Source organism: Crocinitomix catalasitica ATCC 23190, from assembly GCF_000621625.1.
Classification (GTDB): domain Bacteria; phylum Bacteroidota; class Bacteroidia; order Flavobacteriales_D; family Crocinitomicaceae; genus Crocinitomix; species Crocinitomix catalasitica.
This window is the reverse complement of sequence record NZ_JHXV01000007.1, coordinates 1-221,081: the sequence shown is the minus strand read 5'-3', so window position 1 is coordinate 221,081 and position 221,081 is coordinate 1. Positions and strand designations below refer to the sequence as shown.

Genomic DNA, 221,081 nt, shown 5'->3' with positions numbered 1-221,081 from the left:
TGTGCCTGTTGCACAACTAATCTGTTGATAAATATAATTAATTAGATTTTAAGTAAAAGCCTGAATTTCGTATTTTTAGGTATGCAGGGTAAAAAAACATATCAAGAGAAGTTATTTACTCAGTTTTTGCTGAGTGAACGTGTACCTGAACATAACTTTTATAGACAATTGAAGTCGGTTTTAGACTTAAATTACTTGTATAAGTTAACCAAGCCTTTTTATGGTGAAAGTGGGCAAAAAAGTATTGATCCCGTTGTATTTTTTAAGTTGTGTTTGGTGGGGTATTTAGAGAATATTATCAGCGATAGGAAGCTTATTCAGCATTGTAGTATGCGGTTAGATATTCTATTTTTTATTGATTACGATCTAGAAGATGAACTTCCTTGGCACTCTACTATTAGTCGCACACGACAGTTATTTCCAGAGGAAGTATTCGAAGAAGTATTTACCAATGTGCTTAAAATGTGTATCAATAAAGGCATGGTTAGTGGGCATACACAAGCTATAGACTCGGCTCCGGTTAAAGCCAACGCTTCTATGGATAGTTTAGAACTCAAAGTACCGGAAGAAGATTTAGAAACACATTTACTTAAAATAAGAAATATTAGCGCGAGTGACAAAGAAACCTCAAAACGAAAAGCAAAAGAAAATAAAGCCACACAAGAACAGCAAACCATCAGCGCTAATAAACAGGAGTTAGCGGCAATAAAAAGTAGAAACAAGAAGTGGTCAAAAGATCAGGATCAACGCCCTGGAGCAGGTAATAAAGGGAGTAAATATACAAGTAATAAGACCCATTACAGTCCAACAGACCCTGATGCAAGAATTAGTGTAAAACCGGGTAAGGCCAGAAAACTAAATTATATGAGTCAACTTAGTGTAGATACTGGTCATCATGTTATTACAGATATATGGGCTTACCATGCTGACAAAAAAGATAATCAATACCTACAAGATATTGTTGAACGTTTGAAACCACGTCTGAATAATGCTGGTTTGTTATGGCGTAATTGTGTTGCGGACACAGGCTATAGTAGTGGAGAAAATTATGCCTTCTTGGAGCAGATTAAACTGCAAAGTTTTATTCCGCCACACGGAATGTACAAAGGTGGACCAGAGGGCTTTGTTTATGATAAAGAAAAAGATAATTATACTTGTATAAAGGGCGAAATAATACCTTTTAAAAGAGTTTTTAGAGACTCAAGAACTCAAACTTTAAAGAAAGAATACCGAGGATCAACACATCAATGCCGAAACTGCGCAATTAAAACACAGTGTTTAGGTAAATCTGCTAAAGAGAAGAAATTTGCTATCACCTATTTTAAAGAAGAATATCAGCGAAATATTGCTAGGGTAAATAGCCCACAAGGTAAGTACTTGAAAGGAAAAAGACAAAGCACAGTTGAACCAGTTTTTGGCACACTTACTCAGTTCATGGGCTTAAGAAAAGTGAATACAATAGGTATTAAACAAGCAAATAAAGTTATGCACCTCGCCGCCATGGCTTACAACCTCAAAAAATATCTGAAATTCACTCAAAAACTAGCTAAAAGTGAGGCAAAAGCACTTGCCAACTTTTTTCTTGAAATAAAGGGCCTGCTAAACGCGAAAAGCCTTGATATAATACCACTTATTTTAAACTAAAATTAGAAGTTCCCAAAAGTAAACTGCCCTTAAAACGGCTAAAATGAAGTCAGTTTTTAATGGAATTGTGGGGTTGTGCAACGGTTACTTTTGTTAGTTGCTGTTATTCATGATAATTATCGAATCTTATTTCATTTTCAAGTGGGAATTCGTATCCTACAGTACTTGATTTTTCAATGATTTCAGGTTGAAGTTGGACTAATAAACTTCCGCTGTCATCAAAATCCTCTGAAACTAGTTGCCATTTTATTTCAACATCTTGAACTCCATCAATATTTGGGCGGATACAGAAATCATCTGTCCTTACAGTGTCTTTTTGAACTAATATCTCTTGCTGTGGTTCAAAGACAGCTCCGTTCTTACCTTCGTTAATAAAAGTGTTGTATGTGTACTTATACATATCAAGAAAACTATCTTGTTTAGTGACTGTGTCAATTGTGAAGTTTTCCCCAATAAATTGGAAGTAAACTTTAAAGTTTTTTATTGCTGTATTTCCAGTATTTGTGAAAACAAGAGAGAAAACGGAAGCACTTTTATTGAACGTACAGTCATTAATAAAATACCTGATGGGTTGAGGTTCAGCTGCAATTTCAAGTCCTATTCTTCTATTGTCCTCTGGCGAATATTGGTGTAAACCAAAACTAACTTCTTCGCGTTGTTTTAATTTATAAGTAATATTATTTTTATAAAGTTTTGGTAAGAAAACTAACTTATCGGAATCATCTTGAAATCTGACTGAAACAGAATAATGAGTTTTAAAGTCTATATTTTTCACGTACCAGTCATATGTTTTTTTATTCTCTTCAATCAAGTCAACAATATCTTCCCAACAGAATAAATGAATTTCGAATAGACCTATTCTTCTTGACTCAATATCTTTTAGTCTAACGTACTCTTCAATTGAAGAGTCTTTATTGGCTGATGTAGCAAAATAAAATTTCTTTAGTTCTGGTTGAAATTTTTCAGCTTTTTCAATTTCGGCGTCGATTTCTTTTTTAGAGATAGAAGCGTTTGTGTAATCATCCTTACCCTTACATTGAATCCCAAAATACTGTTCTTCCTCTTTTGGAATTCCATAAACATCAACTCCATGTTGCTTCTGCCCAGATCTTCCATTTTTTTTGATCTCAGAGCATTCCCAAATTTCACCCCATAATTTTTTACAGAGACTTTCAAAATCTTGCCAGTTTTCAGGTTTTCTAAGAGTTTTTTTCATGTTTTATTAATTATCGTTTTAAGGCTAGAAATAAGTTGAAGAAAAGTGTCACGACATTTTGACTTAGGCACAAAAACTACAATTTCGTTTAATCACACTTAACTTTAGAAGTCAACTTTGATTTGCTCAATAGTAATAATTTTACTAAAAATAATATTTTTTTCGATTCTGCTAAAATTCATTTTTTCAATTTCTGCTATAAATTCTAATAAATCCTTTTTGTTTTCAACAAACAAGTATTCAATATCTTCAAAATTTATATCTATTTCTGTATCAATTTCATTGTTTAATTCTTTTTTAATTTCTTCAATTTCAATTTCAGTTTTCTTTGTTACATCAACGGGTTTACCATGCACATATCTCCATTCTCTCTCTTCGTAGTAGTAAACAGAATTGTCAGACGAATGCATATACTTAAAGAAGGGAATCAGATTTATAAAATCATCTGTATGCTCAAAAGTCACTGTCATCAGAGCGAAAACTGGATGAGATGCCTTATGAAAATACTGAACTGGGCTAATATAGTTTTTGTGCGCAAATTTTTTTGATAATCCTATTCCATATTTACCATAAGTATTTGTATGACTAGCAATATTGCTTAATGGGATATCACAAAAACATTTCATTAATATTAAATATTTCTCTTTAAATGAAGGATAATCTTCGAGTACATATCTCGGCGCCATTTTCATTTCTTTTAAAGTCTTTACTAGCCATTCTTTTTTTTGCATAAAATGGAAAAGAGTGGTACTACTTATTTTACTCATAGTGGTTTGGTTTATTGCTACTAACAACCGAATAATACACACTCCTATTTGTTAAACATTTGTAAACACTTATTATCCGTTTGTAAACATTTACAGCTGCTAAAAGAGAATTTCAAGTTAGGTGTTCGGGTTGTTATTTTCTCAAATATAGCATTCCTTGTTAAATATTGGTAATCTACTGAGCATTAATAGGGAAAAGGCTTTGCAGATATTAATATTTAGTGTTAAGTTAGAAATCACGAGAGGCTCCCGATAGAAATTTGGATGTGCCGTAGCGGGTATGCGACTGGCTTTTGGGGATTAGATGTTCTCCTTTTGTATAGGTTGAGCCGCAGCAGAGGAGTTATTGAGGAGTGGCGAACGTATCTAAGGTATGCACTGTAGCTTGGCAAAGGTATTTATTTTCAAATACCAGTGTGCTGGCTTTGCGGGGCTATGGTGTATCACCTGTTGTTAGAACTCGTTTAATATTAATTTTTAGTTGGATAAAAAATTAGGTCGGTCAATTCAATTTCCACACCGTAACCTTCTTTCAGTTCCAAATCTTCTTTTAGAGATTCTTCAATTAAAATAAAGTCCGCACAAGTTCGCAGATATATATCAATTAAGAATTCTTTTTCAGTTTTTATTATGTTAATGACTCTTCCTTTAATTAAAAAATGATCATTTATTTTTTTAATTAAAGAGTCATCATCATTGAAATTTTGAATTAAAGTGGTTTTTAGTAATTTATTATAATCTAGTTCAACAATCAGATCCTCAACACTTATTAGATCTTTAATATCATTTTCCTTGCCATGGACTTTTGCTTCTAGTCTATTCTCACCATGAGTCAAATCAACTAAACAATATTCATTAATTTGTTCTAATATCTTATTTATTCTTATTCCCATGTTCGCAATGAGTTCTAACAACCGAATAATACACACTCCTATTTGTTAAACATTTGTAAACACTTATTATCCGTTTGTAAACATTTACAGCTGCTAAAAGAGAATTTCAAGTTAGGTGTTCGGGTTGTGATTTTCTCAAATATAGCATTTCTTGTTAAATATTGGTAATCTACTGAGCATTAATAGGAAAAAGGGGTTGTAGATATTAATATTTAGGGTTAAGTTAGAAAATCACGTCAAAGGATTGACATTGTCGAATTTCATTTTGCGCGATAGCGGGCGGCTATATGCCGTGCAGTGGCTTATAGCACGTGTTAAGTTACTTTATAAATTTCATCTCACCCGTGAGCACATCTTTTAATATTGCTTTTGTGGTATGTTCTGCATCTAAAACCCAACGCTGACTACAAATCGAAGTGTTAAATTTAACGTTTACACCAATTATTTTAATGAATCCACAATTTTCACTTTTCACAAACATATTATCATACTTGTAAAAATGGGAATTGTCATTCAGTTTTTTATTGTCTACAGGCAGTTCATCTTGCAGCTGTAAAAAATTTTTGAATGGTTTATTGTTTTCATCATAAATCCACATTTGATTATTTAACCCTGACAACTTAACATCAATAGAATCCATTTGATTTTGAGTTAAATTTCCCTTACACCAATTTAAGTCTAATTGAACAAAATATTCTTTGGCTTCATGAGTAATTATACTAACGTTAGTTTGAATTGATTTTATTCGACCTTTCCAATCTTCAGGTTTCGGAATGCGCAATACTTTTAAGTTAATACCATGGTGTTCAGCATAATCTTTGGCTCCCTTTTGATAACCAACGGTCGTGACGATGACTCCATTAATGTTTCCTATATCAGATAAAACTCCATAAAAATCACGTACTATTCCAACGCTTATTTTTCTGGAATAGTTTTTACATTCAATAGCAACTTTGTGATTAACTCCCGCAAAGGTATATTCCCAATAAACATCAATTTGATGTTTAGTTGACTTTCCCTGTAATTTTACGTCATGTTTGATTTCAGTTGTTATTCCATCTTCTGACAAGAATTCTTGATAAATTTCTTGCGCAAATTTTTCATATTTAGTGTTTTCATTCATACCTGAAATAACTCACCTTTAACTTAATGTACTGCACAGCTGAGTAGTGTAGTACAAATATTGTTTTTAATCCTTCTTTTTGTCCGAATCTTTTTTACTAGTTTGGTCAGCAAAGTTTTCCTTTACCATTCTTGGCGCAACACGAATAGTTTCATCTGCACTCGAATCATTTGACTGTCCAGAGTTTGAATTATCACTTCCAGAATTTTCTGAACTAGTATTAGATTCATTTTTGTTTTTGTTGTTCATAGTTTTGAGTTATTTGTTCGACATTTTCTATTTTTATTTTTTGTACATCATCCTCATTACCAATATAGAAACTAACCGAAATGATGAAAGGAATTAATGCGAAAACCGCATTAATTAGAGCAGAATAAAAAAGCACACTTTTGTTCTCAAATGCTTTTCTATTATGCCGTAAAGACTCTTCTTGTTGCAATAAATAAGAAGATTTTATTTTACCATTTAAATCTTCCTTTTTAACTCCATTCTTCTTATAATCCGCAAAACAATCTTTGTAAAAGACTTCGGGTAATTCCATGTATGCAATTTCAATTGGGATTAAAAATCTGGCAGTGTGATAAATTGAGCGGGAAAGAAAAAACAGAAAAACTACTAATGATGCAACATAGAATAGAATGACAAACTCAGATATCTTACCATTTATACAGTCTCCAATAAAAAAAAACAATTGCGCAATATAAACTGCGAATACAGAATAGAAAACCATAATTAATGTGAATTTCGCTTGAGTTTTCTGATAACTCGTATTATAAAAATCTAGCCTCTTTTCATTTAAATCAATTTGATAATCTATATGGGTAAAGTCTTTTGTTACTGAAGTTGACATTTTATAGTTGTAGTGAAAGTTTGCATAACTCTAAGGTACAAAATCGATTATATAAAAAAAATTTATTCTACCTAAAAGGTTTAAACAAGATATTAAAACTTTATTTATACTGCGACACTACGTTTGTACATGGTGTCGCAGCTATGCACTATACTTTTTGTTGGCTAATGTTTTAATTTACTCAATTAATTTTGCAAATAGAACTGCCCATTTCTCTTCTAAGTCTTCAAGTACAGCGCCACTAATCCGTTCAAACCTATTTAAACATTCCCTTGCAACTTCAACTTTCCAGCCACTGACAAGTTCAATTCTATTCGATTCCTTTTTTATGAATTCTACATTGTCTTTTGGAAATAATTCAATCATTAAATGGTCATCTTCCCACATATGTAATACATCAGCAAACTCGTATGGCTTTTTCTGTTTTGGTTTAATCCCGAATAGTTTTCTTAAGTTTATTATCAAATAGTTCTCATAACGTTCCGTGTATGGTGTCGAAGCTATCCCGCAGGGTAGCAATGCTCTGTACACCTTGTTAGATGCTGGCAGTATTATAATATGTATTTTTCCATTTCATATCTATTCAAATCATTTAAAGTTGCAAGGTATTCTCGAAAAGCATCATTAGCTATAAGGTTGTTAAATGAATCAAACTCAACATTAGTCATTTGATTATCACCTTCTAATTTACCAATTAGACTTATCGTTAAACCACTACGTGTTAATGCAATTTTCTTTTCATCTGTAGTTCCGTAAATGAAACTATGATATTCATCTGAAGATATTAGCTCATAATCAAAAAGCATTACAACAAATCGATTCAATTTAAAACTTAGAAAATCATCTTCCATTTTTAATTTAACAATTGCCAGATTAACTACTTCTTCATGTGATTTAGATGTTAGATTTACGTAATTTTTGTAAGGACTATTAACATCATTTTCATAAGAAGTTTCTCCATAAGATTTACCTACATAAAGTAGTCTTTGCTGAGCATTTTCATTATTTGCTAGTTCCTTAAAATAGTTAACATGAGATATCACACGTTGATTGAAAGCTTCTTTTCTAGAATACGTAATATAGTTATGGTAATAATTCCTAGCTGCTTTATTTCTTAATCTATTAAATTCATAATCAGAAACCTCATGGGGTTCTATGAAAACCATATTGACTTTTTCAACTGTGTTTAAAGAGTCCCATGCTGTATTCTCTCCATTCTTAACTGTTTCATAAATGGTTAAAAAAGTATTAATAAACGAATCTATATCTATATAATAATTGATTATTCCAGATTCAATTAGATATTGCTTTAGTTTCTCCTGAGTTGTAGATTGTATTTCTAATAGCATAGATTCATTTTCTAATAGACTATCTATGTTCTCCTTTTCTGAAGGGCTTAAATTAGAATCATCAAATGCTTCAAGTGTTGGATTATCAATTTTGTCTTCAAAAATTCTACTTCTCAATAATTGAATTTTACTGTTGTGACCATCAGCATATTCTTTCTTGTTTATAAAATGTACTTTAGGCAGTAATTTGCTCAGTTCTAAATTTTCAGAATTAAATATTTCGTTAAGCCTATTTATTCTACCAATTAGATTAATTAGTTCTTTACCTGAAAGGCGGTAAGTATTTAATATAAATAGGGAATCAATAGGTAAGTTAATCCCTTCAAGAATTACAGAATTAGCAACCAAAAATTTGATAGAGGATATTTCCTTGAACTTACTTTCTAAGTATTCCTTAATTATATCGGGAAGCTTTCCATGCAAATAAATAATGCCATTTTTCAAATATTTGATTCCGAAAAAATCTTTATGAACTTCTTGTTTCAGTACATCTAATAAATTGTTTATTGCATTGTCATTTTCTATAATCGGAAGGTGTTCAGAAAGTGATTTGGCTTCTGATTCAATATTCCTTGGAGAATTTTCATAAATGAAGTTCTTAAATAAAGAATTACTCAAAATATAATTGTACTTGTTCGGAACATTAGACTCTAAATGATAAAACTGATTTACAAAGCGATTGTATTGAAATTTATCAAAGTTTACTGTTAGCTCAAAAATCTCTGGTTCTTTTATATTGAAATGTATTTGATGCGGAGTTATGTTTTGATTATTGGATATACGAATGTTTGAAATGTCATTGATTAATGGAGACAAGTATGCGACTTTTTGAGTTGGATTATTATTTAAGTTACGAGCAATAAGTCTTGAAAGTAAAATTTGTCTATTATCATTACCCCCTTTCAAAATATTATGAGCTTCATCTATTATCAAAGAATCGAAAATTACATTCCTTCTATTCGAAAGTCTTAAAGCTCGTTCTTGTGTGAAAATAGCTACAAAGTTTTTTTCTGAATTATACATTTCATCATGTATAATAATTCTTCTATTCAAATTTGCATTTCTTATCATTTGATAAGTCTGCATTAAGAGTGACTTAGTAGGAACAACAATGACAACGTTGGAATCCTTACTGAGATTATTCTTTATATAATCAATTATTATTGAACTTTTACCAAAAGAGGTAGGCGCCAAGTATGCTTTTTCATTTGCATTGTCCTCCAAAAAGTTGTTGCTCTGTATATTTTGCTCTAGAGTTTCTATGTAATTATTGGAATTTTTGAATTCACTTAATCTATAATTAACAATTAGTTCTAGTAGTTTACCTTCTTCATGCAACTCTTCATTTAAAAGAGCTTGGACAATAGGGAAGAATCCAAAGTTTATGGAAAAATCGTAGAGGGGCTCGTAGTCTTTGTATTTATGAGAATATTTGAGAATAATATAGTATGCAATATCAGCATAGGTTTTATAGTTCCTGTTTTTTTCGTAGTGACGAATAAACAATATTGCGGTTGCTAAGACATAAGATTTCTCATCATAAGTAAGCTCATTGTTAGTTGTAAGTTTTTGAAAAACTGATTGAAATTTCTCTGTTTTCCCGATTCTTGTCAGTTTTGCTTTTACTTGCTTATTCATGATTAAGTAGTCAGAAAATTTTCTAAAAGTTCAAGAGACTTATTATGTATGCATAAAATATTTATACCCTTAAATTTTTTTGTAGTGAGAGCTGTTTTAATGTCAGTTAACAAAGCTATTTGGTCTATATTATTCCAATTTCCCTCAAGAAATATTGTTGTTGCAGGCAACAAGTTTAAATTTTCGATTTTTTTGTAAACACCACTATCAAAATCTTCTGCAAGCGTTTTTAAATTCTTGATAATATCTTCGGCACTTTCAACTGGGCGATGGCAAGCATGATTGTATGCATTTCTCCATGGATTATTTCCTTCAGAATCTTTGACTTTTTTTTCTAAATCTGAGTAAGCTTCAAGGAGTTTGGATTTATGGCTTATTCCTGATGTAGAAATAGTACCTGACTTACTTTCAAGAATCCATTCTTCATCATTAATCGTATAATAACCATCAAATCCTTTCTTAATTGACCTTTCTTCTAAATTAAAGAAAACGAATTCCTGCTTAAAACCATTTTCATTCATATACAAGTGAACCATGAATTCCGCTACTGCTCCCATTTCAATAGTAGTCCCTTTTTTACGTTGTAAAAATTCACACAACCTCTTTTTAATCTTAGGGATTTCAGTATCTGTAGAACCTTCAGTAATTAGTCTTATTTTTTCATTTATAAAGTTACCAAAGTCTTGGTCAATGGTTTGAATTTCAATCACATGTATGAAATTATTATTTCCTAAACAGATTGGCGGTATTTTAAATATTTTGGTCAATTATATCTTGTTTTTAGCTTGCATCTAACATCCAAATAAAACCTACCCAGACAAAGCCGAGACAAGTTTGTTTTTATCCCAATTATATAAACTTCATTTATTCGTTTGTAAACATGTACAAAATGCTAAAAAGAGAATTTCAAGTTAGGTGTTCGGGTTGTAATTTTCTCAAATATAGCATTCCTTGTTAAATATTGGTAATCTACTGAGCATTAATAGGAAAAATCCCTGAAAACAGGTAGGGAAAACCCCTTTTTTTTGGAGAAGGTTGGGTTTTGGGGGCTAAGTTATTAGTGGCCTTGCTCTGCCTAGCGGATACGCGAAGGCAATGCATGAAGATTGGCGCGGCACGTGTCCGTCTCAGACGGGAATTCTTAGTTATTAGGTATACGTTATTTTATTTTTAATAATCCGTTTTGACTTCATTATTGTAGATGTTTTCAGTTAAGAAATATCCACCTTCAACATACCTTTCGCCCTCATTAATCTGCTTACCTGAATCAAAATTAACTATGAATTGATAAGTTCCTTCTCCGGCATGTTCAATTGTCACGGTTCGTCGTTCACCTACTTTAATATTTTCAACTTTAGCGGTACTGGGGAATAATGAAATGGACTTAATATTTTCATTAGATTTATTTACAAAATCAATTCTTACTTGTCCATTTGGAACGCTAAAAAGTGGGATTTTATAATAAGTTAGAGCATATTGCTTATTAAGAACTAGAAATCCAATGGTTCCTATTGTCAATAGAATTAATATTAATACAATCTTCTTCATTCAATAATTGCTACCCCCCAAATAATAAACAGATGTGTATTATTTCTTTTATCTGTTAGTGTTGCACTAAAGTTAATAAAATAGATGAATCACAAACTTGCATTAAGCATTTGACTAAAAGGGATTCAGTCCCAAAAAGAACGTTGTTTATAACATTCAAAGCAGAACACGATTCACTACAAACCTTAACCGATTATTTTAACGAATACCAATGGTTTGCGTTAAGGATTGCAGCGGATATCCTTTTTTGTTTGGCGGAACCCCTTCGTAACTATCGGCTAGCCGAGACCTCACTTCGCCGCCAAACAAAAAAGATTAGAGCGTAAAGCCTGCCCCCGCGCCTGCGGGTAACGCCCAAGTTCAATACAACCATCTTTCAAAAAGAAAAATCCTCTCCACTATTAACTATCATCTATCCCCTCTTTTTTTACTACTTTTGAAGACTAAACCATTGGCATGACGATAGACGAAATTAAACAAGACATAATTCAAGGAATTCCAGCTAATCTTCCACCGAAAAAGGTGTACGAAAAGGACATTAATCATGCGCCTAATCGTAAAGACATCCTTTCTGCAGAGGAGAAGCAATTGGCTTTGCGCAATGCTTTGCGTTATTTTCCGAAAGATCAACATGCCGAATTGGCGCCGGAATTTGCACAAGAATTAAAGGATTACGGTCGAATTTATATGTACCGCCTACGTCCTGATTATAAAATGTATGCACGACCAATTGACGAGTACCCTGGCAAATGTTTGCAGGCGAAATCAATTATGGCAATGATTCAAAATAATTTGGATTATGCTGTGGCGCAACACCCGCACGAATTAATTACCTACGGTGGCAATGGTGCTGTATTTCAGAACTGGGCGCAATACCGTTTATGCATGGCTTATTTGGCTGAAATGACGGACGAACAAACTTTAACCATGTACTCTGGTCACCCAATGGGGCTTTACCCATCACATAAAGATGCGCCAAGAGTTGTGGTAACAAACGGAATGGTTATTCCGAATTATTCGCAACCTGACGATTGGGAGAAAATGAATGCTTTAGGGGTGAGTCAATATGGACAAATGACGGCTGGATCGTATATGTATATCGGTCCTCAAGGGATTGTTCACGGCACAACAATAACGGTTTTAAATGCTTGTAGAAAATTAGCTGGTGACGGCACAACTGCGGGTAAATTATTCGTTACTGCCGGCTTAGGCGGAATGAGTGGTGCGCAACCTAAAGCAGGGAATATTGCAGGTGTGGTTTCTGTTACGGCAGAGGTGAATCCGAAAGCTACTCAAACCAGACATTCGCAAGGATGGGTGGACGAAGTGATTAGTGATTTGGATGAATTGTGTACAAGAGTCCGCAAGGCAAAGGCGAATAAAGAGGTTGTTTCTATCGCTTACCAAGGGAATATCGTTGATGTTTGGGAAAAGTTTGATGCTGAGGATATTTTTATTGAATTGGGATCGGATCAAACTTCGTTACACAACCCTTGGGCTGGTGGATATTATCCGGTGGACATGAGTTTTGATGAGGCGAATGAAATGATGGCGAATCAGCCTGATTTGTTTAAAGAGAAAATTCAAGCAACCTTAAGAAGACACGCAGCAGCGGTCAATAAACATACAGCCAAAGGAACTTATTTCTTTGATTATGGCAATGCATTTCTTTTGGAAGCTAGTCGTGCTGGAGCAGATATCATGGCGAAAAATGGGATTGATTTTAGATACCCTTCGTACGTACAAGACATTATGGGACCGATGTGTTTTGATTATGGTTTTGGACCATTTAGATGGGTTTGTGCTTCTGAAAAACCAGAAGATTTAGCCATTACTGATCAAATCGCTTGTGAGGTATTGGAAGAAATTCGTAAAAATTCGCCAGTTGAAATTCAACAACAAATGGCGGACAATATTACTTGGATAAAAGGGGCGCAAGCCAATAAATTAGTGGTTGGTTCACAAGCCCGAATTTTATACGCTGATGCTGAAGGTAGAATTAAAATAGCCAGTGCATTTAATGATGCGATTAAGGCTGGCAAGATTGGACCGGTTGTTTTAGGTCGAGATCATCACGATGTTTCTGGAACGGATTCGCCTTATAGAGAGACTTCGAATATTTACGACGGATCAAAATTCACGGCTGATATGGCCATTCACAATGTTATTGGTGACGGCTTTAGAGGTGCCACTTGGATCTCTATTCACAATGGCGGTGGCGTTGGCTGGGGAGAAGTGATTAATGGTGGTTTTGGCATGTTATTGGATGGATCGGCAGATGCTGACCGGCGTTTAAAAATGATGTTACATTGGGATGTGAACAATGGTATTTCAAGAAGAAGTTGGGCGAGAAATGAAGGTGCTATTTTCGCGATAAAACGTGAAATGGAGCGCACACCAACCTTGAAAGTAACGATCCCTAATTTGGTAGATGATCAATTAATCTCAAAATTATTTAATTGAAAACATGAAAGGGACAAAACTTCGCAATTTCATTGGGAATAATAAATGGATTTTTTCTATTTACCTTGTCCTTGCATTAATCACCAGTTTTCAAGCTATTATTTCTGAGAGAAACTCCGAAGAAGAGGGCACATTGGAATACAATAATTATACGATATTTAAATCGTCTTACTATCATTTAAAACAACAACAAGACTTGTATCAAGCCTATCCTCAAGAGTATTGGGATTTATACAAGTACACCCCTACTTTTGCTGCTGTTTTTTCTGTTTTTGCCGTCTTTCCTGATTGGATTGGATTGACTTTATGGTTAATCTTAAACACTGTCATCTTAGTTTTTGCCATTTATTCTTTACCCTCAATTGACAATTATAAGAAGGGATTAATTCTCGTCATTGTGATTATTGAACTGGTGACTTCTATTCAAAACGAACAGTCAAACCCTTTAATCGCTGGATTGATCATTCTCGCCTTTTCCTTCCTAGAAAAACGGAATTATTTATGGGCCTCATTGTTTATCATGAGCACGGTTTTTATAAAACTTTTTGGCATAGTTGCGCTTGTTCTTTTTCTATTTTATCCTCAAAAATGGAAATTGGCACTGTACTCAATCATGTGGTTTATTGTTTTGTCATTGCTTCCATTTTTATTTGTTGATTGGGTACAGTATGCTTTTCTTTTAGAGAGTTTTTGGCACATGCTTTCTAACGATTTCAGCACTTCGTACGGGTATTCAGTTATGGGCTGGTTAAACACTTGGTTCAATTTAGATGTCAATAAAAATATCATTGTTCTGTTTGGAGCTTTGTTCTTTATGGTGCCATTTGCTTCGGTTAAAGTTCGCAATTCAATGCACGGAAAATTACTCATCCTGTCTTCGCTGTTAATCTGGTTGGTTATTTTCAATCATAAAGCCGAATCACCAACTTTTATTATTGCGATGTTAGGGGTAGCTATTTGGTTTGTGATTTCACCTAAAAACATACTCAACACTTCTTTATTTTTGCTCGCAGTATTGTTCACCATGCTCTCCCCTACCGACATATTTCCACGTGAATTTCGTGAAACCATTATAAAGCCCTTTGTTTTAAAAGGTGTACCCTGCATCCTCATCTGGATTAAAATTCAATTCGATCTATTTTATCCCAACAAGGATTTACCTGATATTTTAGCTCTCGACAAAGAAAAGAAACTCGCTATACCAGCGGTAAAGTAGTCCCGACTTGCAAATTCAGCTTGAATGAATGAGCAAGCGCTACTGATATTTTGTTTTATGGTTATAGACTAGCAATCAAGGCTTCAAAATCTTCTAAATCTGTAATCTTGTGATATTCCGTGAATTTAAAGTCGTAATTCGGTTCGTTCCTTGCCTTGTTAAATTCAGCAAGATGACAAAGTGCGATTTCGTTTTTCGGTAGAATGAATAACAACGTATTTTTTTCATCCACTTTAAAAATCATTTGCTCCCATTTTGAGTCATGTCTTGACACCATTGTTTTTTCATTCCCACTTATTAGAATAACCTTACCCGGTTCTTGCATGATTTGATTTTTGATATTAAAACGGGCATTTGTTGCAAAATATTCTTCACTTTCAAGCAGACGCCTTACTTTATCAATATTGCAAATCCCAAAACTTGAAACACTAAATTTTCGGATCATACTTGCTTGCATTAAGATGTTTAATTCTTCTTCTTTTCTGGCCTGCACCACTTCATTCTGTGCCAATATCCCTGCGTCAAGAGCGCTTAAAAAAGCAGTTTCATCACCTTGAACATAAGGAGAAACAACAAGGTCTAATTTCTTTTTACGGCTTTTTAAATGCATATTATACAGTCCTTTTTCCGCATCAATCTTGGACAATTTAATATCCCTCCATTTTTCTTCAAATATCCATGGATTCATATTGGGGTCGTCTTCAGGATTATCACCACTAAAAACCCAACTTAATTGATCAAAAACCTTGAGTTCTGGATTATTGCGATAATCGATATCCAGCTCAATAATAAACGCATCTTTGAAATCTTGAACTTGTGTTGTTCTTCTTTCATTCTCCACAGCTTTGCTCGGCTCCACAAAAGACCAATCACCTGTGGTTTCATTTAGCGTATAAAAGCTAAATCCTGCCGCGTCATTATAAGTAGCAAATTCCATATCAATTGATCCGCCCTCTTTTACAAAAACTTCCTCTCCCTTCACCTCTGCTGTTAATTCAAACATACCAGCTGAAATAAAGTCATAATTGAGACCTAAAGAATCATAAGACATCGGAATGCCACTCGTGATAATTTCTGCAGAACTATGTAGCGGTCGATAATTAATTGTGACCGATTCTCTTACCAATTCACCTTCCCCATCAACAATTATATTGGCAGGTATGGTAATCAATGTCCCTCTTTCCGTATGCAGTATCGTTTCTTCCGTCGGATTAATTTGATAAGATTTAAATGGAATATCAAAACCTTCAAACGGCGGCTTGACCATTGATGTAGACGTTTCTAAGTTAGTTTTGCAACTTACAAAAAGGATGGCAAGTAATGAAATAAGGATGTATCGTTTCATAGTTTAAGGTTTTAATTAAGTTCGTAAGTATGCAAGTAAATTTCTTTCTCATTCAATAAACTGAACCAATGAAAAGCATTCATTTGATCGTTATACACCAAATAGAATCCTGTTGAAATGAGCTCTCCATTTATCCAAATGGTATTGCCTGCACGTTTACATTCAGCATAATTTTCTTGATCATCAGCAATAACGGTTTGGCTATATTGCTCAACGGGGCCTAATAAGTTTTTGCTTTGCTTAGGTCGAATGAAAAATTCATCATCTCGTTTGGCGATAACAAATCGCTTATCTGCCGTCGGAAATTTATCCCAATATTTCGGCATGGTACTGAATGAATTATTTCGAATACCATTTTTATAAGGCTGAGCGATATCACCATCTTTCCTCATCATCCACCAATTTTTAGGATAGTCGTTAAAATCAACCGCAATGACATCGCTATACAATTGATCTTTGTAAATCAACGAGTCAGCCGTCCTATAATACAAGGCATATCCATCATCTAATAAATAGAGTTGAACGCCTGCAACTTCTTGTATAACTTCTGTTAATCCCTTCGTCGGGCTATAATAAACAAAGCCGTTAATATAATCTTCACTGTCCGCAGAATCTACAGGAATCATAGGCATCCCAAAATAATCAGACTGATCAGTTTGAAACAAATAAATAGATTTATTCCGCAAATAGAATTCACCAACCAATTCATCCTTAAAAGTGACAGTATATTTAATCCTTTCCCTTCTTGTACTATCATCTATTGCTTTAAAATTCAAGGACTCTCCTTTTTTATTCAACATGCTAAAAAAGTCATAGGTCTCTTCTGTTATATTCCCTTCGTTTAACACAACAAAATATTTATTCCCTTTCTCAATAATCTTAAGTTTTAGTGCAAATCCATTCCTCGTCCGTTCAACCCGTGGCTTTTCACTAAAAGTAAATTCCTTGAACATTTCTTCGTCAATTTTCCACACAACACCTTCTCGATAAGCAAATAAATCTTTGTCAATTAAAGCCCCATTCGATCTGACTTTATATTTAATATAATCCAGTTCTGAATACGGCCCGTAAGTCTTATCATTCTTCACTAAAAAGCTTTCGCCATTTGCTATATAAGAATAAATGAATTCATTTTTTGACGCCTGTCTTAGCATTATCATTTGGTAAGGCCCTTTAGGTTTTTGACCAGGTTGAACAATATAGCGCTCCCAAGAATTTGTAGTTGGGTTACGTTCTGAATAAGTAAAACCAAACAAGTCACTTTTTGTACTTGCGTATCTACCTGAGGGATCGACATCCATCTTGCGGTCATAATACAATTCAGGTCTATTTATTGGTCCGTATTCTTTACCAGAATGTCTAAGCGTGATGAGGAATTTTTCTCCAGACTCCTTAACGCGCCAATTCTTAAAAGTCATTGGTATAAATCGTTGCCCAATCAGTTTCTTAACCCCAGCCCGTGTATGCCGATAATAAACATCGCCTTGAGTGGTCATAAACGAATAATCAGCACCCTTTAAATGCAGCATTAAATTCGATTCATTTCTGCCCAATCGCTCATCATCCTTAAAAGAATAGAGGTGTTCTTTTTGATGTTGTGGTCGAACGCGAATTGTGTTTTGTGAATGAACAGCTGTGCCGAGCAAGACCAAAACAACAAGTGTAATTAATTTATTCATGGCCTTTAATTTTTAAGTAATAATCCAACGCTACATTCGAGTACGATACCGCATTGCCAAATTCATCTATTCCGAATTGTGATTTGGATTCCCAATTGCGAATCACTTTCTCAGTACTTAAAAAGCCGTAATTATAAGCCGCTGCATAGAAGGATAGTCGTTCTTGGTTGTTCTGCCATATTATTTCAGGAAAACGATGATCCATCACCTTATAAAAAAGACATAGGTAATGAATTTGCCAGGTAATATCACTTAATCGTGCCACCCTTTCTGCTCTCTTTTCTTTAGTCGTTTTCGCAAGAAAATTAAATTGATTTTTTTGAGTTTCAGTGAAATCTAAACTTGGAATATATTGCTCTAAATCTTCAATAAAACTCGGTTTCATTTGGAAATTTCCTATTGAAAAATCCGCACCATCCGATCCATAATTCACATAAAAATATTCCAAGGCTGTAGTTTCCATTTGATCTGAAAACTCATTTATTCTTGTACATTCCGGAAAAATAATTGGTATTATATTCCTGTAATCCAAATCGTAAGTCGATGCAATTTCATCAAATTCACCTTGAATACTTAGACAATAAATTTCTGCTTTTTCATAAGATTCAACCCGATTAGTGGCCAGACTTAAGAACGAGAGAATACATACGACAAAAGTCGTTAAACTCATGGTTTTCATAGGCTAATATTATTTTTTTGAGGTGTTGCTATTATAATATTAGCACCATGAATTGGTTACGAGAAATTTAAAAAAGAATTGAAATTTTAGTTTTCCAGCACTTTATTTCGCCAACTTAAAAACGGCTTCTAATTCGTAAATCTCAGTCGACTTGGCAGAATCATTAACAGCGTTTATCATGGCCTTGGCAACCGTTTTATCTTTAATTGGGCGGTATTTACGAATACCTGGAATCCATGAAAAAGCATACATAATGGGTGTGAAAATTTTCTCACTCCATCTGAACTCTTTTCGGTCGCCTGCCAACATTGAAGGTCGAATAATTCCAACACGGTCGAATCCTAATTTCTCAACAGCTTCATCTAACTCCCCTTTCATGCGGGAATAAAAAACAGACGATTTTGCATTGGCACCTGCAGAGGATAAAAGCACCATATTTTCAACGCCATTTTCTTTTGCAATTTTAGTGGTATTAAATTGCATATCGAAATCAATTTTATATTGCGCTTCTTTGCTCCCAGCAGTTTTTAAAGTTGTTCCCAAACAAGAAAAAAGCACATCCCCAACCAAGTCGGCTTTAGCGTTTTCAATGGCATTAAAATCAACAATAAATTCACGTAATTTCGGATGATTTTCACCCGTTTTTCGTCTGGTAAACACCCGCACCTCATCATATTCTGCTGAGTCGAGTAATTGCGTCAATAATGCCTTTCCAATCAAACCAGTTGCACCTATTAAAATTGCCTTTTTCATACGTTTTTGTTGATTTTACTAAATAAATCCCAAACAATAACCCCTGTACATACAGAAATATTCAATGAGTGCTTTGTCCCAATTTGAGGAATCTCAATTACGCCATCACAAGCCAAAATTACGTCCTGTTGCACGCCTTCTACTTCATTCCCCATCACAACCGCAATTTTTCTATTGGGCACCGGTTTAAAATCGTCCAAAAAAATCGAATTTTCCGTTTGTTCAACAGCATAAGTTAAAACGCCATCTTCTTTTAATCGCAATACTAAATCAACCGTATCCTCGTCATATTCCCACGTCACAGAATCCGTTGCACCTAATGCCGTTTTCTGAATATCACGATGAGGAGGTTGCGCCGTAATTCCGCATAAATAAATTTTCTCAATTCGAAAAGCATCACCCGTTCGGAAAACCGAACCGATATTATTCAAACTTCTAATATTGTCTAAAACAATAATGATAGGCGTTTTCTCAGACTCTTTAAAAGTCGCAACGTCTATTCGTTCCAATTCATCCAGCTTTAATTTTTTACGACTTGCCATAGTGCAACAAATTTAGGAAAAGACTTGATACCAATTTTATTTTTTTGGGCATTCCGCCAGTAAAAAACTGTCGGCGCGCTTTCTGCACTCGCTTTTTACCAAAAAAAAAGCAAAAGAGCTCAAACCTGATTTTGATTATAACAAACGCTCACAGTTGATTTCAATTTTCTTAGACAAGGCATGGTTTTGAAGGAGTATTCACTACGAAAAACTATAACGCAGTATAAATAAAATGAAATCAACTCGCCATAAGCGAGAAGCAATGAAAATAGTAGTTTATGAACAAAAAAAGTGCTAACCTACCCCATTAGTTTCGCTATTTTCAAATCAAAACCTTACTATTTTCATTGCTTCTGTGGAAATTTGTTATGGTCAAACTCAGGTTTATACAATTGCGTCAATCGCTAATGCGGTTAACCAATACATAATCACTATCAATTCAACACAAATCCCGCAAGGCTTCGTCCATCGTATTAAATTTAAATTCAAATCCTGCATCCAATAAACGCTCTGGATACACATTTCTACTCTTGAGTAATAATTCCGTTTCTGTTCCAATTAGCATTGCCCCAAATTCAAGCAACCATTTAGGCTGGCTGAGACCAAAAGGTCGTTTTAAATAGGTTCGCATTTTCACCATTAACTGTCCATTCGTTACTGTTTTTGGAGCAACGATATTTACAGCACCAACCAATTGCGGTTTTTCTATAATAAAATCAACTGCGCGACAAAAATCAACCTCATGCACCCAACTTACATACTGCTGACCATTGCCTTGTTGACCGCCCATGAATAATTTTGTTAAGGCTTTTAATTTCGGAAAAGCTCCATGACCATTCCCAAATACAATTGAGGTTCGCAAGGCTACGCGTTTTGTCTTTTGCATATCAACCTCATAAAAAGCTGCTTCCCACGATTTGCAAATATTCATGGAGAAATCATCCCCTATCACACCTTCATCTTCAGTCATTTTTAAACTATCAGCATGCGTATAAATGGTTGCACTACTAGCGTTCAACCATACACTTGGGGCGTTTTCAGCTTCTAGAATTGCTTGCGTCAATATTTTTGTACTGTTAATTCTAGAATTCAAAATCTCCTGCTTATTGCGATCATTGTATCGACAATCAACAGATTTGCCTGCTAGATTGATCAGTACATCAGCCCAATTAAGTGCTGACATCCATTCGCCTTTAGATTTTCCATCCCAAAATATTTCATCTTCATTCTTCGGGTTCCTCGTTAAGACTTTAATTTGACATCCTTGTTTACCAAAATAATCTTTTAATAAACCACCCAAATAACCGGCACCACCTGCAATCAATATGTTTTTAGTTTTCATAATTTTAAATTAAAGAGAGAATAATTAATAGCGCAACCGACCGAAAGGCTACCCAAGAAATAGACATCGTAAAAGGTAATCCAAGTGCTTTGCATCGTTTTACATGTAGGACAAACATCGTCCCAACAACAAGTAAAAAATAAAGCCCCAATACAATTAAAGGAAGACCAATCCAATTCGCCAGAACAATAAGTGGCAACAGCAATAATCCTCCGATGAATGACACAGTTGACATATTCCCAAGATAATCCATTCGTTTTAAAGGATTAATCATACTGATAGCAACCAATTGCCATAAAACTTGACCGAAACAAATAATGAATTCGCGACTGTGATGATGCTCCAATCCTAAAGCATGATCTAAATGAATGGAAAATTGATTCACAATAAAACCTGTACCTATTGCCACGAGCAGAATATACAACCAACGATAAGCCAAATGAACAGGTGGATGACAATCACGTTTAACAATTGCCTTTCTTTCACCAGAGATCACATGTCGATTAAACGAAATAAAACGATAGAGTTTCACCACGAGAAAATGAATCATGGGCAGGTGAAAAAAACGTAAAATAGTTGGCCAATTCTGAAACAACACCATCATAAAAGCATCCACGCCGTATACCGTCATTCCTTTCTCCGCATCAATCAACGCAACTTCCGACTTAGCTCTTTCGGCATCAACCTTTTCAAAAACCGCATCATCTACATCCTGATAATAAACCAATTCATTAGGTTGAAGCAAATCAAAATAGATAAAACATTTACCATACATACTGCACATGGGGCAGTTTTTGTCGATTAATAATTGATTTGAACTTATCATACATTTTGAAGTTTTAGAAAAAATTGAAAGTTTGATTTAAAAAAAATATTAACTCATGGTTTTTATCATCTTTTTAAAGAAATAATTGTCTTTTAATTTCAGCCATATTTCTGATAATTGATCTAATTGTTGAATAAAATCATCTAGCTCTTGCATCAAGTTTTGAAAATGTTCAATCTCTGCATTATCCCCTTCCAATGTTTCGCTTCTCAACTGTCGCAACAACTCTTGCACAGGTTGTAATTCACGTCTTTTTCTTTCTTCAACAATATTTTTAGCCATCGCCATTATATCGTGCTGCGCTGTAAAAAACTCCTTACGCTCCCCTAGTTTTGATTGCTTGTGAACCAATTTCCAATTGATCAATTCTCGCATATTAATATTGACATTGCCGCGTGATAATTGTATGGTCTCCATCACCTCTTCTGTACTTAACGATTCTTTATTCGCTAAAAGCAATGCATGAATCTGCGCCATCGAACGTGGAATACCCCAAGCACTGCCTATTGTTCCCCAAGTTTGTACGAATTCCATTTTTGCTTCTTCCAATGTCATGGTACAAATATAAATGTATTTTTCGAACTTTCAATAATTATTGAAAGTTTATTTTCTCAACTTTAATTCCTGTAACCAATTCAATACATCCTCGTATATATTTGTCCATAGTTAGATAAACGTATGCTCCAACGAATAGAACAACTTCACCGAATCTTACTCACCGCATGTTTTGTATTGGCTTATACCAATATCAGTCTTGCAACAATCTGGAATGTAGACCCTTCAGGAATTTACACTTCGCCGAACGCGCTTTATATGGCCGATCTTTCAGGGGATATTGTTATCAATGATTTTGACACGATTTATATCATCGCCGGCGATTATGTTGGCACAGATGCATTAGCTGCTTGGCAACAAAACAACCTTTATATTAAAGGCATTGAAGGACAACCTCAAATGATTGCAGATGGAGAAAATATTTTAGGTAAAGGAATATGGGTTTGTGTAGGAAACAATATCACGATTGAGAACATTGAGTTTTCTGGTGCAACTGTTCCAGATGAAAATGGAGCTGGTATTCGACTTGATGGAATTGGTTTAACCGTTCGTTATTGTTATTTCCACGAGAATGAAAACGGCATTCTAACCAGTAATCCATACGATGGTGACATCATCATTGAATATAGCGAATTTGCTTATAATGGATTTGGAGACGGTTATACACACAATATTTATGTTGGTCATGTCAATTCTTTAATCATGCGTTTCTGCTATTCTCACCATACTTTTGTGGGGCATAATTTAAAATCAAGAGCCAATTATAATACCATCGTTTACAATCGAATAATGGATGAAGAAACGGGGAACTCAAGTCGGTTAATTGATTTGCCTAACGGAGGAACAAGTCTACTTAAAGGCAATACATTGATGCAAGGAGTAAACGCCATCAATAACAATGTAATTGGTTATGGCTTGGAAGGTTTGACCAATACAAGTCCACATCATTTTAGCTTTGTGAATAATACCATAGTGAATAAAAGAGAAGCTTCTTGTAAATATTTACATATCGCTGAAGGCAGTGCAGATGTGTATGTAGTGAACAATATATTTGCAGGCACAGGCAATGTTATTGACGGAGAAGCAACGACTTTAACCAATAATTATCACAATGTTGAGATTGATCATTTCTACTTTCAAAACGAACCTGAATACGATTATCAATTAACCATTCTATCGCCAGTAATAGATTCAGGCTTTACAGTAATTCCAGAATTAAATCCTGACTTCCATTATATTCATCCGCTTACTGCGCAAGAACGCCTATTGGAAGCTGATAAAATTGATATTGGCGCTTACGAATATGCAGCACCTCTTGCCATTTATGATATCTCTAACTTACCATTCAAAATTCATCCAAATCCGGCAAATAAAGTATTAAACATTTCTTTGCCTAATGATGTAATCGATGAAAAACTAGCGGTTCAAGTTATCAGTTTGTCTGGCAAAATAATTTTCAACTCTCAACTATTGTATTCTCCTTTTTCAATTGATGTACACGAATTAGCACCTGGAACTTATATTGTTCGTGTATTTGACGAGCATGAAAGCTCCGAACAGAAGTTAATTGTACACTAGGCGTCGTTTAGATGTTAACAAGTATTGATAAGTCCGATTGCTCAAATTTCTAAAAGCAGGAACAATGCCTTAAATTCGTTATTCCAAATTTTCTTAAGGCGTGACGAAAAAAAAATCAAGTGCAAAAGCAACGGTAACCCCGTTAATGAAACAATACAACCAAATTAAGGCGAAGTATCCCGATGCTATGCTTTTATTTCGTGTTGGGGATTTTTATGAAACTTTCGGACAAGATGCCGTTAAAGCGTCTAACGTTTTAAATATCATTCTAACCAAAAGAGGAAAAGACAGTCCGTCTGAAATAGAATTGGCAGGTTTCCCTCATCATTCCTTAGATACTTATCTTCCAAAATTGGTTCGAGCCGGCATTCGCGTTGCGATTTGTGATCAATTAGAGGATCCTAAAATGACTAAAACCATTGTAAAAAGAGGTGTAACAGAATTGGTTACTCCAGGTCTTTCTTACAATGACAAAGTTTTAAACGGGAATGAAAACAACTTCTTAGCAGCCGTTCATTTTGACGGCAATCGCGCAGGTGTTGCATTCATTGACATTTCAACTGGAGAATTTTTGGTCGCTGAAGGTGGATTTGAATACATCGACAAACTGATTCAAAGTTTTGCTCCAAAAGAAATTCTCTATCAAAAAGGAAAACAAAAAATTTATCACGAGCATTTTAGCGATAAATTCTACACTTATAATTTAGAGGATTGGGTATTTACTTTAGACTTTGCACAAGAGAATTTAGAGAAACATTTTGAAGTTAAATCGTTAAAAGGATTTGGTATAGACACCCTTCCATTGGCGATAATTTCTGCTAGTGCGGCCTTACATTATATCGCACAAACACAACATGATAAATTAGGTCATATCAAACAATTATCTCGATTAGAAGAGGATAGGTATGTTTGGTTGGACCGTTTTACTATACGAAATCTTGAATTGCTTTATTCACAAAACGAAGGAGCAACAACGCTGATTGATATTATTGACAAAACATTAACACCTCCTGGCTCTCGAATGATGCGCCGATGGATGGTTTTGCCACTAAAGGATCTCGCACCGATTCAAGAAAGACACCATATCGTTAAGCATTATCTCGAGCACAACGATTTTAAATCGACGATTGAGACGCAACTGAAAGAGGTTGGCGATTTGGAAAGAATTATTGCCAAAGTCGCAACAACACGCATTAATCCGAAAGAGATTATTCAACTGAAAAGGGCTTTGGTTGCTATCGATCCTATAAAAACGGCTTGTGCAGAAGCTAAATCTAAAGTCTTGCCGCTATTAGGTGATCAACTGAATTTATGTGTGGCTTTGCGTTCTCGAATTGAGAATGAAATTCTAGACGAACCTGCAATTTCAGTTGGTAAAGGCCCAATCATCGCTGAAGGCATCAGTCCTGAATTAGATGATCTACGAGAAATTCTTGCCAATGGTAAACAATACCTCGAAGATATGCGTTTACGGGAAGTTGAACGAACAGGTATTTCCTCGATCAAGATTGCATTTAACAATGTATTTGGCTATTATATTGAGGTTAGAAATTCACATAAAGACAAGGTTCCTGAAGATTGGATTAGAAAACAAACTTTGGTGAATGCAGAAAGATATATCACGGAGGAATTAAAAGAATACGAAAGTAAAATTCTAGGTGCCGAAGAGAAGATTCATGTGCTAGAAAGTAATTTATTGGCAGACCTTGTTTATTCAATGGCTGACTTTATTACCCCAATACAACACAATGCTGTTATTCTAGCTAAACTAGATTGTTTACATGCATTTGCAGAGGTAGCGACTAAAAATAATTATTCAGCACCAGAGATAAATGATTCTTTAATTATTGACATTAAAGAAGGTCGACATCCTGTGATTGAAAATCAATTACCAATTGGCGAACCTTTTATCGCGAATGATGTCATGCTGGACAATGATTCGCAACAAATCATCATGATTACTGGTCCAAACATGTCTGGTAAATCGGCTTTATTAAGACAAACGGCGCTGATCTGTTTAATGGCTCAAATTGGAAGTTATGTTCCTGCTAAATCCGCTAAACTAGGATTGATTGACAAGATCTTTACACGCGTTGGTGCTTCTGATAATATCTCATCTGGTGAATCGACTTTTATGGTTGAGATGAATGAGACGGCGAGTATCTTGAATAACCTATCTGAAAGAAGTTTGATTATTCTGGATGAAATCGGTCGTGGAACAAGTACTTATGACGGGATCTCAATTGCATGGTCAATTACCGAATATTTGCACGAAAATAAAATTGCGCGACCTAAAACATTATTCGCTACGCATTACCACGAACTCAACGAAATGAGTGGCACGTTTAACCGCATCAAGAACCACAACGTTTCCATTAAAGAGGTGGGAAATAAGATCATCTTTATGCGTAAACTCGTTCCTGGCGGAAGTGCGCATAGTTTTGGTATTCATGTTGCAAAAATGGCTGGTATGCCAGCACAAGTATTAAAACGTGCCGATCAAATCTTATTGCAATTAGAGAAGAGTCATTCGGGTGATTTAAAAGAAGAGGTAAAAGCAATCGCAGCCGATGCCAATATGCAATTGAGTTTCTTCCAATTGGACGATCCTGTTTTAATGCAGATCAAAGAAGAGATTGAAAATATCGATATCAATACGTTAACACCAGTTGAGGCTTTAATGAAATTGAATGAGATTAAGAAGTATATGGGGGTGAAGTAGTTGTCCAAAAAACCTTGTTTTTTTTGGACAGATTAAAGATTAAAGACAAAAGATTAAAGATTAATGTATGTCCCTGATATAGGTTGACCGCTTTTAACAAAGCACCAACATATGAAAGCGAACATCAAACTTAATTCGCGAAACCCAAATCAAAACGATAGGTATCAACTGGCTGCGGAGGAGGATATTCATCAACCTGCTCAGTGTGTGTTCTTATTTAGGCATTTGCAATGCCCAATCTAAAATTCATTTTATATATATTTACTAGCTTATCCACGAGACCTCGATTTAACGAATGAAGGTACTCATAAAGAAATTTATTTAAAATAGCTTAAATGGACTTTTTTAGACTTTTCGCATTAAAAATGCAAGCAAAAGACACACACGTTCGGCAAAAGCTCAGTGCAACGCTCATTACGCCAAGGCTATCCCGAAAGTGGTCGGGAGAGCGCGAGATTTAAGACTGGCTGCGGAGGATATTCATCCTTCGCTAAACCCAAATCAAAACGATATGTATCGCCGAATAAGAAACTACCGAATAGTCCCCAATTTCTTCACCTCTTCAATAAAAGGCATCAATTTAGGGTGCGCGTTATACCCATCGAATGTTGCGGAAAAATAAACACTATCAGCTGTTGTGACAACAATCAAACCATAAGGTGATGCATCAGTTTGACGCTCGTTTGTTGGCCCTTTTAAAGAATCTAAATCATCTAGCTTAACTGATTTTATACTTTTATTCACAGCTTCCCATTCTTCTGGAGTAATCGCTCTCGCTACTCTATTCGAATTTGATCTACCTGTATAATCAGATATCACAGAGTCTTGCGTGATATACAATGCGCGTTTGCCCATCATAGTCGTCGAACGATATTCGTATTGAATAACCTTACTTGTACTACAAGCTACTGCCGCAAAGGCAATTCCTAAAATGATAATACTTTTTTTAACGCTCATCTTTAAATTTTTTCTCTGAATTACTCAACAATTAATAAGTAATTATCTTTTTTGCCTTTTCCTAAAAGTACGAATTTATTACAGATCAAATCAGCTGCTGATAAGGTGTAATCTTCTTTTACTTTGACTTTATTCACTGCAACAGCGTTTTGTTGTAACGCTCTTCTCGCCTCTCCATTCGATTCTAAAAAACCTGATTTTGCTGATAATGCATCAATTATACCTAAACCGGCGTTTAATTCGGCTGTTGAAATAGTCGCTTGAGGAACACCTGCAAATCCGTCTAAAATTTCTTGCTCAGTCAATTGATTTAAATCCTCAATTGTTGCTTTTTTATTGAACAAAATTGAAGTTGTTTTTATTGCACTATCCAATGCATCTTGACCATGAACCATTGTGGTAATTTCATTCGCCAATTTGTTTTGTAAGATTCTTAAATGTGGCTCAACAGCATGCTCTTTTTCCAAGGCTTCAATTTCTTCTTTTGGTAAGAAAGTAAATGTTCTGATGTATTTAGAAACATCCTCATCACTTGCATTTAACCAGAATTGGTAGAACGCATAAGGCGATGTTTTTTCAGGATCTAACCAAACAGCACCACCAGCAGTTTTACCGAATTTAGTCCCGTCTGCTTTTGTCATCAAAGGACAAGTAAAAGCAAAACCTTCACCACCAGTCATTCTTCTGATTAATTCCGTTCCTGTTGTGATATTTCCCCATTGGTCACTTCCTCCCATTTGAATTTGGCAACCGTAATTCTGGTTTAAATGAACAAAGTCATACCCTTGAATTAATTGGTAAGAGAATTCTGTAAATGAGATACCGGTTTGAATTCTGGTCTTCACCGAATCTTTGGCACTCATATAATTTACTGTTAAGTGCTTGCCAACGTCACGAATGAATGAGATGAACGAAAATTCTTTCATCCAATCAAAATTATTGACCATGATCGCACCCGTTTCGCTGTCGTTAAAATCTAAGAATCGTTCTAATGTCTTCTTAACACCAGCTATATTTCTTGCTAAAGTTGCTTCGTCTTGAAGGTTTCTTTCGTCCGACTTACCTGAAGGATCGCCAACCATACCTGTTGCTCCACCTACCAAAGCAATTGGTCTATGACCCGCTCTTTGTAAATGCTTTAACATCATAATTGGAATTAAATTCCCGGCATGTAAAGCATCAGCAGTAGGATCAAAGCCACAATAACCTGTAATTACACCGCTTAAAAGTAATTCTTCCGTTCCGGGCATGATGTCTTGCAACATTCCACGCCATTGTAATTCTTCAACTAAATTGATTGACATTTTATTGTGTTTTTGAAATATTTGGCAAAGATAAAAGAAAAAGAGAGTTAGAACAATGACAAAAGATTAAAGACAAAGGATTATTAATCGTAAAGCTATAAGGTGGTGCGTAAAAGGAAATGCTAGCGTTAAATTTGCAAGAACCGATACTAACTAATGCATCTATTAATAGGAATAGGAAATAAAAAAGCGAAGACTTTTACATCCTCGCTTTTATGCTAAATAGTGTAATTAAAATTTACAATAATTCATTGGCTAAATTTGCCAACTCTGATCGCTCTCCTTTTTCTAATCGAATATGCGCAAATAAAGCGTTTCCTTTTAAACGGTCAATTAAATAAGTCAATCCATTACTTTCTTCGTCCATATAAGGGGTGTCAATTTGTTTGATATCTCCTGTAAACACAACTTTTGTTCCTTCGCCTGCACGGGTAATGATCGTTTTCACTTCGTGCGGACTTAAATTCTGTGCTTCATCAATAATAAACATCACATTCGATAAACTTCGCCCGCGAATGAATGCCAAGGCGGTGATAGATAATTCGCCAGACTCCTCCATTTCATCTAAAACTTTGTATTTTTTCTCGCCTGGGCGGAATTGACTTTTAATGAATTTGAGGTTGTCCCAAAGTGGCTGCATATAAGGTGAAATTTTATCCTCTGCCGTTCCGGGTAAAAAACCAATATCTCTATTACTCAAAGGAATAATCGGTCGTGCTAGAATAATATTATTGTAAATATGTTTTTGCTCTAAAGCAGACGCCAAAGCCAACAACGTTTTCCCCGTTCCTGCAACACCTTGTAATGCCACCAATTTTATATCAGGATTCAATAATGCATTCACTGCAAATGCTTGTTCGGCATTCCTAGGTTTAATACTGTAAACATATTCCTTGTCCACCCTTTCTACCCGATCTAAAGCTTGGTTATACCGACTGAGTACAGTTTCACTCGTTCCATTTTTTAGGATATAATATCTATTGGCTGATTTCAAATCACCGAGCATTCCTTTTTCTGGAATGAATCCTTTTTTATAGAGTGCACTAATTTTTTTAGAATCGACATTTTCTAGCGTTGGAAAACCTAATGAAACATCGTCTACATCTTTTACTTTGCCTGTTTCATAATCTTCAGATAAAAGTCCAATGGCTTTCGCTTTTAAACGCAGGTTGATATCCTTGGTGACCAGAATAACTGGTCGCGTTTTATTGGTATCCGCCATTGTGATGGCAGAATTGATTATACGGTGATCATTTTTACCTGCGCCATATATTTTTTCTGCATCTCTCCCATTAATTAGGTTCGACATCACAATTTTTAAACTGCCCCTTTTTGGTCCTAAGCTTACCCATTCGTTTAAGCCTGATCCTGCAGAAAGTTTATCCAAAAATCGAATAACCTCTCTTGCTTGAAAATTTTTAGTGTCGTTTCCGACTTTAAAATTGTCTAATTCTTCTAAAACCGTAATTGGAATTGCAACGTCATTGTTTTCGAAATTTCTAATCGAATTGTGATCGAATAATAAAACGGATGTATCCAATACAAAGATTTTTTTTACTGCTCGCTTCGCCATATCGTGTAATTAGTTTTTTTATTAAGTTAAGATTTATTGAAGAGAATCTCAGTTCATTACAATAGAAGTTATTAACTGAAAATTCTTGATGTCGTTGATAAATAATTCAAATTACGCTTCCTTTTGATCGTATAATACAAGACTGTCAGATCGTTTCAACTTTTACCAACAAAAAAAAAAAAGAAGCCTATGTCTTTTGAGACAATCCCCAGTAAAATGAGATTTAATTTTGCCCTAACGTTACCTTAATGTCGCATGTGATTTGTAATGCCACAATTGAACGGCAGAATGGCTTTGAATAGTCGCAATACTTTTGAATCTCATCCTTTTTCGTCTTGACTCAAAAAAGGGACTGCCGTTTCCGGACAATCCCTAATAGTTTTAATACTTACTTAATTTTGGTCAAATTAGTCTTTGATTAATTGTACTGTTTTTTGAAATACTCAAATTAATTCCGTCTATCCAGTCCCCACATCATTTTATTTCGAATGGTATTATTTGTGCCTAGATCGCAACTAATGAAATTTAAAATCAATCCTTTCAATTCTATTTTTATTTATTCCTCGTCGTCTGATGCGATGCATCTCCTATAGGAATAAATAAAACTATTTCTTGAAATTTATCGATTTATAAAGATTCCATAATTACCATCCAGACACAATAAGGAAGTTTTGGTTCTCGGTTTGAATGACATTGATTTGGAATTCAGCTCTTTCGATTGTCAGCTCTCTAGAAGAATAATTTGAAACTGTAAAAGGAAATCTGTATCAATTCCGTCTATCCAATCCCCACATCATTTTATTTCTGATTGTATTTAGAAAATTCTGATTTTCCGTTTGAATTACGTTGATTTGGAATTCGGCTCTTTTGATTGTCAACTCTATAGAAGAATCAATTGTTACTGATCTAGAATCTAACGAACATAAATACTCTCGTCCGCGGCCTTCAATTTTTAAACGAATGGTACGATCGTCCGGAACAACTACCGGTCGCACATTTAAATTGTGTGGAGCAATGGGTGTAATTACATAATCTTTAGCACCAGGAACCATAATTGGTCCGCCGCAACTTAACGAGTACGCTGTAGAACCTGTTGGTGTCGCAATGATCAACCCATCTGCCCAATAACTATTTAAATATAAATCACCAATATAAGTATGAATGGTGATCATGGATGAACTCTCCTTTTTATGAACAGTTAATTCGTTTAGTGCAAAATTGTCTTCACCGAATAAACCGTCGTCGGTAATCAACTGAATAAGTGACCTTGTTTGCAATCTATATTTTCCCTCGCGAATTGAATTTAAAACATCTACTATATCTTCTTTATATGTAGACGCCAAGAAACCCAATCTGCCTGTATTCACACCAAGAATTGGAATGCCACTATCACGAACGATATTGATTGTCTCTAGAAAAGTACCATCACCTCCAATACAAATTAAAACATCAATCTTACCTTTAATATCAATATGCTTATTGTATACATCCGTGGCATGCTCAATTTTAATCCGAGGATTCAAATATGATTTATAGGGTTGATAAATCGTAATATCCCATTCAAATAAAGCCAATGTATTGAACAATTCCTGAATATTAGGAATGAAACTATCATTAAACGACCTTCCATATATTCCGACTCTCATAGACTACATATTTAAATAGTTCATTAATTCGTCGTACCGTCTTTTTAAATCATTCTGATAATCACCTTTGGCATAAGTAGCCTTGATAACATAATCATAGCGATTAAATGTTCGAATAATAGAATCTAAATCAACTGTATTTATTTTTATTGTGACTTCAATCTCCGTAGAATCGACTGCTGAAGTAATATATGAACTTAGTATTTTCGCATTGTTCTCCTCGACAATTCTAGCAATTTCTGACAAAGAATAATCGTGATTATTCATTACCAATACCAAAATTCCACCCGGCTCTTTAATTGAAACAACTGCTGTAATTTGCGACATTAAAAAAAGTAAATCAGCACAGCCGATATACTCATTATTTTCATCTAGAATTGGAACGACAGTGATCTTTAAATCAGCAATCATTTTCATGACTTCATAAGCATGTCGATTGCTATAAATAAATGGATTGGGTAAGTTGTGGAAATATTTTTCGATCGACACAGAAGGATCTGGCATATCGTAAACATCGTTTTCTGAGATCAAGCCAATATATTCATTGCCTCTAACCACAGGTAAATGACTCACCCTAAATTCGTTCATCCAGTCAAGTGCTTTATTGCCACTTTCTGTCGATTTAAGCGGTGGAATAATTTCAGAGATTAATTTTTCTGCGTTCATGCAAAACTTAACTTATAAAGTGTGTAATTATTTCAATTCAATTCAAGAATAATAAGCTAATGTAATTAATTATTGGGCGATACTTTATAAATTTGACGAGAAATAATTTAACCTTTCTTCGATGGCGACTAAATTAAGTGTGAATGTAAATAAAATAGCAACCCTTAGAAACGCTCGAGGTGGTAATCTTCCAAACCTTGTGCAAGTTGCTATAGATTGTGAACTGTTTGGTGCTGATGGAATTACTGTACATCCGCGACCTGATGAAAGACATATCACAACGCAAGACACTTTTGATTTAGCGAAAGTTGTAAAAACGGAGTACAATATTGAAGGATATCCTGATGAGCGCTTTTTAGATTTGATCGATAAAATTCGACCAGCGCAAGCAACTTTAGTTCCTGATCCACCAAATGTTTTGACTTCGGATGCTGGATGGGACACAGTTAAACACGCCGATTGGTTAAAGGATCTGATTAAAACCATTCAAAGTATGGGTGTTAGAACCTCTATTTTTATTGAAACTGATCGTGCTTTAATTGAAGGTGCTGCCTCTATTGGAACAGATAGAATTGAATTTTATACTGGAACATATGCCGCAAATTTTCATGCTGATAAAGCAAAAGCAATTGCTCCTTATAAAGCAGCTGCAGAAATTGCACTAAAAAATGGTCTGGCCTTAAATGCTGGTCATGATTTAAATTTAGATAATCTTAATTATTTTATATCAGAAATTCCTGCAATTGACGAAGTTTCAATTGGACATGCATTGGTGGCAGATGCGCTATACTTAGGTTTAGAAAATACAGTGCGCATGTACAAGCAGGCTTTAATAATACAATAAATGAAATTACACTACCGAAAAATAGGAGAAGGTGAACCGTTAATTATTCTACATGGTCTTTTTGGTTCTGCCGACAATTGGCAAACATTAGGCAAAAAATTTGCAGAACATTTCACGGTTTATTTTGTTGACCAAAGAAATCACGGACATTCACCGCATAGCGATTCGTTTAGTTATGATTTAATGGTTGCTGATTTAAAGGAATTGGTAGATGATTTAGGATTGGATAAATTCAATTTATTGGGCCATTCGATGGGTGGAAAAACAGCTATTGGTTTTGCAGCTTTGTATCCCGAACGCATTGACAGAATGGTTGTCGCTGATATCGGTCATAAAAAATATCCTTTACATCATGATGCCATTTTAGGCGGCTTAAATTCGATTGACCTTTCTGTTGTTAAATCAAGAGGTGCGGCGGATAAAATATTGGCGGATTCCATTCCAGAAATCGGTGTACGACAATTTTTATTGAAGAATTTATATTGGGTTGAAAAAGGCCAATTGGGGTGGCGTATTAATATCCCTGTATTAACAAGGGAGATAGAATCTATTGTTGACGCGATTGAATTCGATAGAATTGTGACCAATACACTATTTATGCGTGGTGGAAAATCGAATTATATTGTTGCATCGGATTTTGAGGATATTAAAACGAAATTTCCGAATTCTACTATTTATACAATCGAAGAATCTGGCCATTGGATTCATGCCGAAGCGCCTGAAGAGTTTTATAATACGGTGTTAGAGTTTTTGTTGTAGTCGGTTAGTGGTTAGTTCCTCCTACGCTATGGCTTCGAAGGACGAGGGGTTAGGGGTTAGTTGTAAAGTTTCACAAGGTTGTTAACGGAAGTCAATGATTTAAACTATTTTAATCACAATTATGAAAAACTATAACCTAACAACTACAACCCAATAATAGCGCGTATTGTTTTAATATTCCCCGCTTTATTTTGATAGTTTGAAATGAATCTTGCACGACCTTCAGAACTTAAATAAACCTCAGCAATTAAATCTGCTGATTTCGTCTCAACAAAAAAGCTAATCTCAGACAAATCACCAAGACTACCGTTTCGATAAATTAGTTTATGCGTACTATTTTCTAAGTCCACTAATTTAATATTCGCACCGTTCTCTAAAGTTGTTTCTTTCAATTGACTTACACTAAATTCTGGTGCTGCACCTCTTGTTAAATCATGTGCAGCTGCATTCAATTTTAAAATCAAGTCATCCCCTAAATCGAATTGATTTATTTCGAAATCTACTTCTTCAACTAATGCCTCAGCATTATTTGCAACCGCCTGCACATCATTATCTACAGTGCTTACAGGGACAGGTATGCTATTCGTTTCAACAGTTGTGTTTAATTCAGACGGTATTTCTGCGGCCTGATGATCGAAGTTAATCGGCTCATCCATCTCAATAAATGTGCGCTCAATCTCTTGTCGAATGGTAGACTCATTGTCTGTATTCAACTTGAAAGCAATATTAAAAGCACCACCCAATTTCTCAACAGCATTGACAGAGAAAATCGACTTATTTTTGAATTTTAGTCCAAAATCCACCACTTTTTCCTCGGCTAAAATCTCCCCATAAAAATCAATTGTATAATCGTTTTCACTGGCTGTAAATCGGAATATTTTATTGTCATCACTCACCAAAGGTACGTTCGCCAATCCAGGTGCATCAACCACCGAAATCAATTGAACAATTCCATTCAGTTCGTTCAGAAAAGTATTAAAATCTTTTATCGTTTCTTTTGAAACATTGTACAGTATAAAATCCATCTTAAATATTAAATATTACCAATATGATAAAGGGCATCTCCCTTATTTACAACGGGGTTATTATTGTGTCCAAAAATATAACCTGCAGCTTTAGCAGTGACTTTACTTTGATAAGAATTATTAGGATCTGTAATTGCGCCTAATTCATCTCCCTTCTCTACATAGTCTCCTGATAGCTTTTTTGCGATAAAAATTCCAGATTTATTAGCCCTAACCCACGATTTTTCATGTATTTCTTTGGACTCGCCTTTAACAATCTCCTTTTCTATCATTCCTTTTTCAACCAATACTCTTTCAATTCCTTTTAATGCTTCGCTAATTGAGTACTCATCTATTCGAGAAGATTCACCACCTTCAAAAACAATCATCGGAATATTTTTAGAAAAAGCAGTTTTACGCAACGAATTCGATATATGAGATGATTCAATTAAATAAGGCATCTCGAATGTTTGCGCCAATTCTTTACTCAATAAATCTTTTTTATCGAATCGTACTTGCGGATAATTATAGATACTCCTTCCACCAGTATGAAAATCCATACAATAGTCGGCATGTGGAAGAATTTTATTCGTAAACGTATATGCTATTCGCGATGCCAATGATCCATTCTTTGTTCCCGGAAAACTTCTATTTACATCTTTCCCGTCAGGAAAAGCACGTGAAAAATTTATAAATCCATAAACATTCACCAGTGGAATGGCAATAATAGTTCCTCTTTTAAGGTTTCTAACTTTAGGTGATTTAATAGCACGTCGAACAATTTCGATGCCATTAATTTCGTCACCATGAACGCCGCCAGTTAATAAAATTGTTTGCCCAGGCTCTTTACTATTAAAGACATGTGCATGTAAATTAATCTCCGTTCCAGATGGTAAATTGGCAACAGGAATCTGTACCACACATCTTTCTCCAGGATTAATTATTCGACCATTTAATTCCATAATTTATTTAAATATGTTCTTCTATATATGTTATTATTTTATCTGCCACCGCTATTTCTGTAACTGCTTCAATTCCTTCTAATCCAGGCGACGAATTCACCTCAATCACCATCGATCCTTTTTTAGATCTTAAAATATCAACACCACCTATTTTTAATCCCAATGCTTTTACAGAGCGAACGGCCATTTCTTTTTCCTCTTCAGACAATACAATTTTCTCCCCCCTACCACCTCGGTGTAAATTCGACCGAAATTCATCTCCTTCAGCGATCCTCATCATTGCTGCGACTACTTTTCCGCCAATAACAAAAGCACGAATGTCTTTCCCTTTAAATTCGGCAATAAATTCTTGCAACAACACTTTAGTATTATCAGAAATAAACTTGTTAAAAGCATTATTTGCTTCAATTTGATTGTTCAATAAATAAACACCTGCTCCCTGCGTTCCTTCAATCAATTTTGCGATTACAGGGTAATTAAATTTTTGAGCAATGATGCGTTCTGCTTGATGTAAATCGTACGAAAAGTAAGTCTTTGGAATTCTTATTTTACTCGCTGCCAGAATTTGCATCGACCTGAACTTATCTCTGGATGCTAAAATTCCTTTTGAAGTATTATAAACGGGGACTTTCATCTCCTCAAAATGCTTTACAACAGTGGTTCCATAATAAGTATTCGAACTTCCAATTCTCGCTATTACTGCGTCTGGACGAATGAGTACTTCTCCGTTAAAAATCACTTTATAAATCCCGTCTTCTATTAAAAGATCACAATGCATATGATCGATAATCCGCACATTATGCTTTTTGGCAAAAGCCGCTTGATACAATCGAGTAGTCGAATATAAATTGGCACCTCGAGACAAAATGTAGATGAGCATAAATGACTTTACAAAAACAAGAACTAAATTAATCTAAAAATTAGACTCAAGGTAGAATTTCGTTTGTTTCTATGATATTACTAATATTTAGTGCTTTATCGATAAAAGAAATCTGGTACTTTATCGTGTCAGAATCGTCAGATAATTTATTATAAAACTCGTTAATATAAACCTCTGTTGTTCCTTTTATTCCACGTGCCTTCCCTTTAACAATTATCGGTTTTATGCGGTATTTAAACGAAATAGAATCGCCTAAAAAATCTAAGCCCCTCACCCATCCATCTTCATCGTCTTTCTCAAAATAATCAATATAAAGATTATAGTAGAAATATGAATCTGCGTCAAAAGGTGAATCTAGTTCATCCGGATCCAATCCAATATCACCATCACCATCAGTAAAGTCGAATGTTAATTTCAAACTATCTCCCGAGAAAAACACTTGAGGATTCGAAATAATTGGCTCGTTCGGATATTCTTCATTCTTAAAACAAGAAGAAAGAATTGATATCGTAGCGATAAAGGAAAAAATAAAAACTAATTTTGTTCTCATCAATAGCAATTTGCGATAATAAAGTTACCAATAAAATTTGAACGAAAATAATTCATATAAATTACCTTGGCATCCAAATAAAATTTTTGAGATCGATTCTGATGCTAGCTTCAATAAAATGGCTTTGGATTTATTCCACTTCCAATATGCTAACAATGCTGTATATCATGATTATTGCGATTTGATCAAAATAGAAAAGAATAACATTGATCATTATTCTAAAATTCCTTTTCTTCCCATTTCTTTTTTCAAAACACACGATGTAAAATGCTTTGAAGGAGAACCAGAAATTGTTTTTACTAGTAGCGGTACAGGTGGCATTAATAGCCGACATGAGATATTCGATCTGAAGTTATATGAAATCTCTTTTATGCAATACTTTACAGCATATTTTGGAGATCCTAAAGATTATATTTTTCTAGGATTATTACCTTCATATTTAGAACGGACAGGTTCATCATTGATTTATATGGTTGATCATTTAATTCAAGCATCTCAATATAGTGAGAGTGGCTTTTTTTTAAATGAAGATGAAAAATTATTGCAAATCATAGCAGATAATAAGGATAAAAAAATAATACTCTTCGGCGTTACTTATGCCTTACTTGATCTTTTAGAGGAATATCATCCAGATCTTTCCGGATGTATCATATTAGAGACAGGGGGAATGAAAGGCAAAAGAAAAGAATTGACGAAGGATGTTTTGCATGAAACCTTAAAAGCGGGATTCAATGTCAAAGAAATTTATTCGGAATATGGAATGACCGAATTATTATCTCAGGCTTATAGCACAGGCACACAATTTTCTTGCCCACCTTGGATGAAGTTTTTCACGCGCGAATACAATGATCCTTTTAACTATACCCAACGGAAATCAGGCGGGATTAATATTATAGACCTTGCTAATATTCATTCTTGTGCTTTTATAGAAACACAAGACTTAGGTAAGATAACTGGAGACCATATTGAAATCCTTGGACGTTACGACAATGCTGATTTACGTGGTTGTAATTTTTTAGTGCAGTAAGCATCAGTCGCAAACGTACTGTTTTGGTCGAATAACATCAGAAAACAAAAATATAACTGTAAAATAATCTCAATAAATTTGGTTAATAAGTTTTTTACTTTAACTTTGAATATGTTTTTTCATGGAAACATAGTTTTTTGAGGTGAAAACACCAGCTAATTTGTTAGCTGGTGTTTTTATTTTATAAAAGATCGTTTTTAAAATAAGTTAAATTTATCGCTATTAATTAAATGAAGTTATTCAATCGTGAATTAAGCTGGCTATCCTTCAATGAAAGAGTTTTGCAGGAGTCGTTAGACCCATCCAATCCAATTGTTGAGCGCATCAGGTTTTTAGGAATTTACTCGAACAACATGGATGAATTTTATCGCGTTCGCGCTGCATCCGTTCGAAGATTAATTTTGATTGGTAAGAAAACCGTTGAAGGATTTAATGGTACCCCAACAGAATTACTTGCAGCAATTAAGAATGTTGTAATTGATCAACAGCGGACTTTTGCTTTAGCATATGAAAAGATTCTAAAGGAATTAAAGCAGCTTCACATCTTGCAAACGGATGAAAATCATTTAAACGATGAGGAGCAATTATTTACACAATCCTTTTTTAGAGAACGTGTTCGACCATTGATTGTACCGATTATGCTTTCTGATAAGATCGCCTTTCCTCAATTAAAAGATGGCGGAAATTATTTGGCTGTGCGCATGACCAATTTTGCCAAGTCAAAAACTAAATATGCCTTAATTGAAATTCCTGCTAGTTGCAGTCGTTTCATTATTATCCCAACACAGGAAGGGGCACCAAAAAAATTAATCTTAGTAGACGATATCATCCGATTTAACTTAAAAGAAATATTTTCCATTTTTAGCTATGATGAAATAAAGGCCAATGCATTTAAGATCACTAGAGATGCAGAATTAGAGGTCGACGAAGACATTTCTAAAAGTTATGTCGAGAAGATGCAGGACAGTATTGAAATGCGAAAAGAAGGTGATACCGTTCGTTTTGTTTTCGATGCTGCAATGCCTATTGATGTACTGCAATATTTGATGGACGCATTAAAATTGAAAGCCGGAGGAAACATTATTCCTGGGGGTAAATATCATAATTTCAAGGATTTTATGGAATTCCCAAGCTTTGGCGAAAAGCAATTTACGTTTAAACCAACCAAACCACTTTCACATCCTCAATTAAAAGACCTAGATACATCTTTATTAAAACACATCCTTTCTGAGGATGTTATGTTGACATTCCCTTTCCAATCGTTCCAATACATAATTGATGTTTTACGTGAAGCAGCGATTGATCCTAAAGTGGTTTCTATCAAAATAAACCTATACAGGGTCGCTTCAAATTCACATATTATTAATGCATTAATAAGTGCTGCGCAGAACGGTGTGAAGGTGACGGCTATTATCGAATTAAAAGCCCGATTTGATGAAACGAATAATATTTATTGGTCGAACGTACTAGAAGACAATGGCGTAAATGTATTATTTGGTATTCCAAATATGAAAGTACATTCCAAACTTTTCATTATCAAACGCAAGACAGGGAATAAAACACAGAGCATTGCACATATTGGTACGGGGAATTTTCATGAAAAAACTGCCAAAATTTATACCGACTGTTCGTTATTGACTGCGAATCCTTCCATCACAAGAGAAGTAGAAAAGATTTTCAAAATATTCAAGAACAATATAGATCGAAGTGTTTTCAGGGAATTATTGGTATCACCATTTAATATTCGCAGGAAGTTAAATGCGATGATTGATCGCGAAATAGAATTCGCTAAGAAAGGAGAAGAAGCGCATATCATCATCAAATTGAACAATTTGGTAGACAGTAAAATCATAAAAAAACTTTACGAGGCTTCTAATGCCGGCGTTAAAATTGACGGTATTATAAGAGGAATCTGTGCTTTAGTTCCAGGTATCCCCAAGCAAAGTGAAAATATCAAAATACGCAGTATTGTTGGACAATATTTAGAACATACAAGAATCATTTATTTTAAAAACGGAGCCGATAATAAGTATTATATATCCTCTGCAGATTGGATGACAAGGAATTTAGATCGCAGAATTGAAGTTACTGTGCCCATTTACGATCCAAAAGTCCAAAAAGATCTTAAATTTATGCTTGATGCTTGTCTAATGGACAATCAGAAAGCGCGTGAGATTGATGTTACCCAATCGAACAAAAACGTAAAATCAGTTGTTAAAACTAAATACAGCGCACAAGTAGAGATTTATAAATATTTTAAAGAAAAGCTTAAATAAATGCATTTTGGAGCGATAGATATAGGTACCAATGCCGCACGATTATTAATTGGAGAAGTTACAAATGACAGAGGTTTTGCCTTCGTGAAAAAAATATCATATACACGTATTCCTTTAAGATTGGGGATGGATGTATTTGAAAATGGTAAAATTTCCAAAAATAAAGCCGAAGAATTTAAAAAATCAATGTTGGCTTTTAAGTTAATTTCTGAAGTCTTTCATGTGAAAGATCTGCGTGCATGTGCGACTTCTGCTATGCGTGAAGCATCGAATGGAAAAGCTATTCAGAAAATGATCGCTCAAGAAACCGGCGTTAATATTGAAATAATTGATGGAGAAGAAGAAGGAGATATCATCTTCACGTCTTTTCTTTTGCTTGATTTTAATATGAATAAGCCTTTTATTGTCATAGATGTTGGCGGAGGTAGTACTGAGATTTCTATTTTCTATAAGGGCGAAAAAATTTGCTCAAAATCATTCCAAATAGGCACCATTCGAATTTTAAAAGATAAAGTTCCAACGGAAACATGGGAGGACATGTCAGATTGGTTAAGCAAAAATATTAAGCCGAATAAAAAATATAATGTATTTGCCACCGGTGGAAATATTAATAAAATTCATAAAATTTTAGGTAAAAAAGGTAGTTTACCAATCGGTATTAAAGAGTTCAACACACTTTATGACGACTTAAAATCGTTGAGTTTTGATGAGAGAATTATTAAATACCAATTAAAACCCGATAGAGCAGATGTGATTGTTCCAGCGGCTCAAATATTTTTAACAATTTTAAATCAAATGGAAGTCAAACGATTGTTTGTGCCAAAGATCGGATTATCAGATGGTATGATTCATCAATTACATGCAAAACATTTGAAATAAAAATATTCTTCATTTTTTTTTGAAAATGTGTTTTGTAATTAAACAATTACTACTATATTTGTCGCCCGAAAGAAAAACGATTCTTTCAGTTTAGTTGAAACTTGATCACGGTCAAAAAAGACGAAACAGAAAAATTATAAGCGAGAGTAGCTCTCCCGATAGCTGTCGGGATGATAGAGCGAATTTTGTTGAAAATTATAAGCGAGAGTAGCTCAGTTGATAGAGCGCCACCTTGCCAAGGTGGAGGTCGCGGGTTTGAGCCCCGTCTCCCGCTCACAGTGGAGGTTATCCCGGTTTAACCGGGATCTACCCGATCAAAATTCAACTTAAATTAATGTTATTAAAACATTGCATTAAGTCGAAAAAAGAGTATTTTTGCAAAGTGTTATCCTGAGAACGTTTGGGAGATTAAACACAAAGAAAGAGTATTGTTGCTCGAGTGTGGTCCCGATAGCTAACGGGATGGTAGACACACAAGAGATAAAAAGAGTATTGTTGCTCGAGTGTGGTCCCGATAGCTATCGGGATGGTAGACACACAAGAGATAAAAAGAGTATTGTTGCTCGAGTGGTGGAATTGGTAGACACGCAAGACTTAAAATCTTGTGTCCATTAGGACGTGCGGGTTCAAGTCCCGCCTCGAGTACTAAAAGCCTGACTGCGGTCAGGCTTATTTATTATTAAAAATACCTTGGATGAGCTTCCAATTCAGACAAGTAGAAAAACCTCAGCCCTTAGAAGCTGAGGTTTTTTGTTTTTAAAAGAATTGCTTATTTTGTCAGAATGGCCATTGTGTATATTCTCTATTCTAAATCAATCGATAAGTTCTATATTGGTAGTTTTATTAATATAGAAGTTCGCCTTAATGATCATCTATTAAATAAATATAATTCAGCTTTTACTAATAGAGCAAATGATTGGGAGGTGTATTATAAAATTCAACAATTAGAATTTATTCCGGCTCGAAATTCACTCACTCCGACTTGTCAATTTTAATACCTGTTATGGAGGCGAATATCTGACTGATTAACTCCATAAATAGATCATTCTTTTCTTTAACACAACTTGTTAATTCGATATAAGCTTTATTGTGTTCAGGATAAGTATGCACTGCTAAATGACTTTCTCCTAACAGCCACAAACAAGTATAACCTTGCGGTTGAAAATAATGTTCAACGAATCCTAATTTTTCGAATGTACAACGATCCAACAACGACCCTAAACCATTTTTTAATAATTCTGCATCGCTCTCCTTTACCCAACATCTCAAACTATATAATTCTGCTTTCACAATTCGTTTGCTTTATTTTTAGTTATATTATTTAAAATTTTCTCTCCTGCTTGTAATCCTGAATCACATGCTTCGAAGAATAATGGTAAACGTCCTGTATCTACCCCCGCATAAACAATACGATCTGAAAATGAAGGCACATCATTAAAACTTAAATAACCAGGCTTAGCGATCGGCATAGCATGCCCTAATACATTCACATTTACATAAGCAACAAAATCACTTAAAGCTGTTCCTGTTTCTTCTTCTATTAGCGCAATCGTTCCTGCTACAAACTCATCAGGATTCTTTTCAATTTCAACAAGTTTACCTCGATCCTCTTCCTTAAAACAATAATAAGCCGTAAAGACATCAAATTCAGAAGGTCTTGCATGTTGTTTTGACGAGTTTATAAAACCTAAGAACTGTAATTCAGGTGTAATAATATCATTCTGCCATTTTTCAAAATCAACGCCTTTACGACAAACGATATTTAAAACGAGCCATGGGGCATACGAATTTTGAAACCGCGACTCTTCTTGCGCCAAAATATATTTTAAGGCATGTTTCTGACCCGCATATATCAAGCCCTTAGCTTTTACGAGTTGAATTGATCCATTTTTATTCAAGACCTCTGCTTCTACTCCATCTGCTGTCTCTCGAACGCTTCTCACAAACGTGTTTGTGACAAAAGCTTCTGGATTGGACAACAGTCCAATCATCTTTTCTGTAAAATATGCATTTCCGTTTGGAGCAGAGAATAATTCCACATCCTTAGTATTGTATGGTCGACATGTATAATAATGTATTCCCGCTAATGCCGAAACCTCATCTATTTGAGCACCCCAATCATCTAACATCTGGTAACTAATTCGTTGGGATAAGTCTGCTGACAAATCGAATTGGCCTTCTAAAAAATCCTTAAAACTTAATGCATTCAGATACTGATATTCCTCCCCTATTAAACGCGTTGGTAGATGCATTTGACCGATAAATGGTTTTAAAGCTTTGTTAAAATCTTGAATTCCTTCTGCAGCTTCCATTACCTCACTTAATAGAAGTTCTCCATTGAAACACTGCTCCATTTCATCTCCAGAAATTATATATGCCTTATCATTAAACTCGTAAAGCGCGGTCTCCGAATTAAACGAAATAATATCTAATTCCCGAAGTAATGCAATAACTTCTTGACCAAATGTTTCAGGATAAGCCAATTCGTAATGTGCTCCGGTTGCAAATTCTGTTGTTTTCCATGAAGCGCTTGCTGACGAACCTCCTAACCTATCATCCCCTTCGAACAATAAAAAATCTTGATCTCTTAAAACCGTTGCAGCAGCAATACCTGCAACACCGCCACCGACAATAATAAAGTCTGTACTTAAGGTTGAGGTAGGCTTTACATTTGCTTTTTCACGCAGTAAATGACCGAATGATCGATTTGAACGGACATTAATTTTATACGGTACTTGCTTGCCTTTATTCCTTGGAAAAATTCCAAGTAAGATTGGCAAAGCAGCAACACTCGATATCTGAATAAAACCTCTACGATTCATCTTTCGATTTAAAAATTGGTTTTAGATATTGATTCTTACCATTCATTTTCCATATAAAACCATCAATAATATAATGTACTTGTTGAGGCAATGCTAGAATTGCGACACCTACAATAATACCCCATTCATTCGCCAGCTGATCCCAACGATACGGATGAATATTCTCAAAAAAAGCGATGTGTTCTCTGTAAATAAACATATCCCAAAAATACTCTTCGATTAAGGCTGCTATTAGAATTGTAACCAATAAGGCAATGACCCATTTTATTTTCCGCTTTAAACTTGATGATTGTTTTGTTATTATCTCCTCTTTTTTGAGGTTATAATAATAAATAAGAGCGATATACGGAATACCATGCGCAACGACATTTGAGACACTAAAAATTACATCCGAATTATAATAAACAATGCCAAACCACCAGTTTAGTGCTGTTGTTAGCACCCATAAAATCTTACCCAACGACACTTTCTCCTTCTTTACGAATGCTTTTATTTCAAAGACTAACCAAAATGCGATTACCCCCCAATATAAGACATTCATCACTTGAAAAAATTGTAACATCATATCTTGACTAGGAAACAATTTATATAAAGGAATAAAATCGTTTCGAACAAACCAATTGAACTTTGCAGTGGAATTAAAATGCCAATATAGCACTGGATAAACCGTCGCTAAATAAATGATTTTTTTGTCGGATATTATTTGTTTTCGAACTTCACCGACTTTCAATTTATACAGAGCCACAAACCCAAATTGTTGTTTGATGAAATGAAAAACTGCAACATAAGCCATTACACGCCAAAACCAATCCATTGCAAAACTCAGTAATAAGACACTTGCAATCAGTGCAAGAATTGGCGTAAGCAATAATAATTTACGGTGTTGTTGAAAATCTTCTTTTACCAAATATGTTCTGAATAACGAACTCCATACGTGACTTACATCAATACCCAACACGAATACAACCCAAGCCCAAACCGGCAATTCCACTGACTGAAAATAGCTTGCATTCGAGAAGAAAATGACCCATAAAAGCCAAACAGGAACAAAAAGAATGAAGACATCAGCCCAAGAAGACATCAGCCAATTCGTTTGTTTAAAACTCGAATGACCAATCTCCTTTTTCATAATATTTATAAGCTACTGGATTGTGTATTGTATTGAATTCTATTTTTGATGTATCCACTTCAATTAAGTCCTTACCAAAAGATGTGATAAGTAACAAAGACTCTTTGGTCATCCATTTTAACTTGTCAATTTTAGATATATCAGCTTTCTGAATCGTCGTTTTAATTTGGTTCGAACTCAAGTTTTTAGACCCAATAATCCAACTCCATTCACCAAACGAATATACATGATTGTGAATAGGCAATGTATTAAAACCAGCCTTTTGGAGTGTTTTATTTATACAACGAAATGTATGTGTTGTATAATATGGACTTGTAGATTGCGTAATAAATGCACCATTTGGCCTTAAGCGATGTCCACAAAGCTTATAAAATTCATAACTATATAACTTATTCAATTCTACTGTCCGTGGATCAGGAAAATCGGCAATTATTACATCAAAAAATATAGGACTTGACTCTAAATAATGGAAGGCATCAGTATTAATTACTTTCACTTTTTTAGAGAAGAAGGCATCTTGATTGAGTTTTCTAAATATAGGGTGTTCTCTCCCTAAATTCGTCATAGCCGAATCTAAATCGACAAGTGTAATTGACTTCACACGATCGTGCTTTAATAGCTCTCGAATGGCACAACCATCACCTGCGCCCATTATCAAAACATCAACCTCGCCCTTCACCAAAGACATAACAGGATGCACTAGCGGTTCATGATATAACCATTCGTCAAAAGTACTCAACTGCTTTCCTTGGTTTAAATAAAGTTGATAATCATCTTTCCATTGTGTAATGGTAATTTGCTGATAGGGTGTTTGCTCCGTAAAGACTACCTTTTCACCAAATCGACTTTGATTTCCATACTCAACGATTGGATTTGAAAATACAATTCCAAGTATAAATATTGTTGTGATCACCCCTCCTAATATCCTTAATTTCTTTGCATTAATTTTAGAAATAAATTTGGTAAATGAGAACAATAGAATGATTGCAACCATCAAATTAACACCACCTACAACGAAAGGTGTATAGGTCAAACCTAAAAAACGGATGCCTATAAAAGCAAAAAATAAACCTCCAACTAAACTCCCATAATAGTCGTTCTCCATCATACCAGAGATATTGGTTTTTAGCCCCTCGTATTCGCTATTAATTCGTGTTACAAGGGGGATTTCAATTCCAATTAAGAATCCTACCAACATACTCAAACCATAAATAACAACATCTAAACTAGAAATGACAGGCATTAATCCGTATAGAAATATAACAGAGAAAGAAGTAATGAGTGACAATAAAAACTCTAGTAAAATATACGATTCGATAAGATTTGATTCAATTTTTTTACTGAACCGACTACCCAACCCCATAGAGAAAAGCATGAGAGATAAAATAATGGTCCATTGAAAAACAGAGTCACCAAGGAAGTATGAAGCTGTAGTTGCCAATACATATTCAGCAACAATACCAGAAAGGCCTGTTGCAAAAATGGAAACTTTGAGTAACCTAGAATAATCGATTTTCTTCACAACTAATCAATTACAAATTCCAACACCATATGAAAAGTAGAGCCCCTCCAATATAGGCTCCTGCTTCAAACATACCTAACCCCACATTCGGTACATCTTGATTAATCATTTCATCCGTTATTTTTCTGTGCTTAGAAATAAACGCCTTTTCTACAATCAAACGAATCAATGGAAGGATGATAATTCCACCCAATACATCAATACCAATACTGATTAAAGAATCGACCCAAGAAGTATGTTCAATTTGAAAACCTGCATAAATCAATATAGCAAATGCCACCTGAGCACCAGCTGCACTGATTGCAACCGCTATATTTCCTTTATAAATTTCGGTTTTAGCATTAAAAGGTGTCGTCAAATTATAATACACAAAACCTATTGACGCGATCACCAAAGCAAAAACTAAAAATACCGCCGCTTGTATCGGTCTATCCACTTCGGTTAACATTACACCGCTAATAATAATCCCCGCACTTAGATAATTCCCTCCTTTTAGAACACCGATTGCAATATTCGTTTTTTCTATTACTTCATCCCATAATTTAAGAGACGTATGCACGAATCTATCCATGATGATAGTGATGATGTTTAATAAAAAAACACCAACTAATCCATAAGCCAAGGTATAGGTTATTTCTTGCAAAAAATGCCCACTACTTTCACTGTTCATTATTCCACCAACAATCAATAAAAACCCTAAGAAGTAGCAAATGTAAACAATGTAAAATGCTGTATTGTCTTTGTCTACTAGTTCTGATCCTAAGTTAATTTTAGGGTTAAACATCTTAAATATCAGCTTTGCAATAAAAAATAATCCAAGACAGATAATTAAAAACAAACCCGATTGCCAAGCAAACGCTAATTCTTTTTCCATAATATTTTATTTACCGAATCCTCCACCACCTCTTGTACTCGACGAGTATGATCCACGGTATGGTTTATCAAAATTCTTTTTAGTTAATCTTCTCGTATAAAACATAGGTCGCATTAAAAACCAATGTCTACTACTTGTTCCGTATTTTGTCGAATCTTTTGCGATTTGGTCCCCGTAAAACGGTCGGTTTAACTGGTATTTATCAAGAAAACGGTCGTATTCCCCTTTGGTGATATTTAATCCTGCCAAACCAAGTTCTCTTTCTAAAACTGATTCGCCATTTGATTCATGAAAACGCCAAACACGAGAACTATCCGTACTCTGAGTAGTTGATAACGATGACCATTGGCCATATTTATCATGCCCAACAAAATGGCTAAACCCTGGAGGAGTAACCAAATTATTGTATAAACCATCTCGGTTCTTTGAAAAAATTTCCATCCCTAAATTATCGACATGTAGTAAGAAAAAATCATCGTCTACAGTTGTCCAATCTGTTGTTTCTATATTGACTTTCGAACCTTCTTTTGGTTCAAATATTTTATATCTATGAACATAGTTTCCTTCGCGTAAATCCATGTCATAAAGTGTAATAGTATAAGCTTCTTTCTCTTTGAATTTATCCTTCATTATTTTGATGGGATTCACCGGTAAAACCTTTCCGCCACATGCAATCATCAAGATTGATAAGACTATAAACAATATGATTTTTCGTATTTGCATTATCGCGGAAGTATATTACTTATTTCGTGTAGCTTGAGTTTTTTACCAACGTAAACTTCCATCGAGTTATCCTCATATTTATTTATTGAAACTAGCGAATCATCTGAATCCGTTTGAAATAACCAATTCTGCATATGAAAGGTTTCTGTAGATGAACTTACTTTTGCAGAACCTTCTCCAGCGAAATAATAGGTATTACCTTTATACTTGAATTCGCGCTCTGAAATATCTACCTTTTTGCGAATATTATTCCTTGCCTCTGCCCAAACATCATTTAATTTTGCTTCCCAAAAAATACTCACTTGACTGCCCACCTTTTCGTAATTAAGGTACATTTTATCTTTACCATTAAAAATATTGAATTCTAAGTCCTTTACCCCATTATCCCAGGTATACACAACGACATCTTCAACTTCCCAACTACTCATATCATAATCAAATATGTACCCCTTCTTTAAATCAGGAATATCAAAGTCAATTTTTGTATCAGTTGTATCTTTGTTTGCATTACGAATTCCAAATAATCTTTTTATTAATGATATCATCCTAAATATGTTACTGCGTTATTACGAAAAAAATAAGTGGGCAATACTGTTTCATCTCCACCAGAAGCAAAACCATAATTATTAAATGCGGCAACCCAACAGCCAATGAATAAAACTAAAGCCACACCTAATGCATAATGAAATGCTCTATTCTGTTTCCAACTTCTCAACTTAGGCAAGACTGCCAACATATCCGAAAGAGATCCCAAATTTGGTGACGCAAAAAAAAGTAGAACAGACAATACCCCAAAGAGTATACTGTAGAATGGAAAATACATACCTCCAAAAACCATTTTACTTACTTTCGCTGTAAACAAACCATAGTTATTATTATGACTTATCGTTCGAATGTGATAAATACCTGCTTTTTGCAGCTCTAACTTAAATTCAACATTCAAATCACTATATAATTTAGTTCTATAATTTTCATCTTGATGTAATTCTTGCCATAAATCTTTATAAACAGAATAAACATGATCAAAATTTTCGTCTAAAATTTCAATTTCCAATTCGGAATATAAAGGAGCTTTATCTGTTGGTAAATTCTGTTTAATATTAAACTTATAAAGACCATTATCTGCTGGTATTTCTACTTCTCCGATTCCATTAAAATGAAAATTACTGACTTCATAAGACCGTGCACTAATAAACCATGACAGCAAAAACAGAATTGTTAATGAATGAATTAATAAGGCAAATGGAGCCAACCTTCTCATACGCCATTCGGAGTATTCAAAGAAAAAATATGTATCATCATTATTTTTCTTCTTCCCTTTTTTATTCGCAGCTTTTTCCCGTTGACGCTCATAAAATAGTCGTTGACGTCTTTGTTGCTCTAATCTAGCTTTCTGTGAACCTGAGTATTGGGCCATAATTCCCCGCAAGATAATGCAATTTCTTAAAACTCAAATTGAACTTTTCAGAAATTACTGTGCTACTCCAACGTTCTCTCTCCATCTTCTCTTTTGACTTCGATCTGATAATTCGTAAAAAATTATTTTTAAATTCAATTTATAACCTATCGATTTTGTACTTTCGAATCATACAATAAATAAACTATCGATGGCTGAAACAATCAAAGACTTACTAGTAGGAAATGTGAATTGGGCTGCAAATACAGCAAAAGAACGACCAGAATTTTTTTCAAAATTATCTGCAGGACAAACCCCCAAATTTTTATGGATTGGTTGCTCTGATAGTCGAGTGCCAGCTACTGAAATAACCAATGCGATGCCAGGCTCTATTTTTGTACAACGGAACATTGCGAATATGGTTGTACACACCGACTCTAACCTATTGAGCGTTGTTAATTACGCAGTAAAAGTATTAAAAGTAAAACACATTATTGTTTGTGGACATTATGGTTGCGGAGGAGTTAAAGCGGCAATGACAAATGACAAATTTGGATTTTTAGACAACTGGCTTTTGCACATTAAAGATGTTTATCGTTTGCACCAAAACGAACTTGACAAAATTGAAAAGGTTGAAGATAGAGAAAATAGATTCGTTGAATTAAATGTACTTGAACAAGTCAGTAACTTGGCCAAAGTATCATTCGTTCAAGAAGAATGGGACGCGGGTGAATTTCCTTATATCCACGGTTGGGTTTATAGCTTAAAAGATGGCTTAGTAAAAAACTTAAAGATGTCTATTAATAGTGCAAATGACCTAGAAAAAGTCTACCAATACCAGAATAAATAATTAATTATTACTCCTATTGTTCGAATAAAAACTGTAAGAATTTAAAACATAAAAAAAGCCGAAACGTATTGTTTCGGCTTTTTTTATGTTTGCTTATTTTAGAATGCTGCCGCTAATCCACCAAATAATCCGACTAGAAAAATCAATGCATAAAACCCTAGCATTATCACCATCAAAATGCCAATAAATTTATAATGAGATTTTAAAAATTCTAATGCATCTTCTAATACTTGATTATTCTTTGAAAGAATGGCGTGTTGAATTTTCACAGAAAAATTATACAGATAATAAATTGGGAAAAAATAAAGTGCTGTTACTCCCAAATAGATCAGACCTACAATTGTGGCATCCATATTCATTCCGCCGAAATTCCGACCAAGTGCTGAACCTGCCATCATCATGACCAACGAAGCAATTATCATAAACCCAACAACTATAAAACCAAGAATAGAAATAAATTTAGCCCATTTACCTGTTTCTTTTAAAAAGCCTAATGCTGTAGTAGACAACGCTAAATCATTACCATTTTCGTAATCATCAATTATCATTTCTCCGTTTTCCATTGTTATTATTTTTTTGTGAATTACTAAACTATAAAAATAAAAACACGAATGATAATTTCTATTACCAATAAATTAACAATAAGTGATGTAAATCAGGTTGAAAATTTCGTAAATTTGTAACCTTCAAATATTTATACTGACTCCCGTAATAATAGCTTATATTACTTAATAGTGAAAAAAACAAAAATAGCAATCATAGGATTAGGGTGGTTCGGACTGCCGCTAGCAAAGAATCTATATGATAAAAATTATGAAGTAATCGGGAGTACCACTTCTACAGAAAAATTTGCTGACCTCGTTAACCAGCCTTTCAAAGTACGGCGATTAATCATTAAATCGAACGGTATTGTTGGTAATCTAGGCCAATTTATTGAAAATGTAGATGTATTGGTGCTTAATATTCCACCGGATAGAAATAAAAGTCATGATGCTTATGGGCAACAAATCCAAACAATTTTAAATGTATTGGAAACTAAAACCAAAGTAATCTTTATTAGTTCTACTTCTGTTTATGGAAATTCGAATGCGTCAGTGAATGAATCTACTTTACCTGCTCCAATTAGAGCAGGCGGTAAAGCAGTATTGAACGCCGAAAACCGTATATCAGAATCATTAGGTAACCGCGCTACAATTGTTCGGTTTGCAGGATTAGTTGGACCTGACAGGCATCCTGGTCGTTTTTTATCGAAGGTAGATGATATCGACAATCCAAATGGGTATGTTAACTTAATCCACTTGGATGATTGTATACAAATTGTCCGTTCTATTATTGAACAAAGTGTATGGGGTGAAATAATTAATGGTTGCGCTGATGAACATCCTAAACGCGATGATTTTTACAATGCTGCAGCTTATAATTTAAGTCTTACTCCTCCTCAATTTAACGCGACAGGGAACAGTAGTTATAAAATTGTAGACAATTCAAAATCTAAATCATTGCTTTCAATGACATACCAAATGTCAAATCCTCTTGAATTTTTCTTTTCATAAACTAACCTTTATGACTTTTAAAACGTATTTAGATTAGATTTAACAATAAAATGCTACAAAAAACATATATATTCATCCTTTTCATTTTCAGCTTAAATGCTGGTTTTTCACAAACAACGATTATTAGTGGATTCGAAATGGATGGGCTAGAACGGACTTATCGTATTTATATTCCTGAAATTTATACTGACGGTTATGCCGTACCTCTAGTACTTAATCTTCACGGATACGGATCTAACGGGTTTGAACAAGAACTTTACGGTGATTTTAGACCAATAGCTGATACAGCTAACTTCATTATTGTTAGTCCGGACGGTGCCTTAGATGGCTTCGGTGCAACGCACTGGAATACTTTTGGTACTTCAAGTGTAGATGATGTGAATTTCTTATCCGCATTAATTGATACGGTTGCTTCGCGATATTCCATCGACCATTCTAGAGTTTATTCAACAGGAATGAGTAATGGCGGATTTATGAGTTATAAATTAGCCTGCCAATTAAGCGGTCGAATTGCTGCTGTTGCATCGGTAACTGGAACAATGACTGTGGCAGAATTTGATGATTGCATGACCAACCATCCAATGCCTGTAATGCAGATTCATGGTACGGACGACCCTACAGTCGCTTACGAAGGTTCTGCCTTTTTTAAATCTGTAGATCAAACTATTGAACATTGGGTAGATTTTAATGAATGTAATCCAGAACCAACTATTACTGAGGTTCCTGATACTGACGAATATGACAGTTCTACTGTTACTCATTTTCTTTATGAAGGAGGATTGTTAGGTAGTACAATTGAACTATATAGAATTAATAACGGTGAGCATACTTGGCCAGGTGCTGTGGATTATGGAATGGGAATTACGAATCAAGATATAGATGCTTCTAAAGAAATATGGCGATTTTTTAGCCAGTATACACTTGGCTATTTAACAAGTGCTGTCGAGGAAATTGAAAATTCTTCATCTGGTTTTACTTGTTTTCCAAATCCTTCGAATTCTGGACAAATCAATCTAAAATTCGATGAAAATACGGATCGAACTCTTAAAGTTTTTAATGGGCTCGGTGAATTAGTTCAAACTATTCAAACTGCATATTCTACTGTTGTTTTAACATTGCCAGAAAGCGGCATATACATGGTTCAAAGTACAGTTGGTAATTCTGTAATCACCAAAAAGGTTGTTCGAAATTAGGTTACTTTATTACATTTACAACATTAATGGTTGTATTTTGACGTAAACCTAATGAATAAGATATTTTTTCTATCCTTCTGCCTTTTTTTAACAAACCTTCAAGCACAATCCTTAAAGGATCTAACCCCAATATTTGGGAATAACTTGATTCAACTGAGTTCTTCGCACATTTCAAATAATAGCGTAGGAGCATTCAAACAATATCCTTCATCAACAGTAAAGGGCGAGATTACCGGAATTAGCAATGACCTTGAATACCTATCCTCTATTGATGAATCAATGGGTACATTGACTTCTGTAAGTTGGAAGTTTTTACGCACAGATTGGGTAACAAATAAAGAGTATGATGAATTCTGTGAATGGGTAGTTGACTCAATTTTTCGTGAAGCTATTTATAGAAATATTGATCCAGCAGGCACTAGGTCAATTGGAGATTGGCAAATAGAACGATTGTTATTACGTGAGAAATACTATACAAATGTTCAAGGAGAAGATTCTGCTTATTTTGATCCTAGGCTAAATGAATATAATAGACAACGATATTCGTTTGATTATAATTTTAATTGGCGAAAAAGAATAGATTATAGAGAAACAATTCCAATTTTATCAACCTTCTATACGAGTAATCAATTTGGCATCTACTTTTTCGAAGGTAAATTATCTGATGAAAGGATGTGGTTTTTTAAGCGTAACCGATTTGATCAAAACCCCATTCTTATTTCAAGAGATCGACAAAATTGGGCGCAAAATTCTAATCATCCTTTTGATTATCATTATAATCTAGCAAACCATTATTATAAGGATGAGCAATATGAAAATTACCCAGTACAGGGCGTTTTAGGGATTCAAGCAGAAGCTTATTTGGCTTATTTAGAAGATAAACTGCAAAAAGAGATTGACGCTAGAGAATTAGATTATAAAGTTCGTCTTACACTACCTCACAATTCAGAATTATATGAATCTTACCCGAACTATATAGACCAAAAACTAGAATTTAACATTGCAGAAAAAGATATGACTTCTCACTGGAGAATAACGAACAAAGAATACAAAATGTTTTTGAATGCTGTTAGCGACTCAATAATTCGCGAGATTTTATATCACAATACAACTTCAACGAATAATAAGCCCGTAGATGAAGAAAAGATCGCAAGTTTATTAAAACATCCTGATGTTTATTATGACCAAGCCAATCTTGAATGGAGAGAATTTGATCCTTCAGAACTATTACCAAATAGAGTATTATTTCCTTTTGATTATAATTTTAAATGGCATAAAAAGATCAACCCTGAAGCGTATTTACCTTTGCTTAGTCCGCTCTACAATAATAATGGTTCAGTATCAGATTTAAATACCATAATTAAGACCAAATATCGATACACCTATCATTGGCAAGATTTAAAGAGAATGGCTTTCATAGGCTATTTTGAGTGGAATGAAAACAATAAAGTTTATGAAGTAAATGATAGCACAAATTGGCATTGGAATGTACGCGAAAAAGATATGGGACATGGAATGAGAAGAACTATGAATTATGAAAAATTCGCAATTACAGAAAGCATAAATGTTTACCCTCAAATTAATTGTGTGAGCTGTAATGAGATCTGTAAACACAATCATAAAAGCACCTTTGAATCAACTCAACATTCAATTCAACTTTGCCCTGACTCCTTAATAAATGTAGCGGATTATGATTTCAAATCGAACCCGAATGACTTAGTTGAAGGCCTAACATATCCGCAAGCATTGGCTTTTTATAATTGGAAATTCTTGACCTCAAATCGACAAATCGATTTCGACGAAATTATTTACAATGAACGTCTGCCAAACGAGTCTGAATTTATAAAAATTCTGGCTGGTGAAAGGGTTGTGATTCCCTCTGAAGTTGTCCCTTATCCAAGTCCAATGTTCAGATATGTAATTCACCTTTACCAAAAATAACCCCTCTACTCACTTTAATTACCAATTTCTTCCTACCTTCAAGTATGAAAAATATTTGGATAATATTAACCCTCTTACCCATATTTGGACTCTACAATTGTGCGCCTTCTCGGTTTGTCGAACCGCTCGACAAGGGCGAAGTTTCAGTCGGTGCGCATTTAGGTGGACCGGTTATTGACTTCGGCGCACCTATTCCAATGCCGATCACTGCAATCGAATTGGGCTACGGCTTGGATTCAAATTTAACGCTACATGGCGCCTGGCATACAACAGCTGCAATATTTGGAAATTTTCAAATAGATGCAGGTGTCACTTTTAAACTACTCAATCAAAATAAATACCGGCCAAATATCTCGGTGAATCCTGGTTTTAATTTCATCTACGACTTCAATGATAAAGCGGCTAAGTTTTGGCCAACTGTCGATCTTAACGCTTATTGGAATTACGGGCAAAGGAGAAGTTATTTCTATATAGGGTTTAATAATTATTTCGAATTGTCTAAAACCAAAGCGAACGACCAAACGCAAACGGATCATTGGATTTTTAATCCTCAAATTGGACATATATGGAAAACCAAGTCTGATAAATGGGAGATCATCACAGAATTAAAATTCTTGGCTCCTTATAAAGATAATTCGTATGCTTTCATTCCTTATACCTCATTAACTGGTAAAAATGGAGCGAATGGTTTCTATTTAGGTGTACGTTATAAACTCGGAAAAAACTAGGTCATGAAAAAGAACTTTATCATTGCCATCAGTATTGCTTTACTTTTTATAGGTTGTAAAAAAGCCAATTTGGATGCCTTAGGCTTCCCCAGTGAAAAGTTAACCGAATACCAATTCGAGGCTGCAACGGACTACGAATTAGAAATTCCAGACGAATATAAATTAACTGCTGCTGATAGGAATTTAATACAACTAACATCGATTGACGAAGCAACTGGCGAATCCTTTGCTATTTATGCTGTTTATATTGGTGATTTGAGTAAGATTGCCGCTGACACTGTTATTTTATATGCGCATGGTCAATCTGCTCATATGGATAATTATTATTCGCGCGCTACTTTGTTAGCGAATGTATCTGGTCATATGAATTATGGGGTTTTAATGATGGATTACAGAGGTTATGGAATGTCTGAAGGGAATTCGAGCGAAGCTGGTTTATCTGAAGATGTGGATGCTTGTATTGATTGGTTAATAGGACAAGGTGTTTCTGCTGAAAAAACTTATTATTACGGGTATAGCTTAGGTTGTATTCCTCTGATCGAACGATCTGTCAATCGTACGGATTTTAAACCGCGTAAATTAATACTCGAATCGCCTTTGGCATCTGTTGCCAACCTCATTGAAAGTTCTTTATTCCTCGAGGTTAAACCTTCTTTCTTATCATCTTTAAAATTCGATAATGCCGAGCAAATAAAAAAGGTGGATGCACCTCTCATGTGGCTTCATGGTAAAATCGATGATTATGTAGCCATTCAAAATGGGGAATTGGTATTCGAAAATCATCCAGGACCTAAAGTGCCTTACCGCGTTGAAGGAGCGAATCATTCAAATATTCCAGAAATTATGGGCTTTGAAACTTATATTACTAACGTTACTTCTTTTATTCAAGATTTTTAACCCAAGAATAAGTTCCTTTATTTCATACTAAAAAATGTAGAAATGGCTATCTTTGTACAGCACACTTCAAACAGATTTAAGTTGGTGCAGCAAGATCATGAGCGAGGAAAATAAAAACGAAAAATCAACTAATAAATGGTTCCAAAATCCTTGGTTAAAAAAAATTGGTTGGATAGGTTTCACGTTTTTCTTAGTAAAAGGATTGATTTGGCTAGCGCTCGGATTCGGTCTTCTAAAATGGATGGATTAATCACTTCATTAAAGACTAAAAATTTTCCTTTCATTTCCTACAGCAATGGTCTTTTACATTGTCCAACGAACAGACCGTGTCGTAATTATCGTGCAATCGTTTTTCACGTATTTTACTAAAATCTATTAATATACCGTTTCAATCAACTAAAAATAAGAGGTTTCAGCATTTTGTAGTTTAATTGAATTGCTGGTTGATTATAACCTTTCGTGTGATTGACAACCGCAGCAGCACAAATACATGCGGAGCAAATCTTTTGTCTTTCTTCTTTTTCCTTGCCCACCATAGTTTTGATGAAGGTGGGTCTAACCTAAAACCACACTTTATACCCGATCAATGGAATCATTCCATAATCGCGAATAATTTTAATGTCCTGCGCATTGTCATCCCATTCTTCATTAATCACTGTACGATTGTACAATAAGTTTTTAATTCGAATAGAGAATTCACCGGTCATATTTGGTCGAATATTTTTAAAACGAATGCTTGCATCGATTAAGAAACTGTTCGGCTGCTTGTTGGTATAAGGATTATCAAAATCGTAACGTGTCCAACCATATAATTTAGATTGATCGATGTCAACAGGTGTTCTCCATGTTCCTCCACTGTGTTTCATATTCACATTCCAGCTAAAAAAACGTTGTTTATTTCCTTTGCTCTCTCTGTCGTATTCTTTGCCAACCAATACATTATACGAAAACAATTGGTTGAATTCTGTATTCCTCCAAACGTCATCTCCTCCTGCATATTCTGCACTGAACAATGCACCAGTAATCAAAAAGTAATAGCCCTTTTTAGTTGATCTTTCTAAACTCATTTCGATCCCATAATTCCGTCCTTGCCCAACGTTTTCTAAAGCTATTGTAGGGAATTCCCAAAGTAGATTCATTGTTGAGAATGCGCCATTTGGTGCCGCTGGAGCATTGTACATATATTGCATATAAACTTCAGTGGTCCACTTTAATTTCGGTCGAATAAAGTACATGTATCGCAATACACCATGGTGAGCCTTCATTAAGTCAAGATTCTTATTCGGCTGATAAATTGTACCATCCTCTAGTTCCTTTTGATAAAAATAAATGCTTAAATCTTCAACTTTGCTATGCAAACCATAACCTCCAGACAATAACGACCGGTCATTGATACGGTAAATGAATCCTAATCTAGGTTCTAATGATTGTTTTTGATTCAACGCAAAAAGCAAATAATGTAAGCCCGCATTAATTGTTAATCTCCCACCTAAATTGAATTGAGATTGTGTATAAGCTTGAACGGTTTGACTGCCACCTGTTGAAACACCTAAGGTATCCATTCCATAGACTTGTTTATTGAATCGCGCTGATACAAAATCATGATTCAATTGGGTTAAAATCACACCTGTTTTGTTCGAATGACGACGCCCAAATTTATGGTTATAATCACTGGTGAATGTTATTCTTGAATCTTGATAATCCGACCAATCTCTTGTATATAGTTTTAAATCATTTTCAAGATAAGCAGCATTGTCAAAATATTTACCGATCGATCCCGCAACAACGGAATGCCAATAACCCTTGTCGGAAGTTCGTAAATAATGAACCAATCCTATTGCTCCCGAATTACTGCCTAAATTCCTTTGTGTTTTATTGGTTTCCGCATCCCAAGTAGACGAATCACGCGATGGTGCAATGGTTAATTCGCTTAATCCTCCAATTCCGAAAATATTAAAATTACCCATCTTTTTTGTTGGGAAATTCAAGTTGAAAGAAAGATCTTGGTATGCTGGAACAATCGATTCGAATCTGAAAGTTTTAGCCAATAAACCTAATGATGAGTATCTATAATTAATAAGATAAGAGGCTTTCCCACCCTTTTTAAACGGACCTTCTGTTGCAACATCAACTCCAAACACATTCACTTGAATGGCATGTTCTCTTTTTTCACTGTTCCCTTTTCTGAATTTAAAATCAAATACAGCTGAATTTGCATTCCCGAATTCTGCAGGAAACGCACCAGAAAAGAATTCGCTCGTTGTTAATAATTGTGTACTGAACTGCGTCACAAATCCACCAGTTGAACCTATTTCTGCGAAATGATTTGGATTGTGAATTGGAATTCCTTCCAATCGATATAACATACCTATCGGCGCATTACCACGTACGGTGAAATTATTGAATCCAGAACTTTGTTGAATGACACCTGCGTAGTTGGTAACCAATCGCATTGGATCATCTAAACTTCCAGCATATTTTTCAACCTCTTCTATTTTTAAAACATGATTACTGACTGTAGCCATTCTGTTTTGACCAATCCCACTATTCTGACGAATGCCTATTTCTACCGACTTCAATTCACGAACATAATGTTTCATTTCAACTGAAACCTCAACTTCTTTCCCTGAGGTAACGAAGATGTTTTCGATATTCACGTCCTGGTATTTACCCACACCGAATGCTAAATTAATACGGCCGAATGGAACAGATTCAAAACGGAAATTTCCAGAAGAATCAGACTTCGTTTCTAAATTTAATTCACCCTCTAAATGAACCAATACGCCAAAAAGTGGCATTCTTGTTTCCTCATCTATAATCGTACCTTTAACAACCTGACCAAGAACAAGCTGATTGCCAAAGACAAATAGCAGTAAAAAGAAAATAATTTGACCTTTCATAGCGCAAAATTATTTAATCCATTGCTCTGAATTGTCACACTTCTGTCAAACAGCGAAAAGAAGCGAATGAGTTTAAATTTTTAGGGCGTTCCCTTTCCTTTATCCACCTCGACAAGCTATCACCGCAGCCACTCAATACTATGGCTCAGTGAGTAAAGAAAAGGTCAGGCTATACGTTCTTATCTTTTTTATCCGCCTGAGGCGGACGGATAAAAAAGGATATCCACTCTATCCTTAACGCAAAAGTCAAAAAAAACAAAGATCAAAGTATAATCTACATCGGAATTTAAGTATATACGTAAAAAAGGCACCTCCAATAATTTAGAGATGCCTTTAGTTAACTAATTTTGTAAAGAAATATATAATTAATCGTAGATAATTAATTTACCATTTTGTACACGAATTCCGTCAACTACATAACTATAAATATAAGTCCCTGACTCTATAGTTGACAAATTTACATTTTCATTATGTGATCCTTCTGCACACTTAATCTGGTGAATTTTTTTACCTTCTATACTATGGATCACCAAATATCCAGTTGAATTTTTTGGCATGTAATATTGCACATTAAAGAATCCCGAATTTGGATTAGGAAAAATATTAAATGCAGTATTTTCATTTAGCGTTGCAAAGGTTGAATCTTTAATAGAATGTCGATCACCATTATCAATCATATTACTATTTCTACTAAATGCATTATCTTGCAATTTCATATTACTTCCTCCAGAACAACTTGAAAAATATACACTATTAAGACTCATAATCATTGAACCAAAATCACCAAAATTTTTGTTTACTGGTATCAAATAGTTCGTTGTATCAGTCCAAACTGAATCTATAAATTCAGCTCTATAACCAAAACCAATTTTATTATTTTCTTCTTCAAATTGACGTTTCCAATAATTTAAATGTGCTTGTTCTGACGAATCAACTCCACAACTTTCCATGTTGTATAATATTGATAATGCCATGGAGTGCTTACCAAATGTATGAAATAAATGTGCTTTATCCATTTCCCAATAAAACTGTTGTTTATAATTGGTTTGTGTTAAGGGGACAGATGTTAACGCATTTAATACATTTACATAATCTTGCACACCTTGGTCAAAACTTGTTTGATTATTTGATCTAGTAATTTCAGATGTAAATAATGCGTGACCAAGCGTGTTTTTCATATACTGAGCTCCTAAATTAACTAAACCCTGAGTTGTTAAGTTAGTATCACTTAATGTAGGATAAGTCGTTAATACCTCTTCAAATAAAGCGAGAGCAGTTACGTCACTTTTTGTATCATCAAACATTTTTGTCATTTCTAAGCAAGCATCTAAAGCATCTGATAAAGTTGTATTGTAAAAACTAGTCGTTGAAATGGATTCCAATCCATGGGTTGTTGACGGAATTAAGGAGAAAAAGCTACCTTCAAAATCACCTTCTGTTACCGGGCATGTGGCTGAGCCACGATCAGTTGTTAGAAATGAGATTGATGGACATCCATCATAAACACTACCAACGTCAATATCCGCAGCTGACGGAGCAGAATTAGCAAGATTCCATTGATTTGACCTTGCTAACCCCATCAATAATACTCCAGGCATACAACGGTATTGTATCTCCCCCCCAATAATAGCATTTGTAGATGCATCATCAAAATAATTATAACCCCTATCGATTAAGAACCCTTGAGCACCCCATAAAGCAATATTATTAGCATTACTAGTGCCAGTGATATCAAAAACATTATATCCTCCAGCTGAACTGCCAGACATGTCAAGTAAACTGTTACCATCTGCCACTGCCGCCGCGCGATAAAAATTATTAAAATCATTACATTTCAAATTTAGCTTTCCATTCAATTTATGTACGGCTGCGTACGATGTATTAAAATCAGATTTAGAAATTGACAACTCAGCATTTGAATTATCAATTACACTAACCATTGATATATCTCCATTAAATGTTGAACTTGAAATTTGAGATTGTTGCGTAGTGTTTTTCGCATCAAACATATATGAAGCTGTTCCATTAAACTCTGTATTATTAACAACGTACCCCATCCCCTCTATTCTCACCATAGGACGGTCTGAATTATTATTAAATTCAGAGAAATACATGTTAAAATCACCTGACCTTTTATAATATAGAGGAGCTACTATTGGCACTTCATTAAATTCACAGTCAATTATAGTTGATTCATCAAAAAGTGCCAATCCGTTATTCGTTGCTTTACCTTCAAAAAATACATCATTCGCTGTAAATACTTGTGGTATCACAAGTATTGAACTCGTATCAAACAATACCCGTCCTTCTATTAAAGTAACCTCATTTAAGCTGTCAGAATCACACCAAAAATTTGCATTTTTATCCAAAACTAAAATTGGATCGGATTTACCATTACCTTCTAGTATTATTTCAGAATTTAATCCTGCAAAAATATGGTCACCCCACATTGAAAAACGTAAATGACCACTTTGTGAAGCACTTTTTTCGAATGTAAAAACAGCACCTTCCCCAATTTCAAGATCACCACCATCAAAATGGATTTCGGCTAAATCATCTTGCATTTTTATTGTTGCACCTTCTTCATAAATTAATTTCGCACCTGTTTTAAGTTGTATATATCCAGAGTTTTCAAGAATACCACCATCTTTTATTACTATTTCACCGCCATCTTCAACTATAATTTTGGTATTATATTGGACGTTAACTAATCCTTCAATTATTAGTTTTGCATCAGGTTTTATTAAAATTTCACCTTTTTGAAGATTTATTTCTCCTCCATCTTCAATTGTCATTGTTTTATCCTCGCAAATTATTAGTCTGCTTCTAATATTAATTCCACCATTATCTTCAACCGTATGTTCACTAGTTTGAAATTTATTTAGTAGAATACCTATGTCATGATAACTGTCAAAAAGTTGATCCAAAGTATCATTCGTTATCGTCACCACGGAATCGAAAGCATTGTTACTACAAAATTCTAATATCTCCAGTTGTTTTTTCATATTTGGGTTTATGTTTACATCTAGACTTAACATTGAAGATAATTCTTGACTATATCCACCTGGATCTTCTACGACCGTTAAATCGTTAATATCATTCCATGTAACAGATCCGCAAAAACAATCGTAATTATCTGTATATTCTTGCTCAATTTCTCCTCCATATACTAAGTAGTATAAATTATGTAAGTACATATAGTCTAAAGCGTTGAACTGACCTGTATGTCCAGTTTCGGAATGAGATTCTAATGGATCGTTCCATTTATATTCACCTCCCCATCCTTTTGTCCAAACCGTTTGTTTCGGCCCAACACTATCTTCAAGTACATAATACTTTTCGCTATGAAATTTAAACCCACCATATTCAGGCATAGAATCAAGCAAGGATTTAAAATATGTTTTTGTGCCAGTTACTGGTGTAGTTTCATCTAAAATTGCATCAACTAAAATTAATTGATAATTTTGTGTTGCACCACCCCATGCTAAAACTTGATCTGAACTAAAAATACCGCTAGCAACCCCCAAATTAAACATAATAGTTGCGTTATAATCTTTTATTAATGGTTTGTCTATAAATAAACCTGCAATCGCTAAAAGATAATCATAATCATAATCCCCAGCAGAACCATCATACTTATTATTATCTTCCCAATCTAAAATCATCTCATCAATATTCTCTGGTAAAAAAGAATTCCATAAATTGTCTGAAAAATCAGTTGAAATCGATGCTGGTATACCTGAAAGATTGTAGGTTTCAAAATTACTTAGTCCTGTGCCATCAAGCCAAGGGTTTATAGCTGAAAACCTACCTATTTGGTTCATTTCTGACATTGTCAAAGTATCAAGTATACTTACTTTTCTATCGAGGTCTAGCGTACTATAATACTTCTGAGCCGCACCATATCGCCAAATTTTTCTTTTCATTGTCAATGAATAATCATTCCCTAATAAATTATTTCCAATCACTGAGATGGGATATGCGGTCGCAATTAATTCTCCACCTCCATTACCAACTGGCCAACCCCATTCATCTAATAGAAAATAATTATGTGAACGAGCATAGCTTATTAACCGATTAGCAATTTGTAGTGCCATATTTTTTATATCCATAATCGAATCACTTGGTGTTGGCTGAACATACACACCATCTTCAATCAGTTTATCAATAACTGTAATACCAACTAAAAGTGATGTCATTTGGTCTAAACTTGGAGTTGAATGATCGTTTGTTTCTGCAATTGATTTCCAATCACCTGAATTCGTACCATTCATATTATTGCTGAAAAATGCTGACCCTTGCGAACATTTGCATTCTATTTTTGCGTTTTCCCAATTTAGGTAGGAAAATTGATCGGCATCATCCCGTAAATAAAAACCGTTTAAAGATTCTGGTTTCTCAATGGGCAAACCATTATCATCTATTCCTGTAATAATTGGTTCAGCCAACTTATCAGCACGATTAATCGCATTGAGCGCATAATACAATTCATTCAGTGTGGCTTCCACATCTTGCCCTCTATCCTTGAGTAACCGGTATTCTGTTGCCAAAAAGCCAATATAATGGCCCTGAAAAATCATCCCATCTGCCCATCTTACCATACCTTGTGCTTCTCCTGAAATTAAATTTGTACAACCTGTTGGCAGTCTTGATGCTATAGGTATACCTTCGCCTCTTTCAGGCCCTATTTTCACAAAGTCTTGCCGAAAACTATTTCTAAACTTCCAGTATTTTTTTGCATTTAATGCATCCGTTTGGGCATACAAGCTCCCTACGAGACAAATTAATGTCCCGACAATTAGTCTTTTAATCATGATATTAAGTTTTAGGTTCCGTCAGTAGACGAACAAGTTATTTAACGATATGATAATCAACCAAATTCCAAATCTGGTTACTATCCAATAATTCTTTTTTAATTAAACCCACATTGGGGCAGTAATAATGAATGGTGGGTTGAGATTCTTCAATTGCCGTATGTTCTTCTGTTACTTTAACAACTTTTTGGAAATTTTCCTCAATTACCATATAGTCAGCAAAAACATCTTCTATTTCTAGTATATTGTCAAAACCAATATACCCCCCCCCATAAGAATAAGTCCACAAACCGGGTACTGGATAGAACATAAAACACTCTCCTTCCGCCACATAGTCTCCTGGTTTGCCTTTTGACCGATAGACTGTAGTTAATTTTTCTGATTTCTTCGCCATATTATTTTTGACCTCAGGTCTAACTCCAGTTGTGAAATAAATGTAAAAATATCCATCATAAGTACTATAAAACCATGTCTCAAAAAGAACAGATGATTTATCCGTAAAGGTTTCCGTTATATACACCGAATCTCTTAACCCCGAATTTTCCTCTTCATACACCCACCACGAACCATAATTGAAATAGAAATAATCTTTTACTTCTCTTACGTCCACACATTCGTCAGGAAACTCTTCACAAAAAGATATAGAAGGAATAGGAGGGTCTTTTTTACAAGAAAGTAGGAGCAATAAAAATGAGAAAATAAGGAGTAACTTTTTCACAATTAAAAGATTAGGTTTTGGGTTTAATGTTGAAAATATATTAAAAACATTATTACCAAGCAAATAAAATTTAGTTTATTTTTAAATTAGTCAACTGGTAATTAGTTTGATAGTAAGTAAGTTTAGACCTTCAAGAGGATTTAAAAATGGAAAAGAGCGACTGTAAAAACATAGGGTTAATCTTACTTTTAGTGCTAGCGCTGAATTTTTCGGATATCACTAGTGGTTAATGAAAGGAGCTTTTGGATATGCTATTTTTAAAAAGTATGCCCCAATAAAAGGAACAGATATTGCTACCCTAGAACTTATAGAGGTCAATATTTACTTTTGCCGCTTTCAGCGAAGGCTTAACATTCCTTCGGTCGCAATACGATTACCAAAGATGCGACGCATGAAGTTTTCATCAACGGCCGAAGACCATGCTCCGCAGTAGCTGTGGTATTTATTTAATCCATTGTTCTGAATTGTCAAACTGATAAATGTCTTATTTATAATTGCTGAATCTCAATACTTGGATATCCTTTTAAACCGGATTCATTATAAAAACCAACGAAATGTAATTTATAATAAAGTCCATCTGCCGTCTTAATGATATAAACCTTGTCTGGATCGATTAAATAAACACCTTCGTCATATGCGTAGAATTTCCATTCATACCCAATTGCATCTAGCTCTCCACTCAATTCCAAATCGATAATATCACTTAAGTTAACGCTGTTATAATCCGTTTCTTTCAATTCAATTGCCAATGTGTTTTGGCGATTTAATAGAACCCCTGATACTAAATAAGGCATCTCTGGTTCTGTAAATAAATAGGTATACTGCGTGAAAACAATATCGTATAATTCATCTTTTGGAGCGATTTCAATAGTCCCTGTTTCTAAATGGTAGTACGTTAAATGTCGACTGGCATCTTTCATAACCACTTTTTCAACACCTGTACTTGATGAAATATCACCAACCAATATCGTATAAGAAGTGGCATCGAATGCATTCACTTTTAGTTTATAATACCCTAAATGGGTGCCTGTATGATCATATCCTCTGTCAATTACATAAAGTTGATCTGACAATTGCCAATTCCCTATTGCAGTTGAATCAATATTCCCTGAATGTGCGTCCCATTTCCAAACTAAATCATCAGCACTCGTAATCGCATCGAATGATAAATCACTGCGGTGAATAGCCATTCCTTTTGCAGAATTTAAAAAGATGTGAAATCCATCTTCAGCACTTTCGAATGATAAATCCCAAGCCGATTTTAAATTAGATGCCACTACAGTATTCGTTCCCAAATCAAAAAATAATTGATTCTCATAATATTGACCCAATTCTATTGTATTGGTCTCTCCATCTCCTGGAATATGCGCTGGAACTGGAATCTCTTCCTTTTCACAAGCAACTAAAACCGCCAATATTAATAGTACACCGATACTATTTATTACCATTCTTGTTTTCATAATCTAATGTATATTTTAAGGATATAAATCCTGAAATTCCTCGCCCTGCATTTAAACTTCCACCACTCGAATGGACTCCCCCACTCGTTCCTGTAATATTGATTGATTGTACATTCAGTATATTTTTTGCACCAATATTTAAATTTAATTTCTTCTTTAATAAACGGAATCCGACATTAAAGTCGAGTATATGATAACCCGATTGATTGCTTGTATAAACATTTTCGTCTGCATCTAAATTGAAAGTATTAATCGGGCCATTGAATTTATAGAAAAGGTTAAAACTCATTCTACCTTTTAGAATTTTATAGGTAATATTCGAACTTACCTCTGGCGAAAAAGCATAAGGATCAACACTTTCATCTTCTTCTGACAAATAATTATATCTACCTGTATAATGTCCATTAATTTGTGCCGTTATAGTTCCCGACTGCAATGAGAATCCTAATTGATTCCCTATTGTTTTATAGGTTCCAATATTGATATAGGTATAAGAATTATCGGCTAATGTTCCGAGGGTGATTAAGTTTTGAATATCATTATAAAAAGCACCATATTCTATTTTAAATAAGCTCTTTTTAAAGATTGGTTTCCGCCAATTTAAATGCAAAGAATAGTTCATTGATTTTTCTGACTGCAAATCGGGATTGCCCTGAATGTCATGATTGATATCGACGAAGTCGAAATACAATTCCTTTAATGAAGGGGATCTAAATCCACTTGCAACAGAGAATCTTGCCGCCCATTTTTTATTCCCCCATTTTAAATTTAACGAAGGTATGATAGGTGCTTTATAAACCGTATTGTAGGCATATCTCAATCCTGGTTTGATGATGATTTGATCGTATAAAGTCCAATCTACAGTGGCAAAAACGGCATAATCTCCAATTACTTGCTCTTTATCTGCTATTCTTCTCCCATAAGAGGACTCTAAATTTAAATCTGTTCCAACTCCAAAACGAAGTTTAGGGCTCAAACCAAAATTATAATTGGCTCTTAAATTAATTAGATTGAATCGTGAAGTATCTTGAGATCCGTCCGTTTCTGATAATACTTCTGTAAGGTCAGTTAGGTCTTTATAATAAGTGTTTTTAATGCGTTTGAATTGGTTATAAGCCAATACCGCTTTGAAATTGCTGCCTTTAAAGTCTTTGGTTACATTTAAACCAACATCTGTTCTATTGGTTGCATAATAATCGTCCAAAGCATTGATGAAATAGGGTTTATTGGGATATCCTCTATTGGTAATGACTTCTTCAAAATATCTGAAATATGGTTTGGTATTCCATCCGTTTAAACTTCTTTGTACGGATACATCTGCGAAGTATTGCTCTTTTGGTTTCCAGGTTTTAAAACGACTCGTATCTGCTAATCGGGATTTAGGAAATTGAATAAAAGGATCGGTAGCTGACCAACCATCAAAATAATTCCGACCAGCTGATAAATAAAGGGTTGTTTTATTCAATTTTGTTGAAGCACTTAGGTTCAGATTATAATTCCCGATCGTTTCATAATAAGATTGTAAAGACACGGAAACAGTTTTCCCACTTGCTTTTTTTGTAATCAAATTAATCGTTCCTCCCAGTGCATTTGTTCCAAAATTGACAGACAATGGACCTTCAACTAATTCGATCCGTTCAATATTATTTAAATTGATTTGACTGAGATCTAGATTTCCGTCTTGACGACCAATAATTGGAACACCGTCTATTAATATTTTCACATTTTGTCCGGACATTCCGCCCATTTGCAATGAGCTTCCCAGAATATTATCCTGTGTCATCCGAATGCCTGATTGATAAGCCAAGATATCACTCAAATTATTCGACCCGGAATTTTCAATTTGTTCTTGGTTGATTATCGTAATTTTTTGAACAGCTTTGTTTTGACTGATGGGGTGATATTGCGCTGTAACAACCACCTCATTAAATAAATTATCTGCGTTTAATTTGAAAGTAGCCGAAGATGTAATTGCAATTGTATCGATCATGGCTTCAAAACCAACCGCACTTATTTTTACATAACACTGCTCACAAGCATTGATGTTTAGAATTTCGCCTGTTTCATCGCTATAATACGTCTTTGCTTCCCCGGTGTTAATATTCTTGGTCTGCATTAAAACCGAAGGAATTACTGTGTTTTCATGCGCATCTTTAATTGTAAAATTGATCTGTGACCACGAACAATTGACAATTATAGAAGTGATGATTAATATTAAGATTCTCATGCGATAGAATTGATATAGGTCTGTGCAACCATTATATGTTTAGCAATACCAAATAATTCAACTAATTCTAGAAACTCATTAGGTGTTAATTTCAAGAATAAATTCCCTGCATTTAAACAGATATATAAAGGCTTTATAGAATTTTCATCGAATGTATAATGTGCTATACGTTCAGTAAAGTCCAAATGAATAGCATCGAACGAATTGGGAGAAATTAAAGCCATCATATTGCCTATCTCAATCTTCAATGTATCACATTTACTGCAAGCCAATACAGCACCAATTGCTGCTGAGTGGATTTCAATATATTTACAATTATTTGACATTTAATAGGATTAAAAAACGGGCCTTTATCCTCCTATGACAAGCATAAAGACCCGGATTTATTTTACGAAAGAAAATTTATTAATGTACTACACTAATCTTTTTAGTAATGACTTGGTTTGCATTGTCCGTGATTTGAACAATATAAAATCCTTCAGGTAATTCGTTTACATCTACATGTACTTGATGCTGCCCGTTAATTTGCGCATCCGTATATACCATTTGACCATTTACATTGTAAATTTTAACGCCTTGAATGCCTTGAACAGGTGCATCAATAGTAATTTTATGGTTCGCTGGATTAGGATAAATATTGGCAATAAAAACTTCCTCTTCTACCAAGCTAGCAAATGTCACTTTTGTTTTTGTGAAGTATGATTTACCATCACTTGATCCATTAAATCCTGTGAAAACAATTTGATATATTTCATCATTTTGCGTTTTTACAAAGTATGATAGATCTTCTACAACATTGTAGGTATAAGTGTCTAAATCGAATGACTTCCAATCATAACCAATCGTAGAAATTGAAGTTTCAAATCCATCAACATCGTATTCAGCAACATCAACAGGCATTTCTGCTGCCACGTAGATAGTTGTTTCATAATTTGAAATCACACCTGTTACACCACTGATATAACCTGGAGCCAATTCTAAAACATAATTGGTAAACAATAAATCCCAACTGCCAGTCGCTGGTTCTCTATCAATAACTGAAGCTGTAGCTAACGAATAATAAGCGAAGTTCTTCGTTGAATAATCTCCTTTTAAAATGGAAGCGGTTTCATCTTCTGTATTGTCCAAATTCGCAAAACGGAAAGTGTAAGCACCACTCGCCAACGACTGAATCCATAATTTTTTAACAGATCCGTCTCCGAATTTCACTACAAAAATTCTATTCCCCTCTGTTGCATGGGTAATTGTATTGTAAATCCCCCAACCTAAATCTTCAGGAACAGCTAAATCAGCTGGCGCATTTAAAGCACCTTCAGCCCAACTATCATATCCATTTATATAAGAAGGCCATTCAGCCATTCCTGCTGTATCAATTGTTTCCCAAGTCGTCTCATCTTCACTTGCTAAAAACACTTCATTAATTCTTCTGTTTAAACGAATGGTAGATCCGAACGGACTTGCATCAAAGGCTAAATCCCAGTTGCCATTGTCTTCGTTTCCAACTTCGCCATCTGCTAAACTATAGAAAGATTGATTGGCATATCCCATGCCCAAAGCAACTGAATCGTTGACTTGCGCATAGATTAATCCGCTTGTTAAAACTGCGATTGAAAGTATAATTTTTTTCATTTTATTGTTTTGTTATTATTTAGAATGATTCTTAATAGTGCAAATGTAGTTGAGGAATCCCCCGCTCGCAATACCCTAAAAAAGGTAAAACAAGTAAATCAACATCCCCTAAAAAGGGTATTTTTAAAATTGTATAGCTTACTTTATTTTGGATGAGCCAATACGTAAATTATATGGCCATTGAATTGGAAATATTACTTCCTTAAAAAGCGATTGGTCAGAAATAGAACAAAATTAAATTTCGCTATTTCCAACCAAACACTCAATAATAAACGAACTTAGATACTAAGATTTCGTTAATGCGTATTTTTGAATAATTGCAGTGATATCCTTTACTGCTGCGTCATTGTCGATAGGTGTTTTCTCAGCTACTTCAGTACCTAAACCGAATAATGCTTCCCATAACATTTTGTCATCAACTTTTTGCGCGATAGAAATATCTTGTTTCAATTCGAATAGTGTTTTCCATTCAGCACGAACCAATGCCCAATAAGCTTCGTTCTTCTTCCACCAATCAATCGCTGCTTGACACTTACCTTCTTCTTGTATTTTATAATTATTGAATCCTTTTTCTTGTACCAATTCTTCGTCACCGTTTTCAGTTCGAATTATTTTTACATTGTCTTGTTCGTGTAACCAACCAGTAGACGTTAAGGCCAATCTATTTCCTCTTTTTAATACATTATAATCCGAACGGTGCGAATATTCTCTTCGTGGTAATGGTCCGTCAGTAATGCTTGACCAAGTATGTTTCCCATCCTCGTGTACCCAAGTCGCAAATCCTTCGTAACGCGGACTATCATCAACTTGATATACTTTTTGTGTCCAAGTTCCTTTTACTTCTCTTGCTTTACGTGTCGAATAATTCCAGTTTAACTCACTATCAAATTCGTAAAAATCAGTATTTTCAAAAATCCAATCTTCTCTCCAGTGCTTAACAATATGCCCACCACCTACAATCAATAAATGTTGAATAGAAATTAAATCTTCAGTTTCTTCCACAATAAAAGCATATTCAGCACCAGCTGTCGCATGATAATCATCGTGCTTTACATAATTGGTATCCTTGGCAAATGTTTCGGTATAATCAAAGTCAATTTCAAAACATCCACATAATGATTTTATGGCTTTGATGTCTTCTGCTTTTTTCTGTTGTGCTGTTAATGTCATAGTAGATAATAATAGTACACTTAAACTAACAATAATATTCTTCATTTCCTGTATTTTTTATGCAATTTTACGTTAAGAATTGTCCTCAAACAATACCACTAATGAGGTATATTCAGGTTAAGAAAATGTTTTGTTTAGAATCAATCTAAATATTAATAGTTGACATTCAGTTATTTAAAACACTATTTCAAATCAATTTCAACGTGCCTTTTTTGCTATACCACAAAAGTGGTATTGTGATACCATTCATCTCTATTTAGCTTTGAAGTCTGAATAAAACAGACGAAATGAATCATTTTTGGAAATTTAGCTTTAGTTTAATTATCGTATTTACCGTTTCTATTTTAACAGGAATTGCACCTAGTAAAGATTCTAAATCGACAGGTATTGTATTAGACACCATGAATAATTCCGTTGAATTATTGTTAAAAGATGGAATGCCTACTGAATACGTCAGCGACATTTTCACCCCCGTTTGCACAAGCAGTGATTGTATGCCTATCCGCATTCGAATTTATTGGGATTTTGCCGGAAATTATGTTCGTTACGAACTTCCCGAAAACGAGATCCTCACTAAAATTGATCATTTACCTTTCACAGCCGAAGACTATTTGCAATTAGACAAAATTCTAAAAGACCCCAACAGTCGATTAAAAGATTTTAATATGGACGAATTGGTGCAACCTGGCCAAGCCAAATCAGAAGTCGACGGTGTTACAGGAGCAACTGATGTGGCCCTAAAAAATAGCTTTGTGCCTGGAGCCTTATATTCGTGTTATACCCTTTGGCATTTGGTGCATACCCATGCCCAGTCCGAAATTCTTAACTATTCCAATCAATTTATATTCAAGCAATACCCATTAAATTATTTCACCGCCAATAGCAACGCCGCAAGTCAATTGGCAGCATTAGCTTATCAAATAGAGAACACCACTGATAACTCATCTATCGACCAACAATTGATTAATATTATTGATTCGGCTGATACCCAATTGGCATTAATTGTCATTCAACTCGTTCCAGATAACAGTTTAAGCCATGCCAATATGCAAGAAACACTATTGAATCATTATGGTAAAACAAATCTCGATATTACCAAAACAGAAATAATTAAACGATTAAAAACCGAGACTTTGTCTTTATCCGCTATCGAAATTTTAAGTCAGCAACTACTCCATCAAATGCCCTATTTTGAGACGTCAGTAGAGATTTTAGACCAACAAACGCAGTGGTCAGCAAAAACATCAGCAACCATCCTCACCTTAATCAATCAAACAAGTCACCTCAAGCAAAAGGAAAGCCTCTATTACCTTCTTTACGACAAAGGCGCCCTACTCGACAAAAAGACACTCAAGTCGCTTGAAAAGGTGGCTAAAGCGAACTATTTTGAGTTTGAATAAAACAAAGCTACTCCCAAACCTTAATTATTAATTCCTGTCGCAGACAATGCGCTTTAACAAGGAGCGGTCACTAAGTACTGTTGGTGTTTGGGCGTTCCCCTAACGGGTCAGGCTCTACGCTCTAATCTTTTCCCTGTACTTCCGCCCGAGGCGGTCAGGGAAAAGGATATCCGCTGCGATCCTTAACGCGGGGAGGGGGAAAATATACTGATTCGCAGCTAAATAAATTCTAATTTTGAGGCTTTTTATTTGTGGAATATAAGGCATTGGGAAGCACTTCGCTTTCGGTTTGCTCCGAGCCAGATTGTAAATTTGGCTATGACAATAGGTAACTTGGTCCTCTCGAAACCTCTGAACCGCCTAATATTCTATAAATTTTGTTGTGTATAGTTTTATTTTATTACTTGTATCAAGTAGTAGCCTTCAAAATAGCCTTGATTTACAGAGACGTTAAATGATTCACCAGGTTTAAACTTGTCAAAAGTTTTACGAGATACCTTATTTGAAAAATCCCCATTTATTGAAGAGAATACAATGTAATAATCAGTTCCTCTACCGTATGAAACATTTTTGTCGTCAACTGTAATTTCAATTTTTTCAATTACATCACTTTTTAACCAATAATTTAAGTTCATTTTTAAACTCATAACTATTAGTAAGCTCGATAGAAAAAATAGAATTGAAACCAACACTAAAAGTAAGACACGTTTAATCGTTTTTAGCTTTGCTAAACCCATATCTATATTTTTCCATTTGGCTAGAAAAACAACTATCGCAGAAAAACTTAAAAATGTAATAATTACAATGCTAAAATTTATGTTGAATGGAGGAAGAAGCGAAATGTTATTCTGAGTTTTCAAAGCAGTAATCAATAGGATTACAGAAACAAGAAAAGGAAGCACGATAAAAATCTGTAATAAGGTTTGATGAATTGAAAATGTACTTTTCTTCATTTAATATTATTGTTGTTTTTTAATGGATTGGTAACGGTTAGTATAAGAAATCTTAGGGCAGGTGATAAGCACTTTCGTTTCGGTTTATTGCCTAGCTAAATATAAATATTTTGCTTTTATCTTTTTCTCTTAAATGCCAAATTTTATATTTAGCGGACTTTGTTAATATTCACAGACCTTTCGATTTAGCACAAACGCCCTATGTTTTTTATACATTGTTACCTGCTGGCTTTATTATTAAAAACCATATTTTTCTTTACGCAATTTAAAGGCTCTTTCACCACCTTCCATAATTGATGTAATTTCATTTCTTATTTCCTTTTTATCTATTGAACCTTCTTGTTTAATATGCCCTTTCGTTTGTTCACTTGTTTCATTATAATCACAACAAATAACTAATTCAGAATCTCCATTAACGACTAAATTCGCATTGTGGCTACTAATTATAATTTGTCTTTTCTTTTTAGAATTCCATAAGTTTTTAATAATTTTTTCAATCGCTCTATTATCAATGTCATCTTCTGGTTGGTCAATTATTAAAGGGAAGCCATCTTGATTTAGTAATACATTCAATAAGGCAGTAGCTTGTTGACCTGCAGAAGCATCTTCAAAGGGAATTTCATCTCCCATTAGATTATGAGTTTGATATTTGAATTTAGGTAAAAACTCAAGTTTTATAGTAGCAAGATTAAGAAGTCCCTCGCTTGATAAACTTTCAGATATTTTCCTTTTATTAGCTAAAGTAAATCCTATGTTGTCTATTATTGGTGTATGTGGAAGTTCTTCCTGAGCATCAGGAAGTAACTTAAATTCACTTAACAATTTAAATTCTACAATAGCCTCAGTCCATTTTTTTAGAGGTTCTGCGTCAATAGAAATTAATTCAGTAAATTCTTTGATTTTAGTTTTTTGAATATTCAAACTATGACTTGAAAAGATAGATGATACGGAATGGTAAAGACTATCTACATTTATTGTTTTGGAAAAATCGACTGTAATTAAATCATCTGATAGTTTTGTAAATAACTCGGTTGAATCTTTTAAAATTTTATTTTTTGATTCTTGAAGTGTTATAAAGTTATCATAAGTGTTTTTGAAATCTTCATCAGTAATTTTTAAACCAGATAGTTTAGTTTTCTTTTGGCGAACTAATAATTCTAGCTTTTCAAGTTTATCTTCTAGGTCTTTAATGGCTGTTAATGTAGCTTGGCTTGAAGTCGTTTTTTCTTTAGCTTGTTTATATTCAACAGCAAATGATGTCTTAATTACATTCCATTCTTCATTTAACCCATCTATGGACTTTTTTGATGCTATAAATTTCGTTTCTAAACCTATGACATCATTTAGAAGATTTTTTAGATAATCATCACGTTCAGTATTTAATGAATCAAGTTGTTCTTTATTTTCAAATTCGAAATCTTGTTTAAGTTCTTCTTCTTTTTGAAAACTTTCTATTAATTCTTTTAATGCTTGAATATTAGTTTTAATAGACGAGTATTCTATATGAACTTCATCAAATCTGTTTTTTTCATTTACATAAAATTTTGCTCTATCAATAATCTTTTTGTCACCTTCTGAGATACCTTTTAAACCAGCTTTTAATTTGACTATTTGTTCTTTGAATGATGTTGTTTCAATTATGTTTTTATTTATTTCAGATTCAAGAGATTTACTATCTGATAATTTTTCATACGCTATTTTAACATCTCGTGAAGCATCTTCAATTTTACTATCGTTTTCTTTTATTTCTTGAGCTATTGGTTGTTCTATAAATCGTTTAAGTTCTTTAGGTTTTATGGATATACTACTTAATTGTTTTTGACTATATGCTTGAATTGGTAATAAATTATTAATTTGATTTGGTCGTACACTTTGAAAATCTCCATTTCCAATTTTAAGGAGGACGTCTTCTGTTTTAGGATTTCTCTTTATTATATGTCGAGTTCCATTTACATTGAAAAAAATACGCACTTCTCCATCTACTTCTTTTAGTGTTTTTTCAATTAATGTATTCCTTTTACGTTCAATTTCAGATTTCACATCATCATTACCAAAAGTTTCTGTTTGGTCACAAAGAGCCCATCTCAAATATTCTAAAATGGTTGATTTACCAGAACCTCTACCTCCTATGATTGAATTTAGCTGTGGATTAAAGTTTAAATCGAACTTTGATAGAAAAGCAGAATTAGTAACGTCAATTTTCTCAATATATACATTAGGAATTTCGGGCGTAATTAAGCTTATACGAGATTCTCTAGCAAGGAAAGCTTGACGCAATGCCTCAGCTGTAGGTTCTTTCATTTTTATCCAAGTAGCCACATCTAGCTCTTTGATTTCAGTTTCGCCTCTATAATCTGTTGTCTGTATTATAGCTATTGGTTTAAAACCATAAGCATCAACTTGCCCGTTAATTATTTTAGTATATCCTGTTCCACCAGTTTCAAATTTCCCATCAACATAACCTCCTCCGCAAGGCATTTTTGCATAAGCTTCATGAAAACCATGGCGCATTAGGGTTTTATGACCAGAATCTTTTACATGGGGAAGAAAAACATAACGTCCTTTTACTCCATCAGTTCCGTCTAGTTTTGAATAGATATCATTAATACTACTAATACTTCCACTTGGTATTGGTTGAGTCTCTGCAGTTTTAGAATCAGATTTAGGAGCTTGAGCTAGAGACAATGTACCTAAAACTGTAGGAAATAAATGTTCAGGGAAATCTGCATCAAATATTAATAAACCTTGTATAGGTGGTGAATGAAGAGTTAGTTCAACTCCTGGGAAAATAACAATTCTATTTTCTGGTATTACAGTATTTCCATCTTCATCTAATTCGTTTATTGAAGCATTATTTATGTATTCATAGAATACCATGTCGTGATGGTCTGTAATTGCAACTGCATTTAGATTTGCATCCCTACATTCTTTTATGAATTTTTTCGCATATTCAGTTCTTTCTTCTTCAGTTACCTTTTGTCCACCTTTCCAGTTTCTATCTCTTGGTGTGTGAACTTGTAAGTCACATTTTTTATAATGATTTCCTTTATCCATAGTTTTTTTTGTGCTTGCAGGTAACAACCGAATATCTCACACGTGTTCGATATTCCTTTTATATAAACTCCACTTCAATTATCTGTTGGTAAACGCTTGTAAACACATACATGCTGCTAAAAGAGAATTTCAAGTTAGGTGTTCGGGTTGTATTTATACTCAAATATAGCATTCCTTGTTAAATATTGGTAATCTACTGAGCATTAATAGGAAAAACCCCTTTTTTTAGGTTGTGTTTGTGTTTTGGCGGTGCTGTTATAAAACCACGAGATACTCCCGATAGAAATAGGGACTTGAGGCAGCGGGAATACGACTAGCCTTTTGGGGAGAAGTTATGCTACTCTTGTATGGGTTAAACTACAACAGCTGTTACTACGGAGTGGGTTTCGTTCAGCGCGTGGCAGGGTCGATTCCAAATTTGACAATGGAGACTAATAGCACAAATATTAGTATATCATCATAAAACAAATTATAAAAATAAACGTTCCATTTTCTCTAAAAGATATATATTCAAATGAATAGGAGTTCTAATTATGAATCATTTTAAATTACATCTATTAAATAGCAAACATTTTTTAGCTGTAATGCTAATTATTTTTCTGGGTTGTCGAAAAGACGCCAAAATTGAATTAAAAGATGAAATTATAATTGAGAATGATTGCGGATTTGCATGCAATGACATTCCTCCAAGTACTTCGCCTTTTGGTTATTCAACTATTTTTACTGGCCCGCAATACTTGACACCTAAATATAATCCAGCCAATGATCAAGAATTTATTTATGTTCGAAAAAGTGAATCTGAAGGAACGGAGCTTGTCAAAGTAAATCTCATTGATATGTCTGAAACTGTTTTACTGAGTTCTGTTTATGTCAGATCCGAGCCTGTTTGGAATTCCGAAGGTTGGATTGTTTTTTCAGCACTCAATAATAAAATATGGAAAATTAAGGATGATGGTACAGACTTCACACAACTAACTTTTGGACGTTGGGATATTTTCCCTTATTTCAACTTTGATGGCGCCATTATTTATTATCATCGCAAGGTTATGTATTCCAACCCTGAATTTGAAGCAAACCCCGAGCTTTATAAGGATTCCAAAATAATTGGCATCAGCTTGAATGGAGCGCCAGTAGATTCAATTTTAGCACCGGATATTCGTAATAAACCTGACCAACCTTTTCTTTATCAAAAGTGGCACCAAGCGGACTTTGCTGATAATTTAGTATATTTTTCATGGGGCGACGGGGTAGAATATGATGGAATTTATACTTTTAATTTACTGAATAATGAAATTTTACCTGTGCATATATGGAATTTAAAAAAAGATAATTTACAATTGGTAAAAAATGTGAAATACTACGACGGGTTCATCTACCTATCCAAATTCTTAAATGATTTATTAAAAATTAATGTTCAAACTGGAGAAAGCACGCGAATTAAATGTGGATGTGATGAAAACTACTACAATACCTTAAGCATTTCACCTAGCGGTGATAAAATATTAGTTGAGCGAATAATTACAACTGTTATAAATGGTGGCGAGCTAGACGAGCAACACGAAATTTGGATGATGGATTTAGATGGCAGCAATGCTGTTAAAATTTTGGGTGATCCAGAGTAGATCTGGGAATTAACTTATTTACATTTAACACCGGTTTAAATTTAGACGATGAAATATTTAACGTGTAAATAAAATTAGCGATTTATGGCGCCCCCTAAAGGTACGGGGTGAATTTTATTTTGTGTTAGCCTATGTATTCAATCTGGGTATAACAGAGATTTTAAATGTTCGAATTCACCTTGTTGCCCAAAGAGACGAGTGTCTATTTCAGAGCCGATAATCTGATATTGAGAGCATGTAAAACAAATCTGGACTATTCCTTTAACTTCTTTTTTCTTTCTGAAAATGAGGACATCTCTATAAGTAGGCAGACACTCTGCAACTCTTATTACGTCTGTAGAGCGATATTGAAAAATTTCAGTTAGTTTACTCAAATTCTTTTTTCTTATCTCATTTCTTATAAAACCGGAGTCAAATAGTTTTTTAGCTAGTTTAGAATCTAGTATATCAGGTAATGTTTCAAACAAACAATCAGGATATCCTTTATCTTCTTGGTTCTTGGACGACCAGTAATCATGTGACTCTTCCTTGGTGATATTGTATTTAAAATGTAAAACTTGAGTATAATCTTCAAAAAATGGATGACCTTCTTCAGGATAAGTCTGATTAATTTGGACCGAAAAACAGATTAAACAAATAATTCCTACTAAAGTGATTTTCATATAATGGTAATAGAGGCCAACAACCGAATATAACCTATCTGGCCAAAGCCGAGACAAGTTAGTTTTTATTCCTTTTATATAAACTCCACTTCAATTATCTGTTGGTAAACGCTTGTAAACATTTACAAGCTGCTAAAAGAGAATTTCAAGTTAGGTATTCGGGTTGTATTTACACTCAAATATAGCATTCCTTGTTAAATAATTGGTAATGTACTGAGCATTAACAAGTAAATTATTTTACATGGTTAGTATTTTGAGCTCCAGTTATAAAACCACACAAAAGGATTGACTTCTTCGAATTTCATTTCGTGCGGTAGCATCGGGGTCCGTAATGATGTATGCCCAAGGTACTGGACAAACAAATGAGAGAGAAGAGTGATGAACAAAGGAAGGAACGTGATTTTCACTTAATATCTTAACGACCGTTCTCACAATCCTGATGAGTCTTTGAGTTTGTTTGTCGTTAACAATAGCAGTAAACTATGCGGTTAAAAAGTACATTAAAAGCGCAACCAATCCCATTGCACAAAACAAAAGAATGCTAAATTTAAAGTCAAATACCACAGGGTTATGACTTTTTAAGTTCATTCCTAGTTTTCGTGCCATTAAAACAACCACTGTAGCTATAGCAATACAAATAAAAAAGAAGGTGATATCTACCATTGTTAGCTTTAGTACTTTTTATTTATCTTAAATTCTAAAGATTTCTTAACAGTATTCCATTCACTATTTAGGATTGAAAAAACTACTGTATCTCTTAAACAACCAGTTTTATCAATTATATGATTCCTTAATATCCCATCTTGTTTCGCACCAAGTCTTGCAATTGCATCTCGCGATTGATTGTTATGTATGTGAGTTCTAAATTCAACAGCTATACAGTCCAAATTTTCAAATGCATATTTAAGTAATAGATATTTACATTCTGTATTTAATCCCGTTCTTTGAGTTGATTTTGAATACCAAGTCGTTCCAATTTCAACTCTCCTATTTTGTGCGTCTGCATTCATAAATCTAGTAGTTCCAATAACTTTATTGTCTTTTTTTCGAATTATGACAAAAGGCAAAGATTTGTCATTTTGGAATTCAGATATGGCAGTTTCAATATAGTTTTTTACATTATTTGGTTCAGGAGCAGAAGTGTACCATAAATTCCATAATTCTCCATCTTTAACAGCCTCAGTTAAACTTTCAATATGTTTAGTTGATAGAAGTTCTAGAGTTATTAAATCTCCTTTAAACTCAATTTCATTAAGCCATTTCTTCATTTATGATTATTCTTTTTTAGTTATTAAAACTAACGTTTCGGGTAAAATGCGTTTTAATGCATTTTATTGTGTTGTCGTTAGTTTTCAATTTCACTTAATATTTTCCCTATTAGTTTATACGCTAATTGTGGTTTATCAATTTGGTTGATAGTTCCAGTAATATAAACATTTTTTGCAGGTATGTTATAAGCAAATGATCCATTTGCTCCTGAATGACCAATCATTTCCGGCATTCCAGGGAATTTGAATTTCATTATTCCTATTCCGTATTGAAAGGGGGAGTAAATCTTATTCCAATCGGATTTTATATTTATGTTCTCTTCTGAGAAGAATTCACTATTAAGATAGGATTTAAGAAAAATTAAATTCTCTTTGGATGTAGAAACAATTCCTCCATCTGATTGAAAGGATTTCATCATGTTAGGAATATTTAAAGGATCATTTTTGTAGTAGAAAATTCTAGGTATAGTATCTGATGTATCGTTGTACAAATAAGTATGTTTTGTCTTTAATGGTTCGAAAATAAGTTCTTCATATACTGCTTCCATTGATTTTCCGGTTATGTTTTGAATGATTTTTCCTAATAATTGAAAATTACCGTCAGAATAGTGTGCCTTGCCTTTGGTTCCCGGAGGAAATTTTGAACCGAGTGATTTTGTTTTTTCTACTATCTGGTCAAACGTTAATGAAGTGTCTCCTACAGAAACAAGGTAGTCTAATAAACTGCTTTCATCGCTATTATTTTGCGTGAAGTAATCTGAAAGTCCTGATGTATTGGTTATAAGATGACGAATCGTAATATCATTTGAATATTCTTGACCGTTGTAAACATGCAGTCCGTTTATGATTTCCGTAGACAAATATTGCTTAATGGAATCATCAAGACTTAATTTTTTTTGGTCTGCTAATTTGAAAATAACTGCCGAGGTGTAAAGTTTTGTAACACTTGCAATAAAATAAGCATCATCTACTTCCATATTACCTGAAGCAAAATGATATGATTCATCCCCTTTACTGATAGATACAACCGTACCAAATATTTGCTTATTATCAATTGACTTATCTAAAATTTTTTGAATTTGATTGGACGGAAAATTTTGGGCTGATAGAATAATTGGAAATAGGATAGTTACGAATGGAATTATTTTCCTCATTTTGAATGAATTTTAATTTGACGCAAATATCCCTGATTTATGGATTTTAAAAGTTACCTTATGGTAATTAATCCTTTTGATTTAGTTTTTTTCGGATTCGACTTAGACTTTGGGTTGTGATACCAAGATAAGATGCAATATGTTTTTGAGGGGTTCGGAGAATTACTTTTGGTTTTTCGTTTATAATGTCAAAGTATCGTTCTTCGGCTGTTTTTAGCAATAAATCGATCTGTTGTTTTTGTTTATTTACAAAATCGATTTCAGCTGCATGCATAAAAAGAATTTTACCAAAATCAGTTTGTTTTAACTTGTTAATATTCTCTAATGAAATCTGTAACATTTCACAATTTTCAAGCGCCATTGTTTCAATAGGAGTGATCTTACCTGTATTAAGTGACATGGAATCGCCAAAAAAGTCTTCTTCAAACATTAAATCGAGACATATATAGTTTGTTTCCTTCCATACAAATACGCCCGCTGAACCAGATAAAATGAAGTAACCATACCTTTCGATTGTATTGGCTTTTTTTATGATCTCATTTTTCTTAAACGATCTCAGTTTGCAAAATTCTGCAAATTGTTCCCATACAATCAAAGGAGCTTCATAAGTCTTATCAAAAGTTTCTTTTAATCTATTTACAATTGTCGAATTGTTGTCTGCATTGCGATTTGAGTTTTTCATGAGGGTTATTATCTTTTCTAAGTTCTTTGTTATAGGTTGTTTTATTTGCACTCTAAGTGTGCTTGTCTTAACAAAAAACTTCTTCTTCGTGCGGTCTGTAATTCATAGTAGTTGATATTTCCACTTAAAAAATTTGTGAGACATCTGCAATATTCTTCTGACTCAGAGTTTAAATAACAATTTGTGTAATACACTTCCTTCTGTTCTTTAGTCCAAGTAAGTGCTGTGTCTTTGTCTGACGGATAATACTTAAAATTAATAAATAGAGTATCTCTGATTTTTAGATACGAATAGGGTTCATAGTGAAATGAATCTTTGCGATAACGTTCAATGAAAGTAGAGTCATTTATCCATTCCAGTGAATCTATAACATTTATCGGATATCTACTTTTATAGAACTTTTCATTCTTTATTTCACTGTAATAAATCCATTTCAATTCATAGTTAACAGAATCATAGTAATAATCTACTTTATAATTTAAAATCTCTGCTTTTTCTTGCCCTATTAAATAGAGGCTGGCAAAAAAACTCAAAGTAATTAAAAGCGATTTCATCATAATTATATAATCCAATAAAACAGTTAAGTTACAAACTACTGGCAATAACCTATAACGGTTGAATAAATATAAGCATTTATGCTGTCGGCGCGGAGCGCTGATATTTATTTTGTGTTGAAGGTAGTTTTTCAAGACAAGTTGAAATCAATTCACCTTTTGCGAAATAATTAAAATAAATCAAATGAGTTTTGGGCTAGATCAAATCGCAATCCTTTAATTTATTCGTGATAATTTTCTTTTCCGTCGTCTTATAATTATAAAAGATAGCACAATGATGGCAGTTATAATCAGAGTCCAAATTAATTTTTTGACCAAAGGGTTTGTTAATTTAACTTTTTCAGGAAATAATTTGTTTAACCTTTTAACATCTTGATCGAACCAGGAGTTTTCCCATCTTTCTTCCACGTTTCTGGCGCAAAGCCATGTAGATAAATTACCATTTGCGGTATTAAAACCAACAGATTCGCTATAAACCTCTCTTTCATTATCTTTCGAAGCATAGATTAAGTAGTTACTTTGGTATATCTCAAAATATGGGTCGCAAGAGCTACCTTCGTGGTATATCTCTACTTCTGAATCACTTGAGCCTTTCCATTTTTCATTTACTTTAAAAGTGTATTTCCAACGCCATCCATAGTAATCTCCTCTTGTGTCAATTGCTTCAATTTTAATTATATGACCAGTGAAAATTTCTTCGGCCCAGTCAATGGCATCATTAAAAGCTATTGTGTCACATGAGCATGCCTTTGTCGTATTCGATCCAAGAAAAATGAGAACTATTAAAAATATTTTTCCAATCATTAAGTGAGTTTGGGTAATTATCTACAACGGTTAGTATAAGAAACGTTGGGCGATAAATAAGTACTTTTGTTTCGGATTGATACTAAGCCAAATATAAAATTTTGTTTTTATCTTTTTCTATTATAAAGCCCAAATTTTATATTTGGCGGTCTTTGAAAATAGAAAAGACGTTCGGATTAAGCACCAAACGCCCTATGCTTTTTATACAGTGCTGTGTGGTCGTTTTTTTATTCAAGTATATCCTTAATTTCTTCAATGAATTTCAGTGATTCCTTTTCAATCTTTTCGGTTAAATTTCTTTTGTTATTAAAATTTGGTTTTTCAACAATTGTTTGGTCTATAATCGATAAGCTATCATCAATTGATTCTGCTAAATGGTATTTGTTCCAATCGCTACCTTTAAAAATCTTCCAATACTTTTTTCGAATGCTTTTGTTTTGACCCGATAAGCAAATCGAAAAAGACAAATCTTTATGATTTAAGATGATAACAAATTTAAGCTTTTGCTTTTTTAATTCCTCTGTTGTTAGAGAAAAGTAGGAAAAATTGGGGTCTCCTTGATAAATCTTTCCAAGTTTAAAAATTGTATCATACTCCTTTTGAAAAAAGAGTCTCAATTCTTTCATATAGATTATCAATTGATGATCATCTAAGTTGTTTTCGCATTCTTTGTTTTGAGAGTTGTTTTTCGACAGATTTAAATTGTTGATTTCTCCAAGTTTAATATTTTCTGTTTTTTCGAGTGGAATACAAATATCCATTATGAATTTCTGTTCAGGATGAGTATTGTGGTCATTATGATATATTTCAAAATAATCTCCATCTCTAAATTCATAACCATTTTCAATTACCCAAACACACATACTTTTCCAAGCCTTTGAAATTTCTTCTCCTTTAATTTCAAAATGACCAACTACATAAACGCCCTTTTTTAAGTCTATTTGCCTAATTTCTCCATCCGCATTAATATTCTTATTAATTGTTACGCAAGTACTGAATCTTAATTTTGAAGCTTGGGTAACATTAGGGTTGTCGTGATAGATAGTAATAGCTTTGAAGTTTGTAGTATTTAATACTTTTTTTTGATGTCCCCATTCCATTACCCTTTGAAACATATTACCAGCTTTATCAAATTTTCCAATATGTGATATGCCGGCAAGTTTTAGCGCTGGAAGTTTTTTTATCGTTATTTGTGCATTCATTTTAATCCATTGTTTAGTGTTTTCAATGGAACAAATATATTTTTCGGATGAAAAAGGTTCTATACCAATCTTGCTAAATAATTTTTTCCCTTCTGATTTAAATCTGGTTGGGCTAACTCCGTAGTAGGTTTTAAATGCTCGTGAAAAAGAATTGTCACTATTCAAACCGTATTTATAAGCTAAATCGATTAAAGGAATCTTTGGTTCAACAAGTATAATTGAAGCAATACGCTCAATTCTTTTTCTATTGATAAATTCATTTAATCTTTCGTTAACTACTGTTGAAAATACTCTATGAAAGTGGTAAGGTGAATAATGGGCCTTCTTAGATAAATATTCAAGTGATAGGTCCGCATCAAGATTTTTTTCAATGAAATCTAAGACGAAATTTATTCGTTTGAGATATTCTCGTCTTGTTTCGTTCATTTTATTTTGGTTTTCCAAAGTTTTACAACGGTTTACACATGAAAAGTAGCAGATTTATATAAACTAATTTTCAGTATTAAAACAAAAATAATAGAAAAGAGCCTAACTTTATGTTAAGCTCTTAACTGCTGATTTTTACAAACGATGTTGTTGCCAGTTTTATGTCATTTTTTAGATGACTTTAGGCTATTATTTATCTACTAATTTTCAGGTTGCATAACAGCAACTTCTCTAGTTACTTGCCAACGATTATCTTCCCATATCAATTCAAGACTAAATACAAACTTTTGCTCAACACCTGTTAAGTTAACTTTTCGTATTACAATTATATGACCTAAATCGCCATTTACATCTATATTACTATACTCAGCCCAATTATTTAAAGGAGCATCTCCATTGTCTCGTTTTGATTGAAACATTGTTAAAACAGTCTTTTTGTCTAACATATTGCTTTGACCATTAGTGTCAACCAAAAAGACTTTAAGGTTTTTATGGTAAAAAAATGCTAGTTGTTCTATATCAAAAGTTGTTCCTGCTTTTATTAAGTTTTCACCTACTTGTTTTAATGTTTTTTCTGATTGTTCTATCATGTCTTTATTTTTAATTTATATCAAATTTTATTTGATGTAAATGTCGACAGTGATAAAGCATAATGGATTATCAATCTGTTTTTTTAGATAGTCAATCTCTAATCGTGTTAGTTTTTTTAAGTTTTTCTTGAAATTGAAGAGGGGTTAGTTCAGTATGTTTTTTAAAAAATCGAATGAAGTTAGAAGGTTCTTTAAATCCCATTTTAAATCCAATTTCTTGAGAAGTGTATTTTTTTTCTAAAATATTTCGTTTTATCTCTAACAATAACCAGCTGTCAATAAAATCTTTAGCTGTTTTATTTGTAATCTCTTTACTTATTTCATTTAGATAATTGTAGGATACATTTAATCTTTTCGCATAATCTTTTGCATTATGTATTTCACTATAGTGTTTAATAATTAATTCTTTAAATAGATAGAATTTTTTTAATCTTTCACTATCAAAAAAAACATGTTCATTACATGCCAGTCTTTTGATTTGAAAGAGTAAAATCATAAAAGTAGAATGAATAATTTCTGACTTTAAATTATCGTCTATATCTTTATGTAAGTTTCCTATTAATTGTAAAATAGGTCTCAAAGTATCAATGCTTTTTTTTGCTATTTGAATATTTGACGTATTATAAATTTGTAAAAAATGGAATAAGTTTTTTTCATTAATATTCTGCGTAATAAAACTTTCTTCAAATCCAACTACATAACCTTTTACGGTTATTTCTTTATTAAATGAATGAATTTGTCCTTTTGCTATTGGTAAAATTGTTCCAGGAGATAAAACTTCTTCCTTAAAATCTACAAAGTGTTTACTATCTCCATCTAAAATTATAATTAAAGCATGAAATTCAATTCTATGAGGTTTTGATAAATCAAATTTATTTTCTGAAATTGTTTCATATAATTCTTGTATTGTAACAAAATCAAAAGGGAGCTTTTGTTTTACAAAACGCGAAAAAGTTATATTTTCAATTTCATTTTTCATTAATTATTTGAGTCTTTTTTAATTGGTAATGCCAAATATATGAATTGGAGCAAGGCAAGCATACCTGAGCCAATCGATTTATCTGCGCATTTTTATATCTTGTTTAATTTATAAAAATCTAGCGCCACTGCAAAAAGGAAATGACCTTTCGATCTAGCACTAAACTTTGCTCTGATTTCATATATAATGTTACCAGCTTTTTATTTTCAGATTCTCTTTATTATTAGGTTTTCAATATTTAGCGTGTCAAAATTTTCTTCCTTATATCCTAAATTATCAAAAGCTAATAATGATTTTCCCTCATCAAGTTTTGTATGGATATATTTTATTAATTTGATTTCAGTATCTGGAGCAAATCCATAAAAATCAAATGCAATTATATCATTCCGTTCAATTCCACAAATAATTGAGAATAATTTTTGATGAGCAAATCCCATTTTTCTTAAAGTATATTCAGGTTTAATATTAAAAGAGTTTAAATCGTTTTTTATTTTACTACTCTTTAATCCGAATACCTTTTCTAAATATTCTCCAACTTTTATTGGTTTAATGAAATCAAATAGACTCATTTTTAATTTACTAGGACACAAATGTATTTTTACTCCTAAATTCTGGCTATTGTAGTTTTCTATTATTTCAAATATTTTTTTCACTCCCCAATATCCGTCAGTTTGATTTTCCTTTTCGGGTACTATCTGAACCCAAAATCGTATCATTTTTCCAGAATCTAATGTAAATTCAGGAACAAGGAATTCTTTTACGTTAAAACTTGGGTATTTCATTTGTAATTCTGAGTAACAACCGAATAAAACACATTCCCATTTTTTAAATAATTGAAAACGGTTCCTGTATGCATTTAATTGCGGTCTATTCAACTCAAATATAATGTTTAAGGACTATAAAGCAAGTGACTATTTGAAGTTCTAATGGGTTGAATGGCTAATTACCTGAGTTAACAGATTAAGTGAAGACCTCAAAAACATCTAAAACTCAATCATGAACTCCCTCTACTCCGCAGTTTAGCTGCTATAAAGATGTTTAATTAAAAGATGCCGTTACACAGGATATTAATCAGCTAATAGTCGGACACGTCTATGCGAATAACAAGTTTGGTAGACCTTTAACCATTTCTAATTTATCGAAACTAACGCGCTACTTAGTATTTTACTTTGAATCGTGGATAAGAAGGTGCAAGGCATAAAAAAACCAATCACTCTCCTTCAATTCAGGACAATAATTGGTTTTATAAATATTTTAAAAAGCGTCTTAAGCCTCTGTAGTCGGTCCTCCGAAATTCAAAGGAATACCCTGTTGTGGTTGTTGGTTTTTGATTTTACCGTGCACAGATTCAAACTTATCGATATTATCTTTTAAAGCCAACATCAATTTCTTTGCATTTTCAGGCGTAACAATAATTCGAGACTTCACTTTTCCCTTTGGTACTCCTGGCATTAATTGCACAAAATCAACAATAAACTCAGTTGCTGAATGTGTGATTATAGAAAGATTCGAATATTGACCTTCAGCAATTTCTTCTGGCAATTCGATATTAATTTGATTTGGATTTTTTTGGTCTTTTGGTTCGTTCATTATCTTAATTTTTATCAATAAAAAAAGGCGTTTACCATTTTCAGATAAACGCCTTTAAGTTAGTCATTAAATATTATTTATCTTCTGTCAATTGATCATATTCAGCTTGGCTTCCTACAATTGTATTTTGAAAAGATCTGAATCCTGTACCTGCTGGAATTTTATGTCCAACAATTACATTCTCTTTCAATCCTAATAAGTAATCTTCTTTTCCGTTTAATGCAGCTTCATTTAAAACTTTAGTAGTTTCTTGGAAAGATGCAGCAGAAATGAAACTTCTTGTTTGAAGTGATGCTCTAGTAATACCTTGTAACACCGGACTTGATGTAGAAGGCACTGCGTCTCTTGCTTCAACCAAAGCTTTATCTTTTCTTTTTAATAATGAGTTCTCATCTCTTAACTTACGTGCCGTGATGATTTGTCCTGCTTTTAAAGAATCAGATTCGCCTGGATCAACAACAACTTTTTTACCAAAAAGTGCATCATTTTCTTCGAAGAAATCAGCTTTATGTACAGATTGATTTTCTAAGAATTTGGTATCACCAGCTTCAAGAATCTCAACTTTTAACATCATTTGACGTACAATTACTTCGAAGTGTTTATCATTAATTTTCACCCCTTGTAATCGGTAAACCTCTTGCACCTCATTTACTAAATACTCTTGAACCGCAGTTGGCCCTTTAATATTTAAGATATCTTTTGGTGTAATCGCTCCATCAGTTAATGATTGACCTGCTTTTACATAATCATTCTCTTGAACCAAAATGTGTTTTGATAATGGCGCTAAATATTTACGCTTCTCACCAGTTTTTGATTCGATCATGATCTCACGGTTACCTCTTTTGATTTTACCGTAACTTACGATACCATCAATTTCAGAAACAGTAGCTGGATTAGAAGGATTTCTTGCCTCGAATAACTCAGTTACTCTAGGTAGACCCCCTGTAATATCCCCTGATTTACCGGCAACACGTGGAATCTTAACCAAGATCTTACCACCTTCGATAGATTCACCATCTTCAGCAATAATGTGTGCACCAACAGGTAAGTTATACGTACGCACAGCTTCTTTCGTCTTTGCGTCAATAATCTTAACAGTAGGAATATTTTTCTTTCTTCTATTTTCAGTAATTACTTTCTCTCTAAAGCCTGTTTGCTCATCGATTTCTTCACGGAAAGTTTCACCTTCAATGATGTGTTCGAATTCAACTTTACCTTTAGATTCAGATAAGATTACCGCATTATATGGATCCCATTTACAAATCACATCACCTTTGGCAAGAATATCACCAGGTTTTGCAACTAATTCAGCTCCATAAGGAATGTTAGCAGTCATTAAAACAATTCCAGTATCAGGATTAATTACACGAACTTCACCAGAACGTCCAATAATCATTTCACTTTTGTTGCCTTCTTTATCTTTAGAAAGAACAGTTTTTAATTCGTCAAACTCAACTTTACCACCGAATTTCGCTAATAAACTTGAATCATCAGCAATATTAGATGCAGTACCCCCAACGTGGAACGTACGTAACGTTAACTGTGTACCTGGTTCACCAATTGATTGTGCAGCAATAACACCTACAGCATCACCTTTAACAGCCATTAAGCTACTAGAAAGGTTACGACCATAACATTTAGAACATACACCACGCTTCATTTCACAAGTCAGTACTGAACGTACTTCAACTTCATCAATGTCAGCAGCTTCAATTAGACGACCAATTTTCTCAGTAATTTCAACACCTGATTCTACAATTAAGTCTTTCGTTCCTGGAACGAATACATCATGAACAGTTACACGACCTAATACTCTAGCGTATAATGATTCAACGACATCATCATTTTTCTTTAAAGCAGAAACCGTAATTCCTCTTAAAGTTCCACAATCATCTTCGTTAATCACAACATCCTGAGCAACATCAACAAGACGTCTTGTTAAATAACCTGCATCGGCCGTTTTAAGTGCTGTATCGGCCAAACCTTTACGTGCACCGTGAGTAGAAATAAAGTACTCTAATACCGATAATCCTTCTTTAAAGTTAGATAAAATCGGGTTTTCAATAATATCTTGAGAAGACGCACCAGATTTCTGTGGTTTCGCCATCAGGCCTCTCATTCCAGATAACTGACGAATTTGCTCTTTAGAACCCCTTGCGCCAGAATCCATCATCATATAAATAGAGTTGAATCCTTGTTGATCACTCGTTAAACGATTCATCAATGCAGAAGTCAATCTAGTATTTGTATGCGTCCAAATATCAATAATTTGGTTATAACGTTCGTTGTTGGTAATAAGACCCATATTATAGTTCACCATTACTTCTTCAACGTCCTTATTGGCTTTGTCAACCATTATTTCCTTTTCTGGCGGAATAATTACATCATCCAATACGAATGAAAGACCACCTTTAAAGGCCATATGATAACCTAATCCTTTGATGTCATCTAAGAATTGTGCCGTACGTGCAGTACCACAAACCGCTAAGACTTTAGAGATAATATCTCTTAATGCTTTTTTAGTTAAGATATCATTTACATATCCTACTTCAGCAGGTACCAATTGATTAAAGATGATACGACCTGTTGTAGTTTCGATAATTCTTGTAACCGGTTCCCCGTTTTCATCAATATCGTTTGTTCTTACTTTAATTCCTGCGTGAATGTCTAGTTGCCCTTCGTTCATTGCAATAATTACCTCTTCAGGAGAGTAAAAAGTCATGTCTTGACCTTTAACTATCACATCATCCATCGTTCTTTTCAACTTGGTGATATAATAAAGTCCAAGAACCATATCCTGAGATGGTACAGTAATAGGAGCACCATTTGCAGAGTTACGGATATTGTGAGAAGAAAGCATTAACATTTGTGCTTCCAAAATTGCAGCGTTACCTAATGGTAAGTGAACTGCCATTTGATCCCCATCAAAATCGGCGTTGAATGCCGTACAAACTAATGGGTGAAGACGAATTGCTTTTCCTTCAATTAATTTTGGTTGGAAAGCTTGAATACCTAAACGGTGAAGTGTCGGTGCTCTGTTCAATAATACAGGATGGCCACGTAAAACGTTTTCCAAAATATCCCATACAATTGGTTCTTTCTTATCAACTATTTTCTTTGCAGATTTAACAGTTTTTACAATCCCTCTTTCAATCAGTTTTCTGATGATAAATGGTTTGAATAACTCTGCTGCCATGTTTTTTGGAAGACCACATTCGTGTAATTTCAACTTTGGTCCAACAACAATAACAGAACGTGCAGAATAATCAACCCTTTTACCTAAAAGGTTCTGTCTGAATCGACCTTGTTTACCTTTTAATGAATCAGATAATGATTTTAAAGGACGGTTTGATTCAGTTTTAACAGCAGAAGATTTTCTTGAGTTATCGAATAAAGAATCAACAGACTCTTGAAGCATACGCTTCTCATTTCTCAAAATTACTTCTGGTGCTTTAATTTCTAATAATCTTTTTAGACGGTTATTTCTAATAATAACTCTTCTATAAAGGTCATTTAAATCAGACGTTGCAAAACGTCCACCATCTAGAGGTACTAATGGTCTCAATTCAGGTGGAATAACTGGCACAACTTTAACGATCATCCATTCTGGACGGTTCTCAACTCTTGTTTGAGAATCACGTAAAGCTTCAACAACTTGAAGACGTTTTAACGCCTCTTTTTTACGTTGTTGAGAAGTTTCAGTATTTGCTTTATGTCTTAAATCATAAGACAATACATCTAAATCCAATCTTTGCAATAAATCATGTAATGCCTCAGCACCCATCTTTGCAATAAATTTATTTGGATCGTTGTCATCTAAGTATTGGTTCTCTTTAGGTAACTCGTCGATGATATCTAAGTATTCCTCTTCAGTCAAGAAATCCATATAATCTAACGGCTCACCATCTAATCTTTCAGCAATACCTTTTTGAATCACAACATATCTTTCATAATAGATAATTTGATCCAATTTTTTAGTTGGTAAACCTAATAGGTAACCAATTTTATTTGGTAACGATCTAAAGTACCAGATATGCGCAACAGGAACCACCAATGAAATGTGTCCCATTCTTTCTCTACGTACTTTCTTTTCTGTTACTTCAACACCACATCTATCACAAACGATTCCTTTATAACGAATTCTTTTGTATTTTCCACAGTGACACTCATAATCCTTCACAGGTCCGAAAATTCTTTCACAGAATAATCCGTCACGTTCTGGTTTATAAGTTCTATAATTAATAGTTTCTGGCTTTAATACTTCACCGAATGATTTTTCCAAAATCATTTCTGGCGATGCCAAACTAATTGTTATTTTATTAAAATTACTATTCGATTTTTGCTCTTTTCTATAAGCCATAATTATCTCCTCTTTAATAAAAGTTCTTAATCCAAGATTATGTTAAGTCCAAGAACTGCCAACTCATTTAACAATACGTTGAAAGATTCAGGAATTCCAGGTTCACCGAAATTCTCACCTTTAACAATTGCTTCATAAGCTTTAGCTCTACCCATTACGTCATCCGACTTGATAGTAAGGATTTCTCTAAGGATATTAGACGCTCCATAAGCCTCTAATGCCCAAACCTCCATCTCACCAAATCTTTGACCACCAAACTGAGCCTTACCACCAAGTGGTTGCTGCGTAATCAATGAGTATGGTCCGATTGAACGTGCGTGCATCTTATCATCAACCATGTGACCTAATTTCAACATGTAGATGATACCTACCGTAGCAGGTTGATCAAAACGATCACCAGTATTTCCATCAATCAAATAAGATCTACCAAAGCTAGGTACTCCAGCTTTATCAGTATATTCATTAATTTGAGCGATTGAAGCACCATCAAAAATTGGTGAAGCAAACTTAACACCTAATTCATCACCAGCCCAACCAAGAACTGTTTCATAAATTTGACCTAAGTTCATACGAGAAGGTACACCTAACGGGTTCAATACAATATCAACCGGTGTTCCATCCTCTAAGAACGGCATATCTTCTTGGCGTACGATATTTGCAACAATACCTTTATTACCGTGACGACCTGCCATCTTATCTCCAACTTTCAATTTACGTTTCTTAGCAACATAAACTTTCGCCATTTTCACAATTCCATTTGGTAATTCATCACCAACTGAAATTTGAAATTTCTTTCTTTTATAAATCCCTAATAAGTCATTTGCCTTAATAGAGTGATTATGAAGAACACGTTGAATCAACTTGTTTGTATCAGCATCCGTTGTCCAATCATTTGGATTAACGATACTAAAGTCAACAGTCATCAAGTTTTTCTCAGAGAATTTAACACCTTTTTTAAGAATTTCTTCTTTATAGTTATTAAATACACCTGCAGCTTTATGGTTTTCAAGAATTTTTAATAATTTATCAATTAAAACACCTTTCAACTGTCCAGCTTCCACATCATAGTCAGCATCCAATTGTGCCAACATTGGCTTATCTTTTGCTTTTGTCTTTCTATCTTTAATTGCTCTAGAGAACAATTTCTTAGCGATTACAACACCTCTTAAAGAAGGAGATGCTTTTAAAGATGCATCTTTTACATCACCAGCTTTATCACCAAAGATTGCTCTTAATAGTTTTTCTTCTGGAGACGGATCAGTTTCACCTTTTGGCGTAATTTTACCAATTAAGATATCACCTTCTCTAATTTCAGCACCAACACGAATAATTCCGTTTTCATCTAAGTCTTTTGTAGCCTCTTCAGAAACGTTAGGAATATCAGCAGTTAATTCTTCAAGACCACGTTTAGTATCTCTCACATCTAACGAATACTCATCGATATGAACAGAAGTAAATATATCCTCTCTAACAACTTTTTCAGAAATAACGATTGCATCCTCAAAGTTGTATCCTTGCCAAGGCATGAATGCTACTTTTAAGTTTTGACCCAATGCTAATTCACCAGCTTGTGTTGCATAACCTTCACAAAGCACTTGACCTTTTGTTACCTTATCACCTTTTAAGACGATCGGACGCAAGTTAATCGTTGTACTTTGATTCGTTTTTTGGAATTTTGTAAGTGTATATGTTTTCACATCACCATCAAAACTTACCAATTGGTCAGCTTCAGATAAGTTATATCTAATTTTAATTTCGTCAGCATCAACATATTCAACCACACCTTCACCTTCGGCGTTAATCAATACACGAGAATCACGTGCAATAATACCTTCAATACCTGTTCCTACAATTGGAGAATTAGGTTTTAATAAAGGTACAGCTTGACGCATCATGTTAGATCCCATCAGGGCACGGTTGGCATCATCATGCTCCAAGAAAGGAATTGATGAAGCGGCAATAGATGCAATTTGGTTGGTACCAACATCCATTAAACTGATCGCATCAGGAGCTACAACCGGGAAGTCACCTTCAAGTCTTGCTTTAATACGGTCATTTACAAATTTACCGTTCTTATCAATTTCCGCACTTGCTTGTGCAACAATTTTGTTTTCTTCTTCTTCAGCACTTAAATAAGTTGGAACACCAGAATTATCAACTTTACCGTTTGTTACAGACCAGTAAGGCGTTTCGATGAAACCTAATTTATTAACTTTTGCGAATACACAAAGAGAAGAGATCAAACCAATGTTTGGTCCCTCTGGTGTTTCAATAGTACATAAACGACCATAATGTGTATAATGGACATCACGTACTTCGAAACCTGCTCTTTCTCTCGATAAACCTCCAGGTCCAAGGGCAGAAAGCCTTCTTTTGTGTGTTACCTCAGATAATGGATTCGTTTGATCCATAAATTGAGACAACTGATTCGTTCCGAAGAAAGAATTAATTACAGACGATAAAGTTTTAGCGTTGATCAAATCGATCGGTGTAAATACCTCATTATCTCTAACGTTCATTCTCTCACGAATAGTTCGTGCCATACGCGCCAATCCAACACCAAACTGGTTATGTAATTGTTCGCCTACAGTTCTAACACGTCTATTAGAAAGGTGATCAATATCATCAATTTCCGCTTTCGCGTTAATCAATTCAATTAGATACCTAACAATAAGAATAATGTCAGCTTTAGTCAAGACTTTTTGATCCATATCGGTATCAAGTCCTAACTTTTTATTAATTCTATAACGACCAACCTCACCAAGATCATATCTTGAATCAGAGAAGAATAATTTTTCAAATACACTTCTTGCAGTTTCAAAATCTGGCGGCTCAGCGTTTCTCAGTTGACGATAGATATGTTCGACAGCTTCTTTTTCAGAGTTCGATGTATCTTTTTGCAACGTATTGTAAATAATTGCAAAGTCATTTGAGTTAATATTTTCTTTATGTAGAATTACTGATTTTACACCAGCATCAAGAATCAAGTCAATATGCTCTTCTTCCATGATCGTTTCACGATCAAGAAGAACTTCATTTCTTTCGATAGAAACAACTTCTCCAGTATCCTCATCTACGAAATCCTCTATCCATGTTTTTAAAACACGAGCAGCTAATTTTCTACCTAATACTTTTTTCAAACCAGCCTTAGAAGCTTTCACTTCGTCAGCAAGGTCAAAAATTTCTAGAATGTCTTTATCACTTTCATACCCAAGGGCACGGAAAAGTGTAGTTACAGGTAATTTCTTTTTACGGTCGATATACGCATACATAACACTGTTAATGTCAGTTGCGAATTCGATCCATGAACCTTTAAAAGGAATAATTCTTGCAGAATATAATTTTGTTCCGTTAGCGTGGCGAGACTGTCCAAAGAACACACCTGGCGAACGATGTAATTGCGATACAATAACACGTTCAGCACCATTTACTACGAAAGAACCTTTAGGGGTCATATAAGGTATTGTACCTAAATATACGTCTTGAACAATAGTTTCAAAATCTTCATGTTCAGGATCAGTACAATACAATTTCAATTTTGCCTTTAAGGGAACACTATACGTCAATCCTCTATCGATACATTCTGCGATAGTATATCTCGGCGGATCTACGAAATAGTCTAAGAATTCAAGGACAAACTGGTTTCTTGTATCAGTGATTGGAAAATTCTCACTAAATACTTTGAAGAGACCTTCGTCGCTCCTATTTTCAGGCGTTGTCTCCAACTGAAAGAATTGTCTAAAAGACTCTAACTGAATATCAAGAAAATCAGGATATTGAAATAACGCTGATTGACTTCTAAAGTTAATTCTTTCTTTAATGATGTTATTTGGTACCAAGGCTAAATAATTTTGTTAAAAAAAATACGAATACGAAATATTCAACTATAAAACAGGAGTAGGCACTTGCCCAAATTGAGCAGTGCCTATCCTGTAAAACTTAAGTATTTTTACTTTATTTCTACTTCAGCTCCAGCCTCTTCTAATGAAGTTTTTAGACCGTTAGCTTCGTCTTTAGAAACACCTTCTTTTAAGGCAGCTGGTGCGCTATCAACTAATTCCTTAGCTTCTTTCAAACCTTTACCTGTTAATTCTTTAACTAACTTAACAACAGCAAGTTTAGAACCACCTGCAGCTTTAAGGATTACATCGAATTCTGTTTGTTCAGCAGCAGCTTCACCACCCGCAGCAGGACCAGCAACAGCAACTGCAGCAGCAGCAGCAGGCTCGATACCATACTCATCTTTTAAGATAGTAGCTAATTCATTTACTTCTTTAACTGTTAAGTTAACTAGTTGTTCTGCGAATTCTTTTAATTCAGCCATTTTATTTAATTTTAATTTAGATTAATAATTTGATTAAGCTTCCTTTTCTGAAAGCGTTTTAATAATACCTGCCAATGTACCACCTGCACTTTTAAGTCCAGAAACAACATTTTTAGCAGGAGATTGAAGAAGTCCAATAATCTCACCGACAAGTTCTTCTTTACTTTTGATTGATGATAAGAAATCTAAATTCTCTTCACCAGTAAAAATAGCTTCATCAATGAAAGCACCTTTTAGAAGGGGCTTATCATTTTTCTTTCTAAAATCCTTGATCAATTTTGCCGGAGCATTTCCAACTTCAGCGAACATGATAGCAGTAGGACCAGCAAGAACTCCGTAAAGTTCTTCATAGTTTTTATCCTCTACTCTTTCAAGAGCTTTCTTAAGCAATGTATTTTTTACAACACGTAGCTCAATATTATTCTTAAAACATCTTTCTCTTAATTGGTTAACAGACTCTACAGTTAATCCTGCAGCATCCGTTAAATAGAAAACACCCGACTCAGACAATTTTACAGCTAAGTCTTTAATATACTGCGATTTTTCTTCTTTTGTCATAATTTCGGGGTTATTTAGTTCGCAAACGCCTTAGCGTCTATATTAATACTTGGACTCATTGTCGAACTTAAGTAAATACTTTTAATGTAAGTACCTTTAGAAGCAGTAGGCTTTAAACGAACTATTGTCAACAATAATTCTTTTAAGTTGTCTTCAATTTTGTCACTTTCGAAAGAAGCTTTCGCTACAGCCGAGTGTACAATTCCGAATTTATCAACTCTAAAGTCAATTTTACCTGCTTTTACTTCAGTTACTGCTTTTGCAACATCCATTGTTACTGTTCCAGTCTTCGGGTTCGGCATAAGACCTCTTGGCCCTAAAATTCTACCTAACGCACCAACTTTCCCCATAACAGAAGGCATAGTTACAATTACATCAATATCAGTCCAACCACCCTTAATTTTAGTGATATAATCATCCAATCCAACAAAATCAGCACCAGCTTCTAACGCTTCAGCTTCTTTATCTGGCGTACAAAGTACCAAGACTTTTACATCTTTCCCTGTACCATGTGGTAAAGCTACTGTTCCACGTACCATTTGGTTTGCTTTTCGAGGGTCAACCCCTAAACGAACTGCAACATCAATAGACGCATCGAATTTAGTAGTAGTTACTTGTTTAATCAATGTACATGCTTCAGCAACGCTATAAGCTTTCTCCTTGTCAATCTTAGACAGGATTTCTTTTCTTTTCTTACTTACTCTTCCCATTGCTTAAATTAATTAGATACTGGAAAATTGCCTGAAACAGTGATACCCATACTGCGTGCAGTACCAGCAATCATTTTCATTGCAGACTCAATTTTAAAAGCATTCATATCCTGAATTTTATCTTCAGCGATTACTTTTATTTGATCCCAAGTTACTTTTGCTACTTTGATTCGATTAGGTTCAGCAGAACCAGATTTTAATTTAGCTGCTTCTAATAGTTGTACAGCAACTGGAGGAGTTTTTACGATAAAATCGAAAGACTTATCTCCATAAACTGTTATTACTACTGGAAGTACTTTTCCTGCTTTGTCTTGGGTTCTAGCATTAAACTGCTTACAGAACTCCATGATGTTCACCCCTTTTGCACCTAATGCAGGTCCTACTGGAGGTGAAGGATTAGCTGCCCCACCTTTAATTTGAAGCTTGATTAATCCATCAACTTGTTTTGCCATTATATATATAGTTTTTGTAGTCAATCGCACTGTTATTCTCGGACGGGAAACATTCTATTACACCCGAGCAGCACTCCTACACGTTAATACAATTTAACTAGGCGTTCTTTTCAACCTGCATATAACTCAACTCAAGTGGAGTTTTACGGCCGAAAATTTTCACCATTACTTGTAATTTTTTCTTCTCTTCATTCACACCTTCAATCACACCGTTAAATCCGTTAAACGGACCATCGATAACCTTTACAGTTTCTCCTTCTACGAACGGAATATTCATCTCCTCTTCTTGTTCAGCCAATTCATCAACCTTACCAAGAATTCTATTCACTTCGCTTGCACGCATCGGCATAGGGTCACCACCTTTAACAGCACCCATAAACCCGATAACATTCGGCACACTCTTTATAACGTGAGAAACCTCTCCTTCTAGACACGCCTCAATAAGGACATATCCAGGAAGATAATTTCTTTCTTTACTTATTTTTTTACCATTACGAATTTGGTAAACTTTTTCCGTTGGAATTAATACTTGACCAACAAGGTGTTCAAGCTTAGCACGCTTAATTTCTAATTCAATAGCGTCTAAAACTTTTTTTTCTTTACCACCAATTGCTCGTACTACGTACCAACGTTTTTTAATTTCTGCCATTCTAAATATTAATTATATGCGCCAATAATGTGGTAATAAAAACCTAAAATTCCTTTCCAAAAAGGGAAGCTCGCTGATTGGTTCTCATATTTAACATTGATACCAAAAACATAATCCATGGCAAAAATAATTAATGCAAAAATTAATGAGGCTACCAATACAATTATTGAGCTACTTTGTAATTGAGGCCAAGTTGGCCATGTAACTTTGTGAACAAGTTCACTAAAAGATTCTTCGATGTATTGTATAATATTCGCCACTGTCTTAATTTTTAATTTATTCTATTCAGCAAATGCTGACTTTAATTTCAACAATAACTGGGACATTTCTCAGTCATTCAATTTTAATCTTTTTAACCTGACGACCTGTAACATTGTTAACCTCGATTAACTCTATTTCATTCCTAGGTTTGTTGGTTAAACTGTATTAATTATTTTTCAGGATTAACCTTCAAACGTGTAATACTATTTTCCAAACTTTGCACGGGCGGAAGGATTCGAACCCTCATCAGCGGTGTTGGAGACCGACATTCTACCATTGAACTACGCCCGTATATGAAAAAGGTCCCTCCCGAAAAAAATCGGGAGGATCCTCATCATAAAATTTATCTCAACTTAGAATTAATCTAAGATTTCTGTAATTTGACCAGCACCTACAGTTCTACCACCTTCTCTAATTGCAAATCTCAAGTTTTGATTAATTGCAACTGGAACGATAAGATTAACTGTAATAGTTACGTTATCACCAGGCATTACCATTTCACGGCCTTCACCTAAGATAATTTCACCAGTAACATCTGTCGTTCTGATATAGAATTGTGGTCTATATTTATTGTGGAAAGGAGTGTGACGTCCACCTTCTTCTTTCTTCAAGATATAAACCTCTGCTTTAAATTGTTTGTGTGGTTTAATAGAACCAGGTTTAGCGATTACCATACCTCTTCTAATTTGAGATTTTTCAATACCTCTCAATAAAAGACCTACGTTATCACCAGCTTCACCTCTATCTAATATTTTTCTAAACATCTCAACACCCGTAACAACTGACTTTAATTTCTCGTCACCCATTCCTAAGATATCAACCTCTTCACCAGAGTTAATAACACCAGTTTCGATTTTTCCTGTAGCTACAGTACCACGACCAGTAATAGAGAATACATCCTCAACTGGCATTAAGAAAGATTTATCAACCTCTCTAATTGGTAATTCGATCCAGTTATCAACAGCTTCCATCAATTCGATGATAGTTGCTTCCCACTTTGGCTCACCGTTAAGTCCACCTAATGCAGAACCTGCAATTACTGGTGAATTATCACCATCATATTCATAGAAAGATAATAACTCTCTAATTTCCATCTCAACAAGCTCTAATAACTCCTCATCATCAACCATATCCACTTTATTCATGAATACAACCATTCTAGGAATACCAACCTGTCTACCTAATAGGATATGCTCTCTAGTTTGAGGCATTGGTCCATCAGTTGCAGCAACAACTAAGATCGCACCATCCATTTGAGCAGCACCAGTAACCATGTTTTTTACATAATCGGCGTGACCTGGACAATCTACGTGTGCATAGTGTCTAGTTGCAGTTGCATACTCCACGTGTGAAGTATTAATTGTAATCCCTCTTTCTTTTTCCTCTGGAGCGTTATCGATAGTATCGAAATCTCTTACCTCAGCACCGCCTGCTTTACCTAAAACTACAGTAATTGCTGCCGTTAAAGTCGTTTTACCATGATCTACGTGACCAATAGTTCCAATATTCACATGCGGTTTGGAACGATCAAATGTTTCCTTAGCCATAATCTACTTTTTACTTTATTTATTATCAAAATTAACAAAACCCAAAATATCCGACTAAGTCGGACACTCTCTTCCATTAGAGCCAATGATGGGAATTGAACCCATGACCTCTTCCTTACCAAGGAAACGCTCTACCCCTGAGCTACACCGGCGCTTTTAAAATTAAGCTAGTTTATAATAAATCAATATCACAAACCTAATCCGTTTAGTAACATTAATTATTCCATAAAATTTACCAGACATAATGTCAGTAAACACGGTCAAATCTGTACTAAACTATTTTCGAAAATACTGTTTGAGAATTAAAGAATATTTCAAAATGAAATTTAAACTTTTGCGCACACCTTATAAAGGGCAAGTATACACATCTCATTACAACATTTTCAACTTTGGCAAAACCAAAGTTTGTACCTATACCTGACAAGCAAGTATCGACACAATGAATGTAGAAACGAGACCTAACGAAAAAGATACGTTAACATACTTAATCGGCAAAACCTCCGTTTTTACCATTTCATTCTGTTTCAATCAAAAGGGTTTTGAATAAAACCAAAACCCTTTTAATTTGAGCGGGAGACGAGACTCGAACTCGCGACCCTCAGCTTGGAAGGCTGACGCTCTACCAACTGAGCTACTCCCGCTTATTTAATTAATTACATTGGTATTGTTTTTCAAGTGGGGAGAGCAGGATTCGAACCTACGAAGACGAAGTCAGCTGAGTTACAGTCAGCCCCAGTTGGCCACTTTGGTATCTCCCCAATCAAAATAAGCAGAGCCTCTGGAGGGACTCGAACCCACGACCTGCTGATTACAAATCAGCTGCTCTAGCCAGCTGAGCTACAGAGGCAAATTTTAATTGTAATTAATCTATTTAAAGAACTAAAAACTCCCGCTATTTTCAGAACGGGAGTGCAAATATATCAAACTATTTTATTGTAGCAATACCTTTTTAAATTTTTTTCGTTTTTTTTTTACTTTTTTTTATTCTCCAAGCATTTTCTTCTTCAAATCTACCTGCGCAGGTGCCGTCCCTAGCCATATTCCGAACAACGCATCCTTAAAGTCTAAACCTTCAATTGTGACTAATTTTTTATTGTTTTTCATTAAAGTCGTTCCTATTCCTGGCTGATATATCAAATCATAGATATCTAAATCGGTAATTTCTTCTTTAAAACCAGCTGAAATTAATTTCTCAATTCGATCTTTGTAGGGAGCAACGTTATTATTTGTCGATTTTTTAAATCCATCGCGCAGTGCTGCTTCAAAATTATCCTTGTCAACCATCGACGAAACTATTTTAAGTTTAATCGCCATTGGTTTGTCTACTGTAAGTATATCATTCGCTTTTGTAGTTGGTGCTTCTAAATAAAGAATTGCTATATAAAGGTCAATAAACATTTTTTCTCGAACGCCGCCTCCATTCAATTTTAAGTATTGATCACCGACCTTCATAACCTTCGGCAGAATGTGACCTGCGATTTTTGCTTGTGAATAACCTTGCGTACTCAACGTAAAAGCCAATAGTATTAGAAATATTCTCATCATGTCAAAATTAATTTTGTTGGTTATAAAAAAAGCTCGACTGTTTGTCGAGCTTTGAATACTATTTTTTTTCTTTATGCTTAGTCACTTGCTTACGCAATGCTTCACACGCTAAGTCCGTCGCTTCCTCAAAACTTTTACATTGTTTTTTTGCAAACAATTCTTTTCCCGGAATCGATAATTTAATTTCTGCCACCTTATTCTCCGGCTCTGAAGGATTCCCTAATCGTAAAAAAACTTCACCATTAATAATATGACCAAAGTACTGTTCTAATTTTCCAATTTTCTTGTCGATAAAGTCCAACAATTTTCTATCAGCATCAAAATGTACTGAATGCACTTGAATATCCATATTCCTTCCGATTTTTTTAACCTTGTCTAAATCTAGTCTTGGCTCGCACCGCGAGGATGCGCTTGTTTATAAATAGTTTTAATTTGCTTAAACGAATTGTGCGTATAAATCTGCGTAGATGTTAAATCTGTATGCCCTAAAAGTTTCTTGATAGATTCTAATGAAGCACCATTGTTCAACATATGTGTTGCAAAGGTATGACGCAAAACATGGGGGCTTTTTTTGCTCAAATTCGTCGCCTTACCAAGATAGTAATTAACTTTACTATAAACAAACTTCGCTGTTAATTTTTTACCCTTTTTAGTATTAAATAACAAATCAGATTTTATGGATTCAATAGTTTTTAGATTGCGATATTTAGAAATCAAATTAAAAAGATCTTTACTTATAGGAATAATTCTTTCCTTATTCCTTTTTCCAAGTACCTTAATCTGTGTAGCTGCAATATTTTTTTCAGATAGATTTATCAATTCCGCAAGTCGAATTCCAGTTTGATAAAAAACCTCTAAAATTAATTCAATCATTACTTGATTAAATTCATCGCTTTCCTCTTCAAAAATCTCACTTGTCCACAATTGTTTTTCAGGAACGAATTGCGGTAAAACTTTTTTTTGTTTGAGTGCCTGTATTTTGATGGCCGGATTGGTTGAAACAACCCCTACTTGTCTTAAATATTTAAAAAAAGACTTGACTGAGGACAATTTGCGATTTACTGAGCTATTTTCGAGACCTGACTCGACCAATTCAACCAAATAGGTTCTCATCAACCTATGATTAACTTCTAATAGATCACTATCTTTTTCTAAATCGAGATACTGACAAAATTGTTCAAGATCATTCTTGTACGCCGTAACCGTGTGGTCTGAAAAACGCAGTTCATGTGTTAGATGATCAATAAAATTGGATATATAAAGCATAAAAAAAGGGTACAGCAAAGCTATACCCTATATATACGGTAGAATGAAGAAAATGTTTCTTACATTTCTTCTCTTCTCAACTGCTCTATATAAGCAGCCTTAAGTCTCATCTGTCTGTTTGTAATTGAAGGCTTAGTAAAATTTTGTCTATCTCTTAGCTCTCTCAACATTCCAGTACGCTCAAATTTCTTTTTGTACTTTTTAAGCGCTCTTTCAATATTTTCTCCTTCTTTCAATGGTATTATTAACATATCTTTTTTTTATTATATATCTTAAACAAGGCTGCAAAGTTAATGCAAAAAAACTTTTTAACAAATCTATTTTAAAATTTCTCTTGAAATAACTAACTTTTGTATTTCTGACGTTCCTTCACCTATGGTACAAAGCTTTGCATCTCTATAGAACTTTTCTACTGGAAAGTCTTTAGTATAGCCGTATCCACCAAATATTTGAACTGCTTCAGTAGCAACTTGAACAGCAATTTCTGACGTATAATATTTCGCCATTGCACCTTCTACAGTCATTTTTAAATGCTCATTTTTCTTGTATCCAGCTTCTAATAACAATAATTCAGCAGCTTTTATCTTCGTAGCCATGTCAGCTAACTTAAATGCGATACCTTGAAATTGAGAGATTGGTTTACCGAATTGCTCTCTTTCTTTAGAATATTTTACAGCAGCATCAAATGCTCCCTGTGCAATTCCTAAACCTAATGCCCCGATAGAAATACGGCCACCATCAAGAATTTTCATTGCTTGAATAAAGCCGTCACCTTCTTTACCAATCAATTGATCTTTGTGAACACGACAATTATTGAAAATTAATTCTGCCGTTTCAGAAGCACGCATTCCTAATTTATTCTCTTTCTTACCTGACATAAAACCAGGTGTTCCTTTCTCTATAATGAAAGCACTCATTCCGTGCGAATCGCCTTTTTCACCAGTACGAACGATAACGACTGCTACGTCACCAGATATAGCATGCGTAATAAAGTTTTTAGAACCGTTGATTACGTAGAAATCACCATCTCTTGTAGCTGTTGTAGCCATTCCACCTGCGTCAGAACCAGTACCTGTTTCTGTTAAACCCCAAGCACCAATAAACTCAGCTGTCGCTAATTTTGGTAAATATTTTCTTTTTTGTTCTTCTGATCCATGGTATAAAATATGACCAGTACAAAGTGAGTTATGTGCAGCAACCGATAATCCAATTGATCCACAAACTTTAGAAATTTCAGAAACTACTGTAATATACTCGTAATAACCCATGCCACTTCCGCCATATTCTTGAGGAACAATGACACCCATTAGACCTAAATTACCTAATTTTTTAAATAGTTCAATTGGAAAGATTTGTGCCTCATCCCATTCCATCATCTTAGGTCGGATTTCCTTTTCAGCGAAATCTTTCACCATTTGTCTTACCATTTTTGAGTTCTCATTTTCTTTTATCAGCATAATCTTCCTGTTATTTCGGGTGGTAAATTTAAGAATTAAAAATTAAATAATAGCCCCTTAAATGAAACAAGCACCAGTGTTGGATTAATTCGTTCGAAGATACATCAAAAAAGGAAAAATATAGAAAGGTTAATGAATCAATAAATAGTTGCTAGCGCCTTTTATACTTGCTATTCTAAGTTTGAAATTCAATCACAGCAACAAACTTAAACTTTTAAAAAAAGCTCATTAATAAACTGGGATTAGCACACTTTGATTTTTTTTGCCAGCTCAGTTAGAAATCGAAGTAATGATGCAACCGCGCCTTGTTTTGCTTACTTAATATGGAATCTGTCAAGAAATCGAGTGTTTCAATCTTGTTTTTAGACCGTTCTTCAAGAATCATAGCTGTTATTTCCCAATTAATAAAAGGGATTTTCCTCAATGTTCTTTTATCGATCGAATTTATATTTTGCTTTTGGATTAAATCGGGAGAGATAATACATTGCTCATTTAATAGACTGTCAACGTCATTAGGTAGCTTCGCAAAGGACTTGAGCATACTAAAATCTGTGAATCCTCCATGCTTTTCGCGCGCCTCTACAATTGATGAAGCGTAATACTCTCCAATTCCTTTAATCGACTTTAATTCTTCTATTGTCGCCGTATTTATTTCTATCCGTTCTATAGGCAAATTACTTTCAGCATCTATTTGACTTGGCAATAAAATATAAGGTGACATCTTATTGAATTGATATTCATTGATGACATATATTTTTTTGAGTTGTTCTTTATATTCTAGCGGACCTGCTTTACTCAAATAATTCAGAATTGCATTCGCCTGTTTATCCGAAAAACCCCATTTAATCCATCCTTCTTTATCGAGTGAATTTGGATCAAAATTACGAATTGATTCTTTATCCTTTTTCTCGAATTGTTGACTTTTATATTCCTTTACTTCCGCTAATTTTTCTTTTTTAAATTGCGTCACGATCAAATCTGACTGATCAGATCGAAAAGGATCTGGAATATAAGATCTTCCGCCTACATTCAATAAAACTATAAGAATGAGAATAAGGAATGAAAGAGTTACTACTCCAATTTTATCAATTTTAGAAAAATTAAAATAGTTTTTCAATATCAAGCTTTTTTACCCTCTAATTTATATGCCTTAATCTTACCTGTATATTTTCTCCATTCCTCTTTCACTTTTGGTGCTAAAAGAATTAAACCAATCATATTAGGTACCATCATGGCGAAAATCATTGCATCAGAGAAATTAATCACAGACCCGAGACTTGCAGCGGCGCCAACAATCACGAAAAGACAAAATAATATTTTGTAAGCATATTCAACTTTTTTAGATCGACCAAAAAGGTATGACCAAGCCTGGAAACCATAATAAGACCATGAAATCATAGAACTAAAAGCAAATGAGACTACAGCTACTGTTAATACATAAGGGAACCAAGAAATAACCGAGGCAAAAGCAGTTGAAGTTAATAAGATCGCTTGCGCATCATTCATTGAAGAATTCGCCGCAGTCACATTCCCTGTAATGATAAGTACCAACGCCGTCATTGTACAAACAACAACAGTATCAATAAATGGCTCTAATAAGGCGACCATTCCTTCACTTGCTGGATTGTTCGTCTTAACTGCAGAATGTGCTATTGAAGCAGATCCAATTCCAGCTTCGTTTGAGAATGCTGCTCTTTTAAAACCTTGAATCAAAACACCAATTACCCCACCGGCAATTCCAACAGGACTGAAAGCTCCATCCCAAATTGCAACAAAAGCACCACCAATTTCATCATATTTAATTACGAGAATAAAGATTGCAGCTAAAACGTAGATAGCAACCATAAATGGCACAATCTTATCAGTCACCTTAGCTATCTTCTTAATTCCTCCAATAATCACGATACCAACAAGTACAGCCATTACAATTCCAAAAATCCAGCCATTACCATTCAATATAGATTCTTTACCACCAGTTACATGCTCCACCAATTGGAAAGCTTGATTAACTTGGAACATATTTCCACCACCAAATGAGCCTCCGATACACATTATTGCAAATAAGATTGCTAAAACTCTACCTAGTTTTTTGAATCCTTTTGCTTCTAGACCTTTTCGTAAATAGTACATCGGACCTCCATATACCGTTCCATCCGAACCAATTTCTCTATACTTCACACCCAATGTACACTCGACAAACTTAGTCGCCATTCCTAAAAACCCTGCGATTATCATCCAAAACGTTGCACCTGCTCCACCTATTGATACGGCGATTGCAACACCTGCTATATTTCCTAAACCAACCGTAGCAGACAAAGCAGCAGTCAAGGCTTGGAAATGCGAAACCTCACCTTGATGTCCTTCAACTCTTATCGTGTCGGGGTTATCTCCATCTACTAAATGTACACCTTCTGAAACTTCAACTTTGTGATCATCCCTTTCATCTAATTCGTCATATTTACCTCTGACAATTTGAATAGAAGTAAGTAAACCTCGAACATTGATAAACTTGAAATAGAAAGTAAAAAATAATGCACCTAGGATTAATGGAAAAAGTACCCAATAAATTTTTACGTTCTCTGAAAATTCAATTTGATAGAATATAAATTCTACAAACCACCCCGTATAATCTCCGAAAAGACGGTCGATTTTTTGATCAACACCTTCCTCGGCAGCAAAGTTTATAAAAGGCAAGAATGATAAAAGCGTAAGTATTATTTTGTGCATAAAAATTTATTTGGATAAAATTTGAGATTCACTATCTAACAAATATAAAAAAATTAAAGACTTTTCATAGCAAAAAGTAGGTTAAGACTTTCCTCAAAGCTCATCGGTTTGTAACCTAATTCTTTATTTGCTTTGTCTAGAATAAAACCAGTTTTGGGAGGACGTTTTGCTTTTTGATTCAAAGTCTCAGATTTGATTGGTTTGACAAGCTCTTCGGGGAAATTACAGAATTTAGCGATTCGTTTTACTAAGTTATAAACGGAAACAGTTTCGGGTCCAGATATATGAAAAACTCCATTTTTTTGAGCAGTTGCTGTTTTAAGGCATGCCCATGCTAAATCATCAGCCCAAGTTGGTGCGCGAAATTGATCGTCTACAATCGTTAATTCTTGACCAGATTCTAAAGCCCCTTTTGCCCATAAAACGATATTCGATCTACTTAAATTTTCTCCTTCTCCAAAAACAATAATCGTTCGAAGAATCGACCAATTCTTGTATTCACTCGCCATTAAAATATCTTCACTTTCAACTTTAGATTTGGCGTAAATACTTAAAGGGTTTCTTTTATCCGTCTCAATATATGGCCCCGCTTCACCATCGAAAACGAAATCTGTAGAAAGATGAATAAAATGTGCACCTATTTTTTCAGCCGATTTAAATAAATAATCTACAGCAGAAACATTAATTAATCGACAATTAACCTCGTCATTCTCACAAGCATCAACATTTGTCATTGCCGCAGTATTAATAATAGCATTGGGATGATAAGAACGAATCAAATCCTCTACTTCCTTATTATTTGTGATGTCTAATGACTGATAGACGGAGTCTGGACAATTCGAATTCCTGTTAGCACCTAGAGAGGTTGCTAAAAAATCTATTTTCTTTTTTAATAATTGCCTGACTATTTTCTGTCCAAGAAGACCGTTAGCACCTGTTACTAAAATTTTCATCTAATCTATTCCTAAAGTTTTGTTTAATCTTTTTATTTGTTCGGGATTGCCCAAGACGAAAAGTTTTGAATTGGGCATTATTTTAATATCATTGGCTGGGTTAATGATATACTCCCCGCTCGCATCCCTGTATCCTATTACATTGCAACCTGACATCGATTTGTCTTGTAAATCACCTATAGTCGAATGTAACATGTTTTCATGCAGGTCATTGTAAGAAATTTCCTCTAAATTAATTTCAGCTTTACCTGATACCTTAATTAAATCCATAAACTCCATTATGTTTGGATTTACGACCAACGAAGCCATATGTGCACCACCGACAGTATCGGGCATAATTACATTATCTGCACCAGCAATTCTCAATTTTCGCATGGATGAATAACTTGTGGCTCTCGATATGATTTTAATATTCGGATTTAATTCTCTCGCTGAAAGGACCACAAAAAGATTATCCGCATCCTTCGGTAGCGCAGTAATTAAGGCTGTAGCTTCTTGAATATTCGCTGTTATTAAAGTTTGATCCTCTGTTGAATCTCCTTTCACAAAGGTTATATCATGGAATTTTCTATCCTCCGTTACCTCATTGTCATTTTCTATAACGACATAATTCTTTCCGTAAAATTTCAAATCGTGAGCAGCTTGTCTTCCCACTCTACCAAATCCACATACAATAATATGATCTTGCATTTTTTTTACTGATTTAATTGACTTATACTCTTGAAAATATGCCTTGTACTCACCTCCTACAATATAAGAAGTAATCGCTGATATTGCGAATGCAAAAGTACCAAAGCTGGATATAATTAAAAATGCTGCGAAAAGTTTACCACCATCTGAAAGCGGGTTCACTTCGTTAAAACCGACGGTCGAAACAGTTATGATTGTCATATAAAAGGAGTCAAAAAACGACCAACCTTCAACAATCATAAATCCAAACGTTCCTGACAATACTACCACCACAAGTAAAAACAGGGCGTAATATACTTTTGCGAAATATCTATAATTTAATAACATCTAGATTTCCCAAATTGATTTGCGTTTTCTTTGTAGTTTAAATATATGCTTGTGTTCTAAAACAAAGGCCATGATTAAATAAATAATCACGGGTGAACCTAAAGCTATAAATGAACCATAAATAAAAAACAATCGAACTCGGGAAACATCCACATGCATTTTTCGCGCGAACCAAGTACTCACCCCAAAGGATCTCAACTCGAAGAATAACGCTATTTTCTGAATTAAATTCATGTCTTTAAAATTGTTTTACCGATATCACAAAATAAACATTTTTTATTTTCACACATTTCATTCTTCAACTCTATTAAAGCTTGCGAATCAAAGCTTGAATTTACATTTATTCTTAGTTCTTTCCACTTTTTTATAATTGAATTTTTTTCAGGTGCTATTAATCCTAAACTTTCAACAACTTCATTTTTTTGTTTTTGCTGTTGTAAAAGTTTACCCATAGCAAATTGATATGGTGCTATTGTATTGATATTAATACTGTCGATCAATCCTTTTGACAGTTGGAAAGATTTAACTTTTGTTTCCTTATTAAAATGGTAATGTTCTTTCCAAAATTCGTTAAGCGTTAAATTTTTCAACGGTGATTGTGTTGATTTGCTCATTTTCACGTTTGAAATTGGTATATTCATTTGAAATATTGCTGACAATTGTGCTAATCTAATGTCTGGATATCCATTCGGTCGCATTCTAGAATATTTCCAATTCGTAAACGACATTGGTTGCAGCCTGAATAAGTGTTTTAAATGTAAGAACTCTTCTTTCAATCTTTTTTGATATTCTGAATTGGCATCCTGCTCTAAGAATCCAGCCAAACCAAAAATAAGTGCATCTATTTTTAAGGGGTCATAATTAACTTTGGCAAACCATCTGAAATCTAATAATTGAATAAGATGTTCAAAAGACGCTCCATTGACTTTACCTCCTAATGTTTTCGCTAATGATTGGTAAAATGTTTTTTTTCTATCACCATTTTTACTTTTTAATTGTGCTAAAATCTCATTAGACTTCCTTTCTAGCCGTTGTAAAACTAGATCTAATCTCATATTTTCACTCAATTGAACTGGAGTATTTATAAGATGTGTTTCACATGGAATCCAATTTGTACTGCCAAATAGTTTTCTATACTGTTCAAAGTGCTTTTCATCAATTTGATTGGCTAATTCAACAGTCGGTAATAAATAGTTACCACTTGACACATCTTTATCATGTTTAAAAACCAAATGGGCAATTACATTCTCGTAATTAGGATCGAACTGATGCTTGTGTTTAAACCAATCAGAGGCATTGATATGAAACTCTATATGACCTGCCCAAATTCTATCTTGATACTTGATTTTACAATTTAAAAAGTCTGGACCAGCATTAATATTATGTGTCCCAAAATCTATAATAGATAAAGGTTCGCCAGTAGATGTAGTGAAAGCATTACCGAATATTTTTTCTCGAAAACAATATTGTAAATAATCTTCAGTCAAGTTAATGTTTTGACTTTAAGATAATTAAAAAGTATGAATTTGAAATGATTTTTAACGAATTTCTTCAAATGTATCGGAATATGACTGATCCAAAATATTTTCATCCGTTTGCTGCTGCACATAATTTTTGGTCGCTTTAATTCCCGTATACAAATAGTAAATAATAGCAGCTTTTAATATTATACCTTTATATAAGGTCGTTGGATCGACAAAGGCGACAAAAATTATTGTCATTAGATAAAGAGAAATGGCAACTATAAAAGATACCCTGGGATTAGTTGCTGCATAAAAGTAAAGCGCAATAAAAAACAAACCTAAGCCACCGTCAATATATAGACTTTCCACTAAATTATAAGGACCGTAATAATAATACAAAGCCAAAATAATTTGCAAAATACCTAAGACCAATAAAGCATTCCTTCCACTTTTGATCGCTTTTTTTTCATTAGCGATTTTAGTTTTAGCCGTCGCTCTTTTAGCTGCGTCTATTGAATTTTGGATCTCTTCAGGCGAACGTTCTTCTCTCATAGCTTACTAAAATAAGCCTAATTTTATTTTATCATCGATTATTATAGACATTTCTGATTGAATTGCTTGCGCTGCTTCTTTAGCCTTAACATCAAAGTCTTGATCATTTCCAGCATATATAATACCTCTTGAAGAGTTTACGATTAGGCCACATTGATCATTCCATCCGAATTCTGCTACATCAGATAACGAACCACCTTGAGCACCAATACCTGGAACAAGAAAAAAGTGTTTTTTACTGATATCCCTAACCGATTTAATAGACTCACCTCTAGTCGCACCTACTACGTACATCAATCGATCGTCTTCACCCCACTCCATCGATTTCTTAATCACTTTTTCGTATAGCTTTTCACCATTCAAATCAGTTGAGAATTGAAAATCAAGCGCTCCTTTGTTCGAAGTTAACCCTAGTAGTATAACCCATTTATCTTCATATTCTAAAAACGGTGTAACGCTATCTACGCCCATATAAGGAGCTACGGTAACCGCATCAAAATTAAGGTACTCAAAAAACGTTTCTGCGTATTTCTTTGATGTATTTCCAATATCACCTCTTTTAGCATCTGCAATAGTGAAAATATTATCTGGAATATAGTCTACTGTTTTTTTAAGCGCATCCCAACCTTTACTTCCTAAGCATTCATAAAAAGCAATATTCGGTTTATAAGCTATTGTATAATCCTTAGTAGCATCAATGATTCGTTTATTAAATTCGAAAACTGGGTCTTCAAAATCCAATAAGAACTTCGGTATTTTATCTAAGTCAACATCAAGACCAACACAAAGGAATGATTTCTTTAGTCGGATATTATTTAGTAATTCTTCTTTCTTCATTTAGCAAAAATTAAACGCTTGTACCTTCTTGCATTTTCTCAGCATTCTCAGCAATTTTCAAGGCGTCAATGATTTCTTGAATGTCTCCATTCATAAAGCTTGACAAATTGTACATTGTTTTATTGATACGGTGATCTGTTATTCTTCCTTGTGGATAATTGTAGGTCCGAATTTTTGCAGATCTATCACCTGTAGAGATCAATGATTTTCTATGTGCAGATCGTTCTAAGTCCTTTTTATCTCGCTCAGCTTGGTATAATCGCGATCTTAAAACGGTTAGTGCTTTCTCGTAGTTTTTATGTTGAGATCGTCCATCTTGACATTCCACCACAGTATTTGTAGGTATATGTGTTAATCGAACTGCAGATTCAGTTTTGTTGACGTGCTGACCACCGGCTCCTGATGCACGATAAGTATCCTTTTTGACATCCGCCATATTCAGATCAATATCTACTTCTTCAGCTTCTGGTAGAACAGCCACTGTAATAGCAGATGTATGCACACGTCCTTGCGATTCTGTTTCCGGTACACGTTGAACCCGGTGAACACCTGATTCGAATTTTAATGTTCCAAATACACCGTCGCCTTCCACTTCGAATGAAAGTTCTCGATATCCACTTGTTCCACCTTCGTTCGAATTGACCAATTCAACTCTCCAACCTCGATTCTTAAAATACATACTATACATTCTGTAGATATCCTCCACAAATATACATGCTTCATCTCCACCTGTACCTGCTCGTAATTCTACAATAACGTTTTTATCATCAGCGGGATCTTTAGGGATTAACATCACCTTAATCTCCTCTTCTAATTCTTGTCGTTTTGGTAAAAGTTCGTCTAATTCCAACTTCGCCATCTCCTTCATTTCCGGATCATCTTCAAGCTCAATCATCTCTTTTGAAGTTTCGATATTTCCCATCACATCTTTATAGACTTTATAAATATCCATAAAAGCTTGAAGATCCTTATACTCTTTTGTCAACTTCACATACCGATCCATATCACCAATGATATCGGGATCGACAATCTGTTGGCCCACCTCATTAAACCGAATAGAAATTGATTCTAACTTTTGCAATAAATCACTCATCTCAACCTAATTAAACGCTCTTTATTCGTATATAAACTCACCATAAGGCGAATTAATTGTTAATTTATTTCCTTCATTCTTCTCGCACTTCCCAATAATTTGAGCAGGTACTCCGAAACTTTCAGATATTTCAATAATTTCTTGCGCAAGGCTTTCTGGTACATAAATTTCCATTCTATGCCCCATATTAAATACCTTATACATTTCTTTCCAATCCGTATTTGATTCCTTTTGGATCATATCAAATAGCGGAGGAATTGGAAACATGTTATTCTTTGTAATGTGTAGATCTTTAACAAAGTGTAAAACCTTTGTTTGTGCTCCTCCACTACAATGTACCATACCATGAATTTCTTTGCGGTGTTTGTCTAAGATAGACTTAATAATAGGCGCATAAGTTCTAGTTGGAGACAATACCATTTTACCTGCATTTAACGGTGCGTTATCAACTTTGTCCGTTAGTTTTTTACTACCAGAATAAACTAAGTCTTCAGGAATTTCTGCATCAAAACTCTCAGGATATTTAGTTGCCAAGTATTTCTCGAAGACATCATGTCTTGCACTTGTCAATCCATTACTACCCATTCCACCATTGTATTCTGTTTCATAGTTCGCTTGACCGTATGATGCCAATCCAACAATTACATCACCATCTTGAATATTATGATTCGAAACTACATCCTCACGTTTCATTCGTGCCACCACAGTTGAATCAACTATTATCGTACGAACTAAATCACCAACATCAGCAGTTTCGCCACCCGTAGAGTGGATATTTACACCATACCCTCTCAGCTCAGTTAATAATTCTTCAGTACCATTAATTATCGCAGACAATACTTCGCCTGTAATCTTATTTTTATTTCTTCCAATAGTCGAAGACAGCAGAATATTTTCTGTTGCTCCAACACACAAAAGATCATCAATATTCATTATTAATGCATCCTGTGCTATCCCTTTCCATACTGAAACATCACCAGTTTCTTTCCAATACATATATGCCAAAGCACTTTTCGTACCAGCTCCATCTGCATGCATTACGATACAATAATCTTCATCACCAGTTAAATGATCTGGTACGATTTTACAAAACGCTTGAGGAAACAAACCTTTGTCTACATTTTTTATTGCCTTGTGTACATCTTCTTTCGAGGCCGAGACACCTCTTGAGTTATATCTTTGATCTGTCATTATACTGGTTCTATTTATACTTAAATAAAAAAAGCACTCACACACAGTAATGTGTATAAGTGCTTATAATAATTTATTTGTCTTATCTAATTCGCTCCGTTGGCAGATTTATTTGGCGCAACGTAATCGAAACTTAAAATAACACACTCAGTTCTTCTATTTAATTGGTGGTAGTAATCGAATTTTTCAGGATCTGATTTTTTGAATTTCGTTACATAATCACAAGTCAACTTAGTTTCGCTTACCACGTCACCAGCTGCATTTTTCTCTTTGATGGTTGCTGGAATAGCTTCACCTCTACCACGAGGAATTAATCGAGCAGGATCAATAGCTTTTTCATCAACTAAATATCTAACACAAGATTCAGCTCTTGCTTGAGAAAGTTTTTTGTTTGCTGCATCACTACCTCTACAATCAGTATGAGAGATCAATTCAACTACTAAGTTTGGATTCTCTGTTAAAAGATCATATAAATAGTTTAATGAATCTTTTGAGTTAATTGTTTCATCAACCAATAGTTCAGCCGAACCTAATGCGTAACGTACCTCTGGTAAACGCAATGGTTTTTCGATATTCAACATTTTTAAGTTTCGAATAATTCTTGTATTCGTGCCAACGCCAGCAGTAGTAAAGTTATCATTAGCACCTAAATACATTTTTTCGATTCCTTCAATTTCAATAGTCCAAGTTGCACCTGGCTCTAAATATCTTGTTCCATCAGGTTTTTCACCTAAGTTAATTTGACCTGAAGCATCAGTAGTTAAGTCGTAGCTTGATCCGTCAGAACCTACCAATTTAACTTTCGCATCTTGAATTGGTGTACCTTCTTCTTGATCAGCAACAATAATCATTAAATCGATCAACAATGGTGGTAAATAAAAATCCCAAATATCGTGAGAGTTATCACCTTTAGATCCATTTCTATTAGAAGAGATAAATCCTCTTTCTTCTTTTTCTTGAACTGTATAAAGAATATGGTAATCATCTCTACATGAGTTCATCGGTAAACCTAAGTTCGTTGGGTTCTCCCATTTATTTTCTTCACCAATTCTTGCAGCTTTGTAGATATCTAATCCACCAAAACCAACAAGGCCATTTGAAGCATAATATAACTCACCATTTTTACCCCAAGTTGGAAAACAATCATTTTCACTCGTATTGATTTCTGGTCCTAAATTTACAGGCAAACTCCAAGCATCTGATCTTCTATCATAAGTTGAATACCATAAATCAAGACCACCATATCCACCAGCCATGTTAGACGCAAAGATTAACGTTTTACCATCAGGTGAAACACACGGATGACCAACATTTGTCGTATCATGATCTTTCAATACAATTTTAGTTGGCTCACTCCAAGTTTTACCTTTCGCTTCTGAAGTATAGATATCACAACCAATATTTAAATCTGGATCAACAATACAACGTGTGAACCACATTGTCTTACCTCTTTCATCAAACACAATAGAACCTTCACTTGCAGCAGAGTTAATTGGCGCTGCCATTGGTTCAGGTTGTCCCCAATTTCCTTTTCTATCAATTTTTGACACCCAAATATCCATGAAGTTCTCACCAGTTATACCATCTGTATTCTCACCTGTTGAACCTGGACGAGAAGAAGTAAAATAAATTTCTTGACCTCTAGAATCAATGATTGTTCCATAATCGTAAAAAGTAGTATTAAGCTTTGTTACGTTAGTTACAAGATGTTTTGTAGGATTTTGACTTTGCTCTGCATAATAATCACAAGATTCGATTCTTCTTTTTGCAGTTTCAGAAGCTTCAAATTTCATATATTTTTCAAAACTTTCTTTTGCTTCGTTGTGCTTACATTGCGCCATTTCCATTTCACCATTCTTGAAATAAACAATTGGCTCATACTCATAGTAACGCATTAAAACAGCTTTTTCAAATTGTTGTTCAGCTGCAGCATGCTTATTCAATAATTCATAACAAAGACCTGACATATAAGTATAATAACCTTTCTTTTGTCTTGCTTTATCGTTACGTACATTGATTTTCTCAGCAGCCAATTTAAATGCTTCAGCAGCTTCACTATACTCTCCTGCATTCCAGAGGTTAATTGCCTCACCAGAATAACTTCTTGTCGCCGCCGTTTCACCTTGAGCCATTACCGAAGTTCCGATTGTTAGAATTACTACTAAAACTAATAGTGATTTTAATGATTTCATATAATAATTTTGTTTTCTGATATAAGCTTAATACTCAAGAGGCGAAAATAAAGAAATTATTTTAATATAAGCACACAAATTACTGAATAATTGTACCAAAGAACAGTTTTTATTCAATTAATTGATCTTCGTGTAATTTCTCCACTTCTCAAGAAGTTGCGTAAAACCAGTTGGTAATTCCGAATCAAAAAAGAGCCTTTCTCCGGTTGTAGGATGCGTCAATCCTAAAGTTTTTGCATGTAATGCTTGACCTGGTATTAACTTAAAACAATTATTTATAAATTGCTGATACTTAGCAAATGTTGTACCTTTTAATATGCGATCTCCACCATATTCTAAATCGTGAAACAGTGGATGACCAATATGTTTAAAATGCACACGAATTTGGTGTGTACGACCAGTCTCTAGCTTACATTCTACTAGTGTCACGTATCTGAAACGTTCAACCACCTTATAATGGGTTGTAGCATCTTTACCAAAACCTTCATCCTCTTCGTATACTTGGAACACTTTTCTATTCTTTTTAGAACGCCCAATATGCCCTGTAATTGTTCCTTCATCCTCCACAACATCGCCCCAAACCAAAGCATAATACTTTCGCTCACTTGTGCGATCATAAAACTGTTTAGCTAAGTGCGTTAGCGCCAATTCAGTTTTCGCAACAACCAAAATTCCTGTGGTATGTTTATCAATTCTATGAACCAGTCCTGGTCGACCAAAATAATCCTCTCGTTGAGGCAATCCTTCGAAGTGATACACAATAGCATTTAGCAAAGTTCCAGAATAATTTCCAAAACCGGGATGAACAACCATATTTGCTGGTTTATTCACGATAACCAAAGCATCATCTTCGTAAACTATATCAATTGGAATATCTTCAGCGACTAATTTAATTTCCCGAACTGGATAGGGTAAAACGACAGAAATATCGTCTTTTGCACGTACTTTATAATTCGATTTTACAGGATTTCCATTAACAATTAACGAACCTGCTTTCGCAATGTTTTGCAGCCTATTTCGCGAAACATTAGCCAATCTATCCATTAAGAATTTGTCAATCCTTACAGCGTCTTGACCTACATCAGCAATGACATGGTGATGCTCGAACATGTCTTCCGTCTGCTGATCCTCAACTGATTCAATATTATCTTCTATATCTTCTTTACTCATACTAATTTTTAATGAGTTTTGTTGTCTGAATTATCTCGTCAAAACTATTTCTGATTTGCACCAAGTACACACCATTGTTAAAATCTGCTATATTAATTTGATTCTCATTCTCTGCCGTTAACACAAGTCTTCCTGATAAATCATAAAGCTGCACATCAAAAGGTTCTGTAATTCCATCTATATTGATGTATGCATTTGATGGGTTTGGATAAATATTGATCACTTCTCTTACCGGGGCATTATCCGCATTTGACAAGGTATAATCAAGTGCTGTTGAGAATACTGGTCGAATCATCAATGAAGCATCAAAAAGACTATTCAGCCAATTGTCGCCATCGGCACTCCAGAATATTTTATCAGCATTTTTATTATTCCAATCTAAACCAATATGCAAGTTCTTCTCATCTATGTTTTCCCAACCTACGTAAAATATTTTATCAACTGGTAGATATACATCGTCTGTAAAAGTATAATATTTATACCCATTTGGAGCTCCGCTATACTCGGGTGAATGCGTATTGAAAAAATCGTCTTGATAAATAATTTCTCCTGGTTCACCACCGTCATCTGCCCAAACAGTTAAGAGAAATATCTCACCGCTCAGATCGTCAATGGTAGGAACGAAATGCATTAGCAAACCTGTTAACAAACCCGCCTCATAAGCTTCAAACTTATAAGCCAATTGCGTATTATTATCCAACACACCGTAAGCAGCCTCGGCAGAACCGTCATCATAAGCGTAATAATTTGAAAAACGTTGCGTAAAGCTAGTGGTATCATTTTCACGAATTACGTTCTCACCAGCAACTGCTGAAGCAATATTTACCTGCACATCAAAACTAGCACGATCTCCACCAAGACCTTGATCATAAGAATATTCAGAAGCGACATTGAATAAACAATTATTGATTCCAACGATATAATTCGGTTCTGGAATGCCAGTATTCACAATATTAAAAGGACTGCCTCCTTGCAAAACACCTTCATATTTGACACTGTACTTCCCAGGCGCAAAGATAGTATTGGTTGCATCAGAATTATAAACATCTAACCCTGCTTTTTCTAACATTTTCTCACTCCCTATTGTGTTTTTATAATGATCCCAAGGAACAGAAGTATAATCCTTTAACAATGAATTTACAGGATATGAAATTGCCAAATCACTAAAATCTTCAGCTTCAGAAACTCGATCGGCCTTTAAACTCACATAATCAATATGCCAATGATCTAAAGAACCTGAAAGGGATGCATAATTTTTGAATCTGAATTTAAAACCATTCGTCAACAAACCCGGTCGAATAAATACATGTGCGGTATCCCAAGTGTTTTCTGAAATAAATTCAGGTAATCCACCCTCCCATTCCGTAGGAGAAATCCACTTCTCTTCCGTTGTACTCCAAAATTCTAACAGCAACGAATCTTCAGGCTCAGGAGCATCTCCAAAACCTTTCGCTTGATAAATAAACGTTAAATAAACATCTGTCTGTCCTAATAAATTAATAGGCTTAGAAGTAAGCACATCAGCTATACCGTAAGAATCATAATCACCAATATCATAAGGCCAGCCATCTTTATCAACGCCATCAAAAGTTACAACACCTAATGACCACGGATTATACGCATAAGTATAATTATGATATGCATCATTATCCTGCCAAAAATTTTCTGCATTATCTAAATCAGCCGTAAAAACCCTTGCACTATCTTGACAAAAAGCTGGTCCAGGAGCCTCATTATACCAAACCGTATCTTTTGCCACATCTGGAACACCATCTATAATAGTGTCAATTAGAATATAACATTCGTCATACAATTCTCTTAGTTGACCAACAACAGGAAATTCGAATAAATCATTTACAAAAATAGATTCACTAATAAAATTATAAACTGTATCTACCGTAACTTCTTCCCCTACAATATTAATCACCCTTGTATGGGCATGATTTGAATCACAATAAATAGCATCCGGCGGTAAGGGTGTTATTTCGTCTTCATCCATTAAATGATGATACAATACACTACTTACACCTGGACCTTCATACACAGGTTCATATTTTTCAAAACGATTAACAGAAAAATCGTCAACTAAAGGAAGCTCAATCGTATCGATATTAAATATTACTAAGCTATCAATATTCGCCCCAATAGTAAATGCTGCTGGTTGAATATTTAAAATTTCTTGATTGTATTTTAAGGGAGCTACATACTCTTGCGAATAAGCAGAAAAGCCGATTAAGCAAAAAACAATGCGGAATAATTTAGTCATTTAAAGTAATTTATTTCAATTGTTATTTCTCAGCCCAAACTGTAACAGTAGTACCTGCCGCAACATTCACACCTTCGCCACCACCAGGGTTTTGACGTGTAATTATAGCGTTGGTTGAATCGGCACTATTTAAACAGTTAGAACACTCAAAATAAATTGATAATGTTAGCGTAGATAAACGCTCTCTTGCTTCATTTATTGTAAGTCCTACTAAATTAGGTAATGGCGTTGAGTCACCTGTACCACCTTGAGACACCACGATTTCTATACGACTACCCTTTGGTATTGAGGTTCCCGGTGCAATCCTTTTTCCTTTGTACAATTGCTCCAATACATACCCTGGGCCAACAGCACTTGGTTTATAGCTAACTTTAGTATTTATCCCTTTCGAATTCAATGTTGTTTCAGCCATCCGTTTAGACATCTCTTCCACTTTAGGAATTTTAATCATCTGTGGATTTAACGGTACAATAGACAACTGGATAACCCTATCTGATTTTACATGCATTCCACTTGAATCTGTAGGACGCGGATATTGCCAACAAACAGTTCCCTTTGGCCACTCATCTAAATAAACAGAATCTTGAATGTTAAAAGTAATGTTTTTTCCTTTTATAAACTCATCCAAATCATCCATATGGATTTTATAAAAAGTTGGCACCTCTATTTGCTCACCAAAATTGGTAGAACTTTTTAAGTAACGACTTTCAATAAAAACGATCGCAATCCACACCAATAAAATGGCAACGATATTGAACCAAAATAATTTACTCGTAAAAAATCTAATGTATTTTTTCATTTAATCTCTAATAATCCGCCCTTAATTAATCACATAATTATTGGCTGAGTCGACACAAATATAAGCAATCTACTATAAAATGGTTGGCAAAGATAAGCTTTATAAGGTTATTCTTATTATTTGCTATTCTCTTCTTATAATTTGCAATAGGATTCGTGATATTATTATTGATTGAATTGCCCGATTAATAAACTTTTCTGCTTCAATAAATAGATTTTGTCATGGGTGAAATAAAATTGTTTTACCCCTTTTGGAATGGTATAAATTAGATCAGTACTCTTGAAGGTTTTGTTGGCTATTGCTTCAATTTTATTCCCTGTTTGCAATAAAAGATAACGATCATAAACACCAATACTTGTAGCTTTAGTTTTATAAAGTTTGATAAAGGTTCCAAACACATCGAAAATAGCAACACCCTCGTCCGGAATTAAGATATATAGGAAATCATTATACTCAAGCATTTGTGTAGGTGGATTTTCATAATCAAACACCTGATAAAGGTTTTCTGTTCGGGTTTGAATCACCAATTTCGAATTCAATTTCAATAAATTTCTTTGCGCTGCATCTAAGACCCAAAAACTATTCCCTAAGTATGATTCACACGCCAAGATGGGTTGCAGAATGTCAAGCTGCATTAAATCGATTTCGCCATTTATATCGGTAAGCGTATTATCTAAGAAACTAATAACGCCTCGGTCTTTATCAAACACCAATGTCCGGAAAGTTTTAACACTTTCCATTTGACTTGGACGCATCGTTTTTAATGATGCAGCATACAATGTATCCTTTGTCTTATCCAATTGAATGATGATATCGTTTCTGCAAAGATTTGTTCGACCTAAATTATCGACTGAGAACAAATCGTATTTACCGATAATTGAATCTTTAGCAATAAATTGATGTGATTGTCCAAATGCCAATTGAAAGATCGACAAGCAGAAAAGAAATAAGAAGATTCGCTTTACGCTCATTAAAAGATAAAATTAAGTTCAGTTAAATTACGAACTATTTTAATCGATGCAAATACCAGTCCAATTATTAAGCTTCTAAAAAGCAAATGTTAATCCACCTAAAACCTGGAATCCTTGTACTTGATACATATTCCATCGATAATATTTTTGAGCTGCTACATTGTTCAACTGGACAAAAACAGAAATACGCTGATTATATCTATATTCTCCTTGCAAATTGATGTCTGCAACGAACCCTAAATCGTATTTCTCTGTATTGTCTTCAGCGATAAACAAGCCATTTGGACTTTTACGACCGCCTAAAAAAGTCATGTCTGCTTTGACATAAATCTTATCATAAAGATTATAAGCTCCTCTTAATTTTAAATCGAACATTGGTAAATTCCATGCATATAATTCGTTTGCTGCAACATACTTATTATACTTTCCAATCGCATCAATTTTAAGCTTTTCTGTTAATTGGTACGCGATACTTGCCGTTACACCTAAAGCAGATACCTTGTCATATACGACTTGGAATTTGTATTTATCCGACCAAATTGTATCATTAACAAATAGTGGTAAATCAGTAAATGTTGTTGAATGTAATTGAAGGTCAAAAGAAACTTCCTTCGCTATTGTTCCTTTTATTCCACCATAAACTTTAAACTCTTTGGTATTCATTAGCTCGAAACTCGAAACCATAAATTCATTTGTTCTATTCAATGTATAAAAGCTATTTTGTTTTACGCCACCACCAACACCAATATATGGTATAAACATATTATTGAGTAGACTGTATTTAGCTTCAACAATAGGCACCACTTTAAATTGTTGTGTGCTTGGTAAATCGAAATTTAAATCTAACCCGACCAATACTTTCCAATTTTTACCATAAGTTGAAATTGTCGGTTTTAAATTGATAAGGACATTATTATCATTATGTCTTAAATCATAAGGCAATAAAGGATCATCTTCAGCAAACTTGTAATTGTTTTGTCTGAATTCAAAATCAAGCGCATATAAATTTTTGTTCAATTTATATTTCAATTCTGTTCCGATAGCAAAATTACTATTCCTTGCATTGCGGCCTTCGTTGATTGAATCTTGATTGAATTCATGGAAATACATGTACTCTGTCTTGATCGTATACAACAAAATCGCACTATCCTTTTTCGTGAAATTCGAGAATCTAAACCCTCCTTTAATTCCCTGCACTCTATTTCTTAACGAATCCTTCTCAATGCTATCAGTCGAATCTTTAATGCCATAAAAATGGTATCCGTTGTTGATATAATCAATTTCAGATTCGATCAAATAACGAGGTGTAAAGAAATCTCCAAATAATTTTGCTTTTGTATGGTCAAAAGAACTTGGCGCATAATCTTTTATTTTTCCAAAAGACGAATTATGATTCGCATGAATACCGTAAGACATTCTTCTATTTCTTACTGAATTATAATACAAATCACCTAAAGGACTAATGTAATTACCAAGTCCTAAACGAACGTAACCTGGATAAAGCTTACTTAATTTATCTCTTAAAGCAACACTTGTAGGTTCAATTTGCTCTAATGTGATTTCGGTTTTCATATTCCGCGATAAAAGCGGATAACTAATGTCTGGTATTGGAATAATTGTATCAATAATTCCTGGTCTTTCAGTAATTCTGTACGACGGAGATATTGGTCTATCCGCTGGAGCGATAATAAGCACATCTTCCTGTCCGAAAGACAATCCTGAAAAAGCCAACAGGAGCACAAGTACTATATGTTTCTTTATCTTAATCATTACCATCTCCTATTTCAATTGTGTTATTATTCTGCGGTTGGATATCCTTGCCTTGATTTTTAATCGCCAACACTTCTCTCATCACAACATTTGCTTCTTCTAAAATTCCATCAGTTTTATTACTATAGCCACTTAACACGCTATTCAATGTATACTCAGCTGTTACAAAATCATCCAAACCTATTGAGTTTTTAGCTTGAATAATTAAGCCTTTTGCCAACCAATAGTCGTAACCAGTATAATTTTTCATCAACAATCTCACCTCATCCTCTGACTTTTTGTATTCCTCTTGTTGGTTAAAAATAAAGGCAATATTGTATTGAGATTCAGCACCAATCATGCTCACAGTAGTTTTTGTTACAATTCGGAATTCTTTTAATGCCAAATCATAATTATTGAGTTCAAGTTCAGCTTTACCAATCACATAATGTGCTTCTGTAATTGCAACATCAAGCGCTAACGGATCTTTCAGAACAAGTTTGGCATACTCTCTTGCAGCGCTTAACTCGTTTTCAAAAGTAAAACACCTCATCAATCCGATTTGTGCTTTTAACCTATTCTCTGGATAAGTTGCAACTTTAGCTAATTTCTGATAGTACTCTATAGCCAATTGATAATTCCTTTGATTGTATTCATGTTCGGAAGCGATATTCGCAGCTCGTTCAGTATATTTATTTGTCGATTTTGAAAGGATTGATTTGTATGCTAAGATTGCTTCAACCTCATTACCTGTTTTTTGGTAAGATACAGCCATATAATACAATGCGTTCAATTCGTTTTGTGGTGGACTAAAGTTTTTTAAATACACTTTAAACGAAGCCGCAGCATCTGAGAACAATGAATCTTCATACGATCGGTAAGCTGATTCGTAAGTGATAGAATCTTCATAACTCTTATTGTAAACAACCCCAATCTTATCTAATAAATCAAGATACTTTTGAGGCTTATTTGTAGCTGTATAGATATCCTCAAGACGACTTAATGCCTCTTTCTCTTTCTCCTTATTGTCGTATTCATTAATAATTTTTAAGAATTGTGCTTCAGCTGCCGCATAGTCCTTTGAAATGAATGATAACATTCCGATTTGAAAAATGGCATCTACAACCTTTGCGTGATTCGGATGATCTTTAATCAATTGGTTATAATACTTTTTTGCTTTCGCATAATGATCTGAATCATCACTATTGTTCATTAATCGATAAGACTCACCCGCTTCAAAAAGTGCTGGAATTGCAAATGTTGATTTATTGTAATTATTCACAATATCCAACATAGATTTTGCTTTAGCTACATAATTCCCTTTGAAACCATACGTTAAACCAACTTGGTATTTTGCATAATCCAATTGCCCACCTCCTGTTTCAATAGCCTTATTATAATACAGAATGGCATTATCATCATCATTATTACCATCTACTTTTGGCTTGACAAAATAAGCATCGCCGATACGTAAGTAAGCATCTGTGATTTTTTCTTTATGCACTTCTTTTGTGTCCTGCGTAAATGTTCTGAAAGACTGAATCGCTAAATCATATTTACCTTGTTTAAAATAACAGTAAGCAATATTGTAATACGCATCATTGTGTTGATTCAAACCATAACTGCCAGGCTCAGCAATAAAGCTTTTATACCAAGTAATTGCATCTTCATAAGCAGTCATTTTAAAATAAGCTTCTGCGATCCAATAATAACTTAAGGCATTCAATTTAGGATCAATTGGATAACGTTTTACCAATTTAAAATTATCGATACTCTGATCATTCTCTCCATTCTGAAAAAGCTCAACCCCATAATTATAAGCCATTATTTGGTAAGCATTTTTCATTTTAAAATCCTTATCCTTAATCCGATCGATTGATTCGATAGCAGACTTATAATTTTTCATGGTCGTATAAACGTTCACCAAAAACTGGTAAACATCTTGATTTCTCTTAGAATTAGGATACCGCGTTAGATACAAATTCAGTGCTTCAACAGCTTCATCAAATGGGTTAAAATCTAATTTATAAGAAAGTACGGCATAATTATATAAAGCATCTTCTTCTACCGCTTTATCAAAAGGCAAAGTTGACGCCTTTTCGAATGCGCTTCGTGCATATAAATAATTCTCTTGTTGCAAATAACATTCACCAATATGGTAATGTGCAATTTGACCCAGCTCATCCTCAATAGAAGATACTTTACTGAAAGTACGAATCGCTTTGTCATAAATTCCACTTTTATAATAAGCGTAACCTAATTGATAATCCTCATCTCTTGTTGTCTCACTTTTACGGTTGTACTCTTCTAAAAACGGCACCGCTTCGTCATACTTACCAACCTTATAAAAAGCGTCACCAATTAAGTGTGACATTTGGTTAGCATTTTTAGCATCAGACGAATCAAGAATCGTTGGTGCATACTCAAGTAATTTATCATATTTACCTTGCAAATAGTATATCTGCGCAATATAATAAGGTACTGTTTCACTGAAGTTAGGATCATTTTCCAGATTTCTAAATCCTTCTAATGCAGTTTCATAACTCTTTTCTGTATAAGCGATATGCGAATAATAATATAAAGCAGGCGATTGATATGGACTAGGAGAATGAACAATTTCAAAAAATGCATCTCTCGCATTCTTTAATTGATCTTCTCTAAAATAAGCATAGCCTAACTTAAAATAATACTCGTCTCTATAATCTTTAACAAGATTGTACGGGTCGATTTTTAGCAACCATTCAATCGTTTTGTCAAACTTCTTTTTGCGATAATAAAAACGACCTAATTCAAGGTAAACTTGTTCTTGATAAATTGATTCAGGATAATTTTTAAGGAAAGTTAAAAGTAATATTTCAGCATCTCCATGGTACAATTTTAACGCACTTAATGCTGCGTAATAATTGGCTTTAATGAACAATGGATCATTCGCTTCATTGTACTCTTTGATGAAAAGGTTGAATTCCTTTTCAGCGGCACTAAATTTACCTTTTTCATACAAATCTTCGGCCTTATAAAAGCGCTCATAATCCGACTTGTATTTCTCAGTCGATTGAGAAAAAGCGGAAATGCTTAGGCAAATTAGTATGACGGAAACGGCTCTTAACATAGTCTTTTATAACAATTTCAAAACATAATTTAAACCTTGTAAGCAAGATTAAAACTTTAGCTTGTGCAATTAAACTTGTAAAAATACTGTGAATGAGTGTGGTTTGAATTGATATTCTTAAAAGTTATAAACGGGGATCTGTTAAGATTATTGCATTGGCTAAATACAATTGTGAATTAGTTTAATCGCTGATACTTTATTACTTTTGAATTGTAAAATAAGCAGTTGACATATGGAAATCAAAAACAGTATATTTTGGATTAAAGAAGGTGAAATCCGTCAAGGAGGTGATATTGTTTTAAAAAATGTGAATCTGCATCTTGAAAAAGGAGAGTTTGTTTACTTAATAGGAAGAACTGGTTCTGGAAAAAGTAGTTTATTAAAAACGCTTTACGGTGAAATTAAATTGTCAAGCGGCACTGGAATGATTTCCGATTTTGACATGCAAAAGATCCGAAGAAAAGACATTCCGTATTTGCGAAGAAAATTGGGTATTGTTTTTCAAGACTTTCAATTATTGTCTGACAGAAATGTAGTTGAGAATCTAATTTTTGTAATGAAATCGACAGGATGGAAAGACAAAAAAGCGATTCAAGCCAGAGCACACGAAGTATTAAGTTTAGTCGGTCTTGATCATAAAGGACATAAAATGACGCAACAATTATCTGGAGGAGAACAACAACGTGTATCTATTGCACGCTCACTAGTCAACAAACCAGAATTTATTTTAGCAGATGAGCCAACAGGAAATCTAGACCCTGAAACATCTAAAGAAATTATTTCTGTTTTATTAGCAATTGCAAAAGAAGGTACTTCTGTTTTAATGGCGACTCATGATATTACGATTATGGAGCAATTCCCTGCGCGTACTATTCGTGTAGAAAATGAAACCGTAAAAGAATTGAATCCTATGAACGAATTTGATCCGTTTAAACAGGTTAGCTTCGAATAAATTTAAATCAAATCAATAATCTTCAGTGCATTTGTTTCACAGTTGAAATATGCATCCAATAATTCATTTCGGTGTTGTTGATCATCCGTTGTGAATTCAATATTTATTAATTCATTTATTTTATCCACGATTCCTTGGGTAGTATTGTTCACCGAACAAATATTCTCAAATATGTGATCGTCATCCATCTTATCATTGATAATCACATGTCCCCCTTTGGCCAACGCGTGCAATAACTTCAATTTAACCCCTGTTTGCTGAAACGTAAGCAATAAATTTATCTGTGATTCGCATATTAATTTATCGAGCTGTGAAGTTTTCGGCGATTCAATCAAAACTACATTGGGAATGTTTTCAATCGTTTCTGCTAATAATTCACTTGGCTGATAACCCGCAATAATGAATCTGTAATTAATTCGAGGAACAATTTCATTCAGCATATAATTCGCCGCGAATTCATTCTCCTTTACTGATAAATTTCCATGAAAAAGAATCTGATCCTTCACTTTATTAATATCCGGTGGAATTGGATCATCTCCATTATAAAACGGACCGATATATTCAACTTCGGTATATTGACTAAAATGTGAAACATCCATTTTTGCTATCGGCAAAATCACATTCGCAAAACGCAAAATTCTTTCGAATCTTTTTAATCGCTTCGCTTCAATCTTTAAATATATTTTTTTGAATATACTATCTTCCCATTGGGCTAAACCATTATAATAATCATGTTCAATATTGTGGGCACGAACTATTTTCTTTCTCTTTGCTAAAGCAAGATCATTCAAATAATAACAAGTATGCAATCCTTCAAAGAGAATCGGTGAATCGTCTTTTAATAAATTCTTTAAAAGGTTCTTATTCTGTCTACTTGAAACGATGAACGGGAGCTTATTAAAAAGAACCTTAGTCAGTTTTTTCTTTCGTTTATAATAGTAAACTTTGACACAGAACTCCTCTAACCTTTCTGTTGGCTGATTGTGTCCCTCGTAATAAAATGCATGCAATGTGATTTTGACACCGTGTTGATGTAATTTTTTAATCTTATAAAACACATCAATAATTCCACCATATCTCGGCGGAAAAGGAACATCAAAAGCCACTAAATGTATATGTTTTGCTGAACTCAAAATATCGTTTTTAAGACCTTACATTCCCCTTCCCAAGTCAGCTGTTTTGCAGCAATTTTGGTGTTTGCTATACATTTTTCACGTAATTTCTCATCATTTAATAGCAAGTCTAAATGTTTGGCAATCTCCTCTATTTCATGATTGGGACAGATTAAACCAACCTGAAATTTCTTAACGATATTCTTCACTTCCTTCAAATTCGAAACAAGCAAAGGAATGCCTGCATGAATAAAATCAAAGATCTTATTGGGCAAAGAGTATCGATAGTTCACATTCGTATCTTTATCCATGGACACACCAACATCAGATAAGATGGTGAAATTCATTAAATCTTGATAAGAACGCTTCCCAAAGAACATCACTTTATCGAACAGGTTTTCTTCTGATACTTTTCTTTTTAATTGAAGAATAACATCACCATCACCCACAAAAATTAACACGGCATTATCTACCAATTGAATCGCTTTCACTAATTCTTCAGCGCCTCTTTGAATATTAATTCCAGCACCTTGCATAATCACAATTTTCTTATCCGTCGGCAGGCTCAATTCTTCCTTTGTTTTTAAAAACTTAGGATAAACAAAGTCAGAAATATTTCGAACCACTTTTACTTTAATCCCATATTCTTTTTGATACAACTCAGCAATAGATCGATTGACAGTATACATCGCATCAACTTTCGGCAATGTTCTTTTTTCAATTTTTAACCAAATCTTCTGAACTTTTGGTCGCGCCACTAATTCAGGAACACCAGTAAAATATTCGTGCGAATCATAAACTAACCTACAGTTCTTTTTGAATTTACGCGCCCAATGGTTAGCATATAAAGTATCCAAATCGTTTGCCAATAACACATCTGCTTTATTCAATAATAAGAATAAAAACAAACGTAAATTATAGGTGGCGTAAAATAAAGCACCTTTGGTGAATGGCAACTTAAAACGAACCGTTTTAAAACCATACTCGGGCAAGTCATTACTCAATTTTAATTTCCGTCCAACAAGCGTTACATCATAGTCCTGAGAAACTAAAAATTCACATATTTTACGGACACGTTGGTCTGTAAAAATATCGTTCGTAACCGAAACAATGATTCGTTTTTTCATAAGATTCAAAACAAATGTAAACAATCCCAATAGAAAAAGACCAAATTCTTAACGTTCTACATCCACTTAGAACAAATTCATGTGATTTTTAACCGTTTGTACTTGTTAATTTCCCTTATAAATATTAATTCCACTAAATTTGCAATTCCTTTTTAAATTTACTTCAAACTATAGTATATGAATATGACATTTTGGAAAACCTTTTGGGCAAGTTTAATCGCAAGTATCGTTGCTGGAATTGTAGTAATAGGCCTTTTCTTTTTAATATTAAGCAGTATTGTTGCGGGCTTTAGCAGCATGTTAGAAGCACCTAAATTAGCTGTTGAGGATAAAACTGTTTTGCACATGACTTTAGATGGTCAAATTGGTGATTTCACTTATGCAGGATTCGACCAAACAAGTTTTCAATTAACAAAAAAGTTTGGATTAAATGAAATCCTAGAAGGAATTAAAATCGCAAAAACTGACGATAAAATTGCGGGAATTTTCTTAAATGTTGATGGTTTAAATGCTGGAATGGCAACCGTGAAAGAAATTCGCGATGCTTTAGAAGATTTCAAGTCGGATGGTAAATTCGTTGTCGCTTATCACGAGAACTATACCGCTAAAGCATATTATTTAGCAACCGTAGCAGACGAATTACACGTATTCCCAAGTGGCATGTTAGAGTTCTTAGGATTAGGCTCTGAATTGGTTTTCTTAAAAGGTGCTTTAGAAAAATTAGATGTTGAAATGCAAATCATTCGTGGATCAAACAATAAATTTAAAAGTGCCATCGAACCACTTATTTACGATAAAATGAGTGATGAAAACAGATTACAAACACAAAAATACATGGATGCCTTATGGAACGAGATGCTCGTTTCAATCGGTAAATCAAGAAACCTTTCAGTTGATCGATTAAATGAAATTGCAGATAGTGTATTCATTCGTAAATCTGGTGATGCTGTCGATTATAAAATGGCTGATGGTGTTAAGTATTATGACGAAATATTAGACTTATTATCAACCAAAGCAAAGGTTGATAGCGATAAAGAATTGGCGCTATTACCATTCCATAAGTACGCAATGAAAAAAACACATGAAGCACGTGTTTTAGGCATTTTAGACAAAACAAATATTGCATTAATATTCGCAGAAGGAAGTATTGTGGATGGCGAAGGTACGGTAGGTGAAATTGGCGGAACCCGTTTAGCGAATCAAATAAGAGAAGCTAGAATGGATACATTAATTAAAGCTGTTGTTCTTCGAATTAATTCACCAGGCGGAAGTGCTTTAGCAAGTGATATTATTTGGCGTGAAGTTGTCAAAACAAAAGAGGTTAAACCTGTAATTGTTTCAATGGGTGATGTAGCTGCTTCAGGCGGTTATTATATCGCATGTGCTGCAGATACTATTTATGCACAGCCAAATACCATAACTGGTTCAATTGGTGTATTCGGAATCATACCTTATACAGGTGATTTATTCAAAAATAAATTAGGTGTTACTTTTGATCGTGTTCAAACAAATCAACACAGTATCTTATCTTTAAATAAAAAATTAGATGCATACGAATTGTCATTAATTCAAGGCGGTGTTGACGATATTTATGACGATTTCATCAGTAAGGTTGCATCAGGTAGAGGAATGACAAAAGCAAATGTTGACAGCATTGGTCAAGGTCGTGTTTGGGCTGGTAAAGACGCAATTGAAATCGGTTTAGTTGATGCTTTCGGTGGAATCAATACTGCTATTGCAGACGCGGCTAAAAGAGCGGGTATTGCTACTGAAGACATTCGTTTAAAATACATTCCTAATCAAGAGCAAAACAAGTTTTTCGAATTCCTTGAAATGTTAGAAGAACAAGACGAAACGATTGCAGCGCACAGCAATATCAATCAACAATTAATGTCTATCTATAATGAACTAAAAGGTCTAGGATCTCAAAGCACCATTCAAGCTAGAATGCCATATTTATTTTGGATTGACTAGGCTTTTTTACAGTCGATAGTTTTACATAAATAGAAATTAGAAATTTTGGGCGTTACCCCAATACCTACCCAATACTTTGGATAGGTATTGGGGTCGGGCTATTCGTTCTTATCTTTTTGTTATAGACAATGCTAACTTCATGGCACTTCGAGTCCACGTCGATTATCATTCTCGTTTTAATTTAGCTGTTTTTGCCGACGCCCTCAGTGCCTTGTGAACAAAATTCTAACTTAATGGCACTTCGAGTCCACGTCGATTATCATTCTCGTTTTAATTTAGCTGTTTTTGCCGACGCCCTCAGTGCCTTGTGAACAAAATTCTAACTTAATGGCACTTCGAGTCCACGTCGATTATCATTCTCGTTTTAATTGAGCTGTTTTTGCCGACGCCCTCAGTGCCCTGTGAACAAAATTCTAACCGTTGGTAAAGACTAGTATCAGGAAAACAAAAAGGATATCCACTACTATCCCTAACGCGAAGAGATAAAAGAGGATGGATGAAAGATAAAATTTTTAATCACCTCTATATTTTCTTCCATATTTCAAATACTTTTTCAAAAATATGATGTCACCCCTGCGGGGTTTTAAACTTTCTTATGGCAACTTAATTATCGAAGGAATCCTTCCTTCGCTATTGTATGTCGTCCCTTCAGGACTTGGTTGAGTGGAAAGGGGAAAACAAAAGAAAAGGATGAAGTTTTAACACCGCAAAAGGTACGAAGGCTACAGAGAAAAATTACGACCTTATTAAAATAGAAAAACTATAATCTACCTATTTCTTCTTAAAGTAATCAGGATCCTTCTTTTTCACTTCGCCTAAATAACTTTTAATTCTTTGCTCGTGGTCTTTTTTCACAACCATTAAAATGTCATGTGCTTCAACAATAATATAATCTGTTAAACCTTGTAGTACTGCCATTTTACCGTTTGGAAGGTTTACAATACAGTTTTCGCTTTCAAACATATGCACTTTATCTCCTATCACCGCGTTCCCTTCAACGTCATGATCTAAATGCGTGTCTAACGATCCCCATGTACCCAAATCAGACCAACCAAAGTTTGCCAATACAACATGAACATTTTTTGCGTTTTCTAATACAGCAAAGTCAATAGAAATATCTTCACAATCCGTAAAAGCTTTATTGATAAATGTTTGCTCTTGTGGTGTATTATAATCATTCCCCTTGGTCGCAAACAATTGATTTAAGCTTGGCTTAAACTTATTTAACGATTCAATAATTGTTTTTGCTTTCCAAATAAATATTCCTGAGTTCCAGTAATAGTCACCACTTTTAACGAATAATTCGGCCAATTCTCTATTCGGTTTTTCAGTGAACTGTTTTACTTTTCTCACCTCACCCATCAAAATATCACCACCATCTTCGAATTGAATATAGCCGTATCCTGTATCAGGACGTGAAGGTTTAATTCCTAATGTTACTAAGCTATCACCTGAATTTGCCTTTTCAAGCGCCACTTTTACGATTTCATAAAAACGTTCTTCTTGTAAAATCAAGTGATCGGAAGGGGCAACAATTAAATTAGCATCAGGATTAATATCATATATTTTATGAGATGCATAAGCAATACACGCAGCCGTATTTTTACGCATTGGCTCCGTTAAAATCTGCGCGTCACTTAAAGGAATTTGACTCTTTACTAGGTCAGCATACATCTCATTCGTTACAACGTAAATTTGATTGTCTGGAACGATTTTAGTTAATCGTTCGTAAGTCATTTGAATCAAAGTTTTACCGATTCCTAAAACATCTAAAAATTGTTTAGGATGTGTTTCTTGACTCATTGGCCAGAATCGACTTCCGATTCCACCTGCCATTATTATTGCAAAATTATTACTCATGTTCAATTATATTATCAATTTCTGCAAGACCTAATACCCGATACATTCTTGAGGTATTAAATTCTTTGCATTCGTATCTCTTTCTTAACTTTTTACCTTTAACGAAAATTTTTCCGTTTAGTTGGAAAGTTGCACCAAACGCTAAATGTTCAACCAATAGTTTTGTTTTTTTATCATAACGCCTTAACACTCTATAAAGTGGTTCGTCCGCACACGAAGATGCTTTGGCATTCCGTAAATATTTTTGCAAAGCCATCTCAACATCCTCCGGCAAAATATTCAATTCAAAAACGGGGTCGAAACACAATTTAAATTCTGCTTTCCATTCTTGCCCATGCGGCATCACACGATTCCCAAATTTAACAAAAGTGGTTAAATGTGCCATCTCATGCACTGTAGTTACCAAAAAAGCATATTTATTTAAATTTCCATTTACTGAAATCTTATGCGAACTACCTCTAAAAGGCTGTCGATAATCTCCTAATTTAGTTTTACGCTTTTTTGCAATTGTAAAGTGAACATCATGTTCTACAATGAACTTTGCAATATAATCTACCGTTGCAACTGGTAAAAAAGGAGTTATAGCTTTGGCAACCGCTACGATATTTTCGGTTTTCGTCAATCCAATTTATTTCTGCAAAAATAGTGTATAAAAAAAGAAGGCGAACAATGTCCGCCTTCTAATTAATAATTATTTAATGTTTCTATTGCTTTACAAATCGTTTTTGATTCGAATAACCCGAATTCATATCTGTAATTTTCACAATATAGAATCCTTCTGATAAATCACTCACAGCAATTGTTTCAATCGCATTACCGCTGTTAATTGTTTGTTGAATGATTAGCTCGCCAATACTATTATAAACTTGCACTTGACCTTGTGTTAATGTGTTTTCAGCAAATTGAATATTGATTTGGTTGTTCGCTGGATTTGGATATAAAGTAAAGTTGTTCAACTCTACATTTTCAATATTCAAATCTCCTGCTCCTAAAAAGATATCACAATCTGTTTCGCTACACATGCCAAAACCATCTGTCACACGCAAACATATTTCACTATCTACTTCAATATCTCCAATTGCAAAGTCAGGACTTGCAACCTCAGCAATCAATACACCATCATCAAACCACTCGTATTCTGCGCCACTTGGCCCGTCAGTTACTTCTGCAACAAAATAAATTCTATCAGCTTCTACGTCCATTGTAAAATCTACAATCATTCCACAGTCGTCAAATTCGTCCGAATGAATATCAATACATGACATGCTGCGACAATCCGTAATTGAATCATAAATTTCAAAACAAACAAAACTACTATCTGGAACACCATCTGTTAACATTGACGAATTTTCATCAGCTGAGAATTCAACACCATCATAAGTCCAAGAATAAACAGAACCCGCACCTTCACCTGTTGACGTATTGGTAAAGTAGAAACTATCGCCTATTACTTCGTAAGAAAAGCTAGTTAATAGTTCGCATGGAGCAGCTTCGAAAGTATAGCAAAAAGTTTGTTCACAATCTTCTAATTCATTTGAAACAACAAGGCAAACTATTCCTCCGCCCACTAAATCATCAGCACTTAAAGTTGAATTCTCATCATCAGACCATTCTTCCCAATCTAGCAACCATTGGTACGTTGGCACATCTCCCTCACCGATAGATGTGTTCGTAAAATAATAAGTATCTCCATCTAATACCCATGTAAAGTTGGCGTCAATTACACAAGAATCCTCTTCAATAACAAAAGAGAAACAGTAAACATCATGACAACCTGAAACATCATCTGTAATCTCTAAACAAACTTCACTTCCGTCAAGTATATCACCTTCACCTAATGAAGGGTTTTCATCATCCGACCAATCAATACCGTCTACAGACCATGAATAAACCGATTCACCATCTTCACCTGTTGAAGTATTTGTAAAATAATATCTTCCATCTTCAAATATCCATGTAAAATTCGTATTGATATCACATGAATCTACTAGTTCTTCGATATAAAGCCAAGTAGAATCATAACATCTTTCCCCATCAACTAATCCAGTAATTTCAAAATAAACGCCTGGATGAAGGTAAGCATCGTCAAAATCAACAGATGGATTTTCAATATCATATTCAACTTCTGCAATTATCCATAAAAACTCCGGATCTGCAGGGACGCCAGTCGATGTATTCGTAAAATTAATTGTGCCATCCTCAATTTCGTACGTAAACGAAGTTGACAAATCACATTGTGCAAAGGAGATACTCCCTGCAAAAATTAATAAGCTTAAAAAGTATAATTTTTTCATTTCAATTGTATTAGTTCTATTCTAGTACAAAATAGGATTTAAATGGTTGTCTCGCATATTAATAAAATAACAAAATGTGAATTTTTGAGTGTAAGTATTATTAGAAAACAAATAATCACTCTTTTTAACTTGAACGCGATCAAAACCTACAGTTTTAATTAACTTTGTATTGAATGATACCTAAGTCTACTATAGATGAAATATTTCAGACCGCCCGGGTTGAAGAAGTGATTGCGGATTTCGTCCCACTCAAAAAATCGGGTTCTAATTTCAAAGGGAAAAGCCCTTTTGTAGATGAGCGTACGCCATCATTTATGGTATCACCCGCGAAACAAATATGGAAATGTTTTAGTAGTGGTAAGGGAGGGAATGTTGTTTCCTTTTTAATGGAGGCAGAACATTATAGTTATGTTGAGGCATTAAAATGGCTCGCTAACAAATATAATATTGAGATTAAAGAGGACAGAGAAAGAACGCCTCAAGAAATTGAGAATTACTCTATTCGAGAAAATCTCAGCATTATCAACGAATTTGCCAAAGATCATTTTCATTATAATCTTTTAAAAAACGAACAAGGTAAAGCCATTGGTTTATCCTATTTTTTAGAAAGAGGTTTTCGGGAAGATATTATTGAAAAATTTCAACTGGGCTATTGTTTAGATCAATCTGACGGCTTTACATCGGCCGCCCTTGCTAAAAATTACAAGTTAAACTATCTAGAAAAATCTGGTTTAACAAAAGTCAAAGACACCAGAAAATTCGATTTTTTTAGAGGTCGGGTGATGTTCCCCATTCATAGTATTGCTGGTAAAGTATTAGGTTTTGGAGGAAGAACGTTAAAGTCTGACAAAAAAATTGCCAAATATTTCAATTCTCCTGAAAGCGAATTGTACAATAAGAGTAAAATTTTATACGGTTTATTTTTCGCCAAAAATGCCATTATAAAATACGACAACTGTTATTTGGTTGAGGGTTATACGGATGTAATTTCAATGCATCAATCTGGTGTTGAAAATGTCGTAGCTTCTTCAGGTACATCATTAACAGTCGATCAGATTAAATTGATTAAACGGTATTCAGACAATGTAACCATTCTTTACGATGGTGACGCTGCTGGAATTCGTGCTTCGTTTAGAGGTATTGATATGATTCTTTCTGAAGGGATGAATGTGAAAGTAGTTTTGTTTCCAGATGGTGACGATCCTGATTCATTCGCTAAAAAATCAACCACAGAGGAGCTTAAGACCTATATAGAAACGAATGCAAAAGATTTTATCGTCTTTAAATCGGATGTTTTACTCGCCGACGCAGGAAATGACCCTTTAAAAAAGGCACAATTAATCAATGATATTGTTAATTCAATTGCGGTAATTGAGGATGCAATTAAGCGACAAATTTACATTAAAGAGTGTACCAAGATATTTGATTTTGAAGAGCAAACGATAACCAACGAAGTCAATAAATCTCGTCAGAAAAACAGTCAAAATGCGCAACGTTCATATCCCAGTCAAAGAACGCCCGACAACGCCACTCAAAAAACGAATAAACCAGTAGTAAGTTTAAGTGCAGACGAAATTCCACTTGAGGCAATGATTCCGCCCGAGTATCTCGATGCGCAACCAACAACAACTGTTAAGCCAAAAGATGATTTTCTTTATTATTATGAATTGGATGTAATTCGCATTCTGCTCAATTATGCTGTTTATTCTGTTCGAACCACATCAATTGAAGTGGATGAAAATGGTAAAGAAAAAGAAACTGCGGTTGAAGTATCTGTCGTAGAATTGATTACACATGAAATCAATAAAGATGAAATGTCTTTCGAAAACGAAACCTTTAATGCGATTTATAACGAATATTGCGCAGGATTAGCGGAAGGAATACTTTACAATTCTGAGCGATTTACACGCCATGAAAACAGTGATATTAGTAGTGTAGCAGCCGACCTGGTCGCGCCGAAATATGAAATTAGCGCGAATTGGTCAACATTAAAAGTTCGCATCAATACAGAAATTGACAATCTTGACAGAGCTGTTTTAGAGACTATTTACGCCTTTAAACAGGCTGTCGTTATCACTCGAATTAAAGCCATTCAAAGTGAAATAAATCGACTGAACGAAGTTGATACACAAGAAAATATTGATCAAATCATGGATTTAATGATTGAACATAGTAAATTAGATAAAGTTAAATTACTTTTACTAGATAAATTGGGACGCACAATTATTTAAATATGATTGACAGTATTACTTCTATTTTCACCTGGCCAATAATTTCTACGGATAGCTTTAAATTCATGCCTATCCACATCATTTTAGTCTTGTTAATCTATTTAGCAACTAAAATTTTTATTAAATATATTAAGCGGTATTTCAAAGCATTACATCTCACAGAGAAACAATTAAAAATTGAAGGCAAAGAGATTGCTGTATGGCGATTAACCAAACAAATCATTTATCTCATTGCATTCTACCTGGCCTTTCTTTCATTATCTATCAAAAACCCAAACTTCGACCCAAGCATGATTCTTGGTTTCGAATTTGTTCGTGTTAAATCATTCCACATTGCGGTGTACCATATTTTTGTTTTCATTGTTATCTTCTTTTTAGCAAGAGTATTACTCAATTTCTTGAAAATATATCTGCTAAAAACCGTTCGGAATAACGATAAATATGATTCAGGTACCGAGTATGTTTATTTACAGTTGGCAAAGTACCTTATTTACGGCATTGCAATCATTGTTTTATTGCGAAGTTTCGGAATCGATCTAGCATTATTCATTGGTGCAACCACCTTCTTATTGGTCGGTGTTGCATTGGGACTGCAAACAATTTTTCGGGATTATTTTTCGGGACTACTTATTCTTTTTGAAGGAACGGTAAAGGTTGGAGATGTAATAGAAATTGAATCGCTTAATATTGAAGAGGGTAATTTTATAGCAAAGGTCACACAGATTAATTTAAGAACATCAAAAGTATTGACGCGGAACGATAAGGTTTTAGTCATCCCAAATTCTAAACTGACACACGAAAGTGTTATCAACTGGAGCTTAGGCAATCATATTAATCGTTTTTCTATTGAAATCACCTTTAATTTTGGTGTTGATGTCGATAAAGTTAAAGAAATTTTAGTTGATGCAGCATTGAAACATCCCAATGTATATAAATCTAAAAGACCATTCGTACGATTGTTAAAGTTCGGTAATAGTGGACTTGAAATGGATTTGGTTTTTTGGGCGCATCAAAATTTATTTATTGAAAGATTAAAAAGTGATATTCGCTTTGATATAGAAAAAGAATTAAGGGCAAATGGAATCACAATTCCTTACCCTCAACGCGTTGTTCATCTCCCAGGACAAGATAATCATCCTAAAACTTAAACCTTATGGTACGTACCATCTTCTTTGTAACTGCTTTTATTATTACAGCAGCAATTTGTTTAGCGGGAATTTATATCAACCCTAATTACTTTTTGTGGTTTATATTATTTGCGCCATTGATTGTTATTGGAACTTGGGACGCTTTTCAAACAAAACACGCCATCAGAAAGAACTTTCCTGTGATTGGAAATTTGAGATATATCTTAGAATCTATCTCACCAGAAATTCAGCAGTACTTTGTTGAGAGAAGAACAGATGGTGCACCTATCAATAAGAACAAAAGAGCCATCATTTATGAACGCTCAAAGAATTTAGGTGCAACACATCCATTTGGTACAGAAGAAAACGTTTATAGTGAAGGTTACGAGTTCATCACCCAATCCTTATACCCAGCTCCATTATTAGAATTAGAGCCAAGAGTAATGATTGGTGGTGCGGACTGCAAGAAACCATACTCTGCTTCAATTTATAATATCTCAGCCATGAGTTTTGGCTCTTTATCAAAAAATGCCGTAATGGCCTTAAATAAAGGTGCTAACATGGGCGGATTTTATCAAAATACAGGCGAAGGTGGAATAGCACCTTATCATTTACAAGGAGGTGATTTAGTTTGGCAAGTTGGTACCGGATATTTTGGATGTCGAAACGAAGACGGAAGTTTTTCAGCAGAACGTTTTACTGAAAATGCCACACGACCTGAAGTTAAAATGATAGAACTTAAATTGTCTCAAGGAGCAAAACCTGGACATGGCGGTGTTTTACCTGGCGTAAAAAATACCGAAGAAATTGGTAGAATTAGAGGTGTAAAACCTGGTATTACAGTATTATCTCCTGCTGGGCATAGCGCTTTTGATGGCCCCATGGGCTTGATTAAATTCATTTCTGAACTGCGTGAATTATCTGGCGGCAAACCTGTAGGATTTAAATTATGTATTGGTAAAGCCGAAGAATTTGAAGACATCTGCAAAGCCATGGCAACTACTGAAATTTATCCTGACTTTATCTCTATAGATGGTTCTGAAGGGGGAACAGGTGCGGCACCACTAGAATTCGCCAACTTTGTAGGTATGCCGCTTTATGTAGGATTGGTAATTGCCAATAAACTTTTAATTAAACACGGTATTCGTCAGAAAGTTAAGATCATTGCTTCTGGAAAAGTATTCAACGGTTTTGGTATACTTAAAGCAATGGCAATGGGCGCTGATTTAACACAGTCTGCTCGATCAATGATGTTATCAATAGGATGTATTCATGCGCAATTATGTAATACCAATACCTGTCCCGTTGGTGTGGCGACTCAAGACAAACGTTTAATGAAAGGTTTGAATGTGAACGATAAATATGTGCGCGCTTTTAATTATCATAAAAATACCGTGCATGCTTTCTTAGAATTATTATCTGCAACAGGCTCTAAACATCCTAACGATTTGTCTACCGAAAACATTATGCGTATGACTGAGGATGGTGATAGCCAAACAATGACAGAAGTGATTGAGAATTGGACCTATTATCAAAAGTATATTGGTAAAAGTTTAGAGGCAAGACCGGTTAGTAAATCTTAGATTTTAATTTTTTAATGAGAACTCAACACGGAAATAAGCACGCTAAAAAAATATTTAGCTCCATTTTCTTATTTGTTTGCTGTTCTTCAATTTCAACTTTTGCTCAGGATTACAATATTCATTCTAATTTCGGAATTTCATCAGGTTATTCTAATTTTAAAGGATTCGAAAATTTAATTGACCTGACCAATACTTATTCGTTTGAAAAAATAAAAAGTAATGGATCCAATTTTCATATCAATAGTGAAGTTAAATTTTCCGGAAATGGCATAACAATTTCGGTAGGTTTTCATGATGCTAATAATGTAGTTAAAAACACCTTAAACACATTGAGAATTGATTATATGCGAAGCATGGCCAGCATAGGTTATAATCGTGACTTACTAATAAAACAAGAGCGGAAAATATTATCTATTGGTTTCAATTTTTTTCTAGCGAATGATAAAATATCTTTCGAATTTAAAGACTCCATCACATCCTTAAATCAAGTATTAAATGGTGCGACCAATTATTATGAACAATTTAATAAAAATACGATATGGGGAATAGCACCTGTCATACGATTCGATTTTAAAATAAAAGATTTTCAGAACTGGTTTGGAGTTTACGCAAAATATAACTTTCAATTCAACAATAATATTTGGCGCATCGACGTTCCAATCCGAAAAATTTATTTATTTGAAATTGGTCTTCGGTTATCACTTGATTTATTTGAAGACGAAAAAAAGTTTCCTCAATAATTAACCCCATAACTAAATCTGACTTGATGTTATCTAACTTAATTTTTACCAAATGTTGAACAGATTAGTTAAATCGACTTGCTTTATATTACTATTTTCAAGTTATTCTTGTACAACTAATCATCCAAAAGTAGAATTGGCAAAAGGTATATTTAGTTATCAAACTAAAGAAGATTTTAAAAAAACGAACCCATCTGCCCATTTTAAAGAGGTGAGAAATAATATTCAAAACGCTTATTTGGATTTTGAGTTTTATGATATGAAGATCAGTGCAGAAATAACATTTTGTAAGAATTTATTGATGTGTATTGATATACATCCCGATATTTTTAGTAATAATTCTTATCGAAATATAATCACTAAATTGAATAAGGAAAAATCTATAGACATTGAATTTGGAAATATTCAATACAAAGATGAAGTTGGTTATGCATTAATCTATGATTTCATAAAACCCGTCCTTGGTCATGATACAATAATTAGATTATTTCATAAAGAAATAGATTTAGAAAATAAAGTAAACTACTATTGTAATTGCAAGTAGCGCATATAGATTACATCTTTAACCATAATTATCGGTAATAATCAAGTTGAATCATAGCTTCTAATTTACGCGTTTTGCAATCGAGTTACTTCGATATAAAATACTATCTTAGACGCTCAATAAATTGCAGTAAATTATGACGCCTAAACACGATAAAAAATTATTTCTTTTAGATGCTTTTGCCCTTATCTATAGAGCTTATTATGCATTTATCAAGAATCCTAGAATCAATAGTTTAGGTCAAAACACTTCGGCAGCCTTTGGGTTTACGAATGCTATGCTGGATATTATTAAAAAAGAAAACCCCAGTTATATTGCTGTTGTTTTTGATTCTCCTGGGCAAACTAAAAGAGCGCAAGAATTCAAAGATTATAAAGCACACCGTGAAGCTATGCCTGAAGATATCGCTTCGATGATTGAACCGATAAAAGAAATAATTCGCGCTTTTGACATTCCAATTTTAATTAGCGAAGGTGATGAGGCAGATGATATTATCGGAACAATTGCTAAAAAGGCTGAAAAAGAAGGTTTCATTACTTATATGATGACACCTGACAAAGATTTTGCGCAATTGGTTTCAGAAAACATATTCATGTACAAACCTGGTCGCGGTGGCAATCCTGCCGAGATTTGGGGCATTCCTGAAGTCCTTGAAAAATTCGGACTAGAATCTTGCGAGCAAGTAATCGATTATCTCGGATTATGTGGAGATACAGCGGATAATATTCCAGGAATACCTGGTGTAGGACCAGTAGCAGCTAAAAAATTATTAAATAAATACGGAACGGTAGAGGGGATTTTAGAAAACATCAACGAGTTAAAAGGCAAACAAAAAGAAAATTTTGAAAACTTTGCTCAGCAAGGTTTAGACTCTAAAAGATTGGCAACAATTGATCTAGATGTAGATGTTGAATTTGACGAAAAGAGTTTGTTATTGGGTGAGCCTGATAACGATAAAATTCGTGACATATTTACAAAACTCGAATTCAGAAACATTGCCAAAAGAGTATTGGGCGAAGAGATTGTAATCGGGCAAACGCAAAGCGCAGAAGGACAACTTGATTTATTTGGTGGACCAGCAATTGAAGTGAATGCGCAAACTGTTATGGATGCAAGTCCAGCTACAGCTAAAACAATTACTGATGTCGCAATTGATTATCAATTAATAGATACACCAGAGAAGAGAGCGGAATTATTAACGCAATTACTCGATCAAGATTCGGTTTGTTTTGATACAGAAACAACGGGAATTGATGCAATAACAGCTGAAATCGTTGGAATGTCGTTTACTTTTAAAGAAGGAACAGGATTCTATGTTCCTTGTCTACCTGAAGAACGCCATGCCATTGTCAACGAATTTAAAGCCTTTTTTGAAAATCCTTTGATCGAAAAAATTGCACACAATATTAAATACGATCTTAAAATTATTGAGAAATATGATGTTAAAATTGAAGGCCCTTTATTCGACACTTTAATCGCACATTACTTGATCACGCCTGAAGGGAAACACAATATGGATTACCTGGCTGAATTATACTTGAATTATACACCAATCTCAATTGAAACATTAATTGGTAAGAAAGGTAAAAACCAAGGTAATATGGCTGATCTTGAACCTTCAACAATCGTTAATTACGCATGTGAAGATTCTGATATAACGTGGCAGTTAAAACAAATTTTTGAACCTGAAATTAATAAGGATCATTTAAAATACTTATTCTACGAATTAGAAATGCCTTTGGCAAGAGTGCTAAAAGACATGGAAGCAGAAGGTATCAAATTAGATTCAGAAGCACTTGCTAAATTCTCTGAAGAATTGGCTATCGCTTTAGAAGATCTTGAAAGTAATATTAAAAAATTAGCAGGTGTAAGCGATTTTAATATCGACTCACCAAAACAACTAGGAGAAGTACTATTTGATGTCATGCAAATAGATCCTAAAGCGAAAAAAACGAAGACTGGCCAATATAAAACGTCAGAAGATGTATTGACTAAACTTGAGCATAAGCATGAAATTATTGCGCTCATTTTAAATTATCGATCCCTTAAAAAACTGAAGAGCACTTATGTAGATGCATTGCCTTTATTGGTCAACAAAACTACAGGTCGCATTCATACGAGTTATATGCAAACAGTTGCTGCAACTGGTCGTCTGAGTTCAAACAATCCGAACTTACAGAACATTCCTATTCGAACAGAAAAAGGACGTGAAATAAGAAAAGCATTCATTGCAAAGGATGCCGATCATACCTTATTAGCAGCAGATTATTCGCAAATAGAATTGAGAATAATTGCAGCATTAAGTGAGGATGAAAACATGATCGAAGCCTTTAAATCTGGTTTAGACATTCATAAAGCAACTGCAGCTAAAGTGTTTCATGTTGAAAACATAGAAGATGTAACACGTGAACAAAGAAGTGCAGCTAAGGCTGTAAACTTTGGAATTATCTATGGACAGTCTGCATTTGGCTTATCTCAAAACTTAGGCATCTCTAGAAAAGAGGCCAAAGAAATGATTGACAGTTATTTTGAGCAGTATCCAAAAATGAAAGCATATATGGCAAGTCAGGTTGATTTCGCAAGAGACCATGGCTATGTTGAAACCATAAAAAAACGTCGCCGTTATTTGTCTAATATTCAATCTGCCAATGCAATTGAACGAGGATTTGCGGAAAGAAATGCTGTCAATGCTCCTGTTCAAGGTTCTGCTGCTGATGTGATTAAAATCGCCATGATTGACATTCACAATGCCATGACCAACCGCGAATTGAAATCGAAAATGTTGCTACAAGTACATGATGAATTGGTCTTTGAAATTTACAAAGATGAAAAAGAAATCATGGAAAAATTGGTGAAAGAAAAAATGGAATCTGCAGTTCAACTAACAGTTCCTTTAGACATCGATTATAAATTTGCTGATAACTGGTTGGCTGCGCATTAATTCGAACTATTATTATATCGTATTTTCATTGATTTAAATAGGCTTATAACTACCTATCTCAAAAATACATGCGCCTTTATTTTCTACCAAATTGTCAAATCAATTTGTAAATAAACTGTGCGGTAAAACATTATTTTAAAATCTTTATCGAAAAAAAACACATGTTTATCTATTTAAAAAGTAATTTAGTCGAATATTTTAGCGAGATCAAGTTTAATACAAATGAAAAAAAGCGTATTTCTTTCGGCATTATTCGGCATACTCATCATGTCTTGTCACACCATAAAATGGAATTCATTAAACACTACAGGTGTATTAGTTGAAGCCCCAGCAGAAATAACTGCACTATTCAATAAATATCCAGATCAAATAATGGTTCTAGATGCAAATTGTCCCGGTGCAGACTACAAATATGATATTGGCGAAAAAGATGTTTATTATGGTTATAGTAAACATTCATTTAGTTTTAATAAGGTTACGCTGAAGTTGCATGATAAAATGCCACAAGGTAAAGTGATTGTAGATATTGCATTTATAGATGACGATTTAAACAAAGTTTTAGTTAACGATGTTGATTTATTGAGATTAGCCCCGAAATTCGATGCTTCCGGAGACATGATTTATCCTGAAATAATTGAAGAAGAGTTTAACCGATTTGGCTATACATTTAGAAAAGAACATGATGAATTTTCAATAGAATTAGCTAATAAAGATTCTGACCTACTGAATTCCATTGAAGACAGAGCCTACCGATGCCAAATAGTGAACAACTGCTTGGCTCCTACAAAATGGGAATTTTCGCTAACAACGGAAGATTATTCCGATTTTAATAAAAGGCTGAAGGAGACGCATAATTTGAACCAAAACAGAATCCTGTCACACAGTTGGTTCTATATGGATAAAGACCTTTACGCAGCTTTAATTCATGCAAAGAATCCTGATTTTAACGCTGATTTTAATATGGATTATTCAGCACTTTCAGACAAGGCAGAACAGGTTGCAATTGACTTTTCTACACTAAGAGAACCTATAAAATATAGAACAAAGACAGAATTATTAGAATTAGGTTATAAAACGGGTAGACAAATTGAACCACTAGATAACGAACAATTTTATAAAAAAGAATATCAATTACTGCTAGAAGGTAAGGATCAAACCTATACATCTATTTTAGAAACTCCTGTTAAAACAACACAATTTCAAGACGCAGGTTTCTATACAGAATTAACACCAAAAGAATTTGACTTAAACTGGATGAAACATTTAGACTCTGTTCATCTTGATGTTGTAAATGTAAAAGGAACAGATGCTTATATCGAATTAACATTAACAGGCCAATGGTCCCCATATAAAATAAACATAGGAAATATAGACCTTGCGCAACTGAGTGAACAAAAATTATTCGGATTATTATTTGGTATCAATACTTATCCAAAGAACAGAAGATATAACCCTGTTCAAAGTACGATTTCAATTGACGCAGATCTTTTGCCCAATGACATAAAACCTTATGTCTTTCTTACAAACAAGGACGACGATAAATGGGTAAACAATCAATATAAAGGCATAGAAAAAATTTATTTAACGTACGAATCGATGGAAAAAGACGTGCTCGTTATTTATGTTTTGTCATACGAAAGAATAACGCCAGTATGGATGGCTAGAGTTAAACTCACAAAAGAAATGCGTGAAAAAGTAAGAATACGCAAAGGACTTTACAATTATTAAGATGAAATCAATATTTAGACTTCTAGTCTGTTTTGTATTCCTAACAACATTTAGTGGATGGGGACAAAATGCGATTAAACAAACAAAACAACAAACGCGCTTTTTTTATACCCAGTTAAACCTGCATGGTGGCTACATCCATGATTTAAATGGAGGGCGTTTTGATGTTACAAATCGATCTCCAAAAAATCAATTGGCTTTTCAATTCTTTTCAATGAATAAAAAGCAAATGCAAAAAGGATATGTAAAAATATTAAGTTTAAATGCTACTCAAATTCGCGTCTCTATCCCTTTTAATAAAACCGTAAATAGTTTAGGTAACCGTGAAGCTGATTTTAAACTTCAAATTTTAGATACTTGGCTTAAATTCTCAACTAAATGGGATCGAACAACACTTTGGATCGGTAATAAATCAATCCCGTATGGACATAATCCAAAACTCGACCCTGTGTCAAGTTTCATGACAAATTTAATAAAGATGGATATTGGTTTTGTTCAAGATTTAGGTGTGTTTCTTAAAACTCCAATTTCGAATAATTTCGATATGGAACTGTCTATAACATCTGGAGGTGTGCTCAATAAACATGTACTTATATGTGACAATCTGATTAATGATGATAATACACAAGACTTAAAGCCTGCTTTTTCTTTGTCGAATTATGCTTATGAAAATACCTGGCTGGTAACTTCTCATATTGGCAACCCTACTTACCGAAAAAACGAATTCGGCATTAATTTGGTTTCCGGAAAAATTGCAAATACCATTATCCCTAATGATTTTGTGCAAATAAATCGAATTGGTGGAGATTGGGTATTTAAGTATTATGAAAAGTTTAAATTCACCAACCAAGTTACTCTTGGACACACAAATTCAGATAAAGAAGGTCATTTTTCATCTCTACATTTTCAATCTAGTGTAGACCTTTTTACTAAAAATAGATTTTTTATTAGCACATCTTATGCATGCAACTACCTAAATTCACTAAGTTCTGATGTCTATCACCTGAACATGACAAGTGCTACCAGTTTTACCTATTCCTTTTCTCCACATACCCGATTACGCTTAAACACATACTATTCTTCAATTGTTGAATTTGAAGAAAAAAGATGGGGAGTTCTATTACAATTTGTCGTTGGTATCGGAAAGCGACCATAATTAGCATTGATTTATTAATGTTTAAACAAATAATTCGTCTCAATTAGCGGTATATTTGTACCAAATTGAATTGAATGAGAACTTGGTTAATGCCTTTAACAATAATTTCAATATTATTATTTATTGAAATTTACACTTATAAAGCACTAAAATCTAGATGGTCAAACTATACTAAAAGGTGGCGAATCACCCTTAAATATGGGCATTTAACGTTGATGATTTTGTCAATCATCGGAATTGCAGCCATGTTTTTAATTGGACGAAATTTCCCTTCTTGGATGCTGAACTTTTTCTTTGGTTTAGTCATCATTAACTTAATTTCTAAGTTTCTATTTACACTTATTCTATTGGTTGATGATATCATTCGTTTAGGTAAATGGATCAAACAAAAAACAACGAACAACAATTCAACCGGTGAGGAGAAAGAAGGTATATCGAGATTAGACTTTATGGTGAAATCTGGTGCTATCGTCGCAGCTGTTCCAGTAGCATCCTTAACCACAGGCATGTTTGTCGGTCCATATAAATACACTTTGCATCAACCAAAAGTAAATTTACCCAATTTACCACCGGCTTTTGAAGGACTGAAAATTGTACAAATATCTGATATTCATTCTGGCAGTTTCTACAATAAAAAAGCAGTGAATAAAGGCATCGATTTATTATTGGCTCAAAAACCTGACATTATTTTTTTTACGGGAGACTTAGTCAATGATTCTGCCACTGAAATGGATAATTATATGGACGTGTTTTCTCGTTTAAGTGCGCCATTAGGTGTTTATTCCATTCTGGGCAATCACGATTATGGCGATTATAGACAATGGAAGAATGATGAAGATAAAGCTGCAAATCTAGACCGTTTGAAAGCTATACACGGCGAATTAGGATGGCGACTTTTATTAGATGAGCATGTATATATTGAAAAAGAAGGTGAAAAGATAGGTTTAATTGGCGTTCAGAATTGGGGAGCAGGATTCCACCAAGTCGGTGACTTAGCAAAGGCAGCCAAAGATTGTGACGCACCTGTTAAGCTTTTATTGTCGCATGATCCTACTCATTGGGATGAGCAAGTAAGGAAAGAATACAAAGATGTAGATATTACATTTAGTGGACATACACATGGTTTACAAATGGGAATTGAAACTGGAGGTTTTAAGTGGAGCCCCATTAGTTTAAGGTATGAAAAATGGGCTGGACTATACAAAGAACAGCAACAATATCTCTATGTTAACCGAGGATATGGTTTTTTAGGTTACCCTGGTAGAATAGGAATATGGCCTGAAATTACAGTAATGACTTTACATAAAAACGATTCAAATAATGCATAGTAGATTTAGCATACTGCCATTTATTATAGTTGGAATTCTCTTTCTATTACAAGGCTATGCGTATAATGGATTGTCATGGCTAGCATTATTATCTGATGATGTTTTTAGTACAGTTGTCCAAACAATTCACTACGGTTTATTTGCTGTTGCCATTGCATCACTACTGATTATCTTTGCTGGTGGAAACCGATTATCAAAATCGTTAAGAAACTTTTTTTTTGCATTCGTCTTCATCGATCTATTCACATTATTAACTTTTGATTTATTCCTCCTACTTGATGACATCCGAAGATTATTTACAATGTTTTTTGTCGATGAAAATCCACGCAGTGTAATACTGATTTATATCGGTCTTGTTATTTCTATTCTCCCCGCCATCCTATTCATACTTGGCATGATCATAGGACCATATCGTTATAAGGTTCGGAGAACATCGATTGAAATCAAACATTTGCCAGCATCATTTAAAGGACTTAAAATCGTTCAAATATCGGATATACATTCTGGTAGTTTTTACAACCCTAAGGCTGTGCAAAGAGGTGTTGATTTAATTCTACAACAAAAGGCAGATATCATTGTATTTACAGGAGATTTAGTGAACGATGATGCCACAGAAATGGATCCTTATATTTCTATATTTTCCCAATTGAAGGCTCCTTTGGGTGTATATTCTATTCTGGGTAATCACGATTATGGTGATTATGTACAATGGCCAAGTAAAGAGGCGAAGGCAAAAAATTTAGAAGACTTAAAAGGCGTTCATAAAAAAATGGGTTGGCGCCTATTACTAGACGAACATCTTTATTTAGAAAAAGGACAAGATAAAATTGGCTTAATAGGTGTGCAAAATTGGGGGAAAGGATTCCACCAAGTCGGCGATTTGGCAAAGGCATCTGCAGGTTGTGAAGCACCAGTAAAAATTCTATTGTCTCATGATCCTAGTCATTGGGATGCTGAAGTAATTACAAATAATAAAGACATCAATCTTACTTTAAGTGGACATACACACGGCGCTCAAATGGGGATTGAATGGGGCAAATTAAAATGGAGTCCAATTCAATTGCGTTATAAAAACTGGGCAGGGCTTTACCAAAACGCTGATCAGTATTTGTATATTAACCGTGGATTTGGGTTCTTGGGATATCCTGGACGCCTTGGTATATGGCCAGAAATAACAGTTTTAGAATTAAAATAAAAAAACAGAACAAATGAATAATGCAACAATAATTGAGGAGTTTTATACTGCTTTTACGAATCGTGACGCTGCTAAAATGACGTCTCTTTATTCGGACGATGTGATATTTTCAGATCCTGCATTTGGCACTTTAAAAGGCGAAAAAGCTAAAAATATGTGGCGGATGTTATTGTCTAATAAAGGCGAAACGAATATGTCATTTCGCGATGTAAAAGGAGGAGAAAACGAAGGTTCTGCGCATTGGACAGCAAAATACACATTCAGTCAAACTGGGAATAAAGTAGTGAACGAAGTGGATGCTAAATTCAAAATTAAAGATGGAAAAATCATTGAACATCATGACGATTTCAATTTACATACTTGGGCAAAACAAGCGTTCGGTTTTAAAGGTAGATTGATTGGTGGAACAGGTTTCTTTCGTAAAAAATTACAAGCCAGTACCAATGAACTTCTTAATAAATTCGAGGCAAAACAAAGCTAGTTTCAAGTAAACTATATTTTTCAGCTAATTGAATAATACAATGAACTCAATGGAATTAGAAAATTTCAAATAAAAAACACATGCAGCAAATCAAAATCTTAATCACTTTTACGTGCTTCTTTTTAGTTTTAATTGGTGGTTCGACTGCTTTAGCCGGAACGAATCCAACACTAAAGGCAAGTGAAGGTTATGTCGAAGTGAATGGCGGCAAAATGTGGTACCGCATTTTGGGTGAAGGAAATGAAGCCCCACTTTTAATGATGCATGGCGGACCAGGTGGTACCAGTCGTTCGTTTTATTTATTTGAGAAATTAACCAAAGATCAACCGATTATATTATTCGATCAATTTGGTAGCGGTCGTTCAGATCACCACCAAGACACCAATCTTTTAAAAGTCCATGAATTTGTTGCGCAAGTAAAAGCCTTAACCTCCCATTTAAACCTCAACGAATTCTATTTATATGGTCATTCGTGGGGAACTGCTTTAGCACTCGAATATTATGTAGCACATCCACAAGGTGTAAAAGGAATTATTTTTAATAGCCCTTATTTTAGTACCGCTATTTGGGAAGCTGATGCCGACACATTAATTATGGCCTTGCCTGACACTATTCAAAAAGCCATTGCAATGGGCGAAAAAACTGGTGATTTTAGCTCGCCTGCTTATCAAAATGCCAACAGGATTTATTTGGCCAATTACGGTTTGCGAAAAAAAGGTTTATCAAGCGACCTAGACACTGTTGTTGCTCGAGGTAATTATTTCATCTATAATTATATGTGGGGACCAACAGAATTTACTGCTAATGGTACTTTAAAGACTTACGACAATATTGCTGCCTTAAAAAAGATTTCTGTCCCTACCCTATTCATCACAGGAGAATATGACGAAGCTAGACCCGAAACTTTGCTTTATTTTCAGCAATTGGTTCCGAATTCTCAAGTGGCAGTCATAAAAGGTGCTGGCCACGCAACTATGCATGATAATTTACCCAGCAATACCAAAGTGATGCGTAAGTTTTTGAAGAAAGCAAACAAGTAAAGTTATTACGCATTGCTTTGAAAATGCTTTCAGCTTTTATATAGCAAATGTTAAAGTTTGCTAAGCATTACAATTCGACGCGCAATAAATCTTGAAATATTTCATAATCTGTAATATTTTGGCTTAAAATCAGAATATATGCTGCGTACTTTATTGATCATACCCTTATTTACTTTAATCAGCTCATACTGTTTTGCCCAAAATAAACCATCAATTCACATTGGCTTTTCAAAATACTATGCTACCTACGATTTTATTCAAAAACTATCCGACTATTATCCTGACAATGCTTATAAAGAACTTTTTTCTACCTCCAAATACAATACAACTAAATACAGCGATTTAATTTCAAGATTCGACACGCTCGACATCTATGCTTCTTATAATTTTAACGGTTTTCAAGTAGGACAAAAAATGCCAGGAATTACAATCCATCAAATACAAAGGTTATTAATAGAATCAGCAGACCTTAATGATTTCAAAACCCAAGCTTTTGGAATTGTACCAAGTTCTGAAATCTATGCCCTTGCCAACATCATTGAGACATTCCTCCCTGTTTATAACACATTGATTTATGAACCTAACAAACTAAATTTCGAATCAAAAGTAAAAGACCTCAGCCGTTATATCGATTCAGTAAATTTGAGCGGTTATTTTCAAAATGGATTAAACTTTTACAATACCAATTGGGATTATGCAATTCCTTTTAATATCACTTTTATCCCATCAATTGAAAAAAATGGCTTTACAGCTACCGCTTTTTCGAATCAAGCCGTGAGTGAAATCCAATTAGATTTTGACCAATACGATATTCTATTCAGTGTATTAATGCATGAAATTTATCATATTCTATACGACGAACAGAATTTAAAATATAAAAATGAAATCAATGATTGGTTTGACCAAAGCAATTCCAACAACGCCCAATATGCCTTGTTGTTAATGAATGAAGTGTTGGCAACTGCCATCGGCAATGGATATGTTTACGAAGATCTAAATGGCGTAGCTGATTCGCTTGATTGGTACAATATGCATTATATCAACGCTATGGCTAAAAAGCTATATCCAACAGTGAAAAAATATATTTTAGCGGACAAAAGCATTGACCAGAATTTTATCAATTCTTATTTATCAATCTATGACAATGAGTTTAGCAGTTGGAATATAGAACTTGAAAATTTAATGACCTATCGATACGTTATAAGTGAAGATCAAGATTTTTTTGATTTCATTCGACAGTTATATCCCTACTCGAATTATAGAAATTCTGACTATGAACTAACGAACAATTCAATTGAAAAAATGATGGAAGTTCCGTTAACTAAAGTAATATCGATTAACAACCAGCATAAAACGCAGCTTACCATGATCAGTTCTAATTTTCCAGAATTAAAAAATTGGAAATTCAACCCAAAAAAGGACTTCATATATACAACCGCTTTAAATGATAAGACGAAACTAATCATTGTGAATGCAGTTACACGATCAGCGGAAGAATTGTGGGTGGAAACATTTATTGATGGTAAAATTCCATAATTAAAAACTGCCCTTAATCTTCTTGAACAAGCTTCTTTTTATCCTCTTTTACCTTACCAATCTGAAAGCTCATGCCAACACTAACATCTACCGAACGTTGTGATTGAGGATTTATCAAAGCGAACATTGAATTTGTCATGGCATATATTTGAAACGTAGCCAAACGAACACTCACACCAAGACCTAAATTCGACTTACCATAATTGTAAATTCCGTAATTCGCCGTCATTGACAACCAGTATTTCACGCGTAAATTGGCAGATAAATTTACTGCTGTTCTGTATTGGTCGTAACTCAACGAATTGTACCAAGTTAAACCCACATTAAAAATATTTGAGACATCATAATTCGCTCCAACATAGAACCTCGAATAGGTTTTAGTTTTATATGCATTTGCGGTCTCATTGATATTGGCCAACTGTTCTAAAGAATCTAACATCTTATCAAAAATCGCTGTGCTATCCTCTAAAAATTGCTCTAAATCAATTCCATCATATTTAAATGCAAATTTTTCGATGCTATAATTGGTCACATTGTCTTTCCATTTAATCTGCCCAAAATCTATTAAACTACCTGTTAATTGAATCTTATCTGTTAGGTCGTATGTCAATCCTAAATCAATAGCAATACCATTATTTCTACTGCTTTTTATTGCCGATCTCACTTGTCTATTATCAATTGCAACACTATCATTATAAAACGCTGCAGTATTTGAGGTATTCACTAAAGCCTCTCCATCTACCGTTAAATCAAATGTTTTTGCATCCGTATATAAACCAAAATTACTATTCGCTGTTTGCACATTTGCCACACCTTTAAGATATTTTACTTTAGCCCCAACTACTAATTTTTCACCGAACTTTCTGTTCCAAACGAACCCAAATTCTAAATAAGACATCATATTATATCCTAAACCATCAAATGAGGCTCTTTTGCCGATTGTCTCCTCACCACCGTTTCCATAATACACCAATTCTAACAAACCTTTAGGATAATTAAAATTACTGTGTAAAACATGGTTTATCGTCACCCCATAAGTCGACTTTTCATTCGTGAAATGAAATGCAAACAATTCATTCCGCATATCAATATCAAAATAATTAACCGCTTTCATTTGGCTCAGCGCCTTGTCTATGGTCAAGTTTAAAGAATCATTAGCATTGTTACTTTCTAGGACATCCTCAATAGAAAACCCTGAATTAGAAGCGCCAATTTGAATTAAGTTACTGAACGGAGCAAAAGACAAACCTACTTTCGCTTTTGATCGAAATGCGGGGTTTTCGTATTGCCCTTGCACAATATTGTCCATATTGTAAAGTGTAAAATTAGATTGCGCATATAAACCTGAAAAGCAAGTAAGGATAAAACCTAATGCCAAAATTATTTGTTTCATAATCGAATTTTTTGACAGTTAAAAATTAAGCTTGCCTTCTACCTGCATTCCTAATTTGATTGATAGACTATAGAAATCGTAGAGTTTAACAATATCACCATTTATCCCATTCGCAGTTTCTGCATCTGTGCGAATAATTATATATTTCGCATGTTTCAATTTAGGCACATCCAATCTTTCAATTGAAATATCTGTGATCTGTTCCGTTTTGTCAATCACTAAACCATCTGCATTAATTCGACCCGATTTCACTATGTTTTCTATACCAATAGTTGGCGTTAACAAGGTTGTATAATCTTCGTCAACAAAAGTCACACCTGCAGATAAATCAATAGGGAATCCATTGTTAATAATCAATCGAAACATAACCCGTTCAACTTCTTCTACATCATCTGAAAAGTCAAACTCAACCGTATCTACCATTTGAAAACCGTGCGCAAAACCTTCTAACGGTAATTCTATTTCTGCATTTATTTTAAATTGACTTACATCTTCAATGAAGTTAGGCGTTACCGGCGGACCATCAGGATTTGCTAGCCCACTTGCTGCGAAATGAAAGTATTTCGGGACAGGTGTAATTATCGTTGAAATATTAGTCGTATTCGTTTTATTCAACTCTAATAAATAAGACCGATCATCGCCAAATTCTGTTGGATACGGAATTGAAATTGTACTAGGATACCCATCCAAAACAAATGTTTCTCCTGTGACCTCACTGACTGTTTTTAAATCTGACAAATTCACTTCCACTGGAAAACCAAATGAATTGATCATCTCCAATCTAATTTTAGGGTTTGTTAATTCGAAATAACCATCAATTGCATTATTAAAAATGCGCAATAGTATTGAATCACTGTAGCTACCTAATGAATGCATTCCAAAATTACCTGTTGCATTTTTATAATTGATATCAGTAAATCCTATGGATGTTTCAAAACTTTCAGTTCCTACTATTTCTTCACCTGTACCATTAATTGTTATTGAATAATTCGCTTCAATTTCATTTACAGTCATTCCATCTAGAGTAAAATCACCAATAGCACCCGCCAAGTCAATTGACCTAGCCAGTTCTTGTGGAACATCACCATCATAAGTCAACTCAAAAGACTCATTAATTGGCGCGCCTCCGACTAATAATGAAGGAATTTCAATTTCAATCGTCAAATCATGTTTAAGATCTGTAGAAAAGGAAAAATCTAAGGAACCTGATTTAAAAGTAACCGAATGAATTTCCATTCCAGCTACTGGCTCAATCAACAAACTACTTGTTTCAGATGAAGTGGCAGTTCCCGAATAACTTATTGCAGGCAGCGGCCCTAAATCAAGCAAACTAAACCGCAATGATTCAGAAAAGTCTGGAATATCAAATAAATCTTCGGCTCTAAAGGATAATATTTCACCTTTATATGTCAAAGCGATCTCTCCTGTAATTGGATCGATGATTACAAGATCCGTACTATCTGTTCTGGCAAGAATGTCATAGACACCAAATTCGGTATGCGCTACAGGGACTGCAAGTATTGGATTCCAGGAAGTGCTTGTTATTTTACTTAAATCTTTATAGGGATCTAATTTTTTACATCCTGCAAAAAGCAATAGCAGTCCGACAGCCATTAAATTGGCTTTCTTGAGTAGGTTCATAGGTGAATTTTAGACAACAAAAATATTAAAATAATTATCGATCAATATTTATAAACAAATATACTTCAATCATATACCCATATCTATCCCTGAAAACAACCAGTTTCCTAACCACACCAATCTACTGTATTAAAAGTTTTAGAAATAAATACATCAATAAACAAAAAAAAATAATTCTCTTGCTTTTACCCACCTCCAACATTAAGACCTAACTATTTTATTTTCTGACTATTAAGTATTATTTGGTAACATTAAATTAACGTTGTTAGCGTTTTATTTATCTACTGTTAAAACTACTGTAATATCCTTTGAGTAAATCTGACTGATCTTTGTCAAAAAAAATTGAAAAACAAATTGAATATGAAAAAGAAATTAACTTTAGTGATGTTAGTAACGGCAGGAGCTTTAATGACTGGCATGACATCATGTAAAAAAGAAGGTTGTACTGATGCAGCTGCAACTAACTATGACGAAGATGCGAAAAAAGATGACGGATCTTGTATTACTGAGGTTGAAGGAAACGAAGTAAAGGTTACTGGAAACATTACATCAAACACAACTTGGACAAAAGATAAAGTTTATATCTTAACTACACGTGTTGCTGTAACTTCAGGTGCAACTTTAACAATTGAAGCTGGAACAGTAATTAAAGGTGATGCTGGAACAGGAGCTAATGCAACTGCTTTAGTAATTGCAAAAGATGCTAAATTAATGGCAAAAGGAACAGCTGCTGAACCAATTATCTTTACTTCAGTTGCTGATAAAATTGTTTCAGGACAAATTGCTTCTCCAAACTTATCTCCAGATTTAGATGGTTTATGGGGTGGTTTATTGATTCTTGGAAATGCTGAAATTTCTGCAGATGCTGCATCTGTTCAAATCGAAGGAATTCCAGTTTCTGATCCAAACGGATTATATGGTGGAACTAACAACGCTGATAACTCAGGTGTTATTGAGTATATCTCAATCAGACATGGTGGAGCGAATATCGGTGAAGGAAATGAAATTAACGGATTAACATTAGGTGGTGTTGGTTCAGGAACTACAATTAATCACGTTGAGATTATCGCTAATCAAGATGATGGTATTGAGTGGTTTGGTGGATCGGTATCTGTAAACAACGCAGTTGTTTGGAATGCTGGTGATGATGCAATTGATACGGATCAATCTTGGTCAGGTACTTTAGATAACTTTATCGTAATAAACGCAGGTGATGAGTGTTTTGAATTAGATGGTCCTGAAGGAGCAATGGAAGCTAAGCACACAATCAAAAACGGTTCAGTTTATGCTGACGGTGCTGATGGTTTAGTTGATTTAGATGACAATTCTTGGGTAGATATGAGTAATATTTATTTCTTCGGAGTTTCTGCAGGACAAGATTTCGATCAAATCCCAACAGTTTACGCTTGTGCATTTGCTGCTTTTCAAGCTACTCTTCCAGATGCTGATGTAACTGCTTTCTTTAAAGATGGTGCTGATGCATTTGTAACAACAGTTGCTGAAGGTGCAAACACTGTAGGTGCTGACAAATCAGTATTCAATACTTGGTCTTGGGCTGCAGTTAACGGATCTTTAGCTGATTTTTAATCTAGAACAAACATTATAACTTTTTTGACTCGTAGGTATACTAAAATATACCTACGAGTTTTTTGCTAAAACACAACTAAGCAATTTAAACATTTTTAAAATGAAAATACAGTTTCTATATTCTATTCTTTTATTGACAACTATGTTGTTTTCTCATAGCGGATTAAGTCAAGAAAATGGATTTATTCGCGGGACAATAATTGATGAAAAATCGAACCAAACAATGCCTGGGGTTAGGGTAAGCATACCTGAATTAACAAAAGGTGTTAGAGCAGATTTGGATGGTAAATATAGTTTTACAGTTGCTCCTGGAACTTATACTTTAGAATTAACCTTTATTGGTTTTGAAAAAATTATCATTCCAGCAGTTGTTGTTAAAGCAGGAGAAGCTTCTCTTGTAGATGACATCTATATGCAAGAGGCAACGAACGAGTTGACAACAGTAGTTGTTACTAAACAACGTGTTCGCTCAACTGAAAATGCAGTTTTAAACATGAAAAAAACTGCTGTTGGACAAATTGACGGTATATCTTCTGCTCAATTCAAGAAAATTGGTGATTCTGACGCTGCTTCGGCAATGACTAGAGTTCCTGGTGTATCTGTTGCAGGTGGTAAATATGTTTATGTACGTGGTTTAGGTGATCGCTACAATAAAACATTATTAAACGGTATGGATGTTCCGGGTCTTGATCCTGACAGAAATACAATCCAAATGGATATTTTTCCAACAAATATTTTAGATAATATTATTGTGAATAAAACATTTGTTGCTGAACTTCCAGCTGATTTTACAGGTGGTGTAGTTGATATCTCATTAAAAAGTTTCCCTGAAGAAAGAAAAAGAAGTTTTTCTATCAGTGCTGGTTACAATCCAGGTTTTCACTTTCAACAAGATTATATGACTTACGAAGGTGGTAAAACTGACTTTTTAGGTTTTGATGATGGAACACGTGATATTCCTGCGACATCTAATATTCCGTTTTTCGCTGAAGCAATTGGTGATGAAGAAAAAGCGACTAGATACAAAGAAGTATTGGGTGGCTTTAATTCAACAATGGCAACTTTCAGTAAAATGAGTTTGATGGATGGATCTGCATCTCTTTCTTTTGGAAATCAATTCAAAAAGAAAAAGTTAACCATCGGTTATAATGTAATCGGATCTTATAAAAATTCAACTGAATATTATAAAGAAGCTGAATTTGGTAGATATGGTTTAGCTGGTGATTTAGACAATACGCAAATGGAGGTTCGTGAATTACAAACTGGATCGTATGGCGTTAATAATGTATTAATGACAGGTATGGCAGGTATTGCTGTTAAGACGCAAAAAGCGAAATTCACTTTAAATTTATTACACCTTCAAAATGGTGAGTCTAAAGCAGGTGTTTTTGATTATTATAACTCTGATCAAGGTGCTGTATTTCACGGATATCAACACAATCTTGAATATAGTCAACGTTCTTTAACGAATGTTTTATTGACTGGTAAGCACAGTAACTACGAAAATAAATGGGATGTTGAATGGAAATTAGCTCCAACATTGTCTTTAATTAAAGATCCAGACATTCGTTTTACAAGATACGAAGAAAGAGGTGACTCTTTAGTAATTGGAACAGAAGCTGGTTTTCCAGAACGTATTTGGAGAGAGTTGAACGAAAAAAACCTTTCTGGAAAGGTTGGCGCAACAAAGACTTTTAAATTTAGAGAAAGAGATGCTAAATTTAAATTTGGTGCTGCACATACTTATAAGCAAAGAGATTTCGTAATTAGAAATTTCGCATTGAATATTAGAAATGTAAATTTAACAGGTGATCCTGATGAATTATTTGCAGATGAGAATATCTGGCCAATCAATGGCGATATCTCAAAAGGGACAACTTACGAAGCTTCTTTCCTTCCTGCAAATCCTAATAAATACAATTCTAATGTGAACAATACAGCAGGTTATATCTCTGCAGAATTACATCCTTGGAAACGTATTTCAACAACAATTGGAGTTAGGGTTGAAAATTATGTTCAACGTTATACTGGACAGGATCAATTAGGAACCAACGTATTTAAGAATGATGAAGTATTAAATAATTTAGGACTTTATCCATCATTAAACATGACTTATAAGGTTGATGATCGTCAAAACTTCCGTTTCTCTTATGGTAAAACAGTTGCCCGCCCGTCATTTAAGGAACTTTCATATGCTGAGATATATGATCCAGTTACTGGTCGTACTTTTATTGGTGGTTTGTTTACAGATGTTGACAAAGCTTCAGGTAAAGTTTATTGGGATGGTGAATTAGAAAGTACAGATATCCACAATTTTGATGCACGTTGGGAATTTTTCAACAAGCCAGGATCTACAGTATCATTGACTGCATTCTATAAAAAATTCTTAAACCCGATTGAAATTGTTCAATTTGCTGCTCAAACTGGATCTTTCCAACCACGTAACGTTGGTAACGGTGAGGTTATCGGTGGAGAATTTGAAATGAGACAAAACCTTAAAAAACTCGGTGAAAAGTTCGAAAACTTTAGCTTCAATTTAAACTTGACTTATACAGCTTCTCGAATTCAATATAGTGAAACTGAAAAGGAAAGTAGAGAACTAAACGCTAGAACAGGTCAAACAATAGGTGACTATAGAGACATGGCAGGACAAGCGCCTTACTTGATTAACTTAGGTTTCTCTTATAGAGGTGGTACTGAAGGTTTCTTAAAAGGATTTGAAGCTGGTGTTTATTATAACGTACAAGGTAGAACATTACAATATGTTGGTATTGTTGATAGACCAGATATCTATTCTGTTCCTTTCCATAGCTTGAACTTTAATGCGAACAAAAGCTTTGGTGAAAAAGGTCAGTATACAATAGGTGTTAAAATCAATAACTTATTAAATGACGATAAAGAGTCTATTTATAGATCTTTCGAAACGGATAATCAATATTTCTCACGATTAAGTCCTGGGACTACATTCAGTGCGAAATTCAGCATGAATTTTTAATTTTTTTTCAAAACATTTTTTTTTATAAGCCATCCGTACGCCTGAGGCGTACGGATGGCTTTTTTGTTTTCATTCATTTTTTTGTAATGACTTATTTTGAAAAGGAATTTTTAGACGTTTGATTTGCAATTTTTTGTCCTATAATTTAAATCATGTCGCAATAATAGTTTCCATCAGATGACGCAAATTAAAAACCAAAGATGAATACAGATTATCTCTGATTTAGAAAGTTGAAAATTAAGCATGAGGATTACACAATCTGGAATCTCCATCATAACTCATCCACTTTTTATAACACCTCATTTTTTTCATAATCCTAACACTAAAACGCGCTACAGCGTAGCGAAACCTCAATAAAAAAAAATCGCCACACCGTGGCACCGACTTGCTACAGCGTAGTAATACCTTTTCCCCCTCTCTCGCGCTCATTTAGCGTTAGCGTAATGAGTGTGTTCTTCCGTCGCATTTGCAATGCGAATAATATTGAATTTTAAAAAAGGCGTACAATTGGCACATTAAGAGTTTTACAGTTCTCTTCTTCATATCCTAAATAACTGAGGTTAATAACTTAAATGATTATTGGTAGTGGCATTACAAATGCCAAAAATAAGAACACACTCATTACGCTTTGCTAAATGAGCGCGAGAATGGGAAATTAGTGTTACCATCAGATTCAGGTTGCTTCACCTACATCACACTTTTTTTACTAACCACTATAGACTCAAGACTCAGGACTAACTGTTAACAACTCTAAGACTATGTGCGTTAGCGATTGCAGCGGATATCCTTTTTTCTGCATCCGGCAGTAAAAAGATTAGAGCGGAAAGCGCGCCCGCTTCGGCTTCGCTCAGCGAGCCAGGTAGGGAACGCCCTAACTTTAATTATTAATCCAAAACAATTCCCCATCTAAACATCCTTTTTTCCTATAGACTCAGGACTAACGAATATCAACTAACAGCCTCCAAATAATCAACCTTTCATCCTTTCCACAAAGCTTTCATCCATAATCCTGATTGAAAATTAAGCTTAAAACAGTATACTTGTATCTTAACAAAGTTTTCTCCATGATAAAAAAGACATTTCTTCAAGCAAGTTTTTTAATCCTGACGCTAAGTATTACCAATATTTCCTACGGTCAGCTTTTTAAAAAAAACAAGAAAAAAGACCAACCTAAAACGGAACATAAGAGCCCTAAAAAAGACGGAATGCAGCCTTACACGAAAGTGATAACAAAGGATGCAGAATCGCAAAATGGATTATTTACTGTACATAAAATTGATAAAGCATTTTATTATGAAATTCCCGACAGTTTATTAAATCGGGAAATGCTAATGGTAACAAGAATTGCCAAAACAGCAACTGGAATTGGATTTGGTGGAGGTAAAACCAACGAAAAGGTATTGCGATGGGAAAGACGTGAAGATGATATTCTTTTGCGTGTTGTGTCGAATGCAATTTATGCGGCTGATTCTTTACCCGTTCACGAAGCGGTATTGAATTCGAATTTTGAACCTATTTTATTTATGTTCCCGATTAAAGCATTGGGCAAAGATTCAGCGTCGGTTGTGATTGATGTAACGAATTTATTTGACACCGATGTACATGCATTGGGTTTTCCGGAATCGTATAGAAAAAGATATAAAGTGACTAGAATGGACGATAAACGTTCGTATATCGATAGAATTAGTGCTTATCCTATCAATATTGAATCGCGTCATGTAAAAACTTATAATGCTGCTGCACCACCATCAAATTCGAGTGTAGGCGCAATATCAGTTGAGATTAGTAATTCAATGATTCTTTTACCTGAAACGCCAATGCGTCGCCGTTATTTTGATGAGCGTGTAGGTTGGTTTACATCAAAACAAACGGATTATGGTGATGAAGCACAAAAAACCAAATCGTACCAATATCTTGATCGTTGGAGATTGGAAGTAAAACCTGAGGATATTGAGAAGTTTAAGAATGGCGAATTGGTTGAACCTGTTAAACCGATTATCTATTATATTGACAGAGCGACTCCTGAAAAATGGCGCAAATATTTAAAAGAAGGCATTGAAGATTGGCAAGTGGCATTTGAAGCTGCAGGTTTTAAAAATGCCATTATTGCAATGGATCCTCCAACAAAAGAAGAAGATCCAGATTGGAGTCCAGAGGATGCGCGTTATTCTGTTGTGCGTTATTTAGCTTCTCCTATTCCTAATGCGAATGGACCACATGTAAGCGATCCGCGAAGTGGTGAGATTTTAGAGTCGGATATTAACTGGTATCACAATGTGATGACTTTGTTACACAATTGGTTCTTTGTGCAGACTTCTGCAATCAATCCGGCTGCTAGAGGAACAGAATTTGATGATGAAACGATGGGTCGATTGATTCGTTTTGTATCGTCTCACGAAGTTGGACATACTTTAGGATTGCCTCATAATATGGGTAGTAGTGTTGCTTACCCAGTTGATTCTTTGCGCTCGCCTGCATTTACTAAAAAATACGGAACGGCACCTTCAATTATGGATTATGCACGATTTAATTATATTGCACAACCAGGTGATGGTGATGTTGCTTTGATGCCGGATATTGGTCCTTACGACAAGTATTCAATTGCTTGGGGATATAGACCGATTTTAGAGGTTGACGATGCAAAAGACGAAAAGAAAATATTAGATGGTTGGATTCTTGAAAAAGCGGGTGATCCTTTGTATCGTTTTGGCAAACAACAATTCGGTGTAATTGATCCAAGTTCACAAACAGAGGATCTTGGTGACAATGCTATGAAGGCAAGTACTTACGGCATTAACAACCTTAAAATTGTCATTCCAAATATGATGGAGTGGATTGCAAAAGATGGTGAAGATTATAGCGATTTAGAAACACTTTATGGACAAATTGTAGGACAATACAACCGTTATATGGGGCATGTAACTGCGAATATTGGTGGTGTTTATGAAATGTATAAAACCTACGATCAAGCAGGTGCTGTATACACACATGTTCCTTTAGACCTACAAAAAGACGCGATGGACTTTTTACAAAAAGAATTATTTGCGACGCCAACTTGGTTATTGAATCAAGATATTTTTAATAAAATTGAGTATGATGGTAGTGTTGAACGAATTAGAAAAGTGCAAGTTGCTACATTAAATAATTTACTTGACTTTGGCCGAATGGCTAGAATGATTGAAAACGAAGCGATAAATGGTGATTCTGCTTATGCGCTTGTTGATGCAATGGAAGATTTAAGAAAAGGACTTTGGTCTGAAACTAAATCGGGGGCTAAGATTGATGTTTACAGAAGAAACTTACAGAAAGCACATATTGAGCAATTGTCGAATTTGATGACGAAAGAACAAACGCCAATTCCACCTCAATTTGCTCGTTTCATTGTTCGAACAAATGTAGACGCGAGTCAATCAGACATCCGTTCGGTTGCAAGAGCTGAATTAAAAGCTTTGGAAAAAGACCTTAAGTCTGCTGTTGGTAGAACGAGTGACAAGATGAGTAAATATCATTTAGAGGACGCATTAGCTGAAATAGACCTTATTCTTAATCCTAGATAATGAACCTAGAAGAGAAAATCGCAAGTCTTGATGCATCAATTCGACCAGCATTTGAAGAGGATATATTGCAGATGCAGGAAGATATTTACCGCTACCTTGCAGAAATTGATGGTTTTGATGTACGTAAAGTTGAACCAACAGTCGATCCTAAATGTCGATTAAAAGCAGTTTGTCAAACTACAATTAGTGAACCTTTTTTCAATATTATTGTGAGAACAGTATGGCAAACAAGTTTAGCTTTTGATGAAGAATGGCATCGATTTACGGTAACTGAATTAGGCATAGAATTCGAATTCTTAACTTGGGTTGACGAATATGTATCGGGCAAGATTTGGTTCGAGCATGTGAAAAAGGAAATTCAACCCTAAGCAAATGAAACAAACAATAGCGCTAATCGGAGGTGGTCCTGCAAATTTGATGGCGGCTTATTGGTTGAGTAAAAAACACCATGTTTTACTCTTTGAAAAAGGGAAAACAATAGGAAGGAAATTCTTGGTTGCTGGAAATGGAGGATTTAACCTTACTAATTCAGCTTTAGCAGACGATTTGCATAAAGTTTATACCCCGAAAACATTCCTGCAACCCTTCCTCCAACAATTTGATTCTAAAGCAACGATTGATTGGTTAAATGAGCTAGGTATTGAAACCTTTATAGGCTCAAGTGGTCGTGTTTTTCCTGTTGATGACATCAAACCACGAGATGTCTTATTAAAGCTTAAAAACGTTTTGATTGAGCAAGGTGTTGAAATATTTACGCATCACGAATTCGTAGGATTCGATGATAGCCATTCCCCTATTCTACAATTTGAAAACGAAAAATTTACCCCTAAAGCAGACCGTTATATTTTTGGATTAGGTGGTGCTTCGTGGAAAATTACTGGAGCCAACCAAAAGTGGCTTCCCTTATTCGATTCGATCGGTGTTAAAACCATACCATTTCAATCTTCTAATGCTGGAATTAATATTAATCTTCCCGAAAATTTCTATGCTGATTTTGCGGGGAAGCCTTTAAAAAATATAGCAGTAAAAATTGGCGATACAATTTTAAAAGGCGAAGCTTTAATTACTAAAACTGGCTTGGAAGGCAATGCAATCTACCCTATTGTTCCGCATATCAGAAAAGGCTTAGAAACGGCAAAAGAAGTGCCAATTTTCATAGATTTTAAGCCCAATAATAGTTTAGAAAGCCTTTTAGCGAAGGTTAAAAACAAGAAAATACAAACAAAAAACTATAAGTTCGTTTTTAATTTAACAAGTGAAACGCTTTTCTTAATCAAAAATTCGCTGTCTAAAACAGCCTATCTCGATCCGTATATTTTCGTTGAAACCATTAAAAATACCCGACTAAACACTTATTCTATTCGACCAATAGAAGAATCTATCTCAACCGTTGGTGGTATTGATACACAAGAGATTGCCGAGGATTTATGGTTGAATAAACATCCACATTTAGGTGTAATTGGAGAAATGATTGATTGGGATGCACCCACTGGAGGTTTTCTTTTACAAGCATGTTTTTCGATGGGTTTTCGCATTGGAAATTCCATTTAAACGTTGATATCATTGTCATCCAAGAAAACATTTCAATTAAAATGTTTATTATATTTGGCCAAGGTGATTGTTATTAAATTAACAACCTACAACCAATATTTTAATGCGAAATGATTGAATTTGACAAATCAAATATCAGTTTAATCGATCACGATATTTTATATATCCAATTGGCAAAAGATGAAGAAATTGCTTTAATGGATTATAAACAGATCAGATTGGCATCTTTGCGTCTAACAGGCAATAGAGAGGTGTACAATTTAATCGAAATCGGCGAGCGAACTATTCCTAACCGTGAAACGCGTGAAGCGTGCATGGCTGATGCGACCAAAGGTTTTATTATCGCTGAAGCTATTGTGGTGACATCGCTGGGGCAAAGAATAATTGCAAAACACATCCTAAGACAACAAAAAAATATAATACCCAGACGCGTTTTCTCTACGGTAGATAAAGCTCAAGACTGGATTTTTGAATTAAAAGGTCAATTATCGCCGGTTTTTATTGGTGCTTAAGTAGGTCGAGGACTAGGCATGAATTGTCGCTATAGTCAATATAAAGGGACCAATTATTGGTGCCGATAAAACTAATTTTAACATTACTAAAATGTCATATTGAATAGAAACATGTCTATTCTAAAATATTACATCACCCCTTCAGGGTTTTAAACCTATTTATTGTAAATATCGAAGGAATGTCTTCCTCCGCTATTTTATATCGTCCCTTCGGGACTTGATAGAAGAGACAAAAAGGCTCACCTTCTTCTCTCATTCGTTAAATCTTTATGAGAGCACGACAAGACTTACGCTTGTGACTTCGAGTCCATCAAATCGACTGTGTCGTTTTGATCCTCAGTCACCGCTAATTTTTATTTAACAATTTGAACTGTTCCTTGACCGACCAATTCTGGATCAAATAACTATTTCAAAACATAAACATCATAAGTAATAAAACACTTCAGAATTTCCTTCCATTCATCTGTTTTGGGGCTTAGAATATAAGTTGGGATCTTATCAATTTTAGTTTTCTTATTATTGATCTTACGTAAGTTTATCGCATCATTATCTAAATCCAACTCTTTTATTTCTAAACTACCCGCACTTATTTTAATGCTATTGGCAGAGTAATACCCATTATCTTCTTTAGATAAGATCAGATACTCACCAGGATTTAAACCTTCGTATAGTTTATTGTCAGGTATGGTCGCATCATATAAATAAGTTTTTACGGGCATTAGGAAATAATAAAACTCTCCGTCTAAAGCTACTTGCACTGAATCGCTTGGCAATACTCCTAGTAAATACCCGTTTCTGATGGAATATTTCGAATTCTCTCGAATCTCTTCACGACTGATATTCAACAGCCTATTCTTTTCAAGATATAAACCACGTTCGTCGATTCCCAATTCGTTTCCTACAACATTCCGAAACTCATTCTTTTCATTCTCTTCGAGTGAATACACTTTGTAATTCTCTTCGCTAAAATTAGAAAGTGCTTTAAGATCCAGGGCCGTATTATCGGCAAAGAAAACAGAATACACATCCGATTTTTTCTGACCGTAAACAGACATACTTAGCAACGTAAGGCAAAACAAAAAATACTTCATAAAATTATAAACGCGTTAAACTACTTATGGTACATAAGTCAAGTGTATAAAATTAGTTAATTTTCGACGTTTGACAAAAAACTAATCAAAAGGAGGTACCTGTCACATAATTCTCTTATATTTAAATCCCAAACATTATAAAAAAGCAATGGAATATAAATGGACAATAAAAAAGGATGCCCCAACCGACACCATTGCTCAACTAATTGAAGAAGTTGGTGTTACCCGTCCAATTGCAAATCTTTTAGGTCAAAGAAATATCTATACTTTTGATCGTGCCAAAGCATTCTTCAGGCCAGATAAAAAAAATATTCTTGACCCTTTTTTAATGTTAAATATGGGGCATGCTGTCAATCGAATTGAAAAGGCCATTGCTTCAAATGAAAATATTCTAATCTATGGAGATTATGATGTTGATGGCACAACTGCTGTTGCATTAGTCTATGAATATTTGATTGAAGAATATGATCAGATAGGTTATTATATCCCAGACAGATATTCGGAAGGATACGGAATTTCAATGCAAGGCGTTGATTTCGCAATTGACAATAGTTTTAGTTTAATTATTGCATTAGATTGTGGAACCAAAGCACTTAAACAGATTGCTTATGCCAAAGAAAACGGTGTAGATTTCATTGTTTGTGATCATCACAATCCTGGAAAAGAACTACCAGATGCAATTTTATTGAATCCAAAACAAAACGAATGTTCTTATCCTTTTCAAGAATTATCAGGATGCGGCATAGGATTCAAATTGGTGCATGCCTTGTCTAAAAATAGAGAACAACCGTTCGATCATTTATTGCCATTAATGGACTTACTTGTTGTGAGTATTGGTGCCGATTTAGTTTCTATGAATGGGGAGAACCGTACCCTTGCTTCGATGGGATTGAAAGTGCTCAATACAAAACCTCGAATTGGGTTTAAAAAACTGCTTCAACTAGCGAATAAAACGGGCGAATTAAGCGTGATGGATGTTGTATTCACCTTGGCGCCTCGAATTAATGCGGCAGGTAGAATTAAATCAGGCAATGATGCTGTTGAATTATTATTGGGTAAAAACTTAACCGAAGTTGACGTTATTGGAAAATTAATCAATGAGCAAAACGAAACCCGAAAAGGTTTAGACAAAGCAATAACTAAAGAGGCGCTTGATTTAATAGATAAAGACCAAAATTACAGCAATAAAAAATCGACTGTAGTGTTCAAGAATGATTGGCACAAAGGTGTAGTTGGCATTGTAGCATCACGTTTAATTGAGCAACATTATAGACCGACGGTTGTTTTGACTGAATCGAACGGGGTAGCTGTAGGATCTGCTAGAAGCATAAAAGGGTTCAACCTTTATGATGCGATTGAAGAATGTTCTCATTTATTGACTCAATTTGGTGGGCATACTTTTGCTGCGGGAATGAGTTTGCCGTTAGAGAATGTTGAAGATTTTCAAAATAGTTTTGATCAAATTGCACAGAAATGGATTGATAAGGAAATGCTTGTTCCTCAACTTGAAATAGATATGCCATTAGAGTTTAGAGATATTTTCGGTAGCCAAACGAAAGGCATTCCAAAATTCTATCGTGTTTTAAAACAATTGGCTCCTTTTGGTCCCGATAATATGGCACCTGTTTTCATTTCTTACAATGTTAAGGACACCGGCTTTTCTAGATTATTGAAAGATGTACATGTGAAGCTCAACCTTTTTCAAGATGATTTCCCCGAGATTAAAATTAATGCCATTGCTTTTAATTTTGGACATCTATATAGTCGCATTCAAAATGAACCTTTTGACATTGTTTATACCATTGAAGAAAATCACTGGAATGGTAGCTCATCTTTGCAATTGATGATTAAGGATATTCGTTTTTAGATTTTAGAACGCTGCGCTTCTTAACCACAGTAGCTTTATGCGTAAGTGGTGTTAGATGGTAGAACGCTGCCTCGAATTCAAGAATGACGATCCTTATAACAAAAAGCGCCCTATCGATTTCTCAATAGGACGCTTTGAAAATAATATTCTATTTTTTAATTCTTAACGAATCTGTTTATAGCAGATACTGAATTGTCAAACTGCGTTTCAATTAAATAAACACCTTGCTCTAATTCCGAAACATTCAATATAGTTTGATTTGTTTCTCCAATAGTTTTAGAAAGAATTAATGCGCCAGCCATATTGTAGACCTGAATTGATTGAATAGATTGGTCAGCATTAATATTAACAATATCATGACTTGGGTTCGGGTAAACCGCTAATTTATTGATAACCTCTTTTTTAATACTCAAATCAACTGCAAGTTCCGAACAAAGGCTTTTAATTCCAGATTCGAACAATGAAATACTAATTTCACTTAGCTCACCTTTAAAAGTAAGATAGTAACCATTAAACATATCAAAATCTGCAGCACTTTCATCTAATTCAATGATAACGCCTTCAATTGTCATTGGGAAAGCGCCATTAAGATAAGCAAAACTACCTCCATTAATAGCGAACCCCATCTGAGATAATTGCGCTTCCATTGCATAAATTTCAAATGTCGCTATTTGTGATTCACCAGACATGGCAAAGCCTAATACGCCATAGCTTCCATAAAATCCAGGTTGACTCATTTGGTTGATACCAACATAAGGTGCTATATCATCTATCTCGTTACTTAAAGTGATTGATAAATCATCCTCACCCCATGTGCCCACTACTCCATTATCTAAGATACTTGGTGCCCATGCGCCTAATGTAAAATCTTCACACATCATTGGTTCTGGTTCTTCAAGTTCAATAGTTTTACAAATGTTTTTTATTCCTGATTCGAATAGTAAAACAGCAATATCATCGATATCACCATCAAATATTAAATAATACCCACTCCATTCATCAAAATCAGGAGCACTTTCGTCTACATCAACAGTAACACCGCCAATTGTCATCGGAAAAACATCATCCATATAAAAGGTTGCACTGCCATTCACATTGAATCCCATTTGGCCTAATTGATAATCAAAAGCATAAATTTCTATCTCAATTTTCTGATTATCACCTGACAATTCAAAATCCACTAATGCATTCCAACCATAAATTCCTGTCTGAAAATAATTTAATTCGACTCCTCCACCTCCTAATCCAGGATCACTTATGGCAATATTTAATTCGTCATCACTCCAATCTCCAATCGTGTCTTCAAATTCGAAGGTAGAAGTCTCCCATAATTCTGTTGTGAAATCTTCACAAATCGTTTCTTGTGCAAAATTTATATTCACTATTCCTAGCAAACATAAAATGAAAAGTAGTCTTAACTTTTTCATAGTTATAAGTTTTGTTATTAGTTATATATAAGACCCTTAAATGAATTAATAGGTTGCCTTAAATGATGTGTTTATTAAATTAACAACTCGTTTTATGTGTATAAATCGAATCGTTTTTACCTAAAATATTAAACCACACTAAACACTATTAATCAAGTACTTTACAATGAATTACACGACAATACTTCCCCAATAAAAACAGATGTATTAAAAGACTTATTACTTTTATGTTTCGTAAATAAAAAGAGCATTTAATTCTAAAATAAGTTGAATCGAGACATCAAAATTCACATCAAAAACACGATGCAAATCGTTTAAAATAAAAAGCGCCCTATTAATATTTTAATAGGACGCTTGAACTAAATACGTAATCTTCTAATTCTTCATGAATTTGCTCAATGCTTCTGATTCGTTATTGAATTTAGTTTTAATTAAATAAACACCTTGCTCTAATTCTGAAACATTCAATATAGATTGATTTGTTTCTCCAATAGTTTTAGAAAGAATCAATGCGCCAGCCATATTGTAAACCTGAATTGATTGAATAGATTGGTCAGCATTAATATTAACAATATCATGACTTGGGTTCGGGTAAACCTCAAGTCTATTGATAACCTCATTCTTTATCCCTAATTCTCCGGATTCTTCCGAACAAATACTTTTAATTCCAGATTCGAACAATGAAAGACTAATTTCACTTAGCTCACCTTCGAAAGTAAGGTAGTAACCATTATACATATCAAAATCTGTAGCACTTTCATCTAAATCTATAGTAACCCCTTCAATTGTCATTGGAAAAGCGCCATCAAGATAAGTAAAACTACCGCCGTTAATAGCGAATCCCATATAAGCCAATTGTGCTTCCATTGCATAAATTTCGAATGTTGCAATTTGTGATTCACCTGACATAGCAAAGCTTAAAACACCGTTGCTACCATAAAATCCTGGTTGACTCATTTGGTTGATACCAACATAAGGCGCAATATCATCAATTTCGTCACTTAAAGTGATTGATAAATCATCCTCGCCCCATGTACCCACTACTCCATTTTCTAACATACTTGGTGCCCATGCGTCTAATGTAAAATCTTCACACATCATTGGTTCAGGTTCAACAGGTAATATCGTTCTACAAATACTTGTAATGCCAGATTCGAATAAAACAATACCAATGTTGTCAATTTCACCTTCGAATGTCAAATAAGCAGCATCCCACGAATCAAAACCAGGAGCTGAATCATCCAAATCAATTACAACACCATCAACTGTCATTGGGAATGAAGAATTAATTGGATAAAATGGAGAGCCATTAATTGTAAAGCCCCAATCGTCAGCATCCATCCAACCATAAACTTCAACCGAAACAATTTGATTTTCACCTGTCATTTCAAACCCAACTTCTACATCTCCTCCATAAAAACCTCGAACATCACTATTCAGTCCACACCACAAATCACCTAAGCCAGCATCATTAATTGAAATTGACAAGTCATCTTCACTCCAAGTTCCTGCAATATCACCAGCTTCGAAAGTAGCTTCTTCCCATGTATCTAACGTGAAATCCTCACAACCTTCTGGCATAACATCACGCAAATCTGTTTTACAAATACCTGTAATTCCTGATTCGAATAAAACAATACCAATTTCATCTATTTCACCTTCAAATATTAAATAAGCCGCATCCCAAGAATCAAAACCAGGAGCTGAATCATCCAAATCAATTACAACACCATCAACTGTCATTGGAAATGATGAATTTATTGGGTAAAATGGAGAGCCATTAATTGTAAAACCCCATTCGTCTGATACAAACCAACCAAATACTTCTATTGAAATGCTTTGATTATCTCCTGTCATTTCAAAATCAACTTGTGCATCCACACCATAAAAACCTGGCTCGAATGCGTTTAATCCTGCCCAAACACCACCTAATCCAGGATCGCTAATAGAAATCGACAAATCATCTTCACCCCAGGTTCCTGCAATATCTCCGGACTCATAAGTAGCCTCTCCCCATGTATCCAAAGTGAAATCTTCACAACCTTCAGCCAAAGGCTCATCTGGGATGTCAGTTGCACATAAAAATGTAATTCCCGACTCAAATAAAATAATTCCTATATCATCAATTTCACCTTCAAATCTTAAATAAGAGACGTCCCATGAATCAAAATCTGGTGCAGATTCATCCAAATCGATTACAACCCCGTCAACAGTCATCGGAAAAACAGAATTAATTGGAATCATTGCTGAGCCATTAATACTAAATCCCCATTCTGAAGACTCTAACCATCCATAAACAGTATAATTTACTAGTTGGTTTTCACCAGAAAATTCAAAATCGACTTGTGCATTCCAGCCATAGAGCCCCGGTTCGTATGCATTTAAACCAATCCCCCCATCTCCTATACCTGGATCACTAACAGAAAATGATAAATCATCCCCATCCCAATCTCCTATGATATCATCATACATATATACAGCTTCAGGCCAGGATACCTCATCTGTTAAATCTGCACAAATGGATTCTTGTGAATAATTTATATGGACTATTCCCAACAGTCCGAGTAATAAAAATTGTAGTTTTTTCATAGTGTAAGTTTTATACCATTAAGACACACTGAAATTTTATGGGGTTGCTTTTAATTTTGACTTTAAATTATTTATCATTACATTTGTAAGTGATTACTCACTTATATGACGGTAAAACAAAAATCAATTCTAAATGTTGCGCTACAGCTCTTTGCAGACAACGGATATGACGCAACCTCAACTAAAAATATTGCTATTGAGGCAGGTGTTTCAGAAGGCTTAATTTTTAGACATTTTCAAAATAAAGAAGGCCTTTTAAGTGCAATATTAAGTGAAGGAGGGAATAAAATCGCAAATTATATTGCACCAATATTCGAATTAGAGGACCCGAAATTGATGCTAACCTATATTATAGAAATTCCTTTTAAAATTAAAAAAAAGGAACATGCTTTTTGGCGACTATTATACGCTTTAAAATGGCAGAAAAAAGAATACAATACGGATGCAACAAAAGTATTAGAAGAATTAGCAAGCAAAGCTTTTAAGACTTTAGGTTATGCTGATCCAGCAACAGAAGCAAAACTACTCTTGCTTTTCTTAGATGGAGCAGCAACACATATTTTATTAAAAGACAAACAAACTGACCTAAAACTGATTTTAGAAAGCCTAAAACAGAAATACAATTTATAGTACATAAGACCTAAATACATTATGAGAGAAATAGATAAATCTAAACCAGTAATGGTAACTGGTGCTACCGGTTATGTAGCAGGTAGATTAGTTGAAAAACTATTGAACGAAGGATTAACTGTGCATGCTGCAGTTCGAAATCCCAACGATAAAAACAAAACCAAATATTTAGATGCCATTGCAGAAAAATCTTCTGGCCAAATAAAATATTTTAAAGCAGACTTGTTGGCTGAAGGATCTTATGACGAAGCTGCAGCAGGTTGTGAATTAGTATTTCATACAGCATCTCCATTTAGTTTAGGTGTGAAAGATGCACAAAAAGATTTGGTCGATCCCGCATTAAAAGGAACCCGTAATGTCTTGAACGCTGCATCAAAATCTGGCACCGTGAAACGAGTTGTTTTAACCAGCAGTTGTGCGGCGATTTACGGTGACAATAAAGATGTTTTAAGCATGCCGAACCAAACAATGACTGAGAATATATGGAATACGAGTTCGTCGCTAACACACCAACCTTATTCGTACTCGAAAACTGTAGCGGAGAAAGAAGCTTGGAAATTAGCAGGAGATCAAAGTCAATGGGATCTTGTTACGATTAACCCATCTTTGGTTGTAGGACCGGGAATCAATCCTCATGCAACGTCAGAGACTTTCTCGATCATGAAAATGTTAGGGAATGGAGACATGAAAATGGGGGCTCCAGATTACCAAATTGGCGCTGTTGATGTTCGTGACCTCGCAACCGCTCATTATAACGCTGGCTTTATTCCTGCAGCACAGGGAAGACATATCATTTCAGCAGAAAACACCAGCTTTTTGGGCTTAGCTGAAAAACTTAGCAAGACATTCCCAAGTTATCCATTACCATCTAAAAAACTACCAAAATTTTTGGTATGGTTAGCAGGACCTTCTCAAGGCATGACACGTAAAACGGTTGCCAAAAATATCGGCTATCCTTTTAAAGCAGACAATTCAAAGAGTATAAAAGAATTGGGAATGAATTACCGCCCAATGACAGAAACAATTACTGATTTCTTCCAACATTTAGTAGACGAAAAAGTGATTACCGGTAAAAAATAAAATGTTATCAAACTAAAAACGAGTCCATTTACAATTTGTAAAGGACTCGTTTTTTTTATGCTTTTATATATAATCTGTCTAAAAAGTTACCACATTTTTAAAGTAAGTTTGACCGTTCCCATTAAATATAAATTCATAAGATTGACCATTACTAAATTCCAACGTTATTTTATTCTCACCTTCCTTTAAAGGAATGCGCGTATAATGAATTTGACCCGGTAATGTTTGCCAATTTCTCGTATCTGCTTTTTCCGTCGCCACATTCACTATTCCAAGTGCTGCTCCCGCATATTCATTCTCCTTAGCCAAGGCCAATTCAGACACTTTTTTCAATGTTAATCTCAATAAGTTCTTTCCTAATTCTTTTAAATAATTATCCTTTTCATATTGTAATGCGATTGCCGTAATATCAGCAACCAAAGCCATTCTTTCTGTCTGACCATTCGCCTGCATTTTTAATTGAATATTCGGAATCGGTCGAGGAATCAAGAATGCTGAAGCCACACGAACCAGTCCAATATCACTTGCTTTGAAATTCGGATTGTCCTGCTCAAAATTATAGTCAACTGGAATAATTATATCCCCTGATTGAAAGAAATAGACACCATTTATTTTCACCAATGAAAAGAATAAATTATTCTCATCCTTAATTGGTGCCAGACCATTCTCCCAAAAAATTATTGCTTCGCCATTCGTTACATCTGGATAAGGAACCGGATTATCCACAGTCATTCTAGCATAGGCCCCCGTTCTAGAAATATCTTGCTCCAAAAAACCTGGAATGTTTCCTTTAAACAAACCCGTCTCATCATTCAAATAAATTTCCTTCGCATTCCTATATGCAATAAATGCATTGTTATAATCATTATCCATTTCATATAACATGCCCATCATGATCATCCCTAACGGATCTTTGCCATATTTCTTTTCTTTCGAATTGACATCAGCGTCATTTTGGGCAGCTGTTAAATCTAATCTCCTTGCTTCAACAAGCGCCTCCTCAACATTGCCCAATTGCAAATAATTCAATGCTTTATAATAATGAACTAAAATCTCCTCGTTTGGGGAAGTTTTATAAGGTTGAATTGATTGATTAACTGTAGCACCAACCGTCATTTCAAATATGTTACGATACATTCCCATCATATCATCAGCCTTATTCAAATAAACATTACTCTGTTCGAATTCGCCTCTTAAATTACTTAAGCGACCCATTTCAAGGTAATACAATAAGCTGTTACGCCTTTTACTTAAATACTTGTTCTTTTCAATTACCGATTGCGCATTTTTATAATCACCGCTCAGTAAAGCACGTTCTGCAGAAGAAGTCTTATCGTAATAAGTTGCACAACCCATAACGAAAAGTCCGACCAGAACAATCAAGAAATGATATGTTAATCTATTGCGAAACATGTGATTAAATTAGGGATTTGGTTGGAGCAATGCGTGAATACTCGATTCGACGCATTGCTCTAATAAAGTTCGTTTTAAGAATTAATTTTTAACGAATTTTTTAATCTTTTTGTCACCGATCCAAACAATTTCATTCGTTTGCATATTGGTTAACTCCAGGTCAATTTGGTAATAAACTACTTTCTTTCTGTCCAATGCATCCACAATCGAATTGATTGATCCTTGCATCATGTAGTCCGCTCCAACTTCAAGACCCCACTTCTTCATTGTTGATACAGATGCATTATCTTGTTGATCTGCACGTTCGCCACGAATAGCTTCACGTTTTTCACCACCTTGCACCAATCTCACTTTTTGAGAAGTAATAAAACTCTTTTCAATATCTTTCATAAAAGTTTCTGCATCAATATGCTCATGACTTTTATTCTTAACAAAACCAACAATTACGACCGGCTTCTCTTTTACTTGTGTCATATGATTTTTTAACCAAACTTCAGACAACACCTGTTCTACCATTGCTTCTGCAGTTAATTTCGAATCCACATCATTCCATTTCCCACTAATATCAATCTCCTCTGAAGGATCTACTCTAGAAACTGATCTAAAACAACTTTGCATTGTCATGGCAATTACAGCCAAAAAAACTAATTTAATTCCTACCGTTTTCATAATTCCTTTTTTATCGTTTCAAACTTTTATCTTAATAAATAATACAGACCTAATCCAGCACCTAAACCTAGTAATGGATTGATGTTGTTATAATGAGGGTAATTATAACCATAATTTCGATATCCATTATAATATCTATTGCCATAATTATTATATGATGGTCCATAATAATTTCCATAACATCCATCATATCTACCTCTTGTTTCGTAACGCAATTTTTTCAACTCATATTTACGCTCTAAACGCAAATCTTTTGCTTCTTGTTTTGCTTCGCGCCAATCGTATGCTTTATATGTGTCTTGTATCGTTTGACTTTGGTTGGCAGTTAATTCTACTGATCTTTCAGCATATTTCTCTGCACTTTTTTGATAGTTAGGATTTTGATCTGGCAATAATTCTTGCGCAAAACCAATTGATGATACCAAGCCAATCATCATTCCTAAAATTAGTCTACCCTTTTTCATATCTTCAATTTTTATCTAATTTAATTATTTGAAAGTAACAATACAAACGCTGTGCCAAAATCGTCTTTTAATTATCTAAATCGTTTTAGTATCTAAATGTTTTAGCTCGTGTAAAACGAATTGAACTTTTCACACAAACTATATTACTCATAATTTCTTATAATTCGCCCTGCTTTATTTATTACTTTTGATACTTAAAAAGGAATTATGCGTAAAATTTTGATCAAAAATATAAAGGGTTTAGTTGGTGTTTTGGAAGAAAATACGGCTGCATTGCGCGGTGATGAATTAAATCAGATCAATATTTTAGAAAACGCCTTCCTTGCTATTGAAGATGGAAAAATATCTTTCTATGGACCGATGGATGAATTGGCTGGAATTGCAGACTGGACAGATTTAGAAATTATAGATGCAGAAGGAAAATTTGTTTTGCCCGCTTTTTGTGACTCTCATACGCATACCGTTTTCGCTGCTAGTCGTGAAAATGAATTTGAGGATAGAATTAAAGGTTTGACTTACGAAGAGATTGGTAAAAAAGGTGGTGGTATTTTAAATTCCGCAGCCAAATTAGCCAATATGTCGGAAGATCAATTATTCGAAGATGCTTTGGCTCGATTAGAATTAATGCAATCATACGGAACGGGTGCAGTAGAAATAAAAAGTGGTTACGGCTTAAGTACAGCGGCTGAAATCAAAATTCTGCGTGTAATAAAACGATTGAAAGCAGCATCGCCCTTAACTATTAAAGCAACTTTTTTAGGAGCGCATGCTTTCCCTACTGAATTTAAAGAGAATCAAGAAGGTTATGTTGATTTGATCATCAATGAAATGTTACCGATTATTGTAAAAGAAAATCTTGCTGATTATATTGATGTTTTCTGTGAGCGAAATTATTTTTCTCCCGATCAATTGGATAGAATTCTTACAGCTGGATTGGCTGCAGGATTAAAGCCCAAAATTCATGTAAACCAATTCTCTGTTTTAGGAGGAATTGGAATCGGAGTGAAACACCAAGCCGTTTCTGTTGATCACCTTGAAGAAATGGATGAAAATGACATTGCTATTCTAAAAGAAGCAAATACAATCGCAACCGCATTACCGAGTTGTTCTTTCTTTTTAGGTATACCTTATGCTCCGGTTAGAAAAATGTTAGACAATAATATCCCTATCGCATTGGCAACTGATTTTAATCCCGGTTCAACACCAAGTGGAAATATGCAATTTGTCAACTCTCTGGCTTGCATTCAAATGAAATTGACACCAACTGAAGCGGTTAATGCAACGACTATAAACGGTGCATATGCCATGGAAATTGCGAACGAATTAGGCTCAATCACTATCGGTAAAAAAGCGAATATTATTATCACCAAACCGATGCCTTCCCTTGCCTATATGGCTTATACTTTCGGAGATAATGTTGCTGAGCAGACTTTGATATTTTAATGCGGTTTTTAGTCCGACTTATCTTTTCATTACTGCTAGGCTTTGTTTGCATCCAATTGCTACTGGTTTATAATAGCAATTACACCATTAACCTGAGCAGTTATGAATTATTGGGCGTTCTAATTATTCTTACTGTTGCTTATCTTTTTATCGAAAAGAAAATTCTCCGTTAAATAAGGCCAATTAATATTTGCTTAACATAAGGGTAATCTATCGAATACAAATCGACCAGTTTATTCTTAAGAATTTTGCCGAAAAAAAACGATGGAACTCTTCATGCTTACTTTCGCTGCATTATTCTCAGTGATCAACCCTCTAGGTACAGTGCCCATATTTGTTGGACTGACAAAATCAAATTCAAAACGTGAACGACAATCGACTGCTTTTTGGGCGGCGACTAATGTTCTGATTATTCTTTTGATCTCATTTTTTATAGGGAAATACCTTTTACTCTTCTTCGGAATTAGTTTAGACGCACTAAAAATTGCAGGTGGTTTAATCATAACATCCTCAGGATTTGCGTTGCTTACAGGAAAGTTCACAGAACATAAAGGAATGAAAAAAAGAGAAAAAGACGATGCCTTTAATCGCTCTGAAGTGACTTTAACACCTCTTGCCATACCGATGCTCGCTGGCCCAGGAACAATCTCTTTGCTGATTACTTATAACCAAGAATATACTTTAGACTTAGACCGAGTTTGGATTGTAAGCGCCATTGTTTTTGTATCCATTATAATCTACTTGGTGTTGCGCAGCTCCTTTTTGATTGTCAAAATTTTGGGCGCATCAGGTATAAATGCCTTGTCGCGAATTATTGGATTTATTGTGATTGCTATAGGTATTGAATATATCGCTGGTGCCGTTCGTTCAATCTACCTTTCATTAAACTGATTCTAATATACCACCCTGCTTAATTTGGCTCACAACAAAGGAAGAATGTACATTGACAATATTCGGGATTTTCGCTAATTTATTGGTTAGAAAATCTCGATAACCTTCCATATTCGGAATATAAGCCTTTAATAAATAATCGTGCTCACCCGTTACGTGATAACATTCAGTCACCTCATCCAATAAATTAATTTGTTTTTCAAAATTGACCAAAAGCGCTTTGGCGTGTTCTTTTAAGGAGATATGAATAAGTACGGACAATTCTAGTCCTACTTTTGCAGGATTAATAGTTGCACGATACCCTTCAATAATACCACTTTTTTCCAACCGTTTAATTCGTTCATAAACTGGTGTAGTTGTCAATTTCAATTCGAATGCCAATTGTTTAATTGTCATCGACGAATCTTGTTGTAAAAAACGTAAGAGTTGTTTGTCAATATTATCTAATGCCATGGTCGATTTTTCTAGTAAAAGCGATTTTCAAAGTAAATATCAGCAAATTAACACATAAAAACTTAATAAGCTAGTTAAATTTTCTAAACCAATCCGATTTTACAGTTTTATATTCTATATATACCGAGCTTTACAGTTCAATAATCTATATAATATGAATTCAAAGAAACTTCACCCAGAAAGCCTCATGATGTCTTACGGTTATAAACCAGAGCTATCAGAAGGAGCAATTAAATGTCCTATTTTTCAAACATCAACTTTTGTTTTTAAAAATGCTCAAGAAGGTAAAGCCTTTTTTGAATTGGCTTATGGATTAAGAGATAAAGGCGAAAACGAAGAAATGGGTCTTATTTACAGTCGACTTAACAATCCAGACTTAGAGATTTTAGAGCAACGTTTAACCTTGTGGGACAAAGCAGATGATTGCGCAGTTTTTGAAAGTGGAATGGCTGCAATTTCAACAACATTATTGGCTTTTTTAAGTCCTGGTGACTTATTATTGTACAGCAATCCAACTTATGGTGGAACGGATCATTTTATTAAACATGTTTTAACAAAATTCGGCGTTCATATCGTTCCTTTTGACGCAAATGCTTCGAAAGAATCAATACAAAAAACAATCAATGAAAGCGGACACGGTGATGCTTTGGCAATGATTTATATTGAAACACCTGCCAACCCAACCAATGCATTAATTGATATTGAAATGTGTCACGAAATTTCAAAAGAATATTCGACTGACGATAAAAAAGTAATCTTAACTGTTGACAATACTTATATGGGGCCAATTTGGCAACATCCAATGGATCAAGGAGCAGATTTAGTTTTATATTCTGCAACGAAATATATTGGTGGACACAGTGATGTTATCGCAGGAGCTGTTCTAGGTAATTCAACCGATATGGCTGCAATTAAAGGAATGAGAACATTCTTAGGTAACCAAACCAGTCCGAATACGGCTTGGTTATTAATGAGAAGTCTTGAAACTTTAAAATTAAGAATGGACAAGCAAGAAGCAAACGCGAAAGCTGTTGCAGATTTCTTATTAAATCATGACAAAGTAGAACGCACTTATTATTTAGGTCATTTAGCTGAAGGTTCGGCCCAAGCCGCAATATTCAAAAAACAATGTCTTGGAACAGGTGGTATGGTTTCGTTTGATATTAAAGGAGGAGAAAAAGAAGCTTTTCAATTCTTAAACGCCCTTAAATTGATAAAGTTAGCTGTTAGTTTAGGTGGAACAGAAAGTTTAGCTGAACATCCAGCATCTATGACACATGCCGGAATTGATCCTGAAGAAAGATTAAAACATAGCGTTTCAGACCAATTGGTTCGTATTTCAGTTGGTGTTGAACATCCGGATGATATTATCGCTGATATTACACAAGCTTTTAACGCTTAATAAAAATTGTAAATCATAGAAAAGGGCTGAAACTAAAACTTTAGTCCTTTTTTTTTGCTCAATATTCCGCAGGTTTTTAAGTATTTTAACAGAGATCTGTAATTATTTGCCCTAAAAACCGTTATTTTCGTAATTCTAAAAAATTCTAAACGTGTCGATAGAAGTAAAAAACGCATTTAAGTACTACGGTGAACAAGCAGCTTTAAACGATGTTTCATTCACAATTCCCTCAGGAGAAATAGTAGGTTTTCTTGGTCCCAACGGAGCAGGTAAGTCGACGATGATGAAAATACTTACTTGCTTTTTACCAAAATCTTCTGGCGACATAAAAGTTTGCGATTTAGATGTTGAAGAACATGCGATTGAAGTCCGCAAAAAGGTTGGTTATTTACCTGAACACAATCCTTTGTATTTGGATATGTATGTGAAGGAATATTTGAGTTTTGTGGCAGGTGTTTATTCCTTACCGAATAAAGCCAATCGTGTTAAAGAGATGATTGATTTAGTTGGATTAGGGAAAGAGCAAAACAAACAAATTGGAGCACTTTCGAAAGGTTATAGACAAAGGGTTGGATTGGCACAAGCGATCATTCACGATCCTGAAGTTTTAATTTTAGATGAACCAACAAGTGGATTGGATCCTAATCAATTGGTTGACATTAGAAAAGTAATTCTAGAAATTGGTAAAACCAAAACAGTGATGCTTTCGACGCATATAATGCAAGAAGTGGAAGCTATTTGTGATCGTGTAATTATCATTAAAGAAGGTAAGATTGTTGCTGATGATAGTGCCAAACACATTCAACAGAAAAACATACAAGAACAAACCATACTCGTAGAGTTTGAAGATGTTGTATCCAAAAATCAATTGTCAAAAATTAACGGCGTAATCTCAGTAAAAGAGCTAGAGAACAATAATTGGTTGATTGCTGGTGATGGTGATATCAGAAAAAACATTGCACGTTTTGGGCAAGAACAAAACATACTTGTATTGAGTATGGCATTGAATGAAAAATCGATGGAGCAAGTATTCAAAGAGTTAACGAGTAATTAACCCTTAGCAATAAACACATTTTTAGGCTCAGTAAAAAAGTTCAGTGCTTCAAATCCACCTTCACGACCGACACCCGAATTTTTAACACCTCCAAATGGCGTTCTTAAGTCGCGAACTAACCATGCATTCACCCATACAATGCCACTGTGAATTTCGTCAGCAACGCGATGTGCTCTGCTTAAATTCTCAGTCCACACTGTTGCTGCTAAACCATATTCGGTAGAGTTCGCCATCATTAAGACTTCCTCTTCTGTGTCAAATGGCGTGATAGTCACAACTGGCCCAAAAATCTCTTCTTGATTCGTTCGACAATCAAAAGCTAAACCTTCGATAATTGTAGGTCGCAAATAATATCCACCTGCATATTCACCTTCTAAAAAAACACGCTCTCCACCTGTAAGCACTGTTCCACCCTCTTCTTTTGCCAAAGCAATATAAGACAATACTTTTTCAAGATGTGGTTCAGAAACCAAGGCGCCTAATTTTGCTTCAGGATCCTCCGGATAAGACACTTTCGATTGCGACACTTTCTCAACGAATGCGTCTCTGAATTTTTCATAAATCGGTCGTTCAACAAATATTCTAGAACCACACAAACATATCTGACCTTGATTGGCAAATGAAGAACGAATCGTCGTACTCAATGCCTTTTTAAAATCACAATCAGCAAATATGATATTTGGGTTTTTACCGCCCAATTCTAATGACAATTTCTTAAACATCGGCGCTGCAATTTTTGCAATAGTCGCACCTGTTGATGTTCCACCTGTAAATGAAATGGCTTTAATTTTCGGATCTCTTGTTATAGCATCTCCAACGTTTTGTCCTAAACCATGAACGATATTTAAGACCCCTGCAGGAAGTCCTGCTTCGGCACAAACCTCAGACAACATAAAAGCAGTCATCGGCGTAATTTCTGAAGGTTTTGCAATGACACAATTCCCTGCTGCCAATGCTGGCGCAATTTTCCAAGTAAATAAATACAATGGCAAATTCCAAGGAGAAATACAACCTACAACACCAATCGGTTTACGTAAAGTATAGTTAATACCTACCCCTTCCATATAGTGCGATTCTGCCGCATAATGTAAAATTGCTGTCGCAAAAAACTTAATATTGCTCACTGCACGTGGAATATCAACATGATTTGCCAATGAAACTGGCTTACCATTATCCAACGATTCGGCATGTGCAAATTCGTCCATTCTCGCCTCAATTAAATCGGCAATTTTAACCATAATGGCACTGCGTTCATCCTTTGGCATATTTGACCAAGCTGGAAATGCATTTTCAGCAGCATCAACAGCCAAATCGATATCCGCTTTGGTAGAATTAGGAATTTTCGAATAAACCTTCCCGCGAGATGGATCAATATTATCCAAATAATCACCTGAAACTGGCGCTAAAAATTTACCGTTGATATAATTCTTAATCTCTTTCATCATGCATTAGTATTAGGAATTTGAAGATGTCGATCTCCAAAGCAAGGTTAAATTTAGTGATAATCTTTCTGAATGTTGTGTTGACGAGTTGAATTCGTGCCAAGAATCATTTAAAAGAAGATAGCGTTTCACATTAAATTAGTACCTTCGCAGACACATTTAATGTAAATAATTTAACTATGGAAAATGTAGCTTATGCCGGTATGATTGGGATGCCACAAGTTATTTTGATCGCCGTTGTAATTCTTTTATTGTTCGGTGGACGAAAATTACCTGAATTAATGAAGGGTTTTGGAAAAGGACTGAAGGGATTTAAGGATGAAATGGGTGGAGAAAAGGACAAATCGAAAGACAAAATAGAAGAATAAAGGACTTGCTTAATTATGTATAAAAATTTTGCAGAAATTAAGTCTGCCATACAAAGTGGTGTTTCTGTTGAAAGCATCGCGAAATACTATCTGGGTAGAATTGAAGAAACGAAGCAGTTAAATGCTTTTTTGGAGGTTTTTACTGAAGATGTATTAATTCAAGCGCAAGCAGTAGACGCTAAACTAAAATCGAATACAGCAGGTAAACTTGCTGGTATGGTGATTGGTTTAAAGGATAATCTTGCGTACAAAGGTCATCATGTATCCAATTCATCTAAAATTTTAGAAGGTTTTGAATCTTTATATACAGCAACTGCTGTACAAAGATTATTGGATGAAGATGCCATTATTATTGGTCGTTTAAATTGTGACGAATTTGCCATGGGCAGTTCGAATGAAAATTCGGCTTTTGGTCCTGTTCTCAATCCAATCAACGAGAAAATGGTTCCTGGCGGGTCGTCAGGTGGATCGGCAGCTGCAATTGCAGCAAATCTTTGTACCGCTGCATTAGGTAGTGATACAGGAGGTTCAATCAGACAACCAGCTTCTTTTACTGGGACTATCGGATTTAAACCTACTTATGGTCGTATTTCTAGATATGGTTTATTGGCATACGCTTCTTCTTTTGACCAAATTGGTCCGTTTACAACAACGGTAGAAGATAGTGCATTATTGACGAGTATCATGTGTGGGAAAGATGAGTATGACAGTACAGCTTTGCAAGAAGGTGCACCAGATTTATCTTTAAAGTTCGACCCAAATAAAAAATTAAAAATCGCATACATTTCAGATTGTCTTGAAAGTAAAGGCATCGATTCTGAAATTGTAAATCGCACCAAAGAAATTATTGCTTCTTTACAAGCAGAAGGTCATACGGTAGAACCTGTTTCATTCCCATTTTTGGATGTAATGGTTCCAACTTATTATGTATTGACAACCGCTGAAGCATCTTCAAATTTAGCACGTTATTCTGGTGTCCATTTTGGTTACCAATCTCCCACAGCTGAAGGTGTAGAAAATACTTATAAAAAATCTCGCTCTGAAGGCTTTGGTGAAGAGGTGAAAAGAAGAATTATGTTAGGTACGTTTGTTTTATCTCATGGATATTATGATGCTTACTATACAAAAGGACAAAAAGTTAGACGTGTCATTCAAGATAAAACGAAAGCTATTTTTGAGGATTACGATATCATCTTAACCCCTACTACACCATCTACAGCATTTGAAATTGGTAAAAATGACAAAGATCCAATTACAATGTATTTACAAGATATTTTCACGGTACAAGCGAATTTAGCAGGGAATCCAGCGATTTCTTTACCGATTGGAAATCACTCGAACGGACTACCTTTTGGTATTCAGTTAATGGGCAAACCATTTCAGGAAGCTGATTTATTTGCTTTTTCTGACTACTTAATGGCTGCCAATAAAAACTAAATAAAATAATGCTTAAATCGTTTCTGACATTTATTGGACTAATGTCCTTTGTATCTATTGCTCAAGATTCAACTGATTTGAATCTCGATCATAACGATGACTCTTTAACTTACGAACGATTTTTAGATGTTATAGAAAACTCTATTCGAGCATACAATATTGAAACTTGGGGCAAAGACAATGCTTATCAAATTATTGAAGATCTTGGTTATGCAGAAGATGATAAACCTGACTTCTCTGATTCGATTTATAAGCTGCGCTTAAACACTTTAAACGCTTCGACAATAATTGATATTGAAGACAACGAGGATGTCATTAAAACTTTAAAATACTTTATCAGAAACCGTCGAACGTTTACGGCGATTTGTTTAGGCCGATCGAAGATGTTTTTCCCGATGTACGAGCAATATTTAGACAAGTATGAGATTCCAATGGAATTGAAATATTTATCTGTTATTGAAAGTGGATTGAGACCTACGGTTAAGTCGAGGGTTGGTGCTGCTGGTTTATGGCAATTCATGTACCGAACAGGTAGAATGTTTGGTCTTGAGACTGATTCGTATGTTGATGAACGAATGAATCCAGAAATGGCAACGGATGCAGCTTGTCGATATTTAAAATATCTCTACGGTTTATACGGCGATTGGAGCTTAGCATTGGCGGCATATAATGCAGGCCCAGGTAACGTTAATAAAGCAATTAGAAGATCAGGGGGCAAGATGAATTATTGGGAGTTGAGACCCTTTTTACCGAAAGAAACGCAAATGTATGTGCCTAATTTTATTGCGATGCTTTATATGATGACCTATTATGCAGATCACAATATAACAGCGAAAGAAGCACAGGTTTATTTGCATGATGTTGATACAGTTTGTGTAAAATCTAGTTTTAGAATTTCACATTTGGATACGCTTTTAGGAATAACTAAGGATGAATTTAATTATTTAAATCCTGTTTATAAAACGGATATTGTTCCGCAAACAATGCCTTATCAATGCATCACTTTGCCGATTGAAAAAATAGATAGTTTCTTATTCATTGAAGACAGTTTATATGCTTACGACAAATTCTTAGAATCTATCGGTGAAAGTTTTGTTGCCTTAGAAAAGAAAAAAACACATGTTGTTAAACCTGATCAGCGCATCTTAGAAATTGCAGAAATGTACGACGTAACTGTGAGTGATATTAAAGGATGGAATGGTTTGCGATCAAGTACTATTTATCCAGGTCAACGATTAACAATACGCGTAACTGAACGAAGATATATTGAAAAAAGTGAAGCCGCTAAAATCGAATCAAAACCGAGCAGCAGTCACAAGTCATCAAGTACAAAAACTGTAGATGATGGCAAGTATGAATATTATACTTTACGTTCAGGAGAAAGCCTTTGGACAGTAAGTCAAAAATTTGGCATATCTTTTGTTGATTTACAAGCATTAAATAAAGGATTAGATCCTAAACGAATGCAACCTGGCGACAAAATCAAAATAAAGCGCCTCTAAAAGTATAGCTAATGAAATTTTTACTCTTCGGTGCCTTATCTCTTCTTCTTTTCTCCTGTGACAACAATGTAAATCGCGATGATTTATTGCCCAATGCAAGTGGTAAACACGGAGAGATATTTATCCTAACTGAAAATCAAATTTGGGACGGAGAAATCGGAGAAATGGTTCGAACTAGATTAGCTAAAAAAGCAAAAGGTCCCTATTTACGACCTGAGCCGACTTATTATTTCTCTCATACAACACCAAAAAACCTCAACCATATCAATCAATTGCGCAGAAATATGTTACGTATTATGATTGATCGTGATTCGGCCTATACGGAAACAAAAGTTGAATTAAAACCAAATTACTTCGCCAAAAATCAATTATTGGTCATCTTAAAAGATTCGGATGAAGAACGATTGTATAATTATGTAAAAAATAATTTCGACGAAATAGTTGATATTTTTGAAGCCAACGAAATCAAACAATTGGGCCAGATTTATCGAAGTGAAGCGAATAGAAATATTAAAGCGCGAACGGAAGAGATGTATGGAATTTCGATTGCTTTGCCTAAGAAAATGGAATTCAAATACGAGAAAGATGGATTTATGCTCATCAAACGCGATCGATCAAGTTCGTTTATGGCGAACGAATCGACCAATGCTGATGGCGGAACTTTTTGGATTCAACAAGGCTTTATGTTCTGGGCAGAACCATATAAAGACGAATCTCAATTAACTGTGCAAGGCGTTTTAAATAATCGTGATTCTGTTTTAAAAGCTAATATTCCAGGACGTCTTTCTGGCACCTATATGGGCACAGAATATGACGAGTATTATAAGCCAGAGTCGAAAGTATTCAGATACAATGGACATTACACAATTGAAGTGAGAGGATTGTGGAAATACAAAGGCGAATCCTTTATTGGAGGCGGCGGACCTTTTGTTCAATACACTATTTTAAACGAAACTAGGAACCTAGTAATCACTGTTTGCGGCTATGTCTATGCGCCTAAATTCAATAAGCGTGACTATATCAGAGAGATTGACGCCATCCTTAATACCATCGAATTAGTTAATTAGCATATGCGTGATACCCATCATAATTTTGAGCAATTAATCGACGATTATTTAGCAAAAAAAATAAATGGTGAAATTGATTTAACCACCATTAAAACGGAGTTAAAAGAGGTTCATCTACTAGACGAGGATAAGGTTTCTGAAATAGTAAAAATTATAGCTGACGAAGAAATATTGGCTTTACAAAACGGAGCCGTTCCAAATAATTTTAAGATCCTATCTCGACTGACACCTTACCTATTTATAGGCGTTGGAATCATGTTTATTGCAGTTGCGATTTATTTTCTCATTGAAAAACGAGAACTAGGACTGAATAAATTTCTGCCTTATATTATCATTCTAGGTGGTGTTTATATGATTTGGAAATATTTGAGAAGGTTGTTGGGGAAGTAGATAACTTAGGCATCTAGATTAAGTGCTAAAATCCTCATAGCTCCGTAGTAGCTATCCTGCTGCGGTCTGTTACCTCTAGTTCCATTGTTTCCAAAATCATCTTATCATCCTTAACATTGGCGGCAAGCAATAAACCTCTTTTAAAATTCCAGTATCATTTATATAATTACTAGCGGATGAATATTTCCAATCCTCAGGATTTATTACGAAATCTTCTTGAACAGGATTGTTATGAATATAATTAATCTTTTCCCAAACGAATTTTTCAGTAAATAATTCGATTGCATGATTTCCAGTTTTCCAAAATTTAAAGCTTTCGTTACTTTTATATGTTTCTCCGTTCTTCTGAAACATATTTAACATCCATTCTCTTCGACTTTCTGGTTCATTTATAATTTGGAAAAACACTTTTTTAACTATATGTCTTTTAAAATCCCTAATTGTATCAGCTAATTGAAAAGGCTCATCGCAATTAACAACTAAATGCAAATGGTTTGTCATTAAACAATATGCATAAACATTTAGTCCTTTATTTTTAATACAATAACGCAAAGAGTCAACAACGGCTTTTTTATGATTGTTTCTGGTAAACACGTCTATCCAATCAACTACCGTTAGCGTTAAATAATAACTACTATTTAATTTGATCGTATGTTTTACACCTTTTTCGATTAATTAAAAATAGCGAAATAAATTGAGTTTTATAGACAACCAATTTCTTTATTGTGACTTGGTAAAGATTTATGTTTATTGCAAGATTTACCAGCCGCAGCAGCACAGCTACATGCGGAGCAAATCCTGCGGAGCTGAAAATTCTGCACTCCGTAGTAGCTGCGCTGCTGCGGTACATTGTAAATAAGCTGAGTTTTATAGACAACCGATTTCTTTATTGTGACTTGGTAAAGATTTATGTTTATTGCAAGATTTAACAGCCGCAGCAACGCAGCTACATGCGGATATTTATATGATTTGGAAATATTTGAGAAGGTTGTTGGGAAAGTAGATAACTTAGGCATCTAGATTAAGTGCTAAAATCTCATCGAATAAAACCCTATCATTGGCCAACCTCGGTACTTTGTGTTGCCCACCTAATTTACCAGCACTCTTTAGCCATTTTTCGAACAAACCCGGAGATGCAACATTCATTTTCACTTGTGCCAATGCATTTTCGTGAGACCGCTTGGCTTCATAATCAGAATTGCAATTTTTTAATGCTTCGTCTAAATAACGCGTGAAATCTTCAATCGATTCCGGTGCCTTTTTAAACTCAATCAACCACTCATGACCGCCAGCATTGCCATCTGTCATATAAATTGGAGCTGCGGTATATTCGATAATTTCAGCATTTGTTTTTTTACATGCCTCACTAATTGCTATATCTGCATTCTCTACAACAATTTCTTCACCAAATGCATTGATAAAACTTTTCGTTCGACCGGTTACCTTGAATCGGAACGGTGTTTTTGATGTAAAGCGAATCGTATCACCAATTATATAACGCCATAAACCAGCATTGGTAGAAATGACCAAAGCATAGTTCGTCCCTACCTCAACATCTTCTAATCCGATTACATTTTTTGAATGGATGCCATCAAAATCACGCATTGGAATAAACTCAAAGAAGACGCCATAATCGAGCATCAATAATAATTCATCCTTGGTAAAATCATCTTGCAAACCAAAAAAACCTTCTGAGGCATTATAGGTCTCCACATAATTCATATCATCAAAAGGAATGATGCGTTTGAATTGGTTGCGGTAAGGTTCGAAATTAACACCGCCATGCATAAATAACTCTAAATTCGGCCATACTTCCCGCATATTCGATTTGCCTGTAATCTCCAAAATCCGATTGCATAAAATCAAAGTCCAACTCGGCACACCTGCAAGTATGTATATGTCCTCTTTAATGGTTGAATGCGCCAATTTTTCAATCTTCTCCTCCCATTGACTCATTAATGCAATCTCCTTCGCTGGTGCGCGTCTTAATTCCGCCCACCAAGGCATGTTTTTTAAAATGATGGCAGATAAATCACCAAAATAGGCATCTGCAGTTAAGTGATTGATTTCAGCGCTACCGCCTAAAATTAAGTGTTTGCCTTTGTATAATTTTCTGTCTGGAATTTGATTGTAGTAGATGCTCAATAAATCCTTACCTCCTTTATAATGGCATTCTTCTAACGACACTTTTGATACAGGAATAAATTTACTTTTTCCTGACATCGTTCCAGAGGATTTGGCGAACCATTTGATCTCATCACTCCACAATAAATTCTGTTCGCCTTTTAATAAGCGATCGATATATGGTTTTAAAATAGTGTAATCAGTTAACGGAACTTGGTCGTTAAAAACCTGATAAGAATCAATTTCTTTGTAATTGTATTTAATACCCCAATCAGTTTGTTTGGCGCTAAAAACCAAATTCATTAAGACCTCTTTCTGTACATCGAAAGGATGCTTTTTAAATAAATCAATTTGATGAATTCTTTTTTTTATCAGCCAAGAAAACAGTGAATTGAAAGGCATAATGAATTAAAATTTAAGAAAAAAAAGACCCATAAGCAAATTGCTAATGAGTCTTCAATACCTTATATTATTTCGAATTGTTTACGAAAATAATGTTCCGAATAATATAATAAAAGCTATTACTATATAAATAGGAACTAAAATCGAAGTTGATTCATCAAAATAACTATAGTCTGATTTTTCGCTTGACATAATCGAATATTTTTTTGTGTAAATATAAAAAGATTCCTCAATTTAATCCGCGTAGCATGCGATAAATTTATTCATTTTTCATCAAATTGTAGATTTAGAATCAACCTGTAGAATTTGATTTATGCCCTAAAAAGCCTAACTTTAAAAATGCTAAAATCGATTTTATTATTCTCTCTGCTTTTTTTCCTGCTATCTTTTAATGCAATTCATGCACAATATTCGCGGGTTAAAGTCTTTGCAACCAATGCCGAATTAACAACATTATCAGCAGCAGGATTGGCTGTTGATCACGGAAAAGCAAAAGCGAATCATTGGTTAATTACAGATCTTTCAAATACAGATATTGACGTATTAAACGCACTTGGTTTTAGCTATGAGATTTTGATTGATGATGTGCAAAAACATTATGTTGATCAGAATAAATCACCACAACCATTATCCGGAGATCGCGAATCATGTGGTGGAGAAAGTGGTGGAGATTTTGATCCTACGATTCCAGAAAATTTTAGACGTGGTACAATGGGTGGGTATTATACTTACGAGGAGTATTTAGCAGAACTCGATTCGATGGTATCGAAATATCCAGATTTAATCACAGCAAAAGCACCAATTTCTGATTTTGAAAGTCATGAAGGACGACCAATTTATTGGGTAAAAATATCTGACAATCCTTCAATAGACGAAGGAGAAAAAGAAGTGCTATATAATTCTATTCATCACGCAAGAGAACCGATGAGTTTATCACAAACGATATTTTATATGTGGTATCTTTTAGAGAATTATGGTACTGATGATGAAATAAGTTATTTAGTTGATAATACTGCGATGTTTTTTGTACCAATGGTCAATCCGGATGGATACAAATACAACCATACCAGAAATCCATTTGGTGGTGGCATGCACCGAAAAAATAGAAATCCTGATATAGGATCTTCTAACAAAGGCGTTGATTTAAATAGAAATTACGATTATCATTGGAATGAAACAGGTACCAGTCCTGATGAGGATGGTGATACTTATGCCGGTGAACATCCTTTTTCAGAACCAGAAACACAAGCAATAAAATGGTTCTGTGAAAATCATAATTTTTTGTTCGCATCGAATGCCCATACTTATGGCAACTTGGTGTTATTCCCTTTTGGTTGGTCGGATGATCATTTCGCAGACGATCATGATTACTATCAATTGTACACAAACCATATGACTATTTACAACGGGTTTCAAGGACAGAAATCATCAGAATTATACGAAGCTTCAGGCGGATCAGACGATTGGATGTATGATGGTGATTTAGATATGCACGATGCGATATTTGCGATCACACCGGAAATAGGACCGTCATTTTGGCCTGCAGCTGATTTAATTGAACCTACTTGTAAAAGTATGGTCTTTCCGAATTTGCGGATGGCACATTTAGCACATGTTTATGGTGCAACAAGAGATCTTGAGCCGAGTATCATAGGTCCTGAAAAAGGTTATTTAGCTTATGAAATTACAAGATTAGGAATTGAAGATGGACCGATATCAGTTGCGTTATTCCCACTAATAGGCATAGCATCAGTTGGCGATGCTAATGAACATATTTTAGACCGTGGTGAAGTAAAAATTGATTCGATTAATTTCACATTCACTCCAGGAATACGATCGGGTGCTGAAATTAAATACATCCTACAAACTAGCAATGGTTTATGGACAAACAATGACACCATTACTAAAATATACGGAGAAACAGAAATTGTATTTATAGACGCTTTTAGTGATGCATCGAATTGGATAGGTGATTGGGAGACAACAGATGAATTATTTGTTAGTCCAAGCACTTCAATGACGGATAGCCCTTATTTATTATACAGTAACAATACAAATAAAAGTACAATACTCGATGCCAGTATTAATTTATCAGATGCAGCTACTGCTTTTGTATATTTTAATGCAAATTGGGAAATAGAAGCTGACTACGATTATGTACAATTTATGGCTTCAACTGACAGCGGTGATTCTTGGATTCCACTTTGCGGAAAATATACCAATGCAGGAACAATTGATCAGGACTATGAACTACCCCTTTATGATGGTTCATCTACAGGTTGGGTAAAAGAAGAGGTTGACTTACAAGTTTATTTAGGTTTTGAGAATGTCCAACTTAAGTTCAGAATTATCTCTGACAATTATGTGACCATGGATGGTTTTTATTTCGACGACTTTAATATTGTTGTTACCAATTCAACCGACTTGAGTATTGACACTAAAATTGAAGATTATCAATTGCAAGTATTTCCTAATCCAACAAGTTCAATATTAAACTACCAAATAACGGGAAGTGCCAATGTTGACGAAATAACGATTACGAATAACCTGGGTCAAACTATTCTTAAAGAAGGATCCAATACGGGAAATAGTATCGACCTGAATCAACTTTCGAATGGCATATACATTGTACGCTTTCAATTAAATTCGGCGCAAATTATAACGAAGAAAATTATTGTACAATCGAACTAATTACCCATAAATCGGTAACCAACACCTTTCACTGTTCGAATTATTTCACGACCGAATTTCTCTCGTAATTTACGGACATGAACATCTATGGTTCTGTCTCCGATAAAAGCGTCTCCCCATACCTCAGACAAGATCTCTTCTCTGCGGAATACTTTATCTGGCGAACTCATTAAATAAGACAATAACTCAAATTCTTTTTTAGGAATAATCGATTCTTTCCCATCTTTCATTATTGAAAATCTATCGGAATCGATCTGCATATTATTGATGCTTTCAAAATCATTATAATCCCTATTTCTATCTAATAAAGCTTTTATTTTATGCAATAAAACTTTGATTCGAATGGGCTTAACAATATAATCATCAGCACCAGCTCTATATCCTGCAACTTGCGAATAGTCCTCTCCTCTAGCGGATAGAAAAATAATAATTGTATTATTTAAAACAGGGTTTTTTCTAAGAATCTCACAGACCTCTATTCCGTCAATATCCGGTAACATTACGTCGAGCAGAATAACATTTGGAATTAGACTCAAAGCCAAATCAATGGCATCTTTACCCGTTTGAGCTGTATGCACATTCATCCCTTCAAGTTCAAAGTTATATTGCAATAACTTTAAAATATCCTTTTCATCATCTACCAGTAACAATCTGTACTCCTGCATTAATTTTTCTTACAAAACTACTGAGTAAAGAGCCAATTTGTATTACGAATGGGTTAACGCTATGTTATGCTAAACTATTATCAATATTAAATTAATATTAATTCTACAAAATTTAAAATAAGCTATACATACTTCATTCCAAGAAAATAGTTCCAGCTAAAATTGGGCACAAAAAAAGGGGGAATAAATTCCCCCTTTAATGTAAGTAAGCGTAAATATTAGAATGCAAATCCTAGTGAAAAGTTTAAAAGTTTCACATAAGGAAATGGGTGTTTAACAATTATATCAATTGAATTACTTGTGTAAGAAGAATTTACTTTTGCGTATAAATCCTCTATAGCAACTGCATTATCTTGTCTAAACTGTTGAACGTCGTTATGAATTTCTTCATAATTTACATCTCCAGAAGGATCTGTTCCGTTAATCGTTAATTTATTCATCCCCCAGCCTAAACCGACCCATAGGATATCCATTGTGAAACCGTTCCCAAAAACAAATTGATTACCTAAGCCAATTCCTGCTCCAAAGTAGTTGAATTTTGCTCCAACTCGACCTTCGTGTTCAATTGAAGGATCATTACTGTCTGGGAAATCGAATGTAAAGTCATCCATTTTACCATTTTGAAAACCAAAATATGGTGTTAAATAAAAACCATGTAAAGCACCTGCTCCTGGGAAATATTTGAATTGAAAATTGAAACCGTAAGATGATATTTTAGTATTTAAAAAGTCTGAATTTACACCTTCATCTTCTAATAAATCACCAACGAATAATTTCGCTAAACCATTAAAAGGCACTTTGTTTTTTGCTGAGAAGTTAAAACGTGTATTTAATGAGATACGATCCCCTAATTTACGTTCGTAGTTAAATCCTAAATTATTCGAGAGTACTAATCCCGGAGAAATTGTGAATTTAACAGCATTCTTTTGTTGTGCATTTACTGTGAATGCACTTACGAAGAATAGTCCTAGTAATAGCTTTTTCATTTTTTAAGATTTTTAAGTTTTCCGCAATTTAAATAAAAATTAATAATATCTAATTTGTCTAACGTGAATAACGTAATAAAAATGATTTAGGTTGGAATAAGCCTATGCAAGTTGATTAAACTTTTTCTTACCCTTTTCCGTGAGATAAGGGTATAGTGATTGCATCACATTTTGAGTATACTCACGGGTATGTTTTAGACTTACCTCCTCTTCAATGTTTTGCACATTCAATACCCAGTGATCACTTAATAATTGGAATCTTTTTAAAAACAATTCGTACTCATTTGTCAATTCTTGATCACGCATTAAATTTTCACTGATCAATACATCAATAAAACTATTAAAAACTTCTCCGCGCGCCTTGGCTAATTTAGCGTATGCCTTTTTTATAGCCTGATTGGAATAAGTAATAAATGCAAAATTAGTTGGTATAAATCGAAAATCGAACTGGACCTTATACATGGCTTTTAACCACTTCTCTAAATCAGGCAATACAGATTCGACAGCTTGGCCTTTTGGCTTTACCGCTTCAAAATTATCAACCATCTCCTCAAATAGCGCATCAATAATTTCTTGTCTTTTTTGGAAATGATAAGTCAAGTTCCCTGGACTTATTGCAATATGGTTTGCAATCATTCGCTGACTAACATTCGCAACACCATCCCGATTAAACAGTAAACGTGCCGCTCTCAATATTTTTTCACGTGTTTTTGACATCACCCAAAAATAAAAAAAATAGTGCACACACACTATTTTAGTTTAAAAATATATCAATTATTTAATCCCTCAAATGATGGTAATCTATCAAATTAATTCTCGAATTTATAACCTACCCCTTTTACAGTTACAATATGCGAATCGCCTATTTTTTCTCTTAGCTTTCTAATATGAACGTCTATTGTTCTGTCTCCAACTACAACATCTGTTCCCCATACACTATTCATGATAGAATCACGGTGGAAAACTTTTCCTGGTTTAGACATTAGCAATGCCAATAATTCGAATTCTTTACGAGGTAAAAATAACTCTTCACCATCCTTAGTAATCAAGTAACGTTCTCTATCAATACGAATTGATTTTTCGTTATCGTTTATATCGTTTTTTTGTGCTTCGCCATCATACTTTCTTCTCAAAATTGCAGCGATTCTACTTACCAATACCTTAGGCTTAATTGGCTTTGTTATATAATCATCAGCCCCAGCATCAAATCCAGCAATTTGAGAATAATCCTCTCCACGCGCTGTTAAAAAACAGATCATCGTATTGGCTAATTCAGGAATATCTTTTAATTTTTCACATGTTTCAATTCCATCCATTCCTGGCATCATCACATCCAATAGAATTAAATCTGGAATGTTTTTCTTGGCTAATTCCAACCCACTAGCTCCGTTATCCGCTTCAGTCACGGTAAACCCTTCTTGTTCGAGGTTATATTTTATTAACACTCTGATGTCTTGCTCATCATCTATTACAAGTACTGAATTGCTCATTGTTTTTTCGTCAAAATTAGTTAATAAATGTAGTGGTCTAGTAGATAAACCAAACACATAATATTAAGTTAACAATTTATTAGCATCAAAAAAAGGTTCCATTAAACGCCTTTTCAATTAAAAATGTACATCTAATTGAAGACGCCAGAATAAGTAATCATCTGCACCACCATTTGTACTAATATCATTTGCAAAATTCAATTGACGGTACGTTACGTCAGTCTGAATCTTAAGTTTATGTCCAACAAAATACTTAGAAAGTCCCAAAGTAGATTCGGTTATATTTGACCCTACCCCAACTTCTGGTTGTACATGTGTATATCTTCCTGTTAATTCTATATTATTATTAAATAACCAACCGGCCATAATATTGTATGCATTCCCTACATAATAGGTACCAACAAGCTGTGTTGGATCCACATCATCATAAATATTAAAATTGCCATCCGTTGTCGATCGCATGGCATATTCTCCCATTACACTTAGTCCTTTATATTTAAGAATAAAATCTACAAACGTTGTTTGCAATGTCTTTCCTGTATGCGTGCCATCAAGATTATAAATAAAGGCCCCCAACTGACCAGACTGACGAGCTGCATTTACATTTAAGTCATAAGTTGCGGCTATTGCTAATCTAAATAGTCTCCTTTTGATTTAAAATTACCGAATGGTAACATTTCTAATCTGAATGTATAATCATAACCACCAATATTATTACCTGTAATACCAATTCCTTCACCATTACTCATCGATACAATTTCTTTAAAGGTGAAGTTCTCACCGATTTTAAAATGGTGATCTACGACTAATCCTAAATCTCTATCTATGTTAAATTTACTGTTCAAAATTGATCGATCAACCAATTGTAAATTTGCTGAAGAAATTACACGCTCTCTATTTCCCGGAAGTTTACCTTGGCCAGCTCGAATGGAGAAATTCTTATAAAAATTCCATTTAACATAAGCATCACGCATATAAAGAGGTGTAAAACCATGTTCTGCATTATGACCACCCAATTGATCTCTATTAGATAAACTAAACTCCAATTTATAACTCAATTTGGGATTCAAAATAAAACCATCGAATTTAAATCTTGAACGTCTTAATAAAAAACTGCTTTCATGATTGCCTATTTTACTCAAATCATCGTTCGTTACATCCCATCCATTTGACATAAGTGTTTGAAATCTCAAACCAAAACGAATAGCAAAGGTTGAATCTTTACCAACCACTTTTAATCCTTTACCAAAAGAATCTGGGAAATATTGTGCATTTACATTCGAGCTTAACACCGTCATAGCCGATATTATAAGTGCAATTATTAATAGCTTAAAATTCATATGATTATTTAAAATTTTGTGCAAATATCACGTTTAATTAACGTTTGAATAATGTATTGGTAATATACTTAATGTTTTCTTAACATCGGAACACCCATTATTTAGACTAAACCAAATTGTAAACACCTCATTATAAAAGCACTACAGTAATAAATTTTGAGTTTTATTTCTAAATCGGAAAAATGATGCCGATAGTTTGTTAACACAATGTTAACATTGAATAAAATTAATTACATTGCCAAAGCACTACTTTTGCGCTACTTTTTAAATAAAAATTGATGAAGAAATCACTTTTCGTTTTAATGACCATACTGTGGTCTATAACACTTCAAGCCAATCAAAATAGTTTTTTGGCGAATTCTAATCGAACTGATTCAACCGAATTATTTGATGCAAAATTTGAATTAAAAAACCTGGTTTTTTCTTTTGAAAACAATTTCGACAGTCTCACACTGGCGTTATTTGACACGGGTACAATTAATATTAATTGGTCTACTATAAAGCCAGTTAAATCATTTGTTGGCATTCGTTATAGAAAAATGGGGGACAAAAAATGGAACCAATTAAGCGCTGCGAATAAAACTGGTGCTATTACGATAAATGATATTGAAGAAAATCTCATTTTTGAATATAAAATTGGTGGTGGATCGTCAAAAAAAGATATCGTTTATGATGACGAAATTCATCATTTCAATACATTAAGTAAATCAATCTTCAAGGTTAACGCTAATAAAGACAAAGAAGAAGCAGCTGAACTTTATTGGGCTATTGAGCCAAATAAATTAGCAGAATTACTTTCAGTTTATCCCAATGCTAATTACATTATCAAATACAATACAAGTATTGGTAAAAAACAAAATGCTGATGATGCAAGTAAATCGCCTTGGATAATTGAAGACGCTGTAGACATTAATAAAGTAAAATGGAAATTAGAGGAATTAGTTGGTGGTGAAAAATACGTTTACAAAGTAGGTTTAAAACTAGATGATCAAATTGTTTGGTCTAAAGAATCAAAGTTTGAAGCTGAACGAACTTGGGGTATCTTTAAACTATTAGTGCTAATCGGTTCTTTAGGTATGTTCATTTTCGGTATGAAAATTATGAGTGAAGGTCTGCAAAAAGCAGCTGGATCGAGTTTGAGAAACATGTTAGGTTCAATCACATCGAATAGAATTTCAGGTGTACTTACTGGATTTGGAATCACATCTGTTGTTCAATCATCATCCGTGACCACCGTAATGACTGTTAGTTTTGTAAATGCGGGTTTATTAACTTTAAGACAATCTGCAGGTGTGATGATGGGTGCCAATATCGGAACAACCCTAACGGCTTGGTTAATTTTACTATTTGGATTTAAAGTTAGTTTAAGTTCTTACGCTTTTGTGTTTATTGCTTTTGGTGCACCTCTTTTATTTTTTAGTAAAGGAAAAGCTAAAGCATGGGCAAGTGTTATTATCGGTTTCTCTTTACTATTTATGGGACTTGACTCTTTAAAAGATTCTGTTCCAGCATTAGGAACGGATTCATCTATTGTTCAATTTTTCGTTGACTTTAAAGATGCTTGGTACGGTCCAGTTATGTTTGTAATACTAGGTGCATTAGTTACAGTTGTCATCCAGTCTTCATCTGCAGCAATGGCCTTGACAATGACTTTGGTTGCTGGTAATGTCATTCCTTTTGAAGTCGCTGCAGCAATGATTCTAGGTGAAAATATTGGAACGACTATTACTGCTGAAATCGCATCCCTAATTGGTAATGTACACGCGAAACGATCAGCTAGAATTCACTCTCTATTTAATATTATTGGTGTTACCTGGGCATTGATATTCTTCGCTTATATTTTAAAAGGTATTGCTTACTTCATGGAAGGTGATCCATTTGCTGATGGGAATTATGCAAATACAGGATTGGCGATGTTCCATACGGCATTTAACTTATTGAATGTAATCGTACTACTTCCTTTTGTTCCATGGTTGGTTAGAATGGCAGAAAAGACCGTAAAGTCTAAAGGCGCGGCTGATGAGGAATTCCATTTAGATTATATTGGTGGTGGTATCATGAGTACGCCTGATATCTCAATATTAGAAGCGAAGAAAGAAGTTGCTAAATTCGGTGAGATAACAAGTAGAATGTCAAAATTCACACAAATGTTATTGATCGAGCAGAACAAGAAAAAGAAATCTAAATTACACGATAAGCTTCATAAATACGAAGAAATTACTGACCGTGTAGAGATTGAAGTTGCTACTTATCTAGCAAAAGTTTCTGAAGGTGAAATGTCTGAAAAAACAGCTCAACAGGTTCGTTCGATGAACAGTATCGTGAATGACCTTGAACGAATTGGAGATATTTTCTATCAAATGTCAAAAACACTTGAAAGAAAAGAAGAACTGAAAGTGTGGTTCATGCCAGAACAACGCGAGAGTTTATTCGAAATGTTTGGCTTAATTGATAAAGCCTTCATTCAAATGATTGAAAACTTAAATTCAGATTGGGATGGTGTTTCTCTTGAATCTGCGAATCTTATTGAGACAAGAATTAATAAGAAACGTGATGAAATGAGAACGGAACATATTGCCAACATGACCAACTCAACAGTGAACATGGAAAGCAGTATGGTATTCAGTAACTTATTCTCTTCTTGTGAAAAAGTTGGTGATCATATTATTAATGTAACTGAAGCAATTAAAGGAAAAATTTAAGCACTCCTTTAAAACAATTATAATTACGGAAGGAATGGTTTTATGACCATTCCTTTTTTTGTGCTTTCTATTTATTTGTTTTAGGGCTTTCCGCCTATCCAATAAATTGTATTGGCGTCGGGCTATTCGCTCTAATCTTTTGCCTTCCCCAACCCGTTGGGAAAGACAAAAGGATATCCACTGCTATCCCTAAAGCGAATAAGCCTCAACTATTCAGCACCCACTAAACTTTAATCAACCCGCTCTAAAATTCGTTTTTTCAACCTTGATTTGTTTGGTCAAACCCCACCATCCAACTAATACCAAATTGATCGATCAACATCCCGTGATAATCACCCCAAAAAGTATCATTTAATGGCATGGTAATCTTTCCACCTTTTGACAATTCTCCAAATAATTTATCCGCTTCACTTTTTGAGTTTGCACGAATAGAAATTGAAAAATTATTCCCTTGTATAAATTTCGACGACCATGATGAACCAGTATCACTTCCCATTAAAACACTCTTACCAATAGGCAACGACACATGCATTATTTTATCTTTATCAGCTTCCGGAACAACATATTCATCACTAGCTGGAATCTCGCTAAATCGACCTATAAAAGTGAAATCACCACCAAATACTGATTTGTAAAAATTGAAGGCTTCTTCACAATTCCCGTTAAAATTTAAATAAGTACTTATTGACGCCATTTATTTTGTTTTAGGTTGATTAATTTAAGTTTATAACCACTATCGTTCCAATTGCTTATGAGACCCATCACAATTGGGCTTGCGTTTGGTTAAACCACATGTACAGTCGTTAATGCCTATGCCATCCATTATCCTTTGTTGGTACTTTCCTACTCTTGCCGCTCGTGTTTTGGCCTGTTTAGCACCTGTAAAAAACAAATTATAAGCTTTTTGTCGACCGGGCGTTAAGGCAAAAAAAGCTGTTTTAAAAGCTGGATTGGCTTCAAACACTTCCAATAATTCTTCCGGATAAACCAAGTCTGTACTTGATTTAAATTCGACTTTTAAACCGGCCTTTTCAACTTCTATCGCTTCAAAAACATAGGCTTTAATCGTCTCTTTAAGCGCATCAACTTCACTGGCATTTTTGAATTGAAGTACCCGCGCCGATTGCGTATTCTCACCTTGTTGAACGAGTATTTTTTCGGGATCTCCAAGGAGCACACCTTTAAAAAAACTGAGTACAAAAAAGTCTTTGAACCCACCAATAATGGCAATATTAGACTTATTGTATGTATATGCAGGTTGTCTCCATTTTAACGTTTCATCAAGTTGACAATCGAGTAAAATAGCACGCAGCTTGGTTAAGCCTTCTTGCCATCTTTCTGTCTTTTCTAAAAACTCATCTACTTTAGGATTCATGTTCTCCATTTAAAATTCTTAAAGGTACATGACAATATAATCAATCTAATTTCAATTTAGACTGGCGAGAAGAATCAAATAAAGAAAAAAATTGAATAAAATTAGCAACAAGAAGCGGCTTCAGTATCTGCTCCATTTACGTTAAATGGCATTGCACCACCACAACCTTCAAAAATGCCGTAATGCGTGTCCCAAGATCCGTAGAACGTAAAATGATCTTTAAATCGTGTATCATTCAACATACGGTATGTATTTCCACAAACCAACATCATTTTACCTTTTGGAAAGTGATGATGATCATCCAAATCATACGCTGAAAGCGCACCTTGAATTGTACCGTTATAGACAACAGCTTGACCGTAATCCTCACAATCACTTTCTAATTCAGCGATTTTAAACAAACGATAAGTCACTGAGAAAAAGGAAATATTTCCCACTTTTTCCTCTAATTCTTTATTGTCGATTGTAATTGGCTTGTTCTCAACAGCACGCGGATCAGTAAATCCAGATTTCTTAGCAAAATTTAGAAAATCATTCCAATAAAGCGCGCCTGATAAACACTCTCCCCACAATACTTTATCGTTTTGTAAATCAACTGGAATGCGACAATCACTATACACATCAGAGAAATAGAATTCACCACTTGGTTTAAGTAAATTATGAATATCTTTTAGCACTTTCTGCTTATCATTCACCAAATTTAAAACGCAGTTAGAGATAATTAAATCAAAACTATTGGCTTCAAAATTTAATTCATCTAAGGATTCAATATTACCTTTTATAAATTCAACATTGTCATAACCAAATAAATCAGCATGATAAGCTTTGTGATCGTTGGCTATTTTAAGTTGCTCATCGGTCATGTCTACACCAACCACTGAACCATTTGCACCAACCAATTGACTGGCGATATAACAATCGCGTCCACTACCCGAACCAAGATCAAGAATACGCAGTCCTTCAACTTGCAAAGGAATTGTTAAACCACATCCATAATAAGTAGACTGAACTTTGTCATGCACTTTATTTAACGCCTCCATAATATACGTCGGAGGAGCAGTTAATGTGCAACAAGCATTCGTTTTTAGGTCGTCTGAACTTTTAAGTTCTTTACCGTAATAATCTTGAACCGATTCGTGAATATCATTCATAGTACTATTTTCTAAAACTGTTTAGTGCTTCTTGTACATCGAGATCGTCTTTCAAATAAACAGCATAATAACCACTTTCTCTCCATAAATGACGTGCTATTTCTGCTTTCATTCTATTTCTGATCACTGAATTTGAAATTTCAATATCGCTCGGCTTTTTCTCTACCTTGTACTTTTCAGCGTACTTAATAAAACGATCGAACATCGATTGGCTTACAACATAACGTCGATTAAAATCTTCAAAGTCTTTAAACTTCGTTCTATTCTGATCTAAATAATTGATCGCATAATGGTTGAAAACACCGTTATAATAAAGCTCCGTTAAATAATATGACGCACCTGCTGTATCATTCGGAATAAAAATATCTGGATAAATTCCGCCACCACCATAAACTGTACGGCCACCTTTTGTTGTATATTTTAGTTTCTCATTTACTTTTACACTGTCTTCATTCAATAATTCACCATGCTCAATCCGATCGTAATAATCGTTCTCATAATTCACCCCTTCGCCATATGGTTTCTGAATTGAACGACCGGTTGGTGTATAATATCTAGAGATTGTCAATCTTAAAGCACTGCCATCTTTTAAATTTTGCTGGTCTTGCACCAATCCTTTACCAAAAGATCTGCGACCCATTATCATTCCTCTGTCATTATCTTGAATAGCACCTGCAACAATTTCACTGGCAGAAGCAGAAAGTGAATTAATTAAAATTGTCACTTCTACATTTTCTAAAATTCCTCTATCAGACGAATAATACTCTTCTCGTTTACTCATTCGACCGGCAGTATAAACAATCAAATTTCCGGATTTTAAGAAATGATCAGCAATTTCAGTAGCCTCAGACATATATCCACCGCCATTATTTCGCAAATCAAAAATCAATTTTTTCATGCCTTGTTGCAATAATTTATTTGCCGCTTCTTGGAATTCATACCCTGCCATTTTAGTGAAACTGTTTAGCTTGATAAAACCAACCTCGTCGTCTAACATAATAGCAACATCAATACTGCTCACAGGAATCGATCCTCTTACAATTGATAAATCTTTTGTTTCACCATTACGGAAAACCTTAACTTTAACTTCAGTTCCTTCTAATCCTTTCAGCATTGTCATCACCTTTTGATTGGTAACTTCCGGTCCTGTTATATTCTCTCCATCCACTTGAATCAATCTATCCCCTGGTAACATACCCGCTCTAATTGAAGGTGAATCTTCAAGCACATCCGTTGCGACTAAAGAATCGTCATGAATCAAGAAACGGATGCCAACGCCTCCAAATTTCCCTTCCAATTGTTCATTCACGCGCACCAAATCTTTAGCTGGAATGTAGGCACTGTGTGGGTCTAATTTCTTTATCACCCCTTCAATTGAACTTTCAATTAACTCTTCATGATTCACCGTATCAACATACCGCGCCTCAATCATGCCCAAAATAGTGTTGAACTTATTTGAACCGTCGTCAATAACCTGCTGAGAATTTCCTCCTGTAGGAATAAACATCGTCCCCAACCAAATACCAGCGGCCAAGGTCAACCCCATTAAAAGTGGAATCAAAAAAACATAATTACTTTGTTTTTCTTTTCCTACAATCTCATCTTGTTTTAGCTCTTCCATTTATATTTCATTAATATGCGCTACTTCAATTCCGAATTTTTCTAAGAACTCAATTCCTGAAGTGTCTTTATACTCGTTTTTATATACAACACGAACAATACCAGCTTGAATAATTAATTTGCTGCACTCACGACAAGGTGATAAAGAGATATAAAGTGTTCCTCCCTTTGCATTTTGTGTTGATTTTGCAACTTTTAAGATGGCATTTGCTTCGGCATGCAGCACATACCATTGCGTTTCACCATTCTCGTCCTCACAGGCATTTGTAAATCCCGAAGGCGTTCCATTGTACCCATCAGATATTATTGTATGATCTTTGACGATTAAAGCGCCTACTTGCTTACGTTTACAATGTGATAATTTTGCCCATTCTTGCGCCATACGCAAATAGGCTTTATCATATTTCTCTTGTTTTTTGCTCACTTTATCTAAGTTCTAAGCAGTAAATGTAATAACGATTGTCTTAGTATACTCTATAATCAAGTTAATTTTCCTCAAAAGAAACCAACTATTTCCTAGTAAACAAGCCGTATTTAAGAATGCACCACATGGCTCTGAAACCATCTTTCCACCCAATTTTTTTTCCTTGCTCCTCTGTTCGCGCCTGATAAGTAATTGCTACTTCTGCCCATCTTAAATCTCTATGCTTTGCAAGTCTCGCAGTGATTTCTGGTTCGAATCCAAATCGTTTTTCTACCAGTTTTAAAGATTTAAATAAAGGAGAAGGCACTAATTTATAACAGGTCTCCATATCTGTTATTTTTATTCGAAAAATTACATTTGACATTCCAGTTAATACCTTATTTGCCAAATTGCTTAATCCTGTTCCGCCCGAACTTTCCTTGTTTAAAAACCGCGAACCATAAACAATATCGGCTTCTTTATTTTCGACTTTTTCTAATAATCTATTTATTTCATTTGGATCCAATTCCAAATCAGCATCTTGAATGATTGTATAATCTCCAGTTGCTAATTGAATGCCCGTTTGAATAGCACCACCTTTACCTGTGTTTTTAGCATGATTGATTAAGCGTATATTTTCTGAACCCACCTCTTTAATCGCCTGTTCAATCGCCTTTTTACTTTTATCGTTAGATGCATCATTAATTATGATTATCTCTTTCTGTATATTGTTGATCAATTTTAAGTTTGACACAACATCAATTACCTTTGCTATAGTGGCCTCTTCATTAAACACAGGAATAATAATCGATAATTTATGCATAGCAGCCAAAGTTAATATATTTGCATTAAAACCTGCACGCTATGTTGACACCGTTTTTAATTGGTTCCTGCAAAGCATTTATGTTTTAAGATAAACAAAGGGTTTAAAAAGAATTAATGTATATTTTTACAAAAAAAGAATTCTGAAAAAAGGAACAGTAATAAAATCGACGGGGAGTTGGTATAAAGTCATCGACACCAATGGACAATTGTGGGATTGTAGAATACGAGGCAAACTTAGAATGGCCGGTATTCAATCCACCAACCCTGTTGCAGTAGGCGATGAAATAGAATTTTCTATTGAAGAAGAAGATGCATCGGTAGGTGTGATTAAAAAAATACTTCCACGTAGAAATTATATCGTTCGAAAATCAATCAACCTCAGTAAACGTTCTCATATTCTAGCTGCGAATATTGATCATGTATACTTAATTGTCACTTTAGTTGCGCCGCAGACACAAACTGGATTTATTGATAGATTTCTTGTTACGGCAGAAGCTTATCACATTCCAATTACCATTCTATTCAATAAAATAGATTTATACGGAGCACCAGAATTACAATTATTGGACGAAACCAAAAACATATACGAAACTGCAGGTTATAGATGTATTACAATCTCTGCCAATCGTGAAGCATCAGTTGAATTTTTAAAAGAGGAAATTAAAGGCAAAAAAGTGATGTTCGGAGGCCATAGTGGTGTCGGAAAATCAACCTTAGTAAACTCTTTAGATAACAATCTTAATTTGCGAACAGCAAATATTTCTGAAAGTCATTCGTCAGGATTACATACAACAACCTTTGCTGAAATGTTCCCGCTTAAAACTGGCGGATATATAATTGACACACCTGGCATTCGAGCTTTTGGTTTGATTGACTTTGATAAAAAAATTCTATCGCATTACTTTCCAGAAATGCGTGCATTAATCGACCAATGTAAGTTTAACAACTGTCAGCATATTAACGAACCGAACTGCGCTATTAAACAAGCCTTTTTTGAAAGTGAAATCGCTGAAAGTCGCTATCTTAACTACGTTAAAATGATGGGTGATGATGAGGCAGAAACATTTAGAAAAGATATTTACAAATAGGTCATGCGTACTATTATTCAACGTGTAAAATCAGCATCTGTTAGCATTGATAATAGCATAAAAAGTAAAATTGATATTGGCTTATTAATTTTAGTTGGTATTGAGCATGAGGATACTGCCGAAGACGTAGAATGGCTAGCCAAAAAAATCGTCAATCTTCGCATTTTTTCAGATGAGGATAAACAGATGAATTTATCATTATTAGATATACAAGGAGAAATCCTAGTCATCAGTCAATTCACCCTTCATGCTAAAACAAAAAAAGGCAATCGACCATCTTATATAAAAGCTGCACCACCTTCAATAGCAATACCGCTCTATAATTCATTTTTAACAGCATTGAATAATTATACGCGTCAACCCATTGGATCGGGTGAATTCGGGGCTGATATGCAAGTAGAATTAATAAATGACGGACCAGTAACGATATCCATTGATTCGAAAGCGAGGGAATAAAAATTAGTGCAAACCTCTATTCTAAATTCATTTAATTAATTTTGAACTGGTGAAAAAATTTTTAATCATACGTTTTAGTTCTATTGGCGACATTGTGCTCACCAGTCCTATCATTAGATGCTTAAAAAATCGAATTCCAGATGCTGAAATCCACTTTGTTACCAAAGCTAGTTTTGCGGGAATTTTAGAAGAGAATCCACATGTTTCCAAAGTTTATAGTTTCCAAAAAGAAATCACTGAAATCATTCCAGCTTTAAAAACTGAGAATTATGACCATATCATTGATTTACATAAAAACTTAAGGTCTTTTAGACTCAAGTATGCCTTAAAAAAACCATCTTCATCATTCCATAAATTGAATGTGAAAAAGTTTCTTTTGGCTAAGCTCAAATTAAATTTTTTACCAGACATTCATATTGTTGACAGGTATTTCGGTGCTCTTCATAAATTCAACATTCAAAATGACCATAAAGGATTAGATTATTTCATTCCAAAAACGGATGAAGTAGATCCTAAGCAATATGGTTTATCAAATCAATATATTGCCTTTTCAATTGGTGGTCAATTCGCAACTAAAAAAATGCCGAATGACAAAATTATTTCAATTATTGAATCGATAGAAGAAACTGTTGTATTGATTGGTGGACCGACCGATCGTGAAAACGGAGCAGCCATTGCAAAGGGATTTAAGCATGTAATTAACTTATGTGGTGAGTTAAATCTTAATCAATCCGCATCCATTTTAAAACAATCTAGTAAGGTAATCACACACGATACCGGTCTAATGCATATTGCTGCAGCTTTTAATAGACCTATTGTGTCAATTTGGGGGAATACAGTGCCTGAACTTGGAATGTATCCTTATTTACCAGAAAATGGCGCGAAGTATTCAATTCATCAAGTCGAATTAAAATGCAGACCTTGTTCTAAAATCGGATATGATAAATGCCCTAAAGGACATTTTGATTGCATGAACAAACAAGATCTTAACGAAATACAGTCTGCTATAAAAAGTAATTAAAGTTTAAAAATAGCTTTTAATTCAGGCGCATCTTCAGCTTTCAACCTTCCCGCTAAAATTAAACTCAATTGTCTACGACGTAAAGCCGCGGCATATCGTTCTTTCTCCTCCTCTGTTTCAGGAATTAATTTTGGTACTTCTACTGATTTTCCATTTTCATCTATAGCTACAAAAGTCAATATCGCTTGATTGCTGGCTGTCTTATCCCGCGTAACACTATCTTCAATATAAACATCAATGATAACCTCCATCGAAGAATTAAACGCCCTAGAAACCTTAGCTTCCAAAGTCATGATAGATCCTAAATCAACTGGAAACGTGAAAGAAACATTATTAATAGAAGCAGTAACTGAAACTCTTCCAGAATGACGATGTGCAGCAACAGCGCCAATTTCATCAATCCAAGCCAGTAAGGAACCTCCAAATAACTTACCTAAAGTATTCGTATCATTTGGAAGAACAACCTTTGTAGTGATTGAGAGTGATTCGTTTGGTGTTTTTTCTTTTAACATGCCTGTCATTTTTACGGTACAAAAATACACCAATTCTATGAGACTAGTTTACAACCACTGTTCGACCATTACAAATTTCCTTTGAAGTCTATAAAATGGTGAGAAATCAACCATGAGTATTTGGAATAATCGAACCGGGAATAATAACAAAAAAAAATCCGTCTTCAAACGAGTTGAAGACGGATTTAATACATTTATTTATTTCAACTATTGTTGATACTTTTTCGCTTGTCTATTATCTTTTAAATCTGCTTTCTCTCTTAAAGCTTCAATAATAGCGCCATCAGCAACACTTGTTTGCGTTGTCAATAAACTCCCTCTTAATTTCTCGTAATCCTCAACCTTTGGTGCTAATTCTTCCTCTTCTAAGATGAAAACATAAACACCATCTTTACCTTTAATTGGATTCGTCATTGCTCCAACTGGAATATCAGTGAAAACACTTCCAACCAATGCTGGATCTTTAGCCTGACCTTTAACAACTGACTGTCCGTCAAAAGTAACTTCAGTCTCTCTAATCGCTCCGTCAGTCAATACAGTAGCAACGGCATCTATACCTTGCTTACCACTCATCTTATCAATATAAAAATTAGCTTGCTTTTCTTTTAAAGCATCTCTTTTTACAATTAATTCAACTTCTTCAAATGTCGGTACACCCTCTTCAATAATTGATTTAATATTTGCAACGATAAATTTATCCCCATCTAAAATTGGATCAGAAACATCATTCATTTTTGCATTTTTATTAAAAGCAAAACGCATCACTCTATCTGGAGTAGTAACACCAGGGATAAAGTTATTAGCTAAAATTACTTTAGCCGATTGAATTTGGAAGCCACTGTCTTGTGCAATTTTAATAAAAGCACTGTCTTGTGTAGCCTTAACATCGTTGATAGCAAAAATAAAATCGAATAATCTCATTTCCATATCTGCCAATGTTTTATCACTCGGCTTAATCTTTTTAGTTACAATTCCAAAAACAGGTACATTTCTTTCTGCTTGTTCAATCACTTCAACAATATGATATCCGTAATCAGTTTTTACTAATTGTAATTTTCCAACTGGACCATTAAAAGCAGCATCATTAAATTCAGGAACCATTCGTCCTTCAGGAAACCATTTGTATTCACCATTATTTGGAATAGATGCAGGATCTTCAGAGATTGAAACCATTTCAACAAAATTGTTTTTTGAACGAATGATATTCATGATACTATCAGCCATTGACTTCGCTGCATCTTCTGAACGACTTTGAGAAGAAATCAAAATATGTCTTACCCAAGCTTGTTTTTGTTTCTTAACATCCAATAAACGCGCTAAAGCAACATGTTCTTCAGATTTTCCTGAAGAATTAACTTGTGCTGTAATTGGTCCAAATACTTGACCAATATTACCTTTTTGTACTTCCTCATCAATTGATTTTGGATAAGTGCCACCTTGGCCGCTAATTACAAATTTATTGTCATCACTATAGTTATACTGCAAAGTATCATTCATTATCTTTTCATCACTGTTCTGATAAATAAACTGTAATACGTTTTCAGTTGTTTTTAAATTAGGAATTAAAGCAGATACTAGATCTCTAGTTATCGCTCTGTCATTAGCCGTTGCAGATACAGGAATAAAAACCATATCTAAGCTTCTTGCCTCTTCTTGTTCATATTTCTTTTCGCCTTTATGCTTTTCAAAATACGATTTCACTTCGTCATCAGAAATACTTACTTCATCCTCTGGAATAGCAGCGTACTTTTGCACAACATATTTGAATTTTCTTTTGTGAAATAAAGCTTCGTTTTTATCTTCAACCTCTACTTTATTTACATAAACACCTTTACGAACTAAAGCAACATATTTATCTGCAACTCTCGCTGTTCTTAAACCATCTTCAAATTCTTTCCATTGTTTTCTTGCGTCAGTCCATTGTTGAATGTCAGCTTCGTTCGTTGGTTCGTTCTCTAAATTCGACAAGAAATTTCTTACAGAATCTTTAGAAAAACCAGAAGCACCATTAAAAATTGAGACTTGTAGAACCCAAGGGTGAATGTTTTTACCATGAATCATATCGTTCATTTCATCCTTTGTAACAACGATACCTAATTTGTTAGTTTCGTCATCTAATAAGGTTTTACGAACCAGTTCGTTGAAAGCTTTATCTTCAGATGCACGTTCAGATGATTTTGAATACTCCTGATTTTGCGATAATGCATTATTTCTATCTCTTGTAATAAAGTCCGTTTTAAGTCTTTCAAACTCAACCTCATTAATTCCTTCTCCATTTACAGTTGCTGAGTTTATTTGCTCAACTTGTCCACCGGGATCCTTAAGGAAATCAGTGAAGATAAATGCCAACATCGCTAGACCTATCACAATAAGCAACAGTACCGAGTTTTTCTGAATATTTCCAATTACAGCCATTTCAATTTTTGTTAATTTTTAAGAATCTGCGAATATAGTCCTATTCATTGAAATATGAAAGGAGTACAGGATTATTTTTACGAATAACTTTGTTTAATTTATATGATTCCTTTATAAGCATCCGTTAAAGCCCATTTTATTGGTATGGAACAGTCTAAGTTTTTGTTTTACATCGGGCTAAAGTTCTTGGATACATGATTATATCATAATTCAATTAGACCAATACAAGAAATTTGGAAATTGAAAACGAATTTACAACGACTTAAAAGTTTACTTTTACTGCTAAACACATAATTTTTATTACCTAAAAAGAATGTTAACTATCGCGTCGAAATACTAGCCTTTAGGAAGGTTTAGTGATTCTTAGTGTCAAATTTACACAGTGTAATAGATAAAAAATTCAAAAAAGTTTGATGTTTCATTTCTTAATTTTGTAGATTTGGCGCAAATTAATCGTGTTGTAAACCATCGATAAGTATGAAAAATGTACAATTTAGAGAGGCACTGAGAGAGGCAATGTCTGAAGAAATGAGAACTGATGAAAACGTATTTCTTTTAGGAGAAGAGGTTGCCAATTATAATGGTGCGTACAAAGTTTCACAAGGAATGTTAGACGAATTTGGCGCTAAACGTGTGATTGATACACCCATCGCTGAACTAGGATTTACTGGGATTGCTGTTGGTGCTGCAATGAATGGTTTAAGACCAATCGTTGAGTTTATGACATGGAATTTTGCGATTCTAGCGGCTGATCAAATCATTAATAGTGCAGCTAAAATTTTACAAATGTCAGGTGGACAAATTAATTGTCCTATTGTATTTAGAGGTGGTAACGGAACTGCTGGACAATTAGGTGCTACGCATTCACAAAGTTTTGAAGCTTTTTATGCTCATGTACCAGGTTTGAAAGTTATAACGCCTTCTACTCCTTACGATGCTAAAGGTTTACTAAAAGCCGCTATTCGTGATAACGATCCTGTTGTATTTTTAGAATCTGAAAAAATGTACGGCGATAAAGGTGACATTCCAGAAGGAGAATACATTATTCCAATTGGTGTTGCTGATATTAAACGTGAAGGTACTGATGTAACAATTGTTAGTTTCGGTAAAATCATTAAAGAAGCGCATAAAGCTGCTGAAGAATTAGAAAAAGATGGTATTTCTTGTGAAATTATCGATCTTAGAACTGTTCGTCCTATTGATTATGCAGCGGTTGTTAATTCGGTTAAAAAAACCAATAGATGTGTTGTTGTTGAAGAATCTTGGCCAATCGCATCAATCGCTTCTGAAATTGCTTATCACTTACAAAACTATGCATTTGATTATTTAGATGCTCCTGTAAAACGTGTAATGCAATCAGATACGCCATTCCCTTTTAGCCCAACTTTAATGGCTGAAGCTTTACCAAATGTTGAAAGAATTATTGCTGCCGTTAAAGCGGTTAGTTATAAATAAATTCCGTGTCTCAGTCTTTTAACAAGCTGATTCATTTTTCTAAAACTCCTCCTGCTGAAGTTGTAAAACTTTTATCGGATACTATTATTGGTACCAATGGTTTGCAATATAAATTATTGGACACGCCAGAAAAGGTTTATCATCTCTCCATGCCCTTATTCATTTATTTGCAACGGCAAGAACAAGCAATTGCGAATATTACTTTTTGTGAACGTGCTATTTCACCTGGAATTAAACATTATTATTTAAGGTATTTCGCATTTGCTAAAGGTTTACAAGGCAGTGGTAAAAAACGCCGTGGGAATTCGGTTTTTGCCAAATCAATCGCTCAATTATTTACGACAGACAATTTAAACCTCGACAATCCAACCTATGGTAAATCTATTTATTGGGCTTATATCGATCCGCATAATTCGCGTTCGTTTAACAACCAACTAAAATCTGATTTCATACAAATTGGCGCTTTTAATACTTTACCCTTTAGTCGATTTTATCCTAAAAAATGTTCGGCAGTTTCTATTATCCATTCCAGTGAAAAAAAATTGGTGAAGGACTTATTAGCCAACCATTATAAGGATCATAATTTCTATGCTGACACCCATATTTTTGACAATGATCAATATTATGTTTACAAAGTAAATGGTGAGATTGTTGCAGGATTGCAGGTGCATAAAGTCCATTGGGAAATTGTTAGCTTACCTGGTAAGTTTGGAAAAGCATTGCTCAAAATTTGCCCTTATATTCCCCTTATCAATAAACTCATCAACCCAAAAGACTATCGGTTTTTAGCAACAGAAGGACTCTTTTATCAAGCTGTTCATGAAAATATATTGGCTGATTTTTTTGAAGGCATTCTACACCTCACCAATTATAATTCAATGTTGTTTTGGGAGGATACAAAATCTCCGCGTTTGGCGCAGCATAAAATGCAGTGGGGTTGGTTAGGCAAGCTGTCAAAGCAAGAAACTCCTGTTCATGTGCTAGCCAAATTTAACGGTGTCACTTCAGTTGAGATAGACAAAATTAAAAATAGACCGACTTATATAAGTGGGTTTGATGTGACTTGATTTTTTTTTGAGACTGGAATCCTGAGTTATTAGTAGATATTTTTTGGCGGTTCCCATACGGGCGGGCTATCCGTTCTTATCTTTTTTGTCCATCCGCCTGAGGCGGGCGGACATAAAAAGGATACCCACTCCTATCCCTAACCGAAAAGACCTATTCTAAACCCCTTTAAATTATGATCTAAAATACAATCATGCCCTTTCAAAAATAATACCTCACCCTTGCTGGGTTTTAAAACTTATTTATTGCAAACTTCTTATCGAAGGAATGTTTCCTTCGCAATTGAAAAGCGTCCCTTCAGGACTTGCATTTGCTTTATCGCTCATCACATAAATGCTAGAGGCTGATCTTACTTATTCTAAAACGGATCTATACCTTCACCTTTTTCTCTTTTGCCTCCTGCCAAAATTAAAAGTCTTTTGTCTACCTTCTTTTATCTGTTATCCCTATCTTGCAATAAATGAAATTATTAACCCTCATATTCTGTTTTTTCTCGCTAACTGCTTTCTCTCAAGAAATCTGCAACAACGGCATTGATGATGATGGTGATTTATTAATTGACTTAAATGATGAGGATTGTGATTGTTTGGAATTGGATGGTTATTCAAGTTTAATTCCCAACCCCTCTTTTGAAGATACCTTATGTTGTGAGCCAGACTTTCGATGTTCAGAATATTGGACAGAAGCCAATTGGGGGAGTTCAGATTTTTTTCATTATTGTGATTTAGCAGAAGTCGCTGGAATTCCTCCATTATTGCCAATACCTGGAGGTGGAAGTGGGTATGTTGGTTTTGCCGCTATGCCCGGCACAAAAGAAACTGTAGGAACCTGTTTGTTTAGCCCTATAATTACAGGTGGAGTTTATACTTTAAATTTTTACACCGCTTGGAGTGAAGGTGAACAATTTTTAGAGTTACATTTATATGGCACACCTGAATGCGATAATTTACCTTGGGCGGGAATTGATTGCCCAATAGGTTTCGGAGAATGGCAAGATTTAGCTGATGTTGAAATTAATTATGTCATGGATGGCTCATGGCAGGAGGTAACCTTAACATTTACACCTACTGAAGATATTTACGCCATTGCTTTGGCTGGGCAGTGCGGTTCTGAAGTAATTGATGGTATTACTTACCCAGACGGCTATTATTTTTTTGATGAATTAACCCTCATCGACACCGACCACTTCACCGATATTTCCCAAACTGGTGACTGGTGTGACGGCAATCTACTACTCACCGCAATTATTGACACGCTAGGCGGCGAATGGCAATGGTATAAGGATGGCATTGCTTTAGTGGGTGAAACCAGCGAAACTGTAAGCGCAAGTGAATATGGAATGGGGATTTACACCGCACAATACACCATTGGCGAACGTTGTTTAAGATTGGTTGAAACTATTCATTTTCCTGATGTATTGGATGCTGATTTTAGTGCTGAAAATGTTTGTTTGGGAGAGGAAATTGATTTTGAGAACAGTTCTACTTGGTCGGAAGATGATGCTCCGACTTGGGAATGGGATTTTGGGGATGGTGAATCTTCCGCAGATGAAAATACCAGTCATGTTTACGATGAATCAGGAACATACACCGTTACCCTAATTGGGCACAGTGAAATTTCTTGTAATGATACCACGTCTTACGAAGTAATTGTCTATGATATTCCAAACGCCAGTATAGAATTTATTGCAGGCGGTGCCTCATCTGAAGATGGCAGTACGGGTGGTTGTATTATCAATCCTGTTATGTTAAATGATCTTTCAACTGTAATTCCGCCTAGTGAAATTATTAGCTGGAATTGGACTTTTGGTGATGGCGGAATGTCAACGGATGAAAATCCTGAGCATACTTATGGTGCAATTGGCACTTATACAATAACGTTAACAGTCACAGGAACGGGAGGATGCTCGACAACAACCACCAAAACCATCACCATGACCAATGGCATCCCTTTGGATATTATTTATAACGAACCTACCTGTTTTGGTTTGTCTGATGGTTCGATTATTATTAGTGTAGAAGGTGGAGGGGATGATTTGCTGTTCGAAATTAAAAATGCAGACGGTGAATTGAAGAATATTGATAATAGTAATGCAGCGAATAGCCTCGGTGCTGGCACCTATACCTACACGGTTACAGACGATAGCGAATGTTCGGGTAGTGGCACCATCACCTTAAACGAACCAGCCGAATTGGATATTGATTTAACAACAGTCTATCCGCTTTGTTATGGTGACAAATCAGGTTATGCGATAGTTGATGAAGTCTTTAATGCAACTGGTGATTTAGGTCTAATCAACTTCAATTGGAGTCCTGATGGTTTAAGTGGTATCGCTGAAGATTCGGCTGGAGGATTAGGAGCTGGCGAGCATATTGTCAATGTAATTGATGCCAATGGTTGTTCAAATTCATTTAGTTTTATTATCGATCAACCAGATTCACTACGTTTTGTAGAATTCGAATTTGAACCTGCTTATTGTCGTTTATACAATTACCAAAAAGGAAATGGCGTAGTGAAAGCAGCCATGGCAGGCGGCATTCCAGATTATGATTATTTATGGACCAATTTATCCACAGGCGAAACGAGTACGAATTCTACTTGGGGCGGTCTGAATCCCGGTCAATATGAAATGGTAGCTACGGACGAAAACGGCTGTACTTTAACTCAAATTCTAACGGTTGATTCCTTAAATCCAAAAGCCAATTTCGAAATCACCTCACCACAATTCACGAGCAATTATAAAGGCACAGCCAACGTGGAAACCCACTATACCAATACCTCTCAGCACTTTGCAAATCCCAACAACCCTTTAGCAGATACTACTTTTTTCTGGAATTTCGATGATCCTTCTGGCGATTGGATCCTCAGTGAGTCCCTCGAAGAAACCTTTGACACTACATATAAAATTCGAGGTGAATCATACGAAATCACAACCTGTTTAGTGGCACTCAATAAAAATGGTTGCACCGATACGTTATGCAAAACGCTGATCATTTACGAACCTATCGTCTTCGATCAAGTCAATATTTTCAGTCCCAACAACGATGGTATCAACGACCAATTCACCTTCGAGTTCAAAACAAAATCTATCAGCGAATTCCACTGTATAATTATTGACCGCTGGGGCCAAGTCAAAACCGAACTACACCACATCACCGACGCATGGGACGGCACCAACATGAACGGAGCCCCATGCCCCGACGGCGTATACTTTTATACCTACGAAGCTATTAGTGATGACGGAACTGAGCTAGTTGGTCAAGGAACAGTGCAAATAATTGGAGGTTAGCGGTGACTGCTCCGTGCTGAGCTTGCCGAAGTGAGGTCTCGGCTGAGCCGAGAGGTCCCGATTTCTATGGTTAAACCAAATTTAATTTAAACTTTTTTTGATAAATTCTATTTTGGTTAACGCAAGAGAAAATTCTAAGGATTAATTTGTTTCTTACCGCATTTAGCACACTCATTTTATTCTTTCCTTCAGCAACTTTACGAAGGTAATAATGCTTTAAATCCCCTTCACATTGAATCGCTGACATTGCTGCCATATGTAGTATTGTTTTAATCGATTTATTAGCCATCGGGGATACTCTTGATCTTTTGTTTACACTGGTTCCTGAAGAGTAGTCAAACGGAACTACTCCGCTATAACAAGCATATTTTTTAGCCTCTTTT

Annotated in this window: 179 protein-coding genes and 7 tRNA genes; 63 read left to right on the top strand and 123 right to left on the bottom strand. The window is 34.5% G+C overall.

Annotated features, from left to right (window positions below):
- Positions 1 to 81: 81 nt before the first annotated feature.
- A complete protein-coding gene (locus T367_RS21570) occupies positions 82 to 1,644 on the top strand; it encodes an IS1182 family transposase (protein ID WP_051568386.1) in 1,563 nt (520 codons plus the stop codon).
- Positions 1,645 to 1,747: 103 nt separating this feature from the next.
- On the opposite strand, the gene T367_RS21565 is transcribed toward T367_RS21570, so the two are convergent.
- The 10 genes from T367_RS21565 to T367_RS0105860 form a co-directional block, all read right to left on the bottom strand.
- Entirely contained in the window at positions 1,748 to 2,860 is a 1,113-nt protein-coding gene (locus T367_RS21565) for a restriction endonuclease (RefSeq protein WP_035842665.1), read from the bottom strand.
- 104 nt (positions 2,861 to 2,964) lie between these two features.
- On the bottom strand, positions 2,965 to 3,627 hold the full coding sequence (locus T367_RS23730) for an abortive infection system antitoxin AbiGi family protein (RefSeq protein WP_084274322.1): 663 nt from the start codon (positions 3,625 to 3,627) through the stop codon (positions 2,965 to 2,967).
- A 470-nt stretch (positions 3,628 to 4,097) separates the two neighbouring features.
- Positions 4,098 to 4,520: a hypothetical protein gene (locus T367_RS0105895; RefSeq protein WP_027419008.1), complete on the bottom strand. Its 423-nt coding sequence runs from the start codon at positions 4,518 to 4,520 to the stop codon at positions 4,098 to 4,100.
- Between the two features lie 319 nt (positions 4,521 to 4,839).
- Positions 4,840 to 5,643, bottom strand: coding sequence for a restriction endonuclease (locus tag T367_RS23725; protein ID WP_051568385.1), 804 nt, complete (start codon positions 5,641 to 5,643; stop codon positions 4,840 to 4,842).
- A 66-nt stretch (positions 5,644 to 5,709) separates the two neighbouring features.
- Positions 5,710 to 5,892, bottom strand: coding sequence for a hypothetical protein (locus T367_RS0105885; RefSeq protein WP_027419007.1), 183 nt, complete (start codon positions 5,890 to 5,892; stop codon positions 5,710 to 5,712).
- Positions 5,870 to 6,493: a hypothetical protein gene (locus T367_RS0105880; protein ID WP_027419006.1), complete on the bottom strand. Its 624-nt coding sequence runs from the start codon at positions 6,491 to 6,493 to the stop codon at positions 5,870 to 5,872. Before T367_RS0105880 ends, T367_RS0105885 begins: the two co-directional genes overlap by 23 nt.
- 177 nt (positions 6,494 to 6,670) lie before the next feature.
- Positions 6,671 to 6,958, bottom strand: coding sequence for a hypothetical protein (locus tag T367_RS0105875; protein WP_027419005.1), 288 nt, complete (start codon positions 6,956 to 6,958; stop codon positions 6,671 to 6,673).
- A gap of 86 nt (positions 6,959 to 7,044) precedes the next feature.
- On the bottom strand, positions 7,045 to 9,480 hold the full coding sequence (locus tag T367_RS0105870; protein WP_027419004.1) for a DEAD/DEAH box helicase: 2,436 nt from the start codon (positions 9,478 to 9,480) through the stop codon (positions 7,045 to 7,047).
- Positions 9,481 to 9,482: 2 nt separating this feature from the next.
- On the bottom strand, positions 9,483 to 10,247 hold the full coding sequence (locus T367_RS0105865; RefSeq protein ID WP_035842662.1) for a hypothetical protein: 765 nt from the start codon (positions 10,245 to 10,247) through the stop codon (positions 9,483 to 9,485).
- A 403-nt stretch (positions 10,248 to 10,650) separates the two neighbouring features.
- Complete coding sequence (locus T367_RS0105860) at positions 10,651 to 11,028, bottom strand: hypothetical protein (RefSeq protein ID WP_027419002.1); 378 nt, start codon at positions 11,026 to 11,028, stop codon at positions 10,651 to 10,653.
- A gap of 456 nt (positions 11,029 to 11,484) precedes the next feature.
- Here T367_RS0105860 and T367_RS0105855 point away from each other — a divergent pair, with 456 nt between their 5' ends.
- Together T367_RS0105855 and T367_RS21550 are read left to right on the top strand one after the other, a co-directional pair.
- Entirely contained in the window at positions 11,485 to 13,491 is a 2,007-nt protein-coding gene (locus T367_RS0105855; protein WP_027419001.1) for a urocanate hydratase, read from the top strand.
- Positions 13,492 to 13,495: 4 nt separating this feature from the next.
- Positions 13,496 to 14,707 carry a glycosyltransferase family 87 protein gene (locus T367_RS21550; protein ID WP_051568384.1) on the top strand — a complete coding sequence of 404 codons (1,212 nt, stop codon included), beginning with the start codon at positions 13,496 to 13,498 and terminating at the stop codon, positions 14,705 to 14,707.
- Between the two features lie 61 nt (positions 14,708 to 14,768).
- Here T367_RS21550 and T367_RS0105845 read toward each other — a convergent pair whose 3' ends face one another.
- From T367_RS0105845 to T367_RS0105810, 8 genes are all read right to left on the bottom strand, one after another.
- Positions 14,769 to 16,052: a hypothetical protein gene (locus tag T367_RS0105845; protein WP_157454139.1), complete on the bottom strand. Its 1,284-nt coding sequence runs from the start codon at positions 16,050 to 16,052 to the stop codon at positions 14,769 to 14,771.
- 11 nt (positions 16,053 to 16,063) lie between these two features.
- Positions 16,064 to 17,731, bottom strand: a complete 1,668-nt coding sequence (locus T367_RS0105840; RefSeq protein ID WP_027418999.1) for a hypothetical protein — start codon at positions 17,729 to 17,731, stop codon at positions 16,064 to 16,066.
- Positions 17,724 to 18,410, bottom strand: a complete 687-nt coding sequence (locus T367_RS0105835) for a hypothetical protein (RefSeq protein WP_027418998.1) — start codon at positions 18,408 to 18,410, stop codon at positions 17,724 to 17,726. Before T367_RS0105835 ends, T367_RS0105840 begins: the two co-directional genes overlap by 8 nt.
- A 102-nt stretch (positions 18,411 to 18,512) precedes the next feature.
- Positions 18,513 to 19,163 (bottom strand): oxidoreductase, encoded by a 651-nt coding sequence (locus T367_RS0105830; RefSeq protein ID WP_027418997.1) that lies wholly within the window; start codon positions 19,161 to 19,163, stop codon positions 18,513 to 18,515.
- A complete protein-coding gene (locus T367_RS0105825; RefSeq protein WP_027418996.1) occupies positions 19,160 to 19,705 on the bottom strand; it encodes an RNA methyltransferase in 546 nt (181 codons plus the stop codon). The genes T367_RS0105830 and T367_RS0105825 overlap by 4 nt, the downstream gene beginning before the upstream one ends.
- A 439-nt stretch (positions 19,706 to 20,144) precedes the next feature.
- The gene (locus T367_RS0105820; RefSeq protein WP_027418995.1) at positions 20,145 to 21,047 is read right to left on the bottom strand and encodes a TIGR01777 family oxidoreductase; all 903 of its coding nucleotides are present in this window, start codon (positions 21,045 to 21,047) and stop codon (positions 20,145 to 20,147) included.
- A 4-nt stretch (positions 21,048 to 21,051) separates the two neighbouring features.
- Positions 21,052 to 21,873: a DCC1-like thiol-disulfide oxidoreductase family protein gene (locus tag T367_RS0105815; RefSeq protein WP_072032165.1), complete on the bottom strand. Its 822-nt coding sequence runs from the start codon at positions 21,871 to 21,873 to the stop codon at positions 21,052 to 21,054.
- A 48-nt stretch (positions 21,874 to 21,921) separates the two neighbouring features.
- Positions 21,922 to 22,428 (bottom strand): GbsR/MarR family transcriptional regulator, encoded by a 507-nt coding sequence (locus tag T367_RS0105810; protein WP_027418993.1) that lies wholly within the window; start codon positions 22,426 to 22,428, stop codon positions 21,922 to 21,924.
- 123 nt (positions 22,429 to 22,551) lie between these two features.
- Here T367_RS0105810 and T367_RS23720 point away from each other — a divergent pair, with 123 nt between their 5' ends.
- Both T367_RS23720 and mutS read left to right on the top strand, forming a co-directional pair.
- Complete coding sequence (locus T367_RS23720) at positions 22,552 to 24,006, top strand: T9SS type A sorting domain-containing protein (protein ID WP_051568383.1); 1,455 nt, start codon at positions 22,552 to 22,554, stop codon at positions 24,004 to 24,006.
- A gap of 145 nt (positions 24,007 to 24,151) precedes the next feature.
- Positions 24,152 to 26,728, top strand: coding sequence for a DNA mismatch repair protein MutS (gene mutS, locus T367_RS0105800; RefSeq protein ID WP_035842718.1), 2,577 nt, complete (start codon positions 24,152 to 24,154; stop codon positions 26,726 to 26,728).
- Between the two features lie 531 nt (positions 26,729 to 27,259).
- Here the strand turns inward: mutS and T367_RS0105795 are convergent.
- From T367_RS0105795 to T367_RS0105775, 5 genes are all read right to left on the bottom strand, one after another.
- Positions 27,260 to 27,685, bottom strand: coding sequence for a hypothetical protein (locus T367_RS0105795; RefSeq protein WP_027418991.1), 426 nt, complete (start codon positions 27,683 to 27,685; stop codon positions 27,260 to 27,262).
- Between the two features lie 20 nt (positions 27,686 to 27,705).
- A complete protein-coding gene (tyrS, locus tag T367_RS0105790; RefSeq protein WP_027418990.1) occupies positions 27,706 to 28,989 on the bottom strand; it encodes a tyrosine--tRNA ligase in 1,284 nt (427 codons plus the stop codon).
- 238 nt (positions 28,990 to 29,227) lie between these two features.
- Positions 29,228 to 30,562 carry a PhoH family protein gene (locus tag T367_RS0105785; RefSeq protein WP_027418989.1) on the bottom strand — a complete coding sequence of 445 codons (1,335 nt, stop codon included), beginning with the start codon at positions 30,560 to 30,562 and terminating at the stop codon, positions 29,228 to 29,230.
- A gap of 767 nt (positions 30,563 to 31,329) precedes the next feature.
- Positions 31,330 to 32,208, bottom strand: a complete 879-nt coding sequence (locus T367_RS0105780) for an NAD kinase (protein ID WP_027418988.1) — start codon at positions 32,206 to 32,208, stop codon at positions 31,330 to 31,332.
- 3 nt (positions 32,209 to 32,211) lie between these two features.
- Positions 32,212 to 32,874, bottom strand: a complete 663-nt coding sequence (locus T367_RS0105775) for a CBS domain-containing protein (RefSeq protein WP_027418987.1) — start codon at positions 32,872 to 32,874, stop codon at positions 32,212 to 32,214.
- Positions 32,875 to 32,995: 121 nt separating this feature from the next.
- Here T367_RS0105775 and T367_RS0105770 point away from each other — a divergent pair, with 121 nt between their 5' ends.
- On the top strand, positions 32,996 to 33,718 hold the full coding sequence (locus tag T367_RS0105770; protein WP_027418986.1) for a pyridoxine 5'-phosphate synthase: 723 nt from the start codon (positions 32,996 to 32,998) through the stop codon (positions 33,716 to 33,718).
- On the top strand, positions 33,719 to 34,477 hold the full coding sequence (locus T367_RS0105765) for an alpha/beta fold hydrolase (protein ID WP_027418985.1): 759 nt from the start codon (positions 33,719 to 33,721) through the stop codon (positions 34,475 to 34,477).
- A 143-nt stretch (positions 34,478 to 34,620) separates the two neighbouring features.
- Here T367_RS0105765 and T367_RS0105760 read toward each other — a convergent pair whose 3' ends face one another.
- Genes T367_RS0105760 through T367_RS0105745 form a run of 4 tightly spaced genes read right to left on the bottom strand, consistent with a single transcriptional unit; the run spans position 34,621 to position 37,873 of the window.
- Positions 34,621 to 35,502, bottom strand: a complete 882-nt coding sequence (locus T367_RS0105760) for a hypothetical protein (protein ID WP_027418984.1) — start codon at positions 35,500 to 35,502, stop codon at positions 34,621 to 34,623.
- An 8-nt stretch (positions 35,503 to 35,510) separates the two neighbouring features.
- The gene (locus tag T367_RS0105755) at positions 35,511 to 36,443 is read right to left on the bottom strand and encodes a succinylglutamate desuccinylase/aspartoacylase family protein (protein WP_051568382.1); all 933 of its coding nucleotides are present in this window, start codon (positions 36,441 to 36,443) and stop codon (positions 35,511 to 35,513) included.
- A 7-nt stretch (positions 36,444 to 36,450) separates the two neighbouring features.
- Positions 36,451 to 37,323 carry an ATP-grasp domain-containing protein gene (locus T367_RS0105750; RefSeq protein WP_027418982.1) on the bottom strand — a complete coding sequence of 291 codons (873 nt, stop codon included), beginning with the start codon at positions 37,321 to 37,323 and terminating at the stop codon, positions 36,451 to 36,453.
- 46 nt (positions 37,324 to 37,369) lie between these two features.
- Complete coding sequence (locus T367_RS0105745) at positions 37,370 to 37,873, bottom strand: hypothetical protein (RefSeq protein WP_027418981.1); 504 nt, start codon at positions 37,871 to 37,873, stop codon at positions 37,370 to 37,372.
- Between the two features lie 37 nt (positions 37,874 to 37,910).
- Here T367_RS0105745 and T367_RS0105740 point away from each other — a divergent pair, with 37 nt between their 5' ends.
- The 6 genes from T367_RS0105740 to T367_RS25580 all read left to right on the top strand — a co-directional run bounded on the left by T367_RS0105740 (position 37,911) and on the right by T367_RS25580 (position 43,050).
- Positions 37,911 to 38,900, top strand: a complete 990-nt coding sequence (locus T367_RS0105740) for a LuxE/PaaK family acyltransferase (protein ID WP_072032164.1) — start codon at positions 37,911 to 37,913, stop codon at positions 38,898 to 38,900.
- 230 nt (positions 38,901 to 39,130) lie between these two features.
- Positions 39,131 to 41,176 (top strand): polyphosphate kinase 1, encoded by a 2,046-nt coding sequence (gene ppk1, locus T367_RS0105735; protein ID WP_027418979.1) that lies wholly within the window; start codon positions 39,131 to 39,133, stop codon positions 41,174 to 41,176.
- On the top strand, positions 41,177 to 42,055 hold the full coding sequence (locus T367_RS0105730) for a Ppx/GppA phosphatase family protein (RefSeq protein WP_027418978.1): 879 nt from the start codon (positions 41,177 to 41,179) through the stop codon (positions 42,053 to 42,055).
- A 201-nt stretch (positions 42,056 to 42,256) separates the two neighbouring features.
- Positions 42,257 to 42,329: transfer RNA gene (locus T367_RS0105725), tRNA-Gly, on the top strand.
- 287 nt (positions 42,330 to 42,616) lie between these two features.
- Positions 42,617 to 42,700 (top strand) — tRNA-Leu (locus T367_RS0105720).
- 137 nt (positions 42,701 to 42,837) lie between these two features.
- Positions 42,838 to 43,050 carry a GIY-YIG nuclease family protein gene (locus tag T367_RS25580; protein WP_035842655.1) on the top strand — a complete coding sequence of 71 codons (213 nt, stop codon included), beginning with the start codon at positions 42,838 to 42,840 and terminating at the stop codon, positions 43,048 to 43,050.
- On the opposite strand, the gene T367_RS21535 is transcribed toward T367_RS25580, so the two are convergent.
- The 8 genes from T367_RS21535 to T367_RS0105675 all read right to left on the bottom strand — a co-directional run bounded on the left by T367_RS21535 (position 43,028) and on the right by T367_RS0105675 (position 50,554).
- Positions 43,028 to 43,345, bottom strand: a complete 318-nt coding sequence (locus tag T367_RS21535; protein ID WP_051568381.1) for an S-adenosylmethionine decarboxylase family protein — start codon at positions 43,343 to 43,345, stop codon at positions 43,028 to 43,030. The two genes, T367_RS25580 and T367_RS21535, sit on opposite strands and share 23 nt — an antisense overlap.
- The gene (locus T367_RS0105705; RefSeq protein ID WP_027418977.1) at positions 43,342 to 44,877 is read right to left on the bottom strand and encodes an NAD(P)-binding protein; all 1,536 of its coding nucleotides are present in this window, start codon (positions 44,875 to 44,877) and stop codon (positions 43,342 to 43,344) included. The genes T367_RS21535 and T367_RS0105705 overlap by 4 nt, the downstream gene beginning before the upstream one ends.
- Complete coding sequence (locus T367_RS0105700) at positions 44,867 to 46,006, bottom strand: hypothetical protein (protein ID WP_027418976.1); 1,140 nt, start codon at positions 46,004 to 46,006, stop codon at positions 44,867 to 44,869. The genes T367_RS0105705 and T367_RS0105700 overlap by 11 nt, the downstream gene beginning before the upstream one ends.
- The gene (locus tag T367_RS0105695) at positions 45,975 to 47,528 is read right to left on the bottom strand and encodes a polyamine aminopropyltransferase (protein WP_211252689.1); all 1,554 of its coding nucleotides are present in this window, start codon (positions 47,526 to 47,528) and stop codon (positions 45,975 to 45,977) included. Before T367_RS0105695 ends, T367_RS0105700 begins: the two co-directional genes overlap by 32 nt.
- A 10-nt stretch (positions 47,529 to 47,538) precedes the next feature.
- On the bottom strand, positions 47,539 to 48,402 hold the full coding sequence (locus tag T367_RS23715) for a DUF350 domain-containing protein (protein WP_027418974.1): 864 nt from the start codon (positions 48,400 to 48,402) through the stop codon (positions 47,539 to 47,541).
- Between the two features lie 6 nt (positions 48,403 to 48,408).
- Positions 48,409 to 49,032 (bottom strand): hypothetical protein, encoded by a 624-nt coding sequence (locus T367_RS0105685; protein ID WP_211252688.1) that lies wholly within the window; start codon positions 49,030 to 49,032, stop codon positions 48,409 to 48,411.
- A gap of 92 nt (positions 49,033 to 49,124) precedes the next feature.
- Positions 49,125 to 49,670 carry a DUF4178 domain-containing protein gene (locus tag T367_RS0105680; RefSeq protein WP_027418972.1) on the bottom strand — a complete coding sequence of 182 codons (546 nt, stop codon included), beginning with the start codon at positions 49,668 to 49,670 and terminating at the stop codon, positions 49,125 to 49,127.
- Positions 49,667 to 50,554 (bottom strand): hypothetical protein, encoded by an 888-nt coding sequence (locus T367_RS0105675; protein WP_211252687.1) that lies wholly within the window; start codon positions 50,552 to 50,554, stop codon positions 49,667 to 49,669. Before T367_RS0105675 ends, T367_RS0105680 begins: the two co-directional genes overlap by 4 nt.
- 178 nt (positions 50,555 to 50,732) lie before the next feature.
- Between T367_RS0105675 and T367_RS0105670 the strand changes: the two genes are divergently transcribed.
- Positions 50,733 to 51,371 (top strand): carbonic anhydrase, encoded by a 639-nt coding sequence (locus T367_RS0105670; protein WP_027418970.1) that lies wholly within the window; start codon positions 50,733 to 50,735, stop codon positions 51,369 to 51,371.
- 98 nt (positions 51,372 to 51,469) lie between these two features.
- Here T367_RS0105670 and T367_RS0105665 read toward each other — a convergent pair whose 3' ends face one another.
- Positions 51,470 to 51,934, bottom strand: coding sequence for a hypothetical protein (locus T367_RS0105665; protein ID WP_035842653.1), 465 nt, complete (start codon positions 51,932 to 51,934; stop codon positions 51,470 to 51,472).
- 171 nt (positions 51,935 to 52,105) lie between these two features.
- Between T367_RS0105665 and T367_RS0105660 the strand changes: the two genes are divergently transcribed.
- The 6 genes from T367_RS0105660 (at position 52,106) to T367_RS25140 (ending at position 57,933) form a co-directional block, all read left to right on the top strand.
- Entirely contained in the window at positions 52,106 to 52,924 is an 819-nt protein-coding gene (locus tag T367_RS0105660) for an SDR family oxidoreductase (RefSeq protein WP_027418968.1), read from the top strand.
- Positions 52,925 to 52,974: 50 nt separating this feature from the next.
- A complete protein-coding gene (locus T367_RS21525; protein ID WP_051568380.1) occupies positions 52,975 to 54,117 on the top strand; it encodes an extracellular catalytic domain type 1 short-chain-length polyhydroxyalkanoate depolymerase in 1,143 nt (380 codons plus the stop codon).
- A gap of 51 nt (positions 54,118 to 54,168) precedes the next feature.
- Complete coding sequence (locus T367_RS0105650; protein ID WP_157454137.1) at positions 54,169 to 56,058, top strand: hypothetical protein; 1,890 nt, start codon at positions 54,169 to 54,171, stop codon at positions 56,056 to 56,058.
- Positions 56,059 to 56,102: 44 nt separating this feature from the next.
- Positions 56,103 to 56,786, top strand: coding sequence for a hypothetical protein (locus T367_RS0105645; RefSeq protein ID WP_027418966.1), 684 nt, complete (start codon positions 56,103 to 56,105; stop codon positions 56,784 to 56,786).
- A 3-nt stretch (positions 56,787 to 56,789) separates the two neighbouring features.
- The gene (locus tag T367_RS0105640) at positions 56,790 to 57,683 is read left to right on the top strand and encodes an alpha/beta hydrolase (protein WP_027418965.1); all 894 of its coding nucleotides are present in this window, start codon (positions 56,790 to 56,792) and stop codon (positions 57,681 to 57,683) included.
- A 97-nt stretch (positions 57,684 to 57,780) separates the two neighbouring features.
- Positions 57,781 to 57,933 carry a hypothetical protein gene (locus T367_RS25140; protein WP_211252686.1) on the top strand — a complete coding sequence of 51 codons (153 nt, stop codon included), beginning with the start codon at positions 57,781 to 57,783 and terminating at the stop codon, positions 57,931 to 57,933.
- A gap of 310 nt (positions 57,934 to 58,243) precedes the next feature.
- Here the strand turns inward: T367_RS25140 and T367_RS0105625 are convergent, their stop codons facing one another.
- From T367_RS0105625 to T367_RS21520, 8 genes are all read right to left on the bottom strand, one after another.
- Positions 58,244 to 60,583: a TonB-dependent receptor gene (locus tag T367_RS0105625; RefSeq protein ID WP_027418964.1), complete on the bottom strand. Its 2,340-nt coding sequence runs from the start codon at positions 60,581 to 60,583 to the stop codon at positions 58,244 to 58,246.
- Positions 60,584 to 60,948: 365 nt separating this feature from the next.
- Positions 60,949 to 65,397, bottom strand: a complete 4,449-nt coding sequence (locus T367_RS0105620) for a T9SS type A sorting domain-containing protein (RefSeq protein WP_084274319.1) — start codon at positions 65,395 to 65,397, stop codon at positions 60,949 to 60,951.
- Between the two features lie 37 nt (positions 65,398 to 65,434).
- Positions 65,435 to 66,115: a hypothetical protein gene (locus T367_RS0105615; protein ID WP_157454136.1), complete on the bottom strand. Its 681-nt coding sequence runs from the start codon at positions 66,113 to 66,115 to the stop codon at positions 65,435 to 65,437.
- Between the two features lie 488 nt (positions 66,116 to 66,603).
- Positions 66,604 to 67,575, bottom strand: a complete 972-nt coding sequence (locus T367_RS0105605) for an HmuY family protein (RefSeq protein WP_027418960.1) — start codon at positions 67,573 to 67,575, stop codon at positions 66,604 to 66,606.
- The gene (locus T367_RS0105600) at positions 67,550 to 69,802 is read right to left on the bottom strand and encodes a TonB-dependent receptor plug domain-containing protein (RefSeq protein WP_027418959.1); all 2,253 of its coding nucleotides are present in this window, start codon (positions 69,800 to 69,802) and stop codon (positions 67,550 to 67,552) included. The genes T367_RS0105605 and T367_RS0105600 overlap by 26 nt, the downstream gene beginning before the upstream one ends.
- Positions 69,799 to 70,128: a hypothetical protein gene (locus T367_RS0105595; protein ID WP_027418958.1), complete on the bottom strand. Its 330-nt coding sequence runs from the start codon at positions 70,126 to 70,128 to the stop codon at positions 69,799 to 69,801. The genes T367_RS0105600 and T367_RS0105595 overlap by 4 nt, the downstream gene beginning before the upstream one ends.
- Positions 70,129 to 70,207: 79 nt before the next feature.
- A complete protein-coding gene (locus T367_RS0105590) occupies positions 70,208 to 71,431 on the bottom strand; it encodes a T9SS type A sorting domain-containing protein (RefSeq protein ID WP_027418957.1) in 1,224 nt (407 codons plus the stop codon).
- Between the two features lie 285 nt (positions 71,432 to 71,716).
- Entirely contained in the window at positions 71,717 to 72,646 is a 930-nt protein-coding gene (locus tag T367_RS21520) for a DUF6607 family protein (protein WP_051568379.1), read from the bottom strand.
- 242 nt (positions 72,647 to 72,888) lie between these two features.
- Between T367_RS21520 and T367_RS23710 the strand changes: the two genes are divergently transcribed.
- Entirely contained in the window at positions 72,889 to 74,001 is a 1,113-nt protein-coding gene (locus T367_RS23710) for a hypothetical protein (protein WP_051568378.1), read from the top strand.
- A gap of 392 nt (positions 74,002 to 74,393) precedes the next feature.
- Here the strand turns inward: T367_RS23710 and T367_RS25135 are convergent, their stop codons facing one another.
- The gene (locus tag T367_RS25135) at positions 74,394 to 74,954 is read right to left on the bottom strand and encodes a hypothetical protein (RefSeq protein WP_027418956.1); all 561 of its coding nucleotides are present in this window, start codon (positions 74,952 to 74,954) and stop codon (positions 74,394 to 74,396) included.
- A gap of 237 nt (positions 74,955 to 75,191) precedes the next feature.
- The gene (locus tag T367_RS0105570; protein ID WP_027418955.1) at positions 75,192 to 78,008 is read right to left on the bottom strand and encodes a TrlF family AAA-like ATPase; all 2,817 of its coding nucleotides are present in this window, start codon (positions 78,006 to 78,008) and stop codon (positions 75,192 to 75,194) included.
- 533 nt (positions 78,009 to 78,541) lie between these two features.
- On the opposite strand from T367_RS0105570, the gene T367_RS0105565 reads away from it, so the two are divergent.
- The gene (locus tag T367_RS0105565) at positions 78,542 to 79,630 is read left to right on the top strand and encodes a hypothetical protein (protein ID WP_035842649.1); all 1,089 of its coding nucleotides are present in this window, start codon (positions 78,542 to 78,544) and stop codon (positions 79,628 to 79,630) included.
- A 137-nt stretch (positions 79,631 to 79,767) separates the two neighbouring features.
- On the opposite strand, the gene T367_RS0105560 is transcribed toward T367_RS0105565, so the two are convergent.
- The 45 genes from T367_RS0105560 to T367_RS0105325 form a co-directional block, all read right to left on the bottom strand.
- Entirely contained in the window at positions 79,768 to 80,349 is a 582-nt protein-coding gene (locus T367_RS0105560; RefSeq protein ID WP_157454135.1) for a hypothetical protein, read from the bottom strand.
- Between the two features lie 614 nt (positions 80,350 to 80,963).
- The gene (locus T367_RS0105550) at positions 80,964 to 81,560 is read right to left on the bottom strand and encodes a GNAT family N-acetyltransferase (protein WP_027418951.1); all 597 of its coding nucleotides are present in this window, start codon (positions 81,558 to 81,560) and stop codon (positions 80,964 to 80,966) included.
- 77 nt (positions 81,561 to 81,637) lie between these two features.
- The gene (locus T367_RS0105545) at positions 81,638 to 82,714 is read right to left on the bottom strand and encodes a serine hydrolase domain-containing protein (RefSeq protein WP_084274318.1); all 1,077 of its coding nucleotides are present in this window, start codon (positions 82,712 to 82,714) and stop codon (positions 81,638 to 81,640) included.
- A 67-nt stretch (positions 82,715 to 82,781) separates the two neighbouring features.
- Positions 82,782 to 83,396, bottom strand: a complete 615-nt coding sequence (locus tag T367_RS0105540) for a Crp/Fnr family transcriptional regulator (protein ID WP_072032168.1) — start codon at positions 83,394 to 83,396, stop codon at positions 82,782 to 82,784.
- A 770-nt stretch (positions 83,397 to 84,166) separates the two neighbouring features.
- On the bottom strand, positions 84,167 to 84,754 hold the full coding sequence (locus tag T367_RS0105530) for a hypothetical protein (RefSeq protein ID WP_027418947.1): 588 nt from the start codon (positions 84,752 to 84,754) through the stop codon (positions 84,167 to 84,169).
- Between the two features lie 227 nt (positions 84,755 to 84,981).
- Entirely contained in the window at positions 84,982 to 86,382 is a 1,401-nt protein-coding gene (locus tag T367_RS23705) for an AraC family transcriptional regulator (RefSeq protein ID WP_051568376.1), read from the bottom strand.
- A gap of 200 nt (positions 86,383 to 86,582) precedes the next feature.
- Positions 86,583 to 86,972: a hypothetical protein gene (locus T367_RS0105520; RefSeq protein ID WP_027418946.1), complete on the bottom strand. Its 390-nt coding sequence runs from the start codon at positions 86,970 to 86,972 to the stop codon at positions 86,583 to 86,585.
- A 91-nt stretch (positions 86,973 to 87,063) separates the two neighbouring features.
- Positions 87,064 to 87,951: an AraC family transcriptional regulator gene (locus tag T367_RS0105515; RefSeq protein WP_027418945.1), complete on the bottom strand. Its 888-nt coding sequence runs from the start codon at positions 87,949 to 87,951 to the stop codon at positions 87,064 to 87,066.
- A 206-nt stretch (positions 87,952 to 88,157) separates the two neighbouring features.
- Positions 88,158 to 88,733 (bottom strand): hypothetical protein, encoded by a 576-nt coding sequence (locus T367_RS0105510; protein WP_157454134.1) that lies wholly within the window; start codon positions 88,731 to 88,733, stop codon positions 88,158 to 88,160.
- A gap of 484 nt (positions 88,734 to 89,217) precedes the next feature.
- Positions 89,218 to 89,541: a DUF3467 domain-containing protein gene (locus T367_RS0105505; protein ID WP_027418943.1), complete on the bottom strand. Its 324-nt coding sequence runs from the start codon at positions 89,539 to 89,541 to the stop codon at positions 89,218 to 89,220.
- Between the two features lie 73 nt (positions 89,542 to 89,614).
- Positions 89,615 to 93,901: a DNA-directed RNA polymerase subunit beta' gene (gene rpoC, locus T367_RS0105500; RefSeq protein ID WP_027418942.1), complete on the bottom strand. Its 4,287-nt coding sequence runs from the start codon at positions 93,899 to 93,901 to the stop codon at positions 89,615 to 89,617.
- Positions 93,902 to 93,927: 26 nt separating this feature from the next.
- Positions 93,928 to 97,740, bottom strand: a complete 3,813-nt coding sequence (gene rpoB, locus T367_RS0105495; protein WP_027418941.1) for a DNA-directed RNA polymerase subunit beta — start codon at positions 97,738 to 97,740, stop codon at positions 93,928 to 93,930.
- A 110-nt stretch (positions 97,741 to 97,850) separates the two neighbouring features.
- Positions 97,851 to 98,225, bottom strand: coding sequence for a 50S ribosomal protein L7/L12 (gene rplL, locus T367_RS0105490; protein ID WP_027418940.1), 375 nt, complete (start codon positions 98,223 to 98,225; stop codon positions 97,851 to 97,853).
- Between the two features lie 33 nt (positions 98,226 to 98,258).
- Positions 98,259 to 98,783, bottom strand: a complete 525-nt coding sequence (gene rplJ / locus T367_RS0105485; protein ID WP_027418939.1) for a 50S ribosomal protein L10 — start codon at positions 98,781 to 98,783, stop codon at positions 98,259 to 98,261.
- Between the two features lie 14 nt (positions 98,784 to 98,797).
- Positions 98,798 to 99,493: a 50S ribosomal protein L1 gene (gene rplA / locus T367_RS0105480; RefSeq protein WP_027418938.1), complete on the bottom strand. Its 696-nt coding sequence runs from the start codon at positions 99,491 to 99,493 to the stop codon at positions 98,798 to 98,800.
- 8 nt (positions 99,494 to 99,501) lie between these two features.
- Positions 99,502 to 99,945 (bottom strand): 50S ribosomal protein L11, encoded by a 444-nt coding sequence (gene rplK, locus T367_RS0105475; protein WP_027418937.1) that lies wholly within the window; start codon positions 99,943 to 99,945, stop codon positions 99,502 to 99,504.
- A 97-nt stretch (positions 99,946 to 100,042) separates the two neighbouring features.
- Positions 100,043 to 100,594, bottom strand: a complete 552-nt coding sequence (nusG, locus tag T367_RS0105470; RefSeq protein WP_027418936.1) for a transcription termination/antitermination protein NusG — start codon at positions 100,592 to 100,594, stop codon at positions 100,043 to 100,045.
- An 8-nt stretch (positions 100,595 to 100,602) separates the two neighbouring features.
- A complete protein-coding gene (gene secE, locus T367_RS25540; RefSeq protein WP_051568375.1) occupies positions 100,603 to 100,854 on the bottom strand; it encodes a preprotein translocase subunit SecE in 252 nt (83 codons plus the stop codon).
- 221 nt (positions 100,855 to 101,075) lie between these two features.
- A tRNA-Trp gene (locus tag T367_RS0105460) sits at positions 101,076 to 101,146 on the bottom strand.
- Positions 101,147 to 101,214: 68 nt separating this feature from the next.
- Entirely contained in the window at positions 101,215 to 102,402 is a 1,188-nt protein-coding gene (tuf, locus tag T367_RS0105455; protein ID WP_027418935.1) for an elongation factor Tu, read from the bottom strand.
- Positions 102,403 to 102,482: 80 nt separating this feature from the next.
- A tRNA-Thr gene (locus T367_RS0105450) sits at positions 102,483 to 102,554 on the bottom strand.
- A gap of 416 nt (positions 102,555 to 102,970) precedes the next feature.
- Positions 102,971 to 103,043: transfer RNA gene (locus T367_RS0105445), tRNA-Gly, on the bottom strand.
- Positions 103,044 to 103,078: 35 nt separating this feature from the next.
- Positions 103,079 to 103,160, bottom strand: a tRNA-Tyr gene (locus tag T367_RS0105440).
- A 15-nt stretch (positions 103,161 to 103,175) separates the two neighbouring features.
- Positions 103,176 to 103,249 (bottom strand) — tRNA-Thr (locus T367_RS0105435).
- Positions 103,250 to 103,383: 134 nt separating this feature from the next.
- The gene (locus T367_RS0105430; protein ID WP_027418934.1) at positions 103,384 to 103,947 is read right to left on the bottom strand and encodes a chalcone isomerase family protein; all 564 of its coding nucleotides are present in this window, start codon (positions 103,945 to 103,947) and stop codon (positions 103,384 to 103,386) included.
- 58 nt (positions 103,948 to 104,005) lie between these two features.
- Entirely contained in the window at positions 104,006 to 104,296 is a 291-nt protein-coding gene (gene hpf, locus T367_RS0105425) for a ribosome hibernation-promoting factor, HPF/YfiA family (protein ID WP_027418933.1), read from the bottom strand.
- A gap of 32 nt (positions 104,297 to 104,328) precedes the next feature.
- The gene (locus T367_RS0105420; protein ID WP_027418932.1) at positions 104,329 to 105,213 is read right to left on the bottom strand and encodes a tyrosine-type recombinase/integrase; all 885 of its coding nucleotides are present in this window, start codon (positions 105,211 to 105,213) and stop codon (positions 104,329 to 104,331) included.
- A 59-nt stretch (positions 105,214 to 105,272) separates the two neighbouring features.
- Entirely contained in the window at positions 105,273 to 105,464 is a 192-nt protein-coding gene (rpsU, locus tag T367_RS0105415) for a 30S ribosomal protein S21 (RefSeq protein ID WP_027418931.1), read from the bottom strand.
- A gap of 66 nt (positions 105,465 to 105,530) precedes the next feature.
- The gene (locus T367_RS0105410) at positions 105,531 to 106,670 is read right to left on the bottom strand and encodes an acyl-CoA dehydrogenase family protein (protein ID WP_027418930.1); all 1,140 of its coding nucleotides are present in this window, start codon (positions 106,668 to 106,670) and stop codon (positions 105,531 to 105,533) included.
- A 274-nt stretch (positions 106,671 to 106,944) separates the two neighbouring features.
- The gene (locus T367_RS0105405; RefSeq protein WP_035842644.1) at positions 106,945 to 107,787 is read right to left on the bottom strand and encodes a helix-hairpin-helix domain-containing protein; all 843 of its coding nucleotides are present in this window, start codon (positions 107,785 to 107,787) and stop codon (positions 106,945 to 106,947) included.
- A 2-nt stretch (positions 107,788 to 107,789) separates the two neighbouring features.
- Entirely contained in the window at positions 107,790 to 109,397 is a 1,608-nt protein-coding gene (locus tag T367_RS0105400; protein ID WP_027418928.1) for an alanine/glycine:cation symporter family protein, read from the bottom strand.
- Positions 109,398 to 109,450: 53 nt separating this feature from the next.
- On the bottom strand, positions 109,451 to 110,350 hold the full coding sequence (locus T367_RS0105395) for an SDR family oxidoreductase (protein ID WP_027418927.1): 900 nt from the start codon (positions 110,348 to 110,350) through the stop codon (positions 109,451 to 109,453).
- Positions 110,351 to 111,313 carry a potassium channel family protein gene (locus T367_RS0105390; RefSeq protein ID WP_245593024.1) on the bottom strand — a complete coding sequence of 321 codons (963 nt, stop codon included), beginning with the start codon at positions 111,311 to 111,313 and terminating at the stop codon, positions 110,351 to 110,353.
- A 284-nt stretch (positions 111,314 to 111,597) separates the two neighbouring features.
- Positions 111,598 to 112,854, bottom strand: coding sequence for a DUF2851 family protein (locus T367_RS0105380; protein ID WP_027418924.1), 1,257 nt, complete (start codon positions 112,852 to 112,854; stop codon positions 111,598 to 111,600).
- A 51-nt stretch (positions 112,855 to 112,905) separates the two neighbouring features.
- Complete coding sequence (locus tag T367_RS0105375; protein WP_027418923.1) at positions 112,906 to 113,382, bottom strand: hypothetical protein; 477 nt, start codon at positions 113,380 to 113,382, stop codon at positions 112,906 to 112,908.
- Positions 113,383 to 113,388: 6 nt separating this feature from the next.
- Positions 113,389 to 114,219, bottom strand: coding sequence for an orotidine-5'-phosphate decarboxylase (gene pyrF, locus T367_RS0105370; protein ID WP_027418922.1), 831 nt, complete (start codon positions 114,217 to 114,219; stop codon positions 113,389 to 113,391).
- A gap of 10 nt (positions 114,220 to 114,229) precedes the next feature.
- Entirely contained in the window at positions 114,230 to 115,312 is a 1,083-nt protein-coding gene (prfA, locus tag T367_RS0105365; protein WP_027418921.1) for a peptide chain release factor 1, read from the bottom strand.
- A gap of 21 nt (positions 115,313 to 115,333) precedes the next feature.
- Positions 115,334 to 116,503, bottom strand: a complete 1,170-nt coding sequence (locus tag T367_RS0105360) for an AIR synthase related protein (protein WP_027418920.1) — start codon at positions 116,501 to 116,503, stop codon at positions 115,334 to 115,336.
- A gap of 86 nt (positions 116,504 to 116,589) precedes the next feature.
- The gene (locus T367_RS0105355) at positions 116,590 to 118,695 is read right to left on the bottom strand and encodes an OmpA family protein (protein WP_027418919.1); all 2,106 of its coding nucleotides are present in this window, start codon (positions 118,693 to 118,695) and stop codon (positions 116,590 to 116,592) included.
- A 117-nt stretch (positions 118,696 to 118,812) separates the two neighbouring features.
- On the bottom strand, positions 118,813 to 119,865 hold the full coding sequence (locus T367_RS0105350; protein WP_035842640.1) for an RluA family pseudouridine synthase: 1,053 nt from the start codon (positions 119,863 to 119,865) through the stop codon (positions 118,813 to 118,815).
- A gap of 1 nt (position 119,866) precedes the next feature.
- Positions 119,867 to 122,131, bottom strand: a complete 2,265-nt coding sequence (locus T367_RS0105345; protein WP_027418917.1) for a T9SS type A sorting domain-containing protein — start codon at positions 122,129 to 122,131, stop codon at positions 119,867 to 119,869.
- Between the two features lie 22 nt (positions 122,132 to 122,153).
- The gene (locus T367_RS0105340; RefSeq protein WP_027418916.1) at positions 122,154 to 122,930 is read right to left on the bottom strand and encodes a PASTA domain-containing protein; all 777 of its coding nucleotides are present in this window, start codon (positions 122,928 to 122,930) and stop codon (positions 122,154 to 122,156) included.
- 164 nt (positions 122,931 to 123,094) lie between these two features.
- Positions 123,095 to 123,901, bottom strand: a complete 807-nt coding sequence (locus T367_RS0105335; RefSeq protein WP_157454133.1) for a hypothetical protein — start codon at positions 123,899 to 123,901, stop codon at positions 123,095 to 123,097.
- A gap of 75 nt (positions 123,902 to 123,976) precedes the next feature.
- A complete protein-coding gene (locus T367_RS0105330) occupies positions 123,977 to 125,671 on the bottom strand; it encodes a TonB-dependent receptor (protein ID WP_027418914.1) in 1,695 nt (564 codons plus the stop codon).
- Entirely contained in the window at positions 125,664 to 128,759 is a 3,096-nt protein-coding gene (locus tag T367_RS0105325; protein WP_027418913.1) for a tetratricopeptide repeat protein, read from the bottom strand. Before T367_RS0105325 ends, T367_RS0105330 begins: the two co-directional genes overlap by 8 nt.
- Before the next feature lie 232 nt (positions 128,760 to 128,991).
- Here T367_RS0105325 and T367_RS0105320 point away from each other — a divergent pair, with 232 nt between their 5' ends.
- Positions 128,992 to 129,711 carry a cell division ATP-binding protein FtsE gene (locus tag T367_RS0105320; protein ID WP_035842636.1) on the top strand — a complete coding sequence of 240 codons (720 nt, stop codon included), beginning with the start codon at positions 128,992 to 128,994 and terminating at the stop codon, positions 129,709 to 129,711.
- A gap of 2 nt (positions 129,712 to 129,713) precedes the next feature.
- Here T367_RS0105320 and T367_RS21500 read toward each other — a convergent pair whose 3' ends face one another.
- Both T367_RS21500 and T367_RS0105310 read right to left on the bottom strand, forming a co-directional pair.
- Positions 129,714 to 130,844 (bottom strand): glycosyltransferase, encoded by a 1,131-nt coding sequence (locus T367_RS21500; protein ID WP_157454132.1) that lies wholly within the window; start codon positions 130,842 to 130,844, stop codon positions 129,714 to 129,716.
- Entirely contained in the window at positions 130,841 to 131,950 is a 1,110-nt protein-coding gene (locus T367_RS0105310) for a glycosyltransferase (protein WP_035842633.1), read from the bottom strand. The genes T367_RS21500 and T367_RS0105310 overlap by 4 nt, the downstream gene beginning before the upstream one ends.
- A 177-nt stretch (positions 131,951 to 132,127) precedes the next feature.
- Here T367_RS0105310 and sppA point away from each other — a divergent pair, with 177 nt between their 5' ends.
- Positions 132,128 to 133,924: a signal peptide peptidase SppA gene (sppA, locus tag T367_RS0105305; RefSeq protein ID WP_051568371.1), complete on the top strand. Its 1,797-nt coding sequence runs from the start codon at positions 132,128 to 132,130 to the stop codon at positions 133,922 to 133,924.
- A 771-nt stretch (positions 133,925 to 134,695) separates the two neighbouring features.
- On the opposite strand, the gene T367_RS0105300 is transcribed toward sppA, so the two are convergent.
- The 3 genes from T367_RS0105300 to T367_RS0105290 form a co-directional block, all read right to left on the bottom strand.
- A complete protein-coding gene (locus T367_RS0105300) occupies positions 134,696 to 135,784 on the bottom strand; it encodes a mannose-1-phosphate guanylyltransferase (protein ID WP_211252685.1) in 1,089 nt (362 codons plus the stop codon).
- Complete coding sequence (locus T367_RS0105295) at positions 135,777 to 136,406, bottom strand: SprT-like domain-containing protein (protein WP_051568370.1); 630 nt, start codon at positions 136,404 to 136,406, stop codon at positions 135,777 to 135,779. The genes T367_RS0105300 and T367_RS0105295 overlap by 8 nt, the downstream gene beginning before the upstream one ends.
- Before the next feature lie 82 nt (positions 136,407 to 136,488).
- Positions 136,489 to 138,078, bottom strand: a complete 1,590-nt coding sequence (locus T367_RS0105290; RefSeq protein ID WP_027418907.1) for a T9SS type A sorting domain-containing protein — start codon at positions 138,076 to 138,078, stop codon at positions 136,489 to 136,491.
- A gap of 173 nt (positions 138,079 to 138,251) precedes the next feature.
- Here T367_RS0105290 and dnaG point away from each other — a divergent pair, with 173 nt between their 5' ends.
- From dnaG to T367_RS0105225, 13 genes are all read left to right on the top strand, one after another.
- Entirely contained in the window at positions 138,252 to 140,309 is a 2,058-nt protein-coding gene (dnaG, locus tag T367_RS0105285; protein WP_027418906.1) for a DNA primase, read from the top strand.
- Between the two features lie 2 nt (positions 140,310 to 140,311).
- Positions 140,312 to 141,457 carry a mechanosensitive ion channel family protein gene (locus T367_RS23700; RefSeq protein WP_051568369.1) on the top strand — a complete coding sequence of 382 codons (1,146 nt, stop codon included), beginning with the start codon at positions 140,312 to 140,314 and terminating at the stop codon, positions 141,455 to 141,457.
- 5 nt (positions 141,458 to 141,462) lie between these two features.
- Positions 141,463 to 143,019, top strand: coding sequence for an FMN-binding glutamate synthase family protein (locus tag T367_RS21490; RefSeq protein ID WP_051568368.1), 1,557 nt, complete (start codon positions 141,463 to 141,465; stop codon positions 143,017 to 143,019).
- 14 nt (positions 143,020 to 143,033) lie between these two features.
- Complete coding sequence (locus T367_RS0105270; protein ID WP_027418905.1) at positions 143,034 to 143,759, top strand: hypothetical protein; 726 nt, start codon at positions 143,034 to 143,036, stop codon at positions 143,757 to 143,759.
- A gap of 52 nt (positions 143,760 to 143,811) precedes the next feature.
- A complete protein-coding gene (locus T367_RS0105265) occupies positions 143,812 to 144,303 on the top strand; it encodes a hypothetical protein (RefSeq protein WP_027418904.1) in 492 nt (163 codons plus the stop codon).
- 136 nt (positions 144,304 to 144,439) lie between these two features.
- Positions 144,440 to 147,244, top strand: a complete 2,805-nt coding sequence (gene polA, locus T367_RS0105260; RefSeq protein ID WP_027418903.1) for a DNA polymerase I — start codon at positions 144,440 to 144,442, stop codon at positions 147,242 to 147,244.
- Between the two features lie 222 nt (positions 147,245 to 147,466).
- On the top strand, positions 147,467 to 148,972 hold the full coding sequence (locus tag T367_RS0105255; RefSeq protein ID WP_027418902.1) for a hypothetical protein: 1,506 nt from the start codon (positions 147,467 to 147,469) through the stop codon (positions 148,970 to 148,972).
- A 1-nt stretch (position 148,973) separates the two neighbouring features.
- On the top strand, positions 148,974 to 150,128 hold the full coding sequence (locus tag T367_RS0105250) for a hypothetical protein (protein WP_027418901.1): 1,155 nt from the start codon (positions 148,974 to 148,976) through the stop codon (positions 150,126 to 150,128).
- 74 nt (positions 150,129 to 150,202) lie between these two features.
- The gene (locus T367_RS0105245) at positions 150,203 to 151,456 is read left to right on the top strand and encodes a metallophosphoesterase (RefSeq protein WP_027418900.1); all 1,254 of its coding nucleotides are present in this window, start codon (positions 150,203 to 150,205) and stop codon (positions 151,454 to 151,456) included.
- On the top strand, positions 151,449 to 152,651 hold the full coding sequence (locus T367_RS0105240) for a metallophosphoesterase (RefSeq protein ID WP_027418899.1): 1,203 nt from the start codon (positions 151,449 to 151,451) through the stop codon (positions 152,649 to 152,651). The genes T367_RS0105245 and T367_RS0105240 overlap by 8 nt, the downstream gene beginning before the upstream one ends.
- A 13-nt stretch (positions 152,652 to 152,664) precedes the next feature.
- Positions 152,665 to 153,132: a nuclear transport factor 2 family protein gene (locus T367_RS0105235; RefSeq protein WP_027418898.1), complete on the top strand. Its 468-nt coding sequence runs from the start codon at positions 152,665 to 152,667 to the stop codon at positions 153,130 to 153,132.
- Between the two features lie 80 nt (positions 153,133 to 153,212).
- The gene (locus T367_RS0105230; protein ID WP_051568367.1) at positions 153,213 to 154,172 is read left to right on the top strand and encodes a proline iminopeptidase-family hydrolase; all 960 of its coding nucleotides are present in this window, start codon (positions 153,213 to 153,215) and stop codon (positions 154,170 to 154,172) included.
- A 138-nt stretch (positions 154,173 to 154,310) separates the two neighbouring features.
- On the top strand, positions 154,311 to 155,708 hold the full coding sequence (locus T367_RS0105225; protein ID WP_051568366.1) for a PH domain-containing protein: 1,398 nt from the start codon (positions 154,311 to 154,313) through the stop codon (positions 155,706 to 155,708).
- A 13-nt stretch (positions 155,709 to 155,721) separates the two neighbouring features.
- Here T367_RS0105225 and T367_RS0105220 read toward each other — a convergent pair whose 3' ends face one another.
- Positions 155,722 to 157,101, bottom strand: coding sequence for a DUF5723 family protein (locus tag T367_RS0105220; RefSeq protein WP_027418895.1), 1,380 nt, complete (start codon positions 157,099 to 157,101; stop codon positions 155,722 to 155,724).
- Positions 157,102 to 157,119: 18 nt separating this feature from the next.
- Positions 157,120 to 158,742 carry a hypothetical protein gene (locus T367_RS0105215; RefSeq protein ID WP_027418894.1) on the bottom strand — a complete coding sequence of 541 codons (1,623 nt, stop codon included), beginning with the start codon at positions 158,740 to 158,742 and terminating at the stop codon, positions 157,120 to 157,122.
- Between the two features lie 360 nt (positions 158,743 to 159,102).
- On the opposite strand from T367_RS0105215, the gene T367_RS21485 reads away from it, so the two are divergent.
- From T367_RS21485 to T367_RS0105180, 6 genes are all read left to right on the top strand, one after another.
- Positions 159,103 to 160,329, top strand: a complete 1,227-nt coding sequence (locus T367_RS21485) for a hypothetical protein (RefSeq protein ID WP_035842629.1) — start codon at positions 159,103 to 159,105, stop codon at positions 160,327 to 160,329.
- 100 nt (positions 160,330 to 160,429) lie between these two features.
- Positions 160,430 to 163,324, top strand: a complete 2,895-nt coding sequence (locus T367_RS0105205; RefSeq protein ID WP_027418893.1) for a TonB-dependent receptor — start codon at positions 160,430 to 160,432, stop codon at positions 163,322 to 163,324.
- A 1,064-nt stretch (positions 163,325 to 164,388) separates the two neighbouring features.
- A complete protein-coding gene (locus T367_RS0105195) occupies positions 164,389 to 166,881 on the top strand; it encodes a zinc-dependent metalloprotease (RefSeq protein WP_027418892.1) in 2,493 nt (830 codons plus the stop codon).
- Complete coding sequence (locus T367_RS0105190; protein ID WP_027418891.1) at positions 166,881 to 167,249, top strand: hypothetical protein; 369 nt, start codon at positions 166,881 to 166,883, stop codon at positions 167,247 to 167,249. The genes T367_RS0105195 and T367_RS0105190 overlap by 1 nt, the downstream gene beginning before the upstream one ends.
- 4 nt (positions 167,250 to 167,253) lie before the next feature.
- Positions 167,254 to 168,432 (top strand): TIGR03862 family flavoprotein, encoded by a 1,179-nt coding sequence (locus tag T367_RS0105185; RefSeq protein ID WP_027418890.1) that lies wholly within the window; start codon positions 167,254 to 167,256, stop codon positions 168,430 to 168,432.
- A gap of 110 nt (positions 168,433 to 168,542) precedes the next feature.
- Positions 168,543 to 168,944 carry a DUF7793 family protein gene (locus T367_RS0105180; RefSeq protein ID WP_027418889.1) on the top strand — a complete coding sequence of 134 codons (402 nt, stop codon included), beginning with the start codon at positions 168,543 to 168,545 and terminating at the stop codon, positions 168,942 to 168,944.
- Between the two features lie 404 nt (positions 168,945 to 169,348).
- Here T367_RS0105180 and T367_RS0105175 read toward each other — a convergent pair whose 3' ends face one another.
- Positions 169,349 to 169,999: a hypothetical protein gene (locus T367_RS0105175; protein WP_027418888.1), complete on the bottom strand. Its 651-nt coding sequence runs from the start codon at positions 169,997 to 169,999 to the stop codon at positions 169,349 to 169,351.
- 184 nt (positions 170,000 to 170,183) lie between these two features.
- On the opposite strand from T367_RS0105175, the gene recJ reads away from it, so the two are divergent.
- Positions 170,184 to 171,902, top strand: coding sequence for a single-stranded-DNA-specific exonuclease RecJ (recJ, locus tag T367_RS0105170; protein ID WP_027418887.1), 1,719 nt, complete (start codon positions 170,184 to 170,186; stop codon positions 171,900 to 171,902).
- A gap of 155 nt (positions 171,903 to 172,057) precedes the next feature.
- Here the strand turns inward: recJ and T367_RS0105165 are convergent, their stop codons facing one another.
- Together T367_RS0105165 and T367_RS0105160 are read right to left on the bottom strand one after the other, a co-directional pair.
- Entirely contained in the window at positions 172,058 to 173,329 is a 1,272-nt protein-coding gene (locus tag T367_RS0105165; RefSeq protein ID WP_084274316.1) for a T9SS type A sorting domain-containing protein, read from the bottom strand.
- Positions 173,330 to 173,704: 375 nt separating this feature from the next.
- Positions 173,705 to 175,918, bottom strand: a complete 2,214-nt coding sequence (locus T367_RS0105160) for a T9SS type A sorting domain-containing protein (protein WP_027418885.1) — start codon at positions 175,916 to 175,918, stop codon at positions 173,705 to 173,707.
- A gap of 105 nt (positions 175,919 to 176,023) precedes the next feature.
- Between T367_RS0105160 and T367_RS0105155 the strand changes: the two genes are divergently transcribed.
- Positions 176,024 to 176,548, top strand: coding sequence for a TetR/AcrR family transcriptional regulator (locus tag T367_RS0105155; protein WP_027418884.1), 525 nt, complete (start codon positions 176,024 to 176,026; stop codon positions 176,546 to 176,548).
- 21 nt (positions 176,549 to 176,569) lie between these two features.
- Positions 176,570 to 177,628: an NAD-dependent epimerase/dehydratase family protein gene (locus tag T367_RS0105150; RefSeq protein WP_027418883.1), complete on the top strand. Its 1,059-nt coding sequence runs from the start codon at positions 176,570 to 176,572 to the stop codon at positions 177,626 to 177,628.
- Between the two features lie 78 nt (positions 177,629 to 177,706).
- Here T367_RS0105150 and T367_RS21480 read toward each other — a convergent pair whose 3' ends face one another.
- The 3 genes from T367_RS21480 to T367_RS21475 all read right to left on the bottom strand — a co-directional run bounded on the left by T367_RS21480 (position 177,707) and on the right by T367_RS21475 (position 180,174).
- On the bottom strand, positions 177,707 to 179,041 hold the full coding sequence (locus T367_RS21480; protein WP_157454131.1) for a COG3014 family protein: 1,335 nt from the start codon (positions 179,039 to 179,041) through the stop codon (positions 177,707 to 177,709).
- Between the two features lie 81 nt (positions 179,042 to 179,122).
- A complete protein-coding gene (locus T367_RS0105140; RefSeq protein ID WP_027418882.1) occupies positions 179,123 to 179,710 on the bottom strand; it encodes a penicillin-binding protein activator LpoB in 588 nt (195 codons plus the stop codon).
- 26 nt (positions 179,711 to 179,736) lie between these two features.
- Positions 179,737 to 180,174, bottom strand: a complete 438-nt coding sequence (locus tag T367_RS21475; protein WP_051568364.1) for a hypothetical protein — start codon at positions 180,172 to 180,174, stop codon at positions 179,737 to 179,739.
- Between the two features lie 207 nt (positions 180,175 to 180,381).
- Here T367_RS21475 and hutI point away from each other — a divergent pair, with 207 nt between their 5' ends.
- Together hutI and T367_RS0105125 are read left to right on the top strand one after the other, a co-directional pair.
- Complete coding sequence (gene hutI / locus T367_RS0105130; RefSeq protein WP_027418881.1) at positions 180,382 to 181,617, top strand: imidazolonepropionase; 1,236 nt, start codon at positions 180,382 to 180,384, stop codon at positions 181,615 to 181,617.
- Positions 181,618 to 181,881: 264 nt separating this feature from the next.
- Positions 181,882 to 182,508: a MarC family protein gene (locus T367_RS0105125; protein WP_027418880.1), complete on the top strand. Its 627-nt coding sequence runs from the start codon at positions 181,882 to 181,884 to the stop codon at positions 182,506 to 182,508.
- Here T367_RS0105125 and T367_RS0105120 read toward each other — a convergent pair.
- The gene (locus T367_RS0105120) at positions 182,500 to 182,961 is read right to left on the bottom strand and encodes an Lrp/AsnC family transcriptional regulator (protein ID WP_027418879.1); all 462 of its coding nucleotides are present in this window, start codon (positions 182,959 to 182,961) and stop codon (positions 182,500 to 182,502) included. The genes T367_RS0105125 and T367_RS0105120 overlap by 9 nt on opposite strands.
- Before the next feature lie 154 nt (positions 182,962 to 183,115).
- On the opposite strand from T367_RS0105120, the gene T367_RS0105115 reads away from it, so the two are divergent.
- The gene (locus tag T367_RS0105115) at positions 183,116 to 184,363 is read left to right on the top strand and encodes a cystathionine gamma-synthase family protein (protein WP_027418878.1); all 1,248 of its coding nucleotides are present in this window, start codon (positions 183,116 to 183,118) and stop codon (positions 184,361 to 184,363) included.
- A gap of 151 nt (positions 184,364 to 184,514) precedes the next feature.
- Positions 184,515 to 185,417, top strand: a complete 903-nt coding sequence (gene gldA / locus T367_RS0105110) for a gliding motility-associated ABC transporter ATP-binding subunit GldA (protein WP_027418877.1) — start codon at positions 184,515 to 184,517, stop codon at positions 185,415 to 185,417.
- Here the strand turns inward: gldA and T367_RS0105105 are convergent.
- Complete coding sequence (locus T367_RS0105105; RefSeq protein WP_027418876.1) at positions 185,414 to 186,859, bottom strand: aldehyde dehydrogenase; 1,446 nt, start codon at positions 186,857 to 186,859, stop codon at positions 185,414 to 185,416. The genes gldA and T367_RS0105105 overlap by 4 nt on opposite strands.
- A 179-nt stretch (positions 186,860 to 187,038) precedes the next feature.
- Between T367_RS0105105 and T367_RS0105100 the strand changes: the two genes are divergently transcribed.
- Genes T367_RS0105100 through T367_RS0105080 form a run of 5 tightly spaced genes read left to right on the top strand, consistent with a single transcriptional unit; the run spans position 187,039 to position 191,623 of the window.
- A complete protein-coding gene (locus T367_RS0105100; protein WP_027418875.1) occupies positions 187,039 to 187,227 on the top strand; it encodes a Sec-independent protein translocase subunit TatA/TatB in 189 nt (62 codons plus the stop codon).
- Between the two features lie 15 nt (positions 187,228 to 187,242).
- Positions 187,243 to 188,664 (top strand): Asp-tRNA(Asn)/Glu-tRNA(Gln) amidotransferase subunit GatA, encoded by a 1,422-nt coding sequence (gene gatA, locus T367_RS0105095; protein WP_027418874.1) that lies wholly within the window; start codon positions 187,243 to 187,245, stop codon positions 188,662 to 188,664.
- Between the two features lie 8 nt (positions 188,665 to 188,672).
- Positions 188,673 to 190,166, top strand: a complete 1,494-nt coding sequence (locus T367_RS21470; RefSeq protein ID WP_084274315.1) for a lytic transglycosylase domain-containing protein — start codon at positions 188,673 to 188,675, stop codon at positions 190,164 to 190,166.
- An 11-nt stretch (positions 190,167 to 190,177) separates the two neighbouring features.
- Positions 190,178 to 191,233 (top strand): DUF4837 family protein, encoded by a 1,056-nt coding sequence (locus T367_RS0105085; protein WP_084274314.1) that lies wholly within the window; start codon positions 190,178 to 190,180, stop codon positions 191,231 to 191,233.
- Positions 191,234 to 191,236: 3 nt separating this feature from the next.
- Positions 191,237 to 191,623, top strand: coding sequence for a hypothetical protein (locus T367_RS0105080; RefSeq protein ID WP_027418872.1), 387 nt, complete (start codon positions 191,237 to 191,239; stop codon positions 191,621 to 191,623).
- A 96-nt stretch (positions 191,624 to 191,719) separates the two neighbouring features.
- Here T367_RS0105080 and T367_RS21465 read toward each other — a convergent pair whose 3' ends face one another.
- The gene (locus T367_RS21465) at positions 191,720 to 192,271 is read right to left on the bottom strand and encodes an REP-associated tyrosine transposase (RefSeq protein WP_316930850.1); all 552 of its coding nucleotides are present in this window, start codon (positions 192,269 to 192,271) and stop codon (positions 191,720 to 191,722) included.
- 360 nt (positions 192,272 to 192,631) lie between these two features.
- The gene (locus tag T367_RS0105070) at positions 192,632 to 194,149 is read right to left on the bottom strand and encodes a GH3 auxin-responsive promoter family protein (protein ID WP_027418871.1); all 1,518 of its coding nucleotides are present in this window, start codon (positions 194,147 to 194,149) and stop codon (positions 192,632 to 192,634) included.
- 339 nt (positions 194,150 to 194,488) lie between these two features.
- On the opposite strand from T367_RS0105070, the gene T367_RS23695 reads away from it, so the two are divergent.
- On the top strand, positions 194,489 to 196,840 hold the full coding sequence (locus tag T367_RS23695; protein WP_051568362.1) for a M14 family zinc carboxypeptidase: 2,352 nt from the start codon (positions 194,489 to 194,491) through the stop codon (positions 196,838 to 196,840).
- Here the strand turns inward: T367_RS23695 and T367_RS0105060 are convergent.
- The 6 genes from T367_RS0105060 to T367_RS24635 all read right to left on the bottom strand — a co-directional run bounded on the left by T367_RS0105060 (position 196,837) and on the right by T367_RS24635 (position 201,279).
- Complete coding sequence (locus T367_RS0105060; protein ID WP_027418870.1) at positions 196,837 to 197,505, bottom strand: response regulator transcription factor; 669 nt, start codon at positions 197,503 to 197,505, stop codon at positions 196,837 to 196,839. The genes T367_RS23695 and T367_RS0105060 overlap by 4 nt on opposite strands.
- A gap of 218 nt (positions 197,506 to 197,723) precedes the next feature.
- A complete protein-coding gene (locus tag T367_RS0105055; protein WP_027418869.1) occupies positions 197,724 to 198,491 on the bottom strand; it encodes a hypothetical protein in 768 nt (255 codons plus the stop codon).
- A gap of 102 nt (positions 198,492 to 198,593) precedes the next feature.
- Entirely contained in the window at positions 198,594 to 199,235 is a 642-nt protein-coding gene (locus tag T367_RS23690; protein WP_157454129.1) for a TetR/AcrR family transcriptional regulator, read from the bottom strand.
- A gap of 65 nt (positions 199,236 to 199,300) precedes the next feature.
- Positions 199,301 to 199,981 (bottom strand): response regulator transcription factor, encoded by a 681-nt coding sequence (locus T367_RS0105045; protein ID WP_027418868.1) that lies wholly within the window; start codon positions 199,979 to 199,981, stop codon positions 199,301 to 199,303.
- Positions 199,982 to 200,098: 117 nt separating this feature from the next.
- The gene (locus tag T367_RS24640; protein WP_051568360.1) at positions 200,099 to 200,557 is read right to left on the bottom strand and encodes a hypothetical protein; all 459 of its coding nucleotides are present in this window, start codon (positions 200,555 to 200,557) and stop codon (positions 200,099 to 200,101) included.
- A 53-nt stretch (positions 200,558 to 200,610) separates the two neighbouring features.
- The gene (locus T367_RS24635) at positions 200,611 to 201,279 is read right to left on the bottom strand and encodes a porin (RefSeq protein WP_211252684.1); all 669 of its coding nucleotides are present in this window, start codon (positions 201,277 to 201,279) and stop codon (positions 200,611 to 200,613) included.
- Positions 201,280 to 201,599: 320 nt separating this feature from the next.
- Here T367_RS24635 and T367_RS0105035 point away from each other — a divergent pair, with 320 nt between their 5' ends.
- Positions 201,600 to 204,023 carry a Na/Pi cotransporter family protein gene (locus T367_RS0105035; RefSeq protein ID WP_245593023.1) on the top strand — a complete coding sequence of 808 codons (2,424 nt, stop codon included), beginning with the start codon at positions 201,600 to 201,602 and terminating at the stop codon, positions 204,021 to 204,023.
- A gap of 259 nt (positions 204,024 to 204,282) precedes the next feature.
- Here T367_RS0105035 and T367_RS0105030 read toward each other — a convergent pair whose 3' ends face one another.
- The 6 genes from T367_RS0105030 to T367_RS0105005 form a co-directional block, all read right to left on the bottom strand.
- A complete protein-coding gene (locus T367_RS0105030; RefSeq protein WP_027418866.1) occupies positions 204,283 to 204,717 on the bottom strand; it encodes a VOC family protein in 435 nt (144 codons plus the stop codon).
- A gap of 39 nt (positions 204,718 to 204,756) precedes the next feature.
- Positions 204,757 to 205,398 carry a DUF1801 domain-containing protein gene (locus T367_RS21445; protein ID WP_084274323.1) on the bottom strand — a complete coding sequence of 214 codons (642 nt, stop codon included), beginning with the start codon at positions 205,396 to 205,398 and terminating at the stop codon, positions 204,757 to 204,759.
- A gap of 101 nt (positions 205,399 to 205,499) precedes the next feature.
- Complete coding sequence (locus tag T367_RS0105020) at positions 205,500 to 206,549, bottom strand: methyltransferase domain-containing protein (protein ID WP_211252683.1); 1,050 nt, start codon at positions 206,547 to 206,549, stop codon at positions 205,500 to 205,502.
- A gap of 4 nt (positions 206,550 to 206,553) precedes the next feature.
- Positions 206,554 to 208,170 (bottom strand): S41 family peptidase, encoded by a 1,617-nt coding sequence (locus tag T367_RS0105015; RefSeq protein ID WP_051568358.1) that lies wholly within the window; start codon positions 208,168 to 208,170, stop codon positions 206,554 to 206,556.
- Positions 208,171 to 208,593 (bottom strand): deoxycytidylate deaminase, encoded by a 423-nt coding sequence (locus tag T367_RS0105010; RefSeq protein WP_027418863.1) that lies wholly within the window; start codon positions 208,591 to 208,593, stop codon positions 208,171 to 208,173.
- Between the two features lie 85 nt (positions 208,594 to 208,678).
- The gene (locus T367_RS0105005; RefSeq protein WP_035842622.1) at positions 208,679 to 209,395 is read right to left on the bottom strand and encodes a glycosyltransferase family 2 protein; all 717 of its coding nucleotides are present in this window, start codon (positions 209,393 to 209,395) and stop codon (positions 208,679 to 208,681) included.
- Positions 209,396 to 209,507: 112 nt separating this feature from the next.
- Between T367_RS0105005 and rsgA the strand changes: the two genes are divergently transcribed.
- From rsgA to T367_RS0104990, 3 genes are read left to right on the top strand one after another with little or no spacing between them, the layout of a single operon-like run.
- Complete coding sequence (rsgA, locus tag T367_RS0105000; RefSeq protein ID WP_316930849.1) at positions 209,508 to 210,485, top strand: ribosome small subunit-dependent GTPase A; 978 nt, start codon at positions 209,508 to 209,510, stop codon at positions 210,483 to 210,485.
- A 3-nt stretch (positions 210,486 to 210,488) separates the two neighbouring features.
- Entirely contained in the window at positions 210,489 to 210,941 is a 453-nt protein-coding gene (gene dtd / locus T367_RS0104995; protein ID WP_027418860.1) for a D-aminoacyl-tRNA deacylase, read from the top strand.
- A 49-nt stretch (positions 210,942 to 210,990) separates the two neighbouring features.
- The gene (locus T367_RS0104990; RefSeq protein WP_027418859.1) at positions 210,991 to 211,962 is read left to right on the top strand and encodes a glycosyltransferase family 9 protein; all 972 of its coding nucleotides are present in this window, start codon (positions 210,991 to 210,993) and stop codon (positions 211,960 to 211,962) included.
- Here T367_RS0104990 and T367_RS0104985 read toward each other — a convergent pair.
- Both T367_RS0104985 and T367_RS0104980 read right to left on the bottom strand, forming a co-directional pair.
- Positions 211,959 to 212,474 carry an acyl-CoA thioesterase gene (locus tag T367_RS0104985; protein WP_027418858.1) on the bottom strand — a complete coding sequence of 172 codons (516 nt, stop codon included), beginning with the start codon at positions 212,472 to 212,474 and terminating at the stop codon, positions 211,959 to 211,961. The genes T367_RS0104990 and T367_RS0104985 overlap by 4 nt on opposite strands.
- Before the next feature lie 207 nt (positions 212,475 to 212,681).
- Positions 212,682 to 214,889 carry a peptidylprolyl isomerase gene (locus T367_RS0104980; RefSeq protein WP_027418857.1) on the bottom strand — a complete coding sequence of 736 codons (2,208 nt, stop codon included), beginning with the start codon at positions 214,887 to 214,889 and terminating at the stop codon, positions 212,682 to 212,684.
- 477 nt (positions 214,890 to 215,366) lie between these two features.
- Here T367_RS0104980 and T367_RS0104975 point away from each other — a divergent pair, with 477 nt between their 5' ends.
- From T367_RS0104975 to T367_RS0104965, 3 genes are all read left to right on the top strand, one after another.
- A complete protein-coding gene (locus tag T367_RS0104975) occupies positions 215,367 to 216,344 on the top strand; it encodes a pyruvate dehydrogenase complex E1 component subunit beta (RefSeq protein ID WP_027418856.1) in 978 nt (325 codons plus the stop codon).
- A gap of 5 nt (positions 216,345 to 216,349) precedes the next feature.
- Positions 216,350 to 217,411 carry a hypothetical protein gene (locus T367_RS0104970; RefSeq protein WP_027418855.1) on the top strand — a complete coding sequence of 354 codons (1,062 nt, stop codon included), beginning with the start codon at positions 216,350 to 216,352 and terminating at the stop codon, positions 217,409 to 217,411.
- Between the two features lie 458 nt (positions 217,412 to 217,869).
- Entirely contained in the window at positions 217,870 to 220,698 is a 2,829-nt protein-coding gene (locus T367_RS0104965; RefSeq protein ID WP_027418854.1) for a T9SS C-terminal target domain-containing protein, read from the top strand.
- 70 nt (positions 220,699 to 220,768) lie between these two features.
- Here the strand turns inward: T367_RS0104965 and T367_RS0104960 are convergent.
- The coding region (locus T367_RS0104960) for a transposase (protein WP_027418853.1) at positions 220,769 to 221,081 on the bottom strand (313 nt) is incomplete at its 5' end.

What these genes read in the sequence shown, in the direction of transcription:
- T367_RS0105650 (WP_157454137.1), top strand. Translation starts at nt 54,169, where the DNA reads ATGAATAAGATATTTTTTCTATCCTTCTGCCTTTTTTTAACAAACCTT.
- T367_RS0105785 (WP_027418989.1), bottom strand. Translation starts at nt 30,562, where the DNA reads ATGGCGAAGCGAGCAGTAAAAAAAATCTTTGTATTGGATACATCCGTT.
- T367_RS0105505 (WP_027418943.1), bottom strand. Translation starts at nt 89,541, where the DNA reads ATGAACGAACCAAAAGACCAAAAAAATCCAAATCAAATTAATATCGAA.
- hpf (WP_027418933.1), bottom strand. Translation starts at nt 104,296, where the DNA reads ATGGATATTCAAGTGCATTCAGTACATTTTGATGCTGATAGAAAATTG.
- T367_RS0105835 (WP_027418998.1), bottom strand. Translation starts at nt 18,410, where the DNA reads ATGAAAACCATGAGTTTAACGACTTTTGTCGTATGTATTCTCTCGTTC.
- T367_RS23700 (WP_051568369.1), top strand. Translation starts at nt 140,312, where the DNA reads ATGATTGACAGTATTACTTCTATTTTCACCTGGCCAATAATTTCTACG.
- T367_RS0105620 (WP_084274319.1), bottom strand. Translation starts at nt 65,397, where the DNA reads ATGATTAAAAGACTAATTGTCGGGACATTAATTTGTCTCGTAGGGAGC.
- sppA (WP_051568371.1), top strand. Translation starts at nt 132,128, where the DNA reads ATGAATATGACATTTTGGAAAACCTTTTGGGCAAGTTTAATCGCAAGT.
- T367_RS0105595 (WP_027418958.1), bottom strand. Translation starts at nt 70,128, where the DNA reads ATGTCAAATAATTGTAAATATATTGAAATCCACTCAGCAGCAATTGGT.
- rplJ (WP_027418939.1), bottom strand. Translation starts at nt 98,783, where the DNA reads ATGACAAAAGAAGAAAAATCGCAGTATATTAAAGACTTAGCTGTAAAA.
- nusG (WP_027418936.1), bottom strand. Translation starts at nt 100,594, where the DNA reads ATGGCAGAAATTAAAAAACGTTGGTACGTAGTACGAGCAATTGGTGGT.
- T367_RS0105005 (WP_035842622.1), bottom strand. Translation starts at nt 209,395, where the DNA reads ATGCATAAATTATCGATTATTATTCCTGTGTTTAATGAAGAGGCCACT.
- T367_RS0105775 (WP_027418987.1), bottom strand. Translation starts at nt 32,874, where the DNA reads ATGAACGCAGAAAAATTAATCTCTGAAATTATTCCACCGCTTAAATCG.
- T367_RS0105320 (WP_035842636.1), top strand. Translation starts at nt 128,992, where the DNA reads ATGGAAATCAAAAACAGTATATTTTGGATTAAAGAAGGTGAAATCCGT.
- T367_RS21520 (WP_051568379.1), bottom strand. Translation starts at nt 72,646, where the DNA reads ATGAAGAATATTATTGTTAGTTTAAGTGTACTATTATTATCTACTATG.
- pyrF (WP_027418922.1), bottom strand. Translation starts at nt 114,219, where the DNA reads ATGAAGAAAGAAGAATTACTAAATAATATCCGACTAAAGAAATCATTC.
- gatA (WP_027418874.1), top strand. Translation starts at nt 187,243, where the DNA reads ATGTATAAAAATTTTGCAGAAATTAAGTCTGCCATACAAAGTGGTGTT.
- T367_RS23730 (WP_084274322.1), bottom strand. Translation starts at nt 3,627, where the DNA reads ATGAGTAAAATAAGTAGTACCACTCTTTTCCATTTTATGCAAAAAAAA.
- T367_RS0105125 (WP_027418880.1), top strand. Translation starts at nt 181,882, where the DNA reads ATGGAACTCTTCATGCTTACTTTCGCTGCATTATTCTCAGTGATCAAC.
- T367_RS21570 (WP_051568386.1), top strand. Translation starts at nt 82, where the DNA reads ATGCAGGGTAAAAAAACATATCAAGAGAAGTTATTTACTCAGTTTTTG.
- T367_RS0105780 (WP_027418988.1), bottom strand. Translation starts at nt 32,208, where the DNA reads ATGAGAGTCGGAATATATGGAAGGTCGTTTAATGATAGTTTCATTCCT.
- T367_RS0105015 (WP_051568358.1), bottom strand. Translation starts at nt 208,170, where the DNA reads ATGGAAGAGCTAAAACAAGATGAGATTGTAGGAAAAGAAAAACAAAGT.
- T367_RS0105255 (WP_027418902.1), top strand. Translation starts at nt 147,467, where the DNA reads ATGAAAAAAAGCGTATTTCTTTCGGCATTATTCGGCATACTCATCATG.
- T367_RS0105235 (WP_027418898.1), top strand. Translation starts at nt 152,665, where the DNA reads ATGAATAATGCAACAATAATTGAGGAGTTTTATACTGCTTTTACGAAT.
- T367_RS0105105 (WP_027418876.1), bottom strand. Translation starts at nt 186,859, where the DNA reads ATGAAAGAGATTAAGAATTATATCAACGGTAAATTTTTAGCGCCAGTT.
- T367_RS21565 (WP_035842665.1), bottom strand. Translation starts at nt 2,860, where the DNA reads ATGAAAAAAACTCTTAGAAAACCTGAAAACTGGCAAGATTTTGAAAGT.
- prfA (WP_027418921.1), bottom strand. Translation starts at nt 115,312, where the DNA reads ATGAGTGATTTATTGCAAAAGTTAGAATCAATTTCTATTCGGTTTAAT.
- T367_RS0105830 (WP_027418997.1), bottom strand. Translation starts at nt 19,163, where the DNA reads ATGAAAAAGGCAATTTTAATAGGTGCAACTGGTTTGATTGGAAAGGCA.
- T367_RS21550 (WP_051568384.1), top strand. Translation starts at nt 13,496, where the DNA reads ATGAAAGGGACAAAACTTCGCAATTTCATTGGGAATAATAAATGGATT.
- T367_RS0105035 (WP_245593023.1), top strand. Translation starts at nt 201,600, where the DNA reads ATGAAGAAATCACTTTTCGTTTTAATGACCATACTGTGGTCTATAACA.
- T367_RS0105270 (WP_027418905.1), top strand. Translation starts at nt 143,034, where the DNA reads ATGAGAACTCAACACGGAAATAAGCACGCTAAAAAAATATTTAGCTCC.
- T367_RS0105215 (WP_027418894.1), bottom strand. Translation starts at nt 158,742, where the DNA reads ATGAACCTACTCAAGAAAGCCAATTTAATGGCTGTCGGACTGCTATTG.
- T367_RS24635 (WP_211252684.1), bottom strand. Translation starts at nt 201,279, where the DNA reads ATGACGGTGTTAAGCTCGAATGTAAATGCACAATATTTCCCAGATTCT.
- T367_RS0105360 (WP_027418920.1), bottom strand. Translation starts at nt 116,503, where the DNA reads ATGACAGATCAAAGATATAACTCAAGAGGTGTCTCGGCCTCGAAAGAA.
- T367_RS0105605 (WP_027418960.1), bottom strand. Translation starts at nt 67,575, where the DNA reads ATGAAAACAAGAATGGTAATAAATAGTATCGGTGTACTATTAATATTG.
- T367_RS0105880 (WP_027419006.1), bottom strand. Translation starts at nt 6,493, where the DNA reads ATGTCAACTTCAGTAACAAAAGACTTTACCCATATAGATTATCAAATT.
- T367_RS0105220 (WP_027418895.1), bottom strand. Translation starts at nt 157,101, where the DNA reads ATGAAACAAATAATTTTGGCATTAGGTTTTATCCTTACTTGCTTTTCA.
- T367_RS0105670 (WP_027418970.1), top strand. Translation starts at nt 50,733, where the DNA reads ATGGCTGAAACAATCAAAGACTTACTAGTAGGAAATGTGAATTGGGCT.
- T367_RS21490 (WP_051568368.1), top strand. Translation starts at nt 141,463, where the DNA reads ATGGTACGTACCATCTTCTTTGTAACTGCTTTTATTATTACAGCAGCA.
- T367_RS0105225 (WP_051568366.1), top strand. Translation starts at nt 154,311, where the DNA reads ATGCTGCGTACTTTATTGATCATACCCTTATTTACTTTAATCAGCTCA.
- T367_RS0105420 (WP_027418932.1), bottom strand. Translation starts at nt 105,213, where the DNA reads ATGCTTTATATATCCAATTTTATTGATCATCTAACACATGAACTGCGT.
- T367_RS0105430 (WP_027418934.1), bottom strand. Translation starts at nt 103,947, where the DNA reads ATGATGAGAATATTTCTAATACTATTGGCTTTTACGTTGAGTACGCAA.
- T367_RS0105855 (WP_027419001.1), top strand. Translation starts at nt 11,485, where the DNA reads ATGACGATAGACGAAATTAAACAAGACATAATTCAAGGAATTCCAGCT.
- T367_RS23710 (WP_051568378.1), top strand. Translation starts at nt 72,889, where the DNA reads ATGAATCATTTTTGGAAATTTAGCTTTAGTTTAATTATCGTATTTACC.
- T367_RS25580 (WP_035842655.1), top strand. Translation starts at nt 42,838, where the DNA reads ATGGCCATTGTGTATATTCTCTATTCTAAATCAATCGATAAGTTCTAT.
- dnaG (WP_027418906.1), top strand. Translation starts at nt 138,252, where the DNA reads ATGATACCTAAGTCTACTATAGATGAAATATTTCAGACCGCCCGGGTT.
- rpsU (WP_027418931.1), bottom strand. Translation starts at nt 105,464, where the DNA reads ATGTTAATAATACCATTGAAAGAAGGAGAAAATATTGAAAGAGCGCTT.
- T367_RS21480 (WP_157454131.1), bottom strand. Translation starts at nt 179,041, where the DNA reads ATGTTTCGCAATAGATTAACATATCATTTCTTGATTGTTCTGGTCGGA.
- T367_RS0105055 (WP_027418869.1), bottom strand. Translation starts at nt 198,491, where the DNA reads ATGAAAAAGCTATTACTAGGACTATTCTTCGTAAGTGCATTCACAGTA.
- T367_RS0105410 (WP_027418930.1), bottom strand. Translation starts at nt 106,670, where the DNA reads ATGCTGATAAAAGAAAATGAGAACTCAAAAATGGTAAGACAAATGGTG.
- rpoC (WP_027418942.1), bottom strand. Translation starts at nt 93,901, where the DNA reads ATGGCTTATAGAAAAGAGCAAAAATCGAATAGTAATTTTAATAAAATA.
- T367_RS0105115 (WP_027418878.1), top strand. Translation starts at nt 183,116, where the DNA reads ATGAATTCAAAGAAACTTCACCCAGAAAGCCTCATGATGTCTTACGGT.
- T367_RS0105345 (WP_027418917.1), bottom strand. Translation starts at nt 122,131, where the DNA reads ATGACTAAATTATTCCGCATTGTTTTTTGCTTAATCGGCTTTTCTGCT.
- T367_RS0105825 (WP_027418996.1), bottom strand. Translation starts at nt 19,705, where the DNA reads ATGGCAAGTCGTAAAAAATTAAAGCTGGATGAATTGGAACGAATAGAC.
- T367_RS0105565 (WP_035842649.1), top strand. Translation starts at nt 78,542, where the DNA reads ATGAATCATTTTAAATTACATCTATTAAATAGCAAACATTTTTTAGCT.
- T367_RS21445 (WP_084274323.1), bottom strand. Translation starts at nt 205,398, where the DNA reads ATGAATCCTAAAGTAGATGAGTTTTTAGAAAAGACAGAAAGATGGCAA.
- rplA (WP_027418938.1), bottom strand. Translation starts at nt 99,493, where the DNA reads ATGGGAAGAGTAAGTAAGAAAAGAAAAGAAATCCTGTCTAAGATTGAC.
- T367_RS23695 (WP_051568362.1), top strand. Translation starts at nt 194,489, where the DNA reads ATGCTAAAATCGATTTTATTATTCTCTCTGCTTTTTTTCCTGCTATCT.
- T367_RS0105685 (WP_211252688.1), bottom strand. Translation starts at nt 49,032, where the DNA reads ATGAAGGATAAATTCAAAGAGAAAGAAGCTTATACTATTACACTTTAT.
- T367_RS0105085 (WP_084274314.1), top strand. Translation starts at nt 190,178, where the DNA reads ATGAAATTTTTACTCTTCGGTGCCTTATCTCTTCTTCTTTTCTCCTGT.
- T367_RS0105140 (WP_027418882.1), bottom strand. Translation starts at nt 179,710, where the DNA reads ATGAAAACGGTAGGAATTAAATTAGTTTTTTTGGCTGTAATTGCCATG.
- T367_RS0105545 (WP_084274318.1), bottom strand. Translation starts at nt 82,714, where the DNA reads ATGAGGAAAATAATTCCATTCGTAACTATCCTATTTCCAATTATTCTA.
- T367_RS0105640 (WP_027418965.1), top strand. Translation starts at nt 56,790, where the DNA reads ATGAAAAAGAACTTTATCATTGCCATCAGTATTGCTTTACTTTTTATA.
- T367_RS0105330 (WP_027418914.1), bottom strand. Translation starts at nt 125,671, where the DNA reads ATGATTAAGATAAAGAAACATATAGTACTTGTGCTCCTGTTGGCTTTT.
- rplL (WP_027418940.1), bottom strand. Translation starts at nt 98,225, where the DNA reads ATGGCTGAATTAAAAGAATTCGCAGAACAACTAGTTAACTTAACAGTT.
- T367_RS0105885 (WP_027419007.1), bottom strand. Translation starts at nt 5,892, where the DNA reads ATGAACAACAAAAACAAAAATGAATCTAATACTAGTTCAGAAAATTCT.
- dtd (WP_027418860.1), top strand. Translation starts at nt 210,489, where the DNA reads ATGCGTACTATTATTCAACGTGTAAAATCAGCATCTGTTAGCATTGAT.
- T367_RS0105340 (WP_027418916.1), bottom strand. Translation starts at nt 122,930, where the DNA reads ATGAAAAAATACATTAGATTTTTTACGAGTAAATTATTTTGGTTCAAT.
- T367_RS0105530 (WP_027418947.1), bottom strand. Translation starts at nt 84,754, where the DNA reads ATGATTGGAAAAATATTTTTAATAGTTCTCATTTTTCTTGGATCGAAT.
- T367_RS0105265 (WP_027418904.1), top strand. Translation starts at nt 143,812, where the DNA reads ATGTTGAACAGATTAGTTAAATCGACTTGCTTTATATTACTATTTTCA.
- T367_RS0105700 (WP_027418976.1), bottom strand. Translation starts at nt 46,006, where the DNA reads ATGAAAAAGGAGATTGGTCATTCGAGTTTTAAACAAACGAATTGGCTG.
- T367_RS0105120 (WP_027418879.1), bottom strand. Translation starts at nt 182,961, where the DNA reads ATGGCATTAGATAATATTGACAAACAACTCTTACGTTTTTTACAACAA.
- T367_RS23715 (WP_027418974.1), bottom strand. Translation starts at nt 48,402, where the DNA reads ATGGAAAAAGAATTAGCGTTTGCTTGGCAATCGGGTTTGTTTTTAATT.
- T367_RS0105570 (WP_027418955.1), bottom strand. Translation starts at nt 78,008, where the DNA reads ATGGATAAAGGAAATCATTATAAAAAATGTGACTTACAAGTTCACACA.
- rplK (WP_027418937.1), bottom strand. Translation starts at nt 99,945, where the DNA reads ATGGCAAAACAAGTTGATGGATTAATCAAGCTTCAAATTAAAGGTGGG.
- T367_RS0105100 (WP_027418875.1), top strand. Translation starts at nt 187,039, where the DNA reads ATGGAAAATGTAGCTTATGCCGGTATGATTGGGATGCCACAAGTTATT.
- T367_RS21475 (WP_051568364.1), bottom strand. Translation starts at nt 180,174, where the DNA reads ATGAAAAAGGGTAGACTAATTTTAGGAATGATGATTGGCTTGGTATCA.
- T367_RS0105060 (WP_027418870.1), bottom strand. Translation starts at nt 197,505, where the DNA reads ATGCAGGAGTACAGATTGTTACTGGTAGATGATGAAAAGGATATTTTA.
- T367_RS0105755 (WP_051568382.1), bottom strand. Translation starts at nt 36,443, where the DNA reads ATGGAATTAAATGGTCGAATAATTAATCCTGGAGAAAGATGTGTGGTA.
- T367_RS0104965 (WP_027418854.1), top strand. Translation starts at nt 217,870, where the DNA reads ATGAAATTATTAACCCTCATATTCTGTTTTTTCTCGCTAACTGCTTTC.
- mutS (WP_035842718.1), top strand. Translation starts at nt 24,152, where the DNA reads ATGAAACAATACAACCAAATTAAGGCGAAGTATCCCGATGCTATGCTT.
- T367_RS0105030 (WP_027418866.1), bottom strand. Translation starts at nt 204,717, where the DNA reads ATGGCGTCAATAAGTACTTATTTAAATTTTAACGGGAATTGTGAAGAA.
- T367_RS0105870 (WP_027419004.1), bottom strand. Translation starts at nt 9,480, where the DNA reads ATGAATAAGCAAGTAAAAGCAAAACTGACAAGAATCGGGAAAACAGAG.
- T367_RS0105760 (WP_027418984.1), bottom strand. Translation starts at nt 35,502, where the DNA reads ATGGATTTTATACTGTACAATGTTTCAAAAGAAACGATAAAAGATTTT.
- T367_RS21525 (WP_051568380.1), top strand. Translation starts at nt 52,975, where the DNA reads ATGCTACAAAAAACATATATATTCATCCTTTTCATTTTCAGCTTAAAT.
- T367_RS0105510 (WP_157454134.1), bottom strand. Translation starts at nt 88,733, where the DNA reads ATGAAATACCCAAGTTTTAACGTAAAAGAATTCCTTGTTCCTGAATTT.
- T367_RS0105795 (WP_027418991.1), bottom strand. Translation starts at nt 27,685, where the DNA reads ATGAGCGTTAAAAAAAGTATTATCATTTTAGGAATTGCCTTTGCGGCA.
- T367_RS0105625 (WP_027418964.1), bottom strand. Translation starts at nt 60,583, where the DNA reads ATGAAAGGTCAAATTATTTTCTTTTTACTGCTATTTGTCTTTGGCAAT.
- tyrS (WP_027418990.1), bottom strand. Translation starts at nt 28,989, where the DNA reads ATGTCAATCAATTTAGTTGAAGAATTACAATGGCGTGGAATGTTGCAA.
- T367_RS0105730 (WP_027418978.1), top strand. Translation starts at nt 41,177, where the DNA reads ATGCATTTTGGAGCGATAGATATAGGTACCAATGCCGCACGATTATTA.
- T367_RS0105300 (WP_211252685.1), bottom strand. Translation starts at nt 135,784, where the DNA reads ATGAGTAATAATTTTGCAATAATAATGGCAGGTGGAATCGGAAGTCGA.
- T367_RS0105375 (WP_027418923.1), bottom strand. Translation starts at nt 113,382, where the DNA reads ATGAGAGAAGAACGTTCGCCTGAAGAGATCCAAAATTCAATAGACGCA.
- T367_RS25140 (WP_211252686.1), top strand. Translation starts at nt 57,781, where the DNA reads ATGAGCGAGGAAAATAAAAACGAAAAATCAACTAATAAATGGTTCCAA.
- T367_RS0105395 (WP_027418927.1), bottom strand. Translation starts at nt 110,350, where the DNA reads ATGAAAATTTTAGTAACAGGTGCTAACGGTCTTCTTGGACAGAAAATA.
- T367_RS0105195 (WP_027418892.1), top strand. Translation starts at nt 164,389, where the DNA reads ATGATAAAAAAGACATTTCTTCAAGCAAGTTTTTTAATCCTGACGCTA.
- T367_RS0105310 (WP_035842633.1), bottom strand. Translation starts at nt 131,950, where the DNA reads ATGAAAAAACGAATCATTGTTTCGGTTACGAACGATATTTTTACAGAC.
- T367_RS0105020 (WP_211252683.1), bottom strand. Translation starts at nt 206,549, where the DNA reads ATGAATGATATTCACGAATCGGTTCAAGATTATTACGGTAAAGAACTT.
- T367_RS0105185 (WP_027418890.1), top strand. Translation starts at nt 167,254, where the DNA reads ATGAAACAAACAATAGCGCTAATCGGAGGTGGTCCTGCAAATTTGATG.
- T367_RS0105845 (WP_157454139.1), bottom strand. Translation starts at nt 16,052, where the DNA reads ATGAAACGATACATCCTTATTTCATTACTTGCCATCCTTTTTGTAAGT.
- T367_RS0105205 (WP_027418893.1), top strand. Translation starts at nt 160,430, where the DNA reads ATGAAAATACAGTTTCTATATTCTATTCTTTTATTGACAACTATGTTG.
- T367_RS0105240 (WP_027418899.1), top strand. Translation starts at nt 151,449, where the DNA reads ATGCATAGTAGATTTAGCATACTGCCATTTATTATAGTTGGAATTCTC.
- ppk1 (WP_027418979.1), top strand. Translation starts at nt 39,131, where the DNA reads ATGAAGTTATTCAATCGTGAATTAAGCTGGCTATCCTTCAATGAAAGA.
- T367_RS0105815 (WP_072032165.1), bottom strand. Translation starts at nt 21,873, where the DNA reads ATGATAAGTTCAAATCAATTATTAATCGACAAAAACTGCCCCATGTGC.
- T367_RS0105290 (WP_027418907.1), bottom strand. Translation starts at nt 138,078, where the DNA reads ATGAAAAAATTATACTTTTTAAGCTTATTAATTTTTGCAGGGAGTATC.
- T367_RS0105515 (WP_027418945.1), bottom strand. Translation starts at nt 87,951, where the DNA reads ATGAAAAATGAAATTGAAAATATAACTTTTTCGCGTTTTGTAAAACAA.
- recJ (WP_027418887.1), top strand. Translation starts at nt 170,184, where the DNA reads ATGGAATATAAATGGACAATAAAAAAGGATGCCCCAACCGACACCATT.
- T367_RS0105705 (WP_027418977.1), bottom strand. Translation starts at nt 44,877, where the DNA reads ATGAATCGTAGAGGTTTTATTCAGATATCGAGTGTTGCTGCTTTGCCA.
- T367_RS0105245 (WP_027418900.1), top strand. Translation starts at nt 150,203, where the DNA reads ATGAGAACTTGGTTAATGCCTTTAACAATAATTTCAATATTATTATTT.
- T367_RS0105860 (WP_027419002.1), bottom strand. Translation starts at nt 11,028, where the DNA reads ATGAAGAAGATTGTATTAATATTAATTCTATTGACAATAGGAACCATT.
- T367_RS0104985 (WP_027418858.1), bottom strand. Translation starts at nt 212,474, where the DNA reads ATGTTAAAAGAAAAAACACCAAACGAATCACTCTCAATCACTACAAAG.
- T367_RS0104980 (WP_027418857.1), bottom strand. Translation starts at nt 214,889, where the DNA reads ATGGCTGTAATTGGAAATATTCAGAAAAACTCGGTACTGTTGCTTATT.
- T367_RS0105820 (WP_027418995.1), bottom strand. Translation starts at nt 21,047, where the DNA reads ATGAAAACTAAAAACATATTGATTGCAGGTGGTGCCGGTTATTTGGGT.
- T367_RS0105770 (WP_027418986.1), top strand. Translation starts at nt 32,996, where the DNA reads ATGGCGACTAAATTAAGTGTGAATGTAAATAAAATAGCAACCCTTAGA.
- T367_RS0105550 (WP_027418951.1), bottom strand. Translation starts at nt 81,560, where the DNA reads ATGAAGAAATGGCTTAATGAAATTGAGTTTAAAGGAGATTTAATAACT.
- hutI (WP_027418881.1), top strand. Translation starts at nt 180,382, where the DNA reads ATGCGTAAAATTTTGATCAAAAATATAAAGGGTTTAGTTGGTGTTTTG.
- T367_RS0105190 (WP_027418891.1), top strand. Translation starts at nt 166,881, where the DNA reads ATGAACCTAGAAGAGAAAATCGCAAGTCTTGATGCATCAATTCGACCA.
- tuf (WP_027418935.1), bottom strand. Translation starts at nt 102,402, where the DNA reads ATGGCTAAGGAAACATTTGATCGTTCCAAACCGCATGTGAATATTGGA.
- T367_RS23725 (WP_051568385.1), bottom strand. Translation starts at nt 5,643, where the DNA reads ATGAATGAAAACACTAAATATGAAAAATTTGCGCAAGAAATTTATCAA.
- T367_RS0105520 (WP_027418946.1), bottom strand. Translation starts at nt 86,972, where the DNA reads ATGATAGAACAATCAGAAAAAACATTAAAACAAGTAGGTGAAAACTTA.
- T367_RS0104975 (WP_027418856.1), top strand. Translation starts at nt 215,367, where the DNA reads ATGAAAAATGTACAATTTAGAGAGGCACTGAGAGAGGCAATGTCTGAA.
- T367_RS25135 (WP_027418956.1), bottom strand. Translation starts at nt 74,954, where the DNA reads ATGAAGAAAAGTACATTTTCAATTCATCAAACCTTATTACAGATTTTT.
- T367_RS0105840 (WP_027418999.1), bottom strand. Translation starts at nt 17,731, where the DNA reads ATGAATAAATTAATTACACTTGTTGTTTTGGTCTTGCTCGGCACAGCT.
- T367_RS0105600 (WP_027418959.1), bottom strand. Translation starts at nt 69,802, where the DNA reads ATGAGAATCTTAATATTAATCATCACTTCTATAATTGTCAATTGTTCG.
- T367_RS0105540 (WP_072032168.1), bottom strand. Translation starts at nt 83,396, where the DNA reads ATGAAAAACTCAAATCGCAATGCAGACAACAATTCGACAATTGTAAAT.
- T367_RS0105590 (WP_027418957.1), bottom strand. Translation starts at nt 71,431, where the DNA reads ATGAAAAAAATTATACTTTCAATCGCAGTTTTAACAAGCGGATTAATC.
- T367_RS0105355 (WP_027418919.1), bottom strand. Translation starts at nt 118,695, where the DNA reads ATGAAATCATTAAAATCACTATTAGTTTTAGTAGTAATTCTAACAATC.
- T367_RS0105680 (WP_027418972.1), bottom strand. Translation starts at nt 49,670, where the DNA reads ATGATATCATTAATAAAAAGATTATTTGGAATTCGTAATGCAAACAAA.
- T367_RS21485 (WP_035842629.1), top strand. Translation starts at nt 159,103, where the DNA reads ATGAAAAAGAAATTAACTTTAGTGATGTTAGTAACGGCAGGAGCTTTA.
- polA (WP_027418903.1), top strand. Translation starts at nt 144,440, where the DNA reads ATGACGCCTAAACACGATAAAAAATTATTTCTTTTAGATGCTTTTGCC.
- T367_RS21470 (WP_084274315.1), top strand. Translation starts at nt 188,673, where the DNA reads ATGCTTAAATCGTTTCTGACATTTATTGGACTAATGTCCTTTGTATCT.
- T367_RS0105045 (WP_027418868.1), bottom strand. Translation starts at nt 199,981, where the DNA reads ATGAGCAATTCAGTACTTGTAATAGATGATGAGCAAGACATCAGAGTG.
- T367_RS0105070 (WP_027418871.1), bottom strand. Translation starts at nt 194,149, where the DNA reads ATGCCTTTCAATTCACTGTTTTCTTGGCTGATAAAAAAAAGAATTCAT.
- T367_RS0105155 (WP_027418884.1), top strand. Translation starts at nt 176,024, where the DNA reads ATGACGGTAAAACAAAAATCAATTCTAAATGTTGCGCTACAGCTCTTT.
- T367_RS0105250 (WP_027418901.1), top strand. Translation starts at nt 148,974, where the DNA reads ATGAAATCAATATTTAGACTTCTAGTCTGTTTTGTATTCCTAACAACA.
- T367_RS0105080 (WP_027418872.1), top strand. Translation starts at nt 191,237, where the DNA reads ATGCGTGATACCCATCATAATTTTGAGCAATTAATCGACGATTATTTA.
- T367_RS0105745 (WP_027418981.1), bottom strand. Translation starts at nt 37,873, where the DNA reads ATGAGAACAAAATTAGTTTTTATTTTTTCCTTTATCGCTACGATATCA.
- T367_RS0105665 (WP_035842653.1), bottom strand. Translation starts at nt 51,934, where the DNA reads ATGGAAAACGGAGAAATGATAATTGATGATTACGAAAATGGTAATGAT.
- T367_RS0105765 (WP_027418985.1), top strand. Translation starts at nt 33,719, where the DNA reads ATGAAATTACACTACCGAAAAATAGGAGAAGGTGAACCGTTAATTATT.
- T367_RS0105335 (WP_157454133.1), bottom strand. Translation starts at nt 123,901, where the DNA reads ATGAGCGTAAAGCGAATCTTCTTATTTCTTTTCTGCTTGTCGATCTTT.
- T367_RS0105400 (WP_027418928.1), bottom strand. Translation starts at nt 109,397, where the DNA reads ATGCACAAAATAATACTTACGCTTTTATCATTCTTGCCTTTTATAAAC.
- T367_RS0105230 (WP_051568367.1), top strand. Translation starts at nt 153,213, where the DNA reads ATGCAGCAAATCAAAATCTTAATCACTTTTACGTGCTTCTTTTTAGTT.
- T367_RS0105175 (WP_027418888.1), bottom strand. Translation starts at nt 169,999, where the DNA reads ATGTCTGTTTACGGTCAGAAAAAATCGGATGTGTATTCTGTTTTCTTT.
- T367_RS23720 (WP_051568383.1), top strand. Translation starts at nt 22,552, where the DNA reads ATGCTCCAACGAATAGAACAACTTCACCGAATCTTACTCACCGCATGT.
- T367_RS23705 (WP_051568376.1), bottom strand. Translation starts at nt 86,382, where the DNA reads ATGAACGAAACAAGACGAGAATATCTCAAACGAATAAATTTCGTCTTA.
- T367_RS0105895 (WP_027419008.1), bottom strand. Translation starts at nt 4,520, where the DNA reads ATGGGAATAAGAATAAATAAGATATTAGAACAAATTAATGAATATTGT.
- T367_RS0105160 (WP_027418885.1), bottom strand. Translation starts at nt 175,918, where the DNA reads ATGAAAAAACTACAATTTTTATTACTCGGACTGTTGGGAATAGTCCAT.
- T367_RS0105350 (WP_035842640.1), bottom strand. Translation starts at nt 119,865, where the DNA reads ATGAGTAAAGAAGATATAGAAGATAATATTGAATCAGTTGAGGATCAG.
- T367_RS0105810 (WP_027418993.1), bottom strand. Translation starts at nt 22,428, where the DNA reads ATGACATTGGAAGAAGCAAAAATGGAATTCGTACAAACTTGGGGAACA.
- T367_RS0105325 (WP_027418913.1), bottom strand. Translation starts at nt 128,759, where the DNA reads ATGTTAAGAGCCGTTTCCGTCATACTAATTTGCCTAAGCATTTCCGCT.
- T367_RS0105750 (WP_027418982.1), bottom strand. Translation starts at nt 37,323, where the DNA reads ATGCTCATCTACATTTTGTCTCGAGGTGCCAATTTATATTCGACTACT.
- T367_RS0105645 (WP_027418966.1), top strand. Translation starts at nt 56,103, where the DNA reads ATGAAAAATATTTGGATAATATTAACCCTCTTACCCATATTTGGACTC.
- T367_RS0105180 (WP_027418889.1), top strand. Translation starts at nt 168,543, where the DNA reads ATGATTGAATTTGACAAATCAAATATCAGTTTAATCGATCACGATATT.
- T367_RS0105165 (WP_084274316.1), bottom strand. Translation starts at nt 173,329, where the DNA reads ATGAAAAAGTTAAGACTACTTTTCATTTTATGTTTGCTAGGAATAGTG.
- T367_RS0105150 (WP_027418883.1), top strand. Translation starts at nt 176,570, where the DNA reads ATGAGAGAAATAGATAAATCTAAACCAGTAATGGTAACTGGTGCTACC.